The sequence below is a fragment of the Burkholderia sp. LK4 genome, assembly GCF_001043615.1.
Taxonomy (GTDB): Bacteria; Pseudomonadota; Gammaproteobacteria; order Burkholderiales; family Burkholderiaceae; genus Burkholderia; species Burkholderia cepacia.
In genome coordinates this window covers 54,926-241,275 of record NZ_LDUL01000007.1, presented here as the reverse complement: position 1 = coordinate 241,275, position 186,350 = coordinate 54,926, and the positions used below count along the sequence as shown (strand labels likewise).

168 protein-coding genes and 6 pseudogenes (1 of these 174 cut by a window edge) are annotated in these 186,350 nt (G+C 65.1%); 101 read left to right on the top strand and 73 right to left on the bottom strand.

The window, feature by feature from the left end:
- The first annotated feature begins 106 nt into the window (after window positions 1–106).
- Window positions 107–2,671, top strand: a complete 2,565-nt coding sequence (locus VK92_RS03645) for a peptidoglycan DD-metalloendopeptidase family protein (RefSeq protein ID WP_082160844.1) — start codon at window positions 107–109, stop codon at window positions 2,669–2,671.
- Between the two features lie 33 nt (window positions 2,672–2,704).
- Window positions 2,705–3,403 (top strand): hypothetical protein, encoded by a 699-nt coding sequence (locus VK92_RS41485; RefSeq protein WP_131723295.1) that lies wholly within the window; start codon window positions 2,705–2,707, stop codon window positions 3,401–3,403.
- 247 nt (window positions 3,404–3,650) lie between these two features.
- Here VK92_RS41485 and VK92_RS03640 read toward each other — a convergent pair whose 3' ends face one another.
- From VK92_RS03640 to tssH, 7 genes are read right to left on the bottom strand one after another with little or no spacing between them, the layout of a single operon-like run.
- Window positions 3,651–4,397, bottom strand: coding sequence for a hypothetical protein (locus tag VK92_RS03640; RefSeq protein WP_048022882.1), 747 nt, complete (start codon window positions 4,395–4,397; stop codon window positions 3,651–3,653).
- A 30-nt stretch (window positions 4,398–4,427) separates the two neighbouring features.
- A complete protein-coding gene (tssM, locus tag VK92_RS03635) occupies window positions 4,428–8,090 on the bottom strand; it encodes a type VI secretion system membrane subunit TssM (protein WP_197092538.1) in 3,663 nt (1,220 codons plus the stop codon).
- Window positions 8,024–8,206, bottom strand: coding sequence for a hypothetical protein (locus tag VK92_RS42365; RefSeq protein ID WP_197092541.1), 183 nt, complete (start codon window positions 8,204–8,206; stop codon window positions 8,024–8,026). Before VK92_RS42365 ends, tssM begins: the two co-directional genes overlap by 67 nt.
- Before the next feature lie 15 nt (window positions 8,207–8,221).
- Window positions 8,222–9,661, bottom strand: a complete 1,440-nt coding sequence (tssA, locus tag VK92_RS03630) for a type VI secretion system protein TssA (protein ID WP_048022880.1) — start codon at window positions 9,659–9,661, stop codon at window positions 8,222–8,224.
- The gene (gene vasI, locus VK92_RS03625) at window positions 9,649–10,362 is read right to left on the bottom strand and encodes a type VI secretion system-associated protein VasI (protein WP_081057180.1); all 714 of its coding nucleotides are present in this window, start codon (window positions 10,360–10,362) and stop codon (window positions 9,649–9,651) included. Before vasI ends, tssA begins: the two co-directional genes overlap by 13 nt.
- The gene (locus VK92_RS03620) at window positions 10,359–11,918 is read right to left on the bottom strand and encodes a sigma 54-interacting transcriptional regulator (RefSeq protein WP_048022879.1); all 1,560 of its coding nucleotides are present in this window, start codon (window positions 11,916–11,918) and stop codon (window positions 10,359–10,361) included. The genes vasI and VK92_RS03620 overlap by 4 nt, the downstream gene beginning before the upstream one ends.
- A gap of 12 nt (window positions 11,919–11,930) precedes the next feature.
- Window positions 11,931–14,498 (bottom strand): type VI secretion system ATPase TssH, encoded by a 2,568-nt coding sequence (gene tssH / locus VK92_RS03615; RefSeq protein WP_048022877.1) that lies wholly within the window; start codon window positions 14,496–14,498, stop codon window positions 11,931–11,933.
- A 477-nt stretch (window positions 14,499–14,975) separates the two neighbouring features.
- Here tssH and tssB point away from each other — a divergent pair, with 477 nt between their 5' ends.
- The 15 genes from tssB to VK92_RS03540 are packed head-to-tail and all read left to right on the top strand — an operon-like array spanning window position 14,976 to window position 32,984.
- Entirely contained in the window at window positions 14,976–15,479 is a 504-nt protein-coding gene (tssB, locus tag VK92_RS03610) for a type VI secretion system contractile sheath small subunit (protein WP_048022876.1), read from the top strand.
- A gap of 40 nt (window positions 15,480–15,519) precedes the next feature.
- Window positions 15,520–17,001: a type VI secretion system contractile sheath large subunit gene (gene tssC / locus VK92_RS03605; RefSeq protein ID WP_048022874.1), complete on the top strand. Its 1,482-nt coding sequence runs from the start codon at window positions 15,520–15,522 to the stop codon at window positions 16,999–17,001.
- Window positions 17,002–17,016: 15 nt separating this feature from the next.
- Window positions 17,017–17,445: a type VI secretion system baseplate subunit TssE gene (gene tssE, locus VK92_RS03600; RefSeq protein ID WP_048022872.1), complete on the top strand. Its 429-nt coding sequence runs from the start codon at window positions 17,017–17,019 to the stop codon at window positions 17,443–17,445.
- Window positions 17,446–17,464: 19 nt separating this feature from the next.
- The gene (tssF, locus tag VK92_RS03595) at window positions 17,465–19,231 is read left to right on the top strand and encodes a type VI secretion system baseplate subunit TssF (protein WP_048022871.1); all 1,767 of its coding nucleotides are present in this window, start codon (window positions 17,465–17,467) and stop codon (window positions 19,229–19,231) included.
- Complete coding sequence (gene tssG / locus VK92_RS03590) at window positions 19,195–20,214, top strand: type VI secretion system baseplate subunit TssG (RefSeq protein WP_048022869.1); 1,020 nt, start codon at window positions 19,195–19,197, stop codon at window positions 20,212–20,214. The genes tssF and tssG overlap by 37 nt, the downstream gene beginning before the upstream one ends.
- Complete coding sequence (gene tagH / locus VK92_RS03585) at window positions 20,211–21,554, top strand: type VI secretion system-associated FHA domain protein TagH (protein WP_048022867.1); 1,344 nt, start codon at window positions 20,211–20,213, stop codon at window positions 21,552–21,554. Before tssG ends, tagH begins: the two co-directional genes overlap by 4 nt.
- Entirely contained in the window at window positions 21,551–22,624 is a 1,074-nt protein-coding gene (tssJ, locus tag VK92_RS03580; protein ID WP_048022865.1) for a type VI secretion system lipoprotein TssJ, read from the top strand. Before tagH ends, tssJ begins: the two co-directional genes overlap by 4 nt.
- Entirely contained in the window at window positions 22,621–23,958 is a 1,338-nt protein-coding gene (gene tssK / locus VK92_RS03575) for a type VI secretion system baseplate subunit TssK (RefSeq protein WP_048022863.1), read from the top strand. The genes tssJ and tssK overlap by 4 nt, the downstream gene beginning before the upstream one ends.
- A gap of 1 nt (window position 23,959) precedes the next feature.
- Window positions 23,960–24,859, top strand: a complete 900-nt coding sequence (gene icmH / locus VK92_RS03570; protein WP_048022862.1) for a type IVB secretion system protein IcmH/DotU — start codon at window positions 23,960–23,962, stop codon at window positions 24,857–24,859.
- A gap of 20 nt (window positions 24,860–24,879) precedes the next feature.
- Entirely contained in the window at window positions 24,880–27,009 is a 2,130-nt protein-coding gene (locus tag VK92_RS03565) for a type VI secretion system Vgr family protein (protein WP_048022860.1), read from the top strand.
- The gene (locus VK92_RS03560; RefSeq protein WP_048022858.1) at window positions 27,006–27,884 is read left to right on the top strand and encodes a DUF4123 domain-containing protein; all 879 of its coding nucleotides are present in this window, start codon (window positions 27,006–27,008) and stop codon (window positions 27,882–27,884) included. The genes VK92_RS03565 and VK92_RS03560 overlap by 4 nt, the downstream gene beginning before the upstream one ends.
- Complete coding sequence (locus VK92_RS03555) at window positions 27,881–30,670, top strand: toxin VasX (protein ID WP_048022857.1); 2,790 nt, start codon at window positions 27,881–27,883, stop codon at window positions 30,668–30,670. Before VK92_RS03560 ends, VK92_RS03555 begins: the two co-directional genes overlap by 4 nt.
- A complete protein-coding gene (locus VK92_RS03550) occupies window positions 30,667–31,638 on the top strand; it encodes a hypothetical protein (protein ID WP_048022855.1) in 972 nt (323 codons plus the stop codon). The genes VK92_RS03555 and VK92_RS03550 overlap by 4 nt, the downstream gene beginning before the upstream one ends.
- A gap of 51 nt (window positions 31,639–31,689) precedes the next feature.
- Window positions 31,690–32,001, top strand: a complete 312-nt coding sequence (locus VK92_RS03545; protein WP_048022854.1) for a hypothetical protein — start codon at window positions 31,690–31,692, stop codon at window positions 31,999–32,001.
- Window positions 31,998–32,984 carry a hypothetical protein gene (locus tag VK92_RS03540; protein WP_048022853.1) on the top strand — a complete coding sequence of 329 codons (987 nt, stop codon included), beginning with the start codon at window positions 31,998–32,000 and terminating at the stop codon, window positions 32,982–32,984. The genes VK92_RS03545 and VK92_RS03540 overlap by 4 nt, the downstream gene beginning before the upstream one ends.
- Window positions 32,985–33,135: 151 nt before the next feature.
- Here the strand turns inward: VK92_RS03540 and VK92_RS39385 are convergent.
- A pseudogene (locus VK92_RS39385) lies at window positions 33,136–33,920 on the bottom strand (IS5 family transposase); the annotation flags it as partial.
- A gap of 275 nt (window positions 33,921–34,195) precedes the next feature.
- On the opposite strand from VK92_RS39385, the gene VK92_RS38890 reads away from it, so the two are divergent.
- The 6 genes from VK92_RS38890 (at window position 34,196) to VK92_RS03510 (ending at window position 43,732) form a co-directional block, all read left to right on the top strand.
- Window positions 34,196–35,359: a hypothetical protein gene (locus VK92_RS38890; protein WP_053076272.1), complete on the top strand. Its 1,164-nt coding sequence runs from the start codon at window positions 34,196–34,198 to the stop codon at window positions 35,357–35,359.
- The gene (locus tag VK92_RS03530; protein ID WP_131723289.1) at window positions 35,356–36,543 is read left to right on the top strand and encodes a type VI immunity family protein; all 1,188 of its coding nucleotides are present in this window, start codon (window positions 35,356–35,358) and stop codon (window positions 36,541–36,543) included. Before VK92_RS38890 ends, VK92_RS03530 begins: the two co-directional genes overlap by 4 nt.
- 157 nt (window positions 36,544–36,700) lie before the next feature.
- A complete protein-coding gene (locus VK92_RS03525; protein WP_048022851.1) occupies window positions 36,701–38,773 on the top strand; it encodes a type VI secretion system Vgr family protein in 2,073 nt (690 codons plus the stop codon).
- Complete coding sequence (locus tag VK92_RS03520) at window positions 38,770–39,714, top strand: DUF4123 domain-containing protein (protein WP_048022850.1); 945 nt, start codon at window positions 38,770–38,772, stop codon at window positions 39,712–39,714. The genes VK92_RS03525 and VK92_RS03520 overlap by 4 nt, the downstream gene beginning before the upstream one ends.
- A complete protein-coding gene (locus tag VK92_RS03515; protein WP_048022848.1) occupies window positions 39,711–42,965 on the top strand; it encodes a T6SS effector BTH_I2691 family protein in 3,255 nt (1,084 codons plus the stop codon). The genes VK92_RS03520 and VK92_RS03515 overlap by 4 nt, the downstream gene beginning before the upstream one ends.
- Window positions 42,966–43,183: 218 nt before the next feature.
- A complete protein-coding gene (locus tag VK92_RS03510; protein ID WP_231600563.1) occupies window positions 43,184–43,732 on the top strand; it encodes a DUF6708 domain-containing protein in 549 nt (182 codons plus the stop codon).
- Window positions 43,733–43,769: 37 nt separating this feature from the next.
- Here the strand turns inward: VK92_RS03510 and VK92_RS03505 are convergent, their stop codons facing one another.
- Window positions 43,770–44,417: a transposase gene (locus tag VK92_RS03505; RefSeq protein WP_231600565.1), complete on the bottom strand. Its 648-nt coding sequence runs from the start codon at window positions 44,415–44,417 to the stop codon at window positions 43,770–43,772.
- Here VK92_RS03505 and VK92_RS42760 point away from each other — a divergent pair.
- The 4 genes from VK92_RS42760 (at window position 44,310) to VK92_RS03490 (ending at window position 46,533) form a co-directional block, all read left to right on the top strand.
- Window positions 44,310–44,630, top strand: a complete 321-nt coding sequence (locus tag VK92_RS42760; protein ID WP_231600567.1) for a hypothetical protein — start codon at window positions 44,310–44,312, stop codon at window positions 44,628–44,630. The two genes, VK92_RS03505 and VK92_RS42760, sit on opposite strands and share 108 nt — an antisense overlap.
- A gap of 133 nt (window positions 44,631–44,763) precedes the next feature.
- Window positions 44,764–45,480, top strand: coding sequence for a DUF6708 domain-containing protein (locus VK92_RS03500; protein ID WP_231600561.1), 717 nt, complete (start codon window positions 44,764–44,766; stop codon window positions 45,478–45,480).
- A 113-nt stretch (window positions 45,481–45,593) separates the two neighbouring features.
- Entirely contained in the window at window positions 45,594–46,253 is a 660-nt protein-coding gene (locus tag VK92_RS03495) for a hypothetical protein (protein ID WP_048468164.1), read from the top strand.
- Window positions 46,254–46,275: 22 nt separating this feature from the next.
- Window positions 46,276–46,533: a PAAR domain-containing protein gene (locus VK92_RS03490; RefSeq protein ID WP_048022843.1), complete on the top strand. Its 258-nt coding sequence runs from the start codon at window positions 46,276–46,278 to the stop codon at window positions 46,531–46,533.
- 215 nt (window positions 46,534–46,748) lie between these two features.
- Here the strand turns inward: VK92_RS03490 and VK92_RS03485 are convergent, their stop codons facing one another.
- Window positions 46,749–47,438, bottom strand: a complete 690-nt coding sequence (locus VK92_RS03485; protein ID WP_048022915.1) for a transposase — start codon at window positions 47,436–47,438, stop codon at window positions 46,749–46,751.
- A 360-nt stretch (window positions 47,439–47,798) separates the two neighbouring features.
- A pseudogene (locus VK92_RS03480) lies at window positions 47,799–48,742 on the bottom strand (recombinase family protein); the annotation flags it as partial.
- A 15-nt stretch (window positions 48,743–48,757) separates the two neighbouring features.
- On the opposite strand from VK92_RS03480, the gene rimO reads away from it, so the two are divergent.
- The 4 genes from rimO to VK92_RS03460 all read left to right on the top strand — a co-directional run bounded on the left by rimO (window position 48,758) and on the right by VK92_RS03460 (window position 52,977).
- Window positions 48,758–50,119 (top strand): 30S ribosomal protein S12 methylthiotransferase RimO, encoded by a 1,362-nt coding sequence (gene rimO / locus VK92_RS03475; RefSeq protein WP_021159783.1) that lies wholly within the window; start codon window positions 48,758–48,760, stop codon window positions 50,117–50,119.
- A gap of 3 nt (window positions 50,120–50,122) precedes the next feature.
- Complete coding sequence (locus VK92_RS03470; protein ID WP_048022841.1) at window positions 50,123–51,049, top strand: sugar kinase; 927 nt, start codon at window positions 50,123–50,125, stop codon at window positions 51,047–51,049.
- Window positions 51,050–51,139: 90 nt separating this feature from the next.
- Complete coding sequence (locus tag VK92_RS03465; RefSeq protein WP_048022839.1) at window positions 51,140–51,682, top strand: hypothetical protein; 543 nt, start codon at window positions 51,140–51,142, stop codon at window positions 51,680–51,682.
- Between the two features lie 113 nt (window positions 51,683–51,795).
- Window positions 51,796–52,977 (top strand): cystathionine beta-lyase, encoded by a 1,182-nt coding sequence (locus VK92_RS03460; protein WP_048022838.1) that lies wholly within the window; start codon window positions 51,796–51,798, stop codon window positions 52,975–52,977.
- Window positions 52,978–53,064: 87 nt separating this feature from the next.
- Here the strand turns inward: VK92_RS03460 and serB are convergent, their stop codons facing one another.
- Together serB and VK92_RS03450 are read right to left on the bottom strand one after the other, a co-directional pair.
- Complete coding sequence (gene serB, locus VK92_RS03455) at window positions 53,065–53,910, bottom strand: phosphoserine phosphatase SerB (RefSeq protein ID WP_042975202.1); 846 nt, start codon at window positions 53,908–53,910, stop codon at window positions 53,065–53,067.
- 201 nt (window positions 53,911–54,111) lie between these two features.
- A complete protein-coding gene (locus VK92_RS03450) occupies window positions 54,112–55,053 on the bottom strand; it encodes a LysR family transcriptional regulator (protein ID WP_048022836.1) in 942 nt (313 codons plus the stop codon).
- A 122-nt stretch (window positions 55,054–55,175) separates the two neighbouring features.
- Here VK92_RS03450 and VK92_RS03445 point away from each other — a divergent pair, with 122 nt between their 5' ends.
- The 3 genes from VK92_RS03445 to VK92_RS03430 all read left to right on the top strand — a co-directional run bounded on the left by VK92_RS03445 (window position 55,176) and on the right by VK92_RS03430 (window position 57,627).
- Complete coding sequence (locus tag VK92_RS03445) at window positions 55,176–56,192, top strand: zinc-binding alcohol dehydrogenase family protein (RefSeq protein WP_048022834.1); 1,017 nt, start codon at window positions 55,176–55,178, stop codon at window positions 56,190–56,192.
- A 159-nt stretch (window positions 56,193–56,351) separates the two neighbouring features.
- Window positions 56,352–56,903: a DUF6013 family protein gene (locus tag VK92_RS03440; protein WP_048022914.1), complete on the top strand. Its 552-nt coding sequence runs from the start codon at window positions 56,352–56,354 to the stop codon at window positions 56,901–56,903.
- Window positions 56,904–57,153: 250 nt separating this feature from the next.
- Entirely contained in the window at window positions 57,154–57,627 is a 474-nt protein-coding gene (locus VK92_RS03430; protein ID WP_021159774.1) for a PliI family lysozyme inhibitor of I-type lysozyme, read from the top strand.
- 41 nt (window positions 57,628–57,668) lie between these two features.
- Here VK92_RS03430 and VK92_RS03425 read toward each other — a convergent pair whose 3' ends face one another.
- Window positions 57,669–58,472 (bottom strand): ABC transporter permease, encoded by an 804-nt coding sequence (locus VK92_RS03425; RefSeq protein ID WP_021159773.1) that lies wholly within the window; start codon window positions 58,470–58,472, stop codon window positions 57,669–57,671.
- Window positions 58,469–59,170: an ABC transporter ATP-binding protein gene (locus tag VK92_RS03420; protein ID WP_048022833.1), complete on the bottom strand. Its 702-nt coding sequence runs from the start codon at window positions 59,168–59,170 to the stop codon at window positions 58,469–58,471. The genes VK92_RS03425 and VK92_RS03420 overlap by 4 nt, the downstream gene beginning before the upstream one ends.
- 152 nt (window positions 59,171–59,322) lie before the next feature.
- Here VK92_RS03420 and VK92_RS03415 point away from each other — a divergent pair, with 152 nt between their 5' ends.
- Window positions 59,323–61,620, top strand: a complete 2,298-nt coding sequence (locus tag VK92_RS03415) for an AsmA family protein (RefSeq protein WP_048022831.1) — start codon at window positions 59,323–59,325, stop codon at window positions 61,618–61,620.
- Between the two features lie 99 nt (window positions 61,621–61,719).
- Here VK92_RS03415 and VK92_RS03410 read toward each other — a convergent pair whose 3' ends face one another.
- On the bottom strand, window positions 61,720–62,172 hold the full coding sequence (locus VK92_RS03410) for a lipocalin-like domain-containing protein (RefSeq protein ID WP_021159771.1): 453 nt from the start codon (window positions 62,170–62,172) through the stop codon (window positions 61,720–61,722).
- Between the two features lie 171 nt (window positions 62,173–62,343).
- Here VK92_RS03410 and VK92_RS03405 point away from each other — a divergent pair, with 171 nt between their 5' ends.
- From VK92_RS03405 to VK92_RS03380, 6 genes are all read left to right on the top strand, one after another.
- Complete coding sequence (locus VK92_RS03405; protein ID WP_027787281.1) at window positions 62,344–63,936, top strand: ABC-F family ATPase; 1,593 nt, start codon at window positions 62,344–62,346, stop codon at window positions 63,934–63,936.
- Between the two features lie 256 nt (window positions 63,937–64,192).
- Window positions 64,193–64,942, top strand: coding sequence for an FkbM family methyltransferase (locus VK92_RS03400; RefSeq protein ID WP_048022829.1), 750 nt, complete (start codon window positions 64,193–64,195; stop codon window positions 64,940–64,942).
- Window positions 64,943–65,935: a phosphotransferase enzyme family protein gene (locus VK92_RS03395; RefSeq protein ID WP_048022827.1), complete on the top strand. Its 993-nt coding sequence runs from the start codon at window positions 64,943–64,945 to the stop codon at window positions 65,933–65,935.
- Window positions 65,936–65,957: 22 nt separating this feature from the next.
- Entirely contained in the window at window positions 65,958–66,818 is an 861-nt protein-coding gene (locus tag VK92_RS03390; RefSeq protein WP_419761810.1) for a radical SAM protein, read from the top strand.
- Window positions 66,815–67,888, top strand: a complete 1,074-nt coding sequence (locus VK92_RS03385; RefSeq protein ID WP_048022824.1) for an asparagine synthase-related protein — start codon at window positions 66,815–66,817, stop codon at window positions 67,886–67,888. Before VK92_RS03390 ends, VK92_RS03385 begins: the two co-directional genes overlap by 4 nt.
- A 7-nt stretch (window positions 67,889–67,895) precedes the next feature.
- Window positions 67,896–69,101: a glycosyltransferase gene (locus VK92_RS03380; protein WP_048022823.1), complete on the top strand. Its 1,206-nt coding sequence runs from the start codon at window positions 67,896–67,898 to the stop codon at window positions 69,099–69,101.
- Here the strand turns inward: VK92_RS03380 and VK92_RS03375 are convergent.
- Window positions 69,058–69,747 carry a cephalosporin hydroxylase family protein gene (locus VK92_RS03375; protein WP_048022821.1) on the bottom strand — a complete coding sequence of 230 codons (690 nt, stop codon included), beginning with the start codon at window positions 69,745–69,747 and terminating at the stop codon, window positions 69,058–69,060. The two genes, VK92_RS03380 and VK92_RS03375, sit on opposite strands and share 44 nt — an antisense overlap.
- Here VK92_RS03375 and VK92_RS03370 point away from each other — a divergent pair.
- Entirely contained in the window at window positions 69,746–70,732 is a 987-nt protein-coding gene (locus VK92_RS03370; RefSeq protein ID WP_197092536.1) for a phosphotransferase, read from the top strand. The genes VK92_RS03375 and VK92_RS03370 overlap by 2 nt on opposite strands.
- Window positions 70,733–70,750: 18 nt before the next feature.
- On the opposite strand, the gene VK92_RS03365 is transcribed toward VK92_RS03370, so the two are convergent.
- Both VK92_RS03365 and VK92_RS03360 read right to left on the bottom strand, forming a co-directional pair.
- The gene (locus tag VK92_RS03365) at window positions 70,751–71,326 is read right to left on the bottom strand and encodes a polysaccharide deacetylase family protein (RefSeq protein ID WP_048022819.1); all 576 of its coding nucleotides are present in this window, start codon (window positions 71,324–71,326) and stop codon (window positions 70,751–70,753) included.
- A gap of 76 nt (window positions 71,327–71,402) precedes the next feature.
- Complete coding sequence (locus VK92_RS03360; RefSeq protein ID WP_048022912.1) at window positions 71,403–71,951, bottom strand: hypothetical protein; 549 nt, start codon at window positions 71,949–71,951, stop codon at window positions 71,403–71,405.
- A gap of 286 nt (window positions 71,952–72,237) precedes the next feature.
- Here VK92_RS03360 and VK92_RS03355 point away from each other — a divergent pair, with 286 nt between their 5' ends.
- Complete coding sequence (locus tag VK92_RS03355; RefSeq protein ID WP_048022818.1) at window positions 72,238–72,717, top strand: DUF2501 domain-containing protein; 480 nt, start codon at window positions 72,238–72,240, stop codon at window positions 72,715–72,717.
- A gap of 110 nt (window positions 72,718–72,827) precedes the next feature.
- Here the strand turns inward: VK92_RS03355 and VK92_RS03350 are convergent, their stop codons facing one another.
- Together VK92_RS03350 and VK92_RS03345 are read right to left on the bottom strand one after the other, a co-directional pair.
- Window positions 72,828–73,193, bottom strand: a complete 366-nt coding sequence (locus tag VK92_RS03350) for a hypothetical protein (RefSeq protein ID WP_027787292.1) — start codon at window positions 73,191–73,193, stop codon at window positions 72,828–72,830.
- A gap of 331 nt (window positions 73,194–73,524) precedes the next feature.
- The gene (locus tag VK92_RS03345) at window positions 73,525–74,286 is read right to left on the bottom strand and encodes a hypothetical protein (RefSeq protein ID WP_048022817.1); all 762 of its coding nucleotides are present in this window, start codon (window positions 74,284–74,286) and stop codon (window positions 73,525–73,527) included.
- 124 nt (window positions 74,287–74,410) lie between these two features.
- On the opposite strand from VK92_RS03345, the gene VK92_RS03340 reads away from it, so the two are divergent.
- The 3 genes from VK92_RS03340 to VK92_RS03330 all read left to right on the top strand — a co-directional run bounded on the left by VK92_RS03340 (window position 74,411) and on the right by VK92_RS03330 (window position 77,866).
- Window positions 74,411–75,847, top strand: coding sequence for an aldehyde dehydrogenase family protein (locus VK92_RS03340; protein ID WP_048022815.1), 1,437 nt, complete (start codon window positions 74,411–74,413; stop codon window positions 75,845–75,847).
- Between the two features lie 121 nt (window positions 75,848–75,968).
- Complete coding sequence (locus VK92_RS03335; RefSeq protein ID WP_021159756.1) at window positions 75,969–77,159, top strand: NAD(P)H-dependent flavin oxidoreductase; 1,191 nt, start codon at window positions 75,969–75,971, stop codon at window positions 77,157–77,159.
- Window positions 77,160–77,224: 65 nt separating this feature from the next.
- The gene (locus VK92_RS03330; RefSeq protein WP_021159755.1) at window positions 77,225–77,866 is read left to right on the top strand and encodes an OmpW/AlkL family protein; all 642 of its coding nucleotides are present in this window, start codon (window positions 77,225–77,227) and stop codon (window positions 77,864–77,866) included.
- Between the two features lie 97 nt (window positions 77,867–77,963).
- Here VK92_RS03330 and VK92_RS03325 read toward each other — a convergent pair whose 3' ends face one another.
- On the bottom strand, window positions 77,964–78,167 hold the full coding sequence (locus tag VK92_RS03325) for a DUF1289 domain-containing protein (RefSeq protein ID WP_021159754.1): 204 nt from the start codon (window positions 78,165–78,167) through the stop codon (window positions 77,964–77,966).
- Window positions 78,168–78,588: 421 nt separating this feature from the next.
- On the opposite strand from VK92_RS03325, the gene VK92_RS03320 reads away from it, so the two are divergent.
- From VK92_RS03320 to VK92_RS03300, 5 genes are all read left to right on the top strand, one after another.
- On the top strand, window positions 78,589–79,683 hold the full coding sequence (locus VK92_RS03320) for a polyamine ABC transporter substrate-binding protein (RefSeq protein ID WP_027787297.1): 1,095 nt from the start codon (window positions 78,589–78,591) through the stop codon (window positions 79,681–79,683).
- A gap of 85 nt (window positions 79,684–79,768) precedes the next feature.
- Entirely contained in the window at window positions 79,769–80,929 is a 1,161-nt protein-coding gene (locus tag VK92_RS03315) for an ABC transporter ATP-binding protein (protein ID WP_048022911.1), read from the top strand.
- On the top strand, window positions 80,926–81,852 hold the full coding sequence (locus tag VK92_RS03310) for an ABC transporter permease subunit (protein WP_027787299.1): 927 nt from the start codon (window positions 80,926–80,928) through the stop codon (window positions 81,850–81,852). Before VK92_RS03315 ends, VK92_RS03310 begins: the two co-directional genes overlap by 4 nt.
- A complete protein-coding gene (locus VK92_RS03305; RefSeq protein WP_027787300.1) occupies window positions 81,849–82,670 on the top strand; it encodes an ABC transporter permease subunit in 822 nt (273 codons plus the stop codon). The genes VK92_RS03310 and VK92_RS03305 overlap by 4 nt, the downstream gene beginning before the upstream one ends.
- Before the next feature lie 19 nt (window positions 82,671–82,689).
- On the top strand, window positions 82,690–83,169 hold the full coding sequence (locus VK92_RS03300) for a hypothetical protein (protein ID WP_131723290.1): 480 nt from the start codon (window positions 82,690–82,692) through the stop codon (window positions 83,167–83,169).
- 160 nt (window positions 83,170–83,329) lie between these two features.
- On the opposite strand, the gene VK92_RS03295 is transcribed toward VK92_RS03300, so the two are convergent.
- The 3 genes from VK92_RS03295 to VK92_RS03285 are packed head-to-tail and all read right to left on the bottom strand — an operon-like array spanning window position 83,330 to window position 86,739.
- Entirely contained in the window at window positions 83,330–84,136 is an 807-nt protein-coding gene (locus VK92_RS03295; RefSeq protein WP_048022811.1) for a sulfite exporter TauE/SafE family protein, read from the bottom strand.
- An 18-nt stretch (window positions 84,137–84,154) separates the two neighbouring features.
- Window positions 84,155–85,825 (bottom strand): bifunctional protein tyrosine phosphatase family protein/NAD(P)/FAD-dependent oxidoreductase, encoded by a 1,671-nt coding sequence (locus VK92_RS03290; RefSeq protein WP_048022809.1) that lies wholly within the window; start codon window positions 85,823–85,825, stop codon window positions 84,155–84,157.
- A 29-nt stretch (window positions 85,826–85,854) separates the two neighbouring features.
- On the bottom strand, window positions 85,855–86,739 hold the full coding sequence (locus tag VK92_RS03285) for an MBL fold metallo-hydrolase (protein ID WP_048022808.1): 885 nt from the start codon (window positions 86,737–86,739) through the stop codon (window positions 85,855–85,857).
- Between the two features lie 261 nt (window positions 86,740–87,000).
- Here VK92_RS03285 and VK92_RS03280 point away from each other — a divergent pair, with 261 nt between their 5' ends.
- The 5 genes from VK92_RS03280 (at window position 87,001) to VK92_RS03260 (ending at window position 90,641) form a co-directional block, all read left to right on the top strand.
- Complete coding sequence (locus VK92_RS03280) at window positions 87,001–88,398, top strand: sigma-54 interaction domain-containing protein (RefSeq protein WP_048022807.1); 1,398 nt, start codon at window positions 87,001–87,003, stop codon at window positions 88,396–88,398.
- A 72-nt stretch (window positions 88,399–88,470) separates the two neighbouring features.
- A complete protein-coding gene (locus tag VK92_RS03275; RefSeq protein WP_048022806.1) occupies window positions 88,471–89,001 on the top strand; it encodes a M949_RS01915 family surface polysaccharide biosynthesis protein in 531 nt (176 codons plus the stop codon).
- Window positions 89,002–89,165: 164 nt separating this feature from the next.
- The gene (locus tag VK92_RS03270) at window positions 89,166–89,726 is read left to right on the top strand and encodes a DUF2975 domain-containing protein (RefSeq protein WP_048022805.1); all 561 of its coding nucleotides are present in this window, start codon (window positions 89,166–89,168) and stop codon (window positions 89,724–89,726) included.
- Window positions 89,727–89,734: 8 nt separating this feature from the next.
- A complete protein-coding gene (locus VK92_RS03265; RefSeq protein ID WP_027787308.1) occupies window positions 89,735–89,959 on the top strand; it encodes a helix-turn-helix domain-containing protein in 225 nt (74 codons plus the stop codon).
- Entirely contained in the window at window positions 89,934–90,641 is a 708-nt protein-coding gene (locus VK92_RS03260; protein WP_048022804.1) for a hypothetical protein, read from the top strand. Before VK92_RS03265 ends, VK92_RS03260 begins: the two co-directional genes overlap by 26 nt.
- Before the next feature lie 57 nt (window positions 90,642–90,698).
- On the opposite strand, the gene VK92_RS03255 is transcribed toward VK92_RS03260, so the two are convergent.
- From VK92_RS03255 to VK92_RS03240, 4 genes are all read right to left on the bottom strand, one after another.
- A complete protein-coding gene (locus VK92_RS03255; protein ID WP_048022803.1) occupies window positions 90,699–91,727 on the bottom strand; it encodes a MerR family transcriptional regulator in 1,029 nt (342 codons plus the stop codon).
- Between the two features lie 116 nt (window positions 91,728–91,843).
- The gene (locus VK92_RS03250) at window positions 91,844–93,433 is read right to left on the bottom strand and encodes an efflux transporter outer membrane subunit (protein ID WP_048022802.1); all 1,590 of its coding nucleotides are present in this window, start codon (window positions 93,431–93,433) and stop codon (window positions 91,844–91,846) included.
- A 2-nt stretch (window positions 93,434–93,435) separates the two neighbouring features.
- Window positions 93,436–96,600 carry an efflux RND transporter permease subunit gene (locus VK92_RS03245; RefSeq protein ID WP_021160906.1) on the bottom strand — a complete coding sequence of 1,055 codons (3,165 nt, stop codon included), beginning with the start codon at window positions 96,598–96,600 and terminating at the stop codon, window positions 93,436–93,438.
- Window positions 96,597–97,706: an efflux RND transporter periplasmic adaptor subunit gene (locus tag VK92_RS03240; protein WP_048022801.1), complete on the bottom strand. Its 1,110-nt coding sequence runs from the start codon at window positions 97,704–97,706 to the stop codon at window positions 96,597–96,599. The genes VK92_RS03245 and VK92_RS03240 overlap by 4 nt, the downstream gene beginning before the upstream one ends.
- A 185-nt stretch (window positions 97,707–97,891) precedes the next feature.
- On the opposite strand from VK92_RS03240, the gene VK92_RS03235 reads away from it, so the two are divergent.
- On the top strand, window positions 97,892–98,512 hold the full coding sequence (locus VK92_RS03235; RefSeq protein ID WP_021160908.1) for a TetR/AcrR family transcriptional regulator: 621 nt from the start codon (window positions 97,892–97,894) through the stop codon (window positions 98,510–98,512).
- 96 nt (window positions 98,513–98,608) lie between these two features.
- Here VK92_RS03235 and VK92_RS03230 read toward each other — a convergent pair whose 3' ends face one another.
- Both VK92_RS03230 and VK92_RS03225 read right to left on the bottom strand, forming a co-directional pair.
- Window positions 98,609–100,342 carry a ClcB-like voltage-gated chloride channel protein gene (locus VK92_RS03230; protein ID WP_197092540.1) on the bottom strand — a complete coding sequence of 578 codons (1,734 nt, stop codon included), beginning with the start codon at window positions 100,340–100,342 and terminating at the stop codon, window positions 98,609–98,611.
- Between the two features lie 103 nt (window positions 100,343–100,445).
- Window positions 100,446–101,513, bottom strand: coding sequence for a YeiH family protein (locus tag VK92_RS03225; protein WP_048022797.1), 1,068 nt, complete (start codon window positions 101,511–101,513; stop codon window positions 100,446–100,448).
- Between the two features lie 112 nt (window positions 101,514–101,625).
- Between VK92_RS03225 and VK92_RS03220 the strand changes: the two genes are divergently transcribed.
- The 8 genes from VK92_RS03220 to VK92_RS03185 all read left to right on the top strand — a co-directional run bounded on the left by VK92_RS03220 (window position 101,626) and on the right by VK92_RS03185 (window position 109,715).
- Entirely contained in the window at window positions 101,626–102,519 is an 894-nt protein-coding gene (locus tag VK92_RS03220) for a LysR family transcriptional regulator (protein WP_021160912.1), read from the top strand.
- Between the two features lie 173 nt (window positions 102,520–102,692).
- Window positions 102,693–103,457, top strand: coding sequence for a TIM barrel protein (locus tag VK92_RS03215; protein ID WP_048022796.1), 765 nt, complete (start codon window positions 102,693–102,695; stop codon window positions 103,455–103,457).
- Window positions 103,458–103,485: 28 nt separating this feature from the next.
- Window positions 103,486–104,478, top strand: coding sequence for a sugar kinase (locus VK92_RS03210; protein ID WP_048022795.1), 993 nt, complete (start codon window positions 103,486–103,488; stop codon window positions 104,476–104,478).
- Window positions 104,479–104,727: 249 nt separating this feature from the next.
- Window positions 104,728–106,008 carry an MFS transporter gene (locus tag VK92_RS03205; RefSeq protein ID WP_021160915.1) on the top strand — a complete coding sequence of 427 codons (1,281 nt, stop codon included), beginning with the start codon at window positions 104,728–104,730 and terminating at the stop codon, window positions 106,006–106,008.
- A gap of 5 nt (window positions 106,009–106,013) precedes the next feature.
- A complete protein-coding gene (locus VK92_RS03200; protein WP_048022910.1) occupies window positions 106,014–106,979 on the top strand; it encodes an NAD(P)-dependent oxidoreductase in 966 nt (321 codons plus the stop codon).
- Window positions 106,980–107,452: 473 nt separating this feature from the next.
- Window positions 107,453–108,496, top strand: a complete 1,044-nt coding sequence (locus VK92_RS03195) for a LacI family DNA-binding transcriptional regulator (RefSeq protein WP_021160918.1) — start codon at window positions 107,453–107,455, stop codon at window positions 108,494–108,496.
- Window positions 108,497–108,550: 54 nt separating this feature from the next.
- Entirely contained in the window at window positions 108,551–109,339 is a 789-nt protein-coding gene (locus tag VK92_RS03190) for a YhfC family intramembrane metalloprotease (RefSeq protein ID WP_021160919.1), read from the top strand.
- 13 nt (window positions 109,340–109,352) lie between these two features.
- Window positions 109,353–109,715 carry a DUF3022 domain-containing protein gene (locus VK92_RS03185; RefSeq protein WP_048022794.1) on the top strand — a complete coding sequence of 121 codons (363 nt, stop codon included), beginning with the start codon at window positions 109,353–109,355 and terminating at the stop codon, window positions 109,713–109,715.
- Between the two features lie 33 nt (window positions 109,716–109,748).
- On the opposite strand, the gene VK92_RS03180 is transcribed toward VK92_RS03185, so the two are convergent.
- Window positions 109,749–110,180 (bottom strand): PGDYG domain-containing protein, encoded by a 432-nt coding sequence (locus tag VK92_RS03180; RefSeq protein WP_048022793.1) that lies wholly within the window; start codon window positions 110,178–110,180, stop codon window positions 109,749–109,751.
- A 142-nt stretch (window positions 110,181–110,322) separates the two neighbouring features.
- On the bottom strand, window positions 110,323–110,862 hold the full coding sequence (locus VK92_RS03175) for a Spy/CpxP family protein refolding chaperone (RefSeq protein WP_048022792.1): 540 nt from the start codon (window positions 110,860–110,862) through the stop codon (window positions 110,323–110,325).
- Between the two features lie 255 nt (window positions 110,863–111,117).
- Between VK92_RS03175 and VK92_RS03170 the strand changes: the two genes are divergently transcribed.
- The gene (locus tag VK92_RS03170; protein WP_006755043.1) at window positions 111,118–111,582 is read left to right on the top strand and encodes an Lrp/AsnC family transcriptional regulator; all 465 of its coding nucleotides are present in this window, start codon (window positions 111,118–111,120) and stop codon (window positions 111,580–111,582) included.
- Between the two features lie 3 nt (window positions 111,583–111,585).
- Here the strand turns inward: VK92_RS03170 and VK92_RS03165 are convergent, their stop codons facing one another.
- The 4 genes from VK92_RS03165 to VK92_RS03150 form a co-directional block, all read right to left on the bottom strand.
- Window positions 111,586–113,010 carry a sensor histidine kinase gene (locus VK92_RS03165; RefSeq protein ID WP_048022791.1) on the bottom strand — a complete coding sequence of 475 codons (1,425 nt, stop codon included), beginning with the start codon at window positions 113,008–113,010 and terminating at the stop codon, window positions 111,586–111,588.
- Window positions 112,986–113,651, bottom strand: coding sequence for a response regulator transcription factor (locus VK92_RS03160; RefSeq protein WP_048022790.1), 666 nt, complete (start codon window positions 113,649–113,651; stop codon window positions 112,986–112,988). The genes VK92_RS03165 and VK92_RS03160 overlap by 25 nt, the downstream gene beginning before the upstream one ends.
- Window positions 113,652–113,731: 80 nt before the next feature.
- A complete protein-coding gene (locus tag VK92_RS03155; RefSeq protein ID WP_048022789.1) occupies window positions 113,732–114,169 on the bottom strand; it encodes a hypothetical protein in 438 nt (145 codons plus the stop codon).
- Window positions 114,170–114,216: 47 nt separating this feature from the next.
- Window positions 114,217–114,999 carry a COG4705 family protein gene (locus VK92_RS03150; protein ID WP_048022787.1) on the bottom strand — a complete coding sequence of 261 codons (783 nt, stop codon included), beginning with the start codon at window positions 114,997–114,999 and terminating at the stop codon, window positions 114,217–114,219.
- Window positions 115,000–115,248: 249 nt separating this feature from the next.
- On the opposite strand from VK92_RS03150, the gene VK92_RS03145 reads away from it, so the two are divergent.
- The gene (locus VK92_RS03145; protein ID WP_021160924.1) at window positions 115,249–116,349 is read left to right on the top strand and encodes a saccharopine dehydrogenase family protein; all 1,101 of its coding nucleotides are present in this window, start codon (window positions 115,249–115,251) and stop codon (window positions 116,347–116,349) included.
- Between the two features lie 96 nt (window positions 116,350–116,445).
- Here the strand turns inward: VK92_RS03145 and VK92_RS03140 are convergent, their stop codons facing one another.
- Both VK92_RS03140 and cydX read right to left on the bottom strand, forming a co-directional pair.
- Window positions 116,446–117,063, bottom strand: a complete 618-nt coding sequence (locus tag VK92_RS03140) for an AAA family ATPase (RefSeq protein WP_021160925.1) — start codon at window positions 117,061–117,063, stop codon at window positions 116,446–116,448.
- A complete protein-coding gene (gene cydX / locus VK92_RS39170; protein ID WP_048022786.1) occupies window positions 117,060–117,206 on the bottom strand; it encodes a cytochrome bd-I oxidase subunit CydX in 147 nt (48 codons plus the stop codon). The genes VK92_RS03140 and cydX overlap by 4 nt, the downstream gene beginning before the upstream one ends.
- Window positions 117,207–117,361: 155 nt before the next feature.
- On the opposite strand from cydX, the gene corA reads away from it, so the two are divergent.
- Window positions 117,362–118,339, top strand: a complete 978-nt coding sequence (corA, locus tag VK92_RS03130) for a magnesium/cobalt transporter CorA (protein WP_048022784.1) — start codon at window positions 117,362–117,364, stop codon at window positions 118,337–118,339.
- Window positions 118,340–118,352: 13 nt separating this feature from the next.
- Here corA and VK92_RS03125 read toward each other — a convergent pair whose 3' ends face one another.
- On the bottom strand, window positions 118,353–118,640 hold the full coding sequence (locus tag VK92_RS03125) for a YciI-like protein (RefSeq protein WP_021160928.1): 288 nt from the start codon (window positions 118,638–118,640) through the stop codon (window positions 118,353–118,355).
- A gap of 321 nt (window positions 118,641–118,961) precedes the next feature.
- Complete coding sequence (locus tag VK92_RS03120; RefSeq protein WP_122982927.1) at window positions 118,962–119,450, bottom strand: adenosine-specific kinase; 489 nt, start codon at window positions 119,448–119,450, stop codon at window positions 118,962–118,964.
- 138 nt (window positions 119,451–119,588) lie between these two features.
- On the opposite strand from VK92_RS03120, the gene VK92_RS03115 reads away from it, so the two are divergent.
- Window positions 119,589–120,587 carry a cysteine synthase A gene (locus VK92_RS03115; protein WP_048022783.1) on the top strand — a complete coding sequence of 333 codons (999 nt, stop codon included), beginning with the start codon at window positions 119,589–119,591 and terminating at the stop codon, window positions 120,585–120,587.
- Window positions 120,588–120,687: 100 nt separating this feature from the next.
- Window positions 120,688–121,173, top strand: coding sequence for an aminoacyl-tRNA deacylase (locus tag VK92_RS03110; protein ID WP_027787328.1), 486 nt, complete (start codon window positions 120,688–120,690; stop codon window positions 121,171–121,173).
- Between the two features lie 595 nt (window positions 121,174–121,768).
- On the opposite strand, the gene VK92_RS41480 is transcribed toward VK92_RS03110, so the two are convergent.
- Complete coding sequence (locus tag VK92_RS41480) at window positions 121,769–122,011, bottom strand: hypothetical protein (RefSeq protein WP_124467399.1); 243 nt, start codon at window positions 122,009–122,011, stop codon at window positions 121,769–121,771.
- On the opposite strand from VK92_RS41480, the gene VK92_RS03105 reads away from it, so the two are divergent.
- The 15 genes and pseudogenes from VK92_RS03105 (at window position 122,010) to VK92_RS03035 (ending at window position 142,768) form a co-directional block, all read left to right on the top strand.
- Window positions 122,010–122,708, top strand: a complete 699-nt coding sequence (locus tag VK92_RS03105) for an energy transducer TonB (protein WP_048022908.1) — start codon at window positions 122,010–122,012, stop codon at window positions 122,706–122,708. The two genes, VK92_RS41480 and VK92_RS03105, sit on opposite strands and share 2 nt — an antisense overlap.
- Before the next feature lie 86 nt (window positions 122,709–122,794).
- On the top strand, window positions 122,795–123,712 hold the full coding sequence (locus VK92_RS03100) for a MotA/TolQ/ExbB proton channel family protein (protein ID WP_048022781.1): 918 nt from the start codon (window positions 122,795–122,797) through the stop codon (window positions 123,710–123,712).
- A 20-nt stretch (window positions 123,713–123,732) separates the two neighbouring features.
- Window positions 123,733–124,155 (top strand): ExbD/TolR family protein, encoded by a 423-nt coding sequence (locus tag VK92_RS03095; RefSeq protein ID WP_021160935.1) that lies wholly within the window; start codon window positions 123,733–123,735, stop codon window positions 124,153–124,155.
- Window positions 124,156–124,428: 273 nt separating this feature from the next.
- On the top strand, window positions 124,429–124,860 hold the full coding sequence (locus VK92_RS03090; protein WP_048022780.1) for an ExbD/TolR family protein: 432 nt from the start codon (window positions 124,429–124,431) through the stop codon (window positions 124,858–124,860).
- 16 nt (window positions 124,861–124,876) lie between these two features.
- Window positions 124,877–126,067, top strand: a complete 1,191-nt coding sequence (locus VK92_RS03085) for a tetratricopeptide repeat protein (protein ID WP_048022778.1) — start codon at window positions 124,877–124,879, stop codon at window positions 126,065–126,067.
- A gap of 316 nt (window positions 126,068–126,383) precedes the next feature.
- Window positions 126,384–126,959, top strand: a complete 576-nt coding sequence (locus tag VK92_RS03080; RefSeq protein ID WP_048022776.1) for a helix-turn-helix domain-containing protein — start codon at window positions 126,384–126,386, stop codon at window positions 126,957–126,959.
- A 316-nt stretch (window positions 126,960–127,275) separates the two neighbouring features.
- A complete protein-coding gene (locus VK92_RS03075) occupies window positions 127,276–130,068 on the top strand; it encodes a TonB-dependent receptor (protein WP_048022775.1) in 2,793 nt (930 codons plus the stop codon).
- 307 nt (window positions 130,069–130,375) lie between these two features.
- On the top strand, window positions 130,376–132,229 hold the full coding sequence (locus VK92_RS03070; RefSeq protein ID WP_048022774.1) for an extracellular solute-binding protein: 1,854 nt from the start codon (window positions 130,376–130,378) through the stop codon (window positions 132,227–132,229).
- Between the two features lie 12 nt (window positions 132,230–132,241).
- Window positions 132,242–133,294, top strand: coding sequence for a microcin C ABC transporter permease YejB (locus VK92_RS03065; protein ID WP_027787337.1), 1,053 nt, complete (start codon window positions 132,242–132,244; stop codon window positions 133,292–133,294).
- The gene (locus VK92_RS03060; protein WP_048022773.1) at window positions 133,248–134,360 is read left to right on the top strand and encodes an ABC transporter permease; all 1,113 of its coding nucleotides are present in this window, start codon (window positions 133,248–133,250) and stop codon (window positions 134,358–134,360) included. The genes VK92_RS03065 and VK92_RS03060 overlap by 47 nt, the downstream gene beginning before the upstream one ends.
- Window positions 134,360–136,009: an ABC transporter ATP-binding protein gene (locus tag VK92_RS03055; protein WP_048022772.1), complete on the top strand. Its 1,650-nt coding sequence runs from the start codon at window positions 134,360–134,362 to the stop codon at window positions 136,007–136,009. The genes VK92_RS03060 and VK92_RS03055 overlap by 1 nt, the downstream gene beginning before the upstream one ends.
- The gene (locus VK92_RS03050; protein WP_048022770.1) at window positions 136,002–137,453 is read left to right on the top strand and encodes a TldD/PmbA family protein; all 1,452 of its coding nucleotides are present in this window, start codon (window positions 136,002–136,004) and stop codon (window positions 137,451–137,453) included. Before VK92_RS03055 ends, VK92_RS03050 begins: the two co-directional genes overlap by 8 nt.
- Window positions 137,453–138,814 (top strand): TldD/PmbA family protein, encoded by a 1,362-nt coding sequence (locus VK92_RS03045; protein ID WP_048022768.1) that lies wholly within the window; start codon window positions 137,453–137,455, stop codon window positions 138,812–138,814. The genes VK92_RS03050 and VK92_RS03045 overlap by 1 nt, the downstream gene beginning before the upstream one ends.
- A 21-nt stretch (window positions 138,815–138,835) precedes the next feature.
- A complete protein-coding gene (locus tag VK92_RS03040; protein WP_048022767.1) occupies window positions 138,836–141,997 on the top strand; it encodes a multidrug efflux RND transporter permease subunit in 3,162 nt (1,053 codons plus the stop codon).
- A 123-nt stretch (window positions 141,998–142,120) separates the two neighbouring features.
- Window positions 142,121–142,768, top strand: a pseudogene (locus VK92_RS03035) (glutathione S-transferase family protein).
- 108 nt (window positions 142,769–142,876) lie between these two features.
- Here the strand turns inward: VK92_RS03035 and VK92_RS03030 are convergent.
- From VK92_RS03030 to VK92_RS02965, 14 genes are all read right to left on the bottom strand, one after another.
- The gene (locus VK92_RS03030) at window positions 142,877–143,896 is read right to left on the bottom strand and encodes an extracellular catalytic domain type 1 short-chain-length polyhydroxyalkanoate depolymerase (RefSeq protein WP_231616430.1); all 1,020 of its coding nucleotides are present in this window, start codon (window positions 143,894–143,896) and stop codon (window positions 142,877–142,879) included.
- A gap of 98 nt (window positions 143,897–143,994) precedes the next feature.
- A complete protein-coding gene (locus VK92_RS03025; RefSeq protein ID WP_021160949.1) occupies window positions 143,995–144,249 on the bottom strand; it encodes a GlsB/YeaQ/YmgE family stress response membrane protein in 255 nt (84 codons plus the stop codon).
- 231 nt (window positions 144,250–144,480) lie between these two features.
- A complete protein-coding gene (locus tag VK92_RS03020) occupies window positions 144,481–144,792 on the bottom strand; it encodes a hypothetical protein (protein ID WP_048022765.1) in 312 nt (103 codons plus the stop codon).
- Window positions 144,792–145,187, bottom strand: a complete 396-nt coding sequence (locus tag VK92_RS03015; protein ID WP_226191829.1) for a hypothetical protein — start codon at window positions 145,185–145,187, stop codon at window positions 144,792–144,794. Before VK92_RS03015 ends, VK92_RS03020 begins: the two co-directional genes overlap by 1 nt.
- 28 nt (window positions 145,188–145,215) lie before the next feature.
- Window positions 145,216–145,464 carry a CsbD family protein gene (locus VK92_RS03010; RefSeq protein WP_048022762.1) on the bottom strand — a complete coding sequence of 83 codons (249 nt, stop codon included), beginning with the start codon at window positions 145,462–145,464 and terminating at the stop codon, window positions 145,216–145,218.
- A gap of 367 nt (window positions 145,465–145,831) precedes the next feature.
- Window positions 145,832–146,365 (bottom strand): chalcone isomerase family protein, encoded by a 534-nt coding sequence (locus VK92_RS03005; protein WP_122982928.1) that lies wholly within the window; start codon window positions 146,363–146,365, stop codon window positions 145,832–145,834.
- A gap of 1 nt (window position 146,366) precedes the next feature.
- Window positions 146,367–147,584, bottom strand: coding sequence for an SAM-dependent methyltransferase (locus VK92_RS03000; RefSeq protein WP_048022761.1), 1,218 nt, complete (start codon window positions 147,582–147,584; stop codon window positions 146,367–146,369).
- Window positions 147,581–148,435 (bottom strand): DUF1365 domain-containing protein, encoded by an 855-nt coding sequence (locus tag VK92_RS02995; RefSeq protein ID WP_021160955.1) that lies wholly within the window; start codon window positions 148,433–148,435, stop codon window positions 147,581–147,583. The genes VK92_RS03000 and VK92_RS02995 overlap by 4 nt, the downstream gene beginning before the upstream one ends.
- On the bottom strand, window positions 148,432–149,739 hold the full coding sequence (locus tag VK92_RS02990) for an NAD(P)/FAD-dependent oxidoreductase (protein WP_048022760.1): 1,308 nt from the start codon (window positions 149,737–149,739) through the stop codon (window positions 148,432–148,434). Before VK92_RS02990 ends, VK92_RS02995 begins: the two co-directional genes overlap by 4 nt.
- A gap of 91 nt (window positions 149,740–149,830) precedes the next feature.
- Entirely contained in the window at window positions 149,831–150,442 is a 612-nt protein-coding gene (locus VK92_RS02985) for a lipocalin family protein (RefSeq protein ID WP_021160957.1), read from the bottom strand.
- A gap of 8 nt (window positions 150,443–150,450) precedes the next feature.
- Window positions 150,451–151,551, bottom strand: a complete 1,101-nt coding sequence (locus VK92_RS02980; RefSeq protein WP_048022758.1) for an SAM-dependent methyltransferase — start codon at window positions 151,549–151,551, stop codon at window positions 150,451–150,453.
- A complete protein-coding gene (locus tag VK92_RS02975) occupies window positions 151,548–152,381 on the bottom strand; it encodes a DUF1295 domain-containing protein (protein ID WP_048022757.1) in 834 nt (277 codons plus the stop codon). The genes VK92_RS02980 and VK92_RS02975 overlap by 4 nt, the downstream gene beginning before the upstream one ends.
- A gap of 155 nt (window positions 152,382–152,536) precedes the next feature.
- Entirely contained in the window at window positions 152,537–153,271 is a 735-nt protein-coding gene (locus VK92_RS02970; protein ID WP_048022756.1) for an anti-sigma factor, read from the bottom strand.
- Window positions 153,268–153,864, bottom strand: coding sequence for a sigma-70 family RNA polymerase sigma factor (locus VK92_RS02965; protein WP_042975896.1), 597 nt, complete (start codon window positions 153,862–153,864; stop codon window positions 153,268–153,270). Before VK92_RS02965 ends, VK92_RS02970 begins: the two co-directional genes overlap by 4 nt.
- A 238-nt stretch (window positions 153,865–154,102) precedes the next feature.
- On the opposite strand from VK92_RS02965, the gene VK92_RS02960 reads away from it, so the two are divergent.
- Window positions 154,103–154,675 (top strand): lipocalin family protein, encoded by a 573-nt coding sequence (locus VK92_RS02960; RefSeq protein WP_048022754.1) that lies wholly within the window; start codon window positions 154,103–154,105, stop codon window positions 154,673–154,675.
- A gap of 169 nt (window positions 154,676–154,844) precedes the next feature.
- Here the strand turns inward: VK92_RS02960 and VK92_RS02955 are convergent, their stop codons facing one another.
- Together VK92_RS02955 and VK92_RS02950 are read right to left on the bottom strand one after the other, a co-directional pair.
- Window positions 154,845–155,504 carry a carbonic anhydrase gene (locus VK92_RS02955; protein ID WP_021160963.1) on the bottom strand — a complete coding sequence of 220 codons (660 nt, stop codon included), beginning with the start codon at window positions 155,502–155,504 and terminating at the stop codon, window positions 154,845–154,847.
- A 220-nt stretch (window positions 155,505–155,724) separates the two neighbouring features.
- Window positions 155,725–156,196 (bottom strand): annotated as a pseudogene (locus tag VK92_RS02950) (tyrosine-type recombinase/integrase); the annotation flags it as partial.
- 52 nt (window positions 156,197–156,248) lie between these two features.
- Between VK92_RS02950 and VK92_RS02945 the strand changes: the two are divergent.
- The 5 genes from VK92_RS02945 (at window position 156,249) to VK92_RS02925 (ending at window position 161,121) form a co-directional block, all read left to right on the top strand.
- A complete protein-coding gene (locus tag VK92_RS02945) occupies window positions 156,249–157,058 on the top strand; it encodes an effector protein Tle3 domain-containing protein (protein ID WP_053077885.1) in 810 nt (269 codons plus the stop codon).
- Window positions 157,055–158,554 (top strand): hypothetical protein, encoded by a 1,500-nt coding sequence (locus VK92_RS02940; protein ID WP_048022751.1) that lies wholly within the window; start codon window positions 157,055–157,057, stop codon window positions 158,552–158,554. The genes VK92_RS02945 and VK92_RS02940 overlap by 4 nt, the downstream gene beginning before the upstream one ends.
- Window positions 158,555–158,632: 78 nt before the next feature.
- The gene (locus tag VK92_RS02935) at window positions 158,633–158,881 is read left to right on the top strand and encodes a hypothetical protein (RefSeq protein ID WP_048022749.1); all 249 of its coding nucleotides are present in this window, start codon (window positions 158,633–158,635) and stop codon (window positions 158,879–158,881) included.
- Window positions 158,882–158,981: 100 nt separating this feature from the next.
- Window positions 158,982–159,239, top strand: a complete 258-nt coding sequence (locus VK92_RS02930) for a PAAR domain-containing protein (RefSeq protein WP_048022903.1) — start codon at window positions 158,982–158,984, stop codon at window positions 159,237–159,239.
- Between the two features lie 343 nt (window positions 159,240–159,582).
- A complete protein-coding gene (locus tag VK92_RS02925) occupies window positions 159,583–161,121 on the top strand; it encodes an IS3 family transposase (protein ID WP_048022747.1) in 1,539 nt (512 codons plus the stop codon).
- Between the two features lie 269 nt (window positions 161,122–161,390).
- Here VK92_RS02925 and VK92_RS02920 read toward each other — a convergent pair whose 3' ends face one another.
- The 8 genes from VK92_RS02920 to VK92_RS02885 form a co-directional block, all read right to left on the bottom strand.
- Window positions 161,391–161,924, bottom strand: coding sequence for a hypothetical protein (locus tag VK92_RS02920; protein WP_331457514.1), 534 nt, complete (start codon window positions 161,922–161,924; stop codon window positions 161,391–161,393).
- A gap of 256 nt (window positions 161,925–162,180) precedes the next feature.
- Complete coding sequence (locus tag VK92_RS02915) at window positions 162,181–162,624, bottom strand: hypothetical protein (RefSeq protein ID WP_131723291.1); 444 nt, start codon at window positions 162,622–162,624, stop codon at window positions 162,181–162,183.
- Window positions 162,602–163,807, bottom strand: coding sequence for a Shedu immune nuclease family protein (locus VK92_RS02910; RefSeq protein WP_048022742.1), 1,206 nt, complete (start codon window positions 163,805–163,807; stop codon window positions 162,602–162,604). The genes VK92_RS02915 and VK92_RS02910 overlap by 23 nt, the downstream gene beginning before the upstream one ends.
- 411 nt (window positions 163,808–164,218) lie before the next feature.
- Window positions 164,219–164,965: an HNH endonuclease gene (locus tag VK92_RS02905; RefSeq protein WP_131723292.1), complete on the bottom strand. Its 747-nt coding sequence runs from the start codon at window positions 164,963–164,965 to the stop codon at window positions 164,219–164,221.
- Window positions 164,966–165,026: 61 nt separating this feature from the next.
- On the bottom strand, window positions 165,027–167,309 hold the full coding sequence (locus VK92_RS02900) for a phage integrase family protein (RefSeq protein WP_419761809.1): 2,283 nt from the start codon (window positions 167,307–167,309) through the stop codon (window positions 165,027–165,029).
- Window positions 167,310–167,322: 13 nt separating this feature from the next.
- The gene (locus tag VK92_RS02895; RefSeq protein ID WP_131723293.1) at window positions 167,323–168,117 is read right to left on the bottom strand and encodes a hypothetical protein; all 795 of its coding nucleotides are present in this window, start codon (window positions 168,115–168,117) and stop codon (window positions 167,323–167,325) included.
- 155 nt (window positions 168,118–168,272) lie between these two features.
- Complete coding sequence (locus VK92_RS02890) at window positions 168,273–169,442, bottom strand: PIN domain-containing protein (protein ID WP_048022737.1); 1,170 nt, start codon at window positions 169,440–169,442, stop codon at window positions 168,273–168,275.
- An 86-nt stretch (window positions 169,443–169,528) separates the two neighbouring features.
- Window positions 169,529–170,296, bottom strand: a complete 768-nt coding sequence (locus VK92_RS02885) for a hypothetical protein (protein ID WP_048022736.1) — start codon at window positions 170,294–170,296, stop codon at window positions 169,529–169,531.
- A 360-nt stretch (window positions 170,297–170,656) separates the two neighbouring features.
- Here VK92_RS02885 and VK92_RS02880 point away from each other — a divergent pair, with 360 nt between their 5' ends.
- On the top strand, window positions 170,657–171,511 hold the full coding sequence (locus tag VK92_RS02880; protein ID WP_048022735.1) for a hypothetical protein: 855 nt from the start codon (window positions 170,657–170,659) through the stop codon (window positions 171,509–171,511).
- 220 nt (window positions 171,512–171,731) lie between these two features.
- On the opposite strand, the pseudogene VK92_RS43455 reads toward VK92_RS02880, so the two are convergent.
- Window positions 171,732–172,036, bottom strand: a pseudogene (locus VK92_RS43455) (OsmC family protein); the annotation flags it as partial.
- Window positions 172,037–172,782: 746 nt separating this feature from the next.
- Here VK92_RS43455 and VK92_RS02870 point away from each other — a divergent pair.
- The gene (locus tag VK92_RS02870; protein ID WP_048022733.1) at window positions 172,783–172,974 is read left to right on the top strand and encodes a hypothetical protein; all 192 of its coding nucleotides are present in this window, start codon (window positions 172,783–172,785) and stop codon (window positions 172,972–172,974) included.
- 169 nt (window positions 172,975–173,143) lie between these two features.
- Complete coding sequence (locus tag VK92_RS02865) at window positions 173,144–173,923, top strand: hypothetical protein (protein ID WP_053077886.1); 780 nt, start codon at window positions 173,144–173,146, stop codon at window positions 173,921–173,923.
- Window positions 173,924–173,976: 53 nt separating this feature from the next.
- On the opposite strand, the gene VK92_RS02860 is transcribed toward VK92_RS02865, so the two are convergent.
- Window positions 173,977–174,795, bottom strand: a complete 819-nt coding sequence (locus tag VK92_RS02860; RefSeq protein WP_048022732.1) for a DUF5677 domain-containing protein — start codon at window positions 174,793–174,795, stop codon at window positions 173,977–173,979.
- 12 nt (window positions 174,796–174,807) lie between these two features.
- Entirely contained in the window at window positions 174,808–176,229 is a 1,422-nt protein-coding gene (locus VK92_RS02855) for a hypothetical protein (RefSeq protein ID WP_048022901.1), read from the bottom strand.
- Between the two features lie 340 nt (window positions 176,230–176,569).
- Between VK92_RS02855 and VK92_RS42750 the strand changes: the two genes are divergently transcribed.
- Complete coding sequence (locus tag VK92_RS42750) at window positions 176,570–178,042, top strand: YecA family protein (protein WP_048022731.1); 1,473 nt, start codon at window positions 176,570–176,572, stop codon at window positions 178,040–178,042.
- Between the two features lie 134 nt (window positions 178,043–178,176).
- Here the strand turns inward: VK92_RS42750 and VK92_RS02845 are convergent.
- Window positions 178,177–179,064 (bottom strand): annotated as a pseudogene (locus VK92_RS02845) (IS3 family transposase).
- A 529-nt stretch (window positions 179,065–179,593) separates the two neighbouring features.
- Between VK92_RS02845 and VK92_RS02835 the strand changes: the two are divergent.
- The 6 genes from VK92_RS02835 (at window position 179,594) to VK92_RS02810 (ending at window position 185,071) form a co-directional block, all read left to right on the top strand.
- Window positions 179,594–180,733 (top strand): acyl-CoA dehydrogenase family protein, encoded by a 1,140-nt coding sequence (locus VK92_RS02835; RefSeq protein ID WP_021160965.1) that lies wholly within the window; start codon window positions 179,594–179,596, stop codon window positions 180,731–180,733.
- A gap of 47 nt (window positions 180,734–180,780) precedes the next feature.
- Window positions 180,781–181,683, top strand: a complete 903-nt coding sequence (locus tag VK92_RS02830) for an HpcH/HpaI aldolase/citrate lyase family protein (RefSeq protein WP_048022729.1) — start codon at window positions 180,781–180,783, stop codon at window positions 181,681–181,683.
- A 7-nt stretch (window positions 181,684–181,690) separates the two neighbouring features.
- Window positions 181,691–182,344, top strand: coding sequence for a pyridoxine/pyridoxamine 5'-phosphate oxidase (locus VK92_RS02825; RefSeq protein ID WP_021160967.1), 654 nt, complete (start codon window positions 181,691–181,693; stop codon window positions 182,342–182,344).
- 47 nt (window positions 182,345–182,391) lie between these two features.
- Entirely contained in the window at window positions 182,392–183,588 is a 1,197-nt protein-coding gene (metC, locus tag VK92_RS02820) for a cystathionine beta-lyase (RefSeq protein WP_048022727.1), read from the top strand.
- The gene (locus VK92_RS02815; protein WP_048022896.1) at window positions 183,582–184,226 is read left to right on the top strand and encodes a glutathione S-transferase family protein; all 645 of its coding nucleotides are present in this window, start codon (window positions 183,582–183,584) and stop codon (window positions 184,224–184,226) included. Before metC ends, VK92_RS02815 begins: the two co-directional genes overlap by 7 nt.
- 62 nt (window positions 184,227–184,288) lie before the next feature.
- A complete protein-coding gene (locus tag VK92_RS02810; protein WP_048022725.1) occupies window positions 184,289–185,071 on the top strand; it encodes a glutamine amidotransferase in 783 nt (260 codons plus the stop codon).
- On the opposite strand, the gene VK92_RS02805 is transcribed toward VK92_RS02810, so the two are convergent.
- From VK92_RS02805 to VK92_RS02795, 3 genes are all read right to left on the bottom strand, one after another.
- The gene (locus VK92_RS02805) at window positions 184,994–185,728 is read right to left on the bottom strand and encodes an autoinducer binding domain-containing protein (protein ID WP_081057231.1); all 735 of its coding nucleotides are present in this window, start codon (window positions 185,726–185,728) and stop codon (window positions 184,994–184,996) included. The genes VK92_RS02810 and VK92_RS02805 overlap by 78 nt on opposite strands.
- 86 nt (window positions 185,729–185,814) lie before the next feature.
- Complete coding sequence (locus VK92_RS02800; protein WP_225740409.1) at window positions 185,815–186,276, bottom strand: hypothetical protein; 462 nt, start codon at window positions 186,274–186,276, stop codon at window positions 185,815–185,817.
- Between the two features lie 29 nt (window positions 186,277–186,305).
- Window positions 186,306–186,350, bottom strand: partial view of a DHA2 family efflux MFS transporter permease subunit gene (locus VK92_RS02795; RefSeq protein ID WP_048022721.1) — the 3' portion only. 1,494 nt of this gene lie beyond the right edge of the window; only the last 45 of its 1,539 coding nucleotides appear in the window; the start codon falls outside the window, past its right edge; the stop codon is at window positions 186,306–186,308.

Here is a 186,350-nt window from a genome sequence, read left to right as displayed (position 1 = left end):
ATTAATTTCGCAACAGCTTCTTAGGCATCGACGGCAACCCGCTGCCTGGCGAGCCGACCGATCCGACTGACCTGCCGCTCTCCGAGTAACCTCCAGGAGCCCACCGATGCTCATCAGCTATCCATTCTTACGCGCGCCAAAACCGAAGACCGACGAGGCCCAGGATGAAGGTGCCGTTGGCCTTGGGGAAAAGAGCGGCAAAGGCGCCTTCCCCGTCAGTCACCAGTTCGGTTGGCACGGCGGCGTGCATCTGGTGGCGCCCGGTGGGGACGCGAATCCGGAGCCGGTGCGTGCTATCGCCGATGGCGAAATCGTGTACGCGCGCCCCAGCGCCCCTAAACCGAAGACCACGCCCACCGGCGAAGAACGCGACGCCAACCCGTTGTACTACTACGCCGGCTGGACCAGCAACGGTGTTGTCATCCTCAGGCACCGGACCGAAATCGGCGAGGGTGTCGAGGTTGTGTTCTATTCGATCTACCAGCACCTGAGCACTGTGGCGAAGGCCGACTGGAAGAGTGGTGACAAGGTGTATCGCAAGGACCCCATCGGCAAGGCCGGCGACATCTATGGCAAGTCCAACCGTATCCACTTCGAAATCGTCGCAGACAAAGCGAACGTGGAGCGGTTAATGGGGCGTAGCGAAGGCAACCTGGAGGTCGCAGAAGGGCGGCGCAGCTGTGTCTGGGGCGACATGCACATCGTGATTCCCGCCGGCGTGCCGCTGTACGCGGTCAATCCACGGACTGAAACCCGGAAATATGTGGTGCGGGCCTTCAATTCCACGGTGGGTGCGGCCAACGACACGCTCGAAAGCGTCGCGCAGCGCTTTCGCACAACGCCGGCGCGCATTCTCGCGCTCAATGGCAAGACAGAGGCACAAGCTGGCGATTGGTGGCCGAAGGTCACCGGCGCATACCAAATTGCGATGGCGTCAGCCACGAAGCCGCTCTCACTACCCACGGACGCGCAACGCACTATCCGCGTACCTGCGGTCTATGGGGCGGCGGCCGCGACGCCACCCGATGACCTGACCGCCGAGGTGTGGGCGCAGTGGACCGTGCGACCAATCGGCCGAACCAAGGAAGCCCTGATCGTCACCCTGAGCGAGGCGCGCGGCGACATTACCCTGATTACGCGCGACGTCACCGGCGAGCGCCGAGGTAGCGTGTCCGAGCCCCAAGGGGGCTACAACCTGTACAAGACCGCGGTAGACACCTACCACGGCTGCCCCGGCGCCGGCTACGAGATGCTGCGCTTCGGACGCATCCTTGGGCCCGACGCGCCTGCCGCGACGGACCTGCACGAAGGCCGCTTGCCGCACTTCCGCAAGATCGCGCTCGACGGGAGCACGACCGCCTTCGTCGACCTCAATTGTGCCGGCACGAAGGCTTACAGCGACGCCGACTTTCCCCACTGGCAAGGCTGGACCTTTATCGACGACGACACTGACGGCAACAGCCGCTGCGACTCGATGCAATTGCTCGACCTGATCGAGCCCCGCTTCCCGGCGCAGCATCCCGTCCCGGACTTGCCCGGCTCCGGCGAAGCGTCGCAAGGCGTCGCCACGGTCATCGACGCCGCTACCCAGCATCGTGGTCGGCTGATTCGCGCCTACGCTAAAGCGCAGACTGGCGAAATGCGCGAGCGCTTGAGCTACTGCGTGGTCAAGATGCCCAGCGAATGGGCACGGGACGATTTCGTCAAGCGCTGGGACTGGCTGAAAGGTGTCGAAGGGCAGAGCCCGGTCGCCAATATCCTGTTCCCGATTTGTCTGGGCGATGCGGCCTATGAAAGACTTAAGCGCCATCATCAGGCATTAGCGTTTTGGGAGGATGCGGTGGAGAAAGGCCTGACTCTTGATAAAGAGCACTATCACTTTCATCCGACGAAATTTATCGATGCTTTCAAGAAATGCGGGTGGCTTTGTAAAACTGAGCTGGCAAGAGCATTGCCAAATGCAAGAAGCGCTGATGTTGACCGCTTTCTGATCCCGATAAATTTCTGTATGAGGAAGTATCTAGGGGGAAGTCCCATTCGTAGAAGTCATTTCATAGGGCAAATGGCGCACGAGACTGGCAGCCTATCAGGCACGATGGCTGAGAAAGGAAATTCCTCTGCGAGCCGCCAGTACGAAACGGATGCTGATTATTTCCGTGGGCCAGATAGCTATGTGAAATTTCTGGCCGGTCAACGTTATGAGAAAGTAAGTAATGATTTGGGTAATGAATACTCCCCCGGCGGGACTGGCGATGGAATTAAGTTTCGAGGGCGAGGCAGCCTGCAAATTACCGGGCGAGCGAACTATGCCAGCTATTGGGTTTATCGTGGTTGGCTGCGCACCACATCATTTGATGCGAGTTGGTGGAGTGTCAATGGTTGGTGGAGCATTCCGAGGCTATCAACAATATGCCCGGCCATTATAAACACTCCGCAGAGAATTTCGGCGCGCGAGTCGGGGAATGAATACAATCCGGTCGACGTTGGTGGAATGTTTTGGATGGATAAAAAGATTAGTCTTGTATGTGATCCTGAAAGCCCCAATACAATCGCCGCAGCGACTTCAGACGCCGTGTCTATGAAAATAAATCGCTACGATATGCCTACATTCCCGGCGAGGCGAGCACGGGTTGAGGCGGCAAAGAAGGTTATTTGCGATGCGCTTCAGTGATGCGGGGAATTTGATACGAATGGGGATGTGTCCATGAAGACCAAATCGGCTGCTATCGAAATATACTTTATTATCATTGCGTCACTATTTATATTTCCCGGTCCGTCGTCTGCATCTGAGGGGTGTGTTTATAGCGAAATGAAGGAGATTCGCATGGAAACATCGGTGGGTGCTGTATCTACGGTGGAGGTTAAATATTGTGGTGACGATGAGGGAGGTTACGTCTCTGTTAGTATGCTCACTGGGAAAAGGAGGCAGAATTATAGGTTTCTTACTGATAATCGGGCCTATTCTATAAGTATTGACTCTGAAATTGATTTAAAAAATGACGGTGGGCGTGGCCTTGGTGTGGCAAATGGTCGCGGAAGGTCCGGGGATGGTATGTGGTACTGGGTTTTTGATCGGAAAGCGAAATTATACAAATACATTGGTGAGGCGCCAAGGCTTTATCGTTCTAAAACAAGGCGCGGTGGAATATTTGCAATTGAGAGTGGCAGTGGGGACGTGCAATCGATGCGTTATGGTTATCAGATAAAAAACGATAGATTGACCATGGTTAGTGCCATTGGTTTCATTCCTATCGGTGGCGAATACGAAATATCTTTGATGACCTGCACGCCTGACTCTCGTTGCAGAGAGGTTGGCAGACTAAAAGATGTCTCCCCGGAGAAGGTGCAGAGGTGCATGAATGGGACAGAGGATTGCGACCAAGAACGAGGTCCAGGAAGTTAACCTAACAACTCATGTTGCCGCCACCTGTCGCGGTGCGATCGTCGAAATGGTGGTCGTTCCGAACATACCGCCACGCGCGGGAGGCGGCGACATGAGTTTTCAGGTTCACTTTCTCCTGGCGGCCGATTAGGAAGTTATCCTGATCCGGTTCTTAGTGAAGAGCTTGCCGGAAAATCTGATCTGGCAGTGAGTCGAGGGGCGCTAGATGATCGTATTGCCTGATAAGCGGTGCATCTTATGGGGCGCCTTAGTCGCCCGGTTGCATCCGGATCGCATCATAGATACTTATTCCAGTCTGCGATCTGAGCGTAATTGCCAGAATAATCAACAGAACATTTGCGATGCAGGCCATCCATACGAACGTCATGGATGGCTTCAGCGACTCCTGGGTAAATTGTTTCAGCTTCGTGGAAATGAATTCCGGGTAGCTGAGCTTGGGATCGGAAAAATTGACGTCATCCATTTTTATTTTTCGAAGGCAGTAGTTCGTTGCCTTCTTGAAAAGCCATGACATGCTGTCGCTCTTGTTTTCGTGAATTAACTTTGAGCGAAGTGCTCTCCAATTGGGTATGTGTTTCGTAAATTCGGGTTGCCTGGAGATCACCCTGTTGATGAGTGCTTGGATTTTTAGTTCTAAGAAATCGGTCAGCTTAAGAGTGTGGGCGTTATAGATAAGGGTGCTTATTGCCTGCTTGTTGGCTAAAACGATGAATAATGGAACATTCAAAAATCCTGAAAGAACCAATAGCGATGGGAAAAAGTTCGTCCTGAAAAGATCGCTGATAGCTAGAAGCATTGCCAATGGATATGCATGTCCGCTCACGTGAGCGGCGGCGATGCCGTGTTGTTGGCTATTAACGGTCAAGCAGAGTCCGACGATGATATTTGTGAATACAAATGCACTTCCTATCAGGAGGGTTTTTATCCAGGCCCACATGGACCGCCTTGAGATGGTCGATATGATTCTCAAGTTCTCATTTGTTATGTTTTTCATGCGGACTCCTGTAAACGCAGTACGTTCTATTTAACCGGCACCGTTCTGACGCGCGCTTGGCTTTACCTGTACCTCGCCCTGTCCGCCAGTCGACGCATCCGCACGCCGCTCGTCCTGCAACAGCGTGCGCGGCAGCGCGAAGCCCTTGAACAGCGGCTGGGTGAAGGGGTTGTTGGCCTTCTCGGTGCTGATGCGGTAGCGCATGCCGCCATCGGCAGCGGTGAAGCTGAGGTCGACGCTGGTGGCGGTGGCGCCGTTGAGGCGGGCCTGGCTGAGCAGGCGGTACAGCGACCATGGGCCGCGGTAGATGAGCCCGCTGCTGCTGCCGCCGGCATGGGCCAGGGTCATGCGGCTTTCGTTGCTGGGCGCCAGGGTGTTGGGCCAGATGACGGCCGTGCTGGTAGTAGGCCCGTGGTTGTACGTGATGAGCTGGCCTTCGACGCTGAGGGAGCTGCTGCGCTTGTTGGCGGCCAAGCCCAGGGGTTCGACGAAGAACTGCACGCCGAGTTGCCCACGGCTGTTGAAGAAGGCGTCACGGATCCGCTCGGCAGCTTCGAGTTGGGTGAGCACTTCGTTGCGCACCAGATAGCCGCCCAGGCGTTCGGAGTACAGGGCTTCCAGGTTGTCCTGGATGAACAGGTTGAGATACTTGTCGCGGAACTGTTGCAGACGGCCCTGCGGCCCGAAGAACGCGGCGAAGTCGTCGAGCGACACCTCTTCGCGGCTGGCCGGATTGAACGGGTAGCGGTTGGCGAGTCGCTCGCGATAGAAACCGTAGACGTCGGAATCCCAGCGTTTTTCCAGCTCGCGCAAGGCTTCGACGAGGACGATGCGCGAGGACTCGTCGGCCAGCTTGCCGACCTGATGACTCAACGGCTCGGGCAGGCCACCGGCGATGCGTTGCAGATTGGCGATGGGATCGGGGCCTTTCTGAGCGAATCGTTCGAGCGTGACGTTGAGCGCGGCTTTGCCGCGGTCCGGGCTGTCATGCACGGCGCGCACTTTGTCCTGCACGGCACCAATGGCCTGCATGGTTTCGTCGAGATATGGGGGCCGCTCGCCCTTGGCTTCGAGCAACTGGCTGATCGGCGAGAAGGCGCGGGCGATGGTGATGATTGGCAGCAGTGGGGCTTCGGACTCGGTGAGCTTGTCCACCTTGTCGGCCAGTGCGGCGGCCTTGGTTTGTGAGGCGTCGATGCCGGCGTTGGCCGTGGCGGCGGGCGGGTTGCCGAGTTCGCTGTTGTCGCGCACGGTTTCGACCAGGCGCCGCAGCGGTGCGGCCGGGCTGGTGACGCTGCCCAGGATGGTGACGGCCTGACCGATATCCTGGAAGTCGCGGACCGCGATCTGGTTGAGGTTGCGTTGCCAGGTGTCGATGTAGTCGCGGCTGTAGAGCGCGCGGATGCGATCGGCCAGTGCTTGCTTGTCGGCGTCGGAGTAGTCGACGTTGCGTCGCTCGCCCAGCGCCCACTGGTCAATCATGGCCAGCTCGGTAATGTCCTGGCTGTGCGTAGCGAAGTAGCCGCGGTAGCCCTTGGCGGTGAGCAGGGCATCGATACGGCCGTTGGCGGGCGGGTTGCCGTCCTTGCCTTCTGCAGCGCGTTCGGGTTCGTACACGATGTCGTAGGCCGGGCCGATTTCGTTGCGCAGATCCAGAGGCGCGCGCAGCGCGGCGCCGGCCTGGCGGCGCAGGGTCATGTAGACGCGCTGCGGCAGCGGGATGGTGCGCAGCTCGCGCTGCGCGGCAGCCACGCGCTCCTGGTATTGGGGCAGGCGCGTGTCGGCGTACTTCATGGCGTAGTCCAGGTGGCGCATCAGCGCGCGCTGCACGCCGTCTTCACCCGGGAAGGCGGTTTGCCAGTGCGCGGCCATCCAGTTTTCGACCACGGGCGCGCGGCGGTTGGGGCGGTCTTCGATCATGCGGTAGACGCGCAGCGCGGCCAGTTGTGTATCGCTGTCGGTGCCGGCGCCATTCAGCTCGGTCATCACACCGCTGGCAAGTGCCGGCAAGAAACGTTGCGACAGCAGGGTGAGGTAGGCCTGGTCTACCTTGGGGCCGATGGTGCGACCCTGGTACAGGCCGAGGTCGGCCACGACCGGCCAAGCATCGCGATAGTTGCCGTAGACGGCGACCACGCTGCCGATCTGGTCCAGCGGTTGCAGTAGATTGCGGCCGGTAGGGTCGAGCGTGCCGTCGATGGCGTGGGTGCTGAATGTGCGGCTGCGTTCGAGCACGCTCAGGGCTTTGTCGCGATTCAGTGCGTAGTAGTGGTACCACGCGCCGATCACGAGCGCGCTACCCAACGATGCTACGCCGAAGCGCAGGGCCAGCGCGTGTTTCTTTTCGGCGATGACCTTCGGGTTGTCGCCGGCCAGACCGGATTCCGGGTAGATGACACGCTGGAACAGGTGCTGCGCGAAGTAAACCAGGGAGCGCCCGCTGGGCTGAATGTAGTTGATCGGCCCACGCAATGAATAGGTTTGCGAAGCGGTGGTGAGGAAGGCGTTGTTGAGCACGCCTTGCTGGTAGACCGAGGAGAAGAACACGCCGCGCGGCAGCGCCGGGGTGACGTAGCGATCACTGCCCAGCACGTCGGAGAGGAAGCCAAGCAGCAGCGGCCGCAGGCCGCTGAGTTGTCGGGTGAGCGAGTACAGCGCCTCGCGCTGCGAAACGTCGGGCACGTCGGCCAGGCTGTCGAAGACCTGCTCGTTCAGGCGATCGAGGAAGGCGTCGTAGCGCGTGCCGAGCTCGTCCAGCCAGGCGTCGTAGCGCTGGATCGCATCCAGCGTGAAGCTGAAGCCGAAGAGGTCTTCGCGCACAGACTTGGGCATCCGCGCGAACAGTGTTTCGAAGCCTTCCAACAGATCGAACTTGCTGAGCACGACATACAGCGGCGGCCGCGTGCCGAGCTGCCGGCTCAGTTCGGCCAGGCGTGCGCGCAGCACCGCGGCGAGCGCCTTGCGATCGCTTGGCGACTGGTGCGCCAGGGTTTCCAGACTGACCATCAGCACCACGCCGTTGAGAGGCCGGCGGCTGCGGTTGCGGCCGAGCCAGCCGACGAAGCTGTCCCACAGCCGAGCGTGGATATCTTCCGGCAGCACCCCGTGGCGGGTCAGCCGCATGGGCAATGCGGGCGCACTCGCGGTGGATAGGCCTTCGTCTTCTGCGTCCTCGGACGCACCGAACTGGGCGATTCTCGGCTGGCTGATCAACTCGCCCGGCGGGTCGATGAGAATGGCCTGGTCGCCCATCCACCAGTCGATGGCGTAGAGCTTGTCCGGGTCTTCTTGCAGCCGCCGACTGCCGGCCTTCATTTCGCCGGTGAGCGAGAAGCTTTGGCCGGAGCGGTTGACGAAGCTGGTCTTGCCGGAGTTCTCCTGGCCCAGCACCAGATACCAGGGCAACTGGTACAGCGCTTGCCGGCCCTTGAGGTTGGCCTGCAGGATCGCGAGGCTGTGATCAAGATCGCGCTCCTGCGCTTCGACGTAGCGCAGACACGGGTCGGTCTGTTGCTCTTCCACATGCTGCTGCTCGGCCTCCAGGCGCATGGCGCGCTTGCGCAGGCGCAGCGCCCACAGCAATAGCGGCACCACCAGCAGAACTACCGTTGCCAGTACCCGGGCGGTCAAGCTTGCCAGAGGGCGATGTTCGCCCCAGCTCCACTTGGGCCCCAGCCACCAGATGGCAGCCACCAGATGGCAGCCAGCGCGAGCGCCAGTAGCAGCAATTGCAGCAGAGGCGCGCCTTGCCGCCCCCAGCGCACGATGAGTTGGCCGTAACGTTGCAGTTTTGACCAGATGTTCCACATGACGATGCTCCCTGTTTAATCTTTGTGCCTCGAGGCATCCGACTGTTGTCGTTCGAGAAGGCTGAAGAGGTCGGGCTCCCACTCGGGCGCCGAGGCGTTTTGCATAGACTGGTACGCACGGACGAACAGACCATCGGCCAGCCAGGTGAGCCCGCGCGGCTGCAGCAGTTCGGCGGCGATGGCCATGACATGGCAGCGGTGCCGCAGGTCGACCGCTTCCTGTTGAATCGCTTCCAGCCGACGAAGCACCGACTCGACGCCTTGCGCTTCAAGCAGGCCGCGCAGTTCGTCGCGCACGCCGGCGTAGTCGCGGCCGGCGGTGGCCGTGGTGTCGCCCGCGTGCGCGCCGCTGATCCAGGCCTGGGTTTCTCCGTCCACGAACGGACGCCCATCGGCAAATTCCAGTTTGCCCAGCGCGGGAAGCCGGGTGACGAAGCGTTCGGCCGCCTGGCGGATGGCCTCGGCCACCATCGGCATCTCCAGGCGCCGGGCGATGCCGGCGGCAAGGTAGCTGCCGCGCAGCCAGTACGGCGAGGTGGTGACGCTGCGCTCGACTCGTTGCAACAGCGTTGGGTCGACAGCGTTGGCACTGAGCGCTTTCGCATACCCTTCGGCCACATCGGCGGGCACGGCCATCAGTTCGGTCTGATGGTGTTTGCGTGCTGACGGCGCGTTGGTCAGGTGGGCCCAGAGGGCAAACCGCCGCAGCAAGTAGCCGGTCGGGTCGTAGGGGTCTTGCTGGTTGATGATCTCCGCCGCGGCCAGCAGCGACTTGCGGCCCTCGCGCTCGTTGCCGGGCGTGGGCAGGACCGGCGTGAAGAAGGCGTCCGATAGCACCTCGCCGCGCGCTGGCGTGTCGAGCTGCCTGGCATCGGCCAGTTCCGGCGCGCGCAACGCTTCGGCCTTTTGCCGCAGCAAGGCCTCCAGCCTAGTGAGCGTGGACACGTCGAGTTGAGCGCTCTCGGCACTGCGTTGCAGGCTATCGAGTGCGGCCTGGCCGGCCTTGTAGAACTCTTCGCCGTAACCAGTGTTTTCCAACGCGGCCAGGCTGTCGGACAGCCGCTCCAGCAGTTGCCCCACCAACCGTCGCTTGGCCAGGTAGCCGGTGGCGCCCGGTTTCGGGTAGCTGGTTTCCCAGTAACGTTCGACCATGCCGGCCAGTACGCCGGTGGCCTCGGCCCAGCCGCGCCAGCTGTGTGTGCGTGCGCGAGCAGTCAGCAGATGCCCGGCGATGCGCAGGTGCTTGCACTGGCTGCACAGGTAATGCTGTGCGGCTTCATCGACGTAGGGCCAATCGATGGTCGCCTCCTGCAAGCTGCCGAGCTTGACCATTTCGTGGTCGATGCCTTGGTAAGCATCGTCTTCTTTATCGAACACGCCGGCAGGCTGGCGTGGATCGAGCGGCGCCAGCAAGGTATCGAGGTCCAGCGGGGCGGGCAGTTTCACCAGTGACATGCCTCGCGCTGATGGACCAGTTGCTCATGGAGCCGGGAGACGTCGAAGACCAGTCCGTCGAAGGGGGGCTGGTCGCTCTCGATCTGCAGGCGCTGCGCCGGGCGGGCCAGGTGGCGCAACTGCTCGATCGCCACCAGGCCGCGTCCTGCGTCGGTGACCGTGCCGTCATCGAGGACCTGCCACGGCTGGCTGGCCGACACGGGGCGGCCGTCCAGCAGCAGCCGTAGATTGGCGCGGTTGAAGGGCAGTGCCCCGGTGGTCAGCAATTGCAGGCGCGAGATGTTCTGCAGACAACTGATCGCGAGGGTGGCGCCGGGTGTCGAGCCTCCCAGTGCCCGCGCCGAGATGACCACCGTATCCTGGCCGGGCAGCTTGTCTGGTGCGCGCGTTAGCAATAAGCCGGTGTCGTTGGCGCGGCGCTTGGCTTCGTTGGCCTCGACCAGGGCGGTGATGTCCGGCCGCTTCGTGCTGGCCGGTGCGACGGCGGGCGTGGGTTGTGTCGCGGGTGCCTTGGCTTGCAGCGTTGCTGAAGGCGCCGATGTGGGCGGCGGCGGGGTGCCCGCCTTGGCGTCGAAGCAGGCCAGCCGTTCCTGCGGCGACACGATGGTCGTGCAATCGTTGCCGGCGGCGACGGCGGAGTGCTTTCCGTCGCAACCGGCCAGTGCCACTGCAGACAGCAATGCCAGGCTGAACGATTTCATGATGGGTGATCCTCTCCATTCAAATTCCACTCCAGGCATTTGCGTGCCAGCGTGCGTTTGGGTATGCCGAGGCTGAGTGCAGCCTCGCGCCGCGACCCCTCGACCCGGCGCAGCCGTTCGCCGACCACGAGGCGCTCGAAGTCCAGCAAGGCTTCCGGCAAGTTGTCGGTGTGCAGGAGCTGTTGCAGTGCCGATGCCGTCGGCGACAGCGGCTCGCTCGGTGCCGGCATTTCTTCTTCCAGGTCGGCCAGCAGGTCGCCGCGGATGTGCTTGCCGGGCGCGGTGCGCTCGGCTGCGGCAAGCACCACGCTGCGCAGCTCGCGCACGTTGCCGGGAAAGGTGTGCGTTTGCAGGCGTGCCAGCGCCCTGGCTGAAATGCCGGCGATGTTGCCTTGGCATTCGCGGTTGTGTTGCAGCAGCACGTGCGCGACCAGCGCCGGAATGTCTTCCGGGCGCTCGCGCAGCGGCGGGATGCGCAGCACGCGCTGGCGGATGCGGAAATAGAGGTCCTCGCGGAACGCGCCGTCGCGCACGAGTTCAGGCAGGGGGCGGTGGGTGGCGCAGATCAGGCGGAAGTCTGACGCCTGCTCGCGCGTCGCGCCTATCGGTCGATAGGTCTTCTCGTTCAGCAGACGCAGCAGGGTGCCTTGCAGTTCCAGCGGCATATCGCCGATTTCGTCGAGGAACAGCGTGCCGCCATCGGCCTCGGCCACCAGCCCCGTGCGTGCCTGAGTGGCGCCGGTATAGGCGCCGCGTACCGCGCCAAACAACTCAGCTTCGATCAGGTCTTTCGGAATTGCCGCACAGTTCACCGGTACGAACTTGCCCTGGCGGGATGAGGCTTGGTGAATCAGCCAGGCCGCATGATCCTTGCCCGAGCCGGTTTCCCCGGTAATCAGTAAGGAGAGCGACGAGTCGGCCAGCCGCAGCATGTCGTCGCGCAGCCGACGAGTGGTCGGCCCCACACCGACAAAGCCGGCAGCCAGCAAGCGGGCGGCTCGTGCCTGTTCCTGGCCGTCCCCGCTCCGCGGCTGCTTCTTCGTGCTACGGGTATCGGACGACTCCTGCAGGCGCGCCATCAGCACATGATGCAAGGTGGTCAGTTCCTGCCAGGTCGGATCGGCTTGCCAGGCGCGCAGAGCCGCATCGCCACCAATCAACACGAACACGCCGACCACCTCCTGCTGTACGTCTTGAATCGGCAGCACAAGCAACGCGGTGCCGGGAACGAGGTGCTCGCGCAGAGCGTCGAAGCCGGTACCGACGTCGATCAGCGATCCAATCTGCGCGACATGGCATGGCTTGGCGCTGCGCAGGCAGTACACCAGTGGATTGTCCAGTTCACCCAGCGAGACGGGGGAAAGTGTCTCGGCACCCGCCATATGGGCGTGGGCAATCGGTATCAGCCGATCGCCGGCGCGCTCATGCCAGTAGCAGAGCGCCTGTTCGATACCCGTGCCATTGCAGGCGGCGCGCAGCCAGGCACCGGCCAGCGAAGCCATGGTGTCCGCCTGCGCTAGTTCGCGCGCGAGCAGGGCAACGCTCACGGTCTCCATGCCGTGTTCCACTCAGTGCAGCATGGCCAGAAAGACGCCGTCCTGCCAGCGTAGATCCGCGCGCTGGAAAGGCGTCCCCTTGGCCTGCTGTTGCAAGACAGCGAGCGATAACGGAGGCAGCAGTTCGCCATCGATGCTTGCATCCAGCATGCGCGCCCCGTTGGCGTGCCGTGTGCAGCGCGAACGCAACTCGTCGCGTGCACTGTCGTCCACCTCCAGAGGGGCGTTGTAGCGCTCGAGGAATTGCCGCCGCAGACGCTGCAAGCGGCTGTCCACGATGTCGCCCAACACCACCTCGTCGAGGTATCGGTACGGCACGAGCTGCATGCGCGCCAGCAGGGCCGGCTTGAAGAAGCGCATCAACTGCTGCCGCAGGCTGTCGACGTCGAGGTCGGACAGCGACGGATCATCCTGGTCGAAGCCGAGGTTGGAAGTCAGGAAGAACAGGATGTTCTGGCAGTCGATGCGGCGACCTTCACCGTCGGCCAGCTCGCCCTTGTCGAAGGCTTGGTAGAACACGTTCAGCACTTCCGGGTGGGCCTTCTCCACCTCGTCGAGCAGCACGACCGAATAAGGCTGTTTGCGGATGGCCTCGGTCAGCACGCCGCCTTCGCCGTAGCCCACGTAGCCGGGCGGTGCGCCCAGCAGACGCGACACGGTGTGTTTCTCCTGGTACTCGGACATGTTGATCGTGGTCAGGAAGCGCTCGCCGCCGAACAGCGCATCGGCTACCGCCAACGCCGTTTCGGTCTTGCCGACACCGCTGGGGCCGACCAGCAGGAACGCACCCATCGGCGTGCCCGGCCGGCGCAAGTCGGCCACCGCCGTGAGCAAGCGTCGGTGCAACGTCTCAAGCGCCGTGTCCTGTCCTTTGACGCGCACACGCAAGGTGGTCGGCAATTGTTCGAGACGCGTCAATTGATCGCTGTTGATGGTGGTGGCCGGTATGCCGGTCCAGTCGGCGATCACCTGGGCAATCTGCTCAGCGCCCACGTCGGCATGCAGCAGAGCGCCATCGCGTTGCAGTTCGGCGAGCTCGGCCACTTTGGCCGACAGCAGCCCGGCGATGTCGTCGTCGACCTCCTGGCCGCGCAGGGTGACGATCGTATCGACGGCTGCTTTCTGCTGTTCCCAGGCTTGTCGCAGTTCGGCGATGCGCGCTTCCACCTGTTGTCGCGCATCGAGCAGGTTGTCCTGTCGTATCGTCGACGGCGTGCGGCCGGACCGGGCATCACGCGTCAGGTGCTCGGTCTCCGCATCGATCTGACGAAGCTCGTTCTCAAGCGCGGTCAGGCGGCGCGGTGGCTCGGCCAGTGCGGTGGCGACGCGTGCGCACGCGGTGTCGAGCACGTCGATGGCCTTGTCCGGCAACTGCCGGCCGGACAGGTAGCGCGCCGACAACGAAGCGGCGGCTCGCAGGGCATCGTCCCCGATATAGACCTTGTGCGCTTGCTCATAGAGGGGGCGCAGGCCGCGCAGGATATGCACGGCATCCTCCGGACTGGGCTCGTCCAGCTTCACCAGTTGGAAGCGCCGTGTCAGTGCAGGGTCTTTCTCGAAGTACTTCTTGTACTCGGACCACGTGGTGGCGGCGATGGTGCGCAACTCGCCGCGCGCCAGCGCGGGCTTGAGCAGGTTGGCTGCATCGCTGCCGCCGACGGCGTTGCCGGCGCCGATCAGCGTATGCGCCTCGTCGATGAACAGGATGATCGGCTGCGGCGACGCTTTCACTTCGTCGATCACTGCCTTCAGGCGCTTCTCGAATTCGCCCTTGACCGACGCGCCGGCTTGCAAAGCGCCGAGGTCCAGCCCCCAGAGGTGAACGTCGCGCAGCGGCTCCGGTACGCGTGCCTGCACGATGCGCAGGGCGAGTCCTTCAACGACGGCGCTTTTGCCGACACCGGCGTCGCCGACCACGATGGGGTTGTTCTTGCGGCGACGCGACAGGATGTCGACCATCAGGTCGATCTCGGCATCGCGGCACAGCACCGGGTCGATCCGCCCTTCGCGAGCCTGCACAGTGAAGTTGTGGCCGAATCGGGCCAATGCACTGTCGTCACCGCCGACGGCCGCAGGGCGGGGGTCGGCGGATGCTGTATCGGCGGCCTCCATCGATCCGGCCAACAGTTCGCCAAAGCGCTTGCGCAGCGGTTCCCGGCTCACGCCGTCCAGCAGGCGTATCGCTGCCAGCGGCAGGTAGCGCCCCGGATTGAGTAGCACGGCGAGCAGCAGGGCGCCGCTACGGATCTCCGCTTGTCCCAGCTCCACCGAACTGAGCAGCCATGCCTCCTGCAACAGCTCCACCAGCAACGGGGAGAAGGAGGGGTATTGATTGTGCCCGCTCCCCCCCTCGGGAAATGCGGTGGACAGCGCGTGCCGCGCGGTGTCCACCTCAATCCCCGCAATGCGCAACACGATACGCACGTCACACTGAGGCTGATCGAGTAGCTTGAACAGCAAGTGAGGCACGGTGACTTCTGCGCCACGCTGCCCAATGCAGAGGCTGCCCGCTTCTTCCAAGGCATGCCGACACAACGCATTAAGGCGCTCGAAGAGCGCCGGGAGATCCACCGTAATCATGTAATCGAACTCCCCTTTTCAGGAAAGGTTTTTATTAGAAAAATCGTCTCCGCGATGCCAATAATGCAAACGAGTGTTTCGGTCTGGCGTTTTGTATGAGGTGGGTGAGGGAACCTTCGGTTCATACGCAATAAGCACACGGCCAAGCTATCGAGGAAACCACGTCAATAACTCGCTCGTCCATCAGATTTGTCTGAAATTTAAGAGCGATATTTCCGTAAATTCGGCATTCGAACGAAGATGACATATTCGGGAATAAAAATAAGACATGTCTGATTCCATTAATTGCCATTAACGTCTAGCCTCGTCGTTTGCGAGCGGAAAGCGATTTTGCGGCATGCCACAGATGGTGTTGGTTCGGCGGGGCTTGGCTCGGCCGACATGCCTTCGTTTGCACTGCATACACCTTGGCGCGCTATGCGCCGGGGTTTATCGAATCTCGCGCTGCAAAGACTTCAATTCGAATGGGAGTGGCTCATGGCAAAGCAAGGATCGGTCGCACCGAAGGAACGAATCAACATTCGCTACGTTCCGGCAACGGGCGGTGAGCAGGAGGAAGTCGAACTGCCGCTGAAATTGTTGGTGACGGGCGACTTCAAGGGACGTGAGGACGAGGTTGCACTCGAAGACCGTACCGCCGTCAGCATTAACAGGGACAACTTCAACAACGTGATGTCCGAATTTGGCTTGGGGCTGACGATGGATGCGCCGGCCGTACTGGAAGAGGGTGGCGAGAACGACACCTTGCCGGTCCATCTGAAGTTCGGCGCCATCGAGGACTTCAGTCCCGATGCCATCGCCCGCCAGGTGCCGGAACTGCGCAAGTTGCTCGAGCTGCGCGAAGCGCTGGTGGCGCTCAAGGGGCCGATGGGCAATATCCCGGCCTTCCGCAAGCAGTTGCAGGCTCTGCTCGGTGACGAAGCCTCCCGCGGCAAGCTCGCCAAGGAGCTGGAACAGTTGCTGGAACCCGGCAAGGCCTGATGCCGCGCTGTTCCTCTTCCCCTTTGCAAAGGACATAACAATGACACAAGCACAAACCACTGCTGCCCAAAAACAGGACGCGCTGCCGCAGGAGGGCCTGCTCGCCCAGATCATGGCGCAGACCCGTCTGCAGCCTGCCCAGGAGGGCTATGCCGTCGCCGAGCGCGGCGTGGCTGCCTTCATTGCCGAGATGCTCAAGACCGATGCACGCGAACAGCCGGTCAACAAGCAACTGGTCGACCAGATGATTTCCCAGATCGACGCCAAGCTCGGCAGGCAGATGGACGTGATTCTCCATCAGCCAGCCTTGCAGGAACTGGAGTCGGCCTGGCGCGGACTCCATCGACTGGTGGCCGGCACCGACTTCCGCGAAAACATCTTCATCGATGTGCTTCACGTCACCAAGGATGAACTGCTGGAAGACTTCGAGAGCGCAGTGGATATCACGCGCAGTAATGTCTACAAGCTCATCTACACCGCGGGTTACGGCCAGTTCGGCGGCAAGCCCATTGGCTGCATCGTCGGCAACTATACCTTCGGCCCCTCGGCGCCCGACATCAAGCTGCTCAACTACGTCGCTGCGATTGGCGCCATGGCGCACGCACCGTTCCTCGCGGCGGCCGGTCCCGAGATGCTTAATCTGGACTCCTTCCAGGACATCCCCAACCTCAAAGAAGTCAAGGACATCTTCGAAGGCCCGCGTCACGCCAAATGGCGCGGCCTGCGCGAATCGGAAGATGCGCGCTACCTTGGTTTGACCATGCCGCGCTTCCTGCTGCGCCAGCCGTACGATCCGCTGGAGAATCCGGTTCGCAGCTTTGGCTATCGCGAAACCATCGACGGTCGGCACGACAACTACCTGTGGGGTAACACGGCCTTTCTGATGGCCAACCGCATCACGGACAGCTTTGCGAAGTACCGCTGGTGCCCGAACATCATCGGTCCGCAATCGGGCGGCACCGTGGATGACCTTCCGGTGCACCTGTACGAGTCGCTTGGCCAGCTTCAGGCGAAGATTCCGACCGAAGTGCTGATTTCAGATCGGAAGGAGTTCGAGCTGTCTGCAGAGGGCTTCATTCCGCTTGCCATGCGCAAGGACAGCGACAACGCCGCCTTCTTCTCCGCCAACTCGGTGCAGAAGCCCAAAGTCTTCCAGAACACGCCGGAAGGCCAGGCCGCGCAAACCAACTACATGCTCGGCACGCAACTGCCGTACATGTTCATCGTCAACCGTCTGGCGCACTACATCAAGGTGCTGCAGCGCGAACAAATCGGCAGCTGGAAAGAGCGCCAGGACCTGGAGCGCGAACTCAACAACTGGCTGCGCCAGTACATTGCGGACCAGGAAAGCCCCTCCGCCGACGTGCGCAGCCGCCGGCCGTTGCGTGCCGCCAAGGTCGTCGTGCAGGACGCGACGGGCAACCCCGGCTGGTACCAGATTTCGCTGTCGTTGCGCCCGCACTTCAAGTACATGGGCGCGAGCTTCGACCTGTCGCTGGTCGGTCGGCTCGACAAGGAATGACGGAGGGCATGACACATGCCGCGTTCCCTCGGCCAGGGCAGCCTGTTCGAACGGCTCGATCCAGATCTGCCGCCGCGCCGCATGCGCACGCGGCAGGCGCTGGCCTCGGAGCGCATCGGTGCCATCAAGGACCACCTCGAGCGCATTCTCAATAGCCGCCAGGGCAGCTCACAAAGCTGCCCTGGCTTCGGCCTTGGGGATCTGAACGACGCCGCGGCCAGCCAGATGGACCTGCGCCATCAGGTATGCCAGGACGTGCGTACTGCGGTAGTGGCCTACGAGCCTCGCGTACAGGTGCTGAACGTTCATCCCGTCACTGCGCACGGCCAGACGGGGCCGCTGCATTTCCGTTTGCACTGTCTGGTGCCAGTCAACGACAACACGGAGGACGTGGAGATCGATCTGCTCGTCCAGCACCGGGAGCGCTGGATCCACGTGATCTAGAACCCAGCCAGGAGGGCTGATGCCACTGAAGCGAAAGTTCCGCGAAGAGCTGGACTATATGCGCCGCCTCGGCCAGGTGTTCGCGCGCAACAATCCGCAGCTCGCGCGATACCTGGGGGAGGAAGCCACCGATCCCGATGTGGAACGCCTGATGGAAGGCTTTGCCTTCCTCACGGCCAAGCTGCGTCTGAAGATCGATGACGACTTCCCGGAGTTGACGCATCCGTTGCTGCAACTGCTGTGGCCGAACTACCTGCGTCCGTTGCCCAGTGCCACCATCATGCAGTTCCTGCCGATGGACCGCACCATCACGGAGCGGCATGTGATCCCCAAGGGGACGCGCATGCGCGCTCGCGAGGTAGACGGCATTCCCTGCGAGTTCCGCACCTGTGCGGACATGGCCATCTATCCCTTGCGGATCGATCAGGTCAGCGATGCGCACTCGCTGGAGAAATCGACCGTGCGCGTGGATCTGTCCACGCTCAGTCAAAGCCCGCCCAGTACCTACGATTGCGACCAGCTCGATTTCTACCTGAGCGGCAGTGACTACACCGCCATGACGCTTTACCTGTGGCTGGCGGAATACCTCGGCGAAATCCGCATGGAGGTCGCGGGGCAGGTGCGTCACATCCCCGCCAGCCAGGTGTTGTTCCACGGCTTCGCCCCTGATCAGGCGCTGCTGCCATACCCGAAGAATGCACTGGACGGCTACCGTGTTTTGCAGGAGTACTTCCTGTTTCCGCGCCGGTTCTTCTTCTTCGGTATACGCGGACTACGTTCGCTTTGGCCCACCGAACAGACCGGGCAGATTCGCCTGGAATTCGTTTTCACCCGGCCCATGCCCGAGGACGTGCGCATTCGCACGGGCGATCTGGCGCTGTACTGCACGCCCGCCGTGAACCTGTTCGAACACGAGGCCGAGCCTGTTCGGCTGACCGGCAAAGCGGTGGACTATCGCCTGAGCCCGGCAGGGCAGCGGACGGACGCCTACGAGATCTTCAGCATCGACAGTGTCGACGGCTGGAAAGGCGAAGGCAGCGGAAAGGCCGGCGAATGGCTGCGTACCTACCAGCCCTTCGAGTCGCTGCGCCACCAGATCGACTACGAGCGCGGCTACACCACGCTCTACTACCGCACCCGCATCGAACCGTCGATCACAGCTGCCGGTGTCGAGCACCGCGTATCCTTCGTGCGTGGCGACGAGCACCACTACATCGGTCGAGACGAGACGGTCTCGGTGTCGCTGACCTGCACCAACCGTGATCTACCACTGGCGCTGGGCGCGGGAGACGTGTGCATCCCCACACACGACGTCCCCACCTTCGTCAGCGGTCGCAACCTGACGGCACCCACCCCGTCGTATCGGCCAGTTCTGGACGGCAACCTGCAGTGGCGGCTCGTCTCCAATCTGTCGCCTACCTACCTGTCGTTGTTGTCCGCCGAGCCGTTGAAGGCCGTCATCAGCGCATACGACTTCGCCGCTCACCACGACATCCAGCGGCGCCGCGCCACGCAGAAGCGCCTAGATGCGCTGTTGGAAGTCTCTACCACGCCGGTCGACCGCATGTTCCAGGCGCTGCCGATTCGCGGCATCCGCAGCGTGGTCAAGCTCGATCAGGCGGGGTTTGCCTGCGAAGGCGACCTCTACCTGTTCGGCACGGTGCTGAGCCACTTCCTCGCGCTGTACAGCAGCATTTCCTCCTTCCATGTGCTGGAGGCGATCAACACCACCAATCAGGAGCACTACGCATGGCCCTTGCGCAGCGGAACCCAAGCCCTGATCTGACTGAAAAGCTGCTGGCGGGCGCCAGGAACCATGACTTCTTCTTGCTGCTGGAGCGGCTGCATGCGTTGCACGGCGACGACCTCGAATCGCCCGAAAGCGACGATCCGGAGCGTCAGCGCATCAAGCTGAGCAACTATGCCGGCATGGGTTTCCCGGCCTCCGACGTGTCGCTGGCACGGCGCCTGACGCACAGCGAGCCGCATCAATACGAAGTGCAAGCCACGTTCTTCGGCATGCACGGCCCTGACTCGCCGCTGCCGTCCTACTACGTGGAGCGACTGGCTTACGAGGCCGGGCAGGGTATCGGCATCCGTCCGGCGTTCTTCGACGTCTTCCATCACCGTCTGCTGACGCTGCTGCACCAGGGCTGGCGCAAGTACCGGCACTACATCCGCTTCCGTCCCGGCGCCAGTGACCCGCTCTCGCAACGCCTCTTCGCGCTGATCGGTCTGGAGAACACCGCTATCCGTGGCGATACTCCCATCGCCTGGAGCCGCCTGCTCAGTTTCGCCGGTGCCGTGGTGCATCGCAGCCGTTCGCCCGCGATGGTCGCAGGGCTGATCGCGCATTGCTTCGACCTCGAGGACGTCGAGATCCGCGACTTCGAACTGCGTCACGCCGACATTGACCTCGGCGATCGCGTCCAGCTCGGTTGCCTCAATGGCCAGCTCGGCGAGAGTTTCCGCGTTGGCGACAGTGTGCGCACGCGCCACGCCAAATTCACCATCGTCATCGCCAACCTCAGCCAGCAGCGGTTCCGCGAGTTTCTTCCGCACGGCGAGAACTTCGAGCGTCTTCGTCTACTGGTCGCCTTCCTGCTGCGCGACCAAACCCCGTGCGACCTCGAACTGGCGCTGCGCGAAAACGAAATCCCTTCCTTCAACCTCTCGGGCGATGTCGGCACCGAATTGGGCTGGACCAGTTTTCTGGAACAACCTGCATTGCGTCGGCCGCCTCGCGTTCAACTGACGGTGCGCGCATGAATACGGTATCCACGGAGCCCCGCCTGGCTTTGGTTGTCGCCAATCCGGAAGCCTTGCAGCAAGGCACGGCGCCGCGCTACAGCTTCGACCCCGCCGGCGGCACCATCGGCTCGCAGGGTGCCAGTTGGCTGCTGCACGACCGCGTCGGCCGGGTGAAGCCTCAACACTGCGAAATCCGCTTCGAGGATGGCGGCTATCTCGTCATCGATCGTAGTGGCTACACCCGGCTGAACGAACAGACCCGTTCTTTGGGTCTGCACGCCAGCGCGCGCTTGCGCGACGCGGACACCCTGCACGTCGGGCCGTACCGCCTCACGGTGCACCTGGACGAAGAGCAGCACGCGTTGCCGGATCCTTCCCGCGTGCTGGCTCAGCACGGCGTCGAGGAGTTGATGCGGTTGCCCGACGACTACCTGGACACTTTGCCCACCGAGGCGTCCGAGGGGCAGCACTCCGTTACGTCGAATCCCGACTGCGCCGCTTTCCAGGCCTTGAGCGAGCCGCCGCGGCCGCAAGGCCAGCTCGACCCGTTGCACGCGCTGGACCTCGTTGCCCAGCGAAGCGCAGGTGGCGCCGAGGGCGCCTCGCTTGACCTCCATCACTACGGCCTGTCGCCGCTGGCGGCCCAGGTCGACCTTGCCGCCACGGCGCAGGAAGCCGTTTACGGCAAGCCAATCCATGCATCAGGAGACACCATCATGTCGGAGCCCGACAGCCACAACCCCGCCGCTCGCGAGTGGCTGCATGCGCAGCAAGCCAATGGCCACGATCCGGCCGGCGTGGTCAATCCGCTGGTCGAAGGGCTCGGCGCGCCAGTCGGGGCGCTGGACGCCCAAACAGCCTACGCGCTGCTCTACGAGGCAGGCCGTAGCCTGAGTGCGACCATCAGCGGCCTGAGTGCTTTGCACGGCGGCGCGCCTGGACAGCGCCAGCGCACGTTGCAGCCCATCGAAGACAACCCTCTGCGTCTGGGGCAAAGCTACCCGGACACCGTACGCGCTATGTTCGCCGCCGATCGCAGTGTCGTTCACCTGTCGCCCGCGGCAGCGATCGAGGAATCGCTGGAGCAGATCATGCGCCAGCAGCGAGCCACCCATCAGGCCATCACCGCCGGTCTCAGCGCACTGCTGCAAGCCTTCTCTCCGGAGCAACTGCAACGGCGATTCACCCGTTACCGACCGCCGCAAAGCGGCCAGGGGAACAGCGACGGTTGGGCCTGGCAAATGTATGGGCACTACTACGACGAGCTGATCTCCGGGCGCCAGCAGGGGTTCGACAAATTGTTCTGGGAGGTCTTCGATCAAGCCTACGACCAGGCCTTGCGTGCGGAGGCACCATGAAGCGAAGCCTCGCGCTTCTGCTCGTCGGCATGCTGCTTGCCGGCTGCAGCACCGTGGGCAACGTGTTCAAGAAGACGGGCCGGGTCTTGATGGACCCGTCCATCCCGGTGGGCGCGCCCGACGACCAGCCGACGCGGATCGCCTTGAGCCTGTATGCCAGCGCCGACGTCAATCCCAACCCGGTCAGCGCATCGGCCGTCGACAGCGGCGCCGTGGTCGATGAACTGACCGAGGAGAAGCTGGTCGGGGAGGGCCCGTATTCCGTCAGCTTCAATGGCGCCACCAAGGGCGAACTCATCAGCGGCTTGCGTTCATTGCTGGACCATTTGCAGGGCGAGGAGGGTATCGTGCCACTGCCGTCGCATGGCACCGGGCGACCGCTTCCGAATTCCCTCACAGTCACACCCACCGGCAAGCCACCCTTGCCGCCGGATGGGCAGCTTCGCCGCAGCCCGCTGCTGGCCGGCGCGCCGGGTGTTGCGCCAAACCTGGGCCAGTACCGCAAGGGCGACAGTTTGGCCGCGACGAGTGCGCTGGCACCGGCGCCAGATTCACCAGCGCCAGCGTCCAGCACCGCCGCCACACCGGTCGCCTTCCAGGTACTCCAGCTCAAGGACGACAGCATGCTGGAAAACGCAGACCTCGACCTCGTCAGTCAGAACCCCAAGAAGGCGCTGGGCAGCACGTTCATTGCCGCAGACGACTACACCCTCGCGCCCGGCCAGTTCAAGTTCATCGAATTCAGCCCCATCGAGGACAAGGCCCGTTACGTGGCCGTCGTCGCCGCCTTCCACGATGTCAATGCGACCCGCCGGTACGACGTTTTCCGGCTCGAACCGCGCGGGCGCAAATACGCCTTGCTGGTCACCCTGCAAGACACCCGCGTCACCATTACCAACGAGGCCTATCGCGCGCCGGACCCGTCGCGCGAACCCGCCCACGGCGCGCGGGACCCGCAACGCAAACCGGTCCGCGGCGCACCGGACTTGGTGCGCAAACGGCCCTCCGGTCCGCAGCTGTTCCGCGGATCGTCCCGCGAGGCGGCCACCCAAACGAGCAAGCAACCATGACCACCCGCAATCCCGTCGCCTGGAACGAAGGGCTCTTCGTCAAGCCCCAGCATTTCCAACAAACCAGTCGCTACCTCGAGCACTACGTCAATGTCCGCTTGGGGCGTAAGTACGGCTACGGTTTCGCCGAGCTGGTGTTGAACCAGGATTTCCTCGCCATCGGCAAGATCGCGATCGTGCGTGCGCGCGGCATCCTGCCCGACGGCACCGCCTTCGACATCCCGCACGACCAGCCGCCGCCGGAGCCGCTGGACATCATCGATGCCACCGCTGCCAACCAGACTGTCTATCTCACGCTGCCGCTGCGTTCCGATGGCATGGCCGAAATCCGCTGGCCGGACACCTACGCCAATGCCCGCTACTTAGCGCGCAGCGAAGATGTGCGCGACACCCACAGCCACCAGGGCAACCACGTCGCCGTGACCATGGCTGTACCCAATCTGCAACTGGCGCTGGAACGGGACGATCGCAGTGCCTTCACCGGGCTGGCAATCGGCCGCATTCTCGATCGGCGTCCCGATGGCAGCCTGCTGATGGATAGCGGCTTCCACATCACCGGCCTGCATCTGCGAGCCATCAGCCAGCTCGCGCATTTCATGGAAGAAATCGCCGCGCTGGCGCACGAGCGTGCCAGGAGCATCGCCGAGCGCATCGGCTCGCCTGGCCAGGCCGGCGTCGCCGACGTCACCGACTTCAACCTGCTGCAAGCGCTCAACCGTTGGCAGCACCTGTTTCGGCATCTGGCACGCGACAGCGACGTGCATCCGCTTGACGCCTACCTCGCGTGCGGCCAGGCCTGCGGCGAACTCGTGACCTTCACCGACGAGGCGCGCGTGCCACCGGAGTTCCCGGCCTACCAGCATGACAACCCGCAGGCCACCTTCCACCTGCTGCAGGAAACCCTGCGCCGCGTGCTGAGCACCGTGCTGCAACCGCGCGCCGTGTCTCTGCCGATGGTCAAGGAGCGCCATGGCGTGCTCACCGCGCAGGTCAACGACCCCAGCCTCATGCAGAGCGCGGAGTTCATTCTTGCCGTGCGTGCGCGCATGCCGCTGGACCAGCTGCGCCAGCTCTTCCTGCAACAGGCCAAGGTCGCCTCCCAGCAGACGCTGCTAGATCTTATCCGTCTGCAACTGCCCGGCATTCCGCTCAGCCCACTGCCGGTGGCGCCGCGCCACCTGCCTTTCCATGCCGGCTTCACCTACTTCCAGCTCGATCGCACGCATCCGAACTGGCAGAAGTTGATGCAGAAGGGCGCCAACGGTTTCGGCTTCCACATCACCGGCGACTTCCCGGAGCTGGAACTCCAGTTCTGGGCCATTCGGAGTCAATGACATGAACACCACCGTCGACATCGGCAACGACAGGATTGATCGCGAGCCGCGGCTGCGGGCACAGCAACCGGCGGCCCAACCGTCAGGGGAGTTGCCGGGTGCACAGTCGGACGACTTCCTGCGGACCCCACTCGTCGTCCCGGTCGGAGACAAGGGACGCATGCTCTTCGATTCGGTGTTTCGCATCGATCACGACGACGACCTGCAGTTCCAGTTGCGCGGCCACAGTTTCAACCCGCTGGTGGATGCCGCACAGCCGCTGCTGGGGCTGGTCATCCGCCTGCGCCGCCTCGACCGCTGCGACGACATCCCCAGGCTCTACGCCAGCGTGCGCGACCAGATCACCGCGCTGTCCGAAGAAGTACGGCAGCTCGGCTATGACGGCGCCACCCAACTGGCTTACCGCTACGCGCTGTGCGCGTTCATCGACGAAGCTGTCATGGCCACTCCCTGGGGCAACAGCTCGCTCTGGCGCGAACGCTCGCTGCTCAGCTACCACCACAACGAAACCTGGGGCGGCGAAAAATTCTTCACCGTGCTCGCGCGCATGCAGATGGAGCCGCAGCGATACCACCACGTTCTGGAATTCAAATACGTCTGCCTTTGCCTGGGTTTCCAGGGCAAATACGGTCAGCAGCACAACCAGCAGGACACGCTCAACGCCATCATCGTCAAGCTCCATCGCATCCTGCGGCCGCTGCGTGGCGATGCACCCGAGCGCCTCATCGATGCGCCGACCGTCGCCACGCACCGCTACCGGCTCAAGCGCCAGTTGCCCCTCTGGACACCCTGGGCCATCGCGTTGGTCGTACTGGTTGGCGCCTACCTGTTCTTCTCGATCAGGCTAGGTGCCACCACCGACCAGGTCCTGCAATCGCTGGATCACATCCTCAAACCGTAACCCAGGCCACGGGAGCGACCATGCCCACGCAATCCGACCTGCGTTTTACCTTTACCGCTGGCATCGAATCGTTCGAGGTCGTCGAGTTCACCCTGCACGAGGGCCTGTCCGAGACCTTCCTGTTGCAGGTGGAACTCGCCAGCACGAATCCCGCCATCGACTTTGGCGAGGTGCTTGACCGCAACGCCCTGCTCACGATTTGGCAGGGCGGGCAGCCGGTGCGTTACGTGCATGGTGCCATCTCATCGTTCGTGCAGCGTGACACGGGATTTCGACGCACTCGCTATTCCGCCGTGGTCGAGCCGCGTTTGGCACGACTGAAGCTCTCGTCAGACTGGCGCGTCTTCCAGACCCTGAGCGTGCCCGAGATCGCGACGGCCGTGCTCAAGGCACACAATCAGACGCTGGACTACGAGCAGCGCGTCACCGCCGAGCACTTGGCGCGCGAGTATTGCGTGCAGGCGGGCGACACCGACTACGATTTCATCGAGCGTATCTTGCGCGAGGAAGGCTTCTTCTACGCCTTCCAGCACAAATACGACGGCCACCGGCTGATCCACTGCGATCGGCTGTTCATCTACGGCCGGCAGCAGGGCGAGCCGGTGCTGTATAACCCGACACCGGGCGGCGACCAGCGGCAGCCATGCCTGCGCACCTTCGCCTATACCGAGAACGTACGCACCGCGCGGCAGGTGCAGCGCGACTACACCTTCAAGAGCCCGCGCTTTCCGCACGAGTATCCGCGCGAGGGCACAGACCTCGATCACCAGAGCCGCGGCTACGCGCGCTACGACTATCCGGGCCGCTACAAGCACGAATCCAGCGGCAAGGCCTTTACGCAGGACCGCCTGCGCGGTCACCGTCGCGATGCGCGCATGGCCAGCGTGAGCGGCGACGATGCGCGCCTGCAACCGGGAGTCGCTTTCGATCTCACCGGCCATCCGCGCGAGGACATGAACCGCGGCTGGCGCCCGGTCAGCATCGTCCATCACGGCAAGCAATACACCAGCCAGGCCGAGGAGAGCGCCGACGCGCAGCAGGGCACGCACTACCGCTACGACGCCGTGCTGGTGCCGGACGATGCCGAATGGCGCGCCGGGCCGCTGCCGCGCCCGCGCATCGATGGCCCACAGCCGGCGACCGTGGTCGGCCCCGAAGGCGAAGAGATCTACACCGACGCGTACGGCCGAGTGAAGGTGCAGTTCCCGTGGGATCGCGAAGGCAAGTACGACGAGCACAGCTCGTGCTGGATCCAGGTCGCGCAGAACTGGGCCGGCGCGACGTGGGGGCATATGGCGATCCCGCGCATCGGGCAGGAAGTGATCGTGAGCAACCTCGATGGCGATCCGGACCAGCCGATCATCATCGGGCGGGCATACAACCGCCTGCAGTTGCCGCCGTACGAACTGCCGCGGCACAAGACGCGGATGACGATCAAGAGCCAGACCCACAAGGGCGAGGGCTACAACGAACTGCGCTTCGAGGACGAGGCGGGTCAGGAAGAAATATACGTCCACGCGCAGAAAGATCAGAACATCCACGTCAACCACGACGAAACCACCTTCGTCGGCAACGACCGCAGCGAGCAGGTGGAACACGACGAAACCATCGCCATCGGCAACGACCGCAAAGAAACCGTCGGTCACGACGAGCAGGTCACCATCGGTCAGGATCGACGCCACGACATCGGGCAGGACGACTTCCTAAGCATTGGGCGCAACCACACGATCCACACGGCCAAGGACCGCACCGAAGAGGTGGGCAACCATCGCCGCGACAAGACCGCAGCCAATCACACGGTCGATATTGGGGGGCACCTGGAACAGCGCGTGCAGGGGCATGCCGAGCTGGAGGCGGGGCAGGCCATTCGGCAACGAACCAAGGTCTATGAAATCCGAGCCGCCGAGGTCCTGGAAGTTAAAGGCCCAGGCGGCACCGTGCGCATCGACGGCAGCGGGATCACGCTGGACGCGGTGGCGATTCGTGTGAAGGGGCCGATGACCCAACAGACGTCTGGTAGCAAAAACGCGATCAGCATCGCAGGAATGGCACGCCTGGGCCGTGCGATCAATCCATTGTGCGCCATGCGAGATGACGGTAGCTGTCCTCTCGGGCGGTGTCCATGTGGCCGGAGTGGGGGAGTTGCATGAAAGCAGTGCTTAGTAACGCAGAAGAAGTACGCGCTTTTGCCTCGCTCTCGCCGAGCATCTTCCTCATCGTGGATGGTGGGCTGGATAACGAGCTTGAGGAAAAAATCCTCACCGTCGACAAATTGGCGCGTCGCGAATGGGTCTACTCCAATACCGAGTACTGGCAACAGGAGCGCGACGGTCCGCTATTGATCCAGGCCAAGCCTGACTCGCCGTTGCTTGCTGTGATGATCGATGAATGGAGCCAACTGCATTGGGGCGGCTTGCTTCGATCGGACGAACCCATCGACGTGGTGCTTCAGCACTTGCGTATGTTGCGTCACGCTCGGATGCCAGATGGCAGCCTCAGCCTACTGCGCTTGCACGAGCCACGTGCTTTGCGCGGATTTGTCGAAGGCTTGTCGGATGGCGAGCAGGACATCTTGCTTGGACCGATTCTCAGTTGGATCTGGTGTGAGTGGAGTGAAGGACACGGGGACTGGTATCGACTCACTCGCCAATCAGAGACACCGGTACTTCCTTTGGAGGCGCCCTTCGTTCTAAGCAGCAGTGTGATTCATGCGCTCGACGCTCAGCGAGTCGACTACTGCCATCGCCGTTGGGTTCGCCGGCTTCGGAACCAGAGCATCGCGGCGCTGGAGGCGTTCGACGATGACTACCTCTTGCAGGCCGTCGGTATCCAGGCCAACCACGCAATGACGTTGGGCTTTGTCAACGACGAAGACCTTGGGGCCTACCTCGATCTCTTTTTCCGCCATCACCGGCGCTTGCAGGACGCGGACAGTCCATTGACTCGCCTGCTCAACGACACTGAGCAACCCGCGTGGCGTCGCCTGATGCAAATGAACGATCTGCTCGTTAAGGAAATGGCATGACAGCTATCGCCAAAACACCCAATGAAATCGCTGCCTGTACCGTCAGCCAATCGGCCCAGGGCGCCCATAGCTGCAACAAAGTCATTCCCTTTTACCCGCTCCGCTATAGCGTCGCCCCTGCCGAGAAGGGGGGCTTTGCCTACAGCCATCCCAACCTCGAGAAAGGCTTTCCTGCACTCGATGGGTATCAGTATGTGCTGCGTTCGTTGCGCGATGACGATGGCTTCCTGTACATCTTCGATCCGGACAATCGCGAGCAGATCATCTGCTTCGTCTATCGTAGCCCCGATGGCGACTCCAACGGCGGCGAACGACGCCCTGCACAATTCCAGCGACTTCAACTGGACCAAAAATTCAACGCTATCGAGTTGGTGGGTTCGCCCCTGCCGTTTGCCTATATCCCCGCCTACGACCACACCCCGAAGAAAGTCGTCGTATGGTTCGCCGACACGTTGCAGTCACCCGATAAGCTCAAGGCCTTCAAGACCAATGCGAATCGCATTCGTACCGAACTGGGCACGGAAATCGATTTGGCTCCATGGATCGCGGCCTTCAAGGCGAAGGCCAATCCTGACACTGCCCCTGCCGTCAAGCACACACTGCGGATGGAGGATGTGGTCGCCCAGCAAGCGGTTGGCCAGGATGGCAAGCCGGTGCCTTGGTCGGAGTATCCGCAAGGGGCACGGTTTCCTTCGGCGGCTGCCGTGGCCTTGGCCCAGGGCCCGGGCAGCGCGCGCCTTGCTGTCGCACTTTACGACCCCATCGGATTGCTTAGCGAACTGGGTAAGCGAGTGGGCGTGGCGCTTGAGGAATGGAACACATACAACGAGGTTTCCCAGCGCGCGTTGTGGGCATCCAAAGCCGCTGACGTACTGTTGGATCATGCGTATAGCAAGGCATACAACGCCAGCTACAACGGCGATATTGTCGTTAGTGCCGCACGGGGAACCGGCGCGACCGGGGTGCCCATTCTGAGGGCGGCGGACGAGGCGAAGCGGCAGGGTGAAATCGCGCGCAAGAAACGCCGTGACTACCTCAACGATGATCTGCGTCAGGAATTCCTTGAGAACGACAAAAAGGCACGAACTCGTTTGCTGAAAAACCTCAATCGCAATAGCGAGCCGTCGTGGATCTGGTGGCAGCACATCGGTGCGGGGGCTTGGGCGCCAGCCTTGGCGCTATACGATTTGACGGATAGCGACAACTTCTGCGCGTTGCGCGGGGCCATTGCGCGCGGGGTGCTGGCACTGGCCTACCATGAACAGGGCAGCACGGCGCTGGCCAATCAACTGCTTCCCGAGGGGCCGACCGGCGTCTTCTACTACGCCATGCTCGGTTATCCCGGAATCGACAACTACGTGGATGCCGCACGCAAAGTCGTGCCTGTAGCCGTGGATCAAGTCGCAAGTGCGGCTATGGAGCATTTGGAGAAACTGTTCCAGAAGGTTCCGCCCGACGCGGCTTCGCAGCAGCTCAGCCAAGTGGTGATGGCGTTGCTGGGCAAAAAAGGCTTGGCGGGCCCGGAGCGGTTTCCGGGTTCGACATATGCACGGTTGTTCGAAGTCATGGATGGGGCGGGGCTCGGCTACGTCAACGTAAAACCGGGTGCGCTACCCGATAAATTGCTCAAGGACATGGGCATCAAAGGCAAGGCGCGGTTCCGGCGCACCAAGCTTAGTGTGGCGATGGAAGAAGCGATGGCGTACTACCAGGCGCAAGCCGCTAAACGCCAAATCGAATCCAAGGGGGAATATGTCAAGGGCCTGAAAAAGCGTCTCTCCCTGTGGCACGACATCAAGCTGGGCGGCGGTGCCTTGGGCACTTGGATCAGCACGGTTAATTTGGCCAATGCGGTCAAGAAGTTGGGAACGACGGACGGGTTGATCCTGGCCAACCTGCTGGACGTCGGCAGCAATGCCGGCGTCGTGGTGGCGAGCGGCTATGCGATGCAAGGCGCGTTGTTTGCGGTGAAGGCACGGCGAGCTGTTTTGGCTGGCGACGAGAAGCTAGCTGCGATGGCCGAGCGAGGTGCGGCACGAGCGGACCGCTTGATGATCGGATGGACGAGTGCGGCGGCGTTTATTGGGGGATTCAAGGCTAGCCTGGATCAACGCGGTCAGCACGGAAATGTGCGCATCTACACGATGATTGACGCAGGCGTTCAGTTTGCCGAAGCAGGGTTCGGCGCGGCTTGGTTGCTTGGTACGCGTTCCGTGGGGACGGGATTTGGCGGAGAACTACTCGCGAGCCTATCGAGGCTGAAGGGCGGGCAGGTTGGCTTGATCCTGTTTGCGGCCGATATCGCACGTACCCTTTGGACCGGCTATATGGAACAAGCGAAGGCCGAGCAGACGGTTACCGACTGGCTCGATCAGTGCCTGTGGGGAAAACACCCGAAATTCGAAACAGCCGGCGAGGAGCGGTGGGCGTTCATGCAGCTGTCCAAGGAGCCGCGTATCGAGACAGACCTGCGCGTGATGGAACGGCTCAACAAGGTCGCGATTCCCGGCCTGGGGCCGATCCTGGCGAGCCACATGCCCGCGCGGACGATCACCGTGGCCTTTCCCGGCTGGTTGCCACAAGCCAGCGCGTATGAGTTGAAGCAGCATCGGAACATCGATGCACTGGGTACGGAGCAGGCATTCAACGATCCTTCCCGGGTCAAGCTGGTCGATGGCGTGGGCTACCTGACGTTCGACACGTCGACGCTGACGGGCGACACCGAGGTGTGCTACTGGCCCAATGCCTTCAGCGATCCCGATATTAATTTCCCGGTGAAAAAATGATGTTCGGAAAAGGCAAGAAGGTCCTGAGTTTCGAGGAGGGCATCGCGCTGTGGCTGAAGCGCACGGACCAGGCGCCGATGCAGTCGATCAGCGTAGCGATGTGGAAAGGGGATGCGAGATTTCGTGATGAAATTGGCGATCGCGAACTCTTCAATGAGCGGTTCATCGAGACGCGCTTTGGGGACGGGGAATCGACAGACCTCATCTATATGCTGTCGATGCTACACACCATCTCTGTTGTTGTGATGGTATCGAGCGTGTTCACGGGCGATTGGTTTTGGGGGCTGCTGGCGATCTACCCGATAGTGAATATTGTTTTCTTTGTGGGCATGTGGTTGCTCACGAAGCCGTCGACGCGTATTCGCTTTAACCGACAGGCGCAGAGAGTGCACGTCGTCGATCGGGACGGCCGCGAGATTACGCTGTGCTGGCGCGATATGCGACCGTTTTTTCGATTAATGCCGCCTGGAAGGGTGGCGTTGCAACTGGCGTTCCCGCCGCCAGTCGGCGTTACAAGTTATGTCACTGATGGCGTGCTCTGGCTGAGTGGCGAATTCGACGAACTCGATAGCGCGAACATTCGCAGGGCCGCACTGCGCTTCGAGTTCATCCGTCGCTACATGGAGGAGGGACTCGACGCAATCCTGCCCACCGCGGATCTGGAGGAGTATCGCAAGCCGTCGCCGCCATCACGCCTGAACTCGTTCTACTGGCCCGGATTCGGCCCGCTGATCGATCGATGGGCGAACTACCATCGCGCGCGGTTCCGCTGGCCGGAAGAAGTGGAGCGCCTGTGTGCGACCGGCGCGGACCTGTCAGGCGTCGACACGGCACCCGTGGTGGCAGACAAACAGGTCTTCTACCGGATTGATCCTCGAGACGACAGCTTTTATGCATGTGGCCGCAATGGGCAGCCGCTCCCGTCCTTTCTGGATGGCGATTTGACGATGTCGGCTAACGATGAATGACGCCCGGACCAGCGCTGGAACAGAGAGTCGCGCGTCAGGACGGACCTACGCATGATGGAGCGTCTCAGCAAGATCGCAATTCCCGGCTTGGGACCGATTCTGGCGAGCCGCATGCCCGCACGCACGATCACAGTGGCTTTTCCCGGCTGGTTGCCGCAAGCCAGCGAGTACAAGTTGACGCAACATCGGGACATCAAGGCACTGGGTAAGGAGCAGGAGTTTGGCGATCCATCCCAGGTCAAGCTGGTCGATGGCGTAGGCTACCTGACGTTCGATACGTCGACGTCGATGGGTGCCACCATGGTGGAGTACTACCCCAATGCCTTCAGCGATCCCGATTTAGTTTTCCCGGTGGAAAAATGACGTTCGGAAAAAACAAGAAGGTCCTGAGTTTCGAGGAGGGCATCGCCCGGTGGCTGAAGCGACCAGATCAGGCGCCGATGGAACCGGTGGATTTGGCGATGTGGAAAGGAGATGCCAAATTCGAGAATAACATCGGCGACCGTGAACTCTTCAATGAGCGGTTTATCGAGTCGCGCTTTGGAGACGAGAAATCGATAGACCTCATTTATATGCTGTCAATGCTACACACCATCTATGTTTCTGTGATGATCCTCAGCATTTTCATGGGTGAGTGGTTATGGGAGTTTCTGCTGTTCTATCCAATAGCGAATGTCGTGTTCCTTTTTGGGATGTGGTTGCTCACGGGACCGTCAACGCGTATTCGCTTTAACCGACAGGCGCAGAGGGTCCACGTCGTCGATCGAAGGGGGCGGGCGATTACGCTGTGCTGGTGCGATGTGATGCCGTTTTTCGAATTGATGCCACCTGGGCGAGTGGAGTTGAAATTGGCCTTTCCCGCGCCGGCGGGGGTTAATAGTTATGTCACCGATGGCGTGCTTTGGCTGAATGGCGAATTCGACATGCTCGATAGCGCGGACATGGGCACGGCTGCGCTGCGCTTCGAGTTCATTCGTCGCTACATGGAGGAAGGGCTCGACGCGATCCAGCCCACTGCGGATCTGGAGGTGTATCGCAAGCCGTCGCCGCCATCGCGCCTGAACTCGTTCTACTGGCCCGGATTCGGCCCGTTGATCGACCGATGGGCGAACTACCATCGCTCGCGGTTCCGCTGGCCGGAAGAAGTGGAGCGCCTGTGTGCGCCCGGCGCGGACCTGTCAGGTATCGACACGACGCCCGTAGCATCGGATCGAATCATCTTCTATCGCTACGACGTCCGTGAGCGGAACTTTTACTTTTGTGATCGCGAGGGCGAACGTTTGCCATCGAACATCAAAAGCGATCGTGGGACGGAGCCTAGCTCACCGTTTGAGTTGAAGAACTGATGTTCTGCAAACAAGAACGGGGTAAACAAGCACGGGGTCAGGTTTACTTCCGACGAGGTGGTCGATGAGCGGGACGAATGCCGGCAAAACGTTGGGTCTTGGCCTCGACCATGGCCTTGAACGCGTCGTTTCCCAAAGCACGCTGCTGTTGAAAGCAGATCATGGAGCAACCGAGTTTGAGGAACGCTTCATGAATGTCGGCACGCCGTTCGAATCGGATACGGAGACGTCGAAAGTGGTGCATCCAGGCATGCGTGCGCTCAACGACCCATCGAACCTTCCCAAGCCCGCTGCCGTGTGGTTGTCCGCGTCGGGCAATGCTGGTGGGAATGCCTCGCTCGTGCAGGATGCGCCGGTACTTGTCGTGATCGTAGCCTCGATCCGCATAGACGCGTTTGGGCCGGCTCAGTGGCCGACCGCGAACGCCTTTGATCGGTGCGATCGCCTCGATCAGGGGGATCAGTTGCGTGACGTCATTGCGGTTGGCTCCGGTCAAGATTGCCGCGATCGGCGTGCCGTTGGCGTCGGTGGCGAGGTGGTGTTTGGAACCGGGTCGCGCTCGATCGGTGGGGTTCGGGCCAGTTTTTCGCCCGCCCCAACCGCTCGAATCGACGAGGAGTCGACGACCACACGTGAGAAGTCGATCTGGTTTGCCGCGCGTAGTTTGGTCAGCAGCAACGCGTGCAATGCATCCCACACGCCAGCCTCTTGCCAGTCCCGCAGCCGTCACCAGCAACTCACGCCCGAGCCACATCCCATTTCCGCAGGAAGATCGCGCCAGCGAATGCCGGTCTTCAGCACGAACAGAATGCCCGTCAGCGCTGCGCGATTCGGCACGGGCTTGCGGCCCGGGTACTTGAACCGACGGGGCTTGGCAGGCGGTAGAAGTGGCTCGATGAGTTTCCACAACTCGTCGTCAATGATCGGCTTGCCCATCTTCCTGATCCCGTTGTCACGACGGCTCAGGTTAACAGGTCAAGAGAAAAGCTAACAGTAGCTACGCGTCTTTTTGAAACCGTCTCTAAGCCATGGCAGGCAACTAACCGCGCACGGCTTCGCGCACCCCCGCTGGCGGCGCCAAAACCACCACCAAGACCAAAGCCGAAGGCACTGCACTGCCCGTGGTCCATCCGTTCGACCTTTGGTACCTCTGCGAAAAGGCCGTCTATGCGAAGCGCAATCCTTATCGACGTGCGCGCGATGGGCGCCCCATGTATCAACGCAAGGTGACCAAACTCGTCCGTTTGGACAATGCCGCATTCGAATACCACTGGCCGTACTGCAGCGAAGTGGGCTACGACATGCACAACCGTCCGCCCACACCCATCATGAGTGGCAAGCCCGACCAGAAATGGCGGCCCAGCGAATTTCCGTTGTCGTACTACAAGCAGATCACCAGTAAAGCGTTGCCCGGCTATAGCAGCGTGGAAGTGGAACGCGATCTGCTGGGCAAGGACGAACTGGAACTCCTGCTGGCCTTGCCACTACCGCCTGACGCGGAAACGCGCGGTATCTGGACTGACGTACAGGGCGGAGTACGCGGACTGCTGCGTATTCCCGATGTTGTGCGACTACATACGTGGAGTAACCCTAGCGAGGCGCAGTACAGCCAGCCGAATCTGGCATGTGTGATTGAGATGAAGTTTCCGGGGGATACACTGAGATACGAGCAACAGGAAGCATATCGCTTCATAGCGGGAGACCCCGACAAATTCCGGCTGCTCCATACATCGCGTTGCGAAATCGCCGATAAACGCTTGCGCCGCGATTGGATGCGTGCCGCACAAAAAGAGCCGGTCTATAAACCTGTAAGCGGGTCGGTAACGCTGCGACTACGGGCCTCCGCCGATTCCGACGCCCTGCTAGTGGGGCAGATCGATGCTGAACACGATTTGGCACGGCGCCAATTGGAAGTGAAACCGCCAGCGCCCGGCACGCCCATGATGAGCGCTTTGCCCGATTCTGCGGAGGTCGACGCGCGCCGACGTCAGGCCGTGGCGCAGATCGAAACTGCACTGGCCGCACCGTTTGTGGCAGCAGGTACCGCCATGCTCGCCATCGTGGCCGCCCCCTCGGCTGCGGTGGGTGGCGTGGCGGGGGAAACTACAGTCACGGCGCAGGCGGGCGCCAAGGTGATCCAGTTCGAGCGCTATCTGCGAGTAGCCCGCACCGCTGGCTCGGCTGGTGCAGCTGCCGGCGCCGCCGACAAACTGGCGGCCCAACCCGTGGATGTCCCTACCGCCACCTCCACGTTATCGGCCGAGCAGGAGCGCCGATGGAACGCCTACATGGCGTGGCTTAAACAGCAGGAATTCAAGCCTGACGAAGAACGGCACTATCTGTTTTGGCCGGATGCCCCCAGGAGCACACCATGAACGAAAAGGACTTCTTCGCGGCGTTCGAGGCCGAGCGCTGGAACTTCACCTTCATGGATGAAGAGGATACCAAGCAACCCGTCCAGCAGGTGGGGCTAGTGGCGGTGTTCTATCTGGTGGACGCTTACCTGCCGATGCGCCGCAAGCATATTGCCGAAGCGTTTGCCCTCTACGACAAGCATTTTGGCGACAAGCTCCAAGGTGGCTACCGTGGCGATATGGATATGACTATTCAGCCCTATAGGCGTGACACCTTCACCGCTTGCTACGCGCACATCACCGAAGAAAGTGCGATGAACGCAATCGAATTTTCATGGATGTCTCGGCCGAGTTTCGGTCACGTCAGCGACTATATGTTCGGCGTTTATTCACCGGCCGGTTGGTTCGAACAAGTTCATAAGCCAATGACTGTCGTGAGGTTCTATCTTCCCATTAAGGAGCTATCTCGCGGAGGAAAAGAGCGCTTTGAGCAGCTATTGGCGGAGTTCTGTCAATTACTGCGCCCATTGCATGGAGCTGCTGGCCTAGCCATTCAAGAATGCCATGAATGGGAGGATTTCCAGCATACGGAATACGAATCGGCATGGGCCTATCGTGGCTTGGATGTCTGTGGCCCTTTAGGAAGTGAGCGCTGGCGAAGTGGCTACCGTTCTCTCAACTGGTACACCTACCTCGCCCACCACTGGCTCGCTAAACTCGGCACACCAAATGAGCTGAAAGCCAAGTTTGACGACGACCGCATCGCCACCATTCCCTACGACTGGGGCAGCATGATCCGCGCGGGCGACTGGCCGCAGTTAGGAAAGGCGGAGGTCGACCCGCAGCCTGAGCTGTATGTCAAGGTTAACGAAGCGATCAAGCTGTTACGCGTGGATGACATCGGTTCGCTGCACTACGGCTCGGTGGGAGGCGAAGTGCGCTTCAACCAGCGCACCAGCAACCTGTGGTTGCGCCGCTTCGATCTGCCACTGCCACCTCCCATGGAACCCACGGTCGATCCCTCTGTCGCCAAAGGCGATTCACGCCGATTTCTGCGCATTGCTTCCGGTACGCCCTGCCCTTGGCCGGGTGTATGGCAATGCGTGGATGCTGAGCACCTGGGGCCGCAAACCATCGCATATGGCATTCCCATGCCGGAGATCGACGGTCGTGCGGTTAGGTGGCGGCTAATCAAGGCTATTTAAGTACATCAAAGAGCGGGGTCTGGTTTCCTTCCGACGCGGTCGAGGAACGGTGTCAGGTTCACTTCTGACATGGTGACCGAGCAGGACGTGATCTGACTTCGTTCTTTAACTCAGCATATAGACCACCAGTCCGGTAACGGGCTGGTAAGGAATGCTAATGGTTGATCGACCTGACCTGCGCTTTACCTTCACCGCCGGCGACGAATCATTCGAGGTCGTCGAGTTCACCCTGCACGAGGGCCTGTCCGAGACCTTCCTGTTGCAGGTGGAATTGGCCAGCGCGAATCGTGCCATCGACTTCGGCCAAGTGCTCGATCACAACGGCCTGCTCACGATCTGGCAGGGCGGCTTGCCCGTGCGCTACGTGCATGGCGCCATCTCATCGTTCGTGCAGCGTGACACGGGCTTTCGACGCACTCGCTATTCCGCCGTGGTCGAGCCGCGTTTGGCACGACTGAAGCTCTCGTCAGACTGGCGCATCTTCCAGACTTTGAGCGTGCCCGAGATCGCGACGGCCGTGCTCAAGGCACACAACCAAACGCTGGACTATGAGCAGCGTGTCACTAACGAGCATCTGGCGCGCGAATACTGTGTGCAGGCGGGCGATACCGACTACGACTTCATCGAGCGCATCCTGCGCGAGGAAGGCTTCTTCTACGCCTTCCAGCACAAGGCTGATGGCCACCGCCTGATCCACTGCGACCGCCTGTTTATCTACGGTCGACAGCAGGGCGAACCGGTGCTGTATAACCCCACGCCCGGCGGCGATCAACCGCAGCCCAGCCTACGCACGTTCGCCTATACGGAGAACGTACGCACCGCGCGGCAGGTGCAGCGCGACTACACGTTCAAGAGCCCACGCTACCCGCACGAATACCCACGCGAGGGCACCGACCTCGATCACCAGGGTCGAGGCTACGCGCGCTACGACTACCCGGGCCGCTACAAGCACGAAGCCAGCGGCAAGGCCTTCACGCAAGACCGCCTGCGCGGCCACCGTCGCGATGCGCGCATGGCCAGCGTGAGCGGCGACGATGCGCGCCTGCAGCTGGGCATTGCCTTTGACCTCACCGGCCACCCGCGTGAGGATATGAACCGCGGCTGGCGCCCGGTCAGCATCGTCCATCACGGCAAGCAATACACCAGCCAGGCCGAGGAGGGCGCCGACGCGCAGCAGGGCACGCACTACCGCTATGAGGCGGTGCTGGTACCCGACGACGCGGAATGGCGCGCCGAGCCGCTGCCGCGCCCGCGCATCGACGGCCCGCAGCCGGCGACGGTGGTCGGCCCCGAAGGCGAAGAGATCTACACCGACGCGTACGGCCGGGTAAAGGTGCAGTTCCCGTGGGATCGCGAAGGCAAGCACGACGAGCACAGCTCGTGCTGGATTCAGGTCGCGCAGAACTGGGCCGGCGCGACGTGGGGCCACATGGCGATCCCGCGTATCGGGCAGGAAGTGATCGTGGTCAACCTGGATGGCGATCCGGACCAGCCTCTCATCATCGGGCGGGCGTACAACCGCCTGCAGTTGCCGCCGTACGAGCTGCCGCGGCACAAGACGCGGATGACGATCAAGAGCCAGACGCACAAGGGCGAGGGCTACAACGAACTGCGCTTCGAGGACGAGGCGGGTCAGGAAGAAATATACGTCCACGCGCAGAAAGATCAGAACATCCACGTCAACCACGACGAAACCACCTTCGTCGGCAACGACCGCAGCGAGCAGGTGGAACACGACGAAACCATCGCCATCGGCAACGACCGCAAAGAAACCGTCGGTCACGACGAGCAGGTCACCATCGGTCAGGATCGACGCCACGACATCGGGCAGGACGACTTCCTAAGCATTGGGCGCAACCACACGATCCACACGGCCAAGGACCGCACCGAGGAAGTCGGCAACCACCGTCGCGACAAGACCGCCGCCAATCACACGGCAGACATCGGCGGTCATCTGGAGCAGCGCGTGCAGGGGCATGCCGAGCTGGAGGCGGGGCAGGCCATTCGACATCGCACAAAGGTCTATGAAATCCATGCTGCCGAGGTCCTGGAAGTCAAGGGCCCCGGTGGCACCGTGCGCATCGATAGCGGCGGGATCACGTTGGAAGGCGTGGCGATTCGTACGAAAGGGCCGATGACACAACAGGGTGGCGGGGGAGGAAACAACTTGTCCCTGGGTAGCCAAGTTTTGAAGGGACTCGAAGCCGATTGCGTGGAGCGAAATCGATGACCACAGACCACGTCATTGCCTTCGTTCAGCAACAGTCCACGTCTAGCGATTACGTCTACGTGCTGCTCGACGCGTTGGCCGATTGCGCTCAGGAGCACCCGCTCAGCATCGCTTCACTGACCCACACACTCGGTGAGGCCGCCGTAGCGCGCGTTCTGCGCCCCGACCTGGCCCACACGCCCGAAGCATGCCCCGCGCTAGTCCAATTGGCGGCGCCGGGTGAAGCGCCATCGACACGGCTCCTTACGCTCAGTGCTCGCTACGCCATGGACGACGTGACGTACAACAAGCGCTACGTCTGCGGTTGGTTGCTCAGCCCCCAACCTTTGGAGGCGGTCGCCCATCACCTGGCCGTGCAATGCCACACCACAGCTCCCGGCCGGGGCCGGACGGTATCGCCGTGGTACGAACCCATTCGACTGGAACTGTTGGCCGCGGCGCTGGGCCATCACATCGGTGGACTGCTCATGCCTATCCGTGCCTGGTTGTGTCCGACAAGCTGGGGCAGCTTAGCCCTGCTTCGCAGTACCTACGGGCTTCCGGATACCGGGCTTCCCAATCTGGTCAGGGACACCCAGCACGCCGCACCGCTGGTCAGCGACTTCCTGGGAGTGTGGCGGCATGCCCAGGAACGACCACTGGCGTATGCCCCCTGGCGCTGGAAAGGCAGCACGCTCCTGCCGCCGCAGGCAGGCACCCACGCCTTCCGACTGGTTCGCGACGCCACGCAACGCGGGCTACGCAACAGCCACGACATCCTCGCCCTCTGTCTGCATCGGGTCTTCATCCATCCGCACCTGCCTCAACACCCCGACATCCAACGGGGCATAGCAGAAGCGGCCGCCGGCCATGGGGCGCTGCAAGACCGCTTTGAAACTTACGACGACGCCACCTGGATGCGCATCGCCGCATCCTTGCCACGCGCAGAGAACTATTCATGAGCACCAGCACATCCCTCGGCAGCGCCATCAAACAGGCCGCACCCAATCCCACGGGATCCTGCAACGCTTGCCAGCGTACCGGCCTGCCCATTTTGCCCTTGCGAGCCGCGTATGCGCCCGCACCGGGCTCAACCCGCGAACGAAAGTCATCGGCAGATAGCGAGGTGAAGTCCATTCCCATGCGCCTGGACCAGCCGCGCACGCTTCGGCAGGGCTACCTCTACGTGCTGCTGGACAAGAAGGTATGGCAGGCCTACCAGGTGACGCCAGAGGGCGCATTGCGTCAGTTCCGCGCCTACCAGCCGCCGCGCGAAAAGCCGAGCTCGCTGAGCAAGTCCTGCATCGACCAGGACCACGACGCGCCCGCGTCTTTCATCAACATCGACACCAGCAAGTACAAGACCGCATGGATCGCCATCGCTAACGATCCGTGGCCCAAGAAGGTGCTGGACCAGTACCGGCGCGGAACGGCGGACGACGGCACAGCCTTGGAGAGCCGGTTCTACAAGCTGGATCTGAAGGCGGCGCGCGACAACCCCGCCAGCGTCGGCATCGCGATGACCGAAGGCAATCTCAATATCCATCATGTGCTGGAGTACGCCGAGGTCAATTCGGGCGACTTCAATAGCGTCCATGGCTTCTACACCCGCAATCACCGGATGGGCGCGCTGAATAGCCATATTCGCACCCTGGTTCAGCGCGAAAAATTGCAGAAGGGCGTGCTCGCTCTGGTGCTGCCCGACCCGATCGGTCTGGTGCAGGAGTGCAATGCCCAACGCGTGAATTGGGTCAGGGTCATGCAGGAATGGCGCGCCCAACCGCAGCGGCGGTTTGAACTTTTCACGTCGCAGGCGCTGCTCGGTATCAAAGAACTGCGCGATGCCTGGGCGGCGGCCGAGGCCGCCGAAGAGGCCAAGGCCGAGGACGAATACCGCCGCAAGTGGAACAACAGTCCGATCGCGGCAAAAGCGGCGCTACCACCGGTCGATATCAAGGCGGAAACGGAGCGCAGGACCAAGTCCAAGAAAGCCGAAGCCCGTAAGCGGCTCGAAGAACGCTACGACGAGGGCGCACGAGCGAAGTTCGAAAAGGCTTATCTGGCCGAGCTGGATACCTGGCAGCAAGCTATCGACCAGGTAGGTGAGCAATACGCCCGCGAGTACCAGGCCGCACCGTTCCAGCTCGCCGCGCGGCACGACTACAACGTCACCTCCTTGGGCTCCGTGGAAGACTTCATCCGCATGATGAGCCTTTGCCTGCATGGCGGGCCCACCGAAGTGATCGAGAAGGAAAGCAAGAAAAAAGGCCAGAAGGAAAACAAGAAAGAAAGCGCGCCATTAGGCCCAACGCAGCGGCTCTGGAAGGCACAGTTGGAGGATCGCAAAAGCCTGTTCTACCAGGCCCTGCTGGCCATGGACCAGACACTGCTCGACCAGTTGCAGACCGCACTCGCAGGCGATGACCTAGGCAAGGTCTACGGCACCATCAAGACCGTCATCGGCACCGAGGAGGGCAAAAAACTCATGGTGGCGCCGGTGCAGCAGGCGATCGGCCAGCTGCTTGCCGCCGCCGCCAACGCCAGCAACACCCTCACAAAGCAGTTGTCAGCGCAAACGCAGGCACTGGTTGGCCATATCCACAGCGCGGCCTTCCTGCGCTATGCCGGCCAGCACGTGACCCAGGTGGTAGTCTCCCTGAAAATCGGCGAGTACCTCACCATGCTCAACGAGGCACTACAGGAGCGAACCGACCAGTTCATCGTCCAGCTCGACCAGAAATTCCGCAAGCCAGCGGAGCGAAAGATCCGCGCCATGGTGCTGAGCGGTACCATGGCCATCGCGGTATCCGGCAACCATGGCAAGATGGTCGACGTCATGCTCTGGTCGCTGGAAAGCGCCGAATCGCTGCAAGCCCGGCTGGAAAAGCTGCGTGTGAATGCCGGCGTGGGTGTCGCTGGGGCCGTACGCGCCGTCAGCATTGGTGCGGCGACACTGCAGCACGGCGCCGCCCAAATGAAGCGCAGCCTGTCCATCGGCGCGGACAGCGCCCGCGCGCTGGCCAAGGGCGCCATGCAGCGGATGCGCAATGCCGCCACCTCCCTGGGCTCCGGTGGCGCTGACCTGCTGCTGAGCTTAGGCAGTCTCTGGTTCCAGCAGGACAGCCTGCGCAAAAGCTACGACGCCTTCGTCAAGACACCGGGTAGTGGCAACCCCGAGGCGCTGGCCGCGGTGTGGTCATCTTCCATTGGAGTGATGGGCGTGGGCGTCGAAGTCGTCGGCGTGAGTACCCAGATACTACGGCCACAACTGACCACGACCATCAAGGTAGCCGGAGAGGTCAAGACCGTGATGTGGGGCACTCGGATTGCGCAGTATGGCGGAGCCATCGCAGCGGTTACGGGGGTTATGGATAGCGGCCAGTATTTCTTTGCTGCTCGCAGAGTGAGTTTGCAAGGGGACGATTCGTCAAAAATTGCTTACCAAGTAGCAAGTGGATTCGCACTGGCGTCGGTGATCCCAGGTGTAGCGGGCTCCATGGCAGCAGGGAGCTTTTTACTGGGTCCCGTGGGAATCGCCCTTATATTGGGCTTATCCGCCTACGCCATCGCCATGTGGGCCAAAAAGCAAGAGTCGTCGGCACTGGAACTTTGGGCGCGTCATAGCCTATGGGGAAAACCGGAAACACATCGCCAATGGCATCACGCTGAGGATTTGGATACGGCCATCGGCGCGCTAAATGCGGCCGTGCTGGGGATGACCGCAGAGCTATCAATCACCATTCGATTCCACACAACAGGCGGTGGAAGAACGGTAGGCCCTGCCGGCGTCTTGATCAGTGATGGCATGTCGGTACCCGCCGGCTTCTATTTAGACTACCGAATCGATTTACCAAACCATGACCCCACTGCCTCTCGGTACGAATGGTCATTAACCGTTTATCGTCCCGGAGACAGTGCCGGCCAGAAAATAGCGGCGGGGCGCAGTGATAGCAGCCAGAAAATGACGGAGCAACCGCCCTCACGGATGAAGGTCGACTACAACCCAAATACAACGATGCCCACCATTGAACGGGATGGCGCGACACATACATTAACGATCCGTGGCGCGATTGAGCTGGAGGATAACCACAGCATTCATGCCGCAGAGTTGAACGTCTCGTACTGGCCAGACAAGAGCGATGAGGACGGCTATGCTCGGCTGATAGCCAAGGAAGACAAAATGGATCGTTCGAAGAAGGGAGGTTCCCGTTGACGACCCCGCAACTTCATCCTCCTTGCTCTGGCTGGCAACTGGATCTGCCTGGCCCTTACGCGCCACCTAACGTGCAAGCGACCATGGGGCATCAGGCACCCAGTCATCAAGATGATGTCTATTTAGAAATACCAAGGAACGCATTCGCCATCCGCGGAATTCTTTTGCTGGTTAGCTGGCCCTCGATCATCTGGTTGATCTGGTCACGAACACTCGTAGTGGAAGCTTGGGAAGTGGGTGAATACCCGTTGATGTTACTTGCATCGCTAGCTATTGCGATTAGCGTATGGATGGTTGCGATCGCATGGCGGTGCGATGTATCCCCTCCGCGTAGTGAACCCATCCGCTTTAACCGGGCGCGCCAACGCATCTACGCCTACAACTTCACGTACCGCTGGTGGAACCCCTTCGAGCGCTGGCGAGTCGTCCCGGTCGCCTACGACTGGTCGCAAGTTCGTGCCGAAGGTTGGAAAAAGCGTGGCGCCACCGCGCAAGGCGCAGTCATCATCAAGTGGGGCGTGGTGCTGTCCATCGTCGAACCCGGCACCAACAAGGTCATCGACCGTTTCCCCCTGAGCACCATGGGCCCCAACGAGTTCGCCTGGGCCTATATCTGCACTTACATGCAGCAGGGTCCCTCGGCTCTGCCGCCCATCGAATCGTCGCGCGACCTCAACGACGTGCCCGAGTACAACCTCGCGCTGCGCCTGGCGCCGAAAGTGAAGTGGCCTGCGGACATGGACCACGAGTCGAGAACGGCGCCTTGAAACAAGCATTGCTCAATCCCCCTCGCCCAGAACGGGGTCAGGCTTGCTTCCGACGAGGTGGTCGATGAGACGGACGAATTCCAGCAAAACGTTGGGTCTTGGCCTCGACCATGGCCTTGAAGGCGTCGTTGCCCAAAGCCCGCTGCTGTTGAAGATAGGCACGGATGGCAAGCACGTCGTCATCGGACAGGGCTTCGTGCAGGAGCGCGCGATACGCCGCGCCGCGCGCGGCTGTCGTGAGACCCAAGGCCGCTTCGGCAGGATGCGGCGTCAGCAACGGATCGTAGCGAAGTCCTACGTGTGCGGCGGCGCTGGACCAGGAGTAAGCCGCCGCGTCGTCGGTCATGCGAGCGCGGACCGGATTGAGGTCGATGTACCGGTAGCAGCGCAGGACATAGCTTTCGCTGTCGACCAGGCAGGACTTGTATCGGCCTTCCCACAACGTTCCAGAACGTTGGTGCCGAGCATTGAATTGACCGACGTACTGACGCCCAAGCTTCTGCATCAGTCGCGCGGTCGCGCCGGTATCGGGTGGTGTCATCAAGAGGTGAACGTGATTGTCCATGAGCACGTAGGCATGAAGAAGGCAACCCGTGTGCAGCAACGCGTCGCTGAGCAGATGCATATAACGCTGCCGGTCGGCGTCATCGAGAAAGCAGGGGAGACGATTGTTGCCTCGCTGCACGATGTGCTGAGGAATGCCGGGCAAATCGAGTCGAGGACGTCGGGCCATGAAGCCAGTGTGGCGACACACCCAAGCTACCGGGGTCGTCATGGGCGTGCGGATCGTGTCAGCCATCGCCATGCCGTTACGCCAGAAGTGAACCTGACCCAGTTCTTGAACCAGGGATTGGACGAAAGCGCGGATGCTACCGCGCAATTTGAACTGGAGCGCTGAACCGATGTCAATTGACTGGCAGTTTTCGCGTCAGACACGAACGGGCATGTCACCGGCTATTCGTGATCAGGTAGTGAGCACTGGTCGGGATGTCTTATGTCTACGCAATCCGTGGGTAGCAGGATCGGTGTTCATGGGGAAGATTTACGTCTCGTGGATATCAATTCTGTTTCTCACTAATACATCCGTTTTCTGGAGATCAGCTAACATCGGTGGCTGGCTCTTCTGGATGGACTTTATTTTCCCGTTATTTCTAGCCGTCCTCGCCTGGTACCGCATCTTCTTCATCAAGCGGCTATCCGACTTCTACTTCAACCGCAAAACATGCAAGGTCTACTACCAGCGCAACAAGACGCTGATTACCTTCGATTGGGCTAACACCGAAGGCGGCGTATTCGTCCGTACCGAGTTTGGTGGCCGCTCTTTCAGTACGACGTACGCATTGGCCTTCGGCCCCAAGCCGGCATCCAACGAGGAAAGGGACCGCACCGTCCTGTGGGTCGATAGCAATGCGCCCAACGACCCCGACCCGAGCTACATCGCCCAAGTGTGGGAGTACATCTGCCAGTTCATGGAGAAGGGCCCTGATCAGCTTCCGCCGCCCGGCGAACCCAACTGGTGGTACGTGCCGCTGCACCGTATATGCCTGACACCGTCCGAAGCCTGGCGCCACTACGCGCCATGGCGCACCGGCGAGCCGGGCGAGCGGCAGGGCAAGAAGAATTGGCTGCTGCCGATGTGGCTGATCTTGTTCCCCTACAACCTGTTCTCCGCCTTGTGCTGGTACGTGGTATGCCGCCTGTTCAACGTGCGAAGCGCACCGTCGCCGGCGGAAGCACTGAAGGGGTGAGGGCCGACGCGCTGTACGGGACGAGGCAACGCGATCATAAACGACCGGAAATACGCCATCACACCCCATCGGTCTCGCAACTGCCGATCAACTATTTTCTGGAGTGTGCTTGCATGAATAATCCCAGCCTCGAAACGACGACCAACGGGGCCAATGAACCACCTAACGTGATTATCTACACCCGATGGCACCAGGCCGCTCCACTGGCGGCGCTGTTTTCCCCACTGCTCGTTGTGCCGATGGTCGCGCTATTCCCATCGCTCACCGACGTGTCGCTTCTCGCCATCGCAGTGCTGGCAGTCGTCTGCATCGCCACCCCATTGATCCTGGCCCACGTGGTGTATCCGCCTGCTAAAGATGTGGTGGACATCACGCCCGATGCCTTGGTCTTCGCGCGCTATGGCACCGTCCCCTTCGACAGTATCACCGCCTATACCTTGGAAGGACTGATCCGGCTCACGCGTCGGGATCAGCCAACGCTCGTCTTGCTCGGGAACCACAAGACACCCGGTTACAAGGCCTTTCGGGCGGCGCTCGGACCCGCCATGGCGACGTGGCGGTCGAACCACCCAACGGTGCCGGTCACGCAGAGCCAATTTCAGGGTACGTGGCTGGCTAAGGTGCTCGGCACCCTCATCGTGCTGAGTTGCGTCGGACTCGCCATCACCGTCGTAACCATGAAGCTCGCCATGGCCTCGCTACCGGCCTTGGCGATCGGCATCTTCGGTGGTATTCGCCTGCTCGCTAGTAAGCGCGAGGAGATTCAGAAGTAGTCCACTTCATAAGGAGCTTGATATGCGACCTGTCGTACTCGTCGGTCACCGACACAGCTGTCCCATCCACGGTGAGGGTACCGTCGTCAGCGGCGCCGAGTCCGCCGCCATCAACGGCCGAGCGGTGGCGCGCGTGGGCGACCGCATCAGTTGCGGCGCGGTGATTCAAACCGGCTCGACCGGCACGGAAATCGAAGGCCAGCCGGCGGCGCGCCAGGGCGACACCACCAGCCATGGCGGCACCCTGGTCGAGGGTGAGGCTGGATGGCTGGTGGAGTGACCGCCGCCGGTGACAGCGGTCGCGATGGGCGGCTGCCGTCATCGATGTCTACCGAAGATGGATTCCGCCTCGCGGTGGCGTAGGCAAGGAGTAGCGATGAAGGACGACGATCAGTCATCGGCTGGCAAGCTGTCGTCCCGGGCCTCGAGCCCGCAGGACACCAACGTCGATATCCCCGGCTACCGACGCATGGATTTTCCAGAACGGGGTCAGGTTTACTTCCGACGGGATGGTCGATGAGAGGGACGAATGCCGGCAAAACGTTGGGTCTTGGTCTCGACCATGGCCTTGAAGGCGTCGTTGCCCAAAGCCCGCTGCTGTTGAAGATAGGTGCGGATGGCAAGCACGTCGTCATCGGACAGGGCTTCGTGCAGGAGCGCTCGATACGCCGCGCCGCGCGCGGCTGTCGTGAGACCCAAGGCCGCTTCGGCAGGATGCGGCGTCAGCAACGGATCGTAGCGAAGTCCTACGTGTGCGGCGGCGCTGGACCAGGAGTAAGCCGCCGCGTCGTCGGTCATGCGAGCGCGGACCGGATTGAGGTCGATGTAGCGGTAGCAGCGCAGGACATAGCTTTCGCTGTCGACCAGGCATGACTTGTATCGACCTTCCCACAAGGTTCCGGAACGTTGGTGCCGAGCATTGAATTGACCGACGTACTGACGCCCAAGCTTCTGCATCAGTTGCGCGGTCACGCCGGTATCGGGTGGTGTTAGCAAGAGGTGAACGTGATTGTCCATGAGCACGTAGGCGCGAAGAAGGCAACCCGTGTGCAGCAACGCATCGCGGAGCAGATGCAGATAACGCTGCGGGTCGGCGTCATCGAGAAAGCAGGGGAGGCGATTGTTACCCCGCTGCACGATGTGCTGAGGAATACCGGGCAAATCGAGTCGAGGAAGTCGGGCCATGAAGCCAGTGTGGCGACACACCCAAGCTACCGGGGTCGTCATGGGCGTGCGGATCGTGTCAGCCATCGCCATGCCGTTACGCCAGAAGTGAACCTGACCCAGTTCTTGTACAAGATGGCCTTGGATATCGATTACAAGCCCAACCAAGGATTGGACGAAAGCGCAGATGCTACCGCGCAGTTTGAATTGGAGCGATGAACCCATGACGACTGTTTGGAAGTTTTCGCATCAGGCGCGAACCGGCGTGGCGCCGGCCATCCGCGATCAACTGATCAGCGTTGACCGGGATGTGTTGTGTCTACGTAACCCATGGGTAGCGGATTCGGTGTTTCTGGCCAAGATGTATATTTCCATGACCGCGACGATCGCCGCACCGCAGTACGTGATGCCGAGGCCCGTGACGACGCCTGGAATCTCGCCTTTGCCCTTGCGTCGACCGCGCTGCTCCGCCAGATATCGAAGGTCAGCGAACTCGGCAGGGGAAAGCAGGGCCGGATAGTAACCGTCTAGCCGGAATGTCTCCCCATCAACCTCGACTGACTTTTCGCCGATCGGCATGCGATTGGCGAGCAGCATATAGATGTGGGACGAGTGAGTGCGGCCGGTTTCACTGATCTGCAGTCCGCGCTCGGCGAGTTCACGCACGACTCGAACGGCGCCGTGACCTTGCTTGAACATTTCTACGATGAGCTGGACGGCAGTCGCGCGTTCAGGCACCAGTTCGAACCCGCCGCTCTCAGCCTCCCGCACCCAATGCGGATCCTTGCCGACGTGGATCGGCGTGCGCCAAGTGCCGGCGATCCAGCCCTGGCGCACTGCCGACGGATTGCCGCCTTGACACGCTTGCTCTTCGTGTCCGATTCCTCGTGCGCGCGGATTGTCACCAGCAGGCTGTAAACCAGGTCCATCGGCTGCGCCTTGAGGCGCTCGCGGTTGTACTCGCGGCCATCGCTGGCCGTCACGACCGTGATACCGGCGTTCACGATCTGGGCGAGCTGCGCCTGCGCCTGCAACGGCTCGGCGCGGCTCAAGCGATCCAGACCCTCAACGATAAGCACCGAGCCGGCCGGCACTTGGCCGTCCTCGACCGCGCGGAGGAATACGCCCAGCGCGCCTTGCCGCACATGGCGCTGGTGGTATGCGGACAGCCCTTCGTCCCTGAGTGATAGGGACGCATCAAGCTCCATCTCGTTGTCGGCCGCCCAGCGGGCGGCGTACTCGAGCTGCCGATCGACGCTGCCGCCGGCCGCTTGTTTTGGGTCGCTGAACCGTAAATAGCTGTAAACTCTCGGCTTTGCTGCCACGCCCCCACATTCCAGATGTCCCACTCCCCCAAAGTAGGGTTCGTATCCCTCGGGTGCCCGAAAGCCCTCGTCGATTCCGAACAGATCATCACGCAACTGCGTGCCGAAGGTTATGAAATCTCCGGCACCTACGACGGCGCCGACCTCGTCGTCGTGAACACCTGCGGCTTCATCGACGAAGCCGTGCAGGAAAGCCTCGACGCGATCGGCGAAGCGCTGACCGAGAACGGCAAGGTGATCGTCACCGGCTGTCTCGGCGCAAAGTCGAGCGCCAGCGGCTCGAACCTGATCGAGGAAGTCCATCCGAAGGTGCTCGCCGTCACCGGCCCGCACGCGGTGGGCGAAGTGATGCAGGCCGTGCATTCGCACCTGCCGAAGCCGCACGACCCGTTCACCGACCTCGTGCCGGCGGCCGGCATCAAGCTCACGCCGCGCCACTACGCGTACCTGAAGATCTCCGAAGGCTGTAACCACCGCTGCACGTTCTGCATCATCCCGTCGATGCGCGGCGATCTCGTGTCGCGTCCGGTCGCCGAAGTGATGCTGGAAGCCGAGAACCTGTTCAAGTCGGGCGTGAAGGAACTGCTCGTGATCTCGCAGGACACGAGCGCGTACGGCGTCGACGTGAAGTACCGCACGGGCTTCTGGAACGGCAAGCCGATCAAGACGCGCATGACCGACCTGGTCGCCGCGCTCGGCGAGCTCGCGGCACAGTACGGCGCATGGGTGCGCCTGCACTACGTGTACCCGTACCCGAGCGTCGACGAAGTGATTCCGCTGATGGCCGAAGGTCCGTTCAAGGGCCACGTGCTGCCGTATCTCGACGTGCCGTTCCAGCACGCGCACCCCGAAGTGCTGAAGCGCATGAAGCGTCCGGCGAACGCCGAGAAGGTGCTCGAGCGCGTGCAGAAGTGGCGCGAGATCTGCCCGGACCTGACGATCCGCAGCACGTTCATCGCGGGCTTCCCCGGCGAGACGGAAGAGCAGTTCGAAACGCTGCTCGACTTCATCCGCGAGGCGGAACTCGATCGCGTCGGCTGCTTCGCGTATTCGCCGGTTGAAGGCGCGACGGCAAACGAACTCGACGGCGCGCTGCCGGATGAGGTTCGCGAGGAACGTCGCGCACGCTTCATGGAAGTCGCCGAGGAAGTGTCGGCGAACCGCATTCAGCGCAAGGTCGGCAAGACCCTCAAGGTGCTGATCGACGAAGTCAGCGAGGAAGGCGGGATCGGCCGCACGGCGGCCGATGCGCCGGAGATCGACGGCGTGGTCTATGTCGAGCCGGCGGCGAAGGCCTCGAAGCGCTACAAGGTCGGCGATTTCGTGTCCGTGAAGATCACGGGCGCCGACGGCCACGATCTGTGGGGCGAGGTGTAAGCGATGGCCGCCGCATTCCCGGAGATCCTCGCACTCGGCGAAGCGATGATCGAATTCAACCAGTCGCAGCCGGGCCGGCCTGAATTCCTGCAGGGCTTCGGCGGCGACACGTCGAACTTCTGCATCGCCGCGGCACGCCAGGGCGCGTCGACGGGTTTCGTGTCGGCGATCGGTGACGATCCGTTCGGCCGGCTGCTGGCCGACATGTGGCGTGCGGAACGCGTCGACACGACGTACGTGCGGATCGATCGCACGGCGCCGACCGGCGTGTATTTCGTCACGCACGGCGCCGACGGCCACCAGTTCGACTATCTGCGCGCCGGCTCGGCGGCGAGCCGCTATGCGGCAGGCGATCTGCCGCTCGACGCACTGGCCGCCGCGAAGGCCGTGCACCTGTCGGGCATCAGCCTCGCGATCAGCACGGCCGCGTGCGACGCCGCGTTCGCGGCGATCGACCACGCGCACCGCAACGGTGCGAAGGTCAGCTTCGACACGAACCTGCGCCTGAAGCTGTGGCCGTTGCCGCGCGCCCGCGCGGTGATGCGCGAGGCGCTGCGCCAGACGGATATCTGCCTGCCCAGCTGGGACGACGTGACGGCAATCACGGGCGCGAACGATCGCGACGCGATCGTCGACGCGATGCTCGAACACGGGCCGCAGGTCGTTGCGCTGAAGCTCGGCAAGGAAGGCGCCTACGTGGCGACGCCGAACGAGCGGCGCGTCGTGCCGGGTTTCGCGGTCGAAGCCGTCGACGCGACGGGCGCGGGCGACTGCTTCGGCGGTGCCTTCGTCGCGCGGATCGTCGCGGGCGACGATCCGTTCGCGGCGGCGCGTTATGCGAACGCCGCGGCGGCATTGTCGACGACGGGCTACGGCGCGGTCGCGCCGATTCCGCAGCGCGAGGCGGTGGAGCGCCTGATGCAACGCTGATGCAAAGTACGCGCGCCGGCCGCGGCCCCGTATGACGGCCAGCGCATCGCCGCAATTTACGAGCGAATCTGAAGCAAGGAGCAACAAAAGGTGGGTCGATATTCGCAATGGCAACGGGCGCTCGTCGTCGCGGGCGCGCTGGCGGCGGGCATGGCGATGCCGGGCGTGGTCGCGGCGCAGGCTGTCGCGCCGGGCATGCAGCAGGACGAACCGGCACCGGCGCGGCCGCTGAAGCCGAATCCGGAGTTTGCCCGCCTGCCGCGCTACGAAGGCACGCTCGGCGACCGCCCGATCGTCGTGCATCTCGGCCCGAAGACGGACGAGGAAGGCGTGCACGGCGAATACCAGTTCGCCGATACGGGCGAGGTCGTACTGCTCGCGGGCGATCGCGACGGCGACACGCTTGAAATCGAGGAATCGAACGACGGCACGAACATCACGGGCGTGTGGATCGGCCGCTTCGACGCGACTGGCACCCTGAAGGCCGACCGGATGAACTCGGACGAGTCGGATCCGCAGCCCGTCGTGCTGCGTCTCGCGCCGGGCAAGCGCGCGGCGCTGCAGGTGCGCGACGGCCGCGTGCAGGAAATCGAGACGGTGGGCGGCATCGTCAATCTGCGCACCGACGACTGAACCCGCGCTGGCTCGGTGCGCGCGGCGCGCATTGTACCGGGCCAATTGCGCCGATTTTGGCTAATCTAGCTGCATATTCCGCAACCGAACGGCCTCGTGCCCGGCTTCCAGTCATGACTGCATCTACTCCCAAGCGCGCGCTGCAAACCCGCATCGTTCAACCCGACGACGTGATCCCGGAAGGTTTCCGCTCGTTCGTGCCGCCGGTCGCGCGCGCGTCGACGGTCGTGTTCCCCGATCTCGCGACGATGCGTGCGCTCGTCTGGCACAACGACAACCAGTGGCGCTACGGGCTGCATTCGACGCCGACGTCGCTCGCGCTCGCGCAGCGGCTTGCCGAGATCGAGGGCGGCACGCATGCGCTGCTGCAGCCGTCGGGCCTTGCGGCGATCATGAACGTCTATTTCGGGATCGTGAAAGCCGGCGACGACGTGCTGATTCCGCACAACGTGTACGGGCCGAACGCCGATTTCGGCAACTGGCTCGCGAAGGATTTCGGCATTACCGCGCGCTACTACGATCCGCTCGTCGGTGCCGGCATCGCCGACCTGATCCAGCCGAACACGCGGCTGATCTGGATCGAGGCGCCCGGCTCGGTGACGATGGAAGTGCCCGACGTGCAGGCGATCACGGCGGCCGCGAAGGCGCGCGGCATCGTTACCGCGATCGACAACACCTTTTCGGCCGGGCTCGCGTTCAAGCCGTTCGAGCACGGCGTCGACATCTCGGTGCAGGCGCTGACCAAGTACCAGTCGGGCGGCAGCGACGTGCTGATGGGCGCGACGATCACTGCGAGCGCCGACCTGCAGGCGAAGCTGAAGCTCGCGCGGATGCGCTGCGGGATCGGCGTGTCGGTCGACGATTGCTCGCTCGTGCTGCGCAGCCTGCCGAGCATGCAGGTGCGCTTCGACGCGCACGGCAAGAGCGCGCTCGCGCTGGCGCAATGGCTGAAGGCGCGGCCGGAGATCGCCACAGTGCTGCATCCGCAGATCGCCGACTGTCCGGGGCACGCGTCGTTCATGCGCGATTTCACCGGTGCGGGCGGGCTGTTCTCGGTGGTGTTCGACGAACGCTACAGCGCGGAGCAGGTCGACCGCTTCGTCGAGTCGCTCGAGCTGTTCGCGATCGGCTGGAGCTGGGGCGGCGCGTGCAGCCTCGCGATGCCTTACGACGTCGCGTCGATGCGTCCGGACTGGGCGCATCGCGGCACGCTGGTGCGTTTCTATGTCGGCCTGGAAGACGAAGCCGACCTGCGCGCGGACATCGAGCGCGCGCTGCAGGCCGCACTGGGCTGATCGCCAGCCGATCACGGCCTTCGGAAAAACAAAACGCCGGCGCGATGTTGCATCGCGCCGGCGTTTTTCATTTCGGATGCCGCGGGATCAGAACAGCCGCAGCAGCCCGTCGAGGCCGACGTGATCGAACGCGACCGTCGCCGCGTCGCGCACGACGGGTTTCGCGTGGTACGCGACCGACAGCCCGGCTTCGGCCATCATCTTCAGGTCGTTCGAACCGTCGCCCATCGCGATCGCGCGGCTCGGCTCGAGGCCGAGCGACGCGCACGTCTCGCGCAGCAGGCGCGCCTTCACGTCGGCGTTGACGATCTCGCCGAGCACCTTGCCGGTCAGCTTGCCGTCGACGATCTCGAGCGTGTTCGCATGCGCGTAGTCGAGGCCGAGGCGCGCCTTCAGCCGCTCGGTGAAGAACGTGAAGCCGCCCGACACGAGCAGCGTCTTCATGCCGGCGGCCTTCACGCCGGCGAGCATCGTCTCGGCGCCCGGTGTCAGTTGCAGCCGTTCCTCGTACACGCGTTCGAGCGCGTGCGCGTCGAGCCCGGCCAGCAGCGCGACGCGGCGCGTGAGGCTTTCGTTGAAGTCGCGGATCTCGCCGCGCATCGACGCTTCGGTGATCTCGGCGACCTGCGTTTTCAACCCGCAGAAATCGGCGATCTCGTCGATGCATTCGATCGTGATCAGCGTCGAATCCATGTCCATCACGGCGAGCCCGAAATCGGCGAGCGTGCGGCCGGCCTCGACGAACGCGAAGTCGAGCGCGTGCGTGCCGCAGTACGCGTCGATGTCGAGGCGCTGTGCCGGGCTCGCGTCTTCGATGCGCAGCGCATGATCGTCGGTCTGCACGATGCGGGTGCCGCGCGACAGCGCGAGCAGCGGTTTGTGATGGGCGTCCGACAGCGGCGCAAGGCTCTGGATGACGAGGTTGTGGGTCATGACGGGATGGTTGGGAGGCGTATGAAAAGCGTGCGCGGCCAATGGGCGGCCGTCTGCGTGCGTGGCCCCGTTCGACTGCGGGCCATTGCGTCGCGAACGCGCCATTGTAGCCGGTTGGCCGGGCCGGGCGGTCGCGGCAGGGACGAATCCTGAGGCCCGACTCGAACCGGCACGCCCGCGGCGCGAGCCGAACGAAGGCACCTATCGCCCGTTCGCGCGATCCCAGTACGGCGGATCGCCGAAATGCTCGGCCAGGAACGCGATGAACGCGAGCGTCTTCAACGGCACGTGTGTGCGGCTCGGGTAGACGGCCCAGATCGCGACGTCGTCGGCGAACGGATAGTCGTCGAGTATCGTGACGAGCGCGCCGCTCGCGAGCAGCGGGCCGACGTCCCAGGTCGACTTGATCGCGATCCCGAAGCCGTCGACCAGCGCTTCGCGGATCGCCTCGCCATTGCTCGCGACGAGCCGGCCGCCGACCCGCACGGTCAGCGGGCCTTGCGGCGTCGTGAACGACCAGTCGCGCTGGTCGCCGAGGATCACGCATTCGTGCTGCGTCAGGTCGGCCGGATGGCGCGGCGTGCCGTGCCCGGCGAGATACGCGGGCGAGCAGCACAGCACGCGGCGGTTGGCGGCGAGCTTGCGCGCGACGAGCGTCGAATCCTTCAGCGCGCCGAGGCGGATCGCGACGTCGTAGCCGTCGTCGACCAGGTCGACGATCTCGTCCGACAGCCGCAGGTCGAGCGACACGGACGGATAGCGGCGCAGGAATGCGGGAATCACCGGCGCGACATGCTGCCGGCCGAACGACGACGACATCGACACCTTCAGCCGCCCGTACGGTTCGGTGCGGCCGTGGCCGACCGATGCGCGCGCGGCGTCGGCGGCCGACAGCAGCGTGTCGGCGTGCGCCATGAATACCTCGCCGTCCTGCGTGAGGCTGATACGGCGCGTGGTGCGGTGCAGCAGCCGTGCGCCGAGCTGACGCTCGAGTTGTGCGATGCGCGCGCTCGCGACCGCGGCCGACACGCCGAATTCGCGCCCGGCCGCGCTGACGTTCGCGAGCAGGGCCGCGCGAACGAACAGCGCGACGTCGAGCAGGTCGAGCGGCTTGTCGGGGGCCGGAATCGGATCGGAGGCCATTATTCTGAATTTCCTGAAAATGTTTCAGGAAATATAGCGGTTTTCTCGAATGATCGGGTTGCCTACGATGACGTTCATGGGGCTGCGCCGCGGCCCCCAGGTTTCCCTGAAGGAGTTTCGTGATGAAGGCCGTTGGACTGACCCGTTATCTGCCGATCGATGACCCGCAAGCCTTGCTCGACGTGGAGCTGCCGCAGCCCGTGCCGTGCCCGCGCGACCTGCTCGTGAAGGTCGAGGCGATTTCCGTGAACCCGGTGGACACCAAGGTGCGCGCGCCGAAGCCGCAGGTCGAGGACACGCCGCGCGTGCTCGGCTGGGATGCGGCGGGCACGGTGGTCGCGGTCGGTGCCGACGTCACGTTGTTCCGGCCCGGCGACGAAGTGTTCTATGCGGGCAGCATCACGCGGCCCGGCGCGAACAGCGAATTCCATACGGTCGACGAGCGGATCGCCGCGCTGAAGCCGCGTACGCTCGATTTCGCCGCGGCGGCCGCGCTGCCGCTCACCGCACTGACCGCGTGGGAGGCGCTGTTCGACCGGCTGCACGTGTCGCCGCAGGGTGCGGACGCCGGCAAATCGGTGCTGATCATCGGCGGCGCGGGTGGCGTGGGCTCGATCGCGATCCAGCTCGCGAAGGCGCTCGGCAAGCTGCACGTGATCGCGACCGCGTCGCGGCCGGCGTCGGCCGAATGGGTGCGCGCGCTGGGCGCGGATGCGGTGGTCGACCATTTCGGCGACTTGCCTGCGCAGTTGCGCGAGGCCGGGCATCCGAGCGTCGACTACGTGCTGATCTTCAACGATACGGATCGTCATTTCCCTGCCGCTGCGGAGGTAATCCGGCCGCAGGGCGGCATTTGCACGATCGTCGAGAACGACAAGCCGGTGCCGGTCGAACTGCTGAAGGCGAAAAGTGCGGCGTTTCACTGGGAGTTCATGTTCACGCGTGCGATGTTCGAGACGCCGGACATGATCGAGCAGCACCGGATCCTCGGCGAAGTCGCGCGGCTCGTCGACGGCGGCACGCTGCGCACCACGCTCGGCGAACAGCTCGGCACGATCAATGCCGCGAACGTGCGGCGCGCGCACCGGCTGCTCGAGGCCGGGCGTGCGATCGGCAAGCTCGTGCTGAGCGGCTTCTGAGCCGGTATCGCGCGTAAGGTTGCGGCGCCGCGAACGCAAGCGGGGTAACACCCGATGCGTTTGCGGCGCATTGCACCCCGCTTGGCGGTAGACTGGCAGCGCATCATGCATCGAAAACCGCGCGGCACGCGCGTGCCGCCGCATACCAAGGAGGTCAGCATGAGCCAACGCAGCTTGTCAGTCGCCGCATCGTTGTCGGTCGTGTTCGCGGCGGCGTGCGTCAGCGCGAGCGTATTCGCGGCGCCGCCGGTCAAGGGCAGCCTGAAGGGCGGCGGCACCGGACAGCTCGAATACACCGTCAAGGTCGAATCGAAGACCTTCGGCAACACGCAGGAGACCCGCAAGATCCGCTCGGGCGAGACGGACGATTTCAACTGGAAGTCGGTGCCGCCGAGCGGTGCGGTCGCGATGCCGGACGGTTGCCCGAACGCCGACAGCCTGCCGCGCGACGCGAACGGCGCGATGGTCCGCCAGACCCAGGTGCGGCTCGCGCCGTCGATCGACGCGAAGGGCGTCGCCAACGTGCAGATGAGCTTCCAGGCGGCCGCGCCGAAGGGCACGCGCAGCGTGACGGCCGGCGGCAAGTCGCTGCAATGCCCGGACGTCGCGTCGGTGAGCCAGGTGAAGTGGGTATCGATCCCGACCAACGGCGGTTCCAAGTCCGTCACGATGAGCGACGGCACGAAGGTGACGGTGTCGATCAAGCGCTGAACGGCGCGCGCGGGCCGCTGCCGGAACCGGTGCGCGCGCAACGGATTCGACGCGCGGGCCTGCCCGGCGGCGCGTGAGCGTTTCGTGTCGCCGTCACGATGCTTTCCCGCGACCCGCTCGCGGTGCCGTGCTGCGGCAGCGGCATGGCGGCCGCCCGGCATGCGGCGGTGTCGCGCGTCGACCCGCGTGACGTCATGCGAATGTCACGCTATGCTCGCCCGCATCATCCACTTCCCGTAACGACATCCCGATGAAATGCCGAATCCGCGCATTGCTGTGCGCCATTGCGTTCGCTGCCATGCACGCGCACGCGGCCGACGATTGCGGTTTCGTGAAAAAGGTCGAGCTGCCGTCCCGGCAGCAGGTGGCCGTCGTGTCGAGCGGCGCGCTCGAACCCTGCTCGACCGGCAGCTACGCGGTGCGGGTGTATTCGACCGCGCATGCCGCCGCCGGCTTCGATACCGACGACTACGTGACGGGCGCGCTGCATGCGCGTGACGGTACGGTTACCGATGCGTTCACGGCCGACCTCGGTGCGCGGGCGCCGCAGGCGCTCGTCGTGACGACACGCTCGGCCGGCAGCGGCGGTTATGTCGGCGCGCAGGCCTATGTGACGACGCCGCGCGCGGTGCGGCTCATTGCGTCGGTCGACGGGCTCGCAGCGGACGCGGACATCGCGGCCGCATTGCGGCAGGCGATCGGCAAGCGTCGCGGCGCGCGCTGACCGGCGAACCGCGCGGACGCATCGCGCGGTGACTTCGCGTGTCAGTGCGCGCGTTCCTCGAGCCGCGATGCGAGAAAGCGGTGATCCGCCGAGAACAGCCGGCGATAGGTCATCAGCACCGCGCCGACGGTGCCGAGCGCGGAAGCCGCGGCGATCAGGAACATGATCACGATCTGGTAGCGCACGGCCTGCAGCGGCGACTGGCCGGCCAGCACCTGGCCCGTCATCATTCCCGGCAGGCTCACGACGCCGACGACGGCCATCTGGTTCAGCGTCGGCAGCATGCCTGCGCGCACGGCCTGGCGCGCGGCGTCCTGCGCGGCTTCCCAGCGCGTCGCGCCGAGCGCGAGTGCGGTTTCGACGCGGTCGCGGCGCGCCGTGAGCTCCTCCATCATCCGCTCGACGCCGAGCGACACGCCCGTGAGCGTATTGCCGAGAATCATCCCGAGGATCGGAATCGCGTATTGCGGTGCGTACCACGGATGGATGCGGATCACGACGAACAGGCCGACCGCCGCGACGAACCAGCTGCTGAACCAGATCGATGCGATGCTGTCGATGCGCTGGCCGCGGTAGGTGCGCTTGCCGCGCCCCGCGCCGGCGAAACCGGCGATCAAGGTCATCAGCGCGGTGAGCGGCAGCACGATGTACCAGTGAGGATGACCGAATACCCAGCCGAGCACGTAGCCGATCGCGAGCAACTGCACGACGGTGCGCACGGCCGCGAGCGCGAGCTTGCGGCCGAGGCCGAGCGACAGTGCCATCGAGATCGCGCCGTTGACCGCGACGAGTGCGGCGGCGATGCCGACGTCGACGAGGCTCAGGTCCTGCAGTGCGGGGCTCATCGTGTTGCCTCCGTCGGGTCGGCAACGTGTATCACGCCGGCCTGCATCACGAGCCGCATCGTGCCGATTCGTGCTGCCTGGGCGGGATCGTGCGAGATCCACATGTACGCGCGGGCGTCGGGCGCCGCGTCGAACCATGCGCCGACGAGCGACTCGATCGCGCGCGCCGATTCGGGATCGAGCGCGGAGGTCGGCTCGTCGAGCAGCAGCACGTCGGGATCGAGCTGCAGCACGCGCAGCAGCGCGGCGATCTGGGCTTCGCCGCCCGACAGGTCGCTCGCACGCTTGTCGAGGAAGTCGGGGCCGCGGCCGGCCTGCGCGGCGAGCGCTTCGGCGCGCGCGCGATCGAACGCGACGTCGCGATAGATCGCCAGCGAATACGGATAACGCAACTGCGATTCGACGGTGCCGTCCATTTGCGCGGGGCGCTGACGGACATAGGCGACGCTGCGCCGGTAACGCGGGATCGCGCTGCGCCGGATCCGTTTGCCGCGCCACAGGATGTGGCCGCCGTCAAGCGGATCGAGCAGCGCGAGCGCGCGCAGCAGCACGCTCTTGCCCGACCCGGACGGTCCCGTGACAGCAATTCGCGATCCCGCTGCGAGGCTGAAATCGGTCGGGGCGAGCAGGGTCTTGCCGCTGCTGGCGTCGCGCCGCGTGATGTGCTGCGCATCGATGAGGCCGGTGGGGGCTGTCATGTCACAAATGAAAAAAAGCGTTAATGGCGCCGAAACGTCACCATGGCGTGCGTCATAATACCGACTGAAAAGCCGCGGGTGTCGTGCGCCGTTCGTCCACGCAAGCGGCCCGGCATGGTGCGGCGACATTTCAGAACAACAACGGAACCGCCATGACGCTTACCCGAGCCATCGGCAAATCGGCTGCATGGATCGTCGGTATCGTCGCGGTGCTCATCGCGGCGGCCGGCGTCTTTCTCTTTGCGTTCGACTGGAACCGCGCGAAGCCGTGGGTCAACGAACAGGTGAGTGCCGCACTCGGCCGCCCGTTCGCGATCAACGGCGATCTCAAGGTCGGCTGGCGCCGACCCGACGGCGAAACCGGCTGGCGTGCCTGGGTGCCCTGGCCGAGCTTTTCGGCCACGCAACTCGAGATCGGCAACCCCGACTGGGCGAAGACGCCCAAGTTCGTCACGCTCGATGCCGCACACTTCGACCTCGCGATCCTGCCGCTGCTCGCGCATGAAATCGTCATCCCGTCGATCGACGTCGTGAATCCGGCCGTCGACCTCGAGCGGCTCGCCGACGGCCGCAACACGTGGACCTTCCAGTTCAAGCAATCGTCGCAGCCGTCGCCGTGGAAAGTGCGGCTCGACAGCTTCGGCTTCGCGAAGGGCACCGTCACGTATCGCGACGCGATCACGAAGGCCGACCTGACCGTCGCGATCGATACGCTCGGGCAACCGATCCCGCTCGGCGATGTGCTGAAGGAGCAGGAGCAGACGTCGCGCGCGGCATCCGCGCAGCGTGTCGGCAAGCGCGGCGCCGCGCAACTGAGCGCGAAGGCCAGCGCGGAAGCTGCGTCGGGCGCAGAGGCGTCGAGTGCGGCGTCGGCGCCGGGCGCTTCGGCTGCTTCGCGCGTTGCTTCGGCTTCTTCGGCTTTGTCCGCTGCTTCTGCTTCCTCCGCTTCTTCCGCATCGACGGCTGCCGCCGCGTCCGGCGCAAGCGGCGCCGCGGCGCCCGCGAAGCCGTCCGGCCCAACCTATGCGTTCGGGCTGAAGGTCGACGGCCGCTACAAGAACGTGCCGATCAGCGGTACCGGCAAGCTCGGCGGCGTGCTGGCGATCCAGGATGCGTCGCGGCCGTTCCCGCTGCAGGCCGACGTGAAGGCCGGCGACACGCGGCTCGCGATCGTCGGCACGCTGACCGATCCGATGCATCTCGCGGCGATCGACCTGCGGCTGTGGCTGCAGGGCACGTCGATGTCGCACCTTTACCAGCTCACCGGCATCACGCTGCCCGACACGCCGCCTTATGCGACGGAAGGGCGGCTGATCGGCAACTTCAAGCGGCGCGCGAGCACGTTCCGCTACGAGAACTTCAACGGCCGCGTCGGCGGCAGCGATCTCGGCGGCACGCTGGTGTACGAGCAGCGCGAGCCGCGGCCGAAGCTGTCGGGCGAGCTCGTGTCGAACCTGCTGCAGTTCTCGGACCTCGCGCCGGTGATCGGCGCGGATACGGCCGCGAGCAAGGCCAGGCGCGGCGACACGACGCGCCAGCCGCCGGACCGCGTGCTGCCGGTCGAGACGTTCCGTACCGATCGCTGGCGCGCGCTCGACGCGGACGTCAAGTTCACGGGCCGCAAGCTGATCAAGAGTTCGAACCTGCCGATCACGAACCTGTACACGCACATCGTGATGCAGGACGGCGTGCTGTCGCTCGAACCGCTGCAGTTCGGCGTCGCGGGCGGCACGCTCGCGACGACCGCGCACCTCGACGGCAGCGGCGCGCCGTTGAAGGGCCGCTTTACGGTGGCCGCGCGGCACCTGAAGCTCAAGCAACTGTTCCCGACGCAGAAGGTCATGCAGTCGGCGCTCGGCGAGATCAACGGCGACGCGTCGCTGTCGGCGACGGGCAACTCGCCGGCCGCGCTCGCCGCGACGTCGACCGGCGAAGTGAAGGCGCTCGTGACGGACGGTCGCATCAGCCGCCTGCTGATGGAAGCGGCGGGGCTGAACGTCGCCAACGTCGTCTACGAGAAGCTGTTCGGCAACAACGACGTGAAGATCAACTGCGCGGCGATCGATTTCGTCGCAACCAACGGGATGCTCGACCCCAAGGTGTTCGCGCTCGATACCGACGATGCGCTGATCAACGTCGACGGCCCGATCAGCCTGCGCGACGAAACGCTCGACCTGAAGATCCATCCGCATACGAAGGGTTTCCGGATCTTCTCGCTGCGCTCGCCGCTGTATGCGAAGGGCACGTTCAAGAATCCGAAGGTCGGTGTCGATGCGGGCGCGCTCGCGCTGCGCGCCGGCGCGATGGTCGGGCTCGGGCTGATCAACCCGTTCGCGGCGCTGATTCCGCTGATCGCGCCGAGCAACAACCGCGACGTGCCGTGCTCGGAGTTGTTCGGGCAGATCAACGCGAAGGCCGCGCAAAGAGCGGCCGCGAAAGCCGGCAAGTGACGCACGCAGCCGCTGGAGCGGCTTGCGCCACGGTGCCGTTCGGGGTCGTGGCCGCGCCCGGCGAAGCGCCGGCCGCGCGGGGCGCCATCAGGGGTGCGCTCAGCGGCCGGCGCGTACCCAGACGATCACCGGCTCGACTTCCCGGCCGCCGATCCGTACCGGTTCGGCGGTGCCGAGTTGCAGCCGGTCGCCGTCCAGGCTGACCACACGCTGCTGGACGTTGCCGATCCAGTTCGGATACAGGCTGACGTCCATTTCATGAGTCAACGTGCCGTCGTCGTCGACGTTAAAGGGGCCGGAATACGCGATGTAGCCGTGCGCCGCGGCCGCGCGTTCCTCGACGCTGCCGCCCTGCAGGTCGCCGTCCGCGTAGGGCGGGCGGCCGGCCGCCATCAACTGGGCGGACATATAGCCGTCGGGCGTATAGAGGATCCAGCCGCGTGCGTCGCGGCCGAGCGGATAGGTGACGGTACTGCCGTCGCGCGGGCGGATTTCGTAGGACACGAGGCGCCATGCGCCGACGAGTTGTTCGCGAAGCTGGCTGGCAAGCATGCGGGGGTTCCGGTGAGACGGCGGTGGAGCGCGTGCCGTCGTGTTGACGGGCCGCCGGGCGGCGGGCCGGGAGGGCCGGGAATACGCCGTCGGGGCGGTGCGGTCGGCAGTTTCTCCGACACCTGCTAAAATACACGGTTTTCCGTCGATTTCTCTCTTACGGGACCTGCCGTGCTTTCTACTGCCAACATCACGATGCAATTCGGGCCGAAGCCCTTGTTCGAGAATATCTCGGTCAAATTCGGCGAGGGCAACCGCTACGGTCTGATCGGCGCGAACGGCTGTGGCAAGTCGACCTTCATGAAGATCCTCGGCGGCGACCTCGAGCCGAGCGCCGGCAACGTCGCGCTGGAGCCGAACGTGCGCCTGGGCAAGTTGCGCCAGGACCAGTTCGCGTATGAAGACGTGCGCGTGCTCGACGTCGTGATGATGGGCCACACCGAGATGTGGGCCGCGATGACCGAGCGCGACGCGATCTACGCGAACCCGGAAGCCACCGACGACGACTACATGCACGCAGCCGAACTCGAAGGCAAGTTCGCCGAATACGGCGGCTACGACGCCGAGGCGCGCGCGGGCGCGCTGCTGCTCGGCATCGGCATCGAGGAGAAATTCCACAACGGCACGATGAGCGACGTCGCACCGGGCTGGAAGCTGCGCGTGCTGCTCGCGCAGGCGCTGTTCTCGAAGCCGGACGTGCTGCTGCTCGACGAACCGACCAACAACCTCGACATCAACTCGATCCGTTGGCTCGAGCACACGCTCAACGAGTACAACTCGACGATGATCATCATCTCGCACGATCGTCACTTCCTGAACTCGGTGTGCACGCACATGGCCGACATGGACTACGGCACGCTGAAGGTCTGGCCGGGCAACTACGACGACTACATGCTCGCATCGGCACAGGCGCGCGAGCGCCAGGCCGCGGCGAACGCGCGTGCGAAGGAGCGCGTGGCCGAGCTGCAGGACTTCGTGCGCCGCTTCTCGGCGAACAAGTCGAAGGCCCGTCAGGCAACGAGCCGCGCGAAGCAGATCGACAAGATCAAGATCGAGGAATTCAAGCCGTCGTCGCGTCAGAACCCGTTCATCCGCTTCGAGTTCGAGAAGAAGCTGCACAACGTCGCGGTGGTCGCGGAAGACATCACGAAGAAGTACGAGCGCACGATCTTCCAGAACTTCAACCTGTCGGTGCAGCCGGGCGAGCGGATCGCGATCATCGGCGAGAACGGCGCGGGCAAGACGACGCTGCTGCGTTCGCTGCTCGGCGCGCTCCCGCTCGAGCACGGCACTGTGAAGTGGTCCGAGAACGCGAATGTCGGCTACATGCCGCAGGACACGTACGAGGAGTTCCCGAACGACATCACGCTGATGGACTGGATCGACCAGTACCGCAAGGACGGCGACGACGAAACGATGGTGCGCGGCACGCTGGGCCGCCTGCTGTTCTCGTCGGACGACATCAAGAAGTCGGTGAAGGTGCTGTCGGGCGGCGAGAAGGGCCGGATGATCTGGGGCAAGCTGATGCTCGGCCGCCACAACGTGCTGCTGATGGACGAGCCGACCAACCACATGGACATGGAATCGATCGAGTCGCTGCAGATCGCGCTCGAGCAGTTCGAAGGCACGCTGATCTTCGTGTCGCACGACCGCGAATTCGTGAGCGGGCTGGCGAACCGGATCATCGAAGTGCGCACGGACGGCACGCTGTTCGACTTCGGCGGGAATTACGAGGAGTTCCTGACGAGCCAGGGGCAGGAATAAGTGTCCTGAGCGTTCCTCCGGCCAAGGGTCGCGGCTGGGCAGGCAAGCAGTACCTCCAGCCGTCCCCACGGAGCGAACCGCCGGAAGTAAATCGAGCCCGCATCGACAGCGTTGTCGATGCGGGCTTTTTTCATTTCCGCTTGCCGCGCAACCCGGCAGCGTGTCTCATTCCGGTTTCCTCCCATCAATAGACTTCGGGTAAATTACCCACCGAACGCCAATCATCATTCCCCATTTCGACCCGGAGCCGCCCCCGATGCCGGACCATCCTCTCCCGCTCGACCTGTCCGGCCTTGCGCAAAGCCTGTACGCGCAGGGCACCGAGGAGGGCATCCTGTCGCGCCTGATGGAGCGGATCACGCCGGTCAACCGGTTCTGCGTCGATATCGGCGCCAGCGACGGCCTGCGCAACAGCAACACCGCCCGGTTGTTGCGCGAACAGGACTGGGCCGGCGTGCTGGTGGAAGGCAGCGCGTACCGGTTCGGCAAGCTGGCCGCGCACTACGCGGGTGCAGCGCGCATCCGCCTGCATCACGACCGCGTCCAGCCCGACACGGTCGATCATCTGCTCGCCGACGCGAACACGCCGACCGACTTCGACCTGCTGTCGATCGATATCGACGGCAACGACTACTGGGTCTGGCGTGGCCTGCAGGCGTTCAAGCCGCGCATCGTCGTGATCGAATACAACCCGTACTACACGCCGCCCGAGCGTTGGGTCATGTGCTTCAACCCGGATCACGAATGGGACGGCTCGACCTATTACGGCGCGAGCCTCGAATCGCTCGTGCACCTCGGCAGGCAGAAGGGTTATGAACTCGTCTGCTGCGACGACATGGGCAACAACGCATTCTTCGTGCGTCAGGACCTGTATCCGCTGCTCGGCATCGCGAACAACGATCCTTCGGTGCTGTTCCGGCCCGCGATGTACAAGCTGCGCTATGTCGGACACAACACGTTCCTGACCGGTCATCCGTATCGGCACGGGCCGGCCGAGCACATCTGAATGGGCCCGCTCTCCGCGACCTTCGACGAGATCCTGGAAGCCTGCGCGCTCGGCCGTAGCGGGCCGCCGCGCCAGGTCAGCGAACGCGTGTGGCACCTGCCGACCGATGACGGCGGCGTGGCGGTCAAGCTCTACGCGGCCGGGCATCAGGCGCGTGCGGCCAGGGAAGCCGCGGTGCTCGCGCACTTCGAGACGCACGGCGATGCACGTTTCCATGTGCAGGCGCTGAAACGCACGGCAGCCGGCGCACCGCTGTGGACGGGGGCGAACGCCCACGCGATGCTTACCCGCTGGGAACCCGGGCAGTTCAGAACCTACGACACGTTTTCGCCGGCCGAATGGGATGCGCTGGGCGCGAGCCTGGCCGCGTTGCATCTAAGTCTCGAACGGCTTCAGCTGCCGTCGCTCGACACGATCCGGGCGCGGTTGATCGCGATCGACGCGGATGCGGTGCGGCGCAGTCTGCTCGATGCGCTGAATCACGCACGCTCGAACGAGAACGCCGCGAACCTGCGCCGCTACGTCGATCTCGCGCTGCGCATGCTCGACCGCTACTATCCGGGCAGCATCGACGCGTTTCCCGCCGACGATCCGCAGCACCCGATCCACAACGACTACAACCAGTTCAACTATCTGTTCACGGGCACGCTGCCGCCGCTGATCCTCGACTGGGAAGCGACGATCGGCGCGCCGCGCGAATACGAACTGGTGCGTTGCCTGAATCATTTGCCGCTGGAAGCGCCGCAGCTGGCGGAAGCGTTCGTGCGCGCATACCGGCGGGTGCGGCCGGTGGATCCCGCACGCATTGCCTGGGCGGTCGATGCCGCATGCCTGCAGCACGCGCTGAAGCTCTGGATCGTCCAAGGCTGGCTCGACGATCCGTCGCGTTTCGCGTCGCATCTGAGCGGCGCGGTGACGATGGCATCCGCGATGGTGGATGCCCGCGACCGCCTGGTCGATTTCTTTTCCCGTTGCATCGAAGCAGGACGCTGAAGTGAATTCGAACCTGAACCGGATGTCGCCTTCGACGTCGCCGCCGGGCGAGCGGCAGCACGTATTTCCGCCGCCGCTGGATCGCGACTACCGTGTCGAGGACGGGCGTGTCCTGACGCGCTCGATGGAAGCGCATATCGTCGACCACTGCAACCTGACGTGCGCGGAATGCTGCTCGCTGTCGCCGCTTCTGCCCGAATGGTACGCGAGCCCTGCATCGCTCGAGGCCGACCTGCGCCGTGCGGCGAAGGTGCTGCGCCCGCGCATGTTCAAGCTGGTCGGCGGCGAACCGCTGCTGCATCCGGCGCTCGTCGAGCTCGTCGGGCGCGTGCGCGCCACGGGTATCGCGCCCGTGATCTCCGTCACGACGAATGGCCTGAAGCTCGGCGAGATGACGGACGCGTTCTGGCAGGCGGTGGACGCGCTGACGATCTCGCGCTATCCGAAGCCGTCGCTTTCGGCCGACCTGGTCGCGCACATCGAGCACCAGGCCGCGCGCTTCGACGTGCGCCTGAACTGGAAGGTGCAGGACGTGTTCACGACGATGAACCGTGCACAGCCCGGCACCGACCGGGACGCCGCGCAGCGCCTTTATCACGATTGCTGGATTCGCGAGCGCTGCCATATGATTCGCGACGGCATGTTCTACACGTGCACGCGTCCGGCGCATTTCCACACGCTCTACAAGGGCGAGAAGGATTTTCGATCCGACGGCCTGCCGCTGCGCGACGACGCGGGCATGCTCGACGCGATGCTCGCCTATCTGCAACGCGAGGCGCCGCTCGAAGCGTGCCTGCATTGCCAGGGCGGCAGCGCGCCGGTGGCGCCGCATCGCATCCTCAAACGCATTGAAGTGGACTCCTTGAAGGCTCGTTATCCATGATCGTCGGCACGCGCGACCTGTTCGGCTTCGACCGGCTTCACTACCATCCGCGCAGCGGCACGGCGGCGTCCGGCATCCGGGCCGTCCTGCGCGCGTCGGCGCAACCGGCCGGCGAGCCGGACGCGGCGGCCATCGCGGGCTACCTGAGCGGCGAGCGTCTGGTCGGCCGCACCGTGCTGCGCGACGTGCGCGCGGTGCCGCCCGGCCATGCGCTGATCCGTTCGCCGCAAGGGCTGGCCGTTCAGCCGGTACCCGGGCGGCCGCAGCACGCGGATCTGGAAACCGTGCTGCGCGCGTCGCTGCAACGTGCGCTCGACAGCGGCAAGCGCGTTGCGCTGGCGTTGAGCGGCGGGCTCGATTCGGCATTGCTGCTTGCGCTGCTGCGCGAACTCGGCGCGCAGCGGCACGTGACGTCCTACATCCTCGTGACCGACATGCCGGACTATTGCGAACGCGATGCGGCACTCGAACTGGCCGGACAGATGCAGGCGAACGTGAAGCTCGTGCGCGTGAACGAGGCGGATTTCGTCGCGGCGCTGCCGAGAACGACCCATGCGGTCGAGGAGCCGATGTTCAACCTGCATCCGGTCGCGAAGCTGCTGCTGGCAGAGGCGATGGCCGCGGACGGCGTCGAGGTGGCCATCACCGGCGACGGCGCGGACCAGGTGCTGCGCCGCGACCAGTCGGCCAACTATCTGCCGCTGTGCCATGCGTTGTTCGATGCGGCGTCGGTCGACCTGCATCCGCCGTTCGTCGACGATGCCGTCGTTGCGCATCTGACCAGCATCGCACCCGATCCGGACAAGCAATGCCTGCGCGATCTCGGTGCGCGCCTGAACCTGCCGGACCGGCTCGTGCATGGCCCCAAGCGCGGGCGGCTCGCCCCGGCGATGGATCTCGCGACGCTGCTCGATCGCGACCGCACGCGCGCGCTGGCCGACACGCTCGATCTGGACGCGCCCACGCTGCAAACGGACAACGAACGCGTGCTGTGGACGACGCTGTCGCTGATCCTCGATCATTTCAACCGCCTCGACACTTCCCTCGATGCCGCGCATCGCCCAACCTGAGCCACTCATGAAACGCATCCTGTTCTGCGTGGTGCCCGAGAAAGGGCACGTCAATCCGTGCATCGGCCCGGCCCAGCACCTGCGCGCCGCCGGTTGCGACGTCGCGTTCTATGCGCCGGCCGACATCAGCGCCCAGCTCGACGGCGCCGGCGGCTTCGCGTTCGTCGGGCCGCGCGAGACACCCGAGCGTCACGACCTGTCGCGCGGTGCGAGCTTCGCCGCGAACATCCGCGACGCGGACTGGCTGCGGCACTGGATCCGCACGCTGCTGATCGACCTGGCGCCCGCACAGGTGGACGGCATCCGCGCGGTGCTGCGCGACTGGCGGCCCGACGTGGTCGTGATCGATCCGCTGCTCTATGCGGCGGCGATCGCCGCCGAGCTGGAGGGGCTGCCGTGGGTGGCGATGTCGAATTCGCTGAATCCGGTGCTGCCGGACGATCTCGACTCCGAATTGCTGCGCACGGTGCGATGGCTGGCGCCGGAACGCACCCGGCTGTTCGCGCGTTACGGGCTCGATGCGCGCTTTCGCGGTTGCGACATCCTGTCGCCGCACCTGACGCTCGCGTTCACGACCGACGCGCTGGTCGGCGCGCCGCCGCCCGGTGTCGAGCTGGTCGGCCCCGCGCTGCCGTCCGGCCCGCGTGGCGACGAGACGCCGTTCCCGTGGGAGCGCCTCGATGCCGATCGTCCGCTCGTCTACATGTCGCTCGGCAGCCAGCTTTATTACCATCCCGATGTGTTCGCGAAAGTCATCGAGGCGGCGCGCGCGACGCCGGCGCAACTGGTGTTGTCGGTGGGCGAGCTGGTCGATGCGAATCTGCTGCCGGCCGACGACGCGCGCGTCATCGCAGTGCGTTACGTGCCGCAACTGGCGCTGCTGCGACGCACGCACGCGTTCGTGAGCCATGGTGGCGCGAATTCGGTGATGGAATCGCTTGCATGCGGCGTGCCGATGTTGCTGTCGCCGTTCTGCAACGACCAGTTTCATTCGGCGCACTTCGTCGAGCGGGCCGGCGCGGGGCGCGTGCTGGATCTGCAGCACGCCGGCGTGGCCGACATTGCCGATGCGCTCGCGTGCCTGTTGCGCCCCGGTTCGTTGCGCGAGCAGGCGGCGCGGATCCGTGCGAGCTACGCGCGTGACGGCTCGGCGGAGGCCGCGCGCCTGATCAGCGAACTCGCTTCAGGAAGCCGCCTGGCGACAGCGTCATGAGTACGCGGTCTTCGATGTCGTAGTCGACCTCGAACCGGTCGTCGCGGCCGAGATAGTCGCGCACGGCGGTGGCCGGGTTGTTGCCTTTGCCGTACGGCTTGCCGTCGAACATCGACGCGGGCAGGTATTCCATCACGGTATCCATCACGATCGCGTAACTGCCCGGCGTCACGAGCGGCGCATAGCATTCGAGTTCGCGCAGCACGTGCGCATGGGTATGCGTGAGGTCGAGGATCGCCATCACGCGCGCATCCTGGGGAATCTGCGCGCGTACCGATGCGAGCGTGTCGGCCGCGCACGACTCGCCTTCGATCAGCACCATGCGATCGGCGAGCCGATGCGACTGCAGGCGCTGCCTGACGTCGTCGCGCAGGCGCGGCTCGATCGCGACGACACGGCCGCGATCGCCGTTCAGCGCCAGCATCGACGCGGAGAACACGACGCCGCCGCCCGCCGCGATGCCGGTCTGCACGATGCAGTCGGGACGCTCGCGCCAGATCAGTTCCTGGAGCGCGAGCATGTCGCCGGGCAAGTGGAAGAAGCGCTCGCCGAGCCAGCGCGTCTGGAACAGGTGGTCGAATTCGGCGGCGCGCGTCAGCCATTCGATGTTGATGTCCCGCATGCGGGCCGAAGGACGCTCTGACATGGTCAATGCAACGAGTAGGAGTGACGTGAAAACGCTGGAACCGTGGCTTCACCGGTATTGGAACATCGGGCCTGCACGCATGCAGGCGCTGGCGTCGGGCCATACTAACAAAACGTATCTCGTCGAGTGCGACGCGGGGCGCGCGGTGCTGCGCGTGTCGTGGTCCGGCAAGCCGGTCGGGCAGGTGGATCGCGAGGCGGCGATACTCGGTCATCTCGGTGAGACGCGGGCGGCGCCGACGCTGCCGGCGCTGCCGCGCCTGCGGCCGACCGTCGACGCGCAATCCGGCGTGCGACTGCCTGACGGAAGCTGGCTGCATCTGTTCGAGCATATCGACGGCAGCCCCGGCCTGCCGGCCGAAGCGGAGGCGGGCGCGATCGACGCGATGCGTGCGCTCGCGCATCTGCATGCGGCGCTGGCGGCGATCCCCGTGACCGAATCGGCGCCGCTGGCCTGGCTGTCGGCGCGGCACGCACGCGTAGCCGCGCGTGCCGCGCCGCCGTTGCCGGGGGACCTGGGCGACCGGTACGGGACGATGATCCGTCGGATCGACGCGCATCTCGACGCTGCCGCACGCTGGCTGACGGGGACGGTGCACTGGCTGCACGGCGACTATCACGCGGGCAACCTGCTGTACGTAGGGGGCGCCGTGAACGGCGTGCTCGATTTCGACGACGTCGGGCAGGGCGCGCAGTGGCTCGAAGCGGCCTTTGCGCTGTTTGCGCTGTCGCGCGATGCGGGCCGGGACGATCGCTTCGTATTCGACCCGCGCCGCTGGGATGCCGGCCTGCAGGCCTATGCGGCTACGCGGCCCGATGCCGTGCCTGACTGGATGCATGACCACCGCGACGCGCTGATGGCCCTGTTCTGCGCGGACCAGACGCTGATTCACCTGGAAGCCGCGCAGCGCGGCCTGTGGGTGCCGGGGCCCGGCATCGGTTTTCTCGGCGGCTGGCGGCAGTTGCTGGATGGCGCTGCGCCCTGACGCCGGCCGGATGCCGCGTCAGCGCGGCCGATTCAGGAACAGGCGCACGGCTTCGACCGTGTTGGGCCGCGCCTCGCCGTGCCGCGATCCGTCGTGCATGCAGAACAGCACGTCGCGCTGCCGTGACGTGCTGGCGTCGACATGGGCGCACATCGCGTCGAATAGCGCCTGCGGCGACGGCGCCGGCCGCTGCCAGTCGTCGAGGATCGCGGTCCAGCCGGTGTGTTCGCGTTGCAGCCGTGCGAGCACGCGGGCGCGACTGTCCTGCGGCATCAGTCCATAAGGCAGGCGCAGCGGGATCGCATCCGGCGCGGGCACGCGTGCCTCGCGGTAGGCATCGCGGATCAGCGCGTCGGTCGTCTCGATCTCGTCGATCAACGCGTCGTCCGACAGCGTGCCCGGCGTCGCATGCGAACGGGTGTGATTGCCGAGCCGGTGGCCTTCGCGCGCCATGCGTGCGGCCACATCGAGCGCGCCTGCCAGATTCCGGCCGAGCAGGAAGAAGGTCGCGCGGCACGACGCGGCGTGCAGGACGTCGAGCAGGAGGGGCGTCGACGGGCCGGGGCCGTCATCGAAACTGAGGCAAATGGGCATCGCAGGTGGGTGCGCCGTTCAGGGTGTACCGGGGGAACGATAGCGCAAGTCGCGACGAGCGGCAGCCGGCGACCGGCTACTCGCGCGGCTCAATGGCCAATGGACAGGTGCCGACCCGACGCAAGCGCGTACCGGTCCACTCGTAGAAGAACCGGGCCGCCTTCGCGTCGTTGTAGTCGCAGTCGTCGTTGAAGCAACCCGCGACGATCAGCAGCGTACTGCCGGGCCGGAAATCGACGCGCTCCTCGTCGTTGCCCATCACGCCTGCGATGGCCTGTACGCCGGGCATCGTGTACGTCGCACCCGTGTACTTGTCGACGATCGCGAAATTGCGGCAATCCGTTCCGCAACCCCAGGTCGCGACGCGGTAGTGGCCGGCAAAGTTGGCCGGCTGCGTGAATTCGTCGCGAATGACGGTGCGGTAGAGGCGGGCTTCCCGGGTGGTCAGGCGTGGTGCCGCGGCCGGCTTGCGCGGTGCGCTTGCGGCGGGTGCCGGATAGCGCTCGAACGACGGCGAAGGGCATGCGGCGGCGGCCGTGGCCGTGGCCGCGCCGGCGGTGCTGGCGCCGCAACCGAGCGCGGCCGCTGCGCCGGCGAACAGCAGAAATCGATGGGCAAGCGTCACGCGAGCGTCCTTCATGTTCGGGATCGAGAGCGGGCCGGAGGGTCCGGGCGGCCGGCGACGACGATTCTATGACGCTTCGCGCGCGCGGGCGACCCGGGCGGCCGATCGCGCGCGGATGCAACACCGGCATGTCCGCACGCGGCGCGCCGTCAAGCTTTGTCAAATCGTGGCGATATCACGATGCCTGACGTTTCAGGCCGCCTCCGAAGGCTGTCATGCACGGGTTGATTGAGTATCCTTGGATTCGATTCGCGGTACTCACGCAGTCACAACCGGGAGGCTTCACATGAATGCACGTCTATACCGCGCGACCATTGCCGGTGCGCTGATCGGGTTGCTCGCGCCGTTTTCGGTGGCGCATGCGCAGCTGGGCGATGTCCTGAAGCAGGTCGGCGGCGGGGGCGATTCGGGCGGCAGCGCGGGCGGTGCGCTCGGCAACCTCGGCGGCATCGGCGGCGCGTTGACGGGCGGCGGCGGTTCGTCGCTGATGCCGGGCAGCACCGGCAACGTCGCGGGCCTGCTGCAGTTCTGCATCCAGAACAACTATCTCGGCGGGGCATCCGGCGGTGCGTCGTCGGTGAAGGACGCGCTGATGGGCAAGCTCGGCGGCAACGCGTCGTCCGACAGCGGCTATACCAGCGGCGTGAGCGGTGTTCTCGACGCCGGCAATGGCAGCAAGCTCGACCTGAGCGGCGGCGGACTGAAGCAGCAGGTGACCAGGCAGATCTGCGACAAGGTGCTGACGCAGGCGAAATCGCTGCTGTAAGCGCGCATCGCGGGTCGGGGGCGGTGCGCGACGTACCGCCCCCGTCAGTCTTTCCGGCTGACATTCCCGTCAACGAAAGGAGCGCGGCGCCGCGCGTGCCGTCCCGATCGTCAATCGGCCAGCCGCTTGTCGGCGAGCGCCTTGCAGCAGTCTTCGTAGACCCATTGCACGAGTTTCGCCCGATAGTCGAGGTCGTCGGTATCGACGATTTCCTCGACCGCGTCGCGCGCCCACGACGCATCGACGAACCCGGCGTGCCGCTTGGCGATGTCCTGCGCGAGCGCCGCGAGCTTGGCGATCGCGAGCCAGTCGGCCTGACGGTGATGGCGGTCGAGCCAGCGGTGCGCGGCCTGGACCTGGAACGTGGCGTCCGGCCACGATTCGTTGAGGTAAAACGCGCCGAGGTTGCCGCAGGTGAGCCAGCAAAGCAGCTCGAGGCGGTCTTGCGAGCCGAGGGTATGGGGTGCGTCGGACATGGCAGCGCTCACGAAATACGTCGATTCCGGGCGGCGCCGGTTGCAACGGGCCGGTGCCGATAGTAAAAACATAGCACGATGCGGGCCCGCCCGCGCACCCGGGCGGATGCTGACATGGCGGTGGCGAAACGGACGCTGCGCCGGCGCGGATGGCCGATGGCGGAATGAGGGGGCGGCGGGAACGAAAAGTGCGCGAGAGCGTGGGGAACGACGCGGGAAGATGCGGCCGGTGAGCGGCCAGGAAGCGACCAGGAAGCGGCCGCTTGCGCCGCGAAGCGGGCCCGTTGCCGGGCCCCCGCAGCCCGGCGCGCGGGCTGGCGGATGCGCGGGTTCAGTTCGCCGTGTGCGTGGCGCGCGCGATCGAGCGGATGCTGCGCTCGACGCGGATCAGGATGATCAGCACCGCGAGCGACACGAACGAATACAGCGCGACGAGCGCGGCGACACCGGCGAAGCGCGCGGTCTGGCCGTTCTCGGCAGCCGTTTCTTCCGCGGCCTTCTTCTCGTTGTCGATCGCCGTCCGGCGTGCGTCGTAGCGCTCGGAGAAGTCGCGCATGACCGCCGACACGACGTCGGTGTACGCCTGCTCGCGCGCATATTCGTCGCCGTGCGCGGTGACCTTCTTCTTGACGCTTGCCGCGACGTCCGCGCGTGACAGCACCTTGTCGAGATACGCGATCTGCTGTTCGTAGTACGCGACGTCCGGATGGTCGTCGTCGTCGAGCACGCGCTGGAACGACGGTTCGTACGCGTCGCGATCGACCGCGTAGTCCGGCGACAGGGCCGCCCGGCCGTGCTTCTGCACGATGCCCGACAGTTGTGTCGACAGGCGCAGCGCGGGCGACGCGTTGTCGTCCTTCGCTGCCGCGCCGTCGGCGGCCGGCGTGGCCTTGGGGGTTGCGCCGTTCTCCCACGCGAACGATGCAGGATCGACCTGGATGGCCGAATCGACCTTCGGCGGTTTCGACAGGCGCGCATCGAGTGCGATCGCGCCGAATATGACCCCGCCGATCAGGACCGCGGTCGCGAACAACAGCACGATCACGCGCAATACCTGAAGATAGCCGCCCTCGATTTTGGTCAGGATGCTCAAGGCATTCTCCTTTCTTATGATGAATGAGGCGCCGAGGCTAAAGACCTTTCCAATAGCTGTCAATCGTCACACCGGCCGGCCGAAACGCTCGCTAGAATGTCGGCTTTCCTGGAGGCGGAAAACGATGAAAATCTACGACCAGTTCTATATCGACGGCGCGTGGCGCAAGCCGGCCGGCACCGGCACGATCGACGTGATCGACTCGGGCACCGAAGCCGTGATCGGCCGGATTCCGGAAGGCGTCGCGTCCGACGCGCAGGACGCGATCCGCGCGGCGCGCGCGGCCTTCGACGCGTGGGCGGCCACGCCGGCCTCGACGCGCGCGGGCTACCTGCGCAAGATCGTCGAGCATCTGCAGGCGCGCAGCGAGGAGCTCGCGCAGTCGATCACCGGCGAAGTCGGGATGCCGATCAAGCTGTCGCGCGCGATCCAGGTCGGCGGCCCGATCTACAACTGGAAGGCGTACGCGAAGCTTGCCGAGTCGTTCGAGTTCGAGGCACAGGTCGGCAACTCGCTCGTCGTGCGCGAGCCGGTGGGTGTCGTCGCGGCGATCACGCCGTGGAACTACCCGCTCAACCAGGTGACGCTGAAGGTCGCGCCGGCGCTCGCGGCCGGCTGCACGGTCGTCCTGAAGCCGTCCGAGGTCGCACCGCTCAACGCGTTCATGCTTGCCGAAGCGATTCACGAAGCCGGGCTGCCGGCCGGCGTGTTCAACCTCGTGTGCGGCTACGGCCCCGTGGTCGGCGAGGTGCTGGCCACCGATCCGGACGTCGACATGGTGTCGTTCACGGGCTCGACGCGCGCCGGCAAGCGCGTCGCCGAGCTGGCGGCCGCGGGCGTCAAGCGCGTTGCGCTCGAGCTGGGCGGCAAGTCGGCGTCGGTGATCCTCGACGATGCCGATTTCGCGACGGCGGTGAAGGGCACGGTCAACGCGTGCTACCTGAACGCGGGGCAGACCTGCTCGGCGCACACGCGCATGCTGGTTCCGGAAGCGCGCTACGACGAAGCGCGCGAGATCGCGAAGGCCGCGGCCGAATCGTACGTCGCGGGCGACCCGCGGCAGGATGCGACGCGTCTCGGCGCGCTTGCGTCGGCCGTGCAGCAGCAGCGCGTGCAGGACTACATCCAGCGCGGGATCGACGAAGGCGCTGAACTCGTGACGGGCGGCACGGGCCTGCCGGAAGGGCTCACGAAGGGCTTCTTCGTGAAGCCGACCGTGTTCGGCCGCGTCGATCCGAAATCGACGATCGCGCAGGAAGAAATCTTCGGGCCGGTGCTGTCGATCATCACGTATCGCGATGAGGACGAGGCCGTGCGGATCGCGAACGATTCGCCGTACGGGCTCGGTGGCGCGGTGTGGGCCGGCAGCGACGAACGCGCAATGGGCATCGCGCGCCGTATCCGCACCGGGCAGGTGGACATCAACGGCGGCACGTGGAACGGCGCCGCGCCGTTCGGCGGCTACAAGCAGTCGGGGCATGGCCGCGAGAACGGCGTGTACGGGCTCGAGGAATATCTCGAGTACAAGTCGATGCAGCTCAAGCCCGCGAAGCCTGCCTGAGCGCTTCGCACCGCACGAACCGGAAACGGCACGCTGGTGCCGTTTTTTTATTGACGGTCGTCAAGGTGCGCGGCGGTGGATCGTCGATCATCGCGGTTCCGATGTTCCGACGAGGTTTCAGATGACCGTACGCACTTCCTTTCCGCCGCTGACGATCCGCGGCCGCACCTTGCTGCCTGTCGTGCAGGGCGGCATGGGTGTCGGCATTTCCGCGCACCGGCTGGCGGGCAGCGTCGCGCGCGAAGGCGCGGTCGGCACGATCGCGAGCATCGACCTGCGTCACCATCATGCGGACCTGCTCGCGCGTTGCCGCGCGCAACCCGATCGCGCGACGCTCGAGGCCGCGAACCTCGAGGCGCTCGCCCGCGAGATCCGTCTTGCGAAGACCTACAGCGAAGGACGCGGGATGATCGCGGTCAACGTGATGAAGGCCGTGAGCGCGCATGCGGACTACGTGCGGGTCGCATGCGACGAGGGCGCGGATGCGATCGTGATGGGCGCGGGCCTGCCGCTCGACCTGCCCGATCTCACGCAAGGACACGACATCGCGCTGATCCCGATCCTGTCGGACAGCCGCGGGATCGCGCTCGTGCTGAAGAAGTGGATGAAGAAGGGGCGCCTGCCCGACGCGATCGTGATCGAGCATCCGGCGCATGCGGGCGGCCATCTCGGCGTCACGCAGATCGACGACATGCACGACCGCCGTTTCGATTTCGCACGCGTGCTCGACGAGACCGCGCAGGTGATGGCATCGCTCGGCATCGAACGCGAAACGATCCCGCTGATCGTTGCGGGCGGGATCAACAGTCACGACACGGTGCGCGCGGCGCTCGAGGCCGGCGCGAACGGCGTGCAGGTCGGCACGCCGTTCGCGGTGACGGAAGAGGGCGATGCGCATCCGCACTTCAAGCGCGTGCTGGCCGATGCGACGCCCGACGACATCGTCGAATTCGTCAGCGTGACGGGGCTGCCCGCGCGCGCGGTGAAGACGCCGTGGCTCGATCGTTACCTGCGCAACGAGACGCGCATCCGCAGCAAGCTCGGCGCGCTGAAGCAGCGCTGCCCGACCGCGCTCGAATGCCTGAGCGTATGCGGCTTGCGCGACGGCATCGAGAAGTTCGGCCATTTCTGCATCGACACGCGGCTGGCGGCGGCGCTGCGCGGCGACGTCGCGAACGGGCTGTTCTTCCGCGGCCGTGAAGCGTTGCCGTTCGGCCCTGCGATTCGCAGCGTGCGCGACCTGCTCGACCTGCTGCTGACGGGCTGTGCGACCGAGCCTGCGGCAAACCGTCCCACGTTTACGCTGGCTTGACGGATATCAAGAACATGAAAAGACCCTACGAGGAGAATGGGAACCATTCTTTGGGGGTCCGTACCATGCTTAAAACGATTCGAACTTGTGTCACCGCTGCCGCCGTTGCGGCCAGTTTCGTCGCGATGCCGTCGCTGTCGCACGCGGCTTCGCCGGGCGAAGGCATCAACCAGGGCGACGTCCTGGTCCGGCTGCGTGCGATCAGCATCCAGCCGAACGAACGCGCGAGCGACACGCTCGGCGCGCTCAACGTCGGCGTGAACAACGCGATCGTGCCCGAGCTCGACTTCACGTACATGATCCGCGACTACCTCGGCGTCGAACTGATTCTCGGCACGTCGCGGCACCAACTGACGTCGAGCCTGGGCAATCTCGGCGGCGTGGGCGTGCTGCCGCCGACACTGCTACTGCAGTATCACTTCAACCATGCCGGCAAGGTGCGTCCGTATTTCGGCGCGGGCGTGAACTACACGTACTTCTACAACAACGGGCTCAATGTCGGCGGGCAAGGCGTGTCGATCAACAAGAGCAGCTTCGGCCCGGCATTGCAGTTCGGCGTGGACGTGCAGTTGACGAAGAAGGTCTTCATGAACGTCGACGTGAAGAAGATCTGGATGAGCACCGATGCGACGCTCGGCGACAAGGGCATCGGCACGCTGCACATCGATCCGCTGATCGTCGGCGTGGGCGTCGGGATGAAGTTCTAGACGCGGCGGGAAACGAACAGAAACAGGAACAGAAACAGAACAGAGTTGGGGTTGGCGGCATGGCGGTCTGCATGCCGCTTTTTTTTGCGCGGCGGATTTACAGCTTGTCGTACTGGAAGCGCATCGCGGTGCCTTCGCGCTGGATGCGCTCCCATACCGCGCGCTTTTCGTCGTCGCTCAGGAACACCCAGTTCGACACTTCGGCCGCCGTGCGGCCGCAGCCCTTGCAGACTTCGTCGAAGAGGGTCGAGCACACGCCGATGCAGGGGCTGTCGGGCAGGTCGTGGAGATTGGAGGCCATCGGAGGGGTTCACGCAGTTGAATCGTCAGCCGCCATTTTAATGCATCGCGGCCGGTCGGTCGGACGGGCGCGGCCGGCATACCGTACCGGTGCAGCGGCGTGACAGTATGGCCGGGTTCGGGCGCAGCCGCCGCACGGCTCGCGTCCGGCCGGCGAACGCGGTTTCGTCGCCGCCTGTCTTTCCCGGTGGACAGCCGCCGATTACCCGATAGAATTCCCCGGGAACGTCTCGCCGCACGGGCCGCCTGACCGGCCGGCAGCGGGATATCTGTTCCGTTTGCGCGACACCGGCATGATTTTTTTGTGACGGGGCGCGAATGATGGTAGTTTTCGGGGTTTTCGAGGGGCGGCGCGCCAGAATGCGCCGCCATGACGAGGCAGACGGCAGCCGGGCAACGTGTCCGGCCGGAGGGAGAACGGGATGAAAGCAAAGGTAGTGGGCCGGTTCGCAGCGCTCGCGCTGTGCGTGGGTGCATCGGCGGCAGCGGCGAAGGATACGCAGCTCAATGTCTATAACTGGTCGGACTACATTGCGAAGGACACGATCCCGAACTTCGAGAAGCAGACGGGCGTCAAGGTTCGCTACGACAACTACGACAGCGACGATACGCTGCAGGCGAAGCTGCTGACGGGCAGCTCGGGCTACGACATCGTCGTGCCGACCAGCAACTACGCCGGCAAGCAGATCGCCGCCGGCATCTTCGCGCCGCTCGACAAGTCGAAGCTGCCGAACCTCAAGTACCTCGATCCGCAGCTGATGGCGCTCGTCGCCGGCGCGGACCCGGGCAACAAGTTCTCGGTGCCCTGGGCGTACGGCACGACCGGTCTCGCGTACAACCTGACGAAGGCGCAGCAGGCGCTCGGCAAGGTGCCGCTCGACAACTGGGACATCCTGTTCAAGCCGGAAAACATCTCGAAGCTGAAGACCTGCGGCGTGTCGGTGCTCGACGCGCCCGACCAGATGTTCGCGGCGACGCTGCACTACATCGGCAAGGATCCGATGAGCACGAACCCGGCCGACTACAAGGCCGCGATGGAAGTGCTGAAGAAGATCCGCCCGTACATCACGCAATTCAACTCGTCGGGCTACATCAACGACCTGGTCGGCGGCGACATCTGCTTCGCGTTCGGCTGGTCGGGCGACGTCGTGATCGCGAAGCATCGCGCGATCGAGGCGAAGAAGTCGTACAAGGTCGAGTACTACATTCCGAAGGGCGGCGCGCCGGTGTGGTTCGACGTGATGGCGATCCCGAAGGACGCGAAGAACAAGGAAGCCGCGCTGGAGTGGATCAACTACATCGAGGATCCGAAGGTGCACGCGGCGATCACGAACGCAGTGTACTACCCGAGCGCCAACGCCGAGGCCCGCAAGTACGTGCGGCCCGACGTCGCGAACGACCCGGCCGTCTATCCGCCGGCCGACGTCGTGAAGACGCTGTTCCTGCTCAAGCCGCTGCCGCCTGAAATCCAGCGCCTGCAGACGCGTCTGTGGACCGAGCTGAAGTCGGGCCGCTGACGCGAGCCGGCGTTCCCAGCAGTCATGAAGCCCCTGGTGCCCCCGGGGGCTTTGTTCGTTCAACGCAGGAGAGATGCAGCACATCATGAATAGCCAGTCGGGTGCGCCGGTCGCGGGCGCACCGTCCTCCGTTTCCTCCTCCGGCGCCGATGCGCGCGCCGAGAACTTTGTCCAGATCGTCGACGTCGTCAAGAAATTCGGCGACACCGAAGCCGTGCGCAGCGTCAACCTGACCGTGCGCCAGGGCGAGCTGTTCGCGCTGCTCGGCAGCTCGGGCTGCGGCAAGTCGACGTTGCTGCGGATGCTCGCGGGCCTCGAGACGGTCACGTCGGGCAAGATCCTGATCGACGGCGAGGACCTCGCGCAGATGCCGCCGTACAAGCGGCCCGTGAACATGATGTTCCAGTCGTATGCGCTGTTCCCGCACATGTCGGTCGAGTCGAACGTCGCGTTCGGCCTCAAGCAGGAAGGCACGCCGAAGGCCGAACTGAAGGAGCGCGTGGCCGCGGCGCTCGAACTCGTGCAGATGAGCAAGTACGCGAAGCGCAAGCCGCACCAGCTGTCCGGCGGCCAGCAGCAGCGCGTCGCGCTCGCGCGCTCGCTGGTCAAGCGCCCGAAGCTGCTGCTGCTCGACGAGCCGATGTCCGCGCTCGACAAGCAGATCCGCCAGCGCACGCAGATCGAGCTCGTCAACATCCTGAACAAGGTCGGCGTCACCTGCATCATGGTCACGCACGACCAGGAAGAAGCGATGACGATGGCCAATCGACTCGCGGTGATGAGCGAAGGCCAGATCGTGCAGATCGGCTCGCCGAACGAAGTGTACGAATACCCGAACAGCCGCTTCTCGGCCGAGTTCATCGGCTCGACGAACCTGTTCGAAGGCGTGACCGTCGAGGACGAACCCGACCACGTGTACATCGAATCGCCGGAGCTGCCGAGCCGGTTGTACGTGAGCCACGGGATCTCGGGCCCGCTCGGGATGCCGGTCACGGTGTCGGTGCGCCCCGAGCGGATCGCGCTCACGCGCAAGCCGCCCGAAGGCGCGTTCAACTGGGCGCGCGGCCGGATCGGCAACGTCGCGTACATGGGCGGCTATTCGCTGTACCACGTGAAGCTCGACGGCGGCAAGACGGTGATCGCGAACGTGTCGAGCCTCGCGATTTCGGAGCTCGACACGCCGTCGCTCGGCGACGAGATCTACGTGCGCTGGAGCGCGACTGCCGGCGTGGTGCTGACGTCATGACCTCGTTCAAGTCCATGCTCTCGTGGCCGGTGCGGCGCTTCAACCTGACGGGCGCCACGGCGGTCGTGGCCGGCCCGTTCACGTGGCTCGTGCTGTTCTTCCTCGTGCCGTTCGTGCTGGTCGTCAAGATCAGTTTCGCGGAGCTGCAGCTCGGCATCCCGCCGTACACGGAGCTTGCGTCGTACGCCGACGGCGTCGTGCACGTCGCGCTGAACCTGTCGCACTACGCGTTCCTGTTCACGGACAGCCTGTATTTCGCGACCTACGTGAACTCGGTGTGGGTGGCCGCGATCACGACGCTGCTGTGCCTGCTGATCGGCTATCCGATGGCGTACTACATCGCGCGCTCGAACCCGGCGACCCGCAACCTGCTGATGATGGGCGTGATGCTGCCGTTCTGGACGTCGTTCCTGATCCGCGTGTACGCGTGGATCGGCATCCTGAAGAACAACGGGCTGCTGAACAACTTCCTGATGTGGATCGGCCTCACGCATACGCCGATCGAGCTGTATCGCACCAACTACGCGGTGTACATCGGGATGGTGTATTCGTACCTGCCGTTCCTCGTGATGCCGCTGTACGCGCACCTGGTGAAGATGGACCTGCGTCTGCTCGAGGCCGCATACGACCTCGGCGCGAAACCGTGGAAGGCGTTCGTGCAGATCACGCTGCCGCTGTCGAAGAACGGGATCATCGCGGGCTGCCTGCTCGTGTTCATCCCGGCGGTGGGCGAGTACGTGATTCCCGAGCTGCTCGGCGGCGCGAACACGCTGATGATCGGCCGCGTGATGTGGAACGAGTTCTTCAACAACGCAGACTGGCCGATGGCGTCGGCCGTGACCTGCGCGATGGTGCTGCTGCTGCTCGTGCCGATGGCGATGTTCCAGCACTTCCAGGCGAAGGAGCAGGGAGGCCGTCGATGAAGCCGAATCGTTACCTGCAGTTCGCGGCGCTGTTTGCCGGCTTCGCGTTCCTGTACATCCCGATCATCAGCCTGATCGTCTATTCGTTCAACGAGTCGAAGCTCGTCACCGTGTGGTCGGGGTTCTCGTTCCGCTGGTACTCGGCGCTCGTCGAGGACGACGAGCTGCTGACGGCCGCGTGGCTGTCGCTGAAGATCGGCGTGCTGACCGCGTTCGCGTCGGTGATCATCGGCACCTGGGCCGGTTTCGTGCTCGCGCGGATGGGGCGTTTTCGCGGTTTCGCGCTGTTCAGCGGGATGATCAACGCGCCGCTCGTGATTCCCGAGGTGATCCAGGGGATCTCGCTGCTGCTGCTGTTCATCGAACTGGCGAAGTGGATCGGCTGGCCGGCCGAGCGCGGCATCTTCACGATCTGGCTCGGCCACGTGATGCTGTGCATCTCGTATGTCGCGATCATCGTGCAGTCGCGCGTGCGCGAGCTGAACCCGTCGCTGGAAGAGGCCGCGCTCGATCTCGGCGCGACGCCGCTGAAGGTGTTCTTCACGATCACGCTGCCGCTGATCTCGCAGGCGCTGATCGCGGGCTGGCTGCTGTCGTTCACGCTGTCGATCGACGACCTCGTGCTGTCGGCGTTCCTGTCGGGCCCCGGCTCGACGACGCTGCCGCTCGTGGTGTTCTCGCGTGTGCGCCTTGGGCTGAACCCGGAGATGAACGCGCTCGCGACGCTGTTCATCGTCGCGGTGACGGCCGGCGTCGTGATCGCGAACTTCGTGATGCTGCGCCAGGAGCGCAAGCGGATGGCGGGGTTCGCGACCTGACGCCTGAATGGCGTCTGCCATGAACAACGCCCGGTGCCGAACGACGAGTCGGGCCGGGCGTTTTGTCTGGCGCGACGGGAGAAAGGAATTGAAGATTCCAGAATTGCTTGGTGCAAGCCTGACTGCCGCGATCGTGGCAGGCTTGTTGATCGGCATTGTGTCCGTCAAGGATTTCGGCGAAGTTTCGATCTTTTTTTCCGCTGTGGCTTTCACGGTTGCATTTCCCGTGGCAATGCTGCTTTCGTATCCGGTCTATCGGGCCAGCACGCTGCTTCCTCGGAGGGCGGTATTGCCGATGCTGGTCATCGTGGGCGGTGCGGCTGGATTGACCGTTCTTGCGGTTCTGACACAGGCAGCCTGGCCGGACATCGCAGGGAACGGAGAAATGGCCCTGCTGTATGCGGCAATCGGAATGATGTGTGCGGTTTCGGCGCTGGGGTATGTCGAGCGATCCGGGATTGCCGGCAGGCTGCGCAAATGGCTCGAAAGGCCGAATTGACGGCCATCCAGCATCTGCCTTGACGACGACGGCGCGTCGCGCCGTTGGCCGGTGGCGCCCGCGATAAAAAACGCCCGGTGCGGACGTCGAGTCGGCCGGGCGTTTTGTCTGGAGGCGCTGCGCGTCGAGCTGCGTCGAGTCGGCGCCGGTCGGTACGCGATTACGCGCCGAACGCCGCCTTCGCCAGCAGCCCCAGCGCGACGCACACGAGCACGGCCGCGAACCCGGCCTGCACGTGCCGCGCGGCGAGGTGGCGCGACGCGCCGCGACCGGCAGCCATGCCGAGCGCGGTCGCGACGGTGAACCACAGCGTCACGTCGAGCGGCGCGCGCGTGCCAGACACGAGCGTCGCGAGCACGCCGCCGGTGCCGACCAGCGCGATCACCATCAGCGACGTCGCGACCACCCCATGCATCGACACGTTCGTGAACTTGCGCAGCATCGGCACGATCACGAAGCCGCCGCCGACGCCGAGCAGCCCCGTCATCAGGCCCGTCATCGCGCCGGTCGACGCCAGCGCGATACCCACGGGCCAGGACCACATCAGCCGGCCCGTATCGGGATTCACGCGGCCGACGCACAGCGGCGACGCATCCGCATCGACCACCGCCTGCCGCAGCGCCTGCCGCAACAGGCGGCCGGCGACGATCAGCATCGTCAGTGCGAACAGCGCGAGCAGCAGGCGCTGCGGCAACACGTGCGCGAGCCGTACGCCGAGCGTGGTCAGCGGCACGCCGGCCACGGCCATCAGCAATGCCGCGCGATAGCGCACGAGCCCGCGGCGGAAGCCTTCGAGCGCGCCGAGCGCCGCGCTGCCGGCCACCGCGACGAGCGCGACGGGCGTGGCCTGCTGCATCGGCCAGCTCATGCCGACGACGAGCGCGGGCACCGCGAGGATGCCGCCGCCGGCGCCGGTCAGGCCGAGCACGGCGCCGACGAAACCGCCCAGTACGAGGGAAATCAGCATGACGTCATCGGGCTCCGGTCAACGCGCGATCGCGGGTTTCGCGAGCCATTCGCGGCCCTTGAGCATCGCCTTCCAGTAGAGCGGCGGCAGCACGCGTTCCTTGAGCAGCCACGCGAGCCGCGACGGGCGCTTGCCGTCGATCAGCCACGCGGGGAAGGTCGGCGCGACCTTGCCGCCGTACAGGAATTCGGCGAGCACGATCTTGCCGCGCTCGACGGTGAGCGGGCACGAGCCGTAGCCGTCGTATGCGGCGTCGCCGTGCGCGCGGCCGAGCGACACGAGCAGGTTGTGTGCGACGACGGGCGCCTGCTTGCGGGCGGCCGCGGCCGTTTTCGCATTGGTCGTGTTGGTGGCGTCGCCGAGCGCATAGATGTCCGGGTACTGCCGATGGCGCAATGTCGCCGGATCGACGTCGATCCAGCCGGCCGCATCGGCGAGCGGGCTCGACCGCACGAAATCGGGCGCCTTCTGCGGCGGCACGACGTGGATCATGTCGAACGAGCGCACCACGGTTTCCTTGCCGCCGTCGGGCAGCGCGCGCGCGAACGTCGCCTGGCGTGCCGGGCCGTCGATCGAGACGAGGTTGTGGCCGAACGACAACGCGATGTCGTAGCTTTTCACGTACTCCATCAGCGCGGGTACGTAGTCGGCGACGCCGAACAGTGCGCCGCCCGCATTCAGGAACTCGACGTTCGCGGCCTCGAGGCGGCCCGCGCGCCGCCAGTGGTCGCACGACAGGTACATCGCTTTCTGCGGTGCGCCTGCGCACTTGATCGGCATCGGCGGCTGCGTGAAGAGTGCGTTGCCGCCGCGGAACGCGCGCACGAGTTCCCACGTGTACGGCGCCAGGTCGTAACGGTAGTTGGACGTGACGCCGTTGCGGCCGAGCGTATCGGCGAGGCCTTCGATCGCGTGCCAGTCGAGCTTGAGCCCCGGGCACACGACGAGCTTGCGATAGCCGATGCGGCGGCAGCCGTCGAGCACGACCGCGTGCGCGTCGGGCTCGAAGCCCGCAACGGCGGCCTGGATCCGGTGCACGCCGCGCGGCAGCACGTCGGTGATCCGGCGTGCGGTGGTCTCGGGCCGGAACACGCCCGCGCCGACCATCGTCCAGCCCGGCTGGTAGTAGTGGACGTCGGCCGGATCGATCACCGCGATGTCGAGCGACGCGTCGCGCGCGAGCAGGCTCGACGCGACTGCGATGCCGGCCGCGCCTGCGCCGACGATCACGATGTCGTGCCGCGCGTCGACGGCCGGTGCCGCCTGCTTGCCGCCTTGCACGACACGCGACGCGAGCGCGTGCAGGTCGTAGCCGGCCGCGGCGGCCGTCGCGACGATGTCGTTCAGCGGGCGCAGGCCGGCTTGCGACAACGCCCACAGCGTGGCCGAACGCATGCCGCTGCGGCAGTACGCGAGCACCGGGCCGTCGAGCGACGCGACGAGTGCGCCGAATTGCGCGGCCTGGTCGTCGGTCACCTTGCCCGTATCGACCGGCAGGTAAAGCACGTCGATGCCGAGCGGCGCGGCGGCCGCGCGGATTTCGGTGACGGTCGGCTGGTCGGCGCCTTCGCCGTCGGGGCGGTTGCAGACGATCGCGCGGATGCCGGCCGCGTGAAGCGCGGGCAGGTCGGCCGCCGCGATCTGCGGCGAGACCGACAGCGCGTCGGTCAGCTTGCGGATGGAGGTCATGTCGGGGGTCTCGGTTGGGGCGCCGGCGCTCAGATCGCGTCGAGCGGGATCTTCAGGTAGCGCACGCCGTTGTCTTCGGGCTCGGGCAGGTGGCCGGCGCGCATGTTGACCTGCACGGACGGCAGCATCAGCACCGGCATGGCGAGCGTGGCGTCGCGCGTGGTGCGCATCGCGACGAAATCGTCCTCGGTCACGCCGTCCTTCACGTGCACGTTCGCGCGGCGCTGCTCGGCCACGGTCGTCACGAACTGCACGTCGCGGCCGCCCGGCTGGTAGTCGTGGCACAGGTACAGGCGCGTGTCGGGCGGCAGCGCGAGCACGCGCGCGATCGAGCGGTACAGCGTGCGCGCGTCGCCGCCCGGGAAGTCGCAGCGGGCCGTGCCGTAGTCGGGCATGAACAGCGTGTCGCCGACGAATGCCGCGCGCTGCGTCGCGTCGTCGACGCAGTAGGTCATGCACGCGGGCGTGTGGCCCGGCGTATGCAGCGCGCGGATCGTCAGCGTGCCGAGCGCGAGCGTGTCGCCGTCGTCGAGCAGCCGGTCGAACTGGCGGCCATCGTGCGCGAAGCCGGGGCCCGCGTTGAACAGCGTGCCGAACACGTGCTGCACGCGGCGCACGTGCGAACCGATCGCGATCCGGCCGCCGACGTGTTTCTTCAGGTACGGCGCGGCCGACAGGTGGTCGGCGTGCACGTGGGTTTCCAGCAGCCAGTGCACGTCCGCGCCGAGTTCGGCGACGCGGGCGATCAGCCGGTCGGCGCTGGTGGTGCGCGTGCGGCCGGATGTCGGGTCGTAGTCGAGCACGCTGTCGATCAGCGCGCATGCGCGGCTCGCGGTATCGAGCACGAGATAGCTGACGGTGTGGGTCGCCGGGTCGAAAAAGCCTTCGACCGACAGTGTGGTGGCATCGCTCACGGGGTGTCCTCGATCGGGTTCTGCATCTGCAATCGCGATCTGTAACTCAAGAAGCGTGCCAGCCTGCATCGCGGCACCGGCCGATCTGCCAGGGATTTGATTCGACTCGGGTTTTCGGCGCAGGCGCGGTGAAGCACGGGCGTCGCCGGCATACGGTTGCCGCTGCGGACTGCCACTTCTGGCAGTGTCGTGGCAGAATTGGCAGTCCGCCTGGCAGTACGCCCGCCCGTTCGTCAGGCATCTCCTTCACCGAGCATCCGCATGAATCCGCACGACACCATCCCGATCGTCCCCGCGCCGCGCCCCGACGTCATGCCCGACGTGCGCGCGCTCGTCGCGTATCTCGAGCAGGATCCGCAGCCGATGATCGTCGTCGATCCCGATTACCGCATCCTCGCGGCGAACGATGCGTACCGGCGCCAGTTCGGCGTCGCGGGCGTCGAGCACGTGGGCCGGCACTGCTTCCAGGTGTCGCATCACTACGACGTGCCGTGCGACCAGGCCGGCGAGCATTGCCCGATGAAGCAGGCGCTCGAGTCGCGCGGGCTGAACCGCGTGCTGCACATCCATCACACGCCGCGCGGCCCCGAGCACGTCGACGTCGAATTGCGGCCGATCTTCGATGCGCACGGCAACGTGATCGCGTACGTCGAGCGGCTGACCACGGTGCGCAGCGCATCCGCGCAGCCGAGTGCGGAAGGGCTCGTCGGCGGCGCCGACGCGTTCAATGCGGCGCTCGGCGCACTGCAGCGCGTCGCGCCGTCGATGCTGCCGGTGCTGCTGCTCGGCGAATCGGGCACCGGCAAGGAACTGTTCGCCCGTGCGCTGCACGAAGCGAGCGATCGTGCGATGGGGCCGTTCGTCGTCGTCGATTGCTCGGGGATCGCCGAGACGCTGTTCGAGAGCGAACTGTTCGGTTACGAGAAGGGCGCGTTCACGGGCGCGAACCAGCGCAAGCCGGGCCTCGTCGAGACCGCGCAGGGCGGCACGCTGTTTCTCGACGAGATCGGCGACGTCCCGCTGCCGATGCAGGTGAAGCTGCTGCGCCTGATCGAGTCGGGCACGTTCCGCCGCGTCGGCGGCGTCGAGGCGCTGCGCGCCGATTTCCGGCTCGTCGCGGCGACGCACAAGCCGCTGCGCGAGATGATCGACGACGGCCGGTTCCGGCAGGATCTCTACTACCGGATCAACGCGTTTCCGATTCCGCTGCCGGCGTTGCGCGAGCGGCGCGGAGACGTCGCGCTACTGGCCGAATCGATCCTGCGGCGAATCGCGAACGCGCGCGCCGGCGCGGGCGAGGCGGGCGCCCGGCCGTTCGCGGCCCGGCCGTTCGTCCTGACCGAACGCGCGCGTGCGTGTCTCGATGCCTACGCGTGGCCGGGCAATATCCGCGAGCTGCGCAACGTGCTCGAACGCGCATGCCTGTTCGCGGACGACGGGACGATCCGGGTCGAACACCTGCCGGCCGAACTGGTCGCCGCATCGGCGGCGCCGCAGGATCGCGCGTCCGATGCGCGCGGCGTGTCGGACGCGGAGCTCGTGCGCATCGCGCGCACGTTCGACGGCACACGCAAGGCGCTCGCCGAGCAGGTCGGGATGAGCGAGCGGACGTTGTACCGGCGGATGAAGGCGCTCGGGCTCGGGGCGCGCGAGCGCTGAACGGGCAGGCGGCTGGCAGAGGCACGCGGCTGTGTCGATAATGGCGCGTTCGATCCCGCTTCCACCTCGCCGATGAAGAGACACTTCCTTTCGCCTAGCCTGTTTCTGGCCGCCACTGCGCTGTGCAACCTGGCGCAGGCCGCCACCGAATACACATGGACCGATGCGGCCGGCGCACATGCGGTGACGCTCGCACGCACCGCGTCCGGCGACGACCTCGAGCTCAAGGTCGCCGCGACGCTCGACGGCCGGCCCGACTGGACCGTGCGCGACTACGTGAAGGCATGCCCGGTCGACGTGATTCTCGACGTCGTGCCCGCGTCGATCGAGATGCGCGACCTGCTCGGCAACGGCCGCAAGCAGTTTCTGTTCGCGTACAGGATCGGCTGCCGCGGCGACGTCAGCGCCGACCAGGTCAAGTACTTCCTGATCGACCAGGGCACGAAGTACGTGCTGCGCGGCGAGGAAACCGTCACGGTCAACGGCAAGTTCATGGACGGCGGCGCGGCGCCCGTGCCGAATGCGGACCTGAAAGCCCGACCCGCGTTTCTGCGCTACATGACGAAGCGCTGGCACGCGATCAGCGTGCACGACTACCGATAGGCGCGCGCCCGGCGCTCGTGACGGCGCGTGCGACTCACGCCTGTCGGGGGTGAGTCGAACCTGTCGAACAATAAGAAATCATGGTGCAACGGCAATAAATTATCGTTTTACGATAATTTTAGACGTACAATCGACGCTCGTTCATTCGTCGTCGAGGACACGTCATGCATTCCGATCGCATCGCCCGTATCAGCCAGCAGATGGCCACCGTCACGCTGTGGTTCATCGTCGGCATGCTGGTGCTCAACGCCGCGTGCTGGGCGTTCCCGTCGCTGAACGCGGCGTCGGGGCCCGGCCTCGTATTCGGCCTCACCGATTCGGTGATCTCGAACCTGCACGTCGATGTCGCCGCGTTCCCGTGGTGGCAGAAGGCGGTCGGCATCCTGCTGTCGAGCGTGCCGCTGATCGCGCTCGCGAACGGCCTGCGTCATCTGCGTGCGCTGTTCCGCACCTACGCGCGCCGCGACTATTTCTCCGCGCAAGCGGCCGGCCATCTCGGCAAGACGGGCCGTGCGATCGGGATGTGGGTGTTGCTGAGCCTGCTGTGCGAACCGCTCCTGAGCGTGTGGGCGACGCTGCGCGAACCGGTCGGCCATCGCGTGGTCAGCATCGGTTTCAGCCTGCCGTACGTGGTCGCGCTGTTCACCGCGGCCTGCATCGCGGTCATCGCGCATATCCTCCGGCAGGCGAGCGAACTCGATGCCGAACATCGGCAGTTCGTCTGAGGCGCGCCATGTCGATCGTGGTCAAGCTCGATGTGATGCTCGCGACGCGCAAGGTCCGCTCGAAGGATCTCGCGGCGGCGGTCGGCATCACCGAACAGAATCTGTCGCTGCTCAAGCAAGGGAAGGTCAAGGGCATCCGTTTCGCGACGCTCGAGGCGATCTGCCGTTATCTCGACTGCCAGCCCGGCGACCTGCTCGCGTTCAGCGATGACGGTGTCGGCGAGCCGGACTGACGCATCGCCCTCGCGGCTTGCCGGCGTGGCGGGGCGGCGCCGGCCGCGCATCGTCGCGCTGGCTGTCGTCGCGTCCGTATCGATTCACCTGCTCGGATGGTTCCTGCTGCAGCGGGCGTCGACGTTGGCCGGCCCGAACGCCGGGGCGCGGCCCCGGCTCGCGCTGCGCGTCGAGCTGATTCCCGCGCGGCCGGTGCCCGTGGCGGGCGTGCCTGACGCGGGGCGAACCGGGCCCGCCGCGAGCGGGCGCGGTGCCGAGGGCGCCGTGTCATCGACGAAACGATCCGCCGCGGTTGTGGTGTCGCGCATGACGACGCGGCCGTCTTCGAATACGGAGGGCGTTTCGCATCGGCAAGGTGAAACGCCTGCCGGTGCAATCGCGACCCGACGTGAACCCCTTCCCGAGCCCGCACCAGGCCCCGATCTCGACTGGCGCCGCGATCTGGACGCGATCGGCTCGCGGCATGCGGCGGCGCGCAGTCCGGCGCAGGCGGCGGTCGGGGCATTGGGCGCGTCGTCCGGCGGCGTGGTCGCGCGCCGTGACAGCGTCGACGCGAGGCTGGCCGACGGCGTGTCGAATGCCCGTCGCACCGACTGCCGTCACGCGTATTCACACGCGGGCCTGCTGGCATTGCCGATGCTCGCGCTGGATGCGGTGCGCGACACGGGCTGCAAATGGTGAAACGGGCGGCACGCGGGAAACCCGCGTGCCGCCCGCACCTTCATGCGCTCAACGCGTTCAGCGCGCGGGCGCAAGCTGCGCCATCGCCTCCCGCACGAAACCGATCAGCGTGTCGTCGATCCACGTATCCTGCGTCAATGCAGGCTCGTTCATCAGCGCCGCGCGGAATTTCGCGTGCGTGGCCGGATCGTGGCCGGCATAGCTGCAGAACAGCTCGAGCCAGCGCTGCGCAAGCGCGCGGCCTTCCGGCGAAGCAGGTCGGGTACCCGCATCGATCGCGTCGCGCACGTCGCCCATCAGTTGCGGCCATTCCATCGCGCGTTCGCCGTAGTGCGCGCGCATGAAGCGGATCTCGTCCGGCGCGAGATACTTCTCGAAGATCCGCATCTTGTTTTCGGAAGACGCACGCAGCACATAGTCGCGCAGCGCGGTCGAAATGCCGATCTTCGACTGCATCGCCGGTTCGTGCTCGTGCATCAGGTTCAGCTTCGCCAGCAGCCGCGGGTCGTTGTTCGTGTCGCGCACGAGCAGCGTCATCCAGCGACTGGCGAGCGCACGGGGGCGTTCGTCCTCGGCGGGTACGCCCGCGTCGTGCAGCGCGCGCACTTCGTCGACGAGTGCGATCCATTCGGCGTCGCCCGCCTGGCTTTTCTGGTACATCGGCAGGCGCGCGAGTTCTTCCTCGGAAAAATACTTGTCGTACACGGTCATCAACTCCAGTGTGGTGAGCCAATCGGCCAGCTCCGGCTCCGTGCCCGCGGCGAGCTGCGCATGCAGGCTCACGAGGCGCTCGCGCAGCTGCGCGGTCTGCGCGAGCTGACGGTCGAGCAGCGCGATCTGCTTCGCGACGAGATCGACGAGTGGGGTGCCAGGCTGGTTCAGGTGGTCGCCGATTTCGGTGAGCGACAGGCCGAAGCGACGCAGCGCCTGGATCTGGTGGAGCCGGGCGATGTCGTGGCGGTCGTACAGCCGGTAGCCGTTGTCGGCGCGCGCCGAAGGCGTCAGCAGACCGATCGCGTGATAGTGATGAAGCGTGCGGACGGTCAGCCCGCTGCGTTTCGCCAGTTCTCCCACTTTCAGTCGCATTCGTTCCTCCGTTCGGTACGCGCACTGGAGTCTCGAACGTTACGCTACGTGAGGGTCAAGCGGAAGATGGGGAGGCGTGCGCGCGGGATTCCGCGCGCACGCGATGGCGGGCCGGCTTATTGCGGTGAAGGCGGTGAAGGCGGCGTGTCGGTGGCGGCAGTATCGGCGGTGGCGGCGCGCGCTTGCTGGCCGATTGCGCCGTCGGCGGCTGTGTCGCCGGCCTTGCCGGACGGCCCGCCCTTGTCGACCGGCGGCGTGCCCATCGCCTGGTAGAGCCGCGCGGTATCCGCGAACCGCGCGCCGGTCGCGCGGATCTCGTCGAGCCGTGCATTGCGATACTGCAGCTCGCTGGCGCGCGCGGCCGACGGCGGCAGCGCGCCGAGCCGCACGCGGGCCGCCGCGTCGTCGTACGCGCCCCGCGCGGACAGCGCGGCGCGCGACGACGCGTCGAGCGCTTCCGCATCGTGCTCGAGCGCCGCGAGCGAATCGGCGACGTTCTGGAACGCGCCGAGCACGGCCTGCTTGTACTGGTCGACGGCGGCCTCGTAAGTCGCCTTCGCCGCGCGGCGCTGGGCGAGCAGCGCGCCGCCGTGGAAGATCGGCTGGCTCAGCGACGCGCCGACGTTCCAGATCGCGCCGGCGCCCGACAGCATCGCCGGCCAGCTGAAGCCGCCTTTGCCCATCGCGGCCGACAACGACAGCTGCGGGAACATCTGCGCGGTCGCGAGGCCGACTTCGGCCGCGGCCGCCTTCAGCCCCGCGTCGGCGGCCTGGATGTCCGGGCGGCTTTGCAGCAGGTCCGACGGCACGACGACGGGCACCTGTTCGGGCAGGTGCAGATCGGCGAGCGTGAGATCGGCCGGCGGCCGGTCGGGCGTGCGGCCGACCAGCACCGCGAGCGCATGGCGGGCCGAGTCGCGCTGCTGGCGCAGCGCGGGCAGGCTCGCCGCGAACGTGTCGGCGCTTTGCCGCGCGTTCAGCGCGTCGCTGCGCGAGGCGGAACCGAGTGCGTAGCGGCGTTCGGCATCGTGCGCCTGGTCGTTGGCGAGGGCGACGAGCCGCTCGGTCGTGTTGATCTGCGCATTCAGCACCGACACCGTGATCGATGCGGTGACGATGTTCGCGGCCAGCGCGCGCCGCGCGGATTCGAGCTGGAACGCGCTGACGTCGACGCGTCGCGCCAGCGCGCGGTTCGCGAAACGCGACGCGCCGAACAGGTCGATCGTGTAGCTCGCCTGCAGCTGGCCGACGAACGTGTCGTACAGCAGCGTCGGCGCGCCGAGCGCGGGGATCGGCACGCCGAGCGCACGCTGGCGCGTGGCCTGTCCGCCCGCGTCGATCGACGGCAGCATCGAGCTGCCGATCTGCCCGCGCAGCTGTTCGCGCGCGGCATCGAGCGAGTGCGATGCCGCACTGAGCGTCGGGCTGTTGCGCAGCCCTTCGTCGACGAGCGCGTTCAGCGCATCGGAGCGGTACTGCTTCCACCAGTCGGGCACCGGCTGTGCGCCGACCTCGAACTGCTGCGCGACGCCTTGCGCGGACACGGTCTGCTGCACTTGCGGCGTGGTGCCGTAGTGCGCGGGCGACGGCATCGCGGGCGGCTCGCCGCTCGGCGCGAACCAGGCGCAGCCCGCGAGCGGGCCGGCGAGGCTCGCGACGGCGAGTGCCCGCACGGCTTTCGTTTTCAGGTTCATCGATCGATCCATGGTCAGGCTCCCGACGGTGCGGCCGGCGTGCTGCCGCCGGGCGGCGGGCCGTTCTGCGGGTCGCGTTCGTCGCGCTTCACGCGGAACCACGTCGCATACAGCGCGGGCAGGTAGAACAGCGTCAGCACGGTCGCGCTCGTGATGCCGCCCATCAGCGCGGTCGCCATCGGCCCGAAGAAGTTCGAGCGCAACAGCGGGATCAGCGCGAGCACGGCGGCCGCGGCCGTCAGCGTGATCGGGCGGAACCGCCGCACGGTCGCGCCGATGATCGCGTCGACGCGGCCGTGGCCGGCGGCGATGTCCTGTTCGATCTGGTCGACGAGGATCACCGAGTTGCGCATGATGATCCCGAACATCGCGATCACGCCGAGCATCGCGACGAAGCCGAACGGCTGGCCGAACATCAGCAGCGTGGCGACCACGCCGATCAGCCCGAGCGGCGCGGTCAGCACGACCATCAGCACGCGCGAGAAGCTCTGCAGCTGGATCATCAGCAGCGTGAACACGGCGATCGCCATCAGCGGCATCTGCGCATTGATCGATTTCTGCGCCTTCGCGCTTTCCTCGACCGAGCCACCGATGTTGATCTGGTAGCCGACCGGCAACTGCGCGCGCAATGCGTTCAGCTTCGCGTCGACCGCATGCGTGACGTCGATGCCCTGCGCGCCGGCGCGTACGTCCGACTGCACGGTGATGGTCGGCTGGCGGTCGCGCTCCCACACGACGCCGTATTCGAGCGTCGGCTTGAAGCGGCCGAGCGAGCCGAGCGGCACCGGGCCGTTCGGGGTCGGCAGCGCGAGGCCGGCGAGCTTCGCGGGGTCGACGCGATCGGCCTTCGGCGCGCGCAGGTCGACCGCGATCAGCTTGTCGCGTTCGCGGTACTGCGTGACGGTCGTGCCGGACAGCGTCATCGCGAGGAAGCTCGAGACGTCCTGCGACGTGACGTTCAGTTCGCGCGCCTTCTTCTGGTCGATCTCGAAGCGCACCGAGCGCTCGGCCGGCTCGTCCCAGTCGAACTGCACGTTGACCGTGCGCGCGTCGCCGCGCATCGTCGCCGCGACCTTCTCGGCGATCGAGCGGACCGTCGCGATGCTGTCGCCGCTCACGCGGAACTGCACCGGGTAGCCGACCGGCGGGCCGTTCTCGAGCCGCGACAGCCGCCAGCGCACGGCCGGGAACTGCTCGCGCAGCGTGGTTTCGAGCCAGGTGGCGAGCTTCTCGCGATCCTTCACCGATTTCGCGGTGATCACGAACTGCGCGAAGTTCGGCAACTGAAGCTGCTGGTCGAGCGGCAGGTAGAAGCGCGGTGCGCCGCTGCCGACGAAGCTCACCGAATGATCGATCTCGGGGCGCTTGTCGATCACTTTCTCGAGGCGCTCGGTCTCGCGCAGCGTCGCCGCGAACGACGCGCCTTCGGGCAGCCGCAGGTCGACGAGCAGCTCGGGGCGATCGGAACTCGGGAAGAACTGCTGCGGCACGAGCGAAAAGCCCATCATTGCCACGACGAACAGGGCGCCCGTGATCAGCAGCACGACGAAGCGCCGCTCGATGCACCAGTCGATCCAGCCGCGCAGGCGGCGGTAGAAGCGCGTGTCGTAGATGTCGTGCTCGTGATCGTCGGGCAGGTGCGCCTCGTGCGCCTGCCGCTTGCGCTCGGGCAGCATGTGGTAGCCGAGCAGCGGAATCAGCACGACGGCCGCGAACCACGACGCGATCAGCGCGATGGCCGACACCTCGAAGATCGAGCGCGTGTATTCGCCGGTGCTCGATTTCGCGAGCGCGATCGGCAGGAAGCCCGACACGGTGACGAGCGTGCCGGTCAGCATCGGGAACGCGGTGCTCGTATAGGCGAACGCGGCGGCGCGTGCGCGGGTGTAGCCCTGTTCGAGCTTCACGGCCATCATCTCGACCGCGATGATCGCGTCGTCGACGAGCAGCCCGAGCGCGAGCACGAGCGTGCCGAGCGACACCTTGTGCAGCCCGATGTCGAACAGGTACATGAAGAGGGCGGTGACCGCGAGCACGACCGGAATCGAGATCACGACCACCATCCCGGTGCGCAGGCCGAGCGACACGAGGCTCACGACCAGCACGATCGCGACCGCTTCGGCGACGGCTTCGAGGAAGTCGTCCACCGAATGCGCGACCGCGTGCGGCATGCTCGACACCTCGACCAGCTTGAGGCCGGCCGGCAGTTGCGCCTGCAGGTCCTTCGATTCGGCGTCGAGCGCCTTGCCGAGCCGGATCACGTCGCCGCCCGGCTGCATCGTCACGCCGATGCCGAGCACGGCCTTGCCGGCCGAACCTGGACCGGCCGCACGCATCTGCGTGACGACCGGGTCGTCGTAGCCGCGCTTCACGGTCGCGAGATCGCCGAGCCGGAACGTGCGGCCGTTGATGCGGATCAGCGTATCGGCGATCGCATTGACGTTGTCGAACTGGCCGCTCGGCCGCACGAACACGCGATCGTCGGCGGTCGTCAGTACGCCGGCCGACGAGATGTCGTTCTGCGCGTTGATTGCCTGGCCGAGCTGCTGCGGCGAGATGCCGAGGCGCGTGAGCTGCGCGTTGTTCACCTCGATGAAGATCCGCTGGTCGGGGTCGCCGAAATAGTCGACCTTGCCCACGCCCGGCACGCGCAGCAGCACGGTGCGCAACTGATCGGCGTAGTCGTGCAGTTGCGCGGGCGTGAAGCCGTCGCCCTCGAGCGTCCAGATGTTGGTGTAGACGTCGCCGAATTCGTCGTTGAAGAACGGGCCCTGCACGCCGGGCGGCAGCGTATAGCCGATGTCGCCGACCTTCTTGCGGATCTGGTACCAGGTCTCGGGCACGTCCTTTACGGGCGCCGAATCCTTCATCGTGAAAAAGATCAGCGATTCGCCGGGGCGCGAATAGCTGCGCAGGAAGTCGATGGCCGGCGTTTCCTGCAGCTTGCGGCCGATCCGGTCGGTCACCTGTTCCTGCACCTGCCGCGCAGTCGCGCCGGGCCAGAACGTGCGGATCACCATCACGCGGAACGTGAACGGCGGGTCTTCGGACTGCGCGAGCCGCGTGTACGCGAGGATGCCCGCGAGCGTCGCGAGCGCGATCAGGTAGACGACGAGCGCCTGGTGGCGCAGCGCCCATGCAGACAGGTTGAACCGGCCTTCTTCGTGCGGAGTGCTCACGATGCGAAGTCCTCCGGATGCAGCGGCGCGATCGCGCGTACCTTCTCACCCGCGCTGACCGTGTGCACGCCCTGCAACACGACGCGCTCGCCGGGCTGCAGCCCGTGCGACACCGTCACCGTGCGCTCGTTGAAGCGCGCGACGTCGACGCGGCGCAGCTCGAGCGTGTCGTCCTTCGTGCGCACGACCCACACGGCCGGCTGCGCGCCGTCATGGAACAGCGCGGTCGCGGGCAGCGTGATCGACGGCGTGTCGCCGGCGGCCGGTGCGCCGTCGAACGCGACGCTGGCCGTCATCCCGAGCCGGATCGCCGGATCGGGCGCGGCGAGCGTGAGCTTCACGCGATACGTGCGGCTTTGCGGATCGGCGGCCGGCGCGATTTCGCGCACCTTCGCCGCGAACTGGCGGCCAGGCAGCGACGGCAGCGTGACGCTGGCCGCGTGGCCGGGCGTGAGCGATGCAAGCGCGGCTTCGGGCACGTCGCTGACGACGTCGACGTCGCCGGACCACGCGAGCTGGTAGACGGGCTGGCCGGCCGACACGTTCTGGCCGGTGTCGGCCTGTTCGGCGGTGATGTAGCCCGCGTGATCGGCGACGAGCGTCGCGTAGCGAAGCTGGTTCCGGGCGAGCGCGAGCTGCTGCTGCGCCTGGTCGCGCTGCGCGAGCGCCGACGTGTAGCTGTTCTCGGTCTGTTCGAGCTGGGCGGTCGCGATCAGGTTTTCGCGCGCCTGTGCGCGGTCGCGGTCGAGCTGCTGCTTCGCGAACGCGAGGCTGTGCGTCGCGGCGTCGAGTTGCGCCTGTGCGCTCGCGGCGTTCTTCTCGACGTCGGACGGATCGAGCAGCGCGACGACCTGGCCGACCTTGACCGTATCGCCGAGACGCACCTTGCGCTCGATGATCTTGCCGGCGATGCGGAACGACAGCGGGGTGGCATAACGCGGCTGGATCTCGCCGGGGAGCGTGCGGGCGACCGCGGCGTCGTCGGCATGCGCGGGCAGTGCGACGACGGGGCGCGGGGCGGGCGGCGCGGATTCTTTTGGATGACAGGCGGCGAGGACGAGCGCGGTGCCGACCAGCAGCACGGCGCGGGAACCGGAGCGATTCACGAAACCCCCAAGTGAGGTGAGAGCGAGAGCGGAACGAAGGCGGCAAGCGCGGCCTGCGCTTGCCCCGAGCGGCGCCGACAGAGGCGCGCGGACAGCATTTTCAGAAACTGTGGCGAATTCTAATACACACCTGTATCTGAGTGCAAAGATGAATTTGAAAGGGAATCGATGCTAGACTGCGCGCCATGAAACCACAGCGCTTAACCCGCGAGCAGAGCAGGGATCAGACGCGCGAACGTCTGCTGAATGCCGCGCATCGCATTTTTCTGAAGAAAGGCTTTGTGGCCGCGAGCGTCGAGGACATCGCGGCCGCGGCCGGCTATACGCGCGGCGCGTTCTACTCGAATTTCCGCAGCAAGTCGGAACTCCTGCTGGAGTTGCTGGAGCGCAACCATGCGCTGGTGCAGGCCGATTTCCAGGCGATCTTCGACGAGGGCGGGTCGCGCGAACAGATGGAATCGATGACGCTCGCGCATTACCGCACGCTGTTCGCCGACGACGAATTCTCGTTGCTGTGGGGCGAGGCGAAGCTGCAGGCCGCGCGTGACGCGAAGTTCCGCGTGCGCTTCAACCAGTTCCTGCACGCCAAGCGCGTGCAGATGGCCGAGTTCATCCGGCGCTTCTCCGAGCGCTCCGGCACGCCACTGCTGTTGCCGGCGGAGACGCTCGCGTTCGGGCTGATGTGCCTGTGCGACGGCGTGCAGTCGTATTACGCGGCCGATCCGCAGCACGTGCCGGCCGACGTGGCCGAGTCGGTGCTCGCGGGGTTCTTCGCGCGTGTCGTGCTCGGGCGCGCGCCCGACTGACGCGGCAGCGGATTCGTCGTGCCGCGTGCGATGCGCGGCAAAGGCGGGGTGCGATGAAGCATGCGGCATGCGCCGTGCCTCATCGCGTCGTGCGAATCAGCGCTCGCCGGTCATCCGCCGGTACGCGTCGAGCAGCGACGTCTTGTAGACCACCCCGGCGAGCGTCGGCTCGGCTTCGCTTTCGATCACCGGCAGGCGTTCGCCCTGGAACGCCATGAAGCGTTCGAGCGCGGTGGCGAGCGGCATGTCGGGCGTCAGGAGCGGAAACGGCGTGTGCGCGTAATGCGCGGCCGTCTTGTCGGTCGTGTCGCGCTTGTCGAGCAGGTCCGACGTGATGTCCTTCAGCGCGACCGCGCCGCGAAACCGCCCGGCATCATCGGTGACGTACAGGTACTTCACCGGATATTCGAGAAACACGCGCGTCATGTCGGCGACGCTCGCCGTGAGCGGCACGACCGTCTGCGCGGGCTGGATCAGCTCGCGCATCTGCGTGGTGCGCAGCCGCAGCTTCTCCTGCGCGTCCTGGTAATGGTGCTGCGTGATCTCGTACATCGACGTCGTGCCGGTCGCGCGCGCGACGAAATACGCGAATACGCACGACACCAGCAGCGGCAACACGACCTGATAACTCAGCGTCATCTCGAAGATCATCAGGATCGCCATCAGCGGCGCCTGCGTGGCGCCCGCCATGAACGCACCCATCCCGACGATCGCGTACGCGAAGTACGCCGACGTATGGCCGGGCCACAGCGCTTCCATCGCGAGCCCGAACAGCGAACCGAACACCGCGCCGACGAACAGCGTCGGCGTGAACACGCCGCCGATCGCACCCGAGCCGACCGTGGCCGAGGTTGCGATGACCTTGAACACGAGCACCGCGACCAGCGCCTGCCAGGTCCATGGCGAATGCAGGATCTGGTTGACGACGCTGTAGCCGTTGCCCCATACGTCCGGCGTCCACACCGAGATCACGCCGACGACGAGGCCGCCGAGCGCGAGCCGCACCGGCAGCGGCACCGGCAGCCGCTTGAACTGGTTCTTCGACGCGTCGAGCAGGTGCAGGAACTGCGGCGCGAGCACGCCGCACAGCGCGCCGAGCACGACGAACAGGAGCACCTCGGGGCCGGTGACGGCCGGAAACACCGGCATCTCGTACGGCGGCTTGTAGCCGGCGAATTCGCGCATCACGATGTTCGCGACGACCGATGCGACGACCATCGGCCCGAAGCTTTCCATCGCGATCGTGCCGAGCACGATTTCCGACACGAAGAACGCGCCGGCGATCGGCGCGTTGTAGGCGGACGTGATGCCGGCGGCGGCCCCGCAGGCGACCAGCAGGCGCAGGCGCGGCGGGTCGAAATGCACGAAGCGGCCGACGAGCGACGCGGCGAGCGCCGCGAGCTGCACCATCGGGCCTTCGCGGCCGATCGAGCCGCCGGAGCCGATCGTCAGCAGCGACGACACGCTGCGCCACAGGCTCTGCCGTACCGGCACGACGCCGTTGCCGAGCGCGACCGATTCCATGTAGTCGGTATTGCCCGCCTTCCTGTCGCCGCGCGTCGCGAGCAGCAGCACGCAGCCGGCGAGGAAGCCGCCCGCGGCCGGCATCCAGAACCGCACGTACCACGGCAGGCGTTTCGCCATCTGCACGAAGCTGCCGCTTTGCCCGGAGATCAGGTGCTGCATCAGGTCGATGCCTTCGCGGAACGCCATCGTGGCAAAGGCGCCGCCGACGCCGACGATGGCCGACCAGATCAGCATCGTATGGGCGTCCGACAGGCGGAACAGCTTTTGGGCGCGAGTGCGCAGCTTCAGCAGGAACGAGAGCACGGCTGAAAGAGGGCGAAGGAAAACGACGCGAAGCATAGCACTGCGCCGCGCCCGCGGGACCATCCCGGCGGGCGCGGCGCGCGACGTGTCACGGGCGGGCAACTCAGCCAAGCCAGTGCTGCACGGCCCACGTGATCCCGTAGCCGCCGGCGATCAGCCACACGTACAGGATCAGGCCGGTCATCAGCGCGCGCGGGCCGGCGGCGCGGATCTGCGCCACGCGGGTTTCGATGCCGAGCGCGGTCATGGCCATCGTCAGCGCGAAGGTGTCGAGCACGTTCAGCGTGTGCGTGACGTCCGTCGGCAGCACGTTCAGCGAATTGACGATCACGAAGCCGAGGAACCCGAGCGCGAACCAGGGTACCGCCACCTTGCGCTTGCCTTGCGCGCCGCCGGCCGTTGCGCGGGCCGAGCGGGCGAGCCACCAGCCGAGCACCAGCAGCACCGGCACCAGCAGCATCACGCGCGTCATCTTGACGATCGTCGCGATGTGCGCGACCTGCGGGCTGATGTCGCTCGCCGCGCCGACCACCTGCGCGACCTCGTGGATCGTGCCGCCGAAGAACAGGCCCAGGCCGGCCGGGTCGAGGTTCAGCAGACCGGCGTGATAGGCGATCGGGTACAGGAACATCGACAGCGTGCCGAACAGCACGACGCTGCCCACGGCCATCGCGCTCTGGTGCGGCTTCGACTGCAGCGTCGACTCGAACGCGAGCACGGCGGCCGCGCCGCAGATCGCGCTGCCGGCGGCGGTCAGCAGCGCGGAATCGCGGTCGAGCTTCATCAGCTTCATGCCCGCCCAGGTGCCGATCGCGAGCGTGCTGACGACGACGAGGACCGACACCGTCAGGCCCGGCAGCCCGACCTGCGCGATTTCCTGCAGGCTCACGCGCAACCCGAAGAACGCGACCGCGATGCGCAGCAGCTTGCGCGCGGAGAAATTGACGCCGGCCGCCCAGCTCGCCGGCATGCCGTCGCGCAGCGCGTTGCCGTACAGCGCACCGGCGACGATGCCGACGATCAGCGGCGACAGGCCGAGCCCCGCGATCGCGGGAAGCTGGGACAGGCTCGTGACGGCGGCGGCGAACAGCGCGACGAACAGCACGCCGTTCAACTGGCCGCGCATCGACGGCGCGGCATGGTTGAGATGGGGAGTCGGGGCAGTGGACATGGAAGCACCGTGATGGAGCGTGTTGCGATGGTGTAATCCTAATTTCGTTATATCGATATGAAAAATTGTGATTTGTGACGTAAACTATCCGGAAATCCGATAATTTATCCCCATGACCCCGGATCAACTGATAACGTTCGCCGCCGTCGCCGAACACCTGAACATCAGCCACGCCGCCGTGGCGCTGCATCTGTCGCAGCCGGCCGTGTCGGGCCAGTTGCGGCTGCTGCAGGACGAATTCGGCGAGCCGCTGTACCAGCGCGAAGGGCGCGGCATCCGCCTGACGCCGGTCGGCGAACAGCTCGCGCAGTACGCGAAGGCGCAACGCGACACGTTCGCGCAGGCGCGCGCGTTTCGCGACGCGGTGCGCGGCCTGGAAGCCGGCACGCTGCGCATCGGCGCGAGCACGACACCCGCGAGCTACCTGCTGCCTTACCTGATCGCGGCGTTCCAGCCGCGCGCCCCGCGCGTGGCGATCCACACGATGAGCGGCAATACGGCCGACGTGGTCGCGGCGCTGCCGTCGCTCGACATCGCGATGATCGAAGGGCCGCCCGGCGAGGCGCTGCCGCCGGGCACCGCGGTGCACGCGTGGCGCGAGGACGAGATCGTCGCGATCGTGCCGACCGGGCATCCGCTGGCCGCGCCCGAATACGCGCCGGGCGTCACGCTCGACGCGCTGGCGGCCCATCCGCTCGTCCTGCGCGAGGCGGGCTCCGCCGTGCGGCAACTCGTCGAGCGCGCGTTCGCGCAAGGCGCGGCGCCGATGCGGGTCGCATTCGAGATCGCGGGTGTCGAGGCCGTGAAGGAAGCCGTGCGTGCCGGGATGGGCGTCGGGTTCGTGTCCGCGATGTCGCTGCGTCACGACGATGCCGCGCTCGTCCTGCGCTCGCTCGCGCCCGCGCCGCTCACGCGTCACTTCTCCATCCTCGTGCCGCACGGCGGTGCGCCGTCGCGGGTCGCCGCACAATTCCTCGACATGAGCCTCGCGCACGATATCGCCTGAACCTCGCCTGAACGGCCGAAGCCGGCCCGGGCATGCGTGATGCGTGCCGTCGGAACGTGCGTCCGCGCGATGCCCCAACTTAGGGATTTCCTCTATGGCGTGGGTTCGAGGCGAAGCGCACCATCCGTCTCAAGTAGATGGAACCGGTTCCATTCCGGGGAAAAGAGGGCTAAATGACAGACATCGTGATCGTGGCGAGCGCATTCGGGATGGACCGCGTGCGTCAGGAGGGCCACGGCGCATTCGTCGCGACCGCGGCGGCATCGGGTGCGACCGGTTTCGAGGTGCGGCGCGAACTGTTCGCGTCGGAAGCGGACGCCGCACCCGGCGCGCTCGCCGCGCTGGGTGCGCTACTGGCCGGCCACGGGCTGTGGTCGGTCTATTCGACGCCGGCCAACCTGTACACGGAAACGGGCGCGCTCGATGCGGACGCATTGCGCGGCGCGCTCGCGGAAGCCGACGCGCTCGGCGCGCGCTTCGTGAAATTCCAGCTCGGCGGCTTCGCCGGCGACGCGCACGCGGCCGACATCGTCGCGCTGTCGCGCGACGCGAAGGCTCGCGTGGTGGTCGAGAACGGCCAGCTTCCGGTCGGCGGCGCGCTCGCGCAGTTCCGCGGGCTGTTCGATGCATTGGCCGCCGCGGGCATGCCCGATGCGCTCGGGATGACGTTCGACATCGGCAACTGGCAGTGGCCCGGCGAGGCGCCGCTTGATTGCGCGCAAGTGCTCGCATCCCATGTGGAATACATTCACTGCAAGGCCGTCGAGGGCGAGGGCGCGCGCCGTTTCGCCGCCGCGCCGGCGCCGAACGACCCGCTCGTGACCGGCGTGCTCGCGGTGCTGCCGCAGCAGGCGCCGCGCGGCATCGAGTTTCCGTTCGACGCGACCGACCTGGCGGGCGATGCGTGCCGGCGTGTCGCGTGGCTCGCAACCGCGTGACGGCGGAAGGATCCTGGAGAGTTCATTCATGAAAGCACCACTCGATGTCGTGACCTACGGCGAAGCGATGGCGATGTTCGTCGCGACCGAGCCCGGTCATCTCGCGCATGCGGCGCAATTCGCGAAGCGGATCGCGGGCGCCGACCTGAACGTCGCGATCGGCCTGTCGCGGCTCGGCTTCCGGGTCGGCTGGATGAGCCGCGTCGGCCGCGATTCGTTCGGCGGCTACGTGCTCGACACGCTGGCGCGCGAGGGCATCGACGCATCGTGCGTGACCGTCGATCCGCGCTACCCGACCGGCTTTCAGCTCAAGTCGCGCAACGACGACGGCAGCGACCCGACCGTCGAGTATTTCCGCAAGGGCTCGGCCGCGAGCCACCTGTCGTGCGACGACTACGTGGCCGACTACGTGCTCGGCGCGCGCCACCTGCACCTGACGGGCGTCGCGCCGGCGATCTCCGCGACGTCGTGCGAGCTCACGTTCAAGCTGGCGCGCGAAATGCGCGCGGCCGGCAAGACGATCTCGTTCGACCCGAACCTGCGCCCGACGCTGTGGCCGTCTGTCGACGTGATGGCGAAGACGCTGAATGCACTCGCGTCGCTCGCCGACTGGGTGCTGCCGGGCATCGCCGAGGGGCGGCAACTGACCGGGCACGACACGCCGGCCGATATCGCGGGCTTCTATCTCGCGCAAGGCGCGCGTGGTGTGGTGATCAAGCTCGGTGCCGAAGGTGCGTATTACCGGACGGCTGACGGCCGTGACGGAACGGTGGCGGGCGAGCGTGTGCGGAACGTCGTCGACACGGTCGGCGCCGGTGACGGCTTCGCGGTCGGCGTGGTCAGCGCGCTGCTGGAAGGGAAGACGATCGAACAGGCAGTGGCGCGCGGCAACCGCATCGGTGCGCTCGCGATCCAGGTGATCGGCGACTCGGAAGGGCTGCCGACCCGTGCCGCGCTCGATCGATTCGAAAACGTCACCAATCACGCCGATCGCTTAGAGGAAACCTTCACCGCGCAATGAGAGGCCGGACACGGCACAATCCGCGGACTCATTTAGTCGTGCATGTATGGGATCGGAGTAAGCGTTAAAGCACTAACTCTGGTCGACCGCGAAGCATGGGATCGGAGTAAGGGCTGAAGCGCGAACTCTGATCGACCGCGAAGCATGGGACCAGAGTAAGTGCTAAAGCGCCAACTCTGGTCGACCGCGAAGCATGGGATCGGAGTAAGCGCTAAAGCGCTAACTCCGATCGACACAGGAGACATTCTGATGGCCAATACACTCGCTGCCCGCCGCTGGTGGACGATCATGCCGATCGTCTTCATCACCTACAGCCTCGCCTACCTCGATCGCGCGAACTATGGGTTCGCCGCCGCAGCCGGCATCAACCAGGACCTCGGGATCAGCAAAGGCCTGTCGTCGCTGATCGGCGCGCTGTTCTTCCTCGGCTACTTCTTCTTCCAGATCCCCGGCGCAATCTATGCGGAACGCCGCAGCGTGAAGAAGCTCGTGTTCGTCAGCCTCATCCTGTGGGGCGCCTGCGCGGCGCTCACGGGCGTCGTCAGCAACATCCCGTCGCTGATGGCGATCCGCTTCGTGCTCGGCGTCGTCGAGGCGGCCGTGATGCCGGCGATGCTGATCTACATCAGCAACTGGTTCACGAAGAACGAACGCTCACGCGCGAACACGTTCCTGATCCTCGGCAACCCGGTTACCGTGCTGTGGATGTCGATCGTCTCGGGTTATCTCGTGCACGAATTCGGCTGGCGCCACATGTTCATCGCCGAAGGCGTGCCGGCCGTCCTCTGGGCCGTGTGCTGGTGGTTCCTCGTGCAGGACAAGCCGGCCGATTCGCCGTGGCTCAACGCACAGGAAAAACGCGACCTCGACGCCGCGCTCGCGGCCGAGCAGGCGGCGATCAAGCCCGTGCGCAACTATGGCGAGGCATTCCGCTCGCCGGCCGTGATCAAGCTGTGCGCACAGTACTTCTGCTGGAGCATCGGCGTGTACGGCTTCGTGCTGTGGCTGCCGTCGATCGTCAAGAACGGCTCCGACCTCGGGATGGTCGCGACCGGCTGGCTGTCCGCGCTGCCGTATCTCGCCGCGACGATCGCGATGCTCGCCGCGTCGTGGGCGTCCGACAAGGTCGGTTCCCGCCGTGGCTTCGTATGGCCATTCCTGCTGATCGGCGCGGCCGCGTTCGCCGCATCGTACGCACTCGGCTCGTCGCATTTCTGGATCTCGTATGCGCTGCTGGTCGTGGCGGGCGCCGCCATGTACGCGCCGTACGGCCCGTTCTTCGCGATCGTGCCGGAACTGCTGCCGAAGAACGTCGCCGGCGGCGCGATGGCGCTGATCAACAGCATGGGCGCGCTCGGCTCGTTCGTCGGCTCGTACTTCGTCGGCTACCTGAACGGCGCGACCGGCTCGCCCGTCGCGTCGTACGCGTTCATGAGCGCCGCGCTCGTCGCCGCGGTGATCCTCACGCTGTCCGTCAAACCCCAGGCGCCCGATACGCATCCGCTCGCGGCGCCGCTGCAAGGAAAATGAACCAGATGAAGCCCCGTATCGTCGCGTACAAGCCGCTGCCCGATGACGTCCTCGCGTACCTGCGCGAGCATGCGGACGTCGTGCAGGCCGACGGTGCCGCAGCCCTCGCCGATGCGCTCGGCGACGCGGACGGCGCGATCGGCGCGAGCCTGAAGGTCACGCCGGACCTGCTCGACCGCGCACCGCGGCTGAAGGCGTGGTCGACGATATCGGTCGGCTACGACAACTTCGACGTCGCGGATCTCACGCGGCGCGGGATCGTGCTCGCGCATACGCCGGACGTGCTGACCGAATCGACCGCCGATACGGTGTTCTCGCTGATCCTCGCGTCCGCGCGACGCGTGGTCGAGCTGGCCGAGTGGGTGAAGGCAGGCCACTGGCATCGCAGCATCGGCCCCGACCTGTACGGCACCGACGTGCAGGGCAAGACGCTCGGCATCGTCGGGCTCGGGCGGATCGGTGGCGCGGTCGCGCGCCGCGCGGCGCTCGGCTTCCGGATGCAGGTGCTGTACGCGAACCGTTCCGCGCATGCGGAAGCTGAAACGCAGTACGGCGCACGGCGCGTGACGCTCGACGAACTGCTCGCGCAAGCGGATTTCGTGTGCCTGCAGGTGCCGCTGTCGCCCCAAACGCACCACCTGATCGGCGCGGCCGAATTCGCGAAGATGAAGCGCGGCGCGATCCTGATCAACGCATCGCGCGGGCCGGTGGTCGACGAAGCCGCGCTGATCGATGCGCTGCGCGCGGGTACGATCCGCGGCGCGGGGCTCGACGTGTTCGAGAAGGAACCGCTGGCCGCGGATTCGCCGCTGCTGCAGATGAAGAATGTCGTCGCGCTGCCGCATATCGGCTCGGCGACGCACGAGACGCGCCACGCGATGGCGCGCTGCGCCGCGGAAAACCTGGTCGGCGCGCTGGCCGGCACGCTGCGCACGAATCTCGTCAATCCGGATGCGCTCGCGCGCGCCTGAGCCGCGGCGGGTAACGGGCCACCACGAGCAGGTGCCCGCCCGGCGGGCGGGCGCCTTCGTTAGAGTCGATGGTCTTGGTGCCGGAGGGCTGGCTGCGTTATGATCCCCGCGCGTCGTATCGACGGCACGGCAGCGCTGCCGGCGGCGTCCAGCGACGGGTATCCGCGCCGGGTCCGGTGCGGCCGGCTGCTTGTGCACGTGACCGGGGCGGGTGCCGACGCGCCGACGCGGATCGACCGCGAAGCATGGGATCCGTGTAAGCGGTGAAGGGCGGACGCGGATCGACCGCGAAGCGTGGGATCCGCGTAAGCGGTGAAGGGCGGACGCGGATCGACCGCGAAGCATGGGATCCGCGTAAGCGCTGAAGCGCTAACGCGGATCGACAGGAGATTCCACCGGGTGGCTTACGTTTCCAACAACAAAGATCCGTCTGCTCACGAAGCGGCGCGGATCGAACGTCGCGAGGCACGACAGTGACCGATTCGCAACCAACCACAACGCGTCCGGCGACGATCAGCGATGTCGCGCGCGAAGCCGGCACCGGCAAAACCAGCGTGTCGCGCTACCTGAACGGCGAGACGCACGTGCTGTCCACCGATCTGCGCCAGCGGATCGAAGCGGCAATCGCGCGGCTCAACTACCGGCCGAACCAGATGGCGCGCGGGCTCAAGCGCGGCCGCAACCGGCTGCTCGGCATGCTCGCGGCCGACCTGACCAATCCCTATACCGTCGAAGTGCTGCAAGGCGTCGAGGCTGCCTGCCAGGCGCTCGGCTACATGCCGCTGATCTGTCACGCGGCGAACGAAGTCGAGATGGAACGCCGCTTCCTGCAGCTGCTCACGACCTACCGCGTCGAAGGGCTGATCGTCAACGCGCTCGGCGCCGATGAGGACGTGCTGCGCCCGCTGCGCGGGGCCGGCATCCCGGCGGTGCTCGTCGACCGGACCGTCGAGGGCTTCGAGGCCGACCTGATCGGCCTCGACAACGCCGACGCGATCGAGACGGCACTCGCGCACCTGGTCGAACACGGTTTCGACGCGATCCATTTCGTCGTGCAGCCGTTCGAGCGCGTCAGCTCGCGGCGCCTGCGCGAGGCCGCATTCCGCGCGGCACTCGGCGCGCGCGGGCTGACGGTGCCGTCGACGGTCGTGCTCGACCTGAACGAGCCCGATGCGACCGCGACGGCGCTCGCCGACATCGATGCCCGCATCGACGACGCGGCACGGCGCGGCGTGCGCGCGGCGCTGTTCGCCGCGAACGCGCCGGTCGCGCTTGCAATCGCGCGCCACCTGCGCGCGCGTTTCGGCGCCGCGTGGCAACAGAAGGCGGCGCTGCTGTCGATCGACGATCCGGAATGGGCCGAGCTGATCGGTATCACGACGATCCGGCAGCCGACCTACGAAATCGGCTACAAGGCCGTCGAATTCGTGCACGAGCGGATCGACGGCGCAGCGGGCGACGTACGCGTCTCGCTGTTGCCCGGCGAGCTGGTTGTGCGCGCGTCGACCGCAAGCTGAGTATCATTCGGGGCACGCAGCGCGTCAGGTGCGCTGCCCCGAACAAGGAAATACATGACTGTCGCCCCCGTCACGCTGGCGGTGCTGATCGCCGCCACGCTGATCATCGCGCTCCTGCCGCTCGTCCTCTTCCGTATCCTGCGCAAGCCGCTTGCGCTGAACCGCCGCGACACGATCGTCGGCGTGGCCGTCTTCACGCTGTTCGCGATGATCCTCGAGCGCGCATTCCACGGGCTCGTGCTGAGCCGGACGCCGCCCGACGGCTGGCTCACGCAGCCGCTCGCGTTCGTCGCGTACAGCGCGCTTGCGACCGCCGTGTTCGAGGAAGCCGGTCGTTATCTCGGGATGCGTTTCCTGAACCGCCGCTACGGCGCGTCGGCCGGCGACAGCCGCGGAATCGGCTACGGGATCGGCCACGGCGGCGCCGAAGCGTGGTTCGTCGGCGTACTCGTGTGGGGCCAGTGGTCGTATCTCGCGTGGCTCGCGAGCCGCGGCCAGCTGGAGACCCAGCTCGCCGACCTGCCGGGCGATACCGTCGTGCGGCTGCACGTGATGCTCGCGACGCTGTCGGCACAGTCGATCCTGCTGTTGCTGCTCGAACGCTGCGCGGCGTTCGTGCTGCAGCTTGCGCTGTCGGTGCTGGTCTGGCGCGGCGTGCGCGCCGGCCGCGCGGGCGTGTTGCCGCTCGCGATCGTGCTGCATGCGCTGGCAGCCGCGCCGGCGCTGCTGTATCAGGTGCGCGTGCTGCCGGCCGGCTGGGTCGAGGCCGCGTATTTCGTGCTGGCCGCGCTTCTGGTCGTCGTGCTGGTGAAGACCTGCCGGCCGTCGCAATCGGCAGCCTGACGGGAGAGACGGGATGGACGACTATCTGATCGAATGCCAGAGCGCGGAATTCGACGCGCTCGCACGCGTGATCTGCGATCTCTTTCCGGAGCAGACGCGGTTCGCCGAAAGCAGCGACGCGCGCGGGCGGTTCCTGTCCGTGCACTGGCTCGCGATGCGTTTCGGCGCGACGCCGAAGCGGATGACGCTCGATATCCGCATCGTGCCGGCGGCATTCGCGCGCTATCTGGCGCTCAAGCCGATGCAGCGCGCGCGCAGCCATGCGGTGCTGCATGCGTATACGGAAGCGATGCTCGGGTCGCTCGAGGAGCGCCACGCGGCCGGCGAGGCCGTCGAGCGGGACGCCGAACTCGAGCTCGATGAAGACTTTGCGTGATCGTTCGCGCCGGCGCGATGCCGGCGCGCCGCGTCACGCGTCGCGGTAGACCTGCGCGAAGCGCTGCGCCTGCACGACACCGTAGTCGCCGGGCGCGTATTGCATCACCCAGTCGCCTGCGACGCCGCGCAGCGTGTCGCCGTTTTCCGAGCGGGCGATCGTGAACGGCTCGTCCATCCGGCGGGCGAGCACGACGGCCGGCCGGTTCCGGTAGGCGCCCGGCGCACCGTGTACGAGTGCCGGATCGGCGGGCAGGTATTTGGCGTCGAAGCGCGCGCGCGACACGACCCAGCGGTCGCCGGTGGAGCCCGTGATCAGCGCGTCGCCCGCCACATAGCGGTTCGGGCCTTCGAGGCTCATCAGTTCGCCGTCGGCGTCCGCGAAGGAAACGGCGACGGTTTCGTCCTTGACGACGCGACGGGCCTGCGGATCGGTACGCAGGTCGATGTGCTTGAGTTCGAGCATGGCGGGGAAGTGCGGGAAAAGCCGGGAGCTTATCCCGAATCCGGCGCGCCGTGTGACGCGCCGGTCGCCTGTAGCGGTGCCGTTCGGCCCGGACGGACCGTATACGGTGCCGGCGGTGCCGGCGGCGCCGGCAGGGCGGGCGTCAGGGCTGCGCGGGTGCGCTGGCGGCCGGCGCGGCTGCCGCCTTGCCTTCCTTGCCCTTCGTCTTGCCCTTGCCACGATGCTCGCCGCCGTGGTGCAGCCAGCTGCGGAACGTCGTGTCGGCCAGTGCCTTCTGGTCGGCCGGGAAACTCTCGTAGAGCGGTGCGAAGGCGTCGGCGAGCTTCTTCGCGCCGTCGGCGTTCGCCTGCGACAGTTCCGCGTACTGCTTCATGTCGTCGAGTGCGGAGACGTCGTGCTTCGCCATCCGTTCGCGATAGAGGCGGCCCATCGTGTCGCCGTTGTCGCGCATCGTGTCCGCGAACGTCTTCCACTGCGGTTCCTGCGCCGACGTGATCTTCAGCTGGTCGTGCAGGTACTTGATGCGCTGCTCGACACGCGCTTCGTGGCGCGCCTCGCGCTGCTCGGCGCTCGGGGCCGACGCCGCGGCCGTCGTGGCGGGGGCCTGCGGCTGCGCCGGGGTTTGTGCGAACGCGCTGGCTGCAACGGCGAGCGTAGCGAGGGTGAGCGAGATTTTCTTCATGGTTGGCTCTCCGGGGTGGTGTCTGGCGAGCGGGCGCGGCGGCAATTGCCGCAAGCGCGCATCTCGCGTCGCCTGCTATTAGTAGCACGTCGAGTGCGGCGCAGCAGTGAATGCGACACTTGCTTACATCCGATACGAATCGAAATTGAAAGGTTCGAATCGGTTCCGGGCGATGCCGTTTGGGCGGGCCGGCGTTCGGCGCTATCATCGCGTCACCTTTCACTCAGCCGGCGCGTCGTGCCCCGGCCCAGCCTCATGCGTCCACCCCGTCTCGACCAACTCGACGATCTCGACCGGCAACTCGTCGCGCTGCTGCAGGCCGATGCGCGCGCCAGCGTCGCGGATCTCGCGCGCCAGCTCGACGTCGCGCGCACGACGGTCGTCGCACGCATCGCGCGGCTCGAACGGACCAACGTGATCGCCGGCTACAGCGTCCGGCTCGGGCAGGACGTGCTCGACGCGAGCATTTACGCGTATGTCGGCATCATCCTCACGCCGAAGTTCGGCAAGGACGTGTTGCGCAGGCTCGACCGGATGCCCGAGGTGCAGCTGCTGTGCGCGGTGAGCGGCGAGTACGACTACGTCGCATGGCTGCGCGCCGATTCTCCCGAACGGCTCAACGACCTGCTCGACCAGATCGGCACGCTCGAAGGCGTCGAGCGCACGACGACGTCGATCATCCTGTCGCGCAAGATCGATCGCGGGACGATCGGCGGCTGACGTTCAGGCGCGGCCACCGCCGCGCCGTGAGTGTTGCGCCGGGGTATCGGCCCGGCGGTCGGGCTGCGCCGCGCCGGGCGGCCGCGCGAGCGGAATCCGTACCGAGATGCGCAACCCGCGCGATTGCGCTTCATCCGCATACGCGAGCGCAATGTCGGCACCCATCCGGTCCGCGACGATCTTCACGATCGACAGGCCGAGCCCGGAGCCGATCTGCGCGTTGCCGGGCACGCGGTAGAACGGGTCGAACACGCGTTCGCGTTCGTGCGGCGCGATGCCCGGCCCGGTGTCGGCGATCGTCACGCATACGTGCGTGTCCGTGCATTGCGTCGACAGGTCCACGCGTCCGCCCGGCGGCGTGTAGCGGATCGCGTTGTCGACCAGGTTCATCACGAGCGATACGAGTTCGAGTTCGTCGACGGGCACGTGCGTGTCCGGGCCGTCTTCGATGCCGATGTCGATGGTTTTCGCATCGGCGAGCGGCATCAGGTCTTCCAGCACGCGCCGATAGATCGCATGCACCGACACGTCGCCGGGCGGCGCGGCCGGCGCGTTTTGCGCTCGCGCGAGCGCGAGCAGTTGACCGATCAGGTGGCGGCTGCGGTCGAGGCCGCCGCGCAGCGCGGCGAGCCGTGCGCGCGCATCGTCCGGCAGGTCGGCCTCGGCGAGGCGCTCGGCCTGCAGCGACATCGCCGTGAGCGGCGAGCGCAGTTCGTGCGCGGCGTCGGCGACGAAGCGGCGCTGCGCGGCGACCGACTGCGCGACGCGCCCGAGCATCCGGTTGATCGCGACGACGAACGGCCGCACTTCGACCGGCACGTGCTCGGCCGGCACCGGGCGCAGGTCGTGCTCGTCGCGCGCATCGATGCCGGCGGACAGCACGGCGACCGGGCGAAACAGCTTGCGCACGAGATCGGCGACGAGCAACAGCAGGATCGGGACGAGGAGCAGCAGCGGCAGCGCGGTGCGCCACGCGCTTTCGCGTGCGACGTCGTCGCGCAAGCCGGCTTCCTGCGCGACCGCGATGCGTTCGCCGTTCGCGAAGGTGCGGACCATCACGCGATACGTGCTGCCGCCGGCATCGACCGTATGCAGCCCGTCGGCGAGCGTCGGTGTCAGCGCGAGCCGCGGTGCGCCGTCGCTGCCCGGTTGCGGTGTGCCGCCGAGCGGCTGCACGAACACGCGCGACAGTTCGTCGCTTTCGCGTGCATGCCCGGTACCGTCGGCATGGAGCGACGGCGCGCGCTCGCGGTCGAGCAGTGTCGCGACCTCGCGCAGCACGTCGTCCTGCAGTTCGTGCGCTTCATCGAATGCCGATGAAAACGCGAACGCGGCCGCGGCGGTCGCGACGGCCAGGATCGCGGCCGACAGCGCGACCGACAGGCGCAAGCCGATCGACTCGCTCAGGCGCTTCTTGAAACCATCCATCCCGCACCCCTGACGTTCTTGATCACGGTGCTGCCGAGCTTGCGGCGCAGCGAATGGATCAGGAATTCGACCGCATTGCTTTCGACTTCCTCGCCCCAGCCGTACAGGCGATCCTCGAGCTCGCGCCGCGACAGGATCGCGCCCGGGCGCACCAGCAACGCGCGCAGCAGCGAGAATTCGCGATTCGACAGCGGCACCGGCGCTTGCCCGTCGACGGCGGCCTCGCGCGAGGCTGGATCGAGCGACACGATTCCGTTGCTCAGCAGCGGCGCGGCCGAACCGGCCCGGCGCCGGATCGCGACGCGAATCCGCGCGAGCAGCTCGGCCATCTCGAACGGCTTCACGATGTAGTCGTCGGCGCCGCCGTCGAGGCCGGCCAGGCGATCGTCGAGCCCGTCGCGGGCGGTGACGATCAGCAGCGGCGCGCTGGCGTCCTTCGCGCGGATGGCGGCCAGCACGTCGAGCCCGTCGCGGCAGGGCAGGCCGAGATCGAGCAGGACCAGGTCGTAGGGCTGAGCGGCGAACGCGGTCAACGCGCGCACGCCGTCGGTGACCCAGTCGGTGGCGTACGACGCGTCCTTCAGCGCGGCATGGACGGCCTCGCCGATCATCGGGTCGTCTTCGACGAGCAGTATTCGCATGCGTGTTCTCCGTGCTGTGCAAACGCCGCCAGCGTATGCGATTCCCGCACGGGCGTCACGCGGCACGCACGCTGCGATCCTTATTTGCCGCTGAACCGGTCGACGACCGCGAGCAGGCTCTTCATCGCGGCGGCCGAATCGGCCTGGGTCGGATGGTCGGCTCGCAGGGCGGAAAGCGCGCGGTCGATCTCCTGGTCGACCGTGTGCCAGTCGGCGGCCGCGCGCGGCTTGAGGCCGGCCTCGGCCGAGTCCCACGCGATCTCGAGATCCTTGATGCGCGTTTTCGCGCCGGGCAGGTCGCCCTTGGCGACGAGCGTGTTCACGTCGACGGCGATCGTGCGGAACTGCGACAAGTCGCCGAGCTTCGATGCGCGGGCCGCGGCAGGCGATGCGGCGGCCGACGCGGCCACCGGAGTCGCTGCGTTTGCATCCTGCTGCTTCGAGCAGCCGGCGGCGGCCAGCAGGGCAATCGTGGCCGCGGCCACGGCGAGGCGGGAAACGGGATGGTGAATGCGCATGGGGTGTCCTCGATTCAATGAACGGAAAAGACGGAAAGGAAAGGGCGTCATTCGGCGGTACCGGCGCGCGTGCGCGGACTGCTGCCGAATTGCGCGACGGCGACGAGCAGCACGATCACGGTCAGGAACAGCAGGCTCGTCCAGGCGGCGCCGAAGCCGAGCCCGCCATAGGTGCGGGCCTGCGTGAGCAGGTCGCCGAGCGATGCGCCGAACGGGCGCGTCAGGATGTACGCGATCCAGAACGCGAGCACCGCGTTGGCGCCCAGCCGCCACATCACGAACACGGCCGCGATCAAGCCGCCGAAGCACAGCGCGCCGAGCGTGAAGCCGAGCCCGAGCGCCTCGGTCGCGAGATCGCCCGCGGCGGTGCCCAGCGCGAACGTGCAGAGGATCGCGGCCCAGTAGAACAGCTCGCGCCGCGGCGTCACGATGGTGTCGATCGACAGCGTGCCTTCGACGCGATGCCACACGAAGAAGATCGCGGCGAGCGCGACGGCAAACGCGGCGGTGCTCGCATAGAGGCTGACGTTCAGGCCGTCGGTGAGCAGGTCGGTGATCTGCGTGCCGACGATGCTGACCAGCACCACCGTGAGCCAGTAGATCCACGGCACGTAGCGGCGCGTGCGTAACTGCAGCCACAGCGCGATCGCGAGCAGCGACGCCATCGCGACGCGGGTGACGGTCTGGCCGAGGCCCGCGTTGACCGCGAGAAAGTCCGCGCCGGTTTCGCCGACCGTGGTCGACATGATCTTGATGATCCAGAACGACAGCGCGACGTCGGGCACCTTGTTCAGCCAGTGCGGCGTGCGATGGACAGGCAGTGATTGCATGCGATGCCTCCTTGGAAATCGGGTGGTCGGCATGCAGTCTGAAACGGAAGACTTAGGCCAGCCATAGCGAGGCCGGCAGCGGGCAAAAGGCGTCATTTCGACGTTTCGACGAAAAGTGTAGTCGAAACGTCGAAATTATCGGTCGTTTCGCATCATTCTTCGTCTTGGAACTGATTTTGCGCGTCCCTAAACTGTGTTCATGGCTCAACGCCGTCCACTACATCAAACCCATCATCAGGAGATAAGCGCATGAAAATCGCCATCGTCGGCGCAGGTCTGATCGGCCACACCATTGCTCACATGCTGCGTGAAACGGGCGACTACGAAGTCGTCGCGTTCGACCGCGATGCGGATGCGCTCGCGAAGCTGTCGCGCGAAGGCATCGCGACGCAACGGGTCGATTCGGCCGACGCCAACGCGATTCGCGAAGCAGTGAAGGGTTTCGATGCGCTCGTCAATGCGCTGCCTTATTACCTCGCGGTCAACGTTGCCGCCGCCGCGAAGGCTGCCGGTGTCCACTACTTCGACCTGACCGAAGACGTGCGCGCGACCCACGCGATCCGCGAGCTGGCCGAAGGCTCCGACCGTGCGTTCATGCCGCAGTGCGGCCTCGCACCGGGCTTCATCGGTCTCGCCGCGCATGAACTGGTGAACGGCTTCACCGAAGTGCGCGACGTGAAGATGCGCGTCGGCGCGTTGCCCGAGTATCCGACCAACGCGCTGAAGTACAACCTGACGTGGAGCGTCGACGGCCTGATCAACGAATACTGCCAGCCGTGCGAAGCGATCCGCGACGGTCGCAAGCAGTGGGTGCAGCCGCTCGAAGGCCTCGAGCACTTCTCGCTGGACGGTACCGAATACGAAGCGTTCAACACGTCGGGCGGCCTCGGCACGCTGTGCGAAACGCTGTCGGGCAAGGTCGAGACGCTCGACTACAAGTCGGTGCGCTATCCGGGCCACCGCGATCTCGTGCAGTTCCTGCTCGAGGACCTGCGCCTGTCGACCGACCGCGACACGCTGAAGTCGATCATGCGCCGCGCGGTACCGTCGACGAAGCAGGACGTCGTGCTGGTGTTCATCACCGTGACGGGCGTGAAGGACGGCCAGCTGGTGCAGGACGTGTTCACGCGCAAGATCTTCGCGAAGGACGTGTGCGGGATGCACATGAGCGCGATCCAGATCACGACGGCCGGCGCGATGTGCGCGGTGCTGGATCTGTTCCGCGAGAAGAAGCTGCCGCAAAGCGGTTTCATCCCGCAGGAAAAGGTGTCGCTGAAGGCGTTCCTGTCGAACCGCTTCGGCAAGCTGTACGAAGGCGGCACGATGGAGCGCGTGCACGCGGTGGCCTGACCGTCCGCCAGCCTCAGGCACGAGGGCCGTACGACGCCGGGAGCGCAGCAGCGCTTCCGGCGTTGTTTTTTTTGCGGGAACGAAAAGGAGGGGCGATCAGGCCGGCAGCGGCGGGACGATCGTCGCCGCGGGCGGGGGCGGCGCGATGCGGTACAGCAGCGTATCGATGTCGGCGTCGGACGGCGCGGTGTTGTCGAACATCACGATGCCGTCGCATTCGTGGCCGGTCGGCACGAAGCGGCGCTGCCGGTATTCGTCCCAGTGCGCGAGCTTGTAGGCATCGTTCGGGTTGCCGCGTGCGACGATCCGCTGGTGCGCGACGTCTTCCGACGTGTAGACCCAGACGACCGTCAGCGTGACGTCGGGGGCGATGCCGAGCCATGCGCGGTCGAGAATGCGGCGATCGCGCACTTCGCGCGACAGCGGGCCGACGACGAGCGCGCCGATGCCCAGCGCGAGGTTTTCACGGGCCGTGTCGAGCAGGCCCTGGTATTCGGGATCGCGCAGGTGCTTCAGGTAGAGCGGGCTGTCGCGGTCGTTCGGATCCTCGGTGAGCGCACCCATCGCGGCCGAGCTGTAGCGGCCGTACAGCGTGTCCTTGTCGAGCAGGCAGAAGGCCTCGCCGGTCGCGCGCATCAGCGGCCCGATGAGCCGCTTCGCGAGCGTGGTCTTGCCGGTGCCGGCGTGACCGCAGAAGAACACCAGGTGCGTCACGAAACCTTGCCTCCCGGCCGCGGGCTCGGCGTACCGTTGCGCTTGTCGCCGCGCGAGAACACTTCCGCCTCCAGCCACATCGCGTTGATGATGCCGAAGCCGAGCGCCACGCCGATGCCGAGTATCCACGAGAAATACCACATGGGTCTGTCTCCTTGACGGTTGGGCCGCAGTGTCCTGGTGCGCGTGCTGCGGCGCACGCAGCCCGATCATGACCAATATCGTCGTGCCGCGCAAGCCGGGCCGCCCGCGCAGCAAACCGGTAAACTGATGCGCAAACCGCAACATCAGAGGCACCATGCTGATCAACTGTGCTGCATACCAGGACGGCCGCAAGCTGGCCGACATCGATATCGACGCCATCAGCGACTACGTGTCGAAGCCCGAATGCTTCGTGTGGGTCGCGCTGAAGGATCCGACGCCCGAGGAAATCGACCTGATGGGCGAGGAGTTCGGGCTGCACGAGCTCGCCCTCGAGGATGCCCGCAAGGGGCACCAGCGGCCGAAGATCGAGGAGTACGGCGATTCGCTGTTCGCGGTGCTGCATACGGTCGAGCTCGATGACGACGGCGAATTCAAGGTGGGCGAGCTGAACGTGTTCGTCGGCCCGAACTACGTGCTGTCGATCCGCAACCACACCGAGCAGGACTTCCGCGACGTGCGCAAGCGCTGCGAGCACGAGCCGCATCTGCTGCGGGAAGGCTCGGCGTTCGTGTTCTACGCGCTGATGGACCAGGTCGTCGACCGCTATTTCCCGATCCTCGAAACGCTCGGCACCGAGCTCGAGGAACTCGAGGATCGGATCTTCGCGAAGGCGACGCCCGCGTCGTCGCGCGCGATCATCGAGGATCTCTATTCGCTGAAGCGTCGGCTCGTGATGCTGTACCAGCACACGGCGCCGCTGATCGAGCCGCTCGCGAAACTCACCGGCGGACGCGTGCCGCAGGTCTGCAGCGGGATGGCGGCTTATTTCCGCGACGTGTACGACCATCTGCAGCGGATCGTGAAGACGATCGAAGGGCGCCGCGAGATGGTCGTCACGGCGATCCAGGTCAACCTCGGGATGATCTCGCTGGCCGAGAACGAAGTGACGAAGCGGCTCGGTTCGTTCGCCGCGCTGTTCGCGATACCGACGATGATCGCCGGCATCTACGGGATGAACTTCGCGAACATGCCCGAACTGCACCTGAAATACGGTTTCTACGGCTGCATCGCGGTGATGGTCGTCGCCGACTTCGCGCTGTGGTGGCGATTCAAGCGGGCAGGGTGGCTGTAGTCCCGCGTCGCGCCTAGCGCGGCGCGTGCTTGCCGATCACGACGCGCCACGGACGCACACGCCACGATTTCACGAGGCCGTTCTGCACATACGGATCGGCGCGCGCGAACGACTCGGCCGCCTCCGGCGAATCGCCCTCGAACACGAGCACGGCCTGGTCGGCCGGATCCGACAGCGCGCCGGCGAGCACGAGTTCGCCGCGCTCGGTCGCGGCCTGTGCAAGCGCGAGATGTTCGGCGCGGAACGGTTCGCGCCGCGACAGGTAATCGTCGACGAGTTCGTAGATCAGCTGGTAATGCATGCGTGGCTCCGGGAAGGGGACGGCGGCGCGGTCGTCGTGTCGGCACGGCTGCCGGTCAGTCTGTTGCGGCCAGTATAGGACAGCCGGATGGCCGGCGCGTCGCCACCGGGAGCGTAGTCCCGTTCCCTGAATTGCAACTAACGGTCAGCCAACTCAGCGACCGGAAGTCCCGACCGCCGTCGCGCCTTTGATCCAACCGCTTTTTCTTCTTGTTTCGCAGGGCCGGGAGACGCGGTTCTCATCGCCGACGCGGTCACGTCTGCAGGGCAGGCCCTTGCGGAAGCTCGATGTATGCGCCGCGGCCGCTCCGGCGGCCCGCACCTACGCCTTGTATCCGATCGTGCGCAGCAGATCCTTGCGCCATCGCACGTCGTCGTCGTTCTCGACGCCGAGCGGCGGAAAGCCGTCGACGACACCGGCGATCCCGCGTCCCTGCGCGGTTTCCGCGACGATCACGTCGGTCGGGTTCGCGGTCGCGCAGTAGATCCGGCAGACCTCCGGCACGGCCTTGATCGCATTGAGCACGTTGACCGGATAGAAACCGTCGCCGAGGAACACGATGAACGCGTGACCGGCGCCGATCGCAAGGGCGTTGCGGCACGCGAGTTCGACGAGTTCCGCATCGGTGCCGGAGCGGCGCACGAGACGTTTGCCCGATGCCTCGCAGAATGCGAGCCCGAAACGAATGCCCGGCACGGTGCCGACCAGCGTCTCGTGGATGTCCTCGACGGACTTGATGAAATGCGACTGGCCGAGGATGAAATTCACGGCCTCGGGTTTGTCGACGGTGACGGTTTCGAATTGCAGCATGGCGGACCTCGTCTGGCGATGCGGCGCGCGCGCCGCAATGGGCTCTCCAAGCTTAGTACGCGGCGGCTGGCGTCGAAAGCGACGCGTCCTATCCTTGGTTGTGTAGGGCGCGCGAGCGCGAATGCAACGGAGGGCAACATGGACGTGCGACACGGCTTCGTCGACTGCGTGGGACGCACGCCGTTGATCCGGCTGGCGAAGCTCAGCGCGGAAACGGGCTGCGAAATCCTGGGCAAGGCGGAATTCATGAACCCGGGCGGTTCGGTGAAGGACCGCGCGGCGCTCTACATCATCCGCGACGCCGAGCAGCGCGGCGCGCTGAAGCCGGGCGGCACCGTCGTCGAGGGCACGGCGGGCAACACGGGCATCGGTCTTGCGCACATCTGCGCGGCGCGCGGTTATCGCTGCGTGATCGTGATTCCCGACACGCAATCGCCGGACAAGATGGCGATCCTGCGCACGCTCGGCGCCGACGTGCGCCCGGTGCCGGCGGCGCCGTATCGCGACCCGAACAACTATCAGAAGATTGCCGGGCGGCTCGCGGACGAACTCGACAACGCGGTATGGGCCAACCAGTTCGACAACGTCGTCAACCGGCAGGCGCACTACGAGACGACCGGACCGGAAATCTGGCGCGATACGGCGGGCACGGTCGATGCGTTCGTCTGCGCAACCGGCACGGGCGGCACGCTGGCGGGCGTGAGCCGCTACCTGAAGGAGCAGGATCCGGAGGTCCGGATCGTGCTAGCCGATCCGCACGGCAGCGGGCTCTACGGTTACGTGAAAACGGGCGACCTCGGTGCCGAAGGCAGTTCGATCACCGAAGGCATCGGCTCGACGCGGGTCACCGCGAATCTGGCCGGTGCACCGATCGACGACGCCGTGAGGATCGATGATTCGCAGTGCGTGACGATGGTCTACCGGCTGCTGCGCGAAGAAGGGCTGTACGTCGGCGGATCGAGCGGAATCAACGTCGCGGCGGCGGTCTGGCTGGCCCGCAGGATGGGCCCGGGGCATACGATCGTGACTTTGCTGTGCGATCGCGGCGACGTCTATCGTGCTCGGCTCTTCAACCGCGAATGGTTGCGCGAAAAAGGGTTGGAACCGGGGTTGGAACCGGAACGGGAGCCCGAATGAGCAGGGGGTGAGGCGGCGTTTCCATTGGCTCGAATGCGACCTATGCTGAACAAATCCGGAGCGAACGCCGTTCGCCCGATTCGCCCAGACGAGGTGTGCCATGCCAGTATCAGCCACCCTGCAGGATTGCCTGCGCCAGAAGTCGTCGCGGTACGAAGTGGTGTACCACCCCTATAGCCATACGAGCATGGAGACGGCTGCCGCCGCGCATATCCCCGGCGATCGCCTCGCGAAAACCGTGCTCCTCGAAGACGACGAAGGCTACGTCGCAGCCGTATTGCCGACCACGCATGCCGTGCGCCTGTCGGATCTCTGGGTGAAGACGGGACGCCATCTCGTGCTCGCCCGCGAGGTCGAACTGCGCGAACTGTTCAAGGATTGCGACATGGGTGCGCTGCCGCCGGTCTGCATGGCGTACGGCATGAAGACGTTTCTCGAGGAACGTCTTGCACAGCAGCCGGAAGTCTATTTCGAGGCCGGTGACCACGAAGCGCTGATCCACATGATGCAGGATGAATTCCTGACGCTGATGGAGACGGCCGAGCGTGCGCATTTCTCGCACAAGATGCAGGGCATGCAGTCCTGACGCGTGCGGTGAACGGGCAATTGTCGGTGCGTGTGTGACAGGGGTGCAGGTCCTGCCAGTGGGGAGGTCGCAGGATAGTTAATTCGATATGCGAAGTGTTGGGTGATGTGTTTTAGTCCGACGTCCAATCCTGAATTTATGTCGCATTCCAGATTAACTATTTTGGTCACCTCGGGTACGGCATCGCTGGTACGCCCTCCTTGAGGAAACGATCTTGACCAGTTCGAGGCGGTCGACCGGCATGCCCGTCGACATGCGGGCGATGACGAGGCGGGGGATGCATCCTCGAGATTATTGTTCGAATGCCCTTTTTTGGTGCGGTGCAGGAGATATGCCGATATTTATGTTGAAGCGGATCAATATCCGTTTTTGCATATACCCATACAATTCAATTACCAATTGAATAATAAAAGTTGTATTTGTGCTTACCGGAATATTATTTGAATATCCCCTCCAAACTTTGTATTCGGGTATCAAATAAAGTTTGACGGCAAAATTTTTTCCTTGCTATCTTCTGCACCCAAGTGAACGGCGCCAATGACATCACCGTGTAACGAACGGCGAATCGTCATACGAAACACGCGGTGCCGCCCGCTCAGCTGACAATTGCCTGAACGTGCAGGCGCGTGGTTTTCCGGTGCAAACACCGGGCCGCGCCGGCCGGAACGATTCCTTGAAAAAGAATGTATTGGAATTCGAATGCAATTCTTTCAATTCGGATTGCAAATTGAATTTGAAATGAAATGTTCGGGTGGATGCGGTGGCGATGCCGACCTGGTTTCGCCGCCGGCAGCAATCCGAAACTGGGCGAATCGCTTGGGGGATGGATGGTGGGCATGAAAGTCGAAGAAGGTCTGGTTACGTCGAACAGCGGACTGGCTACGCTGGGCCGTCCGCGAGAATTCGGCAAGAAGCAACAGAATCCGGTACGCCGGTTCGGCGGCATCGGAATCGTCCTGGTGCTGCATGCAGTGCTGATCTACGCGCTGCTCAACGGCCTGGCGACGAAAGTCGTGCAGGTGATCCAGCACCCGATCGAAACCCGCATCATCGAGCCGGTCAAGCCGCCGCCGCCGCCGCCGATGCCCGTGGTCAAGCTCCCGCCGCCAAAGTTCGCGCCGCCGCCGCCGCCGTTCGTCCCGCCGCCGGAAGTGCCGGTGCAGGCGCCGCCGCAGGCGACGATCACGCACCAGTCGGCCCCGGTACCCTCCACGCCGGCCGTGCAGGCACCGGTCGTGGCGCCCCCGGCGCCGGCCAAGCCCGTCAGCCATGACGTGGGTGTCGTCTGCCCGAATTCGGATGCGCTGCGCGCGTCGATCCAGTATCCGAAGGAAGCGCAGGAAAACAACATCACGGGTGACGTGACGATCGAATTCGTCGTGGATGCGGAAGGGAACATCACGAACGAGCGCGTGGCGCAGTCGGCCGATCCGGTCCTCGATCGCGCTGCATACAACACCGTAAAACGATTCAAGTGCGTCGCGCAGGGCCAGTCGGTGCGGGTCCAGGTGCCGTTCTCGTTCAATCTGAATTGATGCAGTGGGCGGCCCGGCGCGAACCGGGCCGGGAAAAACCATCACGAACTGACGTATTAAGTTCACCGAAATAACTGGAGTGGGGTATGACGAAGCGTTCACTGGCCGCGTTGGCGGCAAGCATCCTGATGTCCGTCGTCGCAGTCGACGGGTTCGTTGCGCCGCAGCTCGCCCATGCGCAGGCAAGCGGCGCGGCCGGCACGGCGGCACAGGCGGCGGCGCCGTCTGCCGCACCGGCCACGGCTCCGGCCGCCGCCGAACCGGCTCCGCCGCCCGCGCCGGCCACGACGGAAGCGGTCGAGAACCCGTACGGGCTCGGCGCGTTGTGGAAAAACGGCGACTTCGTCGCCCGTTTCGTGCTGATCCTGCTGGTGATCATGTCGATGGGGAGCTGGTACATCATGATCACGAAGTTCCTGGAGCAGTTGCGCGCCAATCGCCGCGCGAAACTGGCAGATGCGCAGCTCTGGTCCGCACCGTCGCTGGCCGAGGGCGCCAGGCTCCTCGACGAGGCGTCGCCGTTCCGGTTCATCGCCGAAACGGCGATCGAGGCCGGCGAGCACCATGAAGATGCGCTGCTGGAAGCCGTGGACCGCAACACGTGGATCGACGTGTCGGTCGAGCGCTCGATCACGAACGTGTCGAACCGGATGCAGGACGGGCTCGCATTCCTGGCCACGGTGGGCTCCACGGCGCCGTTCGTCGGGCTGTTCGGCACGGTCTGGGGGATTTATCACGCGCTGACCGCGATCGGTATCGCCGGCCAGGCGTCGATCGACAAGGTCGCGGGCCCGGTGGGCGAGGCGCTCATCATGACCGCGATCGGCCTCGCCGTCGCGGTGCCCGCGGTGCTCGGCTACAACTTCCTGGTCCGGCGCAACAAGTCGGTGATGGAGCGGGTTCGCAACTTCGGCGCGCAACTGCATACGGTGCTGCTGGCCGGCAATCGGCGCCCGGTACGCGCGGCGTCCTCGTCGCCGGCCGCGGCGTCGCTTGCGAACTGACCGCCTGACGGAGACGCGCGATGGCCATGAACGTCGGGCAGGACGACAGCGACGAGGTGATCGCCAACATCAACACGACGCCGCTCGTCGACGTGATGCTGGTGTTGCTGATCATCTTCCTGATCACGATTCCGGTCGTGACGCACACGATCCAGCTTCAGTTGCCGAAGGAGACGGTGCAACCGCTGCAGACGACGCCGAAGAGCATCGAGATCGCGGTGAACCGCGATGGCGACTTCTTCTGGGGCGAACAGCTGGTGGATGCGCAGACACTGCTCGCGAAGCTGAAGGACGTATCGCAGCAGCAGCCGCAGCCGAGCGTCCACGTGCGGGGCGACCAGAACACGCGTTACGAGTTCATCGGTCGGGTGGTCACGATGTGCGAGCGCGCGGGGATCGCGAAGCTGTCGTTCATCACGGAGCCGCCGGCGCGCGGCGGCTAGCCGTGGGCGGGACCTTGGTGAGAGGGCAGGCTGGCGGCTGGAGGTGATGCACTGACGCCGGTGGGTCTTGGGGCATGGGGGCGGCGTAGGTGCTGAAGCATTAATGCTGATCGACCGCGAAGCATGGGGTCGGCGTAAGTGCTGAAGCACCAACGCTGATCGACCGCGAAGCATGGGGTCGGCGTAAGTGCTGAAGCACCAACGCTGATCGACCGCGAAGCATGGGATCAGCGTAAGTGCTGAAGCACTAACGCTGATCGACAGGAGTCGACGATGGGAATGAATGTGCCTTCGGGCGGAAGCAATGCCGAACCGGAAGTGATGGTCGATATCAACACCACGCCGCTGATCGACGTGATGCTGGTGTTGCTGATCATGCTGATCATCACGATCCCGATTCAGATGCATTCGGTGAAGATGGACCTGCCGGTGGGTAACCCGCCGCCGCCGGCCACGCCGCCGGAAATCGTGCAGATCGACATCGACTTCGACGGCACGACGACGTGGAACGGCGCACCGGTGCCGGACCGCACGGCGCTCGAGGCGAAACTGACCCAGGTGGCGGCGGAACCCGTGCAGGCGGAAATCCACCTGCGCCCCAACAAGCTGGTGCCGTACAAGGACGTGGCCGCCGTGCTCGCGTCCGCGCAACGCGTGGGCGCGACCAAGATCGGCCTGATCGGCAACGAACAGTTCATGCAATGACGCCACGGACGAGCCGATGAACCAGCGACGATGGAAACGGATGATGGTGGTGGCGGCGCTCGGCGCGGCAGGCTTGCTCGGACGCCCGGCATTGCCGGCGGACGCGCTGCGGCCGGACGTGGCCAAACCGTTGGCGGCCGCACAGGACCTGTACCGGGCGCACAAGTATCGCGATGCACTGGGCAAGATCGCCCAGGCGGCGGCCGTGCCGAACCGCACGCCGTACGAAACTTACATGGTGGAGGAGATGCGCGGCGCGGCCGCGATGGCGGCCGGCGACCCGGGCACGGCCGCGCAGGCCTACGAGGCCGTGCTGAACTCGGGACGGCTGTCGGGCGAGGACGAGCAGCGGACCACGGCGGCGCTGGCCGGCATCTACTTCCAGCAGAAGAACTACCCGCTGGCGATCCGGATCGCGCAGCGCTACCTGAAGGCCGGCGGATCCGATCCGGAAATGCGCACGCTGCTCACGCAGTCGTACTACCTGTCAAACGATTGCACACCGCTCGTGAGCCAGTTGAAGGCGAGCACCGACGCGCAGGCGAACGGCGGACACGCGCCGGATGAAGGGCAGTTGCAGATGCTTGCGAGCTGTGCGCAGAAAGTGAAGGACGGCAACGCATATCGCGGTGCGCTCGGGCTGCTGGTGGCTTACCACCCGAGCCCCGCGTACTGGGACGAAATGGTCACGGCGATTCGCGGCAACCCGGGGTATCTGCCGTCGCTCGATCTCGACATCTACCGGTTGCGCCGGGCCACGGGCTCGCTCGCGACAGCCAACGCGTACATGGAGATGACGCAGCTCGCGCTGGTGGCAGGGTTGCCCGCCGAAGGCAAGCAGGTGATCGACCAGGGGTTCGCGTCCGGCGTACTCGGCAAGGACGCGCAGGCGGATCGCGAGAAACGGCTGCAGGCGCTCGCGGCAAAGCGCGCGCAGTCGGGCGGGGACGCCGCGACACCGGCTGCGCCGATCGACGCGGGCATGAACCTCGTCTTCGCAGGCAAGGCGCAGCAGGGGCTGCCGATGATGGAGCAGGCGATCGCGAAGGGCGGCCTCGAGCATCCGGACGCGGCGCGACTGCGGCTCGGCGAGGCGTATTACGTGGCCGGTCAGAAGGCGCGGGCGGTCCAGGTGCTGCGCACCGTCAAGGGCACCGACGGTTCCGCCGACCTCGCACGGCTCTGGACGGCGGTGGCATCCCGCTAACGCAACGCACGGGCACGGCGGCTCGCAGCGCGGGAGCGGGCGTGGTCGGTGAGCGGAAATCGGTGCGCCGCTGCAATGGCACCGACGCATGAAGGGCAGGTCAGCCGAGGGAAAAGGGGCAGCCTTGTTGATTAGTAAACCGAATGAAATGTGCCGGATCGGCGCGACTGCGCGATGCGGGTGCCGTGCCGCACCACGCGCGGCTTGCGCGCCGCGACAGCGTGCAGCCGGGTATCGCGCCGGGCCGGTTGCATCACGGCATCGGTCGAGGCTTGACGACATCAAACCGATTTCGACTGCGAGGGACCGTCTTCCCATGGTTGTGCCCCCTGATGAGTCGGTGCTCGCCGCCGTGTCGCTAGGCAACAAGATCCGGGCGCTGCGCCAGCGCCTGAAACTCACGCTCGACGAAACGTCGACGATCGCCGGCATTTCGAAGCCGTTCCTGTCGCAGGTCGAGCGTGGGCGGGCGACGCCGTCGATCACGTCGCTGGTCCGGATCGCAAAGGCGCTGGGCGTGACGATGCAGTACTTCATCGACACGCCGACGGAGGCACGCTCGGTATGCCGCGGCGATGCGCTGCAGTATTTCCAGTTCACGAACTCGGCCAGCCGGTTCGCCAGGCTGACGAATCTGGTGGACGGCCGCAAGCTCGACGCGATCCTCGTCAGGATGCCGGCGGGGCAGTTGTCGTCCGAGATGACGACGCACGCGGGCGAGGAATTCGTCTACGTGTTGCGCGGGCAGGTGGCGCTGACGCTCGAGGATTGCACGTTCACGCTGAACGAGGGCGATACCGCGCATTACGAGTCGACGATGCCGCATGCGTGGCGCAACACGGCCGACGAAGAGGCGGTCATCGTCTGGGTCGGCACGCCCAGGCTGTTCTAGCAAGGACGGCCGGCGCGGCGGGCCGTCAGGAAGGAGAGGTACCCGATCGGCAGCGGATGCCGGTCGGATCGGCAGGAAGCAGGCAATGCGCTCAATGTAGGTGTTTAGTATGGCGAATCAAAATAGAAAACGACGGTGATGCTGAATGGCGCGGGTGCCCCGAAGCCGAGCCGTTCGAGTCGTGGCGGTAGAAAGCGTGGCATTCGAAGGCGTGGCAATCGCGGGTTCCGGTACACGGGCACCCAGGACGCGCAAGGAATTCACAAGGTTCCGGCGCGCAGCAGGTGGGGTCTTACTACGAGCGAGAGGGAACAAGATGAAGCAGAGAGTTTTGGCGTTGGCCATCAAGAGGATAGTCTGGGCGGAACTCGCGTTGACGGCCGCACTGGCGCCGCCGGCGTTCGCCCAGAGCCAGCCGGCGCCGGGCGCCGTCGCGATCGCGGATGCGGTCGCGAGCGGCGCGCCCGTGACCGTTGCACAGGCAGGCGGCACGGCGGGCAGCGCCGCTGCACCGGACGCTGCGGCGCCCGATGCGGCACCCGGTGCAGCGGCCGAGGCGACGCCTGCCGCACCCGCCGCGGACGGGCAGGGCAAGGTCGCGCAGATCAAGCGGTTCGAAGTGACGGGCTCGCTGATCCGGCAAGCCGACAAGACGGGCTTCCAGCAGGTGCAGACGATCACGCCGAAGGAAATCCAGGCCAGCGGCGCGGTGACCGTCGCCGACTTCCTGCGCGATGCGGCAGCCAACTCGGCGAACAGCTGGGGCGAAGGGCAGTCGGGCAACTTCGCGGCGGGCGCGGCCGGCATTGCACTGCGCGGCCTCTCGGAGAAGTACACGCTCGTGTTGGTCGACGGCCAGCGCGTCGCGCCGTATGCATTCTTCTCGAACAGCGTCGATTCGTTCTTCGACCTCAACACGATCCCGCTCAACGACATCGAGCGGATCGAAATCGTGAAGACGGGTGCCGTGTCGCAGTACGGCTCGGACGCGATCGGCGGTGTCGTCAACATCATCACGAAACACAATTTCCGCGGGCTGCAGCTCGACGGCAGCCTCGGCAGCGCGATCAACGCCGGCAACGGCGACGGCACGATGAAGTTCGGCGTGCTCGGCGGCTTCGGCGACCTGAACGCCGACCGTTTCAACGTGACGGCCGCGCTCAGCTACTACAAGTCGAACGGCTTCACGCTGGCCGACCGTGATTCCACGCGCAACCAGGACTTCACGGGCAAGCCGGGCGGCTTCTCGCTGCTCGCGCCGTCCTATTGGAACATGCCCGACGGCAGTGCGCAGGCGCTGAACGGCGGCTGCCCGTTCGGCGGTTCGGTTCATCCGGCCGCGCCGAATTCGCTGTCGGCCGGGTTGCCGGGCACCATCTGCGGGTACAACACGGCGGAAAGCACGTCGATCCTGCCGATGACCGAGCGCCTGAACGCGAAGCTCCACGGAGACTTCAAGATCGACGACAAGACGACCGCGTTCGCCGACTTTATGGAGAGCTACAACACGACCACGACCAACGACGGCCTGTGGAACAACGTGATCGGCAACTCGCAGAACCCGGCGCTCGTCTGGAATCCGCAGACGAAGCTGCTGTCGCCGTTCAACTTCACGGTACCGGTCAGCAACCCGTACAACACGACCGGCGCGGCCACGCCGCTCACCTATGCGTTTCCGAACACGGTCGCGCAAAAGACCTGGGCCAACTACTGGCGGGCGGCCGCCGGCATCAAGGGGTCGTTCACGCTGCCGTACGGCGACTGGGACTGGGCGACGTCGGTCAGCCATTCGCAGAGCACGGTGTCGAACGTGTTCACGAACCAGCTGAACGTGAATGCGCTGAACAACATCTACCAGAACGGCACGCTGAATTTCGCGAATCCGGCCGCGACGCCGAACGCGTTCAACGGCCTCTATCAGGAGGCGAACAACCTCGGCATCTCGAAGCTCGACACGATCGATGCGACGCTGTCGACGCCGAACCTGTTCCATCTGCCGGCCGGCGACGTCGGCATCGGCTTCGGCGCGCAGTTCACGCACCAGAGCGAAACGCTGACGCCGGGCTCCGAATACCTGAGCGGCGCCGTCATCACACCGGACCTCGAGACGGTGGATGGCCAGCGCAACGTCGCGGCCATCTATTACCAGATCAACATACCGATCATCGAGAACCTGACGTTCAGCCAGGCAGGCCGCTACGATCACTACACCGACGTGGGCGGCGCCTTCTCGCCGCGCTTCGCGTTGCGGTACCAGCCGATCAAGGCGCTCACGTTGTATACGTCGTACAACCGCGGCTTCCGCGCGCCGACCTTCGTCGAGGACAGCAAGTCGCAGACGCTCGGCATCCAGGTCGACCCGGCCACCGGCCAGAACTACACGTCGATCACCGTCGGCAACCCGAACCTCGCGCCGGAACGCACGCGTAACCTCAATATCGGCTTCCAGGTCTCGCCGAGCCGTTACACCGACCTCGGCTTCGACTGGTACAAGATCCGCATCGACAACGTGATCGGCCAGGGCAAGCCGTCGCAGGTCGTGACCGACCCGACGACCGGCCAGTTGCTGTACAAGGTGATTCCGTACCAGAACCTCGGCTACCTCGACACGAACGGCTTTGAAGGCACGTTCCGCCAGGGCCTGCCGCTGAAGGGCTGGGGCACGATTACGCTGTCGGGCGACTGGGCTTACGTCAACAGCTACAAGATCGGCTTCCCCGGCGCCGCGCCGGTCAACGGCGCGGGCAACAACTTCACGATCACGCAGCCGTTCGGCGGCAGCTTCCCGCGCTGGCGCGGCAACACGACGCTGGACTGGAACTACCGGAAGTTCGATGCGGCGCTGACGTGGCAGTTCACGGGCCCGTACGCGCAGAACCTGATGCCCGAGCCGAACAAGGTCGGTTCGTACAGCCAGTTCAACCTGATGGTGACGTACACGGGCTTCAAGAACTGGACGATCTACGGCGGCATCGACAACCTCTTCAACCGCACGCCGCCGTACGACCCGATCTTCGCGAACGGCACGCTGAGCCAGAGCGGGTACGACACGTCGGTGTACTCGTACATCGGCCGGTTCGCGCAGGTCGGCGCGACGTACAAGTTCTGATGGCGACCGCGATGCACTGACAGGTTTGGGACAGGCCGCTCCACGTCCACTACCCCCTTTTCGGGGCGGCCTTTTTTCACCTGGCGCCACGACGGCCCGCAACCGGGGCGCGCGGCGGTGCAGTTCATCCGATCGGGACCAGCATGAACCATCCGCGGGACGCGGCCGTACGCGGCGTCCGGCACGGGCATCGATTGCGCGCAGGCTTCACACCCGCACGCTTCCGGACAGACTGACCATGAGACTGTTGAATGGGCGACGGGCACGCGCGCCGCGCCACTCGCACCTGACGCGCACGTACGGGCGGATGCGCACCGCCGCGCGCGCCGCGCTGCTCGCGTGCGCCGTGTGGTTCGTGTCGGGCAGCGTCATGCCGCAGGCCGCGCTCGCCGTGCCGGCGATCTCGCAATACGACCATCCGAAGTATCCGCCGGGCTTCACGCATTTCGACTACGCGAATCCGGATGCGCCGGACAGCGGCACGCTCGATTTCGAAAACTACGACGAAGCGCAAAGCTACGACTCGCTGAACCCGTTTCTCGTGCGCGGCTCGCCCGCACCGGACATCAAGAACCTGATGTTCGACACGCTGATGCAGCGCAGCTGGGACGAGCTCGCATCCGAATACGCGCTGATCGCCGACGATGTCGAGGTCGCGCCCGACGGGCTGTCGGCGACGTTCCATATCGATCCCGCCGCGCGCTTCTCGAACGGCGACCCGATCACCGCGGCCGACGTCAGGTATTCGTTCGATACGCTGACGAGCCCGCAGGCCTCGCCGCTGTACAACGCGCAGTTCTCGATCATCAGGCGTGCGGTGGTCGTCGACGGCCACACGGTGCGCTTCGAGTTCAAGCACGCGGAGCGCGACGCCGCGCTGATCGCGGGCGACCTGCCGGTGTTCTCGCCGAAGTGGGGCATGCGTGCGGACGGCACGCGGCCGCCGTTCGACCAGATCGCGACGGTGCCGCCGATCGCGAGCGGCCCGTACCTGATCGAGCAGCGCAAGAACGACAAGCAGATCGTCTATGTGCGCAACCCGCACTACTGGGCGGCGAACCTGCCGTCGCGACGCGGCATGTTCCGCTTCGCGCACGTGTCGTTCAAGTTGTACCTGGATCAATACACGGCGCTCGAAGCGTTCAAGGCCGGCGACATCGACGCGCGCATGGAATACAGCGCGACGCAGTGGGCGCGCAAGTACGTCGGCAAGAACTTCCGCAACGGCATGCTGACGCGCGGCGAGTTTCCCGACGGCCCCGCGCAGATGCAGGGCTTCCTGATGAACATGCGCAAGCCGATGTTCCAGGACGTGCGGGTGCGGCACGCGCTCGCGCTGGCGTTCGACTTCGACTGGATGAGCCGGATGATGTTCTACGGGCAGTATCGCCGTACCAACAGCTTCTGGGAGGCGAGCCCGTTCGCGGCAACCGGCATGCCGAGCGAGAAGGAGCGCGCGTTGCTCGAACCGTTCCGCTCGACGCTGCCCCCGGAGGTGTTCGGCCCGATGGTCCGGCAGCCGTCGACGCTGCCGCCCGGCTCGTTGCGCGAGAACCTGAAGCAGGCGCGCGACCTGCTCGCGCAGGCCGGCTGGTTTTACCGCGACGGCGCGCTGCGCGACGCGAACGGCACGCCGATGACGATCGAGATCATCGACGACCAGCCCGGCATGGACCGCCTGATCCTGCCGTACACGCAGGCGCTCGCGATGCTCGGCATCCACGCGTACCTGCGCGAGATCGACAGCGCGGTCTACCTGAAGCGGCTCGACAACTTCGAGTACGACATGACGACGTACATCTACCTGCCGGTGACGATCCCGGGTGCGGAGCTGACGCGCCGCTTCGGCAGCGCGGCCGCGTCGCAGCCGGGCTCCGAGAACTATCCGGGCGTGAAGTCGAAGGCGGTCGACGCGCTGATCCGCGCGGCGCTCGCCGCCGACACGCTCGACGATCTCGAGACGGCCACGCACGCGCTCGACCGCGTGCTGATCAACCTGTATGTGCTGATTCCGCAGTACTACCTGCCGAATGCGCGGATCGCGTATAAGGCGACGCTCGGCCACCCGGCGATCGTGCCGGACTCCTATCAGTATGAAGACTGGATCATCGACTACTGGTACGTGAAGCATCCGGCGGCGAAAGCCGCGCCGGCAGCCTGACGGGGAACGACGATGCTGGCATACATACTCAGGCGGTTGCTGCTGATGGTCCCGACGCTGATCGGGGTGGTGACGATCACGTTCGCGGTCACGCAGTTCGTGCCGGGCGGCCCGGTCGAACAGGTGCTCGCGCAGCTGCGCCACGGCAGTGCGCGCGGCGGGGAGGCGGGCGGCGGAGGCGGCGGCTACCACGGCAGCCAGGGCGTCGACCCGCAGCAGATCGAACAGATCCGCAAGCAGTTCGGCTTCGACAGGCCGCCGCTCGAACGCTACGTGCTGATGCTGAAGAGTTATGCGACGTTCGACCTCGGCCAGTCCTATTTCGCGCATCGCAGCGTGTGGGCGGTCATTCGCTCGAAGCTGCCGGTGTCGATCACGCTCGGGATGTGGACGGTGATCCTCACGTACCTGGTGTCGGTACCGCTCGGCATCGCGAAGGCGGTGCGCAACGGGTCGCGGTTCGATACCGTGACGAGCGTGCTGGTGCTGGCCGGCTACGCGGTGCCGGGCTTCGTGCTCGGCGTGCTGCTGCTGATGCTGTTCGGCGGCGGCACGTTCTGGCAGGTGTTCCCGATGCGCGGGCTCACGTCCGACAACTTCGACGACCTGACGCTGATCGGAAAGGCGCTCGACTATCTGTGGCACATCGTGATGCCGGTGACGGCGTCGGTCGTCGGCAACTTCGCGATCGTCACGATCCTCACCAAGAACACGTTCCTCGAGGAGATCGGCCGGCAATACGTGCTGACCGCCCGCGCGAAGGGCGCGCCCGAGCGCGATGTGCTGTGGAAGCACGTGCTGCGCAACGCGGCGATCCCGCTGCTCACCGGGCTGCCGGCCGCGTTCGTCGGCGCCTTCCTGAACGGCAACCTGCTGATCGAGACGCTGTTCTCGCTCGACGGCATGGGGCAACTGTCCTACGACTCGGTGATCCGCCGCGACTATCCGGTCGTGCTCGGCTCGCTGTTCCTGTTCACGCTGATCGGCCTGCTGACCAAACTCATCGCGGATATCTGCTATGTCCTCGTCGACCCCCGTATCCAGTTCAACCGCCTGGACCACTGACCGGGCATGCGCCGCGTGCGCGGCCTCGCCGTCGCCGTGGCGGCGCACGTGGTTGCGTTTTCGCGCACAGCCGCTCGGCTACTGGAGCCTCGTGATCTTCACGGTGCTGTTCGTGCTCAGCCTGGGCGCGAACCTGCTGTCGAACGACCGGCCGCTGATCGTGCGCTACGATGGGCACTATTACTTCCCGATCGTGAAGGACTATCCGGAGACCGCGTTCGGCGGCGATTTTCCCGCGATGACGAACTATCTCGACCCGTACATCCGCACGAAACTCGAGTCGCACGGCAATTTCGCGCTTTATCCGCCGAACCGATATCGCTACGACACGATCGACTATTTCGCGTCGCGCCCGTATCCGGCGCCGCCGTCGGCCAGCAACTGGCTCGGCACCGACCAGTTCGGGCGCGACGTGCTCGCGCGGCTGCTGTACGGGTTCCGGCTGTCGGTGCTGATGGCGTTCGCGCTGACGGTATCGGGCGTGCTGGTCGGCGTGCTGACCGGCGCGCTGCAAGGCTTCTACGGCGGCCGTGCCGACTTGGTCGGCCAGCGCCTGATCGAGATCTGGAGCGCGCTGCCCGACCTGTACCTGCTGATCATCTTCGCGTCGATCTTCACGCCGTCGCTGTGGCTGCTGTTCGTGCTGCTGTCGATGTTCGGCTGGCTCGTGCTGTCCGACTACGTGCGCGCCGAATTCCTGCGCAACCGCGCGCTCGACTACGTGAAAGCGGCACGCACGATGGGGCTCACGAACGCGCAGATCATCTGGCGCCACGTGTTGCCGAACAGCCTGACGCCCGTGATCACGTTCCTGCCGTTCCGGATGAGCGCGGCGATCCTGTCGCTGACGAGCCTCGACTTCCTGGGGCTCGGCGTGCCGCCGCCGACGCCGAGCCTCGGCGAACTGCTGCAGGAGGGGAAGAACAACCTGGATGCGTGGTGGATCTCGATCGCGGCGTTCGCGGCGCTGGTGGTGACGCTGCTGCTGCTTACCTTCATGGGCGATGCGCTGCGCAACGCGCTCGACACGCGCACACGCGGCTCGGCATTCGGCGGAGGGCGATGATGACGAGACCGTTGCTGCAGATCGACGGGTTTTCCGCGCATTTCGGCGCAAACGCGGCCGTCCAGGACCTGAACCTGTCGATCGGCCGCGGCGAGCGCGTGGCGCTCGTCGGCGAGTCGGGGTCGGGCAAGAGCGTGACCGCGCTGTCGATCCTGCGGCTCGCGCAGCAGGCGACGCTGTCGGGGCGGATGCTGTTCGACGGCGAGGATCTGCTCGCGAAGACCGAGCAGCAGATGCGCGGGATCCGCGGCGCCGATATCGCGATGGTGTTCCAGGAGCCGATGACGGCGCTCAATCCGCTGTATACGATCGGCAAGCAGATCGCCGAGAGCCTGCGGCTGCACGAGGGGCTGCGCCCGGGTGAAGCGCGCGAGCGCGGGATCGCGCTGCTGCGCCGCACCGGGATTCCCGAGCCGGAGCGGCGTATCGACAGTTTTCCGCACCAGCTGTCGGGCGGGCAGCGGCAACGCGCGATGATCGCGATGGCGCTGGCGTGCCGGCCGCGGCTGCTGCTCGCGGACGAGCCGACCACCGCGCTCGACGTGACGGTGCGCCAGCAGATCGTCGAGCTGCTGATCGAGCTGCAGGAGCGGGAGGCCGCCGAGCGCGGGATGGCCGTGCTGCTGATCACGCACGACCTGAACCTCGTGCGGCGCTTCGCGCAGCGTGTGGCCGTGATGGAGAAGGGCGTGCTGGTGGAGACCGGCACGACCGCCGGGCTGTTCGCGGCGCCGCAGCATCCGTACACGCGCAGGCTGCTCGACAGCGCGCCGCAACGGGCGGTCGAGCCGGTCGCCGCCGGCGCGCAGACGATCCTCGACGTGCGGCAACTCGCCGTCGACTACCGCATCGCGGCAAAGGGCTGGCGCTCGGTGCTCGGCAAGACGACGTTCCGCGCCGTGCACGACGTGCAGTTGAGCCTGAAGCGCGGCGAAACGCTCGGGATCGTCGGCGAGTCGGGTTCGGGGAAATCGACGCTCGCGTCGGCGGTGCTCGGCCTGCAGCGGCCGGCGTCGGGCGGGATCGAGATCGACGGCATGCCGCTCGCGTCGCTGCGCACGACGCAGGGCCGGCGCACGCTGTACGGACGCATGCAGGTGGTGTTCCAGGATCCGTTCGGCTCGCTGTCGCCGCGCATGACGGTCGAGCAGATCGTCGGCGAAGGGCTGGGCGTGCACCGGCCGCAGGTGACCGGCGACGCGCGGCGGGCGCGGATCGCCGCGCTGCTGCAGGAGGTCGGGCTGCCGGCCGAGGCGATGCTGCGTTATCCGCACGAGTTTTCCGGCGGGCAGCGGCAGCGGATCGCGATCGCGCGGGCGCTGGCGGTGGAGCCGGAACTGCTGGTGCTCGACGAGCCGACCAGCGCGCTCGACGTGTCGATCCAGAAGCAGGTGCTGAATCTGCTGACGAATCTGCAAAAGAAGTACAAACTCAGCTACCTGTTCATCACGCACGATCTGGCGGTGATGCGCGCGATGGCCCACCGGGTCATCGTGATGAAGGCGGGGCGCGTGGTCGAGGAGGGCGAGACGCTCGACGTGCTGCACGCGCCATCCCATCCGTATACACGGGCGCTGCTCGCGTCGTCCATGCCGACGCCGACGCCGGCGCGCGGCCCGGAGCAGAGGCAAGAGAGAACCGATGATTGACGAGAACCGGGCGCCGGGCGCCCGAGCCGTACAGGCGGCGCAGACGTTGCGCAGCGACGCCGATTTCTGGTCGCTGCGTATCGTCGACGAGACGATCGACGAACATGCGGTGCGCAACGACGTCGCGCAGCCGTTCTCGCGCACGCGCGAGCGCGGCGCGATGCTGATGGCGCGGGCCGGCACGGGCGCGGGTTATGCGGCGACGCCCGACCTGTCCCCGGCCGGGCTGCAGGCGGCGCTCGACATCGCGACCGCGCGGGCACGGGCCAGCGCGCCGTGGGCGCTGGTCGATCATCGCCAGGCCGAGCGCCCGCAGACGAGCGGCACGTATGCGTCGCCCGATGTCGACGCGGCGCTGCCGTCGCGCGCGGAATGGATCGAGCGTCTCGCGCACGAATGCGCGGCGGCGAACCTCGGCGCGCGCATCGTCGAGCGCGCGGCGAGCGTGATGATCGTCGATACAGAGCAGTGTTACCTGACGAGCGACGGCGTCCGGATCGACCAGCGGTTCCGCTTCCTGATGCCCGAGCTGCACGCCGTCGCCCACGGCGACGGCGACACGCAGACGCGCTCGCTCGGTCAATCGGGCACGCTGGCGCAGGGCGGCATCGACGTGCTGGCGCGCTACGGCTTCGACGGCGCCGGCGCGCGCGTCGCCGACGAGGCGCTGCAGCTGCTCGCCGCGCCGAACTGCCCGACCGGCCGGCGCGACCTGTTGCTGATGCCCGACCAGATGATGCTGCAGATCCACGAATCGATCGGCCATCCGCTCGAACTCGACCGGATTCTCGGCGACGAGCGCAACTTCGCCGGATCGAGCTTCGTCAGGCCGGAGATGGTCGGCCACTACCAGTACGGCTCGCCGCTGCTGAACGTCACGTTCGATCCCGAGCCGGCCGCCGAAGCCGCGTCCTACGCATTCGACGACGACGGCACGCCGGCGCGCAAGCAGTACCTGATCCGCAACGGCGTGCTCGAACGGCTGCTTGGCGGGGCGCTGTCGCAGCAGCGTGCGGGCCTGCCGGGTGTCGCCAATTCACGCGCGTCGAGCTGGAACCGCGCGCCGATCGACCGGATGGCGAACCTGAACGTCGAACCCGGCGACCAGTCGCTCGATGCGCTGGTCGCGGGCACCGAGCACGGGATCCTGATGCGCACCAACACGTCCTGGTCGATCGACGACCACCGCAACAAATTCCAGTTCGGTTGCGAATTCGGGCAACTGATCGAGAACGGCCGGCTCACGCAGGTCGTCAAGCGCCCGAACTACCGCGGCATCTCCGCGCAGTTCTGGCGCAGCCTGCGCGCGGTCGGCGACGCGGGCACGTTCGGCATCTACGGCACGCCTTATTGCGGGAAGGGCGAGCCCGCGCAGATCATCCGGGTCGGCCACGCCGCGCCGGCCTGCGTGTTCGCCGATGTCGACGTATTCGGAGGCGCGTGATGACGGGATTCGATCCGATGGCACGCCGCGCCGGCATCGACTGGCATGCGCATTTCACCCGGCTCGCCGACGAGGCGCAACGGCTGAAGGCGCCGGCCGAAACCGTCCTGCTCGGTTTCTCGAGCGAAACGTCCGACTTCGTCCGCTTCAACGGCGGCAGGATTCGCCAGACCGGGCGCGTCACGCAGGGGCGATTGTCCGTGCGGCTCGTCGACGGGGCGCGGCAAGCGCACTCGGCGCTGACCGTCTGCGGCGATCCGGCGGCCGACCTGCCCGAACTGGCCGCCGCGCTGGCCGTGCTGCGCGACGGCCTGCGCGATGCGCCGGACGATCCGCATCTGCTGTTCGATACCTCGTCGTGGCTGCAGGAAACCCACCGCACCGGGCGCCTGCCGGATGCGGACGGGCTCGCGCGCGTCGTGGCCGAATGCGCGCGCGGTCTCGATTTCGTCGGCTTCTACGCGGGCGGCACGCTGGCGCGCGGCTTCGCGTCGTCGACCGGCAGCCGCGGCTGGTACGAGGTCGAGAACTTCAACTTCAGCTGGTCGCTGTACGACCCGAGCGGACGGGCGATCAAGACCGCCTACGCAGGCGACGACTGGAGCGATGCGGCGTTCGCCGCCCGCGTCGAGGCGGCCGCCGCGCGGCTGCCCGTGCTCGGCCGCACGCCGAAGGCGCTTGCGCCCGGACGCTATCGCGCGTATTTCGCGCCGGACGCCGTTCACGAGATGACGAGCCTGCTCGGCTGGAGCGGCTTTTCGGCGCGTGCGCTGGCGAGCGCCCGCAGCCCGCTGCATCGCCTGTACGCCGGCGAGGTCGCGCTCGATCCGCGCGTGTCGATCACCGAGGATTTCTCGCTGGGCATCGCGCCGGCGTTCAACGCGGACGGCTACCGGCGCGACAGCGTGCCGCTCGTCGTCGGCGGGCGGGGGGAAGGGCAGCTCGTGAGCGCACGCACCGCGCGCGAGCACGGGCGTGTGCCGAACGGGGCGGACAACGGCGAATCGCCGCAGTCGCTGACGATCGCGGGCGGCACGCTCGCGGATGCCGACGTGCTGGCCGCGCTCGACACGGGGCTCTACGTCGGCAACCTCTGGTACCTGAACTTCTCGGACCCGATCGCCTGCCGGATGACGGGGATGACGCGCTTCGCGACGTTCTGGGTCGAAGGCGGGCGCATCGTCGCGCCGGTCGACGCGATGCGGTTCGACGACAGTTTCTACCGGCTGTTCGGATCGGAGCTCGAGCAGCTCGGCGCGACGCCCGCGCTGCTCGCGAACGACGACACGTACGGCGAGCGCGCCACCGGAGGCGCGCAGCTGCCGGGGCTGCTCGCGCGCGCGTTCGAACTCACGCTGTAGCGCGGCTGCCGGTACTCGCCGATGCCGTCATTCTTCATCGACCGTCCCGTCTTTGCGTGGATCGTCGCGCTCGCGATCGTCGTCGCGGGCGTGCTGGCCATTCCGCAATTGCCGATCGCGCAGTATCCGCGCCTGGCGCCGCCGCGGGTCGTGGTCACCGCGTCTTATCCGGGCGCGTCGACCGAGACGGTCGATGCCGACGTCGGCAGCGTCATCGAGGAAAGCCTCGACGGCGCCGACGGGCTGCTGTACTACGAGACGAGCAGCGACGGCCACGGCAACCTCGAGATCGACGTGACGTTCTCGCCCGGCACCGATCCGGACATCGCGCTCGTCGACGTCAACAACCGGTTGAAGCAGGTCGAGCCGCGGCTGCCGCAGCAGGTCGTCCAGCAGGGGATCGGCGTGTTCAAGGCGGCGAACACGTTCCTGATGCTCGTCACGCTGACGTCGACCGACGGCACACGCGATTCCGCGCAGCTCGGCGACTACCTGAACCGCTACGTGCTGCGTGAGCTGAAGCGCGCGCCGGGTGTCGGGGCGGCCGAGCTGTGGGATGCCGACGAGGCGCTGCGGGTCTGGCTCGATCCCGTGAAGTTGCGCGAATACGATCTCGGCGCCGACGACGTGATCGCGGCGATCAGCGCGCAGAACGCGACGGTCACGGCCGGCGCGATCGGCGACGCGCCGTTCGTGCACGGCCAGCAGCTGACCGCGACGGTCGTGGTCAAGGGGCAGCTTGCGTCGCCCGAGGAGTTCGGCCGGATCGTGCTGAAGTCGAAGCAGGACGGTTCGGCCGTGCGCGTCGCCGACGTCGCGCGCGTCGAGATCGGCCGCGACGACTATTCGTTTTATTCGCGGCTGAATGGCCGGCCGGCCGCGACGGTCGGCATCCAGCTCGGCCCGCGCGGCAACGCGCTCGAAACGTCGAATGCGATCCGCGCACGGCTCGCCGAGCTGTCGCGGACGCTGCCGCCGGGCATCGCGGTCGAGATTCCCTTCGACGGCGCGCATTTCGTCAAGATCGCGATCCACGAAGTCGTGCTGACGCTCGTCGAGGCCGTCGTGCTGGTGTTCTGCGTGATGTGGCTGTTCCTGCGCGACCTGCGCTACACGCTGGTGCCGACCGTCGTGATTCCGGTCACGCTGATGGGCGCGTTCGTCGCGATGTGGGCGTTCGGGCTGTCGATCAACGTGTTCACGATGTTCGGCCTCGTGCTGGCGATCGGCATCCTGGTCGACGATGCGATCGTCGTCGTCGAGAGCGTGCATCGCGTGATGGAGGAGGGCGTATTGCCGCGCGACGCCACACGGCGGGCCATGAAGCGGATCGGCGGGGCGATCGTCGGCGTGACCGCGGTGCTGACCGCCGTATTCGTGCCGATGGCGTTTTTCCCGGGCAGTGTCGGCGGCATCTACCGGCAGTTCGCGGTGGCGATGATCGCGTCGATGCTGGTGTCGTCGTTCATGGCGCTGTCGCTCACGCCCGCGCTGTGCGCGAACCTGCTGAAGCCGGTCGCGCGACACGGCGGCGGAACCGGCCGGGCGACGCGACGCGGCATCGGCGCGCGTCTGGCCGACCGGTTCGGTGCGGCCTTCGCGCGCGCCGAATCCGGCTATCGCCGCGTCGCGGTGTTTGCCGTGCGTCGCACCGGGATGGTCGTGGCCGTTTATGCGGCACTCGTGCTCGCATGCGGGCTGCTGTACTGGATGATGCCGGGCGGCTTCCTGCCCACCGAGGATCAGGGGCAACTGCAGGTGATGATCCAGTTGCCGGCGGGCGCCACGCAGGCGCGCACGCTCGCGGTCGTCGAGCGTGTCGAGGCGATCCTGCGCGCGGAGCCGGCGATAGCGAACGTGACGAGCGTGATCGGCTGGAGTTTCGCGGGCAGCGGACAGAACGTCGGGATGGCGTTCGTGGAACTGAAGGACTGGGCGCAACGCGACGTCGACGCGATGGCGTTGCGCGACCGGCTCAACGCGCGTTTCGGCGCGATCCTCGACGGCGACGTCGAGGCGGCGCTGCCGCCTTCGGTGCGCGGCATCGGGCATTCCGACGGATTCACGTTCCGGCTCGAGGATCGCGGCGGGGGCGGGCTCGACGCGCTAAAGGCGGCCCGCGCGCAGCTTGCCGAGCGTGCGAAGGCGGATCCGCTGCTCTCGGCCGTGCATTTCGAAGACCTGCCGGACGCACCGCGTATCGAGCTCGACGTCGATCGCGCGAAGGCGTATGCGCTCGGCGTGCCGTTCGAGCGGATCGCCGGGCTCCTGGGCGGCACGTTCGGTTCGAACTACATCAACGACTTTCCGGCGTCGGGCCGGATGCGGCGGGTGATCATCGAGGCCGACCCGGTTGCGCGCGCGACCGACGCGCAACTGATGGCGCTGACCGTCCCGAACCGAACCGGCGACATGGTGCCGCTTTCGGCGCTTGCCGCGCCGCACTGGACGATCGGCCCGGTGATGCTGAACCGGTACAACGGTTATCCGTCGCTCGACATCAGCGGCCGGGCGGCGACCGGCACGAGTTCGGGCGCGGCGATGGCGGAGATGGAGCGGCTGGCCGGTGCGCTGCCGGCCGGGATCGGTTTCGACTGGGTCGATGCGGCGCGCGAGGAGCAGGTCGCCGCACGGCAGACGCCGCTGCTCGTCGGGTTGTCGGTGCTCGCGGTCTTCATGGCGCTGGCCGCGCTGTACGAAAGCTGGACGATTCCGCTGTCGGTGCTGACGATCGTGCCGCTCGGCATGATCGGCGCGATCGCGGCGGCACTCGTGCGCGGCATGCCGAACGACGTGTACTTCAAGGTCGGGATGATCACCGTGGTCGGGCTGGCGGCGAAGAACGCGATCCTGATCGTGCAGTACGCGCGCGACCTGGCCGGTCATGGCGTGCCGCTGCGGCAGGCGGTGGTCGATGCGGCCGCTGCGCGATTCCGGCCGATCGTGATGACGTCGATGGCGTTCCTGCTCGGCGTCGTGCCGCTCGTGCTGGCGACAGGCGCCGGGGCGGAAAGCCGGCGATCGATCGGCACGGGCGCGTTCGGGGGGGTGCTGGCGGCAACGGTGTTCGGGCTCGTGTTCGCGCCGGTGGCGTTTCGTGTCGTGGCGTCGGCCGGGCGACGCGGCCGGCGTGCGGCGGTGGCGACGCGCGACGATCGTCAGGCTGAGGCGGTGGGGGAGTGACGACGTGCCACGCAGTGCCGGCAGGTGGATTTCGTGCGTTGCGTTGATTGAATGCGATCGTCGTGCGGACGTCTCGCAGACGGCGCGATGCTCAATTCGAATTCCAGGAGACGGATTCAAACGATGTCCTACGTTCTGTATTACTCGCCCGGTGCGGCCAGCATGGCCGTGCACTGGATGCTGATCGAACTCGGTGTGCCGTTCGAAACGCGTCTCGTCGATATCGATGCGGGTGCGTAGCATACGCCCGAGTACCTGCGGATGAATCCGGCCGGCAGAGTGCCGACGCTGGTCGTCGACGGCATACCGCGGACCGAATCGGCCGCCTTGCTGATGCTGCTTGCCGAACGCCATCCGCAGCCGTCGCTGGCTCCCCGTCCGGGCGCGCCCGAACGTCCCGAGTGGTTCGAGATGATGGTCTATCTGGCCAATTCGGTATTGCCTGCGATGCGAAACTGGTTCTATGCGGAAACGGATGGCGATCCGCGATGCGCCGAGATGGTGAAGACGTTTTCGCGGGGGCAAATCGAGGAGTCGATGGCGCATCTCGACAATCTGCTGTCCGACGGTCGTTCATACCTGATCAACAATCGGTTGAGTACGGCGGACTTCCTTGCGTTGATGCTCATGCGCTGGACGCGCAACATGCCGCGCCCGGCAACGACATGGCCGCATCTTGCGAGGTACATACAGCACCTTCGCGGGATGCCGACGTTTGTCGAGTTGAATGCGCGGGAAGGGTTGACTGAGTGGATGAATCCGCTTTCTTGAGTGTTCTTGAAAAGTGAGGCAGCAGTCGATTGGGGGGCTGCTCGTCTGTTTGAGCAATACCCGCGGTCCTGTCTCGAACGACGTGGGACCGGCGGCGAATATCCGGCGTCAGGTGCCCGCGCTCGCCGGAGCGTCGCGGCGGCGGTATCTGAAAAACGACCACAACATCGCGGTCGCGTCCGGGCCCTCCGCCGCGTGAAACGGCACGCGAGCGTCGCCGCCGCTCCACGCGTGACCGAGCCTGCGTACGATACAGACACGCACGACGCAGCGGCCGCTGCGCCGATGGTCGATCACCAGCCGGTCGCCTCGATCCGACACGGTGCGCGTACCGCTGATGGGCTCACCCTCCGCGTCGATGAAACGATTGACACGCAACCACTGGCGCGCGGCCTGTTCCGCGTTGATTTTCGCAACGACGCCGTCCCGTTCGCCATGCACGATCAGCGCCGGCATGCCGGGGTAGTCCCGCACGCAGACGGCCGCATCGATGAGTTGCACCGGGTCGCTGCGGCTGCCGTACTGCATCACCTTCAATGCGTCGAGGGACGAGCGGGCGGCCGCCGAAACGGCGCCCGAATGAAGCGCTACGGCCGCAAATAGCGTCGGGGCGTGCAGCGCGAGTTGCGCGGCAAGCCCGGCGCCGGCGGACATGCCCGCGACGTAGACACGGGCGGGATCGAACGCGTGCTGCCGGACGATCGCCCGGATCAGCGACGCGATTGCATCCGCGTCGGAGCCGGCGGTCGGCTCGGGCGGGTCGAACCAGTTCCAGCAGCGATGGGGGTGCCTGCTTTTCGATTGTTCGGGCAAGAGCACGGAGAAGCCGAAACGATCGGCGGCACGATCGATCCGCGTGCCGAGCGCGAACGACTCGGCCGTCTGCTTGCAGCCGTGAAGCATGACGACGAGCGGGCCATGGCGCGGCGCGTTTCGCGGACGATACAGCGAGTAGGTGACGTGATTGACGAAACGGCCGGGCGCCGGCAGCGACGAGAAGAACGAGCGGGCCCACACGCCGTCGGTGGACAGCGCGGGCTGCTTGCGGGAAGCGGGCTTCGTTCGCGGCGCCGCTGTGCGCCGCGTCGCCGTTCTCTTGGGCAGCGAAGCGAACGGATTCAATCTCAACCAATGACTCACCGGTTTTCGCGGCATGATCAGTAAGCGGCATGCGGGGTCGCATGCCGGATGGTGACGAAGAACACGCGGTCGGCCGTCAGACCCCGTCAGACCGCGCGATTGAACAGACGGATCACGAACAGCAGGATCACGGCGCCGATGACGGCGATGACGATCGAGCCGAGAATGCCGCTGAAGCCGATGCCGAGCAACCCGGCGAGCCAGCCGCCGATCACCGCGCCGACGATGCCGACCACGATGTCGATCAGCAAGCCGAAGCCTCCGCCCTTGACGAGTACGCCCGCGAGCCATCCTGCGACTGCGCCGATGATCAGCCATACGATCAAACCATGTACATCCATGATGTTTCCCCTCTCCTTTGGATCGACGGCAGATTCGTGAAACGGGATCTGCCCGACCGTCCGCGCAACAGGACAGAACGCGAAACGGAATTGCTCGTTTTTGCACTACCTTGAAGCCGCCCAGCCCGATTGAAGTGGTCCGAATAAATCGGACCGGTCAGCCGGCCGGGCCTCTCGTGGAAGCGGCCGCTCCGGCACTCGCCCGGACGTTTCGCGCGGGTCTGCGCCGGTTTACTTCTCCACCATGTCCCGCGTCATTCGCCCGATCAACGCAACCAGCCCGGCGCGAACGGCCGTCGTCACGATGCGCCGCGGCCCAAGGATCACGAAACCGGCCAGCGCCACCGCGACGGCCGCGACGGCCGAGCCGCCGAGCGTCGGCAACTTCATCGCCGGATAGTCCGCGATGTCGCCGGAACGCGCTCGCCGGGCCGTTTCGACGACGTGGTTCGACGCGGACAGTTCGGCCCGGGTCGCCGCCATGCGGGCCAGCAGGACACGCCGCCTCGATTCCGGCGAACCATCGGAGATTCGTCGTTTCATCACAGGCTCTCTCTGGCGGTCTGGATGTCGCGCTGCAATTCCTCGGTCAGGACGGAAAACGTGCCGTGTTTGTCACGCATGCGTACCGCCGCAAAGGAGGCGATCGACACGCACACCCAGAACCCGGCGACGACCCATGACGTCTCGATCAAATACGGCGTTCGTGCGGCGCTGACGATCGCCGCCACGCACACGAAAGCCAGTCCGAACGTCACGCTCAGGCCGAGCAACGCATACAGCATCAGATCGCGCAGGAAGTACTTCCTGGCAAGGTCGAATTCGATTGCCGCGAGACCCGCGTAGTCGGCCAGACGCGCGACCGAGAATTGCGCGACATCCTGCCATTTCCTGATTCTCGAAAGCAAAACCATGACATGCTCCGATGATGACCTCAACGCATGCCGTCGGGCTCGTGACAGCCGATCAGCGCTTCGACCACATTGCGCCGATGATGAAACTCACCGCTGCGACGGTCGCCAGCGTCACAATCGGATTGCTTGCGGCAACGTCGCGCACCTGCTCGAGCGCCTCGCCATAGGTTTGCTGAACCGCGCCGGCCACCTGGCGCGCTTTTCCCTCGAATTGCATGTCGGCACTTCCGGTGGCGTCACCCACCGCCTCCTGCGCTTTGCCCGCCAGCTTCTGCACCGTGCCTTCCGTCTTTTCGAACATGATCGACCTCGTCGTTCAATCGGGTTGCGTGACCATTGGGACAATGCTGGATCACATTCGTGACGCCATTCGATATCCCGGGGCTCAGTGTAGAGGGGGCGCAGCGTACAGGGCATGTTCAAATGCACTGGGCGGCGTAGTGCATTTGAGGGGGCGCGCGGGTGCGCAGCAGGTGTGCGCCCGCGAGCAGCCCCGCACGGAACGTGCCGATCCAGCGTTGCCGGTGCGCGGTGCTCGGTGCTCGGGACGCAGACGAGCCAGCCGGCCTGCGACAGCACGAGACAGGCGGCGGTTTCGGCGATGGCGGAATGGCACCGGGGCCGATCCGTGAGACGCGCGGCGGTGGCGATCGTTGCGGGTTCCGCCGTCAACGTGCGGTGTCGCCGAGCAACTGGCGGCGCAACGATTGTGCACGGGTGCGCGGATCCAGCCAGATGTCGAAGAAGGCGCGCGCGAAGACCGGATCGGGGATGTCGGCCGTGAGGCGGCCGTTCGTGTAGAAGCGCGCACCCTGATCGGGCAGGTAGACGCCGCAGAGTACGTCGCCGCGCGCGACGTCGGTAAATGCCCGTGCGATGTCGGCGCGCCACGCGTCGCGGGTCGCCGCGGGCAGCGGCGCGGGCGCGAGGCGCTCGATTTCGGCCATGCCGGTGGCGACGAGCCGCGCGCCGCTCACGTCGTGGCGATACGTGAGCGAAAGTGCGAACGGCGTGTCGAATCCCGCGGGCGGGTGGGGCGCCCACAGCTGCGCGTCGTACAGACAGACGCCGAATACGCAGAATTGGCCGGCCCCGATCATCCGTGCCGACGCGACCTCGTCAACGCAACGCGCGCCGGCCTCCGGCGCCGCGGAAAGCACCGCCGCCAGCGCGAGCATCGCAGCCCGGTGTCTCGCGTTCATGTCAGCGTGCCGACGACACGACGAAATGCATCACGTCGGTGCGCCGCTCGGCGAACCCCGCCTCGCAATAGGCGAGGTAAAGCCGCCAGGTTCGGATGAAGGTCTCGTCGAACCCCAGTGCACGCACGGCGTCGACGTGATCCTCGAACGCCTCCCGCCAGGCGCGCAACGTGCGTGCGTAGTCGAGTCCGAACGCGAGCACCGGCTCCGCGGCAAGACCCGCGCGGCCAGCCGCGTCGACGAAGCGCTCGGCGCTCGGCAGCATGCCGCCCGGAAAGATGAACTCGCGAATGAAGTCGCTCGAAGCCCGGTAGGCCTCGAACTGCGACTCGGCGATCGTGATCGACTGGATCAGCGCCCGCGCGCCTGCCTTCAGATGCTGCCCGAGCGTGTCGAAATACACCGGCCAGAACGTTTCGCCCACGGCCTCGAACATCTCGATCGACACGATCGCGTCGTACTGTCCGTCGATGTCGCGGTAGTCGCGCAACTCGACCGTCACGCGATCGGACAGCCCCGCACGCGCGATGCGCTCGACCGCCAGCGCGTATTGCGCCTCCGAGATCGTCAGCGCACGCACGCGGATGCCCTGGCGTGCGGCGTACATCGCGAAGCCGCCCCAGCCGCAGCCGATCTCGAGCACGTGCATGCCGGCGCGCAGCCCGAGCGATGCGACGATGCGTTGATATTTCGCCGCCTGCGCATCGGCGAGCGAGCGCCGCTCGTCGCCGTCGAAGCAGGCGCTCGAATACGTCCACGTGTCATCGAGCCACAACCCGTAGAAGCGGTTGCCGAGATCGTAATGCGCGTGGATGTTGCGGCGGCTGCCGGCGCGTGTGTTCATCCGCAGCCGGTGGCGTAGCGCATACCAGAGGCGGGCGACGCGCCCGCCCGTCAGCGTCTGCGCGATCGCCGGCTCGTTGCGGATCACCAGACGCAGCAGCGCGACGAGGTCGGGGGTGTCGACCTGGCGTGCGCGATACGCTTCCGCGAACCCGATGTCGCCCGCGCGCAGGATCGCGCGGCACGCCCGCCAGTCGCGGATCTGCAGCGTCGCGGCCGGCTGGCAGTGCGGATCGCCGAACACGTATTGCGCGCCTTCGGGCGTCACGAGTATCACGTGGCCGTGCCGCAGCCGCCGCAGCAGCGCGACGAACAACCGCGAAGAAAGCGGCAGCGCGGGTTGCGATGCATTCGATAACAGGCGCAGCAGGGTCATGGGCGGACCTCGTGGTCGGACACCGCAGGGCGGCAGGGCGGCGACACCCGTGCCGACGGGGGCGGCGGTGCATCGGCGCAGGACGGCCGGGCAGGGGGCGTCCTGCCGTGGAACGGCACGCGCTTGAGCCAGAGCCGCAGCGCCTGCCAATGGATCCGGACGATCACACCGATCGCGTTGAACGGCTGCCGCGCGAGCGCGCGCCACGCCCGCGCGGCGCTCAGCGGGCCGGCCTGCATGACGAGCGCCGTCCGCAGCAGCAGACCGTCATCGTCGCGGTAGTCGATGGCGACCCGCAGGTGGTCGCCGCGCTGGCGAACGCGAAACGCGTATGTCCCGACGACGTCGCAAAACGGCGATACGTGAAACGTCTTGCGGCAGACGAGGACGGTGTCGTCCCCGATCGGCGCGTGCCGCCTCGCGCTCAGCAAGTAGCCGTGGTGCGCGCCGAACGTGTTGCGCACGTCCGCGTACAGCGCGCGAAGGCGACCCGCGCGGTCGTAGCAGTACCAGAAGCTCACGGGGTTGAACGCATGGCCGAAGAGGCGCGGGATCGTCTGCAGCCAGATCGGGCCGTCGGCCGGAATGCCGGCTTCGGCGAGGCGGGCGCGCAGCCACGGTGCAAGCGGCTGGCCGTCACGCGGCCCGTAGTCGCGCGACGCGAGTCCGAACGGCCGCCAGCGATCGACGCCGAACCAGTTGCCGTCGATCTCGTGAAGCCGCTCGATATCGCAGCAGATCTGGAACAGCGGATACGTGAACGCATGGTGCACGGGCCGCAGCCGCTCGTGCATCACGTGCCCGACGAGCAGCCGCGCGGCGCTGCCGTCGCTCGCGAACGGCGCGTTCATGACGTGGCCCAGGCCGGCTTTACGCCGAAGTCGCCGGCCACGCGCAAGGCGGATTTCAGGCCGTCTTCATGAAAGCCGTAGCCTGTCCACGCACCCGCGAACCACGTGCGGCGCTGCCCTTGCAGCGCGGGCAGGCGTTGCTGCGCATCGACGGCGGCTAGATCGAGCAGCGGATGCTCGTAGTCGTAGCGGCCGAGCTGCGTGCCCGGCGCGGGCGCGTCGACGGGATTCAGCGTGACGACGACCGGAGTGCGGAAAGGCAGCGGCTGCAGCTGGTTGATCAGGTAGCTGACACACACGGGCGATACGCCGCCGGCGGCCGGCGCCGCACGGCGGCTCAGGTAGTTCCACGCCGACCAGACGCGCCGCCGGCGCGGTAGCAACGCCGTATCGGTATGCAGCACCGCGACGTTGCGCTGGTAGCGCACGGCGCCCAGCACGCTGCGCTCGGCGTCGCTGGTGTCCGCGAGCAGCCGCAGGCTCGTCGGCGCGTGGCACGCGAGCACGATGGCGTCGAACCGCTCATGGCCGGCCGCGTCGGTCGCCACCGTGACGCCGTGATCGTCGCGCCGAATCGTGCGGACCGGCGTGTTCACGCGTACATCGTCGAGCGTCGCGGCGATGCGCTCGACATACTGCCGCGCGCCACCGGCGATCGTGCGCCAGGGCGGTCGGTCGTTGACCTGCAGCAGCGCGTGGTTCAGGCAGAAGCGCAGGAACGTCGCCGCCGGAAACCGCAGGATGTCGTCGGCCGCGCTCGACCAGATCGCGGCCGCCATCGGCAGCAAGTAGTGCTCCTGGAACGAGGTGCCGTAGCCGCCCGCGGCGAGCAGCTCGCCGACCGACAGACGCTGGCGGTGTGCCGTTTCGAGGTGATGCTGCGCGGACGCGTTGAAGCGCAGGATGTCGCGCAGCATGCCGAGGAACGACGGCGAGAACAGGTTGCGGCGTTGCGCGAACACCGTGTTGAGATTGCTGCCGGCCCATTCGAGCCGGCCGCCGTCGATCGAAACCGAGAACGACATGTCGCTCGGATGCGCGGCCACGCCGAGTTCGGCGAGCAGCGCGATCAGGTTCGGATAGGTCCGGTCGTTGAACACGAGGAACCCGGTATCGACCGGGTGGCTCGCGCCGTCGAGTTCGACATCGACGGTGTGCGTGTGGCCGCCGAGGTAGCCGGCCGCCTCGAACAGCGTCACGCGGTGACGACGGGCCAGCAGGTAGGCGCTCGCCAGGCCGGCGATGCCGGCGCCGACGACGGCGATCCGCCGCCCGGGCGGCAAGGCAGTGAAGGGCTGGTGCATCGCGAAGGGTCTCCGTCAGGCGGGTCGGCGGTCTCGGGAACGGTTTTTCAAGATACGGAGCAAAGCGGTCGGCGGATGCGCCGGGCCCGCTTCAGTCGCGCTCGCCGGGCGAGGCGAAGCCCGGTTGACCGATCTGTCCGGGTGTTTGCGGCACGCGCCTGAAGCGCGACGTGTCGTAGCCCATCGCATCGAGCCGCGCGAGCAGCGAGCGATACGTCGCGTCGTCCATCGTCGGCTCGCGCGAGAAGATCCATCCGAGCGTCTTGTCCGGGTAGCCGAGGATCGTGTAGCGGTAGTCGGGATCGACATAGAGCGTCAACTGCGTGACGTATACCGGCCAGAACAGCCGCACGCGCCATTCGCCGCCCCCGCTGCCGGGCTTTGCCGTATCGACGAAGCGATAGCGTTTCTCGGGTCGGTCGAAGCCGCCCTTGCGGCCGACGAACACGTCGTCGATCCGGCCGTCCTCGCGCAGCGTCCACTCGGCGCGGCTGCCCACGTAGTTGCGCTCCGCGAAATACGGGATGTTCGCGATCACGTACCAGCGGCCCATGTAGCGTGGCAGGTCGACGGCCACGCTCGACAGGGGCACGGCTGCGCGCGGATTCGTGTTCGGTGCATTGCCCGAGCAGCCCGCGGCGATGGCGAGCGCAAGACCGGCCGCGAGCATGGCGGCGAAGCGGCGGACGATTGGGTACGGCATGACACGTCTCACGCGCGTACGGGCCGCTTGTCGAACAGGTAGTGCGCGATGCCCCATTCCTGGCCGCCGGCATAACCGAACAGTTCGGCGACGGCCATGTAGAACATTCGCCAGCGCTGGAACCAGATCCGCGCGTCGGCGCCGTAGACCGTTTCGAAAATCGGCATGGTCCGGCCGCGCGCGGCGTCGAGCGAAGCGAGCCAGTGGTTGGCCGTGCGGGCGTAGGCGGTGCCGTCGATCCACCATTGGCGGTCGAGGCGAACGTCGTCCTGGAACCGCAGCAGCAGATGGGCCGACGGCATCGTGCCGCCGGTGAAGAAATGACGCGACATCCAGTCGGTGTCGTCGCGCACCGCGAAATGATAGGCGAGCAGCTTGTGCGCGAAGATGTGCACGAACAACTTGCCGTCGTCGTGCATCCAGCGTGCGATTTTCGCCAGCAGTTGCCCGTAGTTCTTCATGTGCTCGAACATCTCGATCGACAGCACGCGGTCGAAACCCGCTTCGCCGGGCGCGAAATCGAAGTCCACCACGTTGCCCGTGACGATCCGCAGATTGGTCAGCCCGCGCCGGGCCGCGCATTGCTCGATGAAGTTCCGCTGACCGTGAGCATTCGACAGCCCGACGATCCGCGCGTGCGGATAGCGCTCGGCGAGCCACAGCGACAGCGACCCCCAGCCGCAGCCGAGATCCAGGATGCGCTGGCCGTCCGCGAGGCCGGCCCGCTCCGCGTAAAGCGACAGCATGGCGTCCTCGGCTTGCGCGAGCGTTTCGTTGCCGTGCGGGTAATAGCCGCACGAGTATTTCAGCCGGGGGCCGAGATGGGCTTCAAAGAACGCGCCGGGCACTTCGTAATGCTGCGTGTTGGCCGCATGCGTGTCGATCGCGATGGGGCTCGCGTTCAGTTCGTGCACCAGCCGGTCGAAGGCGGCCGTGCGTCGCTCGCCGTCGAGCAGATGTTCGTCGCGCAGGCGCTGCCGCAGCAGCGTGCGCATGCCGGCGCGGATCAGCGGATCCGGCAGCCAGCCGCGTTCGCAGCAGCGGATCAGCCAGGTGTCGCCGGGGGCAGGCATCCGGGCGGGCGACGGTTGCGAGGCGGTGGCGGTCATGAGCGCGTACTCCTGTCTTCTGGATGGTCGGGGCGGGCAACGGGCGGTGGTGCGGCCGGCCTGGGCGGCCACGGAACGAGGGCGCTGGTCGTGAGCATGTATTCCCGGTAGCCCGGCCGCGTTCGCACGAGATGCGCCTCGAGTAGCGGCAGGCCGGAGACCCTGAGCAGCAGCCACGCCATCAGGAACGGCGGCATCAGCGTGAGCCAGCCCCACGGCATGCCGATCGCGAGCGCTGCGTATGCGCACCAATGCAGGCATTCGAAGAAGTAGTTGGGGTGCCGCGAATAGCGCCACCAGCCCACTCGACAGACGCGGTCGCGGCGCCCGGGGGCGGCGAGGAAGCGCTTGAGCTGCCGGTCGGCGGCGGCTTCTCCGGCCACGGCGACGAGCCAGATCGAGACGGCCGCGACGGCTGCGGACCGGGACGGCGCGGCCGGACTGTATGCCGGCACGAAGAACGCGACCGACAGCAACATCGAGATCAGCGCCTGCAACTGGAACAGCCAGAACATGTTGCGCGGCGCGGCGTCGCCCCATTGCACGCGGAACTGCCGATAGCGCCGGTCCTCGGGCTGCCGGCGGTTGCGACGCCACAGGTGTCGTGCGAGCCGCAGCCCCCAGATGCCGCCGCCTGTCGCGACGAGTGCGCGGTTCAATGCCGGGCCGGTGCCGAGCCCCGCGACGAACACGGCCATGCCGCCGAGCGTCACTGCCCAGACCGGGTCGATCATCCCGGCATTCCGGGAGCGCAACTGGCTGATCCACACCGCCGTGAACGACAGAAACAGTCCGACGAAAGCGAGGAGGGCAACGGCGACGGCATGCATGCGGGCGGCTCCGGGGACGCGATATCCGTCATATACGGAGCCGAAGGCCAAACGGATGCATCGGGATGCGCCGCGACCTGCGCGCGGGCGACAGGGGCACGCACCGCGCTCACCCTCGACGGACGGATGTCCGCCGCAGGTTGGCGCGGCGCCTGTTATGCCGCGTGCATTGCCCCGGTGGCGAGCACCGGACCCGTGGGTTGACCGCTCGGCGAGCCGCCGCGCGGCTCGATCGACACGGCGAGCACCGCACGTGCGCTGAACTGCGCGACGATCGCGGGCGGCAGCGTCATCGACGCCGGTGCGTCCGGCGTGAATACGCCGAGCGAGATCGGCTTCGCATTCGGCGGAATCAGCCAGAGCTCGGCCGAGCGATTCGCGGCGATCGTCGGCTTGTCCGCCGGCACCACGACCATCCGGGCGCGGCGCAGGTCGACGGTGGCGGTCCAGTGTGCGACGCCGTCCGACCGTGCGATCGTGGCCACCATGTAGCTGCCCTCGACAGCTGCCACGCGCGGTGGCGCTTCGCTCACCAGGATCAGGTTGAACGCGAGCAGTCCGAGGGCGGCCAAGCTCGCGCCAAGGCCGACCCAGCGCCACAGTCGCAGGCTGTTCCACCATCCGCCCGATGGCGTGGCGCCGCGCGCGGCCGGCGGAACGAGGAAGCCGAGGTCACGCTGGATTCTCGTCCAGACCCGGCCGGGCGGGGCGACGCGTGCGATGTCTTCCGCGAGCGGTGCGAAGCGGCGCTGCCAGCGCTCGAGTGTCGCCTGCAACAGCGGATCGCGTGCGGCGGACTCCTCGAGTGCGTGCCGCGCATCGGCGTCGAGCACGCCGAGCGCGTATTCCGCGCAGCGCAATTCGGGATCGTGATCGGCTGGCGTATTCATTGCTCGAGACATACCTTCAGCTGCATCAGGCTGCGCCGGATCCAGCTTTTCATGGTTCCGAGAGGCACACGCAGTCGCGCTGCGAGTTCGCTGTAAGTCGCGCCGCTGAAAAAAGCCTCGCGTATTGCGCGGCCCTGATCCGGATCGAGCCGCTCGAGGCACCGTTCGAGGCGTTGGCGCTCCTGGCTTGCTTCCGCGAGCGCGGCGGGCGTCGGATCCTCGTCGGGGAGATCCAGCACCTGCTCTTCGTCGAGTTGCGCCTCGCGATGCTGCCGTAACCGGTCGATCGTCCTGTTGCGCGCCAGCGTGGTCAGCCACGTCATCGCACCGCCGCGTGCCGGGTCGAACGCGTCAGCACGTCGCCACACGGCCGTGTAGACATCCTGGAGCAGATCCTCGGCTTCCCCGCGATCGTGAACCATGCGCAGGATGATGCCGAACACCCGCGACGAGGTCAGCCGGTACAGCTCGGCGAAAGCCGCCTGATCGCCGCTCGCGACCTGCGACATGACCTGATTCAGGTGCTCGCGACGCACGGCATCCGCGTCGGTTGACGGGGCGAAGCGCTCGGCACCATCCGGCGTGTCGTTCATGCTGAAGAAATGGCGAGGATCGCCATGGCGTGAATGTCGAGCGAAATATAGCACTGCCGGATGCACTTGATCGAGCAATCGACGGCGGACCCGCTGAATGTCGTGCATGGTGGCGAACCGTATGAAGACGTTGCAGCGAGATACGAACGAATCGCCCGCCGGGATGCAACCGGCCGCCGTCACTGCGGCGGGGTGGTTGCGTGCACAATGGCGTGATTTCCAGGCCGGGAGGGAGTCAATGAAGCGATCTGTCCTTTGTACGTCGTCCGTGTGGACGACTTCCATGGCGCTGGCTGGAGCGGCGCTGTTGCTCGCGGGATGCGCGGGCCTGGCGGGAGGCGAGAGCGGCAACGCCCAGGTGCCGCAGCCGGCCAAGGCGGTCGATCTTGATCGCTATGTGGGTAGATGGTACGAGTTCGCGCGCTATGAAAACCGCTTCGAGCGCGGTTGCGACGGCGTGACGGCCGATTATGCGAAGCGGGAAGACGGCCTCGTCGACGTGCGCAATACGTGTCGCGAAGGCGGGCCGGGCGGCCGCGCACGAAGCTCGGACGGACGGGCGAAGATCGTGGCGAACAGCGGCGACGCGAAACTGAAAGTGTCGTTCTTCGGGCCGTTCTTTTTCGGCAACTACTGGATACTCGATCACGCCGACGACTACTCGTGGTCGATCGTCGGCGAGCCGTCAGGGCGATTCCTGTGGATCCTGACGCGCGTCGCCAGGCCGTCGACCGAGCAAGCCGACGCGCTTGTCGAGCGCGTGCGGACGCTCGGCTACGACACGATGATGTTGCGGCGCACTGCGCATTAGCCCGACTGCATGGGCAGCCATGCATCCGCGGCCGCGTCACGCTCGGGAGAACGTCGGGCACCGCGTGCGTTGTTGTCGGTGACGATCGTGAAGGAGAGGAGCGGGGCCCGGTCTGTTTGGGAGCGGGGGCGTGTTCGCCCCCGACTCTGGGCGCGAGCTGTCGGGGAGACTAGACCTGCCCGCGATCGCGCGAGCTCACGGCGACTACCGTAGGCGACTCGGCGAGCGAGACAAAGCTTCGGGTGACGCCGTCCAGCGCATCTATGTTGCCTGTCTCGATGTCGTAAACCCAGCCGTGCAGATTCATGCGCCCCTGTTCGAGGGCGAGCGCCACGGACGGGTGAGTGCGCAGATTGGCGAGTTGCGCGATCACGTTTTCGCGCACGAGCCCGTCGAGCTTCGCGCGAGGCGTGTCGTATTCATGCGCGGCGTTGATGACTTTAGCGGCGTCGGCATGACGCAGCCAGTTCGCGACCGCCGGCAGATGATCGAGGCAGGTGCAGCGTGAAATCGCGCCCATCGCACCGCAATCGGAGTGACCGCAGATCACGATATCGCGAACGCCGAGGACGGCGACCGCGTATTCGACGGTGGCGGACACGCCGCCGGGCTCGGGGCCGTAGGACGGCACGATGTTGCCTGCATTGCGGATCACGAACAGTTCGCCCGGCTCGCGCTGCGTGAGCAATTCGGGCACGACGCGACTGTCCGAGCACGTGACAAACAGTGCCTTGGGGTTCTGTGATGTGGCGAGCTGCTTGAAGAGCCCAGCCCGTTGCGGATAGATGTCGCGCTGGAAACGAAGAAAACCGTCGATGACGTCACGCATGTTTGCTCCCGGGGTACAGATTCGATATACCGGCGTAGCAAAGACGGGTACGCTCGCGCGGCGGGCAATATTATGCCGGCATCAGATGAGCGAGGGAACGGCGTGGTACTTGAGGGTCGGCCGGGACTCGTGAAATTTTCGCAAAAAGCATCTCAACTTGATGATTTAACAGGGAAATTCTTAATCGTTGCCCGTCTGCTGACGTCCATTTGACGACAGACTATCCTTCCTTGCGGACCCCGAACGCATGATCAAACTGCCGAGCCCCGCTGCACGTCGTCGCTGTGCAGATAGGTCGACGTCGTCGAGATCGACGCGTGGCGCAGGTTGTCGCGCACAATGATCAGCTCAGCGCCGCGCCCGAGCGCGTGCGATGCGTGGGTGTGCCGCATCCAGTGTGGGCTCGCGCGCCGCAGCTTCTCAGCGGTCGCCGGTCGTTCGTTCTGGATCTCGTCGGCTGCCAGCACGAAGAACCGGCGCAGCACGCGCCAGAGCCGTCTGGGTTCGATGCCCGCGCCCTCCGCCTCGAGACTCGCGACTAGCGGCGTCGCCGGGTTCCAGCGTGTCGGCGTGACCGGCAGCCCGCGCTGCACGAGATGCTGATCCAGCGCGGTCCGAGCGAGCGACGGCAGTGCCACCTTGCCGCCCTTGCCGAGCACGTGCAGCCAGTGATCGCCGTGCTCGTCCCGCCGACCGCAGCGGAGCTGGTCGGCCTACGTATGCGTCATCGCCGCACCCAGGCAGATGCAAAGCATCGGAACGGCCGTAAACATATTCCGGCCGGCGGTCAATGCGACGCCATCAGAATGGTGGGCAATCCCGATCGACGCGCCCAAGCTGGATCACCCGTTCACCCCAGTAGCAATGAAGTTTGGCAGTCCGATCGCACCCGTCCATGACGGCCCCGCAGCAACGAGCCAATTTAATGAGGGTAATGACCCGGTTGCGGCCGCACGCGACAGAAACAAGGCTTCTGCTAACAAAAAGCCGGGAGACGCGATCGACAACTACAAGGGCGCGGCACCGATTGGGAATGAGGATAGCGAAGCAGATATGCGGTACGAATTGCATGCGGTCGTGCGACAGACCGTCCGCCAACGTGAGCAAGGAAATGGCTCGCTCATTGACGCGGCTGGAAATGTGACCTCTGAGCAACCGGGCTTCAATGCTGACGGCAAGGCAAGGGAGTATTCGACGTCCACTGTGACAACCTATCTCGGTGCGACGGAGAAGAACAATCCAACGAACCATTCGACGATCATGACGAACGCGATGCACGCGGAGCATGCTCTCGCCTACGATGTCGCAATCGGTGTGTGCAAACTGACACCCGAAGATTGGAAGGAATTGCGCATTGAAGCTGACTGGCGCTTCGGTGAAGGCATGGACAAATCGAATCCTCACCGGAAGTACGCGTCGTACTTCTCGAAAGGGAAGATGAGTGGTCTGTTTCTATCAGACTGGGTTAAGGCCGATGCAGATGCACATATGCCGAAGAAAATCCAGGACGAACGAGATGGTGGGTGGTTCCTCAGTGCGACGCACGCCCTATGAGTACCGCTCTCTCGACTTGGCCGCGACGTGTAGGCGTCGCTATCGCGATTCTCGTCTTGTCGGTCGCAGTAGCTGCGACGTGGACGTATCATGCTCAGCAGGCTGCGCCGCAGCCGCTTTCGGTTGAGGAATGGATGAAACGATTGATTGTGTTGCCGCTCCTTGTTGTGGTTGCCGTGCTGGCGCTCTGGGCGGGAATTCGGAAATCCGGCGGTGAAAAGGCCGCTTTGGCCATGACTGGGGCAGCTGCCAGCGTTGCGATGGCAGCACCTGCACCCAATCAGCCGTTCCGGGCTCAAGTCGTGGGCCTGGCGTGGCTCAATCCGTTAGAACGACGTGACTATCCGACCGAATGGCAATTGCTTTGGACGATGGGCCTCGTTGGGCCAAATGAGCACGACGACATGGTGAAGAAGGATCCGAAGAGCTTCACGACTGTTCAACCGGTCGCGGGTGTTGCGTATGGAAACGATGGACGCGAGACGTTTGACGGATTCTACGAAAAATATGTCGACAAGCTTCTCAGCTTGTTTGCTGAGATTTATGTGATGAGCCCGGCGTACTTTTACAACGTGCATTCGAAGGACCGAAAGGGCTGGCGAGAACTCGCAGGTACGCATATCGAGTTTGCAATCCCCGAGAAGCGACTCGATCCGGAAGAGTCACGTAAATATCTCGTCGACCAGTTTGTCGACTATTACGAGATCGGGAATAAGTCCGCACCGAGTCTGTGGAACAGTGACACTCCGCCAGATGTCCACATAACGCCAGGTGGTCCAAATGCGGGCTTCACTTCGCTGAATCGTGCGCTCGAGTACCTGCAAGCGCACCCCGATAAAAGCGTATGGGTGATGAACTGGGACGCGCCGAGCTTCCCACCGAAGGACAACCAGATGAACGAGAACATGGTCCTGCTCGTTCTGACGGGGCCGGACTTTGCGACAGGGCGAGAGCCGCTCGCCTGGATTGGGCGAGCCGCAGTCGGCAACGTGAACGACTTCGAAAAGAAGTCCGGGACGACCCGCGCAGTCCAGGCTTGGAAATCGACCATTGAACAAGCTGCCCACAATGCTGGGGTGGCGACGGCTGATCTTCATTACGTGGTCCACGACGCCGGCAAGGGCAGTGACGCCGCATCCGCTCGCCTGGGTACGTTGTCCCAGACGTTGACCGAAGTGCTGCCGGAATACGACTACAAGAAACAGACGTTCAACACGCCAGCGCTCCTCGGCGAGATGGGCGCAGGTTCCGCGTTGACGGACGTCGCACTGGCGATCGGTCGTGCAAACCATATCGGCGGCAATACGCTCGTGGCAGGCACGACAGACCTCGAACACCCGACGGCGGTCGTCGTGGTTCCGCCGGCGAAGCTGAATCCCGTCGATCCAAAGAAACCGTGGTTCCGCGCGGCCGGAGAGGGTAGTGCCTATCTGCCTTGGTGGGGGAAGCGCCACGATGTCGATTACAGTCGATCCGGGCAAGGGTACAGCTTCTGAGCACGCGAATGATGCGATAGATCGGGTGCGGCGCCCGGTTGATTCGCGCGTCGTACGCATTCGTTGTGGAGAATTTTTATGGAATCGGGAGCGTATAGACTCTCTCGCCATCAGCAGCTCATGGGGTGGGGCGTTGGGCTGGTTGCAGCTGGGATTTGTCTTTGCGTCGCCTTATTTGTTCTTCTGATCATTGGCGCATTCGACCAGTGGCATGTTCAAAGCGATGCACAGTTGTCGTTTGTCTTCTCGGTGCCCGTTTTAATGGTGTTCGTCGGACTTGCCCTGTTCGTCGTGGGCGTGGTCAACGCGTTCAGAGCGCGTAGATGAACCGATATGGCCACCGCGCGTGGATTGTCCTAACAATGGAAGTGCGATGTGATTGCGCGGCGGGATCTATGACGAAGGCGAACCTGGAACAGAGGCTTTCATGCGCGGTGTAATTCGGGTTGGAGACGTACACAGTCACGGCGGGCGCGTTGAGTCCGGTGCTGCGAACAGCGAGGTGATGGGTCGGCCGGTCGCACGAATCGGTGACCGCTGCACCTGCCCGATCCACGGCGAGTGTGTGATTGTGGAAGGCGATTCCGATTTCAACGTGGAGGGTAGCTTCGCGTCGTTCGACGGTCACAAGACGTCATGCGGCGCGGTGCTGATCACGTCGCTTCCGACGTCCGGGCGGGCCTAGCTTCTCGCACGAGCGCGCACGCGCCTCGACGCCTGCAGGCGATCGCTGCGGTCGTGGCATGGAGGTGAGCTCATGCATCAGATACAGCATGTTCGTCGCGAGGTCGTGGGCCAAGCCGCCGACAACAATGAACCAATCGGAATGCATGAGTGCCTCTGTAGGTCGAACGCACGCTCAGGCGGTGGCCGCCGGCGCCGGCCTTACGCTGCGCTTAGTGTCCAAAGTATTATTCTGGACTACATTTTACATAATCACAGTTATCGGTGGTTTTTGTTGTAGCGGCTAAGTTGTAATGTCCGCTTCGGGGGTGCGGCGGAATTCTTGGACTATCAGGAGCTAGTCCATGTACTCATACGAAGAACGCATCCGAGCAGTCAAGCTCTACTTGAAGCTTGGAAAGCGCCTTACCGCGACCGTTCGTCAACTAGGCTATCCGACAACGAAATCGCTCGAACGCTGGTATCAGATGTACGAGCGATGTCTGGACTTGCCGAAGGAACGTATCTGCCTGAGGCCGCGCTATTCGACAGAACAAAAAAAGGCGGCCACAGACCACTATATGACCCATGACCAGTGTCTGGCAGCAACGACAAAGGCTTTGGGGTATCCGGGACGCGGAACGCTCGTCGCCTGGCTCGACGAGCTGCATCCTGAGCGAAAGAAATGCGTTCTTGGGAAGGCGTCGGGTATTCGGTATGCACCAGAGCTCAGGCAGACAGCGGTCATCGATCTATGCACTCGACGAGAAAGCGCAGAGGAAATTGCTAAAAAGATTGGCGTGAGCCGCCCAACGCTGTACAACTGGAGAAATCGGTTACTCGATCAGGAGGCCGTTTCAGCCATGGCACGCCGCAACGATCCGCCGCAAACCCCGGAGAAAGCGACGCTGGAGCAGCAGATCGAATCACTCCGACGAGACATTCGAAAGCTCCAGATCGAACACGACATTCTGAAGAAGGCCAATGAAATAATAAAAAAAGGCCTGGGCGTCGACCCGCAACTCCTGACGAATCGGGAGAAGACGGCGCTGGTTGATGCCCTGAAACAGACTTACACGCTGCCGGAGCTCTTTGCTGAACTGGGGCTCGCCCGTAGCTCCTACTTCTATCACCGGGCACGGATACAAGCTGCCGACAAGTATGCCGGTGTACGCCTTGCCATCGCAGATATCTTTGAACTGAATCACCGCTGCTACGGATATCGCCGAGTGCGCGCGGCACTTGGCAGGCAGAAAGTCTTCATCTCGGAGAAGGTCGTGCGGCGCTTGATGAAGCAGGAACAGCTAAGCGCAGCCACAACGAGGCGACGTCGATACGGCTCTTACGCAGGAGAAATCGGTCCGGCTCCAGAGAACCTTATCAACCGGGACTTCCGCGCCGCAGCACCGAATGAAAAGTGGCTCACAGACATCACTGAGTTCCAGATTCCGGCCGGTAAAGTCTATCTGTCACCGGTCATCGATTGCTTCGATGGACTGGTGATCAGTTGGTCGATCGGTACGCGACCAGACGCCGAGCTTGTGAATACGATGCTCGATGCCGCCATCGAAGCAATCGGTAGCAGCAACAGTCGGCCTGTGGTTCATTCAGATCGCGGTGCGCATTATCGCTGGCCAGGCTGGCTTGCCCGGATACGTGAGGCTAGGTTGATTCGCTCAATGTCGCGCAAGGGCTGCTCGCCCGACAACGCGGCGTGCGAAGGCTTCTTTGGAAGGCTGAAAACGGAACTGTTTTACTCTCGAGACTGGCGGACCGTCAGCACCGACCAGTTCATTGAGGTCGTTGACTCGTACATTCGCTGGTACAACGAGAAACGGATCAAGATCTCGCTTGGCGCACGCAGTCCGATTGAGTACCGGGAGAGTCTCGGGCTGAAAACATAACCCAGTCCAAGAATTCCGCCGCACCCCGCTTCCGCTAAATAAAAATGTCGTGTTTTGAGCGTGGCGAACTAAATTCTGGAAGATTTGGGAACTAAATTATGGAAAATCGCCTTTTGCAGCCACGTCTACAATTTAGTTCCCGCTGCATCGAAGTCAAGCAGTTCGGGCAACGCTAGGTATTGTGTCTAGTGTCTAAGCGGTGGGTGCCGTCCGCTCGCGAGCGCGATGCAGCCCGCGGCTGTCACGTGCCGTGCCGGCTGCCCCTACGCTCAGGAGCGCGTGATTGCAAAGAGGCGTTCAAGGGTCTCGTCCAGACTTCCTAGCCACTCGAACGCGCCTTTCGAAAGTACCCGCTGATTTGGCCGTTCCGCTTTCACGCCCTGTGCATTGCCACGCGTATGGCGCGCTAGCACGTAACCGGCCAGGTCCGGCAGTGGTTGGCCCGGTTCCGCGCCGAACCACCGGTACTCCTTGATCTCTAGATCTTCCGTGACGCCCAGCCAAACCACACACCCGCTCGGTGCGTGTGCTAACCGCTGGTTGATGATCACCTGACCTCGCGACCCGTCCACCAACGACACCTTGAACTGTACGTGTCGCATCACGCTACCGCAGCACATGACGAGGTCATAGCCGCTCGAATCGAATTCCGCACGCAGGATTTCGATGTTCAGGACGCCGAGCTGCCAGAGCCGCCGCATGGCCTCGCCGACGAAGATGTGCTCGACAATCCGCTCCCGCAAGACAGAATATTCCGCATGTCTCGCCCGGGCATCGACCATCGCTCTTGATTCAGCTGTCACGCTCGCCCCGCTTTGTCTTTGATGGTGTTATATCGGACCTGTTGCTTGCTGCGCCGCGTGGCGTTCAACGAGCGTCTGGTGGTACCACTGGCCAAACGCTGCTGAGCGCAGGACATCGAGCTCTAGGGTGTACGCGTTCTCGCAGTACGGGGCATCGCCCCAACCTTTAGTAGCTAGGTTTTATGCGGTCTGTGGGCCTTCTTCATCTGCCGGACGCGTTGGAGGCTGTGCTGCTGGATCCACGACCCCCAGCGGATCAACGCTCGAGGCGATCGGAGCTAGGCGCACACAGGATTGCTTGGCATGCGTTCACGAAGCGCTCGGTTGCGTTGCCGAAGTGCGGGTCGTAGTTTTGCCTCTCGTTTCGCGTGCGAATCATGTGTTTCAAGAAGAAGGCTCGCTCACCCATGCGCGACTGGCGAATGGTCGACGCGAAGTCGAGTGCGGTGGCGTTCTTCATCGCGAACTCTTCGGTTGCGCCCCATCCGCTCTGCTTGACGATTTGCTTCACCACCTCGAGCAGTGACACGCTGGCCGCCCCTGCACCACGCCTTTCGTCTGGCTGAAGCTCGGCCACGATGGCCGGGTGGAGGATATTCAGATCCTCGTCCCCATGGCCACCGGTCTTCACCCTCCCCCGATATTCTTGGATCCATTCTAGTGTCGATGGACCGTGGTCAACTTCCATTTTCCGTGCCATGTGGCGACGTCTCGGCAGATGTACGCTCGGCCTCGGACCGAACGATGAAGCTGCATCTTTCAAACAATTCATCAAACGTCAGTATGTCAATCGAAGAAATGCTGTTGCGGTAAAGCTCGAACGATCTGAGTTGATCTTTGTTCACACCGTGTTCGGTGTCGAATTCACCGAGAGAACCGATAACGATGAAGGCTCTGGGTTTAAAGTTGAACACCTCTTCGCCTGTGGGGTCGCCGTGTGTGTCGGTCGGTCGGATATATTCGCTCAGGCTCCTCATCGCGGAGACAACGGTAGTTTGCACTTGCGCGACCGCGCCTGACAGTTCCTTCGATGGAGCCCAACACCCTGGGCGGTACTGTGTTGACTCGAGCAGTTTTGTCGTGTGTGTCTTGATCTCGACGAAACAGAGCGAGCTGATAATGCCTTTCGTCTTCATCAAGCCGTCGGCTCGCTTTCCGCGATTGATCAAGTCGTTTCCTTCAACGACTTGCTCCAGCTTTCTATTGTCGAACCCTGTGACGAAGAAGTAGCTAAGGCCATAGCCGAATATCCATCGATTCCGTTCAAAGTATGCTTGCCATAGTGCTTCATCTCCCTTTACGCCTTTAGCCGCCTTTACTTGATCGAAGTAGGCTGGCTCGCGTAGTAACCTCGAAAACGTGGAAACTTGCCGTTTGCGATAGCCGAGAGCAACCACATCTTCTTTTGTGATCTCCAGCCGGATCACCTCTGAGAAAATGTCTTGGTTTTCATGAACTAGGCTGGCAGCTTGTTCTTTCGATAGGACAAGTCGCCTCAATTCAGTGTCAGTGATGTTGACTTTGTCCTGCGAGGCAAACTCGACGGATGCGATATTCTCGAAGAAGGCGAGCAGTTTCGGAATTTCTTCGCCAACAAATGAGAAATGAGTTTTATGTGGCGTGCCTGTCTGCCCATTGAAGGCCTGAATTGTGAGGACGCGCAAGTCTCTTGTAGACTCCAGAAACTTTGCGACGATCTCAGTACGCCCTTTTTCGGTGCGTCGGAGCACGACTTCCTTTTTCACTATTGCATAGTGAAGTCCGTCTGAGTCAATTACTTTTGAGGCGATCCGAACTGCCTCATGTGCGTCTATATAAATCCTCGGACTAATGTAGGTTTTGTCCGGTAACTTGTTATAATGAATTTGCTCTTCGTCGTCCATCGCGCCCCCCAGAGCTTCATTGCGGAAAATCCGATCTGCGCGGCTAACAACGGAAAAGCAACAAAAAGTGCCTGCTGCTGCACCGGGCAGTTTCCGACATTATTGTACTTACAGTGGACTTCTTCCAGTAAAACGAGATCGAGTGGGCGTCCGTACTCCAGTGAAGCCATTCAACGTCGCATACTACGCCGAAGATGAACGCGCCAGCTGCGGCTCGCAATGCATTTTTTGTCCATTCAAGCTCGGGTCCCCACAAGCCGCGGCCGCCCGCGCTTTAGTGACATTGACACCAGTCTTCGGGATGTCGCGCTCACTGACGACTTTGGTGCGCGGCCCGCAACTCCATGGGTCTTCCCGAATTTCCTGCTCGCGATCCATGCAGCCTCCACAAAGTTGCCAGTTCGTTTTGATCTACGGTGAGAGATCGTCGGCCCGCCATTCCGCATATTGAGCGATCCACGTTGGGTCGTCGCTGGTGGCGACGAACACGCTGCGCGCGAACTGACCACGCCAGTGCCGAGTACGGTGCTCCACCCCACCGAAGAACGTCATCTGCCACCAGGTCGTGGCTATATTGGCGCGGTCGTAAATACCGCGGTAGGCAAAAACGCCCTCCCCAAAGCTGCCCTCGACCCGGGCTAGGGGATCGTGGCTCGCGAGGAGTTGTTCAAATAGTTGCAGGCCGCCAGTCGAAAATAGCGCCGCTCTTACTGGCGCATGCGGCACGAGTTGCGCCTGCCAGTGGTGCCATGCGAGTCCAAGCGCGATGTAACACGCGAGCTCGCTTAGCTTCATAGTATCGAACGGCAGCGCTACGCTTTCGTACCAGCGCCCGTCCGAGCTCCTGACCCAACGCATCTGTTGACCTACCGCGAGCTGGCGCCGCAACGCCTCATTTTTGGCTAGCCGCGGACCAACCTGCTCAGTGATGGCCGTGGCCGCACTCGGAAGCAGGCTGCCCATCGGTAACACTGCCAGCACGTAGTGCTCGAGCTTTGACTTGGCGTTGTTACAGGCCACGCACGCCGGCACCTTGCGGAGGCTGTCGCGCGCGGTGCCAGGACAGAACTCAAGCGCGATGACGTGATCGCCCGTGCTCGACACTCGGTCCCGCCCGCAATACACGCAGGTCTTGTCGCGATACTTCTTGCTTGCCATCGGTCCTCCAGACGCATTGTGGGTAACACGACCGGCGCGTCCTCGCCAGTCGCTCATAACATCACCAGCGCCAGCGCTCGCCTGCCACCTCTGCCCACGCCTCGCTCTCGGACACACAGCGGTGTCGTTCGGCCGTGAGCGCGATCGCGACAAGCAGGTCGTCGACCAGCCTGTCGAACGCGTTCTCGTTATAGAACGGCACCTGCAGGACGGTCATCCCGTCGCGGGTCGGCGTGCGCGCCACGTTGGCCAGCACCTCGCGCTCGACGTGCTCGAGCACCCGCGCCCGACCGCGGCCACCAGCGCGTTTCGGCTCGATACGCACCGTCATGTGCACCTCGACGAGCTGCGCCGCCGGCGTCACGGTCGTGGCGCCTGTTGCCGTGGCCGGTGTCGATGTCGCGGGCGTGGTCGCTGTGACTTGCAGATTTGCGCAATCCAGTGCCGCGTTGAAAAACGTTTCGACTGACTGGAACTGGCGCGTCGCGTCCGCCTTTGTGTAACGCGTCGTGGTACCTAGGCTCGCGTGGCCGAGCAGCTCCTGCATGTCGCGGATGTCTGTGCCGGCGTCCAGGCCATGGTTCGCGAAGGTGTGGCGCAGCCAGTGTGCGCTCGCGCGGCGCATGTCGGCAGCCGCGTTCGGATACGTGTCCACTAGCTCGTCGGCGGCCCGCGCAAAAATCCCTTTGAACAAGCGGCCGACCACGTCCGCATGGAGTGCCTGGCCAGTCACCAGATGGGAGATCAGCGGCGTGTCTTCCGGCGCCGTCTCAAGCGTAAGCGGCTCGGCGCGCATGCGCAGTTGCGCGCGCAGCGCATCAATGAGCCGATGGGGCATCGGCACGGTGCGCGCGCGGCGGCCCTTGCCCTGCACGCGCAGGCTCCATGCGTCGTCGAGCGCCCCATTGAGCACGCTGCGCGTGAGCGCCCCGGTGGTGGCCGCGGCGAGCTCGGCACGGCGCAGCCCGGTCGCGTACGCGAACAGCAGTAGGAATGCATCGCGCGTAGTCGTTGCGGCATACGCCGCCTGCTCGCGCGAAACGTCAAAGGCGGACACGGGCCGTAAAACAGTCTGCAGCACGAACTGCCACTGCGCGTGCGTAAGCGTGCGGCCGGTTGCGTCGAGCGCGACGGAGGGCGCCGCCGGCAGGCCGGCGAACGGATTCACGCGCAGATACTGCTGGCTGACCAGCCACCTGCCCATCGCGTTGAGGATCCGCCGCGCGGTGTCGCGGCTGCGCTCGGACAGCGGCCCGACGAACGGTCGCCACGCCGGGTCGAAGCGCTCGACGCGGCCGCGACCGATCCAGCGCGCGGCGGGTTGCGGGTCGAGCACGAACACATCCAGATATTCAGCGCAGTCCATCGTGTTCAGGGAGGACAGCGGTTTGCCTTTGACGACGATTGCCCATAGAAGCAGTCGCTCAGCTTCCCGCCGGTACGCGCGACGGGTCGCCTCGCTGCGTGCGCCGCGAATCGCGATCCACGCGTGGACCGCCTGCAGGTCGGTGCCCAGTTCGGCCTGGTGCGCGGGCACGGGCGCACGGTTCAGGCCGGCCGACCCGTCGAGTCCGGCCGGCACGCGCAGCGCCTCGAGCGGCACGACGCCGGCGCCCGGCACCGGCTGCAGAGCCGGGTGACCGACAGCCAACTGCCGGCGCGGCGTGACCGCCAGCGGCGACAGGTCGCCTAGCGTGTCCGGATGCTGCGAGATGAATTCGGTGATGCGCTGCGCGCCGATCGCGCCGAGGCGCGGCACCGCGCGGTACCAACGCAAGCGCCGCGCGCGGATCAGCGCGAGCAGCTCGGCAAAAGTGGCAACACGGGCGGCCGCGAGCCGCGCGACCAGCCGCGCGTCGAACCAGCCGTCAAGTGTGTGGTCCAGCTGCGGCGTCTCGACGAGGCTCGCCTCCATGCGTGCAAGCGCCGCGTCCTGCCGGTCGCGCAGACGCCGATTCCGCACAACCTTGCGATCGAGCGCTGGCGGATAAGTCTGGACGTATAGCGCGACGAGCTCGCGCTCGCTGTAGAACGCGTCCGGATCCATAGTGAGCCGGAACGCCTCGAGCGTCGGCACTTCCTGATCGGCGGCGGTGCCGGTGTGCGCGTCGCGAGGCAAGCTGCCCGGCTTCAGACGCAGTAGGTGCACTGCATCGATGTCGCGTGCGCGTCGAGCCGCGATCGTCAGCGTGTCACGCAGCGCCGAGAGCGCGTGGCGGGTGACACGTACGTCGGTGCCGGGTAGGCCGTAGTGCGCGTGCAGTACCAACTCGTCGAGCCCTTCCAGATACGCGCGGTACAGCGCGAAATGGTTGGGTGTCAGGCGCAGCAGCACCCGCGACATATCCGTGCGCATATCAGGAACTTACCGAGGACGGGACGGCAAACGGCTTCATGACTACTTCCGGACATTCGCGTTGCAAACGCGTCTTCAGGTCGGGAATCAGATCGATTTTTCCCTGCAACTCCACATAACGGCTCTTGAGTTTGTCGAACTCGCGCTTCAGACGAACAAAGGCGTCGGTCGCCAGAGCCGATGCCGGCACGTTAATTGCACCCCGGACCTGGTGGGCCAGTTCGCCGGCGAGCAGCCCATAGAGGATCGCGCGTTGACATTCCAGCCAATACCCGTCGTCCACGTCCATCCATTCTTCGTTGGAGGCCGCATTGGTCCACGCTGCACTCTCAGCAAGTACGGTCGGTAGCTCAAGGCATTGCGAGAGGATGTCGATCGGTACCACCGACCAGTCCTTGACGGCCGACAGGTCGAAAGCCAAAGGCTCCCATTTACGCTCCTCGTCCGGCTCATCTCCATGCTGCCGCGCGTACCAGTTATTGATTCGGACTTCACATTGGTCGTAGTAGCGAACGGCCTGGCGCGCGAACCCCTCGAGCATGAGCGCCGCTTCGATTTGTGCGGGCGCGCGCTGCTCAGCGAGCTTTGCTAGCTCGTGTGCGCGCTGTTCGGCGAGCTTCGCCTGCTCGTGACGCCGCGTGAGACGGTGGTTCAACAGCGTCGCACCAGCAGTAATCAACGCACCGCACAGTGTGCCGATGATGGTGAACCAGGCGGGGGCAGACCAGCTCACTGGTGATTGTGCCGTGACGGCTGCAACTTGGGATGCTGCGATTGCTACGTCAGATGCCACCATTTGGAACCTCTTTTTGGGTTAGCGACTCGGTGGATGGCCATCGCCCGGATCGTCGACAACCCGATCCGCTATCTACGCCAGCGCGTTGTGTGCGAACGCGGGCGCCGCGCGCAGGTTCGACTCGGCACGCCGTGCTGGAGATATCGGAGTCATTGTCAAAACATCTCATGCCGTCGCCCCCTGTTGTCGGGCGGTTCCGTCCAATCGGGATCGATCTTGCCCAGCTGAACCTGAAACGTCGTTGGTAAAAACTCGACGTCGCGAAAGGCGAACCGGTCAGACTTCTTGTCATCGAGCGTGATCAGTGCCTCACACGGGATCTCTTCGTTCAGAAAAATCGTCTTCTCGCCAATGGGAATAGCCGCCTCACCGGCGCCAGTTCCGGCTCTAAACGTCACGAAAATTGCGATCTCTGCCATCAACTTGCCTTTGACGCGTACCACTACTTTGCCGTCACGGTGATCAACCGCCTCGACCTCATCGGGAACGCCGTTCGTCGTGCGCCAGCTGAAGCCCTGAAGGTGCGTGACATAGTTCCATCCGAACTCGTAAGTGGATTCAACTTCGAGGAACATGCCGATTTGGTTAAGGAAGCCCGGCGCAGCTTCGAACAATGCGTCTACCAGCTCGTCGTCCGTGCCGTCGGCGATCGACTCGGCGAGGCGCCGCGCGGCAAATTGCGCGCTGTCGTCCTGGAACGCGCTCAGAGCGTCGCTTAGACTTTGCGTCCAAATCAACCGAGGGTGATCTGCACAGAATCGCTGCCAGTCGAGATCGGCCGACACGACCAACACCGCCGTGTCATGCTCGTCTGCCCAATGCTCCAACGTCAACAACGCTGCCGCATCGGGGAACTCATGCTTTTTCTTGGTCGCGTCGGCAAACGGCGCTCTCGCTTCGAAGTACCGGTTAAACAAGGAGCGCACGTCGACTCGAGCCCCGACGTCGAGCACCTCGGCCCGAGTTCGCGTTAACCACGCGGCCATTCTCGCTTCAGCGGCGATCGCAGGCTCAACCGCCTGGTCGACGGCCGCCTGCAACTGCGCTAGCTGATCGGGAGCCAGCAACTGCGTCCTCACCGCCATGCGCACCGCACGCGCGAGTGTCGACCGCGCCTTGGCGGCGTCGCGCGCCAGATGGGCCAGCACTTCGCGCTGGACCACATCCGGCATCAGCACCTGGACCCGGCCACGGCGATGGAACTGCTCGACACGCCGCAGCAAACCGGCTTCGAGATTCAGATGCTGCGCGTCGAACGTCGAGGTATCGAGTGCGATCGCGCCAAGCTGGTTTGTGGCAATCAGCGAGACGGTCCGGGGATCCATGTCGGGCTCCTGGCAAGACAGTGCGGGTCGGCACTACATGCCGATGTCTAGGTGGATTGGCAGCCGTGTGCTCTTGAAAACGGCCCTCATCCGGCGGCCGGTGGGTTCGGTGCGGCTGGTGCCGGCGCTGCGTCCGCCCGCGGAAACGATGCCAACAGATGATCGAAGAACGGGGGCAGCAGCCCGCACAGCCCGATGTGCTGCTCCATGTGAATGCGATAACCGCCTAGCTTCGCTTCCTCGAAATGCCCGCCGATGTGGAACCGGCCGGGATGCTCGAGCGCGGCCCGGCTCGCGATTGGAAACTGGCCGCAATGGCTGAACGGATGGAAGAACTTTTGCGCGCGTTGCAGGACCGTCACGCCCTCCGCGTTGACGCCCAGCGTGCCGGCGTTCCAGGCCAGCTGACGCAACGCATGCTGTCCCTGCACCCGGCTGTCGCCCTTCATGAATTTCTCCCAGTAGCGCGCTTGCACCGGCCGCTTGCCCTTCGGCTGTTCGATCACCAACAGGTCGTCGGTCGAACACAGGAGCGCCATCGCGAGCCCTTCCAAGGCCTGCCGCATCACGTTACCCGACGGCAGCAACTTGCCGGCCGTGAGCAGCTTGGTCGACACGATCAGGTCGTCGATCACGCCGAACGCGAGCGCAATCATCACGTTGGTGCGCGGCAGGTTCACGCGTTCCCCCGCTTCGAGGACCGGTTGCAGGTGCCGGAAACCGTCGGCCAGCGCCGCGGCCAGCTCCTTCAGTTCGGGCTCGAGCGCGCGGGCGAACGCGTCGCGCACGCCCTGGTCGGCATCGAGCAGTTCCTGCAGCACGGCTTGCGGGTCAGTCAGGTCATCGGCGGCCATGGGCCAGTCGCTCCAGGGTGGTGGCGGTGTATGGGACGTGACGGAAATCGTAGCGCGGCGAACGGCGCGCGCTGGCCGTCGCGGACGGCCGGGTTCGGTACGAGGGTCCGCCCTGCCCTGCGGCGCCCCGTCGGGCGGGGGGCAGGACAGAGTGTCGTGCAGAACTGGGAATCTGACAAGCAAAAGTGACATATCTGATAAGCATAGTTATCAGATGTTTCATTTTTCCCTCTCCACAATATTCCGCGATGCCGCCCTTGAAGTCGGCCTGCCTGCCTCCACGTCGTCTGGCGCCCGACACGCGGCTTCGGCCCGGCCGCCGGCGCTCATCGCGTATCAATTCCGCTGGAGACCACTCGAATGCCCGATGTCAATCTGCAACCCCTCGTCGACCAGGCGTGGGCGACCCTGCATCCCCTGCTCACGACTGTGCTTTCCGGCACGCTGATCGCCACCTTGGCGTCCACCGGATTGGTCGCGTGGATCACCGCCAAGGCGAAAGGCCGCGTCGATGCGCACTACGCGCAGACATTGGAAAGACTGAAGGCCGCTCTCAAGGGCGACGCCGATACGAAGCTCGAGGCGCTGAAATCGCAGTTGAAGAGCGAAGGCGACACGAAACTCGAGATCCTGAAATCGGAACTGAAGAGCGAATCAGATAGCCGCATCGAATCGCACAAAGCTGATCTGAAGCGCAGCGGCGACACTGAAATGGAAAAACTGCGTGCTCAGCTCGCGGCGGCCAATGCGGAGCGCAATACGCTGTTGGCTGCACTTGCCCAGAGGCGGTTCGACGCAATCGCCGCGGTCCACGCGCCGTTACTCAAATTTCATCGAGCCCTGAAGGAAGTTACTAGCGGATTTCGCCCGGTCGGAGCCAATGAAGAAGCGATGCTGGACGAACTGGTACGCACGTCCAACGCGTTCGACGAGGTCTTCGTAGAAAGGCAGATCTTCTTGACCGAGGCGACTGCAGACATGCTCGAAGACATTCGGCAAAAGCTGATAGCGAATGGTGTGCGATTTCAGCACGCGGTGATGTTGAACGTGAATGCACCTGACCGCCCCGTACGCTGGATGGAGATCGAGGCAACGGTCAGAGGCCCGCTTGGCCGGGCGATACGCGAACTCCAGCACGAACTGCGCGCGCTGATGGGCGACAAACCACCGATCACCGACTCGGCAGCACCCGCGGCCGATTCGTCCACCGACTAATTGATGCCCGCTGCTCCCGAAATCCCTTCGGCGGCTTGCTTGTCGGCGGTGAGCGTTGGAGACCTACCGCCCGCCGGGACGAGTGCACTTCGTTCGGTGACCGGTGTTCTTAATAGGGACACGAAAAAGCCCGCTCGACGCGGGTTTTTTCCACGGCAGAGAGATTGGTCGCCGCAGCCTCTAGTCGCGAGCGGCCGGCACGTCTATCGGGCCTGCCAAATCAGTCCTGCGAGTTCGCCAAAGTGTGCCGTAGTTCACCTTCAATGGTTTGCGGCAACCTCAATAGATTGAAGATTGGGCACGCCGCTTCGACTGTCTGATGCAGCGCGCGGATCGTATCCGACGATTCCGGCGATGCGATATTCAGTGTATAGCTGAGTTGTGCGGTAACACCGGCACGTGCTCGAAGCCGGGCTGCTGCGCGAGCGGATGTTGCTCGCCAGTCACCTCGACTTCGATCGAGTCGAGCTTCACCCCGCGCTCTGCAGCCTGGATCAGCGTGATGTGGGTTAGGCAGCTACCCAGGTTGCGAGCCAAGCGTCGCGCTTCTGGGAAAGATAGTCGTTGAGCGTAGTCATGGTCGGGTTGTCGATGTCTCTGTCAGTTAGGCGACACACGCGACATCAGTCGCACGTGCTCGTCGGTCGGTTTGCCTTCAGAATCTACGCGCCGGGCGCCGCGTTGTCTGCGAGAAACGTTGAGACGCTCGCGGCGACCTCTACCGCGGCGTACGCCTACCATCGTCTGGTCAATGCGTTCCCTGCGCCCCCCCTGTCCGACCGGCTCACCAGCCGCCTTGCGCATAGATCACGTCACAATCTACCAGCGCAGCTATCAGCCTCAAACCGATCAATTCTTCAATGCATATTAATTTGCATTACGAATTATATGAGATTAAATGGAGCCGGCAGGAGACTATCCGTGCGTGCTAGCCGACAGTGGCCCCAGCCCAAGTCTCGTGCGTGGACCGACGTCAGCGTGGTCCCAACCAGCCACGATGAGTTTCCGCTCAAGCATCCCCTCCAGGTGATCGATCAGCACGTCATCTGAATGCCGCACCATTCCTGGAGCGGGCTTCTGGTCGTTGCCGGTTTCGTCGGGTGTGCGCAGTTGACGGCCGGCACGCCATATTGGATGGTGTGTACGCTGCTGTTCTTCTCCGGGATGACTCGCTCGATGCAATTCACGGCACTGAATACCATTGGGTTTGCCGATGTTCCGCAACCGCAAATGCGAGACGCGACGACCCCGTTCTCGGTGCTGCAGCCGGCATGGGCATCGCCATCGGTGCATTGGCGCTATCGGTGGCCGAAGGCATCCACGGAACCCCAACGGGCCTAGCTAACTCAGAGGACTTCCGCCTCGCGTTCTGGCTCCTCGCAGGCCTTGCCCTGCTTGCTGTGTTCGACAGTTTGCTGTTGCCGGCCGACGCCGGCAGTCGAGTCCTCGTTGCACGGAAGTAGTAAGCTGTCCGCGCCGGCAAGGATGGGAAACTCCGAAAGAGTTGTGAGGATGAATGGCGTGTACTGAAGCTTTCACCAAGCGCGACTTCGCAACGGCCGGTGTCAACGCCCCATAACGTCATATCGGGCAGTCTGACTTATCGACAGCAACGAACACGGAGAACGCCTGATGACCCACGTGCTACTCCCGCTTGACCAACCAGAGGCATGGCCTGCTCCACTGGTGTCTCTCTTGAGCGGTCTCCACGGGTTGTTTATAGACTGGCAGATCGCTCCGGGGAAGGTGAACGTGAAGGACTATGACCGAGCGATCCTTGCCGTGGCCGATGCGCTCAGACCTTATTCGATCACCGGCTGGCACTGCACTCGAATCACAGATGTTGAGATCGCGCAGATCGTCCGATCTGGCATGCAATTGCCCGACGGGGCGATGCTGCGTCGTCGCATTGACGCACTGGTCGCGTCAGGCCAGTTGCCGGCAGACGTTGGCGACCGCCTCGCAGCTCACAATCAGGCTGACGAAAGCAACCGCACAGGCAGACTGTGGTTCTGCTTTTTCCCACCTCGTCAGGCAGGTGAACGTGGCATTGGGCGCTTTTTTCGCCATTGGGGTGGCGAGGCCCTTTACAACTCGCATGAGGGCGATCCGGTGACGTCACCGCTCCTGCGTGCGATCGGGACACCGTGCCTGATCGAAGCCGACGTGCCAGTTGCCTCGCTCGCTCCCGGCGCCGGCCTTGCAATGAAGCTCGTTCGTATTTACCTAATTAGCCGCGGCTACGAGACGGATGAGTCCGTGGAGCACGAAGACAGAGGAGTGCAGCCCATTGCAGCAGACTGCGTGAGGCGAGTGATCCGGTATCCCGAACGCGACTTCATCGAGTTAACTGGATGTGCGACCTGGCGACGTCCGCCCGTAGCAGGACAAGGAAACGCGGTTCCGCGATAAGTTCGGCCTGTGCGCGTGCAAGTGGCGCGGCATGGGTAAATGATCGCCGTAGTTCAGTGCTGTCCCTCCGCAGCGCTCGCCGCTTCGAGGTCTGGCCTGAGGATGGTCCAGTGCAATGCGAGATCGATCCGTTCGGCGCTGAATTCAATCAGCCCCATGTTTTCGACGGCGAGGGTGATCAGGTGAATGGCAGCAGCATTGGCACATAAAAGCGTCGACGCCATGTCGGACGTGTCGGGGCCGAAAAAGTAGGCGTCTGGCTCCCCGTCGACGCCCTCTCTCATGTGGCGAACAAATGCACCCAGCGTCGCGTGTGCACCGTTGCCGGAAGTGAACCTATACGAAAGTTCGTAGAGCAGCGTCAGGTCCGAAGCGTGTGCAAGCGTCGCAAGTTTCAGTGATCGCGGCCGTTCGTACCGTGCTTCGATCTCGGCCTTCCTTCTCCTGAAAACTTCCAGCCGCTCGTCGTTCGCGTCATTTTGATTGAGCTCGAGAACTCGGTTACATACGCCGAGATCGTGCGCTGCATCGTCCTCGCGCAGGCGCTCGAGTGTTCCCGCGACCTTCACCAATCCGGCTGTGACAATGACGGACTCTGTGCACAGCCGCGCCAACGCGCGAGCTTCAGGTAGCGCTCCGCGCTCGGCCATCAGAATGCATCCCTGGAAAGCCCCCAACGCCCGCACGAACCCGGCAATGGCCCACTTCGCTTCCTCGGTGAGTCCCTCCAGAGCAAAGGCTTTCCGCATTCGCATTCCCATCTCGTTCACCCGTTCCGCGAATTCGAAGGGTCCGGCATACAGTTCACGGGCGGCTGTCTGCCAGCCCGTAAGATCGTCGGACAGGAAGCCGACTTCATCAAAACTCGCCATAGCTTTCTCCGGTCATCGCACGCAATGTCGCACCAACAGCCTGTCGAAGAACTCGGCAACGCACTGTTGAGCGTGTGGGCCGACCTTGCGCTGTTCCAGATCGACATCCAAGAATTCGTGCCCGCCGAAGCGGTAGACCTCGTACCCCATCAGCCGCAGCCGGCGGTCCTCCGCTACCATCTCGGCGTAGCGCTGTGCGTTCGCGACGAACCGATCCGACGCGAGGGGATCCGGTACTGCATAGTGGTGACGGCCATCGACCTCAATCACGATTCGCACGCCCTGCTCCAGCATCAGCAGAAAATCCATACGTTGGCGCGCCAGAAACTGCTCGTCGCCGCGCTGGCGCTTGGTGTAGGGGTCGTAGTGCAGATAGACCTGCGGAATCAACGCCGGCAACCGGTCGCCAAGCGAACCACCGTAACGCTCATAGTAGCCTTGGAACACTGCAAACTCTCCCGCCGAGCGGGCGCCGAGCACCGTCTGGCGCAGCCGTCGGAATAACTGCTCCTTCGCGATGCCCGGATCGCTGATGCCCTGAAGTTCGGCATACCAGTCCCGCAGGTCCTTCCAGAGCAGCAGCCCTGAACTGGGTAAGGGACGGTCGAACACCAGCACCTTGTCGGCATGCTTGACGATCTCGACGTCGTTGTTTAAGGCATCGCGAAAGATAAGCTCCGGCTTTTCGCCGATCGAGGCGAAGATCAGGTTCTTCATCGCTCCGGCGACACCTGCCTGAGCCCGGACCACCCCGTAGATGGCGTACCCAGATTCCACGCTGGTCTGCCGAACCGTAAAGCCGTCCCGCCTCAGTATCGCGCCAATCGCGGTGGCCAGATCCACCTGCTCCGCGTCATGGCGTGTCATGGGGTGCAGAAGCTTGGTCAGCAACGCGAAGAAACGCGTCTGGCTGCACGTCAGCGCGCCGCATTGAGTCAGCAATTCTTCGTGCGACCAGTCGTCGTTGCGCAAGCAGTGCTGGACTATCTGCCCGTACAGACTAGTGCGGCCGAGCGACCCAGTCGCATCGTCTTGGATGACCGAGACACCAAACACCTCTCGGAGGCTGTCAATCAGCGACAGTTCGCCGAACAGGGATGCCAAAGGATTGAGAACCTTAAGCACGTCACGCCGGACCAGTGCACTCACTCGATGCTCGGCATGGATAGTCGTCTCGCTCACGGTGTCCGCGAGATCCTCGGACGGGTACTCGCGCAGTACCCGCGTTGCCAACTCGAGAAGGTCCGCCTCACTCCACGATAGGATGCGTCGCCGGACGTACAGCCGCTTGCTTCCAAAAGCCTCCTGCGCATCGCCTTCGTCGACGGCCTGCTGAATCCCCAAGCGGACGCAGGCGTCCGGGACTTCATAGGCTTTGGCTGCGGCGACGGCCTGTGCAATCTGCTCCCTCAGCGTGTCGAGAGGAATAAGCATCGGTGTACCTAGTGACCCCTGCATTGCTTTTCCACGGCGTTGAAGGAGTTGGCATTTTGACAGCTTTCGGAACGAAGCAGCCACTCCACTGTCGGCTGTGCGGAATTGATCACTGACTGCTTCTGGCCGGGAGCAGTCGGTCGTAGCCAGTCTTTGACCCTACTCTTTCTTACAGCTATCGACTATGTAATTATCAACCCAGAGTCCGGCTGCGGAACCCTACGACGCGAACTGACGAATTTACTTCGAACATAGGCGAAGTGACAGGCCGTGGCGAATGCTTGGTTGATTCCCGCTGCCTATAATCTACTGGGCACATCTCAGGATCCACCATCTCGACATGGCTTCCGCTGATTCAAACGGCGTCACCCCAACCGAGCAACTGCTCGCGGAGTTCTGCGAGCGCTCTTTCCTGAAGCTATGGAGCTATCCGAATCCCTTCAAGGACGACGGACATGAACTATGCGACTTGCTCGCGGTGTTCGAGAATCACGTCTTCATCTTTTTCGACCGGCAGAATCAATATCGCGACACTGCCGACACCGATGCGCTAATCGCTTGGAATCGGTGGCGGCGCAGCGTGATCGACAAGCAGGTCAAAACCGCCCACGGTGCCGAACGGTACATTCGAAGCGGGCGAGCGATTTTCACCGATCGGAAGTGCGCGAAGCCGTTTCCTGTTGCGATCGATCCAACGCACGCGATCGTGCACAAAATCGTCGTCGCGCATGGCGCGAAGAGCGCATGCAAGGCATTCTCGGAAGACAACGTATACGGCAGTCTCGCCGTGACGTATGCAGACGATGCCGATGGCCCAGAGTACCCCTTCTTCATCAATCTCGACCGGAAGAACCCGGTCCATGTGTTCGACAGTCACAATCTCCCGATCGTCCTTCGGGAACTGGACACGGTTTCCGACTTCACCGCCTACCTCGACGAGAAGACAGCTGCAATTCGCGACTTCGACATGCTGTCGTATTGTGGCGAAGAAGACCTGCTCGCCCACTACCTCCTGAACTACGACAAAGCCCGGCAGCGTCATTTCATCGGTGATCTAGAGCGAAAACTTCACGGCGTCGGGATCGGTGAAGGTGGTTGGTTCGGGTTCGAGCAATCGAATCTGTATCGCGATACGAAGGCTGCGGATCGGATTTCGTACATGTGGGACGAGTTGATTCAGCGAACGTGTCAGAACTATCTCGACGGCGTCCTGCTCGGCGATGCGGAATTGTTACGGCAGCCTAACGCAATCCACGAAATGGCAAAGGAGCCCCGCTTCATTCGTCGAGTGCTCGCGGAACGATTGCGTGCCGCGATCCGTTCGTTTCCAGTGATTGGGAGCGACTCGATCACGCGCCAGGTGACCTTGATTCCGTCCTACGATAGAAGCAAGGCCTATGTATTTCTGCAACTGCGCGTCCCACCGGAGATTCGCGGTGACGAGGAAGAATATCGTGGCAAGCGCAGGCGGATTCTCGAAATTGCTTGTGGTGCTGCGAAAAACAAGTGCCCACAGTACACGACGATAGTTGGGATCGCGATCGACGCACCGAAGTTCCACACGAGCAATGCAGAGGACTTTCTCCTGATGCGCTGCACTGACTGGCCTGAGGCACGCCGCGCGCAGTATGAACAGGACAACGTGGGTTGGAATTTCTTTTGCTCGCCGTCACTGACAATGCATCGGCAAACTACGACAGAGTTTGTCACGAGAGAAAAGCCGTCTGCTCGGAGAACGGTGGCAAAGGTCGGCCGCAACACCATTTGTCCGTGCGGGTCCCAGCGAAAATTCAAACACTGCTGCGGTCGATAGAGTCTGGCCTTGTCCGCTCACGCTCGCAGAATCGACAGCCGGCATTGGCCGTCTGGATCCTCTAGAAGCCACTGCCCCCAGTTTCCACCGCCTCTTCGAGCTCCGATCGGGTCGGCATTGACCCTGAACCAGAATTAGTCCCGGTCGGAAGTGGAGATTTCCGGCTTGGTTGAGTTGTCAGGCGAGGCGGATTCCCTTGCCTGACGGGCGAATTCTGCGGGTGTCATCCACTGCAATGCGGAGTGGGGACGAACCTCGTTATAGTACGTGCGCCAGTCGTCGATTTTGCTCTGCGCGTCGGCCAATGACAAGAACCAATGTGCGTTCAGACACTCCTGCCGGAAGCGCCCGTTGAAGCTTTCGACCTTGGAACAGTGCATCCGCAACGAAATCCATGCTCCAGATTTCGTTGATCGCGGTCACGATATGCTTGGGCTGTCGCAGCCGAGCCGATTTGTTGCGTCGTGGCCGCTTATGCCGCAGTGAGAGTCCCTCCGCCCGATACAGCCTGTAGACGCGCTTGCAGTTATCTCGCCAGCCTTCCCGTCGCAGGACCACGTGAACGCGCCGATACCCATAGTGCACGCGCGTGGCGGTGATCTCCTTGATACGCATGAGCAGCGCCGACGAATCACGCGCAACCGACTGATACCGATACAGCGAACGAGACATGCCAAACAACGCGCAAGTCTTCGTCAGGCTGGTTCGATAGCGATCACGCAATTCATCGATCAACATGCGCCGACGGGCAGGCTTCAGAGCTTTTTTGCGAGTACGTCCTGCAGCATGGCCTTGTCCAGGCTCAGGTCCGCCACGAGCCGCTTCAACTTCGTGTTTTCCTCTTCGAGCTGGCGCAAGCGGCGCAACTCAGAAGGCCCCAGCCCTCCGAATTTCTTCTTCCAGTTGTAGAAAGTCGCCTCGCTTATTCCGAGTTTGCGGCAGATCTCCTCGACCTTCGTACCCAGCTCGGCTTGCTTCAGGGCAAATGCGATCTGCTCTTCCGTAAACTTGCTCGTCTTCATGGCATGACCTTCGTGTCCGCGTGGACACATCATGCCGAATTTCTCTACTTTTGCACCGGACTATTTCTTGGGTCAGGGTCACGACACGGCAGATTCGCTGGCTGGTCGCCAGGCTGCGGAAGCATGGCGCGGCGGGTCTGGTATCGGGACACCGAGCGAAGCCCGGCAATAAGTGAGCAATACGAACGCTATCGAGTCGAGCGCTTCCCACGGATCCGGCGCTTCTTCGCGAGAAGATGATGACCGACCGCCAGAACGAGTCGCTCCGTGAACAGCTATTCCGATTCGATATCGTCCCGCGACGCGAGATGAAATGCGATGCCGGGATCCAACCAGCGCGCCCCGACCAACCGAGACGCGTGCACTCGAACACACCCTGCGAAGATCCACGCCCGCCTGTCCCTGCCGCGACACCCCACCCGGCAACTACCACTACTGCCAGTACCTCCGCTGTCCGTGCCCCCTTACTCTTGTCGGCATCGCTGGCGCGCCGTCCGAGGCCGCGCCGCTTCGACCGGAGACACGACAGATGCCATTTGACTGGACGCAGGAACAGCATGCGACGCTCGCGCGCTTTCGCGACATCGGCACGGAGATCGCCGCGGCGGAACGCGACGCTCGCGCGCCTGCCGGATTCGATGCAGCCGGCTGGACCCGGCTCGGCCAGGAAGGACTGTGGGACATGATCGTGCCGGAGACCTACGGCGGCGACGGTCACGGCTGGTGGCACTTTTCCGCGGCGCTGGAAGGGCTTGCATCGACGATCCGCCGCCCGGCGCTGCTGCTGTCGGTGATCGCGCAGGCCGGCATGGTGCGCGCGCTCGAACGCTACGGCACGGCAACCCAGCAGGACCGCTATTTCGGCGCGATCCTGCGCGGCGAACTGAGTGCGACGGCGATCGCCGAACCGGGCACCGGCACCGACGTGCGCAGCATTGCGACAAAGCTGGTCGAGCACGGCGACGGCTACCGGCTGACCGGCAGCAAATTCAACATCGCGCACGCGCCGCTCGCGCGCTTCATCCTCGTCGTCACGCGTGTCGAAACGCTCGGCCGACGCAATACGGCGCTCGTGATCGTCGACCGCGACCAGCCGGGCATGACCGTCGCGGCGCCCGACCGCAAGCTCGGCCTCGACGACCTGCCCACCGGCGCGCTGCATTTCGACGACTGCCCGATCGCGCGTGGCCAGCTGCTGGGCGAACCGGGCGCCGGGCTCGGCAACCTGATCGACATCATTTCGCTCGGCCGCCTCTACTACGGCCTCGTCGCCGCGCAGGTGACGGCGCCGTACCTGCGCGACGCAATCGCCTATTGCCGCGACCGGCGCAGCTTCGACAGCACGATCGACGCGCACCAGTACGTGCAGCGCCGCCTGGTCGATCTGCAGATCGGCATCGAGCGCGGCACGTGGCTCGCGCGCGGCGCGCTCGCGCAATTGCTGACGGATCACCCGCAAGCGCTGATGACCTGCTCGATCGCGAAGCTGGTCGGTGCGCAGGATCTCGTCGACGGCGCGCTCGGCCTCGTGCGGCTGTACGGCAGCCTCGGCTACCAGGCCGGGCCGGTGGCCGCATTCGCGTCGGACGCGCTGGGTTTCATGAGCGTCGGCGGAACCGAGGAAATGCATCGCAAGAACATCTTCAACCAGATGATGCGCGCCGGCTGAACGCCCGCCATCGACATGCGTACGACGCACCCTACAGGAATCCAAGCATGACAACGACCCACCGACGCCCTTCCCGCCTGCGCCGCTCCTGGCTGTTCCTCGCCGGCGCCGATCACGATGCGCTCGTCGACGGCGCCGCGAGCGGCGCGGACGTATTGATCCAGGAACTCGAAACCTTTACGCCGCCGGACCGGCGTCCGGCCGCGCGCGAACTCAGCGAGCGCGTGCTCGCGGGCTGGCGCGATGCCGGCATCCTCGCGTCCGTGCGCGTGAACCCGCTCGACGCGGGCGGCATCGACGATCTGCGCGCGGCGATGCGCGGCCGGCCGGACATCGTGATGATGTCGTACGTCGCGACGCCCGAGCAGGTCGTCGCGCTCGACGAAGCCGTCACGCGCTTCGAGCGCGAATACGATATCGCGCCCGGCTCGACGGAACTGGTGCCGAATATCGAGTCGACGCTCGGGCTCGTGAACACGATGGCGATCGCGCGTTCGAGCCCGCGCGTGTCCGCCGTGCTCGTCGCGACCGAGGACATGGTGGCCGACATGGGGGCCGAGCGCACCCGCGCGGGCCGCGAGCTCGACTATGTGCGTTCGCGCTTTCGCGTCGAATGCGCGGCCGTCGGCATCACCGCGATCGACTGCCCGTACAGCTATGCCGACAACGAAGGCGCGGAGCTCGACATGCGCGTGTCGCGCGGCCTCGGATACCACGCCAAGGCGATCGTCAACGCGCAGTTCGTGCCGGTCGTCAATCGCGTGCTGACGCCGACGGCCGACGAAGTCGCCCTCGCCCGCCGCGTGATCGACGCGTTCGACACCGCCCGGCGCGCGTCCGGCGGCCGCCGCGTGGCCGCAGCCGTCGTCGACGGTTTCCTCGCGGAGGTCCCCGACTATCTCGCCGCGCATCGGCTGATCGCCCGCGCGACGCAATTCGGCATTGCCTGAGCCCGCCATGGATACGATCGCCACGCGCCTGAAGGCGCTGAAAACCCTCGCGCATGCGGCGCCGCATGTTCCGGCCGAGAACTGGCCCGACACGCCGCAAGCGCAATTCGAACGCTGGCTCGACGAGGCCGTTGTCGCAGGCGCCGTCGAACCGCAGGTGATGACGCTGTCGACGGTCCGCCCGGACGGGCGGCCCGACGCTCGCTCCGTCGTACTGCTTAACGTCGACGCGCGCGGCTGGCATTTCGCGGCGAGCACGCGCAGCCCCAAGGGGCGCCAGATCGAAAACCGGCCGTTCGCCGCGCTGACGTTCTATTGGCCTGCGATCGCGAGCCAGGTCCGCCTGAGCGGCCCGGTCGAGCGGCTGCCGGCCGCCGAAGGCCGCGCCGATTTCGCGGGCCGCCCGGAGCGGTCGCGCGCGAGCATCCTGGCCGGCCGGCAAAGCGAACGGCTCGACGATCCCGCCGACCTGACGCGCGCGATCGACGCGCAGCTCGCGCGGCTGGCCGCCGACCCCGCACTCGTGTCGGAGGACTGGCACCTGTACACGCTCGCGCCGGACGAAGCCGAATTCTGGCGTGCCGACAGCGCACGCCGCTTCGCGCGGCAGGCGTACCGTCGTGACGGTCAGCGCTGGGAACGGTGTGCGCTATGGCCTTGAAGTCCGCCGCCCCTCCGTCGCGACCGGACGGCACCCGGCACGACGGCATGAACGACCGGATGCACGAAGACACGCGCCTCATGCACGCGGGCCGCGACAGCGCGGCCTGGCACGGCTTCGTCAATCCGCCCGTCTACCATGCGTCGACCGTGCTCAGCCCGACGGTGTCCGATCTGCTGAACCGCACGCAGCCGTATATCTACGGCCGCCGCGGCACGCCGACGACCGACGCGCTCGAGCGCGCGGTGACGAGCCTCGAAGGCGGTGTCGGTGCGGTGCTGTGTCCGTCGGGCTTGTCCGCGTGCACGCTGGCGCTGCTGTCGTGCCTGAAGCCCGGCGATCACCTGCTGATGACCGCATCGGTCTACGGCCCGGTACGCCATGCGTGCGAAGGCGTGCTTGCGCGGCTCGGCGTCGAGACGACCTGGTACGACGGCAGCACGCCCGTCGCCGCCGCATTCCGTGCAAATACGCGCGCGCTGTATGTCGAAGTGCCGGGCTCCTATACGTTCGACATGCACGATATCCCGGCGCTCGTCCGGCTGGCGCACGCACACGGCGCGCTGGTCGTCGCGGACAACAGCTGGGCCACGCCGCTCTTCTTCCAGCCGCATGCGCTCGGTATCGACCTGTCGATCCAGGCCGGCACCAAGTACCTGGTCGGGCATTCCGATGCGATGCTCGGCACCGTGTCGGCCACCGAACGCGCGTGGCCCGCATTGAAGCAGCTGCATGGCGATCTCGGGCTGTGCGCAGGCCCCGACGACGTCTATCTCGCGCTGCGCGGGTTGCGCACGCTCGGCGTGCGGCTGCGGCAGCACCAGCGCAACGCGCTGGCGGTCGCGAGCTGGCTCGCGACGCGCCCCGAAGTGCAGCGCGTGCTGTATCCGGCCCTCCCCGGCGACGACGGACATGCGCTGTGGCGCCGCGATTTTCGCGGCGCATCGGGGCTGTTCTCGGTCGTGCTGCAGCCGGCGCCGCCGCACGCGGTCGAAGCGTTTCTCGACCACCTCGCGCTGTTCGGGCTCGGTTATTCGTGGGGCGGCTACGAAAGCCTCGCGCTGCCGTTCGAACTGGACGCGCACGGCCTTGCCGCGCGCTGGCCGGCCGGCAGTCGCGGCGTGCGCGTGCATGTCGGGCTCGAGGACCCGGACGACCTGATCGCCGATCTCGCGGCCGGTCTCGATCGTTATGCGGCGTGCGCGCGGCAGGCCGCCGCCTGCGAGGATGCCGCGCGATGCTGACCGTCTGGGGCCGCCGCACGTCGTTCAACGTGCAGAAGGTGTTGTGGCTCATCGGCGAGCTGGGCGTGCCGTACCGGCACATCGCGGCAGGCGGTGAACACGGCTCGCTGCAGACGCCCGCGTTCGCGGCGCTGAATCCGACCTGCCGGATTCCGGTGATCGACTGGGATGGCGACGTCGTGTGGGAGTCGCACACGATCCTGCGCTATCTCGCCGCGCGGGTGCCGAACAATCCGTTCTGGTGCCGCGACGCGTTCGCCCGTTCGCGCGCCGAGCGCTGGATGGACTGGTCGCAGACCGCGCTCGAACCGGAGGTGATGACCGGGCTGTTCTGGGCGCTCGTGCGAACGCCGCCGGAGCGGCGCGACGATGCGCTCGTGCGCGACAAGGCCGCGCGCAGCGCGACGCATTTCCAGCTGCTCGACCGGCTGCTGTCGACCCAGCCCTTCCTGGGCGGTGCGACGCCGGGCCTGGCCGACATTCCGGCCGGCGCGACGCTGTTCCGCTATTTCTCGCTCGACGTCGAGCGGCCGCCGTTACCGCACGTCGAGGCCTGGTACGCCCGCCTGTGCCGACGCCCCGCCTATCGCGAACAGGTCATGGTGTCGTTCGACGCGTTGCGCGGCCAGCCGGGCTGACGCTCCGCGTGACGGCTCACACGGCCTCGCGGTCTCACGACCTCACGAACTCACGAAACGACATGACGCACTCCGCCCTTCGTCCGATCCTGATCGTCCTGCACCGCGAACAGTCGAGCCCCGGCCGGATCGGCCGGCTGCTTGCCGCCCGCGGCCATCCGCTCGACATTCGCCGCCCGCCGCTCGGTGATCCGCTGCCGGCCACGCTGGCCGACCATGCGGGCGCGGTGGTGTTCGGCGGCCCGATGAGCGCCAACGACGGCGATCGCTGGATTCAGGATGAAATCGACTGGATCGGCGTGCCGCTGCGCGAGGCGGCGCCCTTTCTCGGTGTCTGCCTGGGGGCGCAGATGATGATCCGCCATCTGGGCGGCCGCGTGGTCGCCCATCGTGACGGGCGCGCGGAAATCGGCTATTGGCCGATCGCCGCGACGCCCGCCGGCCGGCGCCTCGGGTCGTGGCCGTCGCACGTCTACCAGTGGCATCGCGAGGGCTTCGAACGCGTCGCCGGGCTCGAGATCCTCGCGACCGGCGAGCACTTCGAGAACCAGGCCGTGCGCTACGGGCCGCGCGCATACGGTGTGCAGTTTCATCCGGAAGTGAGCTATCCGATGATGCGGCGCTGGAGTACGGCCGCCGCGCACAAGCTGTCTGCGCCCGGTGCGCAGGATCTCGCGACGCAGGCACGCGAAGGCCGGCGGCACGACCGCGCGACGGCCGCGTGGCTCAGCGCGTTTCTCGACCGCTGGCTCGACGACGCGCCCGCATCAGGTCGGCACGGTCACGTCGGAGATGCTGATCAGTCCCCACTCGACCGCGCGCAGCACGGCTTCGTGCCGACGTGACACGTTGAACTTGCGGCGGATGTTCATGAAGTGGAAATTGATGCACGACTCGGTCACGTTCAGGATGTGGCCGATTTCCCACGACGTCTTGCCGGCCGCGTGCCAGCGCAGGCATTCGACTTCCCGCCGGCTGAGCCGCGGCACGCTGTCGGGCGGTGCATGGCAGCGCGTGCCGGCGATCGCTTCGCACGCGACGTCGCGCAGCAGCGTCAGCGCCGCGAGATGGCGGTCGCAGTGCTCGCGCGTCGCGGCGAGCTCGTCGGTGCTCGCACACAACAGCATGCCGACCTCCCCCTTCGCGCCGCGCACCGGCAGCACGACGCCGCTGCGCATGCCGTACGCGGCCGCCGCTTCGTAACACGGGCGCTGCTCCGGCAGCGCGAACAATGCGTCGTCCCAGACGAGCGGCAGTGCCGAACGGAAGCAATGCCGCAGCATCGGGTCGACGCGGTCGAACTGGCGCTGCCGGTACAGCGCCGTCCAGCCGGGCACGCCGCTGCTCCATTTGCGCGCGAGATCGAACGACGCGCCGCTAAACGGCAACACGATCAGCACGACCTTGTCGAACCCCATTCCGGCGGCCGCGTCGGTCATTCTCTGCCATGACGCGTCCGTGTCGCCGGGTACCAACCATTTCAGACAATCCAGTCCATTCATACAAGCCACCCCGTTCGTTTAGTTGGAATCTGCAGCCAGGCGGACTTGCGCAACCGGTTCGAGACGTTGCGCGTGAACGGGCCGCGCTAGACCGCCTCGGCCAGACGTCGCCGGCCTGCCTGCCTCGCGTCGTCGAGCGACGCCGTCACGTCGAACGGAATGCCGAACGCCTTTTCGATGCCGGATGCGTTCGCGATGGCCGCCTCACGCTCGGCCGGGTCCGGTTCGATCGTGATGAGCGCACGGCAGACCGCGGCGAGCGCGGCGCGGTTCTGCTTGAGCCACATGCCGCGTTCCTTGCGGTCGTCGTGCGCTTCATCCGGGCGGGCCGGCGGAAAGATCATGACAAACGGCTCGCCGTGCCGCATCAGCGCGTGCATGTCGTCGAGCCAGCGCTGTGCGTAGCCGGCGGATGCGATCGCATCGTTGCGCACGACGACGAACGGAAATTCCGCGACGTCGAACACGGCGAGCGTCGCCAGGTCGGGGGGCATGGCACCAGCGTGGTGGGTGGGCATCGGGTCAACCTCCATCGAATTGAACAGCATGGGTCGGAACGGGCCGCGCGGCGCCCGCTTCATCGTTTCGCGGCGGCGCCGGGGCCGAACGGCGGACGGGCGAG

What these genes read in the sequence shown, in the direction of transcription:
- VK92_RS03645 (WP_082160844.1), top strand. Translation starts at nt 107, where the DNA reads ATGCTCATCAGCTATCCATTCTTACGCGCGCCAAAACCGAAGACCGAC.
- VK92_RS41485 (WP_131723295.1), top strand. Translation starts at nt 2,705, where the DNA reads ATGAAGACCAAATCGGCTGCTATCGAAATATACTTTATTATCATTGCG.
- VK92_RS03640 (WP_048022882.1), bottom strand. Translation starts at nt 4,397, where the DNA reads ATGAAAAACATAACAAATGAGAACTTGAGAATCATATCGACCATCTCA.
- VK92_RS42365 (WP_197092541.1), bottom strand. Translation starts at nt 8,206, where the DNA reads ATGTGGAACATCTGGTCAAAACTGCAACGTTACGGCCAACTCATCGTG.
- tssA (WP_048022880.1), bottom strand. Translation starts at nt 9,661, where the DNA reads ATGTCACTGGTGAAACTGCCCGCCCCGCTGGACCTCGATACCTTGCTG.
- vasI (WP_081057180.1), bottom strand. Translation starts at nt 10,362, where the DNA reads ATGAAATCGTTCAGCCTGGCATTGCTGTCTGCAGTGGCACTGGCCGGT.
- VK92_RS03620 (WP_048022879.1), bottom strand. Translation starts at nt 11,918, where the DNA reads ATGGAGACCGTGAGCGTTGCCCTGCTCGCGCGCGAACTAGCGCAGGCG.
- tssH (WP_048022877.1), bottom strand. Translation starts at nt 14,498, where the DNA reads ATGATTACGGTGGATCTCCCGGCGCTCTTCGAGCGCCTTAATGCGTTG.
- tssB (WP_048022876.1), top strand. Translation starts at nt 14,976, where the DNA reads ATGGCAAAGCAAGGATCGGTCGCACCGAAGGAACGAATCAACATTCGC.
- tssC (WP_048022874.1), top strand. Translation starts at nt 15,520, where the DNA reads ATGACACAAGCACAAACCACTGCTGCCCAAAAACAGGACGCGCTGCCG.
- tssE (WP_048022872.1), top strand. Translation starts at nt 17,017, where the DNA reads ATGCCGCGTTCCCTCGGCCAGGGCAGCCTGTTCGAACGGCTCGATCCA.
- tssF (WP_048022871.1), top strand. Translation starts at nt 17,465, where the DNA reads ATGCCACTGAAGCGAAAGTTCCGCGAAGAGCTGGACTATATGCGCCGC.
- tssG (WP_048022869.1), top strand. Translation starts at nt 19,195, where the DNA reads ATGGCCCTTGCGCAGCGGAACCCAAGCCCTGATCTGACTGAAAAGCTG.
- tagH (WP_048022867.1), top strand. Translation starts at nt 20,211, where the DNA reads ATGAATACGGTATCCACGGAGCCCCGCCTGGCTTTGGTTGTCGCCAAT.
- tssJ (WP_048022865.1), top strand. Translation starts at nt 21,551, where the DNA reads ATGAAGCGAAGCCTCGCGCTTCTGCTCGTCGGCATGCTGCTTGCCGGC.
- tssK (WP_048022863.1), top strand. Translation starts at nt 22,621, where the DNA reads ATGACCACCCGCAATCCCGTCGCCTGGAACGAAGGGCTCTTCGTCAAG.
- icmH (WP_048022862.1), top strand. Translation starts at nt 23,960, where the DNA reads ATGAACACCACCGTCGACATCGGCAACGACAGGATTGATCGCGAGCCG.
- VK92_RS03565 (WP_048022860.1), top strand. Translation starts at nt 24,880, where the DNA reads ATGCCCACGCAATCCGACCTGCGTTTTACCTTTACCGCTGGCATCGAA.
- VK92_RS03560 (WP_048022858.1), top strand. Translation starts at nt 27,006, where the DNA reads ATGAAAGCAGTGCTTAGTAACGCAGAAGAAGTACGCGCTTTTGCCTCG.
- VK92_RS03555 (WP_048022857.1), top strand. Translation starts at nt 27,881, where the DNA reads ATGACAGCTATCGCCAAAACACCCAATGAAATCGCTGCCTGTACCGTC.
- VK92_RS03550 (WP_048022855.1), top strand. Translation starts at nt 30,667, where the DNA reads ATGATGTTCGGAAAAGGCAAGAAGGTCCTGAGTTTCGAGGAGGGCATC.
- VK92_RS03545 (WP_048022854.1), top strand. Translation starts at nt 31,690, where the DNA reads ATGATGGAGCGTCTCAGCAAGATCGCAATTCCCGGCTTGGGACCGATT.
- VK92_RS03540 (WP_048022853.1), top strand. Translation starts at nt 31,998, where the DNA reads ATGACGTTCGGAAAAAACAAGAAGGTCCTGAGTTTCGAGGAGGGCATC.
- VK92_RS38890 (WP_053076272.1), top strand. Translation starts at nt 34,196, where the DNA reads ATGTATCAACGCAAGGTGACCAAACTCGTCCGTTTGGACAATGCCGCA.
- VK92_RS03530 (WP_131723289.1), top strand. Translation starts at nt 35,356, where the DNA reads ATGAACGAAAAGGACTTCTTCGCGGCGTTCGAGGCCGAGCGCTGGAAC.
- VK92_RS03525 (WP_048022851.1), top strand. Translation starts at nt 36,701, where the DNA reads ATGGTTGATCGACCTGACCTGCGCTTTACCTTCACCGCCGGCGACGAA.
- VK92_RS03520 (WP_048022850.1), top strand. Translation starts at nt 38,770, where the DNA reads ATGACCACAGACCACGTCATTGCCTTCGTTCAGCAACAGTCCACGTCT.
- VK92_RS03515 (WP_048022848.1), top strand. Translation starts at nt 39,711, where the DNA reads ATGAGCACCAGCACATCCCTCGGCAGCGCCATCAAACAGGCCGCACCC.
- VK92_RS42760 (WP_231600567.1), top strand. Translation starts at nt 44,310, where the DNA reads ATGAAGAAGGCAACCCGTGTGCAGCAACGCGTCGCTGAGCAGATGCAT.
- VK92_RS03500 (WP_231600561.1), top strand. Translation starts at nt 44,764, where the DNA reads ATGGGGAAGATTTACGTCTCGTGGATATCAATTCTGTTTCTCACTAAT.
- VK92_RS03495 (WP_048468164.1), top strand. Translation starts at nt 45,594, where the DNA reads ATGAATAATCCCAGCCTCGAAACGACGACCAACGGGGCCAATGAACCA.
- VK92_RS03490 (WP_048022843.1), top strand. Translation starts at nt 46,276, where the DNA reads ATGCGACCTGTCGTACTCGTCGGTCACCGACACAGCTGTCCCATCCAC.
- VK92_RS03485 (WP_048022915.1), bottom strand. Translation starts at nt 47,438, where the DNA reads ATGGCCCGACTTCCTCGACTCGATTTGCCCGGTATTCCTCAGCACATC.
- rimO (WP_021159783.1), top strand. Translation starts at nt 48,758, where the DNA reads ATGTCCCACTCCCCCAAAGTAGGGTTCGTATCCCTCGGGTGCCCGAAA.
- VK92_RS03470 (WP_048022841.1), top strand. Translation starts at nt 50,123, where the DNA reads ATGGCCGCCGCATTCCCGGAGATCCTCGCACTCGGCGAAGCGATGATC.
- VK92_RS03460 (WP_048022838.1), top strand. Translation starts at nt 51,796, where the DNA reads ATGACTGCATCTACTCCCAAGCGCGCGCTGCAAACCCGCATCGTTCAA.
- serB (WP_042975202.1), bottom strand. Translation starts at nt 53,910, where the DNA reads ATGACCCACAACCTCGTCATCCAGAGCCTTGCGCCGCTGTCGGACGCC.
- VK92_RS03450 (WP_048022836.1), bottom strand. Translation starts at nt 55,053, where the DNA reads ATGGCCTCCGATCCGATTCCGGCCCCCGACAAGCCGCTCGACCTGCTC.
- VK92_RS03445 (WP_048022834.1), top strand. Translation starts at nt 55,176, where the DNA reads ATGAAGGCCGTTGGACTGACCCGTTATCTGCCGATCGATGACCCGCAA.
- VK92_RS03440 (WP_048022914.1), top strand. Translation starts at nt 56,352, where the DNA reads ATGAGCCAACGCAGCTTGTCAGTCGCCGCATCGTTGTCGGTCGTGTTC.
- VK92_RS03430 (WP_021159774.1), top strand. Translation starts at nt 57,154, where the DNA reads ATGAAATGCCGAATCCGCGCATTGCTGTGCGCCATTGCGTTCGCTGCC.
- VK92_RS03425 (WP_021159773.1), bottom strand. Translation starts at nt 58,472, where the DNA reads ATGAGCCCCGCACTGCAGGACCTGAGCCTCGTCGACGTCGGCATCGCC.
- VK92_RS03420 (WP_048022833.1), bottom strand. Translation starts at nt 59,170, where the DNA reads ATGACAGCCCCCACCGGCCTCATCGATGCGCAGCACATCACGCGGCGC.
- VK92_RS03415 (WP_048022831.1), top strand. Translation starts at nt 59,323, where the DNA reads ATGACGCTTACCCGAGCCATCGGCAAATCGGCTGCATGGATCGTCGGT.
- VK92_RS03410 (WP_021159771.1), bottom strand. Translation starts at nt 62,172, where the DNA reads ATGCTTGCCAGCCAGCTTCGCGAACAACTCGTCGGCGCATGGCGCCTC.
- VK92_RS03400 (WP_048022829.1), top strand. Translation starts at nt 64,193, where the DNA reads ATGCCGGACCATCCTCTCCCGCTCGACCTGTCCGGCCTTGCGCAAAGC.
- VK92_RS03395 (WP_048022827.1), top strand. Translation starts at nt 64,943, where the DNA reads ATGGGCCCGCTCTCCGCGACCTTCGACGAGATCCTGGAAGCCTGCGCG.
- VK92_RS03390 (WP_419761810.1), top strand. Translation starts at nt 65,958, where the DNA reads ATGTCGCCTTCGACGTCGCCGCCGGGCGAGCGGCAGCACGTATTTCCG.
- VK92_RS03385 (WP_048022824.1), top strand. Translation starts at nt 66,815, where the DNA reads ATGATCGTCGGCACGCGCGACCTGTTCGGCTTCGACCGGCTTCACTAC.
- VK92_RS03380 (WP_048022823.1), top strand. Translation starts at nt 67,896, where the DNA reads ATGAAACGCATCCTGTTCTGCGTGGTGCCCGAGAAAGGGCACGTCAAT.
- VK92_RS03370 (WP_197092536.1), top strand. Translation starts at nt 69,746, where the DNA reads ATGGTCAATGCAACGAGTAGGAGTGACGTGAAAACGCTGGAACCGTGG.
- VK92_RS03375 (WP_048022821.1), bottom strand. Translation starts at nt 69,747, where the DNA reads ATGTCAGAGCGTCCTTCGGCCCGCATGCGGGACATCAACATCGAATGG.
- VK92_RS03365 (WP_048022819.1), bottom strand. Translation starts at nt 71,326, where the DNA reads ATGCCCATTTGCCTCAGTTTCGATGACGGCCCCGGCCCGTCGACGCCC.
- VK92_RS03355 (WP_048022818.1), top strand. Translation starts at nt 72,238, where the DNA reads ATGAATGCACGTCTATACCGCGCGACCATTGCCGGTGCGCTGATCGGG.
- VK92_RS03350 (WP_027787292.1), bottom strand. Translation starts at nt 73,193, where the DNA reads ATGTCCGACGCACCCCATACCCTCGGCTCGCAAGACCGCCTCGAGCTG.
- VK92_RS03340 (WP_048022815.1), top strand. Translation starts at nt 74,411, where the DNA reads ATGAAAATCTACGACCAGTTCTATATCGACGGCGCGTGGCGCAAGCCG.
- VK92_RS03335 (WP_021159756.1), top strand. Translation starts at nt 75,969, where the DNA reads ATGACCGTACGCACTTCCTTTCCGCCGCTGACGATCCGCGGCCGCACC.
- VK92_RS03330 (WP_021159755.1), top strand. Translation starts at nt 77,225, where the DNA reads ATGCTTAAAACGATTCGAACTTGTGTCACCGCTGCCGCCGTTGCGGCC.
- VK92_RS03325 (WP_021159754.1), bottom strand. Translation starts at nt 78,167, where the DNA reads ATGGCCTCCAATCTCCACGACCTGCCCGACAGCCCCTGCATCGGCGTG.
- VK92_RS03320 (WP_027787297.1), top strand. Translation starts at nt 78,589, where the DNA reads ATGAAAGCAAAGGTAGTGGGCCGGTTCGCAGCGCTCGCGCTGTGCGTG.
- VK92_RS03315 (WP_048022911.1), top strand. Translation starts at nt 79,769, where the DNA reads ATGAATAGCCAGTCGGGTGCGCCGGTCGCGGGCGCACCGTCCTCCGTT.
- VK92_RS03310 (WP_027787299.1), top strand. Translation starts at nt 80,926, where the DNA reads ATGACCTCGTTCAAGTCCATGCTCTCGTGGCCGGTGCGGCGCTTCAAC.
- VK92_RS03305 (WP_027787300.1), top strand. Translation starts at nt 81,849, where the DNA reads ATGAAGCCGAATCGTTACCTGCAGTTCGCGGCGCTGTTTGCCGGCTTC.
- VK92_RS03300 (WP_131723290.1), top strand. Translation starts at nt 82,690, where the DNA reads ATGAACAACGCCCGGTGCCGAACGACGAGTCGGGCCGGGCGTTTTGTC.
- VK92_RS03295 (WP_048022811.1), bottom strand. Translation starts at nt 84,136, where the DNA reads ATGCTGATTTCCCTCGTACTGGGCGGTTTCGTCGGCGCCGTGCTCGGC.
- VK92_RS03290 (WP_048022809.1), bottom strand. Translation starts at nt 85,825, where the DNA reads ATGACCTCCATCCGCAAGCTGACCGACGCGCTGTCGGTCTCGCCGCAG.
- VK92_RS03280 (WP_048022807.1), top strand. Translation starts at nt 87,001, where the DNA reads ATGAATCCGCACGACACCATCCCGATCGTCCCCGCGCCGCGCCCCGAC.
- VK92_RS03275 (WP_048022806.1), top strand. Translation starts at nt 88,471, where the DNA reads ATGAAGAGACACTTCCTTTCGCCTAGCCTGTTTCTGGCCGCCACTGCG.
- VK92_RS03270 (WP_048022805.1), top strand. Translation starts at nt 89,166, where the DNA reads ATGCATTCCGATCGCATCGCCCGTATCAGCCAGCAGATGGCCACCGTC.
- VK92_RS03265 (WP_027787308.1), top strand. Translation starts at nt 89,735, where the DNA reads ATGTCGATCGTGGTCAAGCTCGATGTGATGCTCGCGACGCGCAAGGTC.
- VK92_RS03260 (WP_048022804.1), top strand. Translation starts at nt 89,934, where the DNA reads ATGACGGTGTCGGCGAGCCGGACTGACGCATCGCCCTCGCGGCTTGCC.
- VK92_RS03255 (WP_048022803.1), bottom strand. Translation starts at nt 91,727, where the DNA reads ATGCGACTGAAAGTGGGAGAACTGGCGAAACGCAGCGGGCTGACCGTC.
- VK92_RS03250 (WP_048022802.1), bottom strand. Translation starts at nt 93,433, where the DNA reads ATGGATCGATCGATGAACCTGAAAACGAAAGCCGTGCGGGCACTCGCC.
- VK92_RS03235 (WP_021160908.1), top strand. Translation starts at nt 97,892, where the DNA reads ATGAAACCACAGCGCTTAACCCGCGAGCAGAGCAGGGATCAGACGCGC.
- VK92_RS03225 (WP_048022797.1), bottom strand. Translation starts at nt 101,513, where the DNA reads ATGTCCACTGCCCCGACTCCCCATCTCAACCATGCCGCGCCGTCGATG.
- VK92_RS03220 (WP_021160912.1), top strand. Translation starts at nt 101,626, where the DNA reads ATGACCCCGGATCAACTGATAACGTTCGCCGCCGTCGCCGAACACCTG.
- VK92_RS03215 (WP_048022796.1), top strand. Translation starts at nt 102,693, where the DNA reads ATGACAGACATCGTGATCGTGGCGAGCGCATTCGGGATGGACCGCGTG.
- VK92_RS03210 (WP_048022795.1), top strand. Translation starts at nt 103,486, where the DNA reads ATGAAAGCACCACTCGATGTCGTGACCTACGGCGAAGCGATGGCGATG.
- VK92_RS03205 (WP_021160915.1), top strand. Translation starts at nt 104,728, where the DNA reads ATGGCCAATACACTCGCTGCCCGCCGCTGGTGGACGATCATGCCGATC.
- VK92_RS03200 (WP_048022910.1), top strand. Translation starts at nt 106,014, where the DNA reads ATGAAGCCCCGTATCGTCGCGTACAAGCCGCTGCCCGATGACGTCCTC.
- VK92_RS03190 (WP_021160919.1), top strand. Translation starts at nt 108,551, where the DNA reads ATGACTGTCGCCCCCGTCACGCTGGCGGTGCTGATCGCCGCCACGCTG.
- VK92_RS03185 (WP_048022794.1), top strand. Translation starts at nt 109,353, where the DNA reads ATGGACGACTATCTGATCGAATGCCAGAGCGCGGAATTCGACGCGCTC.
- VK92_RS03180 (WP_048022793.1), bottom strand. Translation starts at nt 110,180, where the DNA reads ATGCTCGAACTCAAGCACATCGACCTGCGTACCGATCCGCAGGCCCGT.
- VK92_RS03175 (WP_048022792.1), bottom strand. Translation starts at nt 110,862, where the DNA reads ATGAAGAAAATCTCGCTCACCCTCGCTACGCTCGCCGTTGCAGCCAGC.
- VK92_RS03170 (WP_006755043.1), top strand. Translation starts at nt 111,118, where the DNA reads ATGCGTCCACCCCGTCTCGACCAACTCGACGATCTCGACCGGCAACTC.
- VK92_RS03165 (WP_048022791.1), bottom strand. Translation starts at nt 113,010, where the DNA reads ATGGATGGTTTCAAGAAGCGCCTGAGCGAGTCGATCGGCTTGCGCCTG.
- VK92_RS03160 (WP_048022790.1), bottom strand. Translation starts at nt 113,651, where the DNA reads ATGCGAATACTGCTCGTCGAAGACGACCCGATGATCGGCGAGGCCGTC.
- VK92_RS03155 (WP_048022789.1), bottom strand. Translation starts at nt 114,169, where the DNA reads ATGCGCATTCACCATCCCGTTTCCCGCCTCGCCGTGGCCGCGGCCACG.
- VK92_RS03150 (WP_048022787.1), bottom strand. Translation starts at nt 114,999, where the DNA reads ATGCAATCACTGCCTGTCCATCGCACGCCGCACTGGCTGAACAAGGTG.
- VK92_RS03145 (WP_021160924.1), top strand. Translation starts at nt 115,249, where the DNA reads ATGAAAATCGCCATCGTCGGCGCAGGTCTGATCGGCCACACCATTGCT.
- cydX (WP_048022786.1), bottom strand. Translation starts at nt 117,206, where the DNA reads ATGTGGTATTTCTCGTGGATACTCGGCATCGGCGTGGCGCTCGGCTTC.
- corA (WP_048022784.1), top strand. Translation starts at nt 117,362, where the DNA reads ATGCTGATCAACTGTGCTGCATACCAGGACGGCCGCAAGCTGGCCGAC.
- VK92_RS03125 (WP_021160928.1), bottom strand. Translation starts at nt 118,640, where the DNA reads ATGCATTACCAGCTGATCTACGAACTCGTCGACGATTACCTGTCGCGG.
- VK92_RS03120 (WP_122982927.1), bottom strand. Translation starts at nt 119,450, where the DNA reads ATGCTGCAATTCGAAACCGTCACCGTCGACAAACCCGAGGCCGTGAAT.
- VK92_RS03115 (WP_048022783.1), top strand. Translation starts at nt 119,589, where the DNA reads ATGGACGTGCGACACGGCTTCGTCGACTGCGTGGGACGCACGCCGTTG.
- VK92_RS03110 (WP_027787328.1), top strand. Translation starts at nt 120,688, where the DNA reads ATGCCAGTATCAGCCACCCTGCAGGATTGCCTGCGCCAGAAGTCGTCG.
- VK92_RS03105 (WP_048022908.1), top strand. Translation starts at nt 122,010, where the DNA reads ATGAAAGTCGAAGAAGGTCTGGTTACGTCGAACAGCGGACTGGCTACG.
- VK92_RS41480 (WP_124467399.1), bottom strand. Translation starts at nt 122,011, where the DNA reads ATGCCCACCATCCATCCCCCAAGCGATTCGCCCAGTTTCGGATTGCTG.
- VK92_RS03100 (WP_048022781.1), top strand. Translation starts at nt 122,795, where the DNA reads ATGACGAAGCGTTCACTGGCCGCGTTGGCGGCAAGCATCCTGATGTCC.
- VK92_RS03095 (WP_021160935.1), top strand. Translation starts at nt 123,733, where the DNA reads ATGGCCATGAACGTCGGGCAGGACGACAGCGACGAGGTGATCGCCAAC.
- VK92_RS03090 (WP_048022780.1), top strand. Translation starts at nt 124,429, where the DNA reads ATGGGAATGAATGTGCCTTCGGGCGGAAGCAATGCCGAACCGGAAGTG.
- VK92_RS03085 (WP_048022778.1), top strand. Translation starts at nt 124,877, where the DNA reads ATGAACCAGCGACGATGGAAACGGATGATGGTGGTGGCGGCGCTCGGC.
- VK92_RS03080 (WP_048022776.1), top strand. Translation starts at nt 126,384, where the DNA reads ATGGTTGTGCCCCCTGATGAGTCGGTGCTCGCCGCCGTGTCGCTAGGC.
- VK92_RS03075 (WP_048022775.1), top strand. Translation starts at nt 127,276, where the DNA reads ATGAAGCAGAGAGTTTTGGCGTTGGCCATCAAGAGGATAGTCTGGGCG.
- VK92_RS03070 (WP_048022774.1), top strand. Translation starts at nt 130,376, where the DNA reads ATGCGCACCGCCGCGCGCGCCGCGCTGCTCGCGTGCGCCGTGTGGTTC.
- VK92_RS03065 (WP_027787337.1), top strand. Translation starts at nt 132,242, where the DNA reads ATGCTGGCATACATACTCAGGCGGTTGCTGCTGATGGTCCCGACGCTG.
- VK92_RS03060 (WP_048022773.1), top strand. Translation starts at nt 133,248, where the DNA reads ATGTCCTCGTCGACCCCCGTATCCAGTTCAACCGCCTGGACCACTGAC.
- VK92_RS03055 (WP_048022772.1), top strand. Translation starts at nt 134,360, where the DNA reads ATGACGAGACCGTTGCTGCAGATCGACGGGTTTTCCGCGCATTTCGGC.
- VK92_RS03050 (WP_048022770.1), top strand. Translation starts at nt 136,002, where the DNA reads ATGATTGACGAGAACCGGGCGCCGGGCGCCCGAGCCGTACAGGCGGCG.
- VK92_RS03045 (WP_048022768.1), top strand. Translation starts at nt 137,453, where the DNA reads ATGACGGGATTCGATCCGATGGCACGCCGCGCCGGCATCGACTGGCAT.
- VK92_RS03040 (WP_048022767.1), top strand. Translation starts at nt 138,836, where the DNA reads ATGCCGTCATTCTTCATCGACCGTCCCGTCTTTGCGTGGATCGTCGCG.
- VK92_RS03025 (WP_021160949.1), bottom strand. Translation starts at nt 144,249, where the DNA reads ATGGATGTACATGGTTTGATCGTATGGCTGATCATCGGCGCAGTCGCA.
- VK92_RS03020 (WP_048022765.1), bottom strand. Translation starts at nt 144,792, where the DNA reads ATGAAACGACGAATCTCCGATGGTTCGCCGGAATCGAGGCGGCGTGTC.
- VK92_RS03010 (WP_048022762.1), bottom strand. Translation starts at nt 145,464, where the DNA reads ATGTTCGAAAAGACGGAAGGCACGGTGCAGAAGCTGGCGGGCAAAGCG.
- VK92_RS03005 (WP_122982928.1), bottom strand. Translation starts at nt 146,365, where the DNA reads ATGAACGCGAGACACCGGGCTGCGATGCTCGCGCTGGCGGCGGTGCTT.
- VK92_RS03000 (WP_048022761.1), bottom strand. Translation starts at nt 147,584, where the DNA reads ATGACCCTGCTGCGCCTGTTATCGAATGCATCGCAACCCGCGCTGCCG.
- VK92_RS02995 (WP_021160955.1), bottom strand. Translation starts at nt 148,435, where the DNA reads ATGAACGCGCCGTTCGCGAGCGACGGCAGCGCCGCGCGGCTGCTCGTC.
- VK92_RS02990 (WP_048022760.1), bottom strand. Translation starts at nt 149,739, where the DNA reads ATGCACCAGCCCTTCACTGCCTTGCCGCCCGGGCGGCGGATCGCCGTC.
- VK92_RS02985 (WP_021160957.1), bottom strand. Translation starts at nt 150,442, where the DNA reads ATGCCGTACCCAATCGTCCGCCGCTTCGCCGCCATGCTCGCGGCCGGT.
- VK92_RS02980 (WP_048022758.1), bottom strand. Translation starts at nt 151,551, where the DNA reads ATGACCGCCACCGCCTCGCAACCGTCGCCCGCCCGGATGCCTGCCCCC.
- VK92_RS02975 (WP_048022757.1), bottom strand. Translation starts at nt 152,381, where the DNA reads ATGCATGCCGTCGCCGTTGCCCTCCTCGCTTTCGTCGGACTGTTTCTG.
- VK92_RS02970 (WP_048022756.1), bottom strand. Translation starts at nt 153,271, where the DNA reads ATGAATACGCCAGCCGATCACGATCCCGAATTGCGCTGCGCGGAATAC.
- VK92_RS02965 (WP_042975896.1), bottom strand. Translation starts at nt 153,864, where the DNA reads ATGAACGACACGCCGGATGGTGCCGAGCGCTTCGCCCCGTCAACCGAC.
- VK92_RS02960 (WP_048022754.1), top strand. Translation starts at nt 154,103, where the DNA reads ATGAAGCGATCTGTCCTTTGTACGTCGTCCGTGTGGACGACTTCCATG.
- VK92_RS02955 (WP_021160963.1), bottom strand. Translation starts at nt 155,504, where the DNA reads ATGCGTGACGTCATCGACGGTTTTCTTCGTTTCCAGCGCGACATCTAT.
- VK92_RS02945 (WP_053077885.1), top strand. Translation starts at nt 156,249, where the DNA reads ATGCAAAGCATCGGAACGGCCGTAAACATATTCCGGCCGGCGGTCAAT.
- VK92_RS02940 (WP_048022751.1), top strand. Translation starts at nt 157,055, where the DNA reads ATGAGTACCGCTCTCTCGACTTGGCCGCGACGTGTAGGCGTCGCTATC.
- VK92_RS02935 (WP_048022749.1), top strand. Translation starts at nt 158,633, where the DNA reads ATGGAATCGGGAGCGTATAGACTCTCTCGCCATCAGCAGCTCATGGGG.
- VK92_RS02930 (WP_048022903.1), top strand. Translation starts at nt 158,982, where the DNA reads ATGCGCGGTGTAATTCGGGTTGGAGACGTACACAGTCACGGCGGGCGC.
- VK92_RS02925 (WP_048022747.1), top strand. Translation starts at nt 159,583, where the DNA reads ATGTACTCATACGAAGAACGCATCCGAGCAGTCAAGCTCTACTTGAAG.
- VK92_RS02915 (WP_131723291.1), bottom strand. Translation starts at nt 162,624, where the DNA reads ATGGCACGGAAAATGGAAGTTGACCACGGTCCATCGACACTAGAATGG.
- VK92_RS02910 (WP_048022742.1), bottom strand. Translation starts at nt 163,807, where the DNA reads ATGGACGACGAAGAGCAAATTCATTATAACAAGTTACCGGACAAAACC.
- VK92_RS02905 (WP_131723292.1), bottom strand. Translation starts at nt 164,965, where the DNA reads ATGGCAAGCAAGAAGTATCGCGACAAGACCTGCGTGTATTGCGGGCGG.
- VK92_RS02900 (WP_419761809.1), bottom strand. Translation starts at nt 167,309, where the DNA reads ATGTCGCGGGTGCTGCTGCGCCTGACACCCAACCATTTCGCGCTGTAC.
- VK92_RS02895 (WP_131723293.1), bottom strand. Translation starts at nt 168,117, where the DNA reads ATGGTGGCATCTGACGTAGCAATCGCAGCATCCCAAGTTGCAGCCGTC.
- VK92_RS02890 (WP_048022737.1), bottom strand. Translation starts at nt 169,442, where the DNA reads ATGGATCCCCGGACCGTCTCGCTGATTGCCACAAACCAGCTTGGCGCG.
- VK92_RS02885 (WP_048022736.1), bottom strand. Translation starts at nt 170,296, where the DNA reads ATGGCCGCCGATGACCTGACTGACCCGCAAGCCGTGCTGCAGGAACTG.
- VK92_RS02880 (WP_048022735.1), top strand. Translation starts at nt 170,657, where the DNA reads ATGCCCGATGTCAATCTGCAACCCCTCGTCGACCAGGCGTGGGCGACC.
- VK92_RS02870 (WP_048022733.1), top strand. Translation starts at nt 172,783, where the DNA reads ATGGGCATCGCCATCGGTGCATTGGCGCTATCGGTGGCCGAAGGCATC.
- VK92_RS02865 (WP_053077886.1), top strand. Translation starts at nt 173,144, where the DNA reads ATGACCCACGTGCTACTCCCGCTTGACCAACCAGAGGCATGGCCTGCT.
- VK92_RS02860 (WP_048022732.1), bottom strand. Translation starts at nt 174,795, where the DNA reads ATGGCGAGTTTTGATGAAGTCGGCTTCCTGTCCGACGATCTTACGGGC.
- VK92_RS02855 (WP_048022901.1), bottom strand. Translation starts at nt 176,229, where the DNA reads ATGCTTATTCCTCTCGACACGCTGAGGGAGCAGATTGCACAGGCCGTC.
- VK92_RS42750 (WP_048022731.1), top strand. Translation starts at nt 176,570, where the DNA reads ATGGCTTCCGCTGATTCAAACGGCGTCACCCCAACCGAGCAACTGCTC.
- VK92_RS02835 (WP_021160965.1), top strand. Translation starts at nt 179,594, where the DNA reads ATGCCATTTGACTGGACGCAGGAACAGCATGCGACGCTCGCGCGCTTT.
- VK92_RS02830 (WP_048022729.1), top strand. Translation starts at nt 180,781, where the DNA reads ATGACAACGACCCACCGACGCCCTTCCCGCCTGCGCCGCTCCTGGCTG.
- VK92_RS02825 (WP_021160967.1), top strand. Translation starts at nt 181,691, where the DNA reads ATGGATACGATCGCCACGCGCCTGAAGGCGCTGAAAACCCTCGCGCAT.
- metC (WP_048022727.1), top strand. Translation starts at nt 182,392, where the DNA reads ATGAACGACCGGATGCACGAAGACACGCGCCTCATGCACGCGGGCCGC.
- VK92_RS02815 (WP_048022896.1), top strand. Translation starts at nt 183,582, where the DNA reads ATGCTGACCGTCTGGGGCCGCCGCACGTCGTTCAACGTGCAGAAGGTG.
- VK92_RS02810 (WP_048022725.1), top strand. Translation starts at nt 184,289, where the DNA reads ATGACGCACTCCGCCCTTCGTCCGATCCTGATCGTCCTGCACCGCGAA.
- VK92_RS02805 (WP_081057231.1), bottom strand. Translation starts at nt 185,728, where the DNA reads ATGAATGGACTGGATTGTCTGAAATGGTTGGTACCCGGCGACACGGAC.
- VK92_RS02800 (WP_225740409.1), bottom strand. Translation starts at nt 186,276, where the DNA reads ATGCTGTTCAATTCGATGGAGGTTGACCCGATGCCCACCCACCACGCT.